The sequence below is a fragment of the Rhizobium sp. WCS2018Hpa-16 genome (genome assembly GCF_031843705.1).
Taxonomy (GTDB): domain Bacteria; phylum Pseudomonadota; class Alphaproteobacteria; order Rhizobiales; family Rhizobiaceae; genus Agrobacterium; species Agrobacterium tumefaciens_C.
Window position 1 is genome coordinate 1 of sequence record NZ_JAVTIX010000001.1, and the last position, 224,123, is coordinate 224,123.

Below are 224,123 nucleotides of genomic sequence, written 5' to 3' on the forward strand. Positions count from 1 at the left end.
CTCTCAATGGGCCAGAGCTTACTTCAAAATGGATTATTTCAACGGGGCAAGGTCATCTTGTCCGAATAGAGATCGATGATCTTTTTCTTGAGACGACTGTCGATCACATCTCTGTATCCGTAGGCAGTAGCAAACGTCTCAACATCTTGCCTATCTTTGTTGACAGCGCTTTTTATAGTCAGGAGGTCCATGTTTTGTGGTGCAAATGCGAAACCGAGGAACACCAGAGTTGTTGCAGTTGATACGGAGCGGTTGATTTCTGAAACCATATTGCTGGTCACCGATTCAGACCACGTGACAATGCTCTGACTCATGGAGTTCAGTTTTGTTGGATGTGCATCATCACCGAACGGATGTTTGATCAGGTTGCCCAAAGCGCCGTAGGGATGGATAATGTTCATATTCTCCACGATTTGAAGTGCCTGATCGCGATCCACGCCCCGAAACGTCTTGCAGATAGCTTCCGTCAGAAAATACTCAATGCACCGATCATAGTTAAAAACAATCAGGGTAATATTGTTTCCGATTGAACTTACATCTTCGTTTCGGACGCCCTCAAAAAGCATCTGCGTGAAAGACATAATCCAAGTGTCTTTAACGTCATCCCATTCCACTGATTCACCGCTTTTACCGGATCGACCTAGCAGGCTTTGCCTTTCCGCGATTGAGATCGCATATGCAATTTGCAGCTTACCAACCTTAGCTATCACCGGGTCGGTAGCGTGACGATTGATGAATTCATCAATGGAACCAGCGAAATCAATTGAGCGATTGATTTCTGCCATGGCTTCTAGACTTAGACGTAATGCTGAGTGAGGTAGGTTTGGTTCATCTAAAGCTTGGTAAAGTTCCCTTACGCCTTCCCTTAGACCGCGAGAATCAAAGCGAAAAAGGCTGTTCTGCTTTATCTGTGACATTAAGCCCGATCCAATAGGTAAGCCGAATTCTCTACTGGCTCCGGCTCCAACAACGAACACGGTGTTATCTTTGAACATGAAAAGCCCTCAACCTATCCACGAATGGTTGTACATGGCAAAACCCGTCTTTCATAGACCTTGAAATTGCCAAACAACAGAATTTTATACTATTGACATGTCAATTGCTACTAACCAATAGTTGGCTTATACACAGGCGGAGACATTTTTGTTTTTATTTTACTTTAATTAGAGAGTATAGTCTGATTGTGTGAAACACAGGGATTTGAACATGACAAAAGAACTCTTCGTCCACCCATCTGCTTACTTCCACGGCGACACGTACATGGTTGATGTCCACATCCGTAGTGGCGAGGGGTCATCAGAGCACTTGCAAGTCGATATCGGCATGTTGCCAGACCGGCTTGCACGGGCTGATCCGACCATGGTCGCACGTGTTCAAGCTGCTGTAGAGAAGGCTGTCGTGTTGAAAGGGTTGCCGCTAAACGCCGTTGCGAATTATTTCGCTATGCACTTTCCCGTTAAGGAAGGCGGCGTTTCATATCACTGAGCTTTGCATCGAGCCTTCAATCAGTGAAAAGACCCTTCATAAAGAAGGTTTGCTTTCTCCCCATGTCACATCGACATTCTAAACGAAAGAACCTGTTTAGGCTCGCTCGATACGTTCAGCCACACGCTGTTGTAAAACTTGATGATGTAAGCAGATTCCTCAGCGCGACCAAGCAAGTCTTGGTTTTCAGTCCAGTATATCATCCCACCAGCCCACCAGTTAGTTCACCAAATCGGTACTAATCACGAGTTGAGAAAGGCTGGCAACGTCATTCCGAAACGGAGAGGGTGTTCGTCGAGACATTCCACATTACTGAGAGCGCGGTGCACCAACAGCGGCAAACGTAAAGTGTCACCCCATCTGGCACAAATGCGGATGCGGTACCTTCCTACGTCATGAAACCCATCACGGTTTATTTTGACTGGAACACATACGAATAGTCTCAAATAAAGGCAGTGACAACAGAACCAAATCGGTGCGAGGATGGTGAAAGAAAAAAGAGGTACAAAGATGCTTTGCCAGATTTTAACAGCATTTCATCAGTAAGGACGCAGTATGCCGATCACGAAAGGTCATGGAAACCCGGATTGGACCAGAGACGAAACGATCTTGGCGCTTGACCTACTTTATAAGCACGGAAAGCCGATCGACAGAAAACACTCAGACGTCATGGGGCTTTCGGAATTCCTGCGTAGAATATCTATTCATCCTCACAATGTTCGCACAGAGAAATTCAGAAATCCCGACGGTGTAGCGCTCAAACTCCAGAACCTTTTTTCAGCTGTCGAACCCGGGCGCGGGCTTAGTTACTCCAAAACTGACATGCAGACGGTCGATGCTTTTCCGCAAACACGAAAATCTGAGCTGACCGAGATCGCTGGACTGCTTCGGGTATCCCTAGAAACCAACGAGCCGATCGAAATGCTCATTGAAGAGGGAGAGGTTTTTGTTGAGGGGCGGTGGCTTACAAGCAGGCACCGATTCCGAGATGCAAGGCTGCGTAAACGCTTATTGCAGCGTTCTAAGGAGTTGCGGTGCGAGATTTGTGACTTTATCCCGCCGACCTGTGATCGGGATATTCAGGAATCTTTCTTTGAAGCACACCATCGCGTTCCGATCTCAGCGGCAGAGGGATCAGTCTCTACAAAGGTTAGCGACATGTCTTTGCTATGCGCGTCATGTCACCGTTTCATCCATCGATTGATATCATCGAACGGTTCTTGGATAACGCCCGTGATGGCGCGGGAGCTATTCCATGCATATCAAGCCGGTCCTGCGCGCTTACCAACAAATTAGTGCATCAAGGATACTGACGGTTTAAAACTTTTCGGCAATTTTCTTATCTTCACCGGTTGGGAAGCGATGCCGCTGACTTAGGCAGTCGATACCATTCACTTCTAGAAGTCGCATTAGTGCAGTTGTCACCCCCATGTACTGTTCACAGCACGCATCGCCTGTTTAGCTAAGTGCGCGTGCAGCTGCGAAAGTGGGCAACTAATAGTATCGCTACGCAGCGCCCACAGTTGTCAGAACTTGAATTGTGTAGGACCTCTTCAATCTCCCCATGTAACTCTTTTAGAGTTTGATATCTTGTAAATGCGCAGAGGCAGATAGAGACAAAGTGGGGATCTCTTTCAAAGCTAACTTCGCAATTTTCATACCCTCTCTACCAAGATAGCCGCAGCATTTTTGATAGCTAGTTACCAAGTTTTCTCTAAGAGCCGTCTCAAGGCATTTTTTCGCGAGTTGTGTTAGATATTTCCCTCTCACCCAGTATAGATATTCATCGTCACTTAGATGCTCTTCCCACCGCTTGGCGCTCTCAGCAAAGCCCTCAGTGGGAATATCCCATTTTTTAAGTATATCAATATAATCAACTTCACGCGCGATCAATCCATGTTCGGTTTGCGAGAAAAAGTCATTTATCGACACGCTGTCGAACTCGGGATGCAAACCTCGGCTGCGAGCTTCTATCATTAAACATGACGCTATCTTCAAATGTAGCGCAGACTGTTTTAGACCATTCAAGTAATCTGTGGTTATTTTCGATGATTTCGCCGTCGTTGGCTTAGGTGAAACTTCGCGGTTTATTGCGTACTTAATCGCTTTCTCGGTGCATATTTCAGACTCGATACTATAATATTGACTGTAATGAATTCCATCACACTTACTACCAATGATATCATCGAAATCTTTATCGCAAATATAAAATATACTTGGTTTGGTGCCCCAGCTATGATTCTCACATGCTTTTTTGAGGTTCTTTACACCTTCTTTGTTGTCGCACGGAATCGGTAAAAAACTCGGTCCGAACAAATCTTCTAAAAAGTCATGATAGAAGAGGACATCATCTACCCCTTCTACCGCAATGATATGTTCATATTTTTTGTACTCGAGCTGAAGAAGTTCTGTTAATTTCGCAAATGGCGTGTCTTGGTGGTCAAGTAAAACTGCAGCAAAGCTCATGCGTACACAACTTCCATACTTTGCGTATCTACCAAACAATTCTGAAGCCGATTAGAGAATATGAATGGACTGTGGGTTACGGCAAATACATGCGCGCAATTTCCAGTAGATATGATGTCGGGTAGCAATGTTTTTTGCCAAGGGACCGAGAGCGATAGCTCCGGCTCATCCACTATCAGGATGCACTTGCTGTCGTCAGACAAGAGGAGATAGCTAAACATCGCGAGGATTTGTTTTTCCCCAGAGGAGAGAACCTCCAAATCGAGTTCTTCATTTTCATCCCTTCGGGATCTGAATTTTGGCGATTCGACGAAATTGAAAATCTTATCTGAGCCTATGTACTGACTCGCCAGCTCCGTTAATTTTCGGAGGGGCTCTTCAAGTGCCCCAATACGTTCCTGGGCTTGCAGGAGTTTTTCAACATATAGACCTAGATAACGCTCCTCTGCTTTGGGTGCTTTATTCGGTCTATTTCTCAAGCCTAAGATTTGCGACTTGAGCCTAGCCTTGTCTTGCTTCCGAAAAATGGAGTTGTCTAATGTCTCTATGAAAGATAGCAGCGAATCCTCGTCGATATTCTTGAGCCTGTTCAACGAAAAATTTGATATAGAACCTCGGACGATGTCCAAGATATATTCTTGCGCCGCCCTTTCGGTGGTTCGCTGCTTGGCAATTGCAATAGAATGGATCTTGTTTTCTATCAAGCGCCGCACATCGCGCATTCCTGCGCCAATTACTTCAATATATGCTCGCGGTTTTACCTGGGGGGAATTTGGTTCTCCGCTATCCCTCGGAGCTTGGGCTGCCTCTGGCAGGAAATTCCGAAGGTCTTTTTCGATGCGCCGATAAGTGGGCATGAAAATGATCAATCCAAGATCCATTTTCTCAATAAGGCTTTCAACCGCTATGAAATTTTTTGCGTGGTCTACCTCATCCCTAAGTCGACTATGAAAGGTCGAAATCCCCATGGTGGGTATTTTGAACATTTCTGAGTAAACTCTTCTGTCTTGAAGAGGAATGCTTTCAGAGGATACAAAGTTTCCGAATATATTATTTTCGACGAGGTATGTATATAATTGCTTGTATCGGGGGTTTTCTCCAATGTAGGATGTCATCTCAAGTAAGTCGTCTTTATCGAAATGGATTTCTAAATTTTTTGACTTGATAATTATTTTAGCGAAGCTGTAGTCTGTCAACTTTGCCCACTGCCGGGATATCACCAGGTAGAATATACTGAGGAAATTACTTTTCCCTGCTCCGTTTGGTCCTACAATTATGCTAGCTTCAGCCCCTATTTCGAGCGTGTAGTTTTTGTCACCAAGCAACCCAAACACGGAAAATTCCGAAATTTTAAATTGCTTAGGTTCGTCTGAACGCAACATTTCTCAACCTTCATTCTAGTTGTGGTGGGCGCTAACACTCGCGGTTTGGTAGGAGTGATACACGGGAGTAGTCGTTTGTCCAGTCGAGTGCGAACTGACGGTCAACAGGCAGCGGACTATTGGTTCGCGAGTAGATGAGCCATCAACCTCACCGGTTGAAATGCAGCAAGGGAGACTCTTCAGCATTGAGTACTTCATCAGTAAAGAGTTGCCGCCATGGTTCCTGAAATATCTGCGCTTCGCCTGTGAGAGAAATTTCCCCTTTTTCAAAAGATTTCGTGAAAGTCGGAGAGGTTAGGTAGTGCAAGCTTTTGGGCAATAATCGTTGCGTCGTGCTCATTCGAGGATGCAAGTCGAACTTTGTTCGTGATGGCATCTCAGCTATCTTGCCGATCTGGCGCTTGTTGATTGCAAAACTCCATTGAAAATTTTGACACCGTGTGGTACATGTATGTTTCTATAGGATGATCTAAAATTCAATAAAATCAATAAAAGGGCCCGTGGGCTTGGACATATGGCGCCCACCTACGTTTGTAGGCACCCAGGATCGTAAAACTCCATCGGTCGCCGCGGATCGCACTTTATTTATCGCTCCGGCCCGAGCAGCCCAGAAGCGGCCCAGTCTGTCTCAAGCCTGCTCCCACCTCGCGTGACCTGCCTATGCAGAACGCTTTTTGCGTGGGGCAAGAGTTGTTGGGCCTGAATTTTCATCCTCCGGTCATTGCATTGGTGGAACAAATCCTTATTATTTGCCTTGGTATGTGCGCTCCCGCATTCAACCTTTACGATTGTGGTTGCAGTCGCGACGTGCCGTTCAACAGCCCAAAAAGAGCGAAACTTGTTTACTGAAATTATGATCGTGGTTCTGCTTACCGTTCTGAACGGTGTGCTTGCCATGTCTGAACTCGCCGTTGTCTCCTCCAGACCAGCGAGGTTAAAAGTACTTGCCGCACAGGGCAGCAAGGGCGCTGGAATGGCGCTCACCCTTTCCGAAGATCCCGGACGTTTTCTCTCCACAGTGCAGATCGGCATTACGCTTGTTGGCGTTTTGTCGGGTGCGTTTTCGGGTGCCACGCTCGGCGCACGCTTTACCGGATGGCTTTTGGAGCAGGGCGTGCCAGACCGTGCTGCCGATGCACTTGGCGTCGGTATTGTGGTTGTTGCCATCACCTATCTATCGCTGATTGTTGGTGAGCTCGTTCCCAAGCAGATTGCCCTTCGCGATCCCGAGAAAATTGCCGTTCGTGTCTCTCCGGCCATGGTTCTGCTAGCGAAAGTCGGCGCGCCCATCGTGTGGTTGCTGGACCGTTCCGGCAAGCTTATTCTGGCGCTTCTGGGTCATAGCGGTGAATCCAACAATTCCGTGACCGACGATGAAATTCGCACCGTTCTGGCCGAGGCACACAGTGCCGGTGTCATCGAAAGCGAAGAATCCGCCATGATCACCAGCGTCATGCGCCTTGCCGACCGCAATGCGCGCGGCCTGATGACACCGCGCCGCGACGTGGAAGTGGTGGATATAGAAGACACGCCGGAGGAAATCCGCGTACAGTTGCGCGAAACGCAACGTTCGCGTCTGCCGGTCAGAAACGGGGCATCCGACGAGATTCTCGGCGTTCTCTTTGCCAAGGATGCGTTTGATGCGCTCGCATCCGGCAGGGAGCTGAACATTCGCGAATTACTGCGCGAAGTGCCCGTCGTTTCGGACCTCACCAGCGCTGTTGACGTGATTCAGTCGTTGCGTCGCTCGACCGTTCATATGGTTCTGGTCTATGACGAATACGGCCACTTTGAAGGTATTGTCTCCTCCGGCGACGTGCTGGAAGCCATTACCGGCGCGTTTCAGGAAGATGACGGCGAAGAGCCTGCCATGGTTGAACGCGAAGACGGCAGTTTCCTTGTTGCCGGTTGGATGCCTGCCGACGAATTTGCCGACCGCATGGGTTTCCAGATTGCCGACGATGCCGAGTTTGAAACGGTTGCCGGTCTGGTACTGGACGAATTCCGCCGGTTGCCGGAACTGGGTGAGCACATCACCCGCGATGGCTGGCGCTTTGAAGTGATCGACCTTGATGGCCACCGGATCGACAAGGTGCTGGTGAGCCGGGCTGCCTGATGACATCTGGCGACCTCGATAAAGCCCGGATCAGATCAGAGCGTCTCGCCTTGCGGGACGCTCTTTCCGTTGATGAACGCACTGCCAAAAGCCTTGATATTGCCGAGCACGGTGCCGATGCGATCCGCTTTGAGGCGGGTACGATTGTTTCAGGCTTCATGCCGATCCGGTCCGAGGCGGACCTTCGACCGCTGATGGAGCGTCTACGCATCAAGGGAGCGCGGATCTGCTTGCCGGTCATTCTGGACCGGGAGACGATTGCGTTTCGCGAGTTTGAGGCGGGCTCAGAGCTGGTTAAAACCGGATTTGGCACCACCGGACCGGATGCGCATGCGGCGGTGCTCTATCCCGCAATATTGCTCGTGCCCCTGTCCGCTTTTGATGCGACGGGCCAGCGGATTGGCTATGGAGCGGGGCATTATGACCGCGCAATTGCCAGACTTCATGCAAAAGGGCTTGAAACAAAGCTGATCGGCATTGCATTCGACTGCCAGGAAGTGCCATCAGTGCCCGCGCAAGCGCATGATGTGGCGCTGGATGCCATTCTGACTGAGAGCGGCATGCGATTTTTCAACAGCAGGACGGCGGAATGAGATTACTGTTTCTCGGGGATATGGTTGGCAAGACGGGCCGCACGGCGGTGTGGGAGCGTCTTCCGGGACTGATCTCCGATCTGAAACTGGATTTCGTCATCGTCAATGGTGAGAACGCCGCCGGTGGTTTCGGGATTACCGAGGACATTTATCTCGAGACGATCAATGCCGGTGCCGATGTGGTGACCACTGGCAACCACGTGTGGGACCAGAAGGAAGCTGTGAGCTTTTGCCAGCGGCACGACCAGTTTCTGCGGCCTGCCAACTATCCCAAGGGAACGCCGGGCAAGGGCTCCGGCCTGTTTTATGCGCGCAATGGCGCCCGCATTCTCGTGGCCAACATTATGGGCCGCGTTTTCATGCATCCGGAACTGGACGATCCCTTCAGCTCGGCGGAAACTATTCTGGGTTCCTGCCCGCTGGGTGAGCAGGCGGATGCCATCGTGTTCGATTTTCATGCGGAAGCGACCAGCGAAAAGCAGTGCTTCGGCCATTTCGTCGATGGCCGCGCAAGCTTTGTGGTGGGTACCCACACACATGTGCCGACGGCTGACGCGCAGATCCTGAATGGTGGCACGGCCTACATGTCGGATGCCGGCATGTGTGGCGACTACGATTCCTCGCTTGGCATGGAAAAGGAAGAGCCCATCAACCGCTTCATTTCCAAAATGCCGAAGGGCCGGTTTGAGGCGGCCAGCGGCCCCGCCACCATCTGCGGCGTGGGCGTTGAGATTTCCGACCGCACCGGCTTGGCGGAAAAGATTGCGCCGCTGCGACTGGGGCCACGGCTGGCGGAAACGGTTCCGGCCTTCTGGGCCTGACGTTGAGATCCTGACAATGACGACATTGTGAGCGCCGCAAGCGCGCTTGCGTGTAGACGATCGTTGAGCCTTGCCGCATCTTGGCCCCACTCATTTCGTTCAGGGAGTGGTGGTGATGCTTCGCATGCTCATTCTGGCGATGGCCGCCACGGTTCTGTGCGGAACGATGGCACAGGCGCAGCAAAGATCTGCACGACCTCCGATCAGCCAGTGTCAGGCGATTGCCAGCACACTTCCCGGTGTTACCTTCGCCAGCGTCACGACCAGCCTGCAACGTGTGCAAGCCACCAAAGAAGACGTCAAAATACAATATATCGGGCATTCGACATTTCTCATCACCTCGCCCGAGGGGGTGACGATTGCCACTGATTACAACGGTGTCTATCTGCCGCCTGTCACGCCCACCGTCGTGACGATGAACAATGCGCATTCCACGCATTATATCATGCATCCAGACCCGGCGATCAAACATGTTCTGCATGGCTGGGGCAGTGTCCCGGGAGAGAAAGCCGAGCATAAGTTACAGTTGGGTGATGTCTATATTCGCAATGTTACATCCGATATTCGCAACCGCTGGGGTGGGGGCGGGCTGCTGCAAAAGGATGGAAATTCGATTTTCATCTTCGAGGTTGCGGGCCTCTGCATCGGGCATCTGGGCCATCTGCATTACGAGCTGACCGAAACGCAATATGCCGAAATCGGCCGCCTTGATATTCTGATGGTGCCTGTTGATGGTGGATTGACGATGGGGGCCGACAGTATGAGCCGGATCGTCAAGCGGCTGCGGTCTGCATTGATCTTGCCGATGCACCAGCCAAGCGGTCTGGAGCAATTTCTGGTGACGTTCGGGCCGCAATTTCAGATAGCCTATGCGAACGATCCGGTGATCAATGTCTCCATGAGAAGCCTGCCCCGCCAGCCGCAAATTCTGGTGCCGCAAGGCATGTGAAGATGCGGGTGGCGGGGCAAGGTTTTATGCGAATGTCAGATGCTGGCGCACGCCGACATCAGGCGTCTTGTCATCAGACATATTGGCCTTTGCGATTTCCCAGCCGAATTTCAGCGTACTATCGGTGGAAGCCCAGATTTCAGCCTCATCGACGTGAAGAGCCAGCATGGTGAGCAGGGGATCGCTCTTTCCGTGTTCGTACCAGGCGGCGGTGACCGAGTTCCAGTATTCATCGATCTTGGTCTTGTCGTCACGCACCTCAAGCTTTCCAGTCAGGCAGGCGTGATAGTCATGATCCTTGCCGATAACGCAGAAGTGGGCGCGGGAGGCTGATCTCAGCGACTGGACGAGCTGCGAATCCTTCTTGGAATAAAACCAGATGGTGTTGGTTTTCGGATCTGCGTGAGGTGCCATGGGCTGCATGTGGTTCTGGAGCCCTTCGAGGCCGAGCATGCCCGCATGAACAGAATTGATCTCATCCCAGAGCTGACGGGCAGGGGCTTCGCGTGCTTCACTCAAACTGACCATTCAATATGTCTCCTTCACATTTGCTGACTGGTAACGAAACGAAGTGTGGAGATTTCAGTTCCTTCTGGCGGCAGGAGAAGTATGACCGTGCTGCGACAAGAGTTGGTCATGTGGGCTTGAACCGCCGGGCCATCGCACTTATAAGCACCGCAATCCAAACAAACGATCCGATCAGGGGTGCCATGGCTGGCCATTCACAGTTCAAGAACATCATGCATCGCAAGGGAAAACAGGATTCGATTCGTTCGAAGATGTTCTCCAAGCTTGCGCGTGAAATCACCGTTGCTGCCAAGTCCGGTCTGCCGGATGTGAGCATGAACGCGGCTTTGCGTCTGGCAGTGCAAAACGCCAAGGCGCAATCGATGCCGAAGGACAACATCGACCGTGCCATCAAGAAGGCATCCGGTGCAGATGCCGAGAACTACGATTACGTGCGTTACGAAGGTTACGGTCCAGGCGGCACGGCGGTTATCGTTGAAGCGCTGACGGATAACCGCAACCGCACGGCATCCAACGTTCGCTCCATCTTTACCAAGGCTGGCGGCGCACTGGGCGAAACCGGCTCGGTGTCCTTCTCCTTCGACCGCGTTGGCGAAATCAGCTACAAGGCCTCTGTCGGTGATGCCGATAGCGTTATGGAAGCGGCGATTGAAGCTGGTGCCGACGACGTGGAAAGCAGCGAAGACGGCCACACGATCATCTGCGGTTTTGAAGCGATGAACGAAGTGTCCAAGGCGCTGGAAGCGGTGCTGGGCGAAGCTGACAGCGTCAAGTCCATCTGGAAGCCGCAGAACACGGTGCCGGTGGATGAAGAAAAGGCGCAGTCGCTGATGAAGCTGATCGGCAATCTTGAAGATGATGACGACGTTCAGAGCGTTTATTCGAACTTTGAAGTGTCTGAAGAAATCATGGCAAAGCTTTCGGCCTGATTTGGCCAAGACAGCGATGAACACAAAAAGAAAACCCCGGCTCTCGCCGGGGTTTTACTTTGTTATAGGCTTATGCCGCCAGTTTCAGCCCGCCGCGCACCTGCGCGAAGACCTCGACGGAGCGAAGGCGTTTCTGGATATCGTGGACTGGCATGGAGATGATGAGTTCATCCGCGCCTGTCTCAGACAGGAAGTCGCCGAGCTTGCGCTCAATCGTGGCATGGGAGCCGACGACTGCGTATCGGAGCGTATGATCAACCGTGATGCGCTCCATGTCGCTCCATAGGCCGTCCATGGTTTCGACGGGGCGCGGAAACTGCGTGCGGACATTTTTGCGCAGATTGACGAATTGCTGCTGGGCCGATGTGAACAGATGCCGGGCCTCTTCATCCGTATTGGCACCCACGCCCATCACGCCGACCATGACATAGGGTTCTTTCAATGTTTCCGATGGCTGGAAACGGTCGCGGTAAATGGCGATGGCATCCATCAGCATATCAGGCGCAAAATGCGAGGCGAAGGAATAGGGCAGGCCAAGGGCTGCGGCCACATGGGCACTGTAGGTGCTTGAGCCCAACATCCAGATCGGCACGTTGGAATTCATGCCCGGTACGGACAGGATGGCCTGATCCGGTTCCGGCGCGCCGAGATAGCGCTGCAATTCGATGATGTCGTGCGGGAAGTTTTCCGCGCCCGCATCCAGATTGCGGCGCAGGGCGCGGGCGGTGCGCATATCCGTGCCGGGTGCGCGGCCAAGCCCGAGATCGACACGACCGGGAAGCAGTGCATCCAGAGTGCCGAACTGCTCCGCGATGACGAGGGGCGAATGGTTTGGCAGCATGATGCCGCCGGAGCCGACGCGAATGCGCGATGTGGCCGCGCCGACATGGGCGATGACGATGGAGGTTGCGGCGCTGGCAATGCCCGGCATGCCGTGATGTTCGGCCAACCAGATGCGCTCATAGCCTTCTTCTTCCGCCTTGATGGCCATGCGACGGGAATTATCAAGCGCCTTGCTCGCGGTCTCGCCTTCACCAATGGGCGACAGGTCGAGAATGGAAAACGGGATCATTGGACGCTCCTGGTGCGTATTTCGTTGCCCAAGATGTAAGCGACATGGCCGGATTTGCCAGCCCAATCGCAGCGAATTGAACGATGGATCAAAAAAACTCGTGCAAGGGCCAAGGCGCTTTTTGGTTGGATGTTGTCGTTTTGTTCACTTATCGCTGGCAGGTTTCGAGCCGCAACGTTAGGATGCCATATGCAAAATGCGATTCGAATTATCGGGATAGACCCTGGGCTGCGGCGAATGGGCTGGGGCATCATCGAGACACTGGGCAACAGCCTGCGTTTCGTGGCGTCGGGCACTGTCACGTCAGATGGCGACATGGATCTGGCGTCGCGCCTTTGCCAGCTGCATGATGGCCTCTCCGAGATCGTCCATTCCCATCAGCCACATGAGGCGGCTGTGGAGCAGACTTTCGTCAACAAGGATGCGGTGGCAACCTTGAAGCTGGGGCAGGCCCGTGGCATTGCCATGCTGGTTCCGGCCCGTGCCGGTCTGCCCGTTGCCGAATATGCACCCAATGCCGTCAAGAAAGCGGTGATCGGCGTTGGCCATGGCGAAAAGCAGCAAATTCACATGATGCTCAAGATTTTGATGCCCAAGGCCGAGTTCAAGGGCAATGATGCGGCAGATGCGCTTGCCATTGCCATTTGTCACGCCCACAACCGGGCAGGCGAGCGCATGCGCCGCGTGCTGGCGGCAAGCTGATTTCCTCTTTTCACAGGCGTTACCATGATCGGAAAACTCAAAGGCACCATCGATGAAATCGCAGATGACCATGTGGTCGTCGATGTGCATGGCGTCTGTTACGTGGCCTATTGCTCGGCGCGCACCCTGTCTCGGCTGGGCTCTGCGGGGGAAGCGGTTGTTCTCTTCATCGAAACCTATGTGCGCGAAGACCAGCTGAGGCTGTTCGGTTTTATGACGGCACTGGAACGGGAGTGGTTCACCCTTTTGCAGAGCGTTCAGGGGGTGGGCGCCAAGGTGGCGCTCGCCGTGCTATCCACCCTGACGCCATCGGAACTTGCTAATGCCATAGCCTTGCAGGACAAGGTCGTTGTTTCTCGCGCTCCGGGCGTGGGGCCGAAAGTGGCCGTTCGCATCGTGACCGAGTTGCGCAACAAGGCACCGGCCTTTGCGGGAGACGCCTCCGCCTCCATCGGTTTCAAGCAGGAACTGGGCGAAGGCGCAGCGTCGGCACCGGTGGCCGACGCCGTTTCCGCGCTGACCAACCTTGGCTACTCCCGTGACCAGGCGGCCAATGCCGTGGCGGCTGCGCTGAAGAATGGCGGTGAGGGTGGAGACAGTGCAAAGCTGATCCGGCTGGGGCTGAAGGAGCTTTCACGCTAGTGCGCGCCATGGTAAAAACGCCAGGACAATACCCGGAATGGAATATCTGACATGAGCGACGCGGCACGGCTGATTTCTTCGGAAAAGCGCGGCGAAGATATTGATACGACGCTGCGGCCGCAGACGCTGGATGATTTTACCGGTCAGGCGGAGGCGCGGGCCAACCTCAAGATCTTCATCGAGGCGGCGAAGAACCGTGGCGAGGCGCTGGACCATGTGCTGTTTGTCGGGCCTCCGGGCCTTGGCAAGACGACACTGGCGCAGATCATGGCCAAGGAGCTTGGCGTCAATTTCAAGTCCACCTCCGGTCCTGTCATTGCCAAGGCGGGCGATCTGGCGGCGCTTTTGACCAATCTTGAAGAGCGCGATGTGCTGTTCATCGATGAAATCCATCGCCTGAGCCCGGCTGTGGAGGAAATTCTCTATCCGGCAATGGAGGATTTTCAGCTCGACCTGATTATTGGCGAGGGGCCAGCGGCACGTTCGGTAAAGATCGATCTTTCGAAATTCACGCTGGTGGCGGCCACTACGCGCCTTGGGCTTTTGACCAACCCGCTGCGCGACCGTTTCGGCATTCCTGTTCGACTTTCTTTCTATACCGTCGATGAGCTTGAGCTGATCGTGCGGCGTGGCGCGCGCATCATGGGCCTGCCGATGACGGAAGAAGGCGCGCGAGAGATCGCCCGCCGTTCGCGCGGAACGCCGCGCATTGCCGGGCGGCTTTTGCGCCGTGTGCGGGACTTTGCGGAAGTGGCGCGGGCAGAATCCGTCACACGCCAGATTGCTGACGAGGCACTGACACGGCTGCTGGTGGACAATATGGGTCTCGACCAGCTGGATATGCGCTATCTGATGATGATTGCCGTGAATTTCGGTGGTGGGCCTGTCGGCATCGAAACGATTGCGGCTGGATTGTCTGAACCGCGTGATGCCATCGAGGACATTATCGAGCCCTATATGATCCAGCAGGGTTTCATTCAGCGCACGCCGCGAGGACGGGTCTTGACGGGTACGGCGTGGAAGCATCTTGGTATGCAGCCGCCAAAGGATATCGAAGCGGCACAGTTCCGCATGTCTCTTGAGGACGATTGATTGTGATCACCCGCCGTGCCTTGCTCAAGACTGCTGCGACAATGGCGGCGGGACTGGTTTCTCTCGGTGCCTATGCGGGTGGCATTGAGCCGCTGGCGCGGCTTTCCACCACCCGTTACCGCATCAATCCGCCCGGCTGGCCAAAGGGCCAGACCCTGCGCATCGTGGCGCTTGCCGATTTTCATGCTTGCGAGCCCTGGATGCCGGCAGAGCGGATAGCCAAAATCTGCGATTACGCCAATACTCTGGGTGGCGATGTGATGCTGCTGCTGGGCGATTACATGTCGGGCATGAAGCTGGTGACGGGTGTTGTGCCACCGGAAGATTGGGCAAAGGCGCTTTCGGGTTTGAAGGCACCGCAAGGCGTGCACGCTGTGTGCGGCAACCATGATTGGTGGCAGGACCTTGAGGCGCAGAGGCTGCGGTTGAAGGAAACGGTGGCGCATCAGGCACTGCGGGCGGTGGGCATTCAGGTTCATTCCAACAAGGCTATGCGCTGTGGCACTGAGAGCAATCCATTCTGGATCGCCGGGGTGGAAGACCAATGGGCGTACAAGACCGGAGGCCGCTTGATAGGTCTGGACGATCTGTCCGGCACGCTTGCGCAGGTGAGCGACGATGCGCCGGTCATTCTGCTGGCGCATGAGCCAGATATTTTTGTGAAGGTGCCGGACCGTGTGTCGCTGACGCTTTCGGGGCATACCCATGGCGGGCAGGTCAATCTCTTCGGCTGGCGTCCGGCTGTGCCATCGCGCTACGGAGAACGCTTCGTCTACGGCCATGTGGTGGAGAATGACCGGCATCTTGTCGTGTCCGGCGGGCTTGGATGCTCCATCGCGCCCGTGCGGTTCCTGTCTCCGCCTGAAATCGTGGTGATAGATCTCGGCGAAGCCTGAGGAACCATCGGCAGCTCTGGCCATTGCTCTCTTTTTGGCCCCGTCTTTTGGCAAGGAGCGTGTGATGACAAAGTTTCGCAAGGGCACCAAAGTTCAGTGGAAATGGGGTTCCGGTAAGGGCGAAGGCAAGGTGGCCGAGAGCTTTACCGAAGATGTCGAGCGCAAGATCGAAGGTTCTGTCATCAAGCGCAAAGCCAGTAAAGACGAACCCGCCTATCTGATTGAGCAGGAAGACGGCGGGCGTGTTTTGAAAAGCCATTCGGAACTGGAAAAGGCCTGACGATACGGGGCTCAAGCCGAAACTGGCGATGCGGGGTTCGCAAAGCAGGCGCAAACGCGTAGGCTTGCGGCAACGAGGCCTCCTTTTCCCGGAAGATTTGCATGACTGAAGACCTCCGAATCCGCATGAAATTTAAGCCGAAGCGCCTATTCCAGATGCGTGTGGCCGGCATTGCCTTTCGGGATGGCCACGTGCTGGTGCACAGGGCGACACATGAGAAATTCTGGAGTTTCCCCGGCGGTCGCGCCGAAATGGGTGAGGAGACCAAGGAGACGTTGGCGCGCGAAATGGTGGAGGAGCTTGGCGTTGAAGCAACGGTTGGGCGCCTGCTCTGGGTGGTTGAGAACTTCTACCATTACGAAGGCAAGGACTGGCACGAACTTGGGTTTTACTACCTGATGGAATTGCCGGAGACGTTCCCTTTCCACGAAGCCGACATCATCCACCGCATGCAGGACGGCAAGTATCCGCTCGAATTTCGCTGGGCAAGAGCAACAACCGAAGCCTTGACGCAGCTGGACATTCCACCCTATTTCATCGCCGGTCAGATCGAAAATCTGCCCGTCACGACCCAGCACGTTGTCTGGGATGATCGCAATCTGGACGACAAATGACTGACCTAACCGTATCCCTCTCTGGCGAATTGATCGACCACGGCCATCGGCTGACGCAGCGGGTCTATTATGAGGACACCGACTTTTCCGGTCTGGTTTACCACGCCCGTTACTTGCATTTTCTTGAGCGCGGGCGCACGGATTATTTGCGGTGTCTGGGCTGCGAGCAGAGTGCGCTTCTGACGGCGGATGAGGAGGGGTTGGTTTTTGTGGTTCACCGCATGGAAATTGACTTCAAGTCGCCTGCGCGGATGGATGATGTTTTGACCATCACGACAACGACGGAGAAAGCGGGTGGCGCCAAGATGGTGCTTGCACAGGAAATCTGGCGCGGAGACACATTGCTGATTGTCGCGAAAGTGATCATTGCCGTGATCAATTCCAAGGGAAGACCGCGCCGTCTGCCGGAGACGATTGCCGAGAAATTTCTAAGTTAAGAATTTCCGATGATGCAGTTGCTGCTAGTCGTGTTGATTTCGTAACACTCTCTTAACCATAATGTAGTCTATCTTAACCATCCGGTATTTGTGCGCCGCACGCCTTCCTTTTACCAAATTTACAGTCAAGGAAGGCTGAATGGTCATATCGGGGCACGGCTCAAGGGGTTTTCGGCGACTGCCGCAGGACTTCAAACGTTGATGCGCGTTTAAATCGCCCGGTCATGCACCGGGCGTTTGGATTCGGGGATTGGATTTTTATGGAACAGGCAGGATTGGCCGCGGCAACGCACGACGTAAGTCTCTGGGCTTTGTTCATGCAGGCTGGCCTCATCGTCAAGCTGGTCATGATCGGCCTTCTCGCAGCTTCGGTTTGGACGTGGGCCATCGTCATCGACAAATATGTGGCCTTCGGCAAGGCGAAGCGTCAGTTCGACCAGTTCGAGCAGGTCTTCTGGTCTGGCCAGTCGCTTGAAGAGCTGTATCGCACGCTGGCCGAGCGCCAGAATACCGGCCTTGCCGCAATCTTCGTGGCGGCCATGCGCGAGTGGAAAAAATCCTTCGAGCGCGGTGCGCGGTCTCCCATCGGTTTGCAGATGCGTATCGACCGGGCCATGGACGTGACGATGGCGCGTGAAGGCGAAACCTTCGAAGCGCGGCTCGGTTCGCTGGCGACGATCGGTTCGGCGGGTCCGTTTATCGGTCTGTTCGGTACGGTCATTGGTATCATGACCTCGTTCCAGGCAATTGCCGGTTCCAAGTCCACCAACCTTGCGGTTGTGGCTCCTGGTATCGCCGAAGCGCTTCTGGCAACGGCCATTGGTCTTGTCGCCGCTATTCCGGCCGTTATCGCCTACAACAAGTTCACCGGTGATGCAGGCAAGCTTTCTGCGCGCATGGAAGGCTTTGCGGACGAGTTTTCCGCCATCCTTTCGCGACAGATCGATGAGAAGCTGCAGACACGTCAGGCCGCGCAGTAACCGCGTCACCGAGCGAGTGGAGTAAACATAATGGGTATGTCAGCAGGCGGTGGCGGCGGTGGATCCGGCGGACGCCGTGGCCGAGGCCGGGGACGCCGCAAGGGTGGCGCGATCAGTGAGATCAACGTGACGCCACTCGTGGACGTCATGCTGGTGCTGCTCATCATCTTCATGGTGGCTGCACCGATGATGACGGTGGGCGTGCCTGTCGATCTGCCGCAGACCTCTGCCAGTGCACTGAATTCTGAGACTCAACCGATCACCATTTCGGTCAATGCGGATGGCGTGATCCATTTGCAGGAAACGCCGATCCAGGCGGTGGAAGTGGCCGACAAGCTGCAGGCAATCGCTACCACCGGCTATAATGAGCGCATTTTCGTGCGTGCAGATTCCGTCGCGGCCTATGGCATCGTGGCGGATGTGATGGCGCGTATTCAGGCTGCGGGTTTCAAGAATATCGGCCTCGTAACGCAACAGAAACAGGACAATTGACGTAAAGCGATGAAGGGCAGCATTACCACATCTGCGATTGTGCACGCTTCACTGCTGGCTGTTGCCCTGGTTTCCCTGGGCTCGCCGGCACCGCTCGAGGTGACTCAATCTGAGGCCATGCCTGTGGATCTGGTATCCGTAGAAGAGATGACGCAGATACAGCAGGGTGACAAGAACGCGCCCAAGGCTGAAAAATCCGCGCCTGTTCCCACGACTCGCCCTGATGTGGTTGCGAATGCCCAGAACGTCGGCAACAACAGCGCCGATCTGGATGCGCCACCAACGCCGACGGAAAAGCCCAATAATAATGACAGCGCGGCCGCTCCTCCCAAGCAGGAGAAGCCAGCGCCTGTCGTCGATAACAAGCCGAACGAAGTCAAAGATATCGTGAAGGAAGAGACATCTGCGCCCAAGCCGCAGGAAACCGCGTCGCTTCCCATTCCCAAGCCGGAAATAGCGACACCCCCGACGCCCACGCAGCCCCCGGCTCAGCAGCAGGCGCAGGAGCCGCCGCCGCAAAACCAGGAACCGGCTGAAATTCCCGTGCCGGCCAATGTGCCGCGACCCAATTCGCGCCCCACACCGCCGCAGCCAAAGCCGGAGCCGCCGAAGGAAGCTGAACAGAAACCAGCCGAGCAGAAACCTGCCGAAAAGCCGCCGGAAAAGACATCCGATCAGGCCAAGTCAAATGAGAAGCCGTCCGACAAGAAAGTCGCTGACCGCAAGCAGGAAACGGCAAAGTCTGCCAACTCGCAGGCCAGCGAGTTTAATGCCGATGAGATTTCTAAGCTGCTGAACAAGCAGGCACCTTCAGGTGGTGGCGCAAAGCGCTCCACTGAAACGGCGTCGCTTGGCGGCAAGAAGACAATCGGTACGGGCTTGAGCTCGAGTGAAGTCGACAATGTGCGCGGCCAGATTCAAAACAACTGGACCATGGCATCCGGCCTGACAGGCGTTTCGGAAGTCCGGGTGGTTGTTCGCGTATCACTCGATCAATCTGGCAACATTATCGGCCAGCCAGAAGTAACAGCGACAGGTGGGCCTGATGGAACGCGCCGCGCCGTTGAAGGCAGCGCGCGCCGTGCGATCTTCCGGTCGCAGCCGCTGAAAAACCTGCCGCCAGACAAATACGAGGGCGAAAAGGGATGGAACACCATGGTTCTTGAATTTGATCCGTCCGAGTTTGCCATTTAACCGACAGTTTTGGGACCGATGACAACACTGACACCCAACTCGATGTCTAATTTTTGTATGAAGCTGAAAGGCTTGTCTCAATGACCAAGTTCTCTTTCCTGCGTGCGTTGACGGTAGCCTGTGGCATGCTGTTTTCGTTCGTTGCAGTTACCCCGGCCAGTGCTGAAGTTCGAATCAACATCAACAAGGGCAATGTTCAGCCGCTGCCAATCGCCATTACCGATTTCATGTCGGCTGATGGAATCGGTGCGCAGGTGTCGCAGGTTATCGCGGCTGACCTCCAGCGTTCCGGGTTGTTTGCGCCCATCAACAAGAATGCGTTCATCGAAAAGATCAGCAATCCTGACCAGCAGCCACGGTTTGAAGACTGGAAAGTCATCAATGCGCAGGCACTGGTCACGGGTCGTGTGACGAAGGAGGCCGATGGTCGCCTGCGCGCCGAGTTCCGCCTTTGGGATACGTTTGTGGGTCAGCAGATGAGCGGCCAGCAATTCTTTACGCAGCCGGAGAACTGGCGTCGCGTCGCTCACATCATCGCCGATGCGATCTATGAGCGTGTGACGGGCGAAAAGGGTTACTTCGATACCCGCGTCGTGTTCGTGTCTGAAAGCGGACCGAAGACTGACCGCAAGCGTGCCCTTTCGATCATGGATCAGGACGGTTTCAACGTTCGTAACCTGACCACGACCAAGGATCTGGTTCTGACGCCGCGCTTTTCGCCAAGCCGTCAGGAAGTGACCTACATGTCGTTTGAGGGCCAGCAGCCGCGCGTTTATCTGTTGCAGTTGGAAACCGGACAGCGTGAAGTTGTTGGCAACTTCCCCGGCATGACATTCTCGCCGCGCTTCTCGCCTGATGGACAGAAGGTCATCATGAGCCTTCAGCAGGAAGGCAACGCCAATATCTATACGATGGACCTGCGCTCGCGCACCACGACACGCCTGACCAACACCGGCGCCATCGACACTGCACCATCCTACGCGCCTGATGGTCAGCGCATCGCCTTCGAAAGCGACCGTGGCGGCCGCCAGCAGATCTACGTTATGAATGCCGATGGTTCCGGCCAGACGCGCATTTCCTTCGGCGATGGTTCCTATTCCACGCCGGTATGGTCTCCGCGCGGCGATCTCATTGCTTTTACCAAGCAGTCGGGCGGCAAGTTCTCCATCGGCGTCATGAAGCCGGATGGTTCGGGCGAGCGCATTCTAACGTCTGGCTTCCACAATGAGGGGCCAACCTGGGCACCGAATGGCCGCGTTCTGATGTTCTTCCGCCAGAATGCAGGCTCCGGCGGTCCTCAGCTCTACTCCATCGACCTGACGGGATATAACGAGCAGCAGATCAAGACGCCGACATTCGCGTCTGACCCTGCCTGGTCGCCACTTCTCGACTAACCCAGCTATTATGGAGGTCCGCTCTTGTTGCGGGCCTCCATATTTCCTCAGCATGTCGCATCGGGGCATGTCTTGTTTTTTGCTGCAATTTGGTTGTGAGGGCGCAAAAAATAAGGCATTTCCTTTCTGTTAACCATAATCGTTTGGGGGCAATTAACTGCATTCGGTTATTGTCTGGCAACGTTACTGAATTTCTAAGGAGAGACCGGCTATGAGCCGTACAAACACTTCGGCACTCGGCCCGATGCAGAAAATTGCCCGTAACCCGGCCATGATCGCTCTGACGCTCGCGCTTGCGCTGGCCGGTTGCGCCAACAAAAAGAACATGCCGAACAGCGCTGGCGAGCTTGGCCTTGGCGGCGGTGCCGGTTCTGCGACGCCTGGTTCTGCACAGGACTTCACTGTCAATGTCGGCGACCGCATCTTCTTCGATACGGACTCGACATCGATCCGCGCCGACGCACAGCAGACCCTGCAGCGTCAGGCTCAGTGGCTGGCCCGTTATCCCAACTACGCCATCACCGTTGAAGGCCATGCCGATGAACGCGGCACACGCGAATACAACCTTGCGCTGGGTGCACGCCGTGCAGCCGCCACCAAGGAATTCCTCGCTTCGCAGGGTGTTCCTGCAAACCGCATGAAGACCATTTCTTACGGTAAGGAACGTCCTGTTGCTGTTTGCGACGACATTTCCTGCTGGTCGCAGAACCGCCGTGCGGTCACCGTTCTCGGTGGCGCTCGCTAAAACCTCTCGCGATTGTGTGATGATGATTGACAGGCGGTCCTCGGGCCGCCTTTCTTTTTTCCATAGTTTGGCCGAACTTAAGTTGCTTTTTGACGCCAGATGGAAAAAATCCGGTTTTGCGTCGTTGGGGCGCAAATCAACCAGACAGGACGCAACATGAAGAAACTTGTCGTGGCGGGAATGCTGGGGCTTGCAGCCTGCACCGGCTTGAGCGGCGTGGCCGTCTCAGGTCCGTTGTTCGGTTCAGGTGGGGCCTTCGGCACGTCGAACACGCAAAATGCACCCGTGATCAATGTGCAGGCAAGCGAAACCTATCGCGTACAGCAGCTTGAGGAGCAGATCCGCCAGCTGAATGGCCGCATTGAGGAAATGAGCTTCCAGCTTTTGCAGATGCAGGAAACGATCCGCAAGGCACAGGAAGACAACGAGTTCCGTTTCCAGGAACTTGAAGGCGGCAAGGCCGCCGCACCTGCGCCAAAGAAGAAGGCTGAAGCCGACATTCCATCGGCTGGTCCTCAGGACGATGTCGCATCCATCATTGAAACGCCGTCCGAGGGCGGCGCTTCAATGGGTGGTGGTGACATTGGAGTATCACCACGCGCTAATGCAGCACCCGGCGAAACGACGCTGGGGTCTATCGAGCTTGATTCCCGTGGGGCGCCCGTGGGCGGATCGCTGAACTCCGGTGCCAACAACTCTGCCGGTGCGTTGCCTGGCGTTGAAACCGGACGCTCTTCCAGACCTGATCCCGTCAACACGGCAGCGCTGACCAGCGAAAACGACATCTATCAGGCGGCCTACAGCAATGTTCTGTCTGGCGATTACAAGGCGGCGGAAAAGGGTTTTGAGCGGTATATCCAGGGCTATCCCAAGGGAACGAAGGCTGCTGATGCCAACTTCTGGCTGGGCGAAGCTCAATATAGCCAGGGCAAATTCACCGATTCTGCCAAGACGTTTCTGAATGCGCACCAGACCTACAGCAAGTCGCCAAAGGCACCGGAAATGCTGTTGAAGCTTGGCATGTCACTGGCTGCTCTCGACAACAAGGAAACGGCCTGCGCAACCCTGCGTGAAGTGCCAAAGCGTTACCCCAGCGCCTCCAAGACCGTTCTGGGCAAGGTTACCAGCGAACAAAAACGCCTGAGCTGCTAAGACGGTGACGACCGCTTGTCATGGCAGGTCGTCTTTGGTGACGCCGATTGCGCCTCTTTTGGCTGCGCGGCAGTTCATCGACAAGATTTCAAAACCCACGACGATTCTCGCCGCCGTTTCCGGTGGCAGCGATTCCACCGGATTGCTGATCGCGCTTCACCGCGCTGTGCGCGACGCGAGCAGAAGCGACATTTCCATTCATGCCGTGACGATAGATCATGCTCTGCGCTCCGAATCCGCCATGGAGGCGCAAGGCGTGGCGCGGCTGTGTGAGCGCATCGGCATTCCGCACCATATCCGCCGGTGGGATGCGTCTAAACCGAACAGCGGTATTTCCGCAGCGGCACGACTTGCCCGTTACGGGCTGATTGGGGCGGTTGCGGAAGACATTGGCGCGGACTTGGCTGTTGTCGGCCACACGCTGGGCGATCAGCAGGAGACGATTGCCATGCGCAGCGCCCGAAGCCAGCGGGCAGACAATCTTGGCCTCGCAGGCATGGCGGACGGTGTTCTCTACGACCGTCGCCTTTGGATCTTGCGACCATTCCTGAATTGCACGCGGCAGGATATCAGGGATTTTCTCTGTGAGCAGGGGCTTACCTGGTACGATGACCCCAGCAATGATGACATGAAATACGAGCGCGTTCGGATGCGCAAGGTGGCATCCGGGATGTTGATTGATCGCTCAATCAACCGGGCTGAACTCTCGGAACTGGCAGCGCAACTGATTGAAGACTATGGCATATCGGATGGCGGCAATATTTTTGCGTTGAAACGGGAAGCGTTCGATGCTGATCCAGCAACGCTGCGCTACGCTTTGTCAGTGCTCGCCTGTGTTGCTGGTGGGCGGCGCTTTGCGATGGCGGCTGACAGCATGGACAAGATGATGGCCTGCGCCACGCCAGAGGGTGTGGGCAAGATGACGGCTGGGCGGGTGATGTTCGACCGCCGGAAAGACGTCCTTTATCTGGTGCGCGAGGAGAGGGGCATCGAAACCTTGCAGGTTCCCGCCGGTGCAACACGGGTGTGGGACGAGCGCTTCGAGATCAAGAATAATTTTGCATTTGATATGGTCGTGCGGGCCTGTGGCAAAGAGGCGCAGGGCGCTGGTGTCGTAACCGATTTTCCTGCCGGGGTTCTTCGCCGGGCCAGGCAGACAATGCCGATGTTTGAGGGGCAGCAAGGCGAAGTATTGTCTGCCGGAAATGTGGAATGGCGCCGGATGATTGCTCCCTATGACCTGTTTCTGCCGCGCTTTGATCTGACGCTTGCAAATGCAATTGCGGGGCTTGTTGGTCGCGAAGCCTATCCGCTTGCGCCGATCTAGCGCTGCTTGCGCATTTCACACGGGTTTTTCGCAGAGTTTTTACCTCAAATTGCATCTGATGCCCCCACCTGCCTTGGCAAGGGCAACTGTCGTCCTTATGTTAGGCACAACATAATGGCGGGCACGCATTTGCCCGTTGCAGTTCGGGGAGTTCAATGAACCCAAATTTTAGAAATTTCGCCCTGTGGGCCGTGATCGCACTGTTGCTGATTGCGCTTTTCAGCATGTTTCAGACGTCGCCCTCGCAGTCGAGTTCGCGTGACATCCCCTATTCGCAGTTCTTGCGCGATGTTGATGCCGGGCGGGTGCGTGAAGTCACCGTGACCGGCAACCGGGTTCTGGGAACTTACACCACTGAAAACGGCACAGCCTTCCAGACATATTCCCCCGTCATCGATGATTCGCTGATGGAGCGTCTGCAGAGCAAGAACGTGACAATCGTTGCGCGCCCCGAAAGCGACGGTTCGTCCGGCTTCCTGAGCTATCTTGGTACATTGCTGCCCATGTTCCTGATCCTCGGTGTCTGGCTGTTCTTCATGCGCCAGATGCAGGGTGGTTCTCGCGGAGCCATGGGCTTTGGCAAGTCCAAGGCAAAGCTTCTGACCGAAGCGCATGGCCGCATTACGTTTGATGATGTTGCAGGCGTTGATGAAGCCAAGCAGGATCTGGAAGAAATCGTAGAGTTTCTGCGTGACCCGCAGAAGTTCCAACGTCTGGGCGGCAAGATTCCGCGCGGCGTACTTCTCGTTGGACCTCCGGGTACTGGTAAGACATTGCTGGCGCGCTCCGTTGCGGGCGAGGCCAACGTGCCTTTCTTCACGATCTCCGGTTCGGACTTTGTTGAAATGTTTGTCGGCGTTGGTGCTAGCCGCGTGCGTGACATGTTCGAGCAGGCGAAGAAGAATGCGCCTTGCATTATCTTCATCGACGAAATCGATGCCGTTGGTCGCCACCGTGGTGCCGGTCTTGGCGGCGGTAACGACGAGCGCGAGCAGACGCTGAACCAGTTGCTGGTTGAGATGGATGGCTTCGAAGCCAATGAAGGAATTATCCTGATTGCTGCGACCAACCGTCCTGACGTTCTTGACCCTGCCTTGCTGCGTCCGGGCCGTTTTGACCGTCAGGTCGTTGTTCCGAACCCTGACATTGTTGGCCGTGAGCGCATTCTCAAGGTTCACGCCCGCAACGTGCCTTTGGCACCGAATGTCGATCTCAAGGTTCTGGCTCGCGGCACGCCCGGTTTCTCTGGTGCGGATCTGGCCAACCTCGTGAACGAAGCTGCCCTGATGGCTGCCCGCCGCAACAAGCGCGTGGTGACCATGGCTGAGTTTGAAGATGCCAAGGACAAGATCATGATGGGTGCGGAACGCCGCTCTTCCGCCATGACCGAGGCCGAAAAGAAGCTGACTGCTTACCACGAAGCTGGCCACGCCATTACCGCGCTGAAAGTGCCGGTGGCTGACCCGTTGCACAAGGCCACGATCATTCCGCGTGGTCGCGCGCTGGGCATGGTCATGCAGTTGCCGGAAGGCGACCGCTACTCCATGAGCTACAAATGGATGGTTTCGCGTCTCGTCATCATGATGGGTGGCCGCGTGGCTGAAGAACTGACCTTCGGCAAGGAAAACATCACCTCGGGCGCATCGTCTGACATTGAGCAGGCCACGAAGCTTGCCCGTGCGATGGTGACGCAATGGGGCTTCTCCGACGCGCTTGGACAGGTTTCCTACGGTGAAAACCAGCAGGAAGTGTTCCTGGGTCACTCGGTTTCGCAGTCCAAGAATGTTTCCGAAGCCACGGCGCAGACCATCGACACGGAAGTGCGTCGTCTGATCGACGAAGCCTATACCGAAGCGCGCCGTATTCTGACCGAGAACCATGATGGCTTTGTCGCCATTGCGGAAGGTCTGCTGGAATACGAGACTTTGACGGGCGAAGAAATCAAGGCGCTGATCCGGGGTGAAAAGCCAGCCCGCGATCTGGGTGACGATTCGCCGGGCCGCAGCTCGGCTGTGCCGAAGACCGGCGCGAAGAAGGATGGCCCAACTGACGCCAAGGGCGACGGTGAAGCGGAAGGCGGCATGGAGCCGCAGCCGCGCTGAACCTCAAAATTCTACTGATATCAAGGGGCCGTCCGTAACAGGGTGGCCCTTTTGCTTTGCTGTATGCCTGCGTCAATCTGAGCTGGTAACAACATATGTTTGCTCTTTGCGGTAATTGACGTGCTGTGCTGCGCCTTTTATGGCATCTAGCCGGAAAGCTTGGCGGACATTGGGGTGTCTGTCGTGCGCGGGACAAATCTGGAGTTCAAATGACACGTCGCTATTTCGGAACCGATGGTATTCGCGGGCAGTCCAACGTCTTTCCAATGACGCCTGATCTGGCCATGCGGGTGGGAATCGCGGTGGGCACCATTTTCCGCCGTGGCCATCACCGCCACCGTGTCGTGATTGGCAAGGACACACGTCTTTCAGGCTATATGCTGGAAAATGCGCTGGTGGCAGGTTTTACCGCTGCTGGTCTTGATGTGTTTCTGCTCGGCCCAATTCCCACGCCTGCGGTTGCCATGCTGACCAGGTCCCTGCGCGCAGATATCGGCGTGATGATTTCGGCCTCGCACAACCCTTTCGCAGATAATGGCATCAAGCTGTTCGGCCCTGACGGTTACAAGCTTTCCGACGAGCTGGAGCTTGAGATCGAAGAGCTGCTGGACAAGGACATCTATTCGCAGCTTGCCAAGCCAAACGAGATTGGCCGCGCCAAGCGCGTGGATGGCGATATTTATCGGTACATCGAATTCGTCAAGCGCACGCTTCCGCGTGACGTGACACTGAGCGGTTTGCGCATCGCCATCGATTGCGCCAATGGCGCCGCCTATAAGGTCGCTCCAGCTGCCCTTTGGGAGCTTGGTGCCGAGGTGGTGACAATCGGCAATGAACCGAACGGCACCAACATCAATTTTGAATGTGGCTCCACACACCCCGCCGCGCTTCAGAAAAAGGTTCATGAGGTCCGCGCCGATATCGGTATCGCGTTGGACGGAGATGCCGACCGCGTCATCATCGTTGATGAGAAGGGCGAGATTGTCGATGGCGACCAGCTTATGGCAACGATTGCGGCAAGCTGGGCGGATGACAAGATCCTGCGCGGCGGCGGCATCGTCGCAACTGTTATGTCCAATCTTGGTCTCGAGCGTTTCCTCGTGGACAAGGGCATGACCCTTGCGCGCACCAAGGTTGGTGACCGCTATGTGGTCGAGCATATGCGCAACCATGATTTCAACGTGGGTGGGGAGCAATCCGGCCATATCGTGCTGTCAGACTATGGCACCACAGGCGATGGCCTTGTCGCAGCGCTTCAGGTGCTGGCGCGGGTCAAGCGTTCTGGCCGGACGGTTAGCGAAGTCTGCCGCAAGTTCGAGCCTGTGCCGCAACTTTTGAAGAATGTCCGTACGACAGGCGGCAAGCCGCTGGAAAACCCTATTGTGAAGCAGGCCATTGCTGATGCGGAAAGCGCACTGGCCAATAAGGGCAGGTTGGTCATTCGTCCGTCCGGCACAGAGCCGCTGATCCGCGTCATGGCCGAAGGCGACGATAGCGCCCAGGTCGAGCGCATCGTGAACGAATTGGTTGGCGTGATCGCCAATGCAAAGACTGCCGCATAATGCCAGATGCCAGCGCTTCGGCGCTGGCGCCTTCGCTTTCAAGCCCTGCGATAAACCTCCTGCTGGCGCTCTTCTTCTGACGCAAGAAAGGCTTCGATCATTGCATCTGGCATGGGGCGAGAAAACAGGTAGCCCTGGACCAGATTGCCGCCAAGGCTGCTGATAACCGCCATTTCCTCTTCTGTCTCGACGCCTTCTACGATGGCATCCAGCCCCATTTCGCGGCTGAGGGTGAGAACGGATCGCACGATCTTTTCGCTCGCCGGGTTCTGCTGGATGCCGCGGACGAAGCTATGATCGACCTTGATCTTTGTCAGCGGCAGGGAGTGAAGCGAGGTCAAGCTGGAATAGCCGGTTCCAAAGTCATCCAGCGATATGCCGCAGCCTATCTGGCGCAGCATTCCGACGGATAGTCCTGCCTGCCGCGTATCATGGATAAACGCTGTTTCGGTGATTTCGAGGTCGAGGCGTGAGGGGTCGAAGCCGCTGGTCTCGATGATGGCGATGATGCTGAGAACCGCTTCCGGGCTGTTTAAATCCTGCGCCGAAAGATTGAAGGAAAGCGTCAGATGGTCGGGCCATTTGCAGGCTGCATCCAGTGCTTTTTTCAGGAGCGGTCGCGTCAGCGTGCTGACAATTCCGGCGCGCTCTGCGATGGGAACGAACTGGCCGGGTGAGACATTGCCGAGAGCGGCGCTCTGCCAGCGGGCCAGCGCTTCGAAACCGGTTGTTCGGCGGCGGGCTACATCCACGATGGGCTGGAAGACCACGGAGAGTTCGCTTGCAAGATCAGCCTGTTTCAGGACCTGTTCTATCAGGGCATCCCGATGGATTTCTGCAACATGAAGCGCTGTGAAGAGTGTGCTGTTGCCACGTTTGCTGCGCTTGCCGTGGTAGAGCGCGTAATCGGCGCGGTCAAAGAGCTCTTCCGGGGAGGATGCCAGATCGGGGAAGACGGCGATGCCGATGGAGCCCGAAATCATGATGGTGGCATCTGGCAGGTGGAACGGCGCGCGCAGCAGTTCACACATGTGGTTGCCTTCGCTGACGACACAACGTTCGCTGGGGCAATCCGAGATGACAAAGGCAAATTCATCTCCGCCGAGACGGGCGAGAAAGACGTCGCTGGATGAAAAATTGGCGGTGAGGCGGTTGCTGACCTCTACCAGCAGGCGGTCTCCGGACGAATGTCCATAGAGATCATTGACGGGTTTGAAGCCATCCAGATCGATGACGCCAACGGCCAGCCGCGTGCTGTTTTCCGTCGCGACCGTGAACGCCTCTGCCAGGTGTTTGAAAAATGCACGGCGGTTGGGCAGCTCTGTCAGGCTGTCAATGTTCGCCAAGCGCAGGTTCTCGTTGCTGAGTGCCTCTGTTTTGTGCTGTGCGCTGATCATGTTTTCGAAATTTCGATAATTGACCACTAGCACGGCCAACATGCCGAAACTGACAAGAAGAATGTTCACGGCAATGGCAATGAATGTTGCCTGACCCGTGGCGGTGAAAAAGACGATGAAGGTGCCGTTGACCAGAATGGCGACGAAGAACGCCGCAGAGCGCACGTGCATGAGGCAGAAAATGCAGGATATGACCGTGATCGCCATATAGAAGGCTATATGCGATTGCTGGTAGGCGTCGCCATAGGGGTAGAGCAGGAATGACCAACCTGTGAAGGCCGTGGATATGACCACGGCCAGTTTTTGCGTCCGCTTCAATGCGACACGAGCTTCATGAGCTGTGGGGATGAGATCGCGCGACTTCCACCAGAAAGCGACCCTGATGGCGCTGATGGCGGTAAGAACCGCAGGCACGATGATGGTGAGCCAAAGTGGTGCAACGGGAAGGTGTGTGACAGCCAGCGCCCAAGTGCTCGACATGAGAATGAAGTACATGATCGGCATTTGTCTGCAAAATGCGCGGTACTTCGCGATAAGCAGAACTGGATCACGATCCGATATCTCAAAAAACTCGATCAGGAGCTTCACTTGCGCGTTCAACGAATGGTAACCTTGAGCAGCTGTTGAAACGACCTGCGACACGGCGTGGCGAGCTCGCTAAGGGATGGAATTCCCTGTCTTATCAGAGCATCATGCCTGACCTAATCTTGATATACACTGGCGAAACTTAGCTTGTTCTCATGATAGAGAACTATTGTTGTTATAAGCTCAATAATATTAGGTAACAAAACATTACCGCTTGCTTACGCCGGTGATGTGGTGTGTGAGGGATAGCCTCAGCATTTCCGGCCCGTCGTCGCGATTTTGGTGCGTGTCCTATAAATTAGTTAGATAGTATTAACCGAGTTTCTTAGCGAAGTTAGACAGAATAGGTCATGTTTTAACGGTGATTTAACCAATTTCCTTCAGGCTTCATAAATGAACAAGTTCTCGAGTATGGGCGCATCTGGTGCCATACCGCTTATGGAGCCGCCGTTATGAAAAAGAGCCTGATTGGTGTCGTCGCTGCTTTGATGGCATGCCAAACTGCTTCCGCAGCAGACGTTTATCAGCAGGAACCAGCGCCAGCATTTGTTGACAACGCGCCTGAAGTTCAGGTTCAGCAGGCCAGTGGCTGGTATCTGCGTGGAGATGTTGGCTATTCCTTCAACAAGTCCCGTGGTGCAGACTATCTCCGCACCGATTCCGGTAGCCCGGTAAATTACAGCTTCACGAACAAGTCCGTGGAAGACAACTTCCTTTATGGTGCGGGTGTTGGTTATCAGGTCAACAACTACCTGCGGACGGATTTGACGTTTGACTACATGGCTAAATCGAAGTTTAGCGGCAATGGCCCGCTTATCAATGGTGTGAACTCGTCAGTTCGTGCCTATTCGTTGATGGCCAATGCTTATGTCGATCTGGGAACCTATGGCCGCATAACCCCCTATCTCGGCGCTGGTATCGGTGGCGCCCACGTCAAATGGGACAAGTTGTCGAGCTGCGGTAACTGCGAAATCGATGGCGAGGGTAACTGGCGCTTCGCTTACGGCTTGATGGCCGGTGCCTCGATCGATGTCACCTGTAACCTCAAGGCCGACGTCGGCTATCGTTTCCGCCAGATCGGCAGCGGCAGCATGTTCGGCACGAGCGGCTCCGGTCTGACATCTGCAGGACGTGACAAGGGTCTCACCTCGCACGAAATTCGCGTTGGTGGCCGTTACGTCTTCAACGGTTGCGATACTGCCCAGTACATTCCGCCAGCCGATATTCCGCTTCAGCCAGCCGTCTACAAGTAAGCTGTCTTTAAACGAAAAAACACCGCTCGCATCCTTCACGATGCGGGCGGTTTTTTTATTCCAGATCACGATTAGAATTGCTTCCTGAACAGTTTGTCCAACGACCAATATCCGCCGCCGAAGGCCGCGAAAAGGGCTGCGCCGCCAGTCCAGAACAGCGAGGCAAGCTCTGCCTTTGTCTGGACCTGTTCGAGAAAGACCGTGCCGCCATCTGCCAGTCTGCGCAGGCCCTGGGGTGTGAAGAAGGTTTGATCCGCGGCCTTCAGTGCCTCCATGCCCGCTTCAGTCAGCAATGCATGGCCATAGGGATTTGCGAAGTGGAACCAGAGGGTGATGGCGAGCATGACCATGTTTGCCAAGGCGATAGGGCGGGTGAGTAGCCCAAGAGCTATGAACATTCCACCGAAAAACTGCAGTCCTGCCAGTGTCGGCGACCAGAGCCAGCCGGGATAGAAGCCGAGGTTTTCGACAAACCCAACCTGCGCAAAGGGTGCGAGGATCTTGGGATATCCCTCGATAACCAGCATTCCACCAATGGCGACTCGCATGGCCGTCCATGCCAGGGGCTGGGCAAATTTATCGTAAAAACCCGACAGGAATGGCAGAAGCAGTGTTTTGCGGGCGTTTGAAAAGGGAGCATTATGAGGCATATCAATATCTCTTTCGTCGGTGACGATGGAGAAACTGCCCCTTTTGCTGCGGGTTTGATTTGACTTATGTCAACATGACAGTGAAACGGCGCCAAGCTATAGCTTATGCCGCAGATAGGCCGAGAATTTCACCTTGAGCGACATAATCCGCTTGACTGTGACGACCGAGACGAATAGCAACGCTGTCAGGACACTCCACCCTAACGTGGGGCGCCTATCTGGAAGGATAGTCAAATGACAGATATAGTGAAGCCGGACACCCGTCCGAACAATACGCATTTCTCTTCTGGTCCTTGCTCCAAGCGCCCCGGTTGGTCGCTGGAAGCCTTGAGCGACGCACCTCTTGGTCGCTCGCACCGCGCCAAAGTTGGCAAAGCCAAGCTGAAGCAGGCCATTGATCTCACCCGCGAAGTTTTGAATGTTCCAGCCGATTACCGCATCGGTATCGTTCCTGCATCTGACACCGGCGCTGTTGAAATGGCGCTTTGGTCGTTGCTTGGTGAACGTGGCGTGGACATGGTTGCCTGGGAAAGCTTCGGTGCCGGTTGGGTGACCGATGTCGTCAAGCAGCTGAAGCTCAAGGACGTTCGCAAGATTGAAGCCGATTACGGCCTTCTCCCTGACCTTTCCACTATCGATTTCGACCGTGACGTGGTCTTCACTTGGAACGGCACCACATCGGGTGTTCGCGTTCCAAACGCCGATTTCATTCCCGCAGACCGCAAGGGTCTTACCATTTGCGATGCGACCTCTTCCGCATTTGCGCAGGACATGGACTTCTCCAAGCTCGATGTTGTGACCTTCTCCTGGCAGAAGGTTCTGGGCGGCGAGGGTGGCCATGGCGTCATCATCCTGTCGCCACGCGCTGTGGAGCGTCTGCTGTCTTACGCACCGGCATGGCCTTTGCCGAAGATTTTCCGCATGACTTCGGGCGGCAAGCTGATTGAAGGTATCTTCACCGGCGAGACGATCAACACACCATCCATGCTCTGCGTCGAAGACTATATCGATGCGTTGCTCTGGGCCAAAGATCTCGGTGGCCTCAAGGCGCTGATGGCGCGTGCCGATGCCAATGCCCAGATCATTTTCGACTTCGTGGCCGAGCATAATTGGATTGCCAATCTGGCCGTTGTGGACGAAACGCGCTCCAACACGTCCGTTTGCCTCAAGATCGTCTGCAAGGATGTTGCAGCGCTCGACGCCGCCGCGCAGGCCGATTTCGCCAAGGGCATGGTGTCCCTTCTCGAAAAGGAAAACGTGGCTCTGGACATCGGTGCTTACCGCGATGCCCCATCCGGTCTTCGCATCTGGGCCGGTGCAACCATCGAAACGGCTGATATGAAAGCCGTCATGCCTTGGCTCAAATGGGCATTCGAAACGCAGAAGGCTGCGACCTTCAAGGCTGCTGTCTGATTTTATCCGGCCCTGCCACGGCAGGGCCGCGCATTTTCGCTTTCAAGACTGAACCCTTTTCAAGGAGCCCACACAATGGCACCTCGCGTACTCGTATCTGACGAACTGTCGGAAACCGCCGTCCAGATTTTCCGCGATCGCGGCGTCGAAGTCGATTTCCAGCCAAAGCTTGGCAAGGACAAGGACAAGCTGGCCGAAATCATTGGCAATTATGATGGTCTTGCCATTCGCTCTGCCACCAAGGCAACGGAAAAGCTGATCGAAGCAGCGACCAATCTGAAGGTCATCGGTCGCGCCGGTATTGGCGTCGACAATGTCGATATTCCAGCGGCCTCGCGTCGCGGTATCATCGTCATGAACACGCCATTCGGCAACTCCATCACGACTGCCGAACACGCCATTGCGCTGATGTTTGCCGTTGCCCGGCAGCTGCCAGCTGCTGACGCCTCCACGCAGGCCGGCAAGTGGGAAAAATCGAAGTTCATGGGTGTTGAAATCACCGGCAAGACGCTCGGCGTTATCGGTGCTGGCAACATTGGCGGCATCGTCTGCTCGCGTGCGCTTGGCCTCAAGATGAATGTTCTGGCCTATGACCCCTTCCTTTCGCCAGAGCGTGCGCAGGAAATGGGCGTGACCAAGGTTGAACTGGACGAACTGTTGGCTCAGGCCGATTTCATCACGCTGCATGTTCCTATGACCGACAAGACACGCGGCATTCTCGGCGCTGAAAACCTTGCCAAGACCAAGCCTGGCGTTCGCATCATCAACTGCGCCCGTGGTGGTCTGGTGGATGAGGCAGCTCTTGCTGCCGCCATCAAATCCGGCCATGTTGCCGGTGCCGGTTTTGACGTGTTTGAGGTTGAGCCCGCGACCGAAAGCCCGCTGTTCGGCTTGCCGAACGTCGTGTGCACGCCGCATCTGGGTGCATCCACCACGGAAGCACAGGAAAATGTTGCGCTTCAGGTCGCCGAGCAGATGTCGGATTACCTCGTCAAGGGTGCCGTTTCCAACGCCATCAACATGCCGTCCATTACCGCTGACGAAGCGCCACGCCTGAAGCCTTTCATCAAGCTGGCTGACGTTCTTGGTTCTTTCGTGGGCCAGGTGCAGGAAAGCGCTACGAAGGAAATCGAAATCCTTTATGATGGCGCAACCGCCAACATGAACACCAAGGCGTTGACATCGGCTCTTCTCGCCGGTCTCATTCGCCCGCAAGTGTCTGACGTGAACATGGTTTCTGCGCCTATCATGATCAAGGAAAAGGGCATTATCCTTTCCGAAGTCAAGCGCGACAAGACCGGCGTTTACGACGGCTTCATCAAGCTGACCGTCAAGACCGAGAACCAGATCCGCTCGGTTGCCGGAACGGTGTTTTCGGATGGCAAGGCACGTTTCATCCAGATCAAGAACATCAACATGGATGCCGATGTCGGTCAGCACATGATCTACATCACCAACACCGACGTTCCCGGCATGATCGGCTTCATGGGCATGACGCTGGGCGAAGCGGGCGTTAACATCGCCAACTTCCAGCTGGGTCGTGAAAAGGAAAGCGGCGACGCCATCGCGCTTCTCTATGTCGATGGTCCTGTTTCTGAAACGGTGCTGGACAAGCTGCGCGCCAATCCTGCCATCCGTCAGGTCAAGTCGCTGTCCTTCAACATCGACTAAGTCCTCGCGCTTTTCGATTGCCATCATCACCCGGCGCAGGAGAAATCCTGTGCCGGTTTTTTTGTATTTTCGATCAAATACTTACCTATGGTTGCATATCACGAAAAATTTTATGCCATGTGTCTAAAAATGATGATCCATAGTTGCTATATCGCATTTCAAGATCCGCTCATTGGGAGGGCGGTGCAACAGGAGAAGATGATGTTTGCTGCCATTAGGCGCTTTAGGGGTTTGTTTGCGGTTGCGGCATTGGGAATTGCCGTATCGTTCATTGCTGTCGATATGGCTGAGGCAAGACGCGCCAGTGGCGGGTTCGGCAGCCGCGGCACACGCACCTTTTCCGCGCCACCGACAACAAACACTGCGCCGGGCCAGTCGGCACCGATTAACCGCAGCATGACGCCCAACACCAACCAGGCGACGCAGCCGGGCGCAGCCCAGCCAGCACGACCGAACGCACAGGCGGCTCCGCAGAGCCGCGGTATGCTTGGTGGCATGATGGGCGGTCTCATGGGTGGTTTGCTGATGGGTGGCCTGTTCGGCATGCTTATGGGCGGCGGCTTCGGCGGCATGGCCGGTTTCTTCGGTCTTCTGATCCAGGGTCTTCTGATTGGTGGCCTTGTCATGCTCGCCATGCGCTTCTTCAAGTCCCGTCGTCAGGGCCAGCCAGCTTTTGGTGGTGCCGGCAACAATTCCGCACGCAACGATTATTCTGCCCCGCAGAATAACCAGAGTGGGCTGGGCGGCTTCAAGATCCCGCAGATGGGTTCCAAGGCGGGCGTTGCTGCGGGTGTGGCTACAGCGGCATCTGCCGCGCCAAAGGCTACACCGCATGAAAATGCCATGTCGCAGGGTGACGAGATTGGCGTGACGCAGGCAGATCTCGAAACATTCCAGCAGACGCTTCAGAATGTGCAGTCCGCTTATGCTGCCGAAGACTACGGCACGCTTCGCAAGCTGACCACACCGGAAGCCATGTCCTATCTGGCCGAGGAACTGAGCGACAACGCAACCAGCGGCGTGAAGAACGATGTGCGCGATGTGACGCTGTTGCAGGGTGATGTTGCAGAGGCCTGGCACGAAGAGGGCAAGGATTTTGCGACGGTCGCTATGCGCTATTCCGCTATCGACGTGATGCGCGACCGAAACACCGGCAAGATCGTTCAGGGCGACGAGAACAAGCCAGAAGAATCGGTCGAGCTGTGGACATTTGTTCGCTCCGGCAAGACCGAGTGGCAGGTTGCCGCGATCCAGGAAGCTGCCTGAGCATCTTAAAATATACTGACAATGATTATGGCCGGTGCGGGTGTCTCCCGCACCGGCCATATCTTTTGCAAACGCCTTACAGGGCAGGGAATGTAGCGCCTTGAGCGCCAAGCCATTGATTCTGCTTGCCGCAGTTCTTCCACGCAATGGCCTTTTTCCATTCATCCAGCGTTCAGTCAGGGGCCGTTAACCAGACCGGGACACGGCAATGTGACACGGACGCGGACAGCAAACCGCCATTTTGGGCGGAACCCTAGCTTGGAAGCCGCGTTCTCGATCCAGGTTTGGATGGTGCCCCAAGAACCATCCTGTCATTCGGATCAGGCGACCTTGGCTCAAAAGGTTCCTGCGAGTATGGAGAGCAATCACGATGAAACGCTTCGACCTGATCGACGGAATGCGCGGTTATTTCCTCGTTTTCATGCTTATCAACCACCTCGTCTTTGCTGGCGGTCTATGGCTGATGGAGATCAATCACCGCCAGCTGGCTTTCGTTGAGGATGCTCAGGGCTTCGTGTTCCTGTCTGGCCTGCTGATCGGCATGGTCTATGCACGCAAGATGATGAAGTACGGCTATGAAGCCGGTCGTGACATGATCTGGAGCCGGGCGCTGGAGCTTTACAAATACGCCATGGGTCTTGTGATCGCCGTGTTGTTTGCCCGCATGGTCATTCCGCACGCGCCCTATATCTGGTACAACTGGCTGGGCATGACATCGTTTGACGATCCGCTTCGTCTGGCTGCCATCGCTACCTTCCTGTTCCAGCCCACCTTCATGGATATTCTGCCGCAATACATCGTCTACATGGTGTTTGCGCCGCTGCTGGTGAAGCTGTGCCTGGATGGGAAATGGGCCTATGTCGTTGCGGGTTCGCTGCTTGTCTGGATGGCCGGCCAGCTTGGCTTGCAGCAACTGTTTACGGCACCCGTGAATGAACTTGTAAAGGGTGCTGACGAGCAGGGTATCCGCGTCAGCTTCAACCTGTTTGGCTGGCAGCTGGTGTTCTACTCAGCGCTGGTGATGGGTGCCATGACGGCGCAGAACAAGATTGCATGGACGAAGATTTTCTCGCCGCAACGCAGCTGGATTGCCAAAGCAGCGCTGCTGGTCTGCCTGTTCTTCGTTCCGCTGCGCATCGCGACCGCGTGGAACCTGATGCCGGAATTCATGCTCGGCAAGTTCTCCACGATGGAAATCCGTGCCGACTTCGGCCCCGTGTACCTCATCAACTTCCTGGCTGTGGCCGTGGGTCTGACATGGTTGCTGATTGCTGGCCCTAAGCACCACAATCAACTGGTGCAGAAAGCCGCTGCTGCCGTTATCTGGGTTCTGTCGCTGCGGTTCCTGCAGCTTCTGGGTCGCCACTCCCTGCAGGTCTATGTCTGGCACGTGGCGATTGTCTACGGCATCTACTATCTGGATGGCCGCACCGCTGAACTGACGCAGATCGAAAAGACGGTTATCGCGCTGGTGGGCGTTGCGATGCTCTCTCTTCCAGCCCTGTGGCGAGAGCGCGACAAGTGGATTGGCAGTGGCCAGAAAACCGCTGGCGCCTGAGCCAATCAATCGAGGTCTTGGTGCGGAGAGGGCGGCCATGTCGCCCTCTACTTGCGTGTTTGCTCATTTCTTTCTATATGCAGGCGTGAAAAATCTGGATGTTGAGCGGGGTTGGGTCATGGAGCCTGCCTTTGCCAAGCCGGATACGACAGGCGGCGGGGCCTTGAACCCCGGTATGACTGACGATTGGAAAAACACGTGAACACGCTCGACTTTGATAAGAAGCCGGAAGACACCCGCATTGTTGTTGCCATGTCCGGTGGTGTCGACTCCTCGGTGGTGGCAGGCATTCTCAAGCGCGAGGGCTATGATGTCCTTGGCATTACGCTTCAGCTTTACGATCATGGAGCCGCCGTTCACAGGGCAGGTTCCTGTTGCGCAGGGCAGGATATCGACGATGCGCGCCGCGTGTGCGAAACGCTTGGCATTCCGCACTATGTGCTCGATTACGAAGCGCGTTTCCGCGAAACCGTCATCAACCCCTTTGCCGAAGCCTATGCCATGGGTGAAACGCCTGTGCCCTGCGTTGCCTGCAACCAGACGGTCAAGTTCGCCGATCTCCTGGCAACGGCGCAGGAGTTGGGCGCGGATGCGCTGGCAACCGGACATTACATCCGCTCACGCTTGAACCCGGTCCCGGGCCATCCCAACCGGCGGGCGCTTTATCGCCCCATTGACAGCGACCGGGACCAGAGCTGGTTCCTGTTTGCCACCACGCAGGCACAGATCGATTATCTGCGCTTTCCGCTGGGAGGCCTTTCCAAGGCTGAGACACGTGAGCTGGCCGAAGAGATGGGCCTTGTCGTCGCCAAGAAGGCAGACAGCCAGGACATCTGTTTCGTGCCGCAGGGCAAATATACCGAGATCATCAACAAGCTGAAGCCGAACGCGGCGCTGGTGGGCGATATCGTGCATCTGGATGGCCGTGTGCTAGGCAGCCATGACGGCATCGTACATTATACGATTGGCCAGCGGCGCGGCATTGGCGTGGCCACTGGCGAACCGCTTTATGTCGTTTATCTCGATGCGCGCAGCCGCCGTGTTATCGTTGGCCCGCGTGAGGCGTTGGAAACGCACCGCGTGTATCTGCGTGACATGAACTGGCTTGGCGACAACCCATTGCTGGATGATGCGAGAGAAGGTTTCTCCTGCTTCGCCAAGGTTCGCTCCACGCGGCCACCAAGCGAGGCCGTGCTGCATGCGGATGAGCGTGGCATCTATGTCGATCTCGCCATTGGTGAGGCCGGTGTGGCGCCAGGTCAGGCCTGCGTGCTCTACTCAGCCCCCGGTGCCGACGCGCGCGTCTATGGCGGCGGCTTCATCGAGCGTTCGGAACGTTCGCCCGAGGCGGAAGCATCGCTAAAGGCGCTGCTTCAGAACCAGGTTGCGGCCTGACACCAACAAGGCTTCAAGCGACAGCGTGGAAAGCAGAATTTTTGCGCATCTTACGCTTGACACTAACGGGAGCGGCACCTTATAAGCCGCTCATCCTGATGGACAAGCCAGTTACAAAACTGTCATGTCCCTCTGTGGCGGGGTAGCTCAGGTGGTTAGAGCAGCGGAATCATAATCCGCGTGTCGGGGGTTCAAGTCCCTCTCCCGCTACCATTTATTTCCTCAACGACTTCGATACGTTTGGTCTAGGTGTTAAATTGAAATTTAACGCCTTATGTCACGTCGTGGTGCAAGCCAGTAGCCAATATTTGCGCCAGTTTCAAATAGACCTCTGATAGCCTTCGCAACATGGAGTTCGAATTGGATAATGACATTTTCGAACTCTTGGTCCGAATGTACCCTGTAGCGCGGTTTTGCAAATTTGACAGCACGTTTTGCAAATTGTGAGTTTTGCAACAGCCCTGTCAAAGAGCCTTTAAGTCCCCCGTAAAGCCCTTTGAGACGGCATCTGTGCCGTCGTCACTCTTGGCCGCCGCGTACGCGGGCTTGTGAGCCGATAGACTTGGGGGGCCTCATCAACCCACAACGTTGAAGACTGTCACACGCCCATCGAAAACCGCTCCGTTGAAGTTCTCTGTAACGCTGACGACGAAGGCTTCTCCGGGAAGGATTGCAGGGCCTCGGATGAAATCTCCATCCGCGATCCAGTCGGTTTGGATCACCCCGCCTTTTGTCACGGTCACAGAGATGTTCGAGTTTGTCGTTCGGTTGCCCAGCGCCCCGGCGTAAGCTGGTCCAGCAACGCCGGTCAAAGGCGTCATGGTGAGAGCCTTCAGGCCGACCTTGGAAGCAATCTTGCCAGCCGATACGCGGTTGTTCCACCTGTCGGCGCGGTTGCCGGAACCAGATGACACGTTGCTGACCAAGCCCGATCGTCGAGCGGCCGGAAGGATGCCGTTGACATTCACAGATCCGATCTCAACGCCGTTTTGCAGCACCTGGACGACGTCGTTTGCGCCGTCTTTGTATAGGTTGGCGATGATCTCGTCGTTGTTCGCGATAGCCTTATACGGCACTGTCGCTAGCAGAGTGCTTGGCGTTCCAGCGTTTAAGCGTTGGACTTGCGGAACCCCGGACCCCTGCACCACATACAGCGAGTTGGCTTCGTCCTGCACAAGAATAGCATGACGCAAACCAACTGACGCGGCCCCGACAGGGACATAGCGTATTTGCTGATACCGTGTGTCGCCCTGTTGAGGAGCAAGGTACGCGGTGATCGGAAGAGCACCGCCGACCGAGTTGTTGATTGCCGCGTTGGTGTTGATCGTGATCGCGCCGGAGGCTCCGCCAACCCGCGTCCAGTTGGCCGAGTAGTCGGCCAAGTCCGTGCCATTGGTGCCGGTAAACAAGTCCGTATAGCCATCGTCAATGTTGGTGACGGTGAGCGTGACGTTCTGGCTAACAGACGGCAAAGACAAGTTGTAGGGCTTGGCCGTGATGGTGAAATTGTAGACGTTCGAGCCTCCCCCGTCCGCATCGAAAGCCCCTGCTGTCAAGTTGCCATATTGATCGATGGCGAACAGGGCCGCACTCGGTCCAGACAGGCTGAATGAAGCCGGTCTCGACACGGTGACGACGGTTGCGAAGGGCTGCTCCTCGGGTGTCGTCATCGTGGCAGAGGATGTGAATGTCAGCGGCGTGTTGCTCGTCTCGTCGTACAGGGATAGCGACGGGTCGGGCACTTCCTGCAAGGCGATTTCCGTGAACCGGATCTTGGCTATGCCGCTACCCGGAGCAAAGTACATGGCCGCATAGATGCTGGCGCTCGTTGTTGTTGCCTGTGACGGCATGCCTTCGACGACACCAGAATATGCTACGGCAGGACCGGGAAGAACAGCGGTTGAGACAGCCGTTTCAGTCGTCCCCCCGCTATTCGCTGCCCCCATTCCGATGGAGGAGTTAGCACCAGTCGTTGACCGGATCTGAGGAGCGCCCAGCCAGCCGTTGAACGCATCGACCTCGAAGCGGACCTTTGGCACATACCACTTGCCGGGAACGACTGTGACTGCCGCTGGAGTGAGCGTGAAGCCTTCAGCCGTCGCTGCCGTCATGGTTGACGTATCAATGGTTACTTCTGTCCCCCGCTTGCCATCCTTGACAACAACCGCTGACGATACCGTTGCTGTTGTTGCGCCGGTTCGAGCAACCGTATGGTTGTCGGGCGCTTGGCCTGTCACCCCTGCGCCAACTGTGCCGCTTGCTCCGTTCATGGCGGCATTGCCGACAAGGTTGCCCGTCAATAGATCACGGGCCGGTACCGCTTTGAGGTAAGGCCCAAGAGCGGCCAGGTAAATGTCGCCCATGGCCTTGCCGCCAAGGGTGGAAAGGTGGGTCATGTCAGGGCGGACAAGCGCAGCGACCGGCTCTTTACTAGCGGATGCCAGATCAACGAATGTCGAGCGGACTTCGATAAATGGAATACCGTTGTCCCGGCACCATGTCTTCATTGCTGCGTTGATGGCCGGGATCAACAGACGAGGCGCGTTCCCGGCAAGCCAAGGCCCACCAGCATTCGTGCCGCGCTCCCAAAGCTCTTTCACCGCGACCGCCTTACCGCCTGCGATCAGGGCGAGGATCATCGGTTTGACAAGGTTCAAGTAGCCATCAACGGAGAATGTCGATCCGTCAGGGTTGTTGAATTGTACCGAGTTGGAAGACAAAGCCACGATAACGAGATGCACGTCTGACGCCAAAATCTTTGGAACTCGCTGCTTCATCTGAATGAAGCCCTCGCCATCCTGCGCGAAGACAAGACCGTTCAACCTAGATTGTCCGGCAGCATCGTAATAGAACGAGGCGCGAAAATTCTGCCCCTGCATACGAGCCCACATCAGCTGTCCCATGGACATGGTGCGAACCTGTCCCGCTGCCCCCTCTCCATTCTGGCGCTCGCGGGAACCGCCGATTTCTGCAATCAGCGGATCTGCGGGAAGAGCAGCCAGCAGCGCAGCGTTTGGGAGGACAGGAATGCCTGGGATAGAAGGTCCCGCATTCGCTCTAACTTGCCCGAACACAGCCGCGAGACTACCGTTTCCGCTCGAAAAGGCCCGATTTCCAAAGCCAAGCCGAATCATTCGCGTACTACCTCGACCACCAGATTTTCACTGACCGGCCACACATATACATTTGTCGTTGTGTCGCTGAAATGCAGGCTCACCGGACGGTTTTCGTTGAGAGTCAGGAAGTCGGTTGAGGGGGTAACGCTCTGCGGCGGTGCGGCTGCGAGAACAACCTTTCCATCGCCAAATTCGCGAACAACAGCCAGGACATTGGCCTTGCCTACGGATAGGGCGGTCCATTGATTTTTAGCGCATACGATGCCTTTGACTTCCGCAGTCATTTGAAGCTCCTTTTACTGTTTCTTCGCCGCGATTTCGATTGTCATTAGCCAGCCGCCGTTTTCGTCGAAGGTGAAGCTGTGGGACAAGGTGCCAGCCGTCAGATCGCTGCCCGCCCATTCCCCGAAACCCGGAAGTGAAAGCGGAGCGCCTGCCATGGCGTTCACATCTCCCTCAACGGTCAGACTTCCAGTGATCGAGGCGCGGGTAAGATCGGTTACCTCGGCGCTGCCACGGATTTTCGCCTCACCGGCCGAGGCAGACGGATGCATAACTGCCGTGCGTGATGACTTGCCCTTGCCTACCGTTTGTTCGGTCACCCATCGTCCGGCTTCGTCATCGAAGTAGCCGCTCTCGACGGTGGCGTAATCGGGCCTGCCTTCAGTGGACAGGCCGCAGTCGATGACCGCGTCCAGGGCGACGACAAGAGGAGGAATTGCCTTGCCAGAGGCCGTGCGTGAGGCACCTTTGGCCGCGACGATCCATTTGCCACCGGCAAGCTTCAGACTGCCACCGATCTCGTCAGCGAGGCTTTGCGCAAAGCCGAGGGATGATTGACCGAACCGAAGCCGATACGGGATTTCGATCTTCGAAATGTCGCCATCGATGACAGCTGATTTCCCCGCTTCCTTGGCAAGCTTCTCAAATACTGCCCCGGCTGTGGTGCTCTCGAAATGCTCGGTGTCAGAAGATTTGTCCGCGTCCACGAAGTCGGCGCTGCGAGCCGTAATCGACATCGTCCAGCCATCACCGGCCGACTTATTCAAACTTGCGGACTGAAACGTGAAGACACCGGCGTTGCGCATAGCGCCTTCGGACCATCCGTATTCGAGACTGTATCGCGTCCCCTTTTCAGGCGGTTTTTGGAACGGCGGTGCGACCATGAAAACCATTTCCAGCTCGTCAGCTTCTCCGCCTTCATTGTCTGTGAACGTGACGCTCTCAAGCGTGGATTTCCATCCCGGAATGAGATCGTTACCAGTCTGTCCAATCACGCGAACGATAGCTTTTCTCATCGCGGACCTACTCCCATGCCAGAGTGAAGGAGGTCGCTGGTTTGGCAACGAAGTTTTCCGGGATTGTGATGATTGTTCCGGCCGGGAGCATGCCCTGGTAGCCCAACGCGGCCAACTCGGGATTGGCATTCAAGATGGCTTCAACAGTCCCCTCACGCTCGGTCTGGAGTGTTTTCTGTGCGATCCGATCGAGACGCTCGCCGCCATAGGCTACGGTATAACGCATTAGAGAAAGCCTCCCAAAAGTCCGGTCAGACTGGAGAGGTTGATCGCCGATGATAGGCCAGCGCTCTGCGGCAACATGATGAGGCCGATGGTGACATCCATCTGTCGGCCGATGCCATCGATCGGGTGCAGCCGCTCTTCATCACCATCAAGTGTTTCGATGACGCATAGCCCGGACGATTCCCCGAGGTAGTTGCCTCGTAGACGGATGAACGGAACTACGGCCTGCGAACGATGATGGGCTTTCAATATGGCAAAGGCGTCCAGGCCACCGAACACATGCGGGAAGGTTGTCGCCTCGATCGTGAGCGTCTCGGCGTCTGCGCCGGTTTTCTGATAGGCAAGCCCGCCCTGTGTCGGGTGTGCGGCGAACCTCGCGCTGGACGCATAGCCGACACGCTGGGGATTTAGACCGATCGTGTAGAGGATTGCGCCTCCGATCGAGAGCAACGCACCGGTTTCGCGAAACACACTCATGCGGGCTTCACTCCTAAATCGTAGAGGGTACGCGCCTGTGCCTGCTGAATAGCCCGGCTTTGCTCTCGGCGCGAGCGGATCGCCGCCAGCTTAGGGTTGGGCGACGAGATGTTCTGCGTCAGCCGCACGTTGCTCGACTGCTGGAGCGCGGAATGTTGTTCGCCAGTTGGCGCAGCTGCGGGCGCTGATGGAGCGACCTTTGGAGAAATCGTCGGCGACACGGTGAAATCAAGCGCTGCCCGAATGCGATCGGCAATTGACTGGGCCTCACCAGCGGCCTTGTTGCCTTCAGTCGCAAGCGCTGCGTTGTAGCCTTGCATCGACTTTTCGGCCGCACTGGAAAGATCACCGGACAGTGGCTTATCGAGCGGCACTGGAATTTTGCCGGTCGATTTGCCGAGGTCACCATTGCCCTGCGCGTTTCTGGCCGCATCCAATTGGCTTTTGAGGTCCAAAATTTCATTCGCTAGAAAAAGCTTTGCCCCGGCTAAAGTGTCAACGTCGCCTCTGGCTGCGGGCATATTGGCGAGCTTCTTTTGGCGGTCGGCGAGATACGATTCAAGTCCATCAATATCTGTGTCTTTTAAGGCCTTTTGATCGGCATAGGCATTTTCCTCGCGTGCGTAGGACGGGTTCACGAGGCGGGCAAACCAGTCTTTAATTGGACTTGAAACCTTATCCCACCAGGCACCCGCATTCGTGCCTGCGTCGGACATTGCGGCATCACGCCGATCGGCGCGCTCTTTCGGAAGGCTGCGCAGAAATTCGTAGTCCTCGTTAACCGTTCCGGCCGAGTTCGAACGGATTTCCTTCAAGAACTCGGTATATTTATCGCGGAAATTAATGAGAGGAAGGAGGGCTTGTTTGGCTTGCATATCGCCAAATAGTTCGCCAATTCGAAATTCGTTGCCATCGGTGATTTTCATGACGGTATCGACAAGATCGAGCATGTAGGGCGTTCCGTTTTTCTCTGAACGCTTCTTTATCGCTTCGATATCCACTCCCTTTTCATCGAAGTTTTTCACCGTGTCAGGGGAAGAGAGCTTAGCCAAAATGTTCTCAAGATTGGTCGACGCCTGGTCCTGCGTACCGGCCCCCATGCGGACGATTTGGGCAAGAGCAACCAGCTCGGCCGTGGCATCGAGACCTGATCGGCCGGTGCTAGCGTAGAGGGTGGCAAGTTTGGGAAAGTTCTTCGCCATGGCATCGACTTCGAAAGAGCCAAGCTTTGTACCTTTCGCCATCATGTCCAGCGCGGCACCAACATCAGCGTCTTTCACGCCCAGGTTCTGTTGGAGAGCAATCACCGCACTGCCAATAGTTTCGCCTGTACTGTCGCCCGCTTTCGCAGCTTTTAGCGTCGGATCTAGAACTGATTCCTGCTGATCGAGGCCGATGCCTGCGGCCGCATAGGTCTTTCGAGCGTCGTTCACTTGGCTTGCGCCTATGCCGTAACGCAGAGAGAGCTTTGTGTTTGACTGACCGATCTTTTCAATAGCTTCGGGCGTGCGGGTCTCCGCCGTCACGGCGACCGATGCTATTTCGCGATTGAGATCGCGGAATTTGCCCGCCATTTGCTCTAAGCCGCGAAGGATGTTTTCCACTGATGCAAAAGCCGCAAGGCCTGCAAATGCTCCGGCAGCGCTGGGGCCCATCGCAGACAAAGCCCCGTTCAACCGGCCCGCTGGAGCTGCCATTCTTTCGAAACCGGCTCCATTTAAGCGACTGATGTCGCGCATTTTATCATGGGCCTGTCTAACGCCGCCCGCAGCTTTCCGGCCTGCCTGGTCAAGGTTCTGAAGATTGCGAACCGCAGTCGTAGTGTTGACGTTTCCGAGTTTACGCGCCTCTCTGTTGAGGTTGCTGACGGCCTTTTCGCCCCTGTCTGCCTCGCGGCGGATATCGCGCAATCCGGCATCCAGCTTGCCACCTTTGACCTGGCCGAGTTTCTTCGCTTCGTCGCCCAACTCATGCAGATCGCGCTTGGCAAGTTTTGCCTCACGAGACTGATACTGAAGTCGCAGGCGAAGAGAAACGTCCATCGTCATTTCCGGATCAAGAGGCTGGCCAGTAGGCCGAAACTTTCTGTGTGGATGCGTCTCGCCTCGTGGTTCCAGAGAAGCAGTTCATCCCACCACATGGCCTGGACGGACGGAAGCGGCGTGTTGAGGTACGCCGCGACATGAGACACGTAAGTACGCCAGCGCGTCACGTCGCCGGGGATGCGCTCTCCGCTTTCAGTGCGCGGGGCAAAAAATCGTAGGCCGCATCAACGACCGCGTCGCCGTCCTCATCAACAAGGCCTCGCAATACCGACGCTGGCATGCCGGTCATGACCGCGTAAATGTCGAAGGTGGAAAACGAAGCGGACGCAGCTCTGCGAACGAAGGCGTCCACCTGACCGAGGGTCAGACGCTTTACAACGATCTTGTCGACCACTTTCCCATCCATCCGGAAAGCGTGCTTCAGCGGGACTGATAATTCGTGCGTGCTCGTGACGAAATCAAGAACATCCGCTGCAGGTGCTGGTTCCTCAGTTGGTGCAACTGGTGTTGGCTCGATTGCCGCCGCCGTGTCACCGTCTTCCCAAAGCTCGCGAGGCGGCAATGGGATTTCCTCAAATTGAACGGCCGAGGAATCTGTTTTCGACGAAGGGACCGCCACGCGGGCGGTCAGAGTTTCGCTGTCAGTCTTCATCGGTCCCGCCCTATGCTGAAATCAGGCTGTTATATTCAGCCGTGTAGTTGACGCCGTCGATGATCAGGACGTTGTTTTGAATGTCGAACTTATGAACAACCTTGCCGTCCATCATGTCCTGATAGAGGACAATGCTTGACCAGCGCAGCTTCGTTGCGGCCGACGACTTCTGACCCTTCACGCCGCCCTGCTCATAGCCGTTCAAAAGGCCTTTCAAGATGACCGCGCGGCCCTTCAGCTGCGGTGCAGAGCCGGTTGAGGTTTCACCAGTAGAATTGGCCGGAAAGACGTTCAACAGCGCCTCATAGTAGGCAATCGTTGTCCAGTCGCCGGGCTCACGACCAAAGCGCCCTTTGAGATCTTCATGAACGCCATTTACGGACATCTCACAGGTGAGCGGCTGGATTTCAGCGGGGATTTCAAATCCGAACCAGCCGCCACCCATTACGATCGGCACCATCTCGCGGGAGAGAGCCGGTAGCGTGGTTTCATCGATACGCAGGCGCTGATTGATTTCGCCGCAATACCAGTTCGATCCGCGAATGATGCGATCCATATGAGATTTCCTTAGGCGGTGACGCGGATGTTGGAATTACCGAGCGATGAAAGCGCGGAGGCGATGGCCGCTTCCAGTATGTTGAAAGCCTCCGGCATGGGCTCGTCATACAGCTGGAGATCGATGAGATCAGGCGTTTCGGCCCAGCGCATCTTGACGCGCAGCGCACCGGCCTCAAGCGTTGCGGCAGAGTTCAGAGCCTTCGCCCAGATCAGTTCATAGTCGATGATGGCGCCGAGGGTGACGAGATCTGCGAGGAACTGATCGGCCGCACGATAGATCAGCGTCACCATGTGTGGCGTGATGTCTTCAGAAAGATACTGACGGACCGGGCGCAGCATAGCCTTTTCGACAGCGCGACGGGTGCGGATTTTCTTGATCGAGCGCCAGCTATTGACGGTGGGGTCGCTGGCTGTTGTGAAGGGAGCCCAAAGCAGATTGCCCTCGATAATGGTGCCAATACCCGCCTGGGCAAGCCGATTTGCTTCAGACGAGATATCACCGTCCGTGTAGCCGACAGGAAGAGATGGTCCCAGAACGCCCCTTAAGGGCCGGTTCCATGCTGCCTTATATGGTCCGCCGGTTTCCTTATCTCGCCTGACCGTTGCACCGGCGAAGTGAGGTGACAGTGCCCGCACGACGTTGCCGCTGCCGAGATTGACCACGGCCTGCGGATATACCGCCACAACGTTGAGCGCGGTTTTGAAGTCCTCTGCCCAGGTGATCGCAGCTTCAGGCGAGCTGGACGGTGCGTCGGCAATCACCAAGCAGTCAATGATGCGGTCGGCAACAGTGCGAGCGGCGGCGGCGACCGCGTTGGCGACGCCGCCGATACGGGCGGACATGTAGCCAGGCGCAATGATAAGGCCCGGCTCGATCTTCAGTTCGCTCTTAGCATCGAGGAGCGCGTACATGCCGGTCTTTGCACCCGCAGAGCCGACGATGGAGTTAGTTTCCGCTTCAAGTTTGGCTGCGGGATCGGTCAGCGTGGAATGCTGGGCACGAACGAAAGCAATATCGGTCACAATGCCTTCGGACAGGATTTGATCTACGGCGTCACGCGCCACGCCAGTTCCAAGCTTGGCGATCTGCTCGATGTCATCGAGCTTCAGCTTAACGGGTTCGCCGATTGGAAAAGCTGCGTTGTCAGCGGTGGGTGCTGGAAGCACCATACCGACAACCGTGCTGTCGCGTGTGTCGATCTTTGCGACAGTCGAAGTGAGATTGGAAAACCGGCGAACGCCGACGAAATCCGTAGTGCCAGACATTAGCGGTCCCCGGGGCTGATGATTGTCAGCTTCGGACGCTAGTTCCAACACGCCAAAATCCCGGGCTGACAGGTGTCAGCCCGGTACATTTAGAACCTCCAAATTTGGCTTAATCTACATTTGATGACGTATTTTTCTGCGCCTGTCCATGCCGGGTTTCATGCCGCCATGGCCTCAAGCCACATTTCATCCACCCGGGCAGGCGTCAATTCGAGCGCTTGGGCGATGATAAGCAAGGTCGGATGGTTTCGCTCGAACGTTTGAGCATCTTCCCATTCGATCTTTGCTTCATCCTTCTGCATCCCTTCCGGCATGCTGGCGATTAAAGCCTCGACATTGGCGAGAGAGATGCCGTTGCGCACAAGCGTCAAACGCAACTGGCGGCGGGTGACAGGCGTCATCACCACTGGCACAGGTTCTGGCTCAACGTACTGCCAGCCCCCGTCCATCGGACGGTAGTCGTCTCCCGGCTTCATTGGGTACTCAACTGTACCTTCGGGGTAAGCGTCCAAGATTTCTTGCGATGGCTCGCCTGTCGTTTCCCAGTACCCGTGGGTCGGGTGGTAAAACCCATGTGAGGACATTATGACTTTTCCCATACCGTATAGCCGGTGAACCCGAGACCAGCCGTATTGTTGTACTGGTAATATTCGCCCGGCGAAATGATGCCGCTGCAAGTAGCAGAATAGCCACTACCTGTGCTTGAGCCGTTATTCTTGGCTATCGTATTGTAACCACCACCGGGCGACCCTGCTTGAAGAATGATGTCAGGTGCCCAGCCCGATGACCCTACGTGCACGATAGAGACAAACAGAGGCTTACCTGTCGTATTCTGCCGTGGCGTCGCTCGTGCCAGAGCCACTTGTGTATATGCGCCAGAGAATAGCTGCGGGGCATTCGCGGCGATGGCGTCGCGCACCGCCACTGCGTCTGGGAACTTGTTCGCTGCACCTGACGTGATCTCAGCGGCGGTAGCTTTGTTGCCCGCGTGCGGCACGGCGTTGCCGTTGACCTTGAACCCGCCCTTTACATCCCACCAGCCCCCACGGAAATCGTAATATCCCATCACGGAGCCATCGGAATGGCTAACCATTCCCATGCCATACCAACCTCGGAGTGCGAAGTTGAAGGTTGTATAGTTGGCGTTATCGCCCGTGCCATTTTGGATCGCATTGGTCCCCCAGGTGCTATGCAGCCCCAGCGGTCCGGTCATAGTTCCGCCAGCCGTCGCCAATTTCGCGGCGAGAGCGTTTGTCATTGTGGTGGCAAAGTTTGGATTATTGCCAATGGCTGCTGCCAGCTCGCTCAAGGTGTCAAGCGTTGCTGGCGAAGAGTTGACCAGAGCCGCAATGTTCTGCTGAATGAGAGCGGTAAGGCCAACGATATCAGCCGTAGTGTGTTGATGATTTCCAATAACTGCCGCTGCTGACGCGAAACCAAAGCCGGTTGTTGTCTTTTGCAGAAGATAGCCAGCGGCGGCATCCGAAACCCCGAGAACATCGACAAGGTCAATCAGCTTGAACGTCTTGTTGGCATCCATCTTATTGGCCAGCGCCGTCACAAGTCCTGTCACCTGTGCTTGCGTATGGGTATGAGAAACAGCCGCCTTCCCGGCGACCGCTGTTTGCAAGGCAAATATCAATGCGTCCAGCAATTCCATCGTTTGCTGAAGTCGATAGAATTCGTCGTCAACATTGGCACTCGGGTCTGGCAGAGGCAGATTGAGATTAGCTGTGGTGCTCATGTTTTACCCTCAAAATATGCCAGCGCCGAAGTCACCAGCCATGACGCGGGCAGCAGGACCGCCCGTCGCTGTTATTCTCAGACGCACGGTGTCGCCCGTCAGGGGGGTGGCCTCGTAGGTCTTTTCAGTCCAGAGCGGGAATGCCAGCGCGTCCGTTGTCTTCAGGGGCAAGTTCTGCCAAGCGCCGCCTGCAATGGAATAGGCAAGCGCAAAGCTAGAACCCGATGGCATGTAGGTTTTCAGGTACGCGGTCAGACGTACGGCAGTACCGAGCGACATGGACCGTGTGATGTAGGTGGCTTCCTGCGCTATTTTGCCCGCAATGATTTCCACCGGCGCAAACAGGATCGGAGACAGCTTTTCCGTTCCCTTCAGCACCGCCCGCAGTGTGACGGTTTCCGTAAGGTATTCCGTCAACTGCAAGACTTGGAAAGGCGACAGGCGGTAGATCGTGCCGTTATTGCGCACCACTTCGAACACGACAGAGCATTCCGCACTCGGCAGCTCGACCGCCGCCCGGATTTGCAAATCCGAGCACTGGACGAGGTTGACCGTGCCAAGGGCAACAACCTTTGTCGTGGCCGTATACTTGGCCGCAACCAGACGGAAGGTCAGCGCCTCGTCTTGGTGCGCAGTCCAGGTGATGGCGTTGACCGAGGAAAAGCGTGGACCCACGACATAAGGGTGCGAGGATACAAACTTTTGCAGATCAGCGTCGAAGCCACCAAGCTTTGCCAGACTGACGGAATGCACGTTGTCGTCAGTCTTGATGACAAAGGCCGAGCGACGATCCGGTAGGGTCGTAACCGGCATGCGATAGCGCGCTCCCTTCCAGCCCTCGACAGCGCCGGTCATTGGCAGGAAGGTTTGCGCCTGCACGTCCGTGGTCGGATAGCCATTATCGGTCGTAACCTGCTCGATCAGCAGCCCGTTGGCCGTGTTGCCAATCTTGCAAAGGAAGAAGTCAACGCCGATGATCTGGCGCGGCTCCGACACGCTAAACATTTGTGCCTGCGGATCGACATCATGACCGCCTTGGTCGCTTCCGCCGAACCCACCCCCACGACCGCCATTCTGGGTGCCAACGATCTGCATTTGCGTCCATGTCTGGATGGTCGTGACGCGCCGCATGATGTCGGTTTCAATGATGCCTTGTCCTGTGAACATGGCGCTGGCTTCGGTATTGGCGCGGCCCTTGGCATACATTGCCTTTGTTCCCGCCGTCACATTGGCCGGAATGGTGAATGTGCCACTGATCTTGCCGCTGGCATTGCCCTGCTGTTGACCGGCTGGCTTGACGTTGATGCCGTCAAAGGTCAGCACGTCGAGAATTTCGCCAACACCGAAACCATCGATTTCAAAAGCCACCTGAATGGACCGTAGAAATTCGGCCTGTTCGGAGCGCTGATCGACAAGCTGCTCTGCAACCGAGGTTGTTTGCAGCGGCCCTCCGAAGGTCACACCCATATTCATGTTGATCGTTTGCGCTGACAGCCATTGTGTCTGCTGGACCGTCCAGAAATCCACCGCAGGCGTCAGTTTCATACTGCCCGGAAGCGGTGAGAAGTTGGCGTATGGGTTGATCAGCTCACAGGCGGTTTTCAGCTCCTGCGACGAAATCACCTCTTCCACATAGTCGAGCATGACAGGAGCCGTCAGGGTCGCATAGAAGAAGGTCGGCGTTATCGCCAACTGGAAGACACCGAGGCCGATGGCAGCGGTCTGCGCCGCCCCTGCATCGCGGTAGCTGTCGTCTGTGAAGGGATCGACAAAGACGCCCTTTTTCGCAACCGGCTCGCGGGAGTCGATCCCGCTTTTCAGGCGCTCCAACTGGATAAGTCTGTCGTGGTCGACGATACGGTTAAAGTAACGCCAGATTTCCGAATACGGGATGGAGCGCACCGCATCGTTTTCAACGACCGGCTTTTCCATCCAGTCATTCGACACCTTCGCCAGCGGCAAAACATCGCCCGGCACGATGGGTGGCACGGGATTGGAACGCGCCGAGATACCCCTGATATAGACCGGCGAGCCGTCCCTTTGCAGGCCGATGCGATCTATGCGCGGCATCTTGGCAGTATAGGCCGTGATGATGTCGCCGCCCGTCGCGCCGCCCGCAACCGTGATCGTTTTATCCGTATAGGCGGTGGGTTGCACGGATGCGCGGTAACGATAGGTGACGACATAGGTTGAGCCACCGGCAGGTTCTGAACCTGCCGGTGCCCAGTCTACCGTGTTGCCTGTGCGAAGGTAGGTGTTGCTTGCGAAAGTGGTTCCGCCCTGCACCACGGACTTGATTTCGATGATCGAGGTATCTGGCAAACCATCCTGCCCGTTGGCAACGGCACCACGCACCAAGTTGACGGTTTTTTCCTTGGTCAGCAGGATCGAGTTGATCACGCCAATCGGGAACTGATCGACCTCGTAGGTGTAGGACGCACCGCCCGGATAGATATCCGTCTCGCCGGGTATGGCAAATTCATCCCATTCCTGCGGTTCGGCTAGCCGCAAAGCAGCATTGCGAACGCGTTTGAAGCCGGAGATATTCGCCTCACCCTGTTCGATGGAAAACGCCTGCGCACCAGCATTTGCGCCAAGTGCTGTCACCCGGCAACCTGAAACGACATAGTGGCCGTGAGCGCGGTCATAATCAGCAAGCGCCTGCATGGCCGGTTCCAGAAGTGACGGGCCGCGCTGGTCGATGATCGTGCCATCCTGTAGCGTGTAGACCGCATAAAAGTCACCTTCACCGCCATCATTGGCCTGTGCCCATACGATGGAAGCAATCTCACGGGCCGCACCCGGCTCGCCTTCGGCTTCCGATCCCGGTACGATACCTAGCAAGGTCGGATCGGTTTCATGGGTTACGAATGACTTGCGAAGGCGCACACCGATATCCACGCGGCCAGCCATGGTGACGTTAGCCAATACCGCTTCGCCAACCGGGAAAACATCACCGGCCACATAGATGCTGCCAGCCGTCAGGGTGACTGTCTTTGCCTCGACATCGACAAAGGCGTCTGCCCGTTCGATGCGGTCACCATCTTTGGCGACCAGACGGCCAAGGCGGTTATGACGGGCGCGAGCAATCGTCTGCTGTTCGTTCAATTCGGGCGCTTGGAGAAAATGGCGCTCACCATAATAGACCAAACCCTGCTGTTCAGATTTTCCAACGGACCGATCATAAGCGAACGGCAGACCGCTTTCGTGTTCAAAAGCCATTTAGAACCTCACAAGAAACTTGAATTGCTCGCGCACCGTGGCGCGCAGCGGGACAGATATGTCGGTGGCGATGATGGGCACGCCGCCCGACAATTCGCCGGGATTAAGCCAGAGCCTGCCCGGCGCTATGCCAGCGGAAAGGACAGGTTCAACCAGCAAGGAAATGGATTTCGCAACGACATTTTCCGCGTCTCCGAAATCGGTCATAGCCTCGATGTAGACCAGCCGGGGTGCCGCGACGGGCGCATAGGAAAGGTCTGAAAAACGGTAGGGACCATCGAATGTGGCATCCACGGGATGCACCGCCCGGCAACGCCGGTAGCCGATGATAGCCCCCGCCTCGTCTTTCAGAACGGCATAGATGATCCGCCCTCTGAAAAACGTCGCCATCAGGTTTTGGCGCTGCACCGTGGCATTGGACGCCCACGGAAATGTTGCCGTTACCCATGGAAACTGCATATCCGCCCATTTGAGCGCTTGCGTTGCGGGTGGATCAATCCAGATACCGAGCGCCTGTCCTTCGGCTTGCGTCAGAAGGTGCGAGACTTCGGTCGTTCGACCGAATGACCAGAGCGTGTTGGCAGGCGTAGCAGTAACGCCGCTTTCTCGGTCAAGGTGAGTGGCATCAAGACGTTTCCAGTCGCAGACAGCCGCGGGGATATCGTACTGGAAAACGCCGCGGCGAAGTTGCGACCGCTTCGGCACTGACAGTGTGGTGATACCTTCAATCCGCTCAAGATCGGGATCGTCATGATCAGGCAGGCGGTCGAAGCGGAGCTGGTAGCTATTCCACCATGTGCGGCCATGCCACGCCTGTTCTACCGCCGCTGTGTAGCCGAGCCACGCCAAACCGCGTTGGACGGCCAGAAACGTTCCGCGCACGCGTTGCCACTGGATACCCTCTTGCAGAAGGTCATAGAGGTTCGGCACGTAGGGCGTCAGTTCCCCGAGGCCGAATTCCCAAATGACGAACGGTAGGAACGCGGAGGGCGGTGATACCTTGTCGTAGGCAATTGCGTCGGTACCTTCGCCAAGCACTGTCCAGCGAGGAGCAAAGGAAGTCTCAAGCGCTTTCTCAAACAGGCCGGAGTTACCAGGCAGCAGGCTTTGTGCCATCAGAAAGACCGCCCTTTGAAATCGAGCGTGATCGTGCCGATCGACACAGCCTCGTCTGCCGATACGATCACATCCTCGATCGGAGTAACTGGCACGATCTTTTGGACACCTTCCAGCATCAGCTTCGACGTCCACCATGTCACGGCAAGATCGCGGCCAAGTGCTCGTACTGCGGCCCACTCTGTTTGAAGGTTTGTTTTCATTGTTTCGAGGAGCGTCAGGCTGGCGTCGGGAAGAAGCCAGATGGAAGCAGAAATATTGACAATGGTCCTGACGGCTGTTCGCACAATAATCGTGTCGTTGACCATCCGTTTTGACGGGTCTTGCAAAGCCGCATCGACCGTCGCAATCAATGCAGCATCGGCAACACCATTTACGTCGCTGGAGAAGATCGCCACGTTAATGACAGGGCTTTTCCCAACCGTGTAGACGATGGCGTCCTCGACACGAATGTCGGCCGACATGGTGATGAACTTGTAACGCGCTTCCGTCCCGCCTGGTGACCGCCCTTGGATGGCGAGAATGACACGCTTTTTTAGCCGCTCATCGTTCTCGCCTGCCATCCGAGTGACATCGTAAAACGCCGCAAGGTGATCGAGGTCAGACTTTTCCGCAAAAGCCAGCAGTCTTGATCTGGCGACCTGATTGATCCGGGCGCGTAAAAGGATCTCGCGGAAGCTCTCCGCCTGGTTGGAAATCATGGCAGGATCGGTGTCGAGCATTTCGACATCGTATTCCGGTAGATCGACGTTAGGGTGTGCCGCTCGAACATTCGACCAAACGTTTTTCAGGGTCGTGGTCTGCCGGGCGGTAATGTCGTCGTGCGAGAATTCTTCGAGCACGGCTGGCTTTGGCAAGGTCTCCAGGGCGGTCATGCGAACCTCACCACATTGGCAGAGCCAAGGCCCAACACAACAGCCTTTTCGAAGTTGCCATAACGGCCCTCTGGGAAATACAAACCGCCGTGGCGCACACCAAGCGCACCACCTTCCGTCATTTTCACCAGCTGCAACTGGTTGATCCGGTATTCCGGCTCCCATTGAGCAGCGGTTGCGACCATCTCGTTATAAAGCAGCAGTGCGATCGCCGGTGTGAGGTCTTCGGAAAGCAGAGAGCGCAAGTCGGCACCAAAGGTCAGCCGCATAACGCGGCTTCCGACACGGGTGTGCCAAATCTTGCCGAGCGACTGGGCAAGATGCGCGGGACCGGTAATAACCTTACCTGTCCGCTCATCGATACCCGATCGGATGCGCAATGCTCCTGCCATTCTCAAAGACCTTTCAAGCGTTGTTTTAAGCGCCTTCAGAGGCGATTTTTGTTGGTTCGATATGGAGCGCGATCAGTTCTGCAAGTGCTTCATCTTCGGTCAGGCGCAGCTTATCGCCCGCCTTGACGCGCCGACCGGCAACACGCAGCGGCGCGTCTTTCGTTATCTGGTATTCGGCGCGGCCGTCATCGGCCTGAGCTGTCTTGTCGTCTCTGGTGTTTGTCTGAGTTGGCTTTGCCATGGACCTATCCTTCACTTTCTGGTGGGCCGGAAACCTCGCCGCCCCGTCTGACTTCGGTGTGTTTGTGGTCTTTGCCGATGTAGACACCCTCATGCTCCAGGGTGCCGCCTTCGGTGAAGATGTCGCCGATCAGCTTGATGCCGTTCGGGCCGAGCTCGATGCGTCCAGCGCCGCCGACAATTACGGCCGTGTCGGACGATTGCGATGGCGATGCATGGTCGCGATCATAGGAGCCGCGCATGGCGATCGAGCCTGTGCCGATCGTCCCGGATGGCGACAACATGATCATTTGCTCGCCGACTGAAGGCTCACTGTGGATCGACAAAGCGCCGACGCCTGCTTCCTGCCAGCGAAGCCATGGCGAAAGGACGTCCTTGCCGCTGGCCGAGGTCCCAAGTTTCAGCCGCAGGCGACGCTTGCCAGCATCCTTTTCGACAACCTTGCCGTAAAGCACCGTCTGCGCCAGGCGGCGCTCGGCACTCTGGGTGCGGGATAACTGCCGGCGCAATTCCAGGGAGACAGGATCACGCATCGTCTGGCTCAAGCTTGGCTGGCACGTAGGGGCGCATCGCGTCGAGCGTTGCTTCACTTGCAAACTTTATCCACTCCTCTTCCTGGTCATAGACGCCGGTACCGGTTGGGAGGGCGGTGCTGCCGATATCGACCGCGATCTGTGTCCAGGTCACGGTATAATAGGCGATGCCCTGCGACGCATCGCGAACTGTAAACAACGGTTTCAACTCTGGCGGTGGCGTCACTTCGGGCGGAAGAACGCCGTCTAGACCCCACAGCGCCGTTTCGTCGTCACCAAGGATTTCGAGCAGGCGAGTGCCGATTGCGAGCGCGATGGCTTCCTTTTCAACACGGCGGCCTGCGATCGGCCGCGCCTCGGCGACGATATAAGCCGTCCACTCGACGGCAAGGCTGAAGGAACCATCCGCAAGCATGGCTTGACGAATGCGGCTCCAGCCAATGCCAACGCCTGGTGCGGTGACGATGGTTTTTGCAAGCAGCTCCGAAACATCGACCTTGCCAGGATGACGCACGATCGTCAGGCCGGGGTTGAGTGTCTTCAGCCGATCGGCGATCGCGCCCTGGAACACATGCAGGCGATCTTCGGCAAGCAAAGTCTCAATATTCTTGGCAGGGATCATTGCAGCAAGCTCCCGAAATGATCGGTGACCAGGTCAACGATCTCACGTTCGTTTTCGCTAGACAGTCCAACAAATGGACGTGCGGGAATGGTGACCTCCTTGGCGAACACTGTGCGATCGCCAAGCTGGAAGACGAGATGTTCTCCGTTCTTGGGAACGATCGTCATGCCGTCCTGGTGAACATGGGCGTATTCCCATGTCGCGCCCCACTCGGCCTCATTGGCCGATGCCGTCCAGGCGAGCGACGATAGAAGGTGCTGACCGGTCGCCACGAGGATTGGCGTTCCGGCATGGTTGGGTTTCCATGCGGTGCCGTCGGGCGCTGTTTTCTCTTCGGTAATGCGTCGACGCGTCTGGCTGTCGCCGATCGCACCAATCGCGGTCATCAGTTCCGTGCCATCGAAATCGAATAGCGGTTCTAACCGCTTGATGACCCGCTGAAGGTCGGCGGTGTCTAGCGAGATGGAAAGACCGTTCATATCCGACCAAGCCTTTCACGAGTAAACATCCGCTCCGGCGCTTCCAGTATGACTTCATTCTGGCCGATATCGGAGTTGGAGGCCTCACTGGCGCCAGTCGCGGTCAGGGTCGTCGTCAGCGCACCCTTGCCAGACGCAATGGCTTCCAGCCGCTTTATTGCTGCGGCATACCGTTCTTTGATGTTGTCGGTGGATCGAGAGAAGGCGAGTGCAATGCGATAGAACGCGATATCCATGGTGTAGAGCTGAAGGACTTCCAGCGAGTTCTGATCGAGCGCTGCGAGCTCGACCGCAGAATAGCGGGCGGCGAGGATTGCGCGGATCTCGATCGCGGAATCTGCCAAGCCCTTTTCGATGCGGTTGTCATCGCGCAAGCCAGTCTGTTCGTCTGCCGCGATCAAGGTCAGTTCGTTTGGAAAGCGTGCCTCAAGATCGGCAAGTGTGGCGTAGACGGTCATGGTGGCACTCCAGAAAATGGTTGCGGAGGGCGGATTTGAACCACCAACCTTCAGGTTATGAGCCTGACGACCTACCGTTGGTCCACTCCGCTGAACGGCTTACTCGTTGTCGTCTAAGACGATCTCACGCATGCGGCCGTCGATCTTGAGCTTTGGGTCGGCGCGCAAGGCGTTGAGCGTTTCCTCGCGCGTTTCTTTTGTGTCGCCGAGCTGCTCGAATGTCAGCTCAATCGGTTCAGGACCAAAGGCAAAGCCTGCACGACGGCGCGGTCCACCAGGTGCAGAGACAATGAGGACCTGCTCAGCCGTAACCCAGCCGATCTCTTGGCCTTCCCGCTCTGTGATCTCGGCCGTTGCCTTTTCCTTCAGATCATCAAGCGATGCACCGCCAGCCACCGCAGCTTTTACATTTTCGATCACGGTTTTGAGCTGCTCGTCGCGTTTGTCATCTGCAAGTTCGTTCCAGGCTCCGACAGAAAGACCGGAGACCTGGTGCGCCATCATGACGATATCGCCAAGCTGAAGCGTCTGATTTTCAGCGATCTCGATAATGGCCGGAAGGGTGTTGGAGCCGTTCAAGGTTTCCGGCTCGACCGGCTTCTTTGAGGTTTTCGGGGCTTTGCGCGGTGACATGAATTTCTCCATCTTGAGGGTTTTCGGGGAAACGGCTCGAAAGCCGCTTGCCGGAAAACCCCGGCAGCTCGGGAGGAGGAGGAAGCTGCCGGAGTTTGCACCGCTGCCGGATTATTCGAGCAGCGCGGCTTCCATGATCTGAACAAGGTTCTGGTTGGTGTTGGTGCTGCCGTCGATTTTCTCAGACATGAGAATGTCACGCGCCTTGAAGAAATTGCCGTTTCCGGTGATCAGGTGCGTCGGGCGGATGTTCAGCTTGCGACCTTCGTCATCGGTGAAGTCGCGCATGGCGGTGAAAGCAGCGCGCAGGTTGGCAGGCGTCAAATCGGCCTTCGAGCCGTATGCCATCTGCCAGAAACCGAAACCGGCCGAGACGCGGGCATCTACGCCGTAGAGGTATTCGTCGCGAAGCCAGACGCTATCGGAGGTCTTACCGTCTTCCTTGGCGGTGAAGGCGTAGTCACGACGCTTCTGGAAAATAAACGGTTTGAGCGGTCGGCTCATATCGGCCAAAATCCATGTTTCGCCGGTACCAGCCTGCATGTTTGACACGCTGACCTGCTCATTCGGCTTGCCAACTGGATGATCGGTGTCAAAGAAGAACTGACCGTCAAAGCATTCTGTCGTGAAGGCCGCGTTGATCAGTTCGAACAAAACTTCGTCTGGGTGGGTCGAGGCGGACTGGCCGAGCATTTCAAAACGTGGCGCATACAGACCAAGCTTGTCGTCTTCGATGTCATCACGGCTGACACCAAACGAACCTTCAAACTTGCGGTTCTTGATCGTGTAACCCTTGGATGACAGCGACTTCACCTGCCGATCGCCAATCCATTCGCGTAGCTTCGGAATGTCGCCGAGCCAGCCGTAGATTTCCTCACCGGCGGTCGAGTTCACGATGGTGGCGAGCGTGGTGTACATTGCGGTGTAACCCGCAAACCCCTTCTGGAAAGAGGTTTTGAAGCCGCGCTGCGCTGCGGCAAGTAGTTCGGGCGTGATTACGCGCGACATAGGCAATTCTCCTGGGAGGGGTTTGTTAGTAGCCGACGCGGACGAAAATCTGCCCGCCTTCGATGTGCATGATCTTGCCAGCGGCCGAGCGCGTCCCGCTGGCATCCGTCTTTGCGACCGTCTGGTCATCGACGATGTAAGCGGTCTTGTTGACATCACCGGCCGAAATGGCATCAGCGCCATGGTTGTTGAAACCAAAGGTTCCACGGCGGAAGGGAACCTTCTGCGCGCCGTCAGCGCCGGTGTTCTTGACCGTCTGTTCGGACACGCCGAGAACGACGAGGCCGGTGGCCAGCTTGCCTGGAATGGCAAGACCGTTTTCTGAAACGACAAGCGCGCCTTGAAGAATGGTGGTTGCCGATTTGACGGGAGCCTGGGAGCGAAGGCCTTCGGCTTCGGTCGGCTGGCGGGCCTGTGACATTGCAGTCATGTCTTGCTTTCCTTGTCTTGGAGATGGATCAGGCGGCGGTCAGGCCGTTCGCCTTGCGATAGTCTTCTTCCGACAGGCCAAGCTGTTTCATCACGTCGCGATCTTCGGCGCTCAGCGTGGCGGTCTGGTCGGCAGGCTTGCGATTGTCGAGGCCGGATGCGGCAAGACCAGCGCCGAGCGTCTCGATCAGTTTCTTGACCTGGTCGAAACCTTCCTGAGACGTGGCAAGCGCTTCATAGCTGTCACGCTGTGCCGGGCTGATCTTCTTAGCCTTCAGGGCGTCTTCGAGAAGTGTATCGACCTTGCCCTTGTGAGCAGCCTTGTTGCCGTCCTCGATTTTAGCGGTCAGTGTTTTGACCTGGTCGAGCGCCTCCTGGTGGACGGCAGGGTCAACGCGGGATTTCAGGGTGGAGAGCGCAGATAGGCAGGAAGCCTCGGAGGCATCTTCAGAAAGGCCAAGGGCGACGGCGAGAGCTTTAAGCATGTTCGTTTCCGTTTTGGTGGTTGCGGTAAGGTTGGCAGATGCGACGGCGGGCATGGATGCAGCTGGCGCGGCAACCAGTGCTGCGGAGTGAAGCCATGTGGCCTTGCCGCTGTCGTCGGTTTTAAGTGTTGGGGAAATGTATCGGTGAGTGCGAGCCGTTAGGACGCGAACACCTTCATCGAGCCATTCGGCTTTGCCGTAGAGGCCATCGGCACGGGCATCGAGCTGGTTGATCCAACCAACAGCAGGCGCAGAGTCGCCGAACATGGCTTTCTTGACCGTCGCATGATCGATGTCGATCGGCAGATCAACGCCATCCGTCTTGAAACGGGAAACAAGCAGCTCCGGGTCGATCTCGAACGAACGGCCATCGCGAGCCGTGAAGCGGCCACGTGGCGCAACCTTGATCCAGTCCGGCCCGCGCTTTGTCTCAGCAGTGGCAGCGTCAGGGTCAGCGGTGAAGGCATCGAGAACGGCAATGCCGGTAAGCGCGTCGGCAAGGCCCGTTTCGGGTGCGAGGCAAGATAGGGGATTTGTGAGGTGCGTGTTGTTCATGACGGCAATCTAGCCGCCCACGACGAAAATTAGGGCTGACAGGTGTCAGCCCGTGAAAAACAATCAGTCGTACTGGGATGAGACTATGTAATCCGCTTGTGGGGTCGGGATCAAGCCCCGCATCGATTTTGAGGGATTTTAAAAGCCCGTGAGCGCGTTTCTCGGGTGAAGACGAAGCTTCGCGCGTTGAAGGTCTTCCCGTGCGCCTGTGGCCGCTCTATGGTCGATGAGATTTGAACATGGGGAATGGGAATGAAATACATCGTGGCAGTGGTCTTGTTGATGTCGGTGAACGCAGCTCACGCATCCGATTGGCCACCTGCATCCGATTACATCAATGACTCTCAAGATTGTGCCGCGAGCGGTGATCCGGGCAATTGCACTTATACAAAAACGACTTGGCCAAAGGAATACGAAAACGCCACATCCGGAAAATACCAAGGGCAGCGAAATGTTTCCTTTTGCCTTTCCACGGGGTGTAATGGAGCCATTCGCCAAAACAAAGTATTGGGGTGCGCTTGGCGGTTTGTGATCGTGGAGAGCGGCCACCTGTCCGCTGACTTCACTGACGCCACGAACTTAAAACATTATTGCGGCCGAGAGAACGTCGATAAAACTGAACGAGCCGCTGCGGAAGCACAAGCACGCCGCATTCTAAAAATGCTCGGGCAATAATTGCGAAATTGATATTTCCAGCTTATATTCAGAATGCGTGGCGGCGAAACCCGTTGTCCTCGATGACCAATGGAGGGGAGCCGGTTTACCGGGTGCGGTCCCTCCCTGCCACGCTTCAATCCTTAAACGGCCAATCCAGTTCCGCCCGCTTCAGTTGGCGACGAAGCTCGCCCTCATCCTTCTGGTGAAGCGAATTCACTCGAAGATATCCGTTCTGCGAAACCGAAACAAAGCTTCTCCAGAACTCTTTCCCAAAACGCCACAGAATCGTGCGCGTGTTCGCCTTACCGGCAATGTCTGCCAGGACGGCTCCGTTCTCAATCATCTCCGGCAAGACACTGAAATCCTCGACCGGCATCTTGTGCCGCTCGATGCGCTCGGCAATCGCCTCACTGGTGACTGATACAACGGGCGATGCGGCACCCAATTCGCTGGCAAGGGCCGGACTGTGACCGGCCGGGAGCCAGACCTTGCTCGGAAGACGCGGAGCGATTTTCAGATACGGATCGTCCCAAAGCTCCTTCAGGACACGAGTGGCGTCCACCTGGTCGGCCGCAGCAAGCTTCGCCTCGAAATTCTGAATGAGCGTCGATGTCCTCGACAGGCCGGGATTGGTTGCCCAGCCCGCATCGATGCCGGGTGGCACCTTCGATACTTCGCCAGTGCGACGGTTAGTGAAGGAGATGTCCGGTCCAAGCTCTGGCGGCTGGTCGGTGTACCAAACCGAGATATCGTTACCGTCCTCGTCAGTCCCAACGATGCGCTTGGTGCCGATCAGCGTTTTGGCTTCTCGGGCAGAGATCATCCTGATCTGGCATTTGCAGCCCCAACCATTCGGCGGCCAGTGCGTGGTCCAGAACGGATGATCAATCGGCAGGATGACGCCTACCCATACGAGATGCTCGCGGCGGGGATCAGAAGACGTGGTGCGCAGATACAGCGCATAAGGCAAGACCGCCTTCGAACGCTGCGCTCGTTCCCATTGCCCCGCCGATCGGGCGCTGTTCATATTTGACCAGAAGATATTCCGCAGCCGCCGATCGCTGGCGAAGTTCACCATCCGATCGGGATCGACGCCCGAGGGATCGGAAACCATGCGTGGCCCCCACCAGCCGAGTTTCGTCAGTTCCTTCTCGATCTCGGGTTTCCAGTTCTCGAAGCCACGGCCGCTCGCGAGCGAGGACGATATCGTCGAGCGAAACGCGTTCAGCACATCGAGCTCGACCGCCTTGGCAACAGTGAACTTGTAGGCATGCTCTTCGGCCCAGACCTCCAGCCACGAAAAAGCGGGGGCGTTGCTCTTGCCGTCGAAATAGTCAGTGACCGATGATGGCGGCGCAAAGCCGCGTTTGATGTCAGCCATCGATCAGTCCGCTATGTCGCCGACGCCACGGGCGATCGCAGTCAACCGGCCGAGGCGTTCAGCAAGCTTCGAAGTGTCTGGAAGCTGCGTTTGAAGCATCTTTAAAGCCTCCTCGAAGCTGCCTGCCGTCTCGATGATGGCGGCGATCGGCTGGACGATCGGATTGACCATCTCCTGCCAATCGTCCATCGCGCTGGCAAACAGGGTGTCGAGTTGGTCAAGCGCGTCCGGCTCTCCGGCCTCGGCAGCTGACAGCGCTTCGCAGGCACCACAATGGCAAGCGCGGCGATGATCGGAGACGATGGCAGACAGCGCTGCGACCTTGGATTTCGTGTCCTGGTCGTCGGCGATCTTCTTGGCATCGTTGGCTGCTTGTGTCTTGGGAGCCGGTTTTGGATCCGGCTTTGTTTCCGGCTCTGCAATGGTTGGCTTCGGTGCTGTCAGCAACTCATCGCCATTCTGTGGGTCCGACAAGCCCAGTTTCTCGCGAATTTCGTCCTGCTTCACTCTGAGGCCGAGCGGGATGAGAACGCCTAGCGCTGACGAGAGCGCTTCAACGTCTTCAGGGTCCGGTACCGGCAGTTGGAGAGATGGGTAGCGTTCCTGCGGGCCAAAGTTCAGATCAATGAATGGCTTGATAAGGTCGCGGTTGAAAGTGATCGCGAGCTGGCGGCAATCGGCGCGCAAAAGCTCCAGGCGCACCTCGTTGTGGATTTTCGCCTGGCCGAGTGAGGAGCCATCGTCTGATGTCATCGTCTGGCCGACGACCAGCTTGGAAATCTGCTTGTCGATGTATTCGAGAAGCCCGCCGAACACGGCAGCACCGTTTGCGCCGTTGACCTCATGAAACTCGATATCCATCCCGGCCGGGATGATCGCGGCAGCATCGTTTGCAATGGACGCAACCGCCTTCAGCAATGTCCGCTTGTCCGCGCTACTGGCGTTTGCATTGTATTTGCCGACGCGCAGAGGCATACCGTAGACTTCGGAGAATGCCGCCCAGTCCTGCAAACCGAATTGCTGGATGATGTAAGCCCACGCGGCAGGTCGCGCCATGCCGCGCCGCAGTGGCAAGCCGAGACGTGTTCGTGGGACGTGGCGAATGAACTTCGCCTCAGCAAGCGGCTCGCCTTCGATCGAGCCGTCAACGGCCAAGCGGAGCTCGCGCAGCGACAAGCGATCCATCTGGAAGAAGCGGGCGTCACGATCGACATATTGGACGGGGCGGAGCATCTTGCGCTCATACTCCCACATCATTTCACAAACGCCGTAGCCCTTGTTGATAGCGTCGGGCAGATGGCCGCGAGCTTCCATGAAACCATCGTCGTTGATCAGATCCTCGATCGCATCCACGATCTTCGTATCTGCCCCATTGTCCTCGATCGTAAGCGAGACGCTTTCGATAGCCAGGCGTCGCGTCTGAAGCTGGGAGGCGTAATGAAGATATCTCTCTTCCATTTCCTCGGCCAGGGTAAGGTAAGACCGGGCGTTGCCTTCAGCTGCATCGCGCAGAATGGTGCCAAGCCGCTCCGGGGTGAGGCCGGTCGCAACACGCTCCTCGTGCGTTCGGCGAACACCGGCGACGGTCGGTGTTGCCACTTCCTCTGAGAGCGTCTTGAGAATGATGGGTCCGCCATCCGGTCCGAGGATGGATGATGTGCGCTCTACCAATGCTGTCTCCCGTAAAAGCCTTCATCGTCGAAATCGTCATCAATGCCGGGTCCACCATTGTGACCCATCTGGCTGTAGAGATCGCGGATCGACATATATTCGTATTGGAACCATTGCTGGCGGCTGGCCCAGTGGGCGAGCGCAAGAGCGATGGCAAAGTCACCGTGGCGCTTCTTCGAACCTTCGCCGGTGCGAACGTCTGGCACCTTGGGAACGCCGTTGACCACGCGCACGATACGAACATCGGTCAGATGATCATCGTCGCGTATCAGCGCAATCATTCCCTCGTCTTCAAAAGCGGTCTTCAGCGGCGGCATGTTAAAGCGGTACCAGTCCTGCGAGAACTTGACCGGTGCAATGAGGCCGCCATCGTTGTCTTCGGTGCGGAAGCCGTAGATGCGGCCCATGTCTTCAGCAACCGTCCAACCCATCCCGGTGGCATCGAAAGCCGCACCGACAAGGCGTGGTGCCGCCTTCAGGATCATGCCGATAATCATCTTCTGTTCGTCACCGGGAACGTTGCGCATCTCGATCGTGAGCACTTCTTCGCGCTTCAGGAGATTGTCGATCGAGAGCAACGTACCAACGGATAAGTCGGCCACGCGCGCAAAGTCGAAACCGAATGCGTGACGGCGATCGCGCTTCAGAAAGGTCAGCACTTCCGTGACCTGTCGGATCGGCTCCGCCATCAGCATGTTGCGTTCAAGCCGTGACAGATGCAGGTAATTGGCGGGCAACTCGAAACGGATAATCGGATTGGACGCGGTCATGCGCGCCTCGATCAAAGGTGCGGGCAACCAGGCTCCGGTACCGGCTGTTGGAATGCAGAACAATTCCTCGTCCGCACCGTCACCATAGAAGGCGATGATTTCCTGTCGCCATGTGGCTTCGTCTTCCGGCGTCCACGTCTTGCCGTTGACAAGGCAGATGCGCTCATAAAGGCCTTCCTTTAGCGCCTGGTCGAAATCGATACGCATGTGGACGTATGGCTTGCGACCGGCCAGGATGTCCTGAATTTGCTTGTTGAACTCGTTTTCGGTTCCATTGTGCGTCGAGCAAACAACGACCTGTCCGCCCCACATAAGGAACGCCAGCGCCGCCTTCAGCAGTTCCGGCAAGCTGTCAACGAATGCGGCTTCGTCGATCATGACGACGCCCTGCTTACCACGAAGGGTACGAGGAGCCGAAGACAGGGCAAGGATTTCGAAGCCCGATGCAAACCGGATTCGGAATGCCTGGATCGACCGGTCGCCTGACTCGTCTTTGTCGTCGAACAGGAATTCATCAACTGCAAGGGCAGCGTTAGAAAACGCCCGCGCCCACATGGCACAAGCGTCAATGAATTCTCGTGTCATCTCCTGCGAATAGGAGATGTACATAACATCCATGCCGCCAGCTTCTTTTGAGCGACCAGCGCGCAGCGCGGCATATGATGCAAAGCCGAAGGTCAAGCCGATGCGTCGGCTCTTTTCGATAAACAGCACCTTGCAGCCAGAGCTTTCGAGCAGCTCCAGCGTTCGGGCCTGATAGGAGATCAGCGCTTTTGGCAGGCCGATCTGATTGACGAGGCCCGGCAAGACCTCTGTGGCGGTCCGCCGAGCCTCTGCCCACTGAACCTCAGTGATTGGCGCACTCATGTGGATTTTACCCCGAGGATTTCAGAGAGGATTTCCTGCGTTGTCTCGGCCGAAAGGCCCTTGACCTTGGCAACCTTGGCGACGGCTTCTTCAGCCTGCGTCTTAAACTCAGCCTCGACCTTCTGGCGGCGGTTGGTGGACACGCCCTGGGCACGGGTGGCTGAGAAAAGGGCATCGGCAAGAGCCTTGGCACCCTTCGGATCGAAACCGGCCTCGCCACCATTGGTCACCAGTTCGAAGACAAGCGTCTTGATGGCCTCGGATGCGATCAGGGTCAGATCGTCGGATGCTGCCGCGTCGAATTTGCTGGCAAGTGTAGTAGCAATCTCGCGGGTCTGGTTAAGCCGCTGCGTCAAGGTCGCAAGGCGGATCGAATAACGGTTGAATGCCGAAAACGAAGGAACGGTGAATTCCAACTCGCCACGATGCTCCTGATGAAGTAGCTCCAGCTTGCCGACGAATTCTTCGTAAATATCGGTCTGGGTGCGCTCTCTGTTCTGGAGCTCAGACGCTGCCCAGGCGACCGCATCCGCACAAGCTTCGGGCAGCAATTCAATACCGGAAAGTCGGCCGCGCCCCTTCATGCTCATTCGCCCGGCTCGGATGGGCGCAGGACACCTTCAATCGCGACTTCACGCCTCAAATGGCGGCGGCCCCGCTTATTCAGCGTGGCGATCATGACGGTACCGGCTTTGGTGATCGTCACCGCGTCGCGCTCTGCCAAATACTCCATTTGTTCGTGAACCCACAGCCGCGTTTCGCTGATCGCGAAAGTAGGCATGATTTCTTCAATCATGCTGCTGTCGAGAGTGCCATTCAGCTGTTCGGCAAGTGCTTTCAATATGATCAGCCGGGCGCGTTCGCGGCGCATACGTAACCAGTCAACACCGATGTTAGACATTGGTCTGCTTAGCCCTTTCCAGTAATAGCTCGTTCATCGCTTCGCCGTTTGCCTTGATCGGCTTCAGCGTTTCATTGAGGGTGTCGAGACGCCCGTTGACCTTCTCAAGGGCAAGCTCCAAACGGTGCTGGCTCTCCCGATCGGGGAGGTGCTTCATGTCGCTCTCGATCGCCTGGATGCGACGGTCATGCTCTATGAGCTTGCGTTCGTGCGAATCGCCTTCCGCCTTCACCGCTGCGACTTCTTTGGTGAGTTCTTTTTCACCAGAGTTCATCCAGACTTTGACATGGCCGAAGATGGCGATGACACCCAGTGCAAGGCTAACGTAGACGGTAATTTCCGCAGTTGTCATTTGTGCCATTTCTCCAGTTCATAGGACTCTTGGCACTCAATGCAGCGCCGGGCGAAAGGTGCCGCAGCACGTCGTTCATCGGAAATTTTGGATGGACAGTCCTGGCATATGGTTGCGCCCTGGGCTGACACTGCAGCAGACGCAGCAGCTATTTTTGTTTCGCGTTCCTGCTCGGCGCGTTCCGCTGCAAGGTCCAAAGCAGCATTGCCGCCGAAATTCATGGTGTCGTCTCCTGTGCCGGTATGGTGTCCATCGCGGCAACCGCAGCGGCACGCCGGGCATCGCAGGTAAGAATGGCGGCACGATCCGCGCCCCAGCTGGTTGTCACTTCCTGGGCAGAAAGGGTGCGGTCGGGCAGAGGTGTGACGGGACAGGGAATGCGCGAGGATGGCGGCACATCTGACTTCACATATTTGACGACGACTGGCGGAGCCGGTTTGTCGTCAGTGTGGGAGCAGGCGGACGCGATCACGGCCAAGGCCGCAAGCGTCACCATTCGGCAGGGCCGCATTCTCTTTCTCCAGTTTAGCTTGCTGTTGGGTGACGGCGGCCAGTCGGTCCGTCGCCTCTTTTTCAATCCGAAGGACTTCGCGGACTTGGTTCGCGTCGGCCGCAGCGGCCAGCCCGTTTGCCTTCTCAATCCGGCCGGTCCAGTAGGCGTCGCGTTCAGCTGCTGTTTCTTTCCTGCCGATTTCAACCATGGAGTTCACAGTTGAAAGCGTAAGCCAGCCGAGGAAGGCAGCGGCGGCCAGCATGGCAGCAACAATGATCAGGGGCGTGATCGCCTTCGAAGCCCAAGCCGCGATCATCGTTGCGCCTCCGGGAATGGAGGATCATCCTGAGCGTTGTAGGGTGAGGTCGAAGACGGAACGGTTTCGGCGATGGCTGTGGCTTCAAAGTCCTTGCTGCCATAGTGGCGGTGCAGGCCAAGCATGGCGGCAATCATTGCTGCCATGGCAGGAACGGCAATCGCGCCGAATGAGACCGCCTGTTCAGAGCCGTAGATTGCACCTGCGGTGAGGGACAAAATGACGATCCACGCCATCAATGAAGATGCGAACAAGTGTGCTTTGGTGGTGCTGTAAGAAGGCTTCAAGGATCAGGCCTCACTTTTCGAGGCAGATGCACCGGTAGCCGCGAGCTGCACCGCGCCGCCGATCGGAGCTTCGCCAGTTTTGGGCCAGCGGATGCCGCCAGAAACAAGGCGCTTTTTCTCGACGCGCTTGATGTTGACGGCATTGTCCTGGTTGCCACCCAGAACATGATAGTGTGTGCGATCCTCACCGACGTAAAAGCCCACATGCCCGCCACCTGTCCGCTCGAAAACAAGGATTGCGCCGCGTGCTATGCGGCCCTCGACGCCGAACTTCTTCCAGTTCAGTGCGCCAAGCGGATTTGCGAGCAAGGGCTCTTCGGGGAGTGTGGTTGCGATGACGTTACCAACGAACAAGCCGCACCAGGGCGTGTCGTCGCTGGTGTACCAAGACGCGATCCAGCCACCAAGCTTCTTCGCCCAGGACATAATGGTCGCGTTGGATTTTGCACCGGGAATTTCGGTAATGCCGATGTAGCGGCGCGCGTCGCGCATCCAGATCGGTTCGATGTTCTTTGGTGGTACTGTCGCAATGACATGGTCGGGCCGCGTCCCATCAGCGCGGGGTTTCGGTACCAGTCTGAGCCGTGTGACGGTATCATCGTCGGCGCGGCCGGTGACCTTGAGACCTTCTGCGGATTGGAAACGCTTCAGCGCCTCGATGTAGTAGCGGCCTTCGGTACCGTCATAGGCACCGCCATAGGCTCCGGCGTCGCGTAGCTTTGCGATCGCCCATTCCCCAAATGTCGGATTGCTCATTCATTGCCCCAGCGTGAACCGGAAAACGTTCCGGTGGTCTGAGGCAACTATGGATGTTCGTTCGGGAAGAGATGGGCTGACAGTTGTCAGCACTTAAAACAAGCGGCCCTGCTCGTCGTCACTTTCGGACTTCATGCGCCAAACGGTGCGCTCATGCAAGCCCGCTAGCCTAGCAGCTTCGCGGACGCTCTTTCCATCGTCAAGAGCCTGAAGTGCTTTTCGGCGGGCGTTTTTTAGAAGAGATGCAGGACCAAGAGGCATTATTTCGCTGTGTATACCTTTCAAACGGCCATCCGGGTCAAGAGTTGCAAGGCCTTTGCAAATTAGGTTTGCAGTCTCGAAACCGACCAATTCTGTGAGCCAATGATTATCCTCGGCCCGAGGTGGGATTGAAACGCGAGTGCCACCGTGGCTTTGCGCGATTTGCAAAGCCACGGTGGCACCGGCGATTTCTGCAATATCACCCAACAGACCGGGCAGGCTCGTCATAAGTCTAGTCTTTCGTGTTCTGCGCCTTCTCGCGGCGAATACGGGTGCCAAAGTAGTTCATCACGTTGATCCACTCTGCGTCGCTGAAGTCCCTGTGCGTCACGTCTTCATTGACGATGTCAGTGACGACTGCCCAGAAGTCCCTTGCCGCTTTTGGTGAAAGTATAGCCCACTGTGCGCGAGCGATCCGGTAACCGTGACTTTTCTCATAATCTGGGCGTTGGCTGGCATCTTTCCAAATGACACCAAAGCGAGCCAGCATGCCCTTCAGCGCTTCGATGACGCTGGCAGCATCTTCAGGCTTGTGGACGAACCGCATGTCCGAGATGGCGGGCAACTGGCGGCCCATGGCAAACGCTTCAAGCGCACTGTCGCGGCGATCGTCGATAATGCCGAGATTGTAGCAGGCGATCCACAGCGCCCTCATCTTAGGAAGGTATTTGCCGGAAAGCTTGTGCTTGCCGTCGCGGCCGTCCTGGCGGAGCGGAGTAACCTTCGGCTGGTTGCCGCGAAAGCTCACAAGGACCTTCTGCCGCTCGGCCTCTGTCATTTCCGTCGTGGATGCTTTGCCGGTCAGGATCATTAGCTTGGCGCGATAGGTGTCGTCGTCCAGGCCAGCCTTCTTCTGTTCGATCTTGATGGCTGCAATCGTCTTGCTCATAGCGAAAGCCTCTCTGCGATGTTTAGGGCCATGTCGGTCAGGCAGAAATCGATCTTGCTGGCTGAAGGCTGCGCGCCGTCATGATCGCCGGTGATCAGGCGGGCAAAAACCTTGCCGCCTTCGTTAAAGATGAAATGCTCTTCACGCTGATATTCTTCGATCAGGGCCGCCAGAATGTGGTTGGCGTCATACGTCCTCGACATCGTGAACCTCGCTCATTTCTGTGGTTGGATTGGTGGATTTGAAAACCGGTACGAAAAACCGGACGTAGATAAACCGAACCGTCCAGCCTTTGGCCTGAGCATCAGCCCAGACCCTCTCTCGTGTCTTTCTAACGCGATACTTGGCAGCGATCGCGTCGGCGCTGGACTGACGCAGAGTGCCCGGCTGAAGTATTCCTGCGGGACTGCAAAGCACCCACCCGCGCGTGTACGCGGATGGGATGGGGCGTTGCTTGCTCATAACAGCTTCCGTCCCTTCGTCCGGCGATGCGGACCTTGCGCAAGACGCTTCCGAAGCATGACCTCGAAACCCTTCACCGCCTCGATCGCCTGCAAGTCGCTGTCGGCTTCAGGCAGGCCGGGAACCAGAAGTGTCTTGCCGTCATATGCGTGGCGCGCACAGACAGACAGGATGCGAAGAAGACGGCGACCGTGGCCGGTCACGATCTTCATCGAGCCTTTGGGAATGCGACGGGAAACGAAGGCCTCGCCCGATCGGTAACAAACAATATGGGCCATCAGCTTTTCCCATCATCGAGAATGGCCGCCACCATGTCTTCATCCACCGCAATTTCGATTATCGTCTGAATGAGGGTGTCGACCGACATGTCCCGCCGCGCCGCATACGGCCTCAGACGGCGATAGGCTTCGTTGCTCACCTGAACGGCGCGATGACCTTCGATCCCGAAACTTTCAGCTCTGCGGGTTTCTTTACGGGTGTTGGAAACCTCCAACGCCGACACTGCTGACGAGGTTATCGAGAGCCTTTCGGCAATGTTGGAGATCGAAAGGCCTTTGCCCCGCATGTCGATAACGGCTGCGGTGCGCGACGGATAGCCAAGGATAGGTTTTCTCGCTCCCATCAGGCACCAACCCTTCGGCCGCTTCCAGACTCGCTAGAAAAGTGAGAGAGGTTGTAATGGCGATGAGATCGGGGAACACGATGACCAAAATCCACAAAAAAAGAGTGCTGACTTTGCTCGCCATCGTCTTGGCTGCAGCTGCTCTTCTTCCCGTTCTGTTTGGTGCCACTCCAGAAATCTCCGTCCGCAAGGGCGAGGATAATTGGAGGAATTTCGTTTACGACTTCCAGACGTTGATCACGGGTGTATTGGCGATCGGGGCGGCATTTTTCACAATTAGGTCCGGTCAGGAAATTGATGAGCGCCAGCAAATAAGACACGACCAAACTCTGGAGCTGCAGAGCCGTCCGGATAAGCTCAAGATTGCTCGCGCGAAAACTCTTTTCCAATCTGTTGCAGGACACCGAGTTGTCATTAAAGACGGGACTCTTCCCGACACACAAAGTCCAGGCGACCTCGACCAAAACAGTGTGATGCGGGTTGGAGTTTTGAGATGGTCCAGCATTAGCTTGATGTCCGCCCTTACTAGTGATCATTTCAAAGCTATCGAAAACCTTTTCGACGGGCACCTTCAGACACAGTATGGCTCTCTCAAAGAGCGGCTTAGCAAATATTCTGAAAACGTGCTGATTTTGGCCGCCAAAAACGGGGATGTTTTCACTTTTGATGTCCTTCCTGGCGTTAAGGAAAACTACGTCATGAGCGATAGAAATCGTGAAATGGTTCGGGAGGACCTTGTCCGTAGACATCCGGCGGTGCGCGCTCATCTTGAAGCCTTTGAACAGGGGTTCGATAAGTTGGCGAAATTGTATAAGGTTGATTGACAGGAACATTTCCTAGGCCCTCGCCAAATCAATCGTGATGGCCCGCCATCCGTCTGTCACAGCGTCCCTTTTATAAAAACGCACATATTCCTTGCTGCCGGTAATGCGCATCGCCTCGCGGATCGCCCGCATCGCTTCCTGCCAACGTGGGTCCTGAATATCGAGGCGCAAGAGCATGAAAATTTCCGAGCGGTTTACGGTGCCTTCTTTCTCGGTGTTGAAGGCCTTCGTTATGACAGCGCGGATTTCCGGGCGGCTGTCGGCTGACCATTCGTTCAGGCAATCGTCGAGCAGCTTCTTGGCGATCTGGAGCTGCGGCCCGAAGTCGATGAAATCAGACACAGCGACCTGCACCTTTAGCAGGCCATCGAACGTCTGATAGGTGCGATTGCCCTTCTGACCACCCTTTTTGGCGTGGTATTCCTGTTCTAGGAGCGCATCAAATTCGCCCAGGTCAGTCATGGTGTGACCGCGAAACCGGCTGATCTGAGCGTTAAGCTCGTCGGCAAATGCCATGATCTTGCGCACGGTTTCGTCTTCCAGCTTGTCGGCTGGCTTCACCAGTTCGAGTGGTACGAGGGAACCCTTGGCATCGAGCATGTAATCCTTGCCGTTAACAGGGACGATACCGGGCTTGTTCGTTTCTTCGATAATTACGGACTGCATTTTCATAACCTCAGAATTTTATGTGAAGGGGAGAGTTAAGCAGCGTCGCCGCCAGGCGGCACGGATGGACCGTGCGCCTGTCTCGGCTTGGGACGGAACTGGACGATCTTGCCGTCGTCGTGCCGATCGTCCCGCAACAGCTCAAGGACTTTGGCTGTGGTAGCGGTCATGTTTGCGATGAGCTGCTCGCGATCTGCAAAGCTGCGACGGTTCCACTCGGTGAGCGACACGTGGCTTTCGAGATTACGTGCGTGGTCGGCCAGCTTGCCCATGTTGGCGACCAGTGCCTTCGATCGCGCGCGGTCGAGGCGAATGCAGCCTTCATCGACCAGGACGGAGTTCAACTTGCGCTGCAAATCCGAAATCAGATCGGACAGATACAATGGCTTATTGGTCATCTTTCTTTCCTCCAAAATCATAACGGATCACATTGCTGTCGGCAGCATCGAGCATGCCTGCCAGTTCGCCGGTGGCCAGTTGTTCGGCGGTGTCGGCAACCAGCTTTCCTGCTTCACTGTCGCGAAGGATGGACACCTCAAGTTCAAGGTGTCCGGCCTGCTGTGTGAGAACCTTGAGCGTCTTCAAAACTGTCCTGGCTGAAACGGCGTCGAGGATGAGCGTTTCGTCAGGCTTTAGGGTTTCGGCCCGCTTGAACACATTGGTGAGTTTCTCAAGATGGACCTTAAGGGGGGAATTTTCCGAGTTCATCGGACATCCTCCATGTTGCGGGACTTCCACGCAGCCTGAAGGTGGGCGACCGTCACGTTCTCTTCGCCGTCGATCAAAGCCGTCATGCTGGCCGCTTTCATGGTGCGGTCGATCAGACGCAAATGACCGGGCTTGCTGGCAAGTCCTAGAAGGAACCGCTCGCAATCGGGATCACTGACGCCCCAGGCCGAAATGAGAAGCTTAGCATCACCGACGGGATCGCGTTCACGGCGCAGCAGCTTGTCGAAGCGAGAGAGCACCTGTGCACGGCTGGCGACAGATCGGCCCTGATCCTTGACGAAAGCCGTCGCAGTCTCTTCGTTGCCGATCAGGGCAACGCCGCAACCGTACATGTCGACGAAGTGGCGCAACTGGTTGATGGCGTCCGGTACCGCGTTCTGGGCTTCGTCGATGATGAGGATCGTACCTTCACCAACGCGCTGGAGCTTGGAGCCAATGGCACGGACGAACCGGGCGGGATTGTGCTCCTGGACGTCAAGCGCCGTGCACAACTCGACCAGCATGCCGTGGACAGTCTTTGTGTTTGGGCTCAGCGTCGCCATGAAAGAATGAGGTCGGGTTGCGCAGAAGTATTTTGCCGCAGCCGACTTACCCGAGCCAGAGGCAAGCGTAATCGCCGTGAAGCCTGCTGTGACCTGCGTAAACAGCAAGGTGTTGTACACATCCATGCCTACTGCTGTGCGCTGAAAGGGTGGAGACACAGGCACAGATGACGCGATGTTCTGGCTTTCCTCAATCGCATTCAGCCAGTTGGCAACCTGCTGATTGACGTTCGCCAGAACGCCGGAATACTTGCCGCCGAACCATGGCGACATGGTGCCTTCAGGCACACCGGAACGGCGAGACACTTCGGCCTTGCTCCACGCGCTGGCCATGGCGATTTCGACCACGCGGGCCGTCAGTTTGCGCCACACATCAACTTCGGCGGGCGGGTGCTTGGCAAGAAACTCTGGCGTGGGATTTGACTGGTCCCAGACCGTGTTTGTGCTGGTTGGCTTTTTCATCTAAGGTTCCTTTTGTTCAAGTATTGGGCGGGCTCTTTGGCTCGCTCTTTTTTTTCGCCCTGTTTTTGGACTGGAACCGTACGCACTACTTTTCGGCTCTGTTTTTACGGGCTGGTCTTTTGCCAGCCTCGGTGTTCCCTGTGGGGAATTGGAGGATCGCGCTCTCGCCACCCGGAAGCCGGGAAAGGGCACGCGCAAAACTGTTTTCGAACTGATCTTCGCTGATGGCCTCGACTGAAACCGCACGGGCAAGATTGCCGGTGACCAGACGTGTGACTACCGGGCGAACCGGTTGGCTTGTTGGCTGGCGCGAAGCGGCCTTGCGGCCCTTGTCCATGATCTCGCCAAGCTGCATCGGTGACAGCGCTGCATTGCTCTTGGCGACCGCTGCCAGATTCTTCTGGTGTGTCTTGCGGGCCTTCTCATGGGTGCGGGCAGCGTCTGTGTCGTTAAAGCCGGTCATGCCCAGGCATTCGGCTTCACACAGGAACCGGCCCTGTGGATCGTAGACCATGATCGGCTTGTGCAGATCGGCGGGATCAAAGCGCACTGTGAGCTTCTTGCCGATCCACTGATTGAGGGCCGCATTCCAGTAGCGGTTGCCGTGCATGTGGATTGCGCCGTCCGGCTTGCGGGCCGTGATGGCGACGGCAGAGAGCATCCAAAGCGACCGCTGCGACGAACTGGCGTAGCGAACAATCGTCGAAGGATCGGCAAGGCTCGCGTCGAACGTCTGGGCGAAGCTGCGACCTTTTGCCGTTTCTGTCTTGCGGCCGAGCCGGGCGTTATGTTCGTCGATGCAAGAAGCGACGTGCCGCTGCAGGACATCGAGCGGCACGGCGCTGTTGCCGTAGTTTTCCGGCTTCGCGTCTGGCTTGTTGCCGGTGTAGCAACCGGACATCGAAGGATGCTTGGCGATCTCTTCCGCCAGATCGCGCCATGCGCGTTCGATCGGCTTTGACTGACCGGAGTAGGGCTTCACGAAATGTGGCTCGATGTCGAGCGTCTTCAGAAGGCCAGCAACTTCGTCTTCAGTGATCTTGAAGCGGTTACGGCTCTTTGCGCCACCGGAAATCATCTTCCCGGCAAAGGCGCGGCCGTTGTCCATGTAAATGTGATAGGGGATTGCGTTGTCGTGGTTCTCGATCATCGCGCCGATGCAGCTGCGCACGGCTTCCCACGTTTCCGACTCGGAAATCGTCCAGGACAGCACCTTGCGTGAATACACATCCTGAATGCCGATGAGGGTCACGCGAACCGGCGTTGCCGACCACGGAACGCGCACAAAAAGATCGAGCTTGTGACCATCGGTGTTGACGATCTGCATGGCATGTAAGCCAGCGACCGAGCGCTGCTGTGCCGGGAAAAGCTGCTTTGCCTTGTCCTTGCCGTCGCGGGCCATGACCTGGGCGGCCCTTGGCACTTCGACCTCAAGGCGACGACGGAGGGAGCGTTCGGAAGGGATTGGCTCTAGTTTTTGCTCATGGGCGACCATCATCATGCGGCGGAAGCACGAGCTGAAGGACGGACGCTCCGGGCGCAGGTAATCGGATTTCAGAATGTCCCAGGCGTGCGGGTGGCAAGGCGTAGTTTCTGCGACTTCACCGGTGCCGCTGAAAGCGAATGATGGTGCCAAAGCCGCAAGCCAATCCTGACGCGACTGGCCCTCGACGCATTCCATCCAATTATAGATGGTTCTCGCGGAGATATCTGCTTTGCGGGCGCAGTGATCGATGGCCTTTACAGCTGGTAGGCCTGCCGCTTTCAGATCCTCGACTTCGACGAGAACGTCCAGGCGGGCTTTGCAGGTCGCTTTATGAACGTCCGAGAGCGCCTCAAACCGCTGCCAAAGTAGCTTTGAGGATTTTGAACGGCGGGTATCGACAGGCACTTCCGTATTGAGAAACACGAGCTTTGCCTGGGCGACCTTCGGTAAAAACGAATAATGGTACTCATACCCGCCACCAAGGCCGACACGCTGGCGAGTTTTCGTCGTCGAGCGGACGCCCGACTGTGCGATGAAATACTCAATACCTTTGCGCGACTTTGCGAGGCCGGGGAGGTTGGCGTCTGCCAGCTCAGCGGATGTGAACCATTCTTTTTTCATTTGCGGCCCCGACGAATGTGAACCGGTGTCGCCTGAAGCAGCTTCAGTTCTTCGGCGAGCTTGCGTTGCTCTTGGCGAACACGGGCGATCTCTGCGAGGCGGGCTTCGTCGCCTTCGAGCAGCAACAGGCCATCGTCCGCCACAACGATGTCCCAAAGCCAGTTGGCATCGGTAGCGCGCACGAAGGCCTTAAACCTCGGCATGCTGATATCGTGGGTTGTCTTGCTCTCGGCGGTATAGGCATCCAGTGCCGCCTTCGACACCTTCTCCAAGCCGAGGAAATAGGCCATCTTTGCTGCAATGGTTTCGCGGTCGTGCTTGCACTCGCGGATAGCGCGGGCCATTTCGCGCTTCAGGGTGGACCGGAAGCGCTCGATGTCGAGCTTCTCCGATGCGATGCGGGTTGGAAATACCGCCTCCCTGAAGAAGTCCATTTGTTTGGGGTCGCGTTTCATGCTGCCTCCTCGCGGATCGCAGCCATAAGCGCATCGGGCGTGCCTGACATGCCGATATGCTCAAGGAAGCTGTCGCGTGTTTCCTCGCTGGCCTCGTCCCAGGCTGCGATAAGTTTGGTGAGAATGGATGATTGCGACGGTGCCGTTACCAAAGCCGGGGGCTTAGTGAATGACAGCGCCATTTTGACATCTGGGTGGGCTCTGAGCGCTCCGGCTACCTTGATCTGCTCATCACGGCTCAGCTTCGCCAGCTTCAAGAGCTGTGACTGATCGTTCTCGGCGGTGGTGCCACGCACAGCCAGACGCAATACCGGATCAATGTTCCGGCCGATGCTGAGAGCCCGCTTATAGGTATCGTGCCCTATACCAAGCCGCTCTTGAACTTGCTCTGAAAGCGCTCTGCCTTTGGAAAACAGCAAAGGTGCATCGTGCGCCTTTGCACTGTGGTCACCGCCGCGAGTGATTTTACCGTGTTTCTCTTCCCACAATTCGCGGTACTTCATGACAAAGATGGCGCGATCGAGCGGGTTGAGCTCGTTGCGATAAAGGTTTTCGGAGATTTCGAGCAACTGCGCCTCAACACCATCAGCCTTGACGATGATGGCGTCGATCTCGGTCCAACCGAGCAGATTGGCGGCGGTGGTGCGGTAGCCACCGGCGACCAGTGTGTAAGGTGTGCCCTTCTTGGCTGGAGTGCGTCGGATCATGATCGGGCTGATCTGCCCGTGCTCCGACATCGAGGCGGCAATTGCCTCAGCATAATCCAAGTCTATCGGGCGCAAGCGCTCGCCAACGTGAATTTCAGAAATAGTGGCGCGAACGAACTCAGCCATAGGACGCGTCCTGTCCTACAGCTTGGTGCAACGCGGTCGTGAAGTTGTCTTTTGCACGGGCAGAAATGCGCTCATACGCCCGGTCGAACAACGCTTCAAACCGACGCTGTTCAACGGTGCGAACCGCCTGCATAACGGTCCAGCGAGCGACACCAAGCACAGACACAAGACGACGGCGCGGCACGTCGAAATCGATATGCAGGACGTAGATTGCCATCTGTCTGGCAAGCTTCGCATCGAACATATCGACAGGCGGATTGATGATGTGGCGCAGGGGCAGGTGATTGAAGTGAGAGCGGCTAGCGGTATAGCAAGCCGAAATCATGGCCTGTAGGCGTTCTTCTTCGGAATACGGATTGATCATGAAAATCTCTGCAAGCTGCTAAGGGCAAAGTTCGATGCCGGGGTGGTGGGACAGGGGGAGTTGGCCGCCCCGGCATCTGGCATCGCTCCCTGGGGGAACGGTGCGATGATCTGAAATCAGCGAGGCTGCGGGGGAGGACGCTTGACCAGTTCTCGGCAAAGTTCCTGCTGCATATCCATGGTCAGGAGATCGAGCAGCTTATCCTGCTGTTCATCTGTGCCGCGCTGAAGGAAGGATAGAGCGCTGTCGAGAGCGTTGGACGTAGCGTCGGCAAAAAGACCTTCGCCGTCTGCCTGCAGCAGCTCGCGCAATGCCTCAGCAACGATCGTGTCTTCGATCGAAACCGATAATGGGCTGTGACCGGCAGCAATTTTTGCCTCAAACAGATGGTGAGCAGCTTCTACGATGCCTCGGGCCTGTTTCAGGCTATCATAATCGGCAGCCTGGCGGGCAGCATGGCAAGCGATCAAAAGCGGCTGCTTTACAATCTCGCGCTCGATGACGGTTTTGATCGTTGGATGGTATGGCGTGATTGCGACTATCGCCTCAGACGGATGAGGTCGCTCGATTAGGCCGTTCTTGACCCGCGCATACCAGTCCTCGAATTCGGGCCAGGTAGGACCCACGATCCCTCTGCCGCGCAAAGTACTGTTGAAGAACGTATAGGCTTCTTTGAGTGTCCAGGACCGCTCAACGATGTGGTCAAAAACGGAGATTACAGCTTCTTTGCCGCGAGAAGGAACGCGATCAAAGAACGGAATAGCTGTGTGGTTGAGAACTGCATTCATTGTTAGGCTCCAATGTGCTTGACGATGAGGAAGAGGGCGGCCGAAACGCCTGCGAACGCAGGTACAAAAATCAGCAGGGTTTCGGCCCACCGGCACAGCTGGCACTGCGCCGGAATGAAAATCTTGGTGTCGAAATTGGCATGTGGTTTCGTCATTGTGGGATGCCCGCTGATCAGGGATTGTCTGGGTGTGGCGCGGATCGGAGATTGGGTCTGACAGCCGGGGCGATCGAACAGCCTTGCACTCAGGTGCGGCAGGCTAGAGCAGCGATCACGAACCGCGCCACGCATCAGGCAGCCACACGAGAGGCTTCGGGCTCACTACGGCGACCGTTGCGATAATTTACTGATGGCTGCGGAGAAAGGCGCTCACCATTTGAGTGGTAGCGAGAAAACCAAAGGAGATGAGGACGGGTGTTAAGGGCTGCTGCAATTGCACGCTCGCCAGCCACATGCGGCTCATAAACTGCGTTCCCAGCCGTGCCAGCTGGCAGGCTGTATTTCTTGTCGATCTCGGCAAGCTTGAGCCGGGCAACAATTAGCTTGCCCTTAATACGGGCAATTTCTTCCAGCCGCTTGCGATCGGCACGGCTTTGCTTGCCGCCGTCAGAGACACGGTGCATAAAGGTTTCCTTCGAGAATGGAGGCCCTGACCGGCCTCTTTTTTTAGGGTGATGAATTCTGCGAACACAGAAAGGAATAACTATAAAACTGGTTATTGGCAACCAGAAAAATGGTTATTTGTGAAAAATCGATATGAGCGATCTAAATACGCTTGGGGGTCGAGCCCTCGCTGTGCGCAAAGAGGTCAAGAAGACCCAGATAGAGATGGCGAAATTTCTCGGCGTAGCGACTGCTACTTGGCAGAAGATTGAGCGCGACGAGGGTATTCCGAGCGGTGAAACGCTATTGAATTTTGGAAAGCTCGGTATCAACCCCGGTTGGGTACTCACCGGGATCGGTCCCAAATATTCGGAACAAAGCGATGATGAAAGAGAAGGCTCAGAGCAACTTCTCAAGCGCGCCGTTCAAGAGATGAAATCTGTGGCATCGAGCGCTGCAGAGTTGGTCCGTGAAACCTTCGAACCACCCGTAGCGCCGACGATTAAATTCGTCCCGCTAAAAGTCTCCGCTGGCGGCGGGGCGGCGGTCTTGTACGAATCGCAGGGCATTGATCTTGATATGGATGGGCTGGCCGATACCATTTTGAGAAGCAGGCGAAAAAACATCAGCCTCTTCGAGATTAAAGGCGACAGCATGCTTCCCACGTTGGCGCATGGCGATTTCGTTGTGGTTGATAAGAGCCAGCCACGACCAGGTGACGAGCCTGAAGATGACAAAATCTACCTGATCTCGATCGACAACGATCTTTACGCCAAAAGATCGCGCTGGATGGACAATGGAGAGCAACAATGGCGATCAGACAACGACTTGCCTGAATACGCTCCGATCCCTGTGCGTGGTGAAGACTTCAACCGCGTGAAAGTGATCGGCCGGGTGATCTGGGCGTGGAAGCCTGTGTAAAACGATCTGAGTTTCAATGACTGGTTGACTCGTGACAGACAAAGAGAACAAAAGAGGAACACATGCCGCCAAGAAAAGGAGAATGTTCTCATGCCTGTCATTAAGAAATTCATTGTCACGCCCTATCGCCGGGGCAACCGCAACAAGTTGGTCGCCGCTGAAGTTCGAGAGGCACGATCGTCTGAGGCTGCTATGCGTCTTGCTGAAAATATGTCAGCTCGGTTCGTTGGAACGATTGCGCATGAAATGGAAATCGACGACGAAACCGGTGAGATTTGCCAAGCCGCGATGATAGCCCGGCACGGAGAGGTCATCAATTTCCTTGATGACGTTCATTAATGATTGCATGCAAGTGCTGATCGAAGATCGCGCGTTGAATATGCTACGATGTGTTCACAACCAAGCCAGTTGCTGGCGCTTCCGAAGGGGTACAAAATGGATCTTAAAGAATTTGTAAGCTCCGCCCTGGTCGATATTATCGAAGGGGTGAAAGACGCCCGGGAGAAGGGCGGAAAGGATGCGGAGGGGATTGCCAGTAATCTGCGCGTAAAAATAGACAAACTACCGCAAGGCTTAATGCAAGACGGCAACGGAGCTGTGTACTCTGTGATAGACTTCGATGTCGCGGTTACAGCCTCCAGCAAAACTGACGGAAGCGTCGGCATCAAGGTCGCGGTTTTTAGCCTTGGCGGTTCCGCTGGAGGTGAAGACGTAACATCATCCCGGATAAAATTCACCGTTCCTATGCGGTTCAACGTCTACTGACGTCATCCTGCGGGGTGGCGATCGGCAGAGTCGAAATAAAAAAGCAAAAAAGCCGTCTGCCAAGTTGAAGCAGATGGCTTTTTTGCCGATATCATTGATTTATATGTATTTTTAGCGATTTCTCTTCGAGATGGCAGCTTGTTCCATCTTCAAATTAGCTTTTGGTCCGCCGTGCTTTCCCAACAGGGCTTCGTCTGTCCGTCCTAGCAGTTTCAGGAGTCCATGTATTACGGGCTTTGAGCGGTCCTTAAGGGCCAAGTAGGTGTTTCTTGAACGCTCTTTGAAGGCTGGCCGGTTTTTGCTAGGAATTTGACACGATGGCTCGAAATCTCGAATTTTGCTCTGTCAAAAACGGTTTGGCTGGTTCTCGCTGCTTCCCACCGATGCCCTTGATTTATAAGGCCTTCGCATCAAATCCCGGCTTTTCCCAGATATTCCCATAATTTGCAGTAACTGGTGTCAGACTACACCGAACGTTTACGCCAGAGCGAATGGGGCTGGCTGTAACCGCATTACTCGGTACCCTAGCGGGCGGGTTCACAACATTTTTCGTTCAAACACGCTTGAAAAAACGTGAGCAAGCCGCTGCCTTGAAGGATAGGCTTCGCATATTCGCTATGATTTCCGTTAGGATTGTCGCTGATATGGATAATGTTCTCAAATTGATAGAGTATTACCGCAGCACGAATTCGCCTGAGTACGAGCTATGGAAGGTTGTGCACACCATTGACGTTCTCCCAGGTTTCAAGCCTGATTTAAGCCAGCTTGAACCTCTGATATCACTAGGTTCTAGCAACCTCGTGACAGTTGCTATGCACCTTTACTCTGAATATTCGTCGTTGTTTGCCACGATAGACCGATATAACGGCTTGAGGAAAGCTCTTATCGCTTCGCATAGAAAGCCCGATGCAGACGAGGTCGAGGAAGATGCGCTGGAAAAGAACATGATCATTCATCTCAAATTTATAGTCGAGACAGCGTCATTGGTCAGAGATGAGTCACGTCAGGTACAACATTTGCTCTATGTGGGTTCACAACGTCACTTCGGGAGTGGTGAGTTTCTCAAGCTTAATGATGATTAGGTATTATGAGGCAATTTGGAACTGGAATTTTCCACTCATGGCCCCCTGCCACCAGCACGCACCACCCTCAATCTCGTCCCCTCAGGCCTCGCGCTCCAAGGTCTGTGCCAGTGCACGGGAGGGCTGCATGCCGAAGCGGCGGAGGTAGAGCTGGGAGAAGTGGCTGGGGTTGCTGTAGCCAACGGCGCTGGCTGCCTGGGTGATGTTCATCTTGCCTTGCTGAAGCAGGTCGCGCGCTTTCAAGAGCCGCTGTTCTTTTAGGAAGGCATAGACTGGAAAGCCGTGCATGGTCTTGAAGCCGGATTTGAGCCGCTTCTGGGAAAGGCCGATTTCGCGGGCGAGGTCGTCGAGCGTCCAGGGGTGGGAAAGGTCTTCGAGGAGCAGATCGCGGGCGCGCTGGAGGGGGCGGCGGTCGCGTGGCGGGGTGTTTGAGGTGGGCTGTGTGCGGCGCATGGCAGTGATAGAGGCGTTGATGATATCCAGCGCGCGTGCCTCGATGGCAAGGTCGTCGCTCTCCACCATCGCGCTATCGAAAAGCGCGCGGGCGACAGCGACCATATCCGGTGGCACCGGCAGCACACCGACCCATATGTCACTGCTCGACGCCATGTGCAGGGCGTGATGTTCATCAAGGTTCGCCACGACATCTCCAGCGCCGAGCTTTTGCCACAGAGCGGTATCGACGCGGATATCCATGCCCTTGAACCGGCTGCCAACCGGCACGTCATATATGCCGATGGCACCTGCTGGCGCGACCATGATGTAGATGCGTCCTGGCCGGTAGGGGATAGACGAGAGCTTCCGCTCCGCATCCTTGTCCAGTAGCCAACCCTGGCCGGATGCCTCGAACAGAAAATCGATGGCCACGCAGGGCTCGGTTGCAAACCGGCCAACGAAATCAGGCCCAACGATCATATCGAAGACCGAAATTGTCAGACCCGGTCTGACGCCAAGGATCTTGTAGGCACCCTCTGTCGACGTATCGGAAAAGGTCGGATCTGCCGGGGTTGGGCCCAGCACAACGATATTTTCCTGATCCGACTGCGCAAGCGCGCGCTGTTCCACGCGAAGATTCATATCTGCACCAAAATAATGGACCCGATCGCAATATCCATGAACCTGACTACAGTAGTCAAGTTATATGCGAAAGCCTACTGAGGTCACAAATCTCGGTGCGAGGGGCAATGTCGACTGTTTTTACACATATGGCCAGACGGTCCACGTCATGGACCGTGCTGGGCCTGCTGGCTGGCCTTTACGCCGCCCAGTCGGTTACGGGCAGCATGGTGCAGACGGCACTTCCCGTTGTGCTGCGCGGTGCAGGCATGCCGCTTGACCAGATCGGCTATCTGGCCGTCTTGTTCTTCCCCTGGGCGCTGAAATTCCTCTGGGCACCGCTCATCGACCGGTTTCTGACCGAGCGAAGCTGGATTCTTCTTTGCCAGCTTGGCATTATCCTGTGCTTTCTGGCCGCAATGGCGCTGCCGCCGCAGACCCATATGGGTTGGCTTGCCGGTGTTCTTCTCGTGATGGGCATCTTTGCCGCGACACAGGATGTGGCAACCGATTCACTGGCCGTCCGGGCCTCCGATGCAGGCAGCCGCGGGCTTGCAAGCGGCGCATCGACAGCTGGTGCCTATCTCGGTTTTCTGATCGGCGGCGGGCTTTGGCTCGTGGTCTACCAGCATGCGGGCTGGGCGGTTTCCATGGCGTCCATGGCAGGCTTCGTCGCCATGCTCACCATTCCCGTCTTGCTGTCCGGCGGGCTTGCGGCACCGCGTGCGAAAAAGCCTGTTGGCTTGCATGGCATCGGCCTCAAGGCCACCTTCTCCAACCGGGCGCTGACACACGGTTTGATCTTTCTCGTGGTCTATCAGGTCGGGCTTCGCATGGGTTCCTCGCTGACCGGACCTTACCTGGTGGACAAGGGCGTTCCACTGGACATGATTGGTCTTCTGCGCGGTGCAGGCGGGGCCGTCATCGGCTTCATTACAGCCTCGCTCAGCGCATTCGTCGTGCAAACGGCGGGCATCATGCGCTCTGTCATCATTGCTGCTTTCCTCAATGCCGCGCTGCTTTTCGCTCTCTTCGTCGTTGAATTGTTCGGCTCATTCTCGGTGGTGTTTGCCATCGGCATTCTTCTGTTGCAGGTGGGGGCGATCGCCTTTTCCTTCGTTGCGCTCTATGCGGCGCTCATGAACTGGTGCAACCCGGATCAGACGGCAACCGATTTTGCCACTCTCCAGAGCATCGACGCGATCATCGCCATCGCCGCCTCCTCGGTTGCGGGCCTGCTTGCAAAGTCCTTCGGCTATGGCTGGCTGTTTGCCGCCTCGGCGGTTTTCATCCTCATCGCCACTCTTCTCGCGCCTCGTGCCTTTGCCGCTACCCTGCCGCTGGGCGGGCGCCTTTCAGTCCCAGAAAAGGTATCGGAACCATGATGCGTCACCGTTTGTCCGGCGTTTCCCTTCTTGCCCTCGCTGTCAGCCTCTCGCCGCAAGGTGTGTTTGCGCAGGACAGCGATGAAGCAACGGTGCTCAAACCGATCATCATTACCGCGACCAAGCGCAGCCAGGACTATTTCCTGCTGCCATCAGCCACGGATATTGCCAGGGCCGAGGAGTTGAAGACGCGCGACATCGATACGGTGGCCGATCTCGACCGCATTTTTCCTGACGTCAACATCCGCTCGCGCTCCAGCCGCGCCTATGCCAACTTCACGATCCGTGGCCAGGCCTCGCTCGACTTCTATAATCCAAGCACGCAGGTCTATGTCGACGGCATGCCGCAGGACAGCTTCAACCTGACGCGCTCGCTGCCCGGCGGTGTCGAGAGTGTTGAGCTTCTCTACGGTCCGCAGGGCACGCTTTACGGTCGCGGTGCGATTGGCGGCGTCATCAACATCGTGACCCGCAAGCCGGACAACGAGGCGCGCGCCGGCTTTGACGCCAATGTCAGCAATCAGGGCGCAGGCGGCACCTTCCATGCCAGCGCGCCGATCATCAACGACGTTCTCTACGGCGACGCCAACTTTTCCTTCCTTGATGGCAATGACACACTGACGACCATGACCGGCGAAGACGTGGGCGGGACGAGAGACATTAACGGCCAGATGCGGCTGCGCTACGCCCCATCGGACAGCCCTCTGGATGTGATGGTGAGCGCGGGCCACGGCAGGGTGACCTCCAAAGAAGAATATTTTACGCTGGAATCGATGCTGGAGGACCGCATCGCTTTTCCTGCACCGTCGAAATACGAACTCGACACCTGGAATTTTGGCGTGACGACGGCCTACGACCTTGGTGCCGCCACCATCACCGCGCTGACTGGCTACCAGAAGAGCGATCTCGACCGCACGATCTTCGGCAGCTATACGCCTGAAAAACAATGGACGCTGAGTCAGGAACTGCGCATCGCTTCTAACCCGGACCAGGGCAACGCGATCGATTACGTAGCCGGGATGTACTATCAGCATCTCGATTTCACCAGAAACGTGCCGGCTTCCGCGCAGATTTCGAACCAGAAGATCGATTCCTACGCGCTCTTCGGTGATGTGACGTGGCATGTGACGGACCGGCTGGACATTTCGCCCGGCCTGCGGCTGGACTACGAGCGCGCAGCGGCTGAAGCGACGGGCGGCATCACGCTGAACGATAGTGATTCATCCACGGCGCTATCGCCGAAGCTTGGCGCGAGTTATAGGCTGAGCGACGAATGGCGGGTCTATGGCCTGTTCAGCACGGGCTTCAAGGCTGGCGGTGTTACCCGTAACGTGGCGCCCGCCAACATTGCCTTCACCTACGATCCGCAGAACACCTATAATGGTGAAACCGGGCTCAAGTACCGCAACGAGACGGGTACGCTGGAAGCGCAGCTTTCGGCCTATTACAACATCACCAAGGACTACCAGATGTTTGTCGGCACGCAGCCGTTCCAGTATCTGCAGAATGTCGGTGAGGTGACTGCGAAGGGTATCGACCTCAAGGTCCGTGCAAAACCGACAGATGAAATCGGCGTCACGGCGGGGCTTGCTTACAACCATACGCGATTCACCGATTACAAAAATCCTGTCACACCCGGCGCGGACCTGACGGGCAACACGGTGCCCTATGCGCCGGAATTTACCGCCAACCTCATGGTGGATTATCGCTTTGAGCTGGAAAGCGGGCGCGGCGCGGTCATTCCCTATGCAGGCGTCACCTATGTCAGCGAGCATTATTTCGACGAGACCAACACAATCGGCCAGGAGGGTTACGCACTTGTCGATCTCGGGGTGAAATGGGAGCTTGAGAAGACGATAACGGCTGAAGCCTTCGTGACGAATGTGTTCGACAAGACTTACACGACCTATGGCTTCCAGTATCCCGGCCTTGGCAACCTCTACCAGCTTGGTCAGGACCGCACCATTGGCGGCCGTATCAGCATGACGTTCTGAGGAGGTTTTGATGCGTATCCTCATCGTTGGTGGCGGGCCTGCGGGCCTGACGTTTGCCGCCTGCCTGCTACAGCGGGGCATGCAGCCGGTTGTGGTGGAACGGGCTGCTCGTGGCCGCACCGGCGGCTATTCCATCGGCCTGCATATCAATGGCTGGCAGGTCGCGGAGAAGTTGGGGCTGGTGGAAGCGTTCCGGGCGAAGGCCATGCCGCTCGGCCTTTCTCACCATCTCGACCGGCGCGGACGAAAGCTTTTTTCCTATGACTACCGCGTTCTGGCAGAGGCTGCCGAGGGACGGCTTCTGGCCCTGATGCGCAGCGATTTCCAGGACATCCTGACCGATGCCGTGGAGGGAAAGTGCCCAATTCGCTATGAGACGACCGTCGTGGCGCTCGAGGACGACGGATCCGGCGTGGACGTCACCTTCTCCGATGGCAGCCGCGACCGTTTCGACCTCGTCGTGGGTGCCGATGGTTACCGTAGCAGTGTGCGGGCGCTGGCTTTTGGCCCGCACGAAGACTTTCTCCGGCCGCTTGGCTACCGCGCCAGCGCCTGGCGCGTGCCGCTGAAGCAACCGCTTGATGCGAGTTTCGTCGGGATGATGGATGTGGATCATCAGGGCGGCCTCTACGCCGTTGGGGACGGCACCGCGGCGACCCTTTTCTGCTGGCGAGACGAGCGTACGGACCGGCTCAATCCCGATGAGCGCCGCGCCGTGCTGCAACAGACGTTCGGCCACTGGCCAGAGCCTGTCGCATCCGCCCTCAAGAGTGCAATCGACTGGGACCGGTCTTTCTTCGATACAGTCTCCCAGATCGAGATGCCGAAATGGTCCAAGGGCCGCATCGCACTTCTTGGCGATTCCGCCTGGTGTCTCACCTTTCTGGCGGGGCAGGGTACGTCCACCGCCATGGCTGGAGCCTACATTCTTGCTGCGGAACTTGCCGAGAAGGGGCATGTTGATGCACTCAATAGCTATGAAGCCCGAATGAGGCCGCTGGTAACGCGGATGCAGGCGGTGTCGCGCAAGATCGGCGGCCACTATGTGCCTCGCAGCCGCTTCGGCATTTTCATGCAGTCATTGCTTCTGCCGATCATGCTATCGCGGCCGTTCATCAGGTTTACCTCCAAGCGGCTCGCAGCGCCCGCATTGGCGATAGACTGACACGTCCAACTGCATGCGAACCCCCAAACCGGAGAGGGCTGCGTCAATACGACAAGTTGTTGAAGCAGCCACTTTGATGTAACGCTGCGCATGACAGATCATGTCGTGTAATGTTTTGAAAGTATTCAGATGTCGGATTCGAGTTGGGTTGATTGGTTCCCCATAGTCCTTTTGCCTCTTAAGCTTCTCGTCCTTGGTATAGGCATGTTCTATGCCATCAAGTGGCACCATGATCAGGCAAAAAAAGACAAGGAAAACAGCGGTCAGTAAGCTGCTGGTATTCAGCACCATCCTCCTCGCAAAACGATAGAACCGTCCTCATCCGCTCTGGATACACCGGCCACCCCTATGAGGCAGCTTTTTCGCAGCGTCCTTCGCCAGAGACACCCACTTCATCGATCTCTCTGGCCTCACTGGGAAACCACCCTCGCGTAAATCCGTGGCCCATGGCGGCGGCGGCGAGGGCGAGTTGGTGGCGCAGATGCTTAATATCATCCAGCAGCGTCTTGATGGCTTCGCGCTCATCCCCGTCATGCCATGCGATGACGTGTTCGACCGGGTCAGCTTCCGGTGTTTCAAATTGTGGGCGCATGTTCTCGATCTCCATGTTTCAGAGCCTTCTTGCCGCAATGTTTTTTCGGAAAGCACGCGCCCCCGTGCCAGTTTTGTTCTTATTATGTTCTCATCGCTAATAGAGTCAAGGCGCAGTTGAGATGATTTTTGTGGAGCGAGATCAAGCGGTCGTGTCACTCAGGATGTGACACGACCATTGGCGGGGGCTGGAGCCTTGAACGCCTATTCCGCAGCACTGCGTGAGGGTGGCGCAAGATATTGGAGTGCCTGTGCCAAGGGTGCGTGGGCAGTGCGCTTCCCATTCTCGAAGCTGGTTTCCAGCAAGCCGTTTTCGCAAGCGCGGTCGTCATCCCAGCCGGGGTGGTTGAGGATGGGATAGAGACATATTCCCTCGACGGGGACGCCTTTTTCCATGGCGGCGGTCACTTCCTGGTGGATGTAGGTGATCCAGCTTGCGCGCCTGTTACCCTCAATACCGGTTTCGGCGATGAAGATGGGTTTGCCGTATCGGGCAAAGGTATCCACGAGGATGGTTCTGAAGGGCTTGTAGAGCGGATGGTCCATATCGATGGGCGGACCGCCGTGGATCCACTGGTTGTTGTGGTAATAGTTGACGCCGACGATATCGAGATATTTGTCCGCGCCGCCAATCTGCGGCCACATGCGCCCGGAGAGAAGATCCCAGCCCTGAAATTGCGATTGACGATGGCCTTCGGCCACGCCCCGCTCCCACGGTCGGGAGGGATCGGTGATGACATTGATAACGGGGTCACAATGCACGAAGCGCGCTCTTGGCTCCACCGCCAGAATCGCATCCATGGCGGCAATGGAAGCTCTGGCCAGTTGCACTTTCAGCTCGAAGCCACGGCCACGGGCAAAGGGGTTGAGATAGGCCGCATCGCCTCCGCCCCATGAGAAGAACGAGATTTCATTGACGGGTGAGTAAAAGGGGATCGCGTCTGTCTGTTCCTTCACCACCCTTGCTGCGGCTGCGGCAAATTGCGCGAAGCGGCTGACAAAATCCGGCGACCAGATGTCGATGTCATCAGGCCAGCCATAATGCAGCAAATCCCAGATGACCTGAGTGCGGGTTTCTGAGGCTGCCTTCAGCATCGGGGTGAAGCTCGACCAGTCGTAATGTCCAGGCCGAGTTTCGATCAGGTGCCAGCGCAAGCCATCCCGAACGGTTGAGATCGCGTAGGAGGCCAGTTGCTGGTAATCGGCTGCTGCGTGGTGGTCATGTCCAGTGGCGGCGATGACATCAAGACGCTTTCCGGTCGTTTGCCCGTCGTGCGGGCGAAGGCGGTGGGTGGAGCATTCAAAGCCGCCTTGCAGGAAAGACTTGAACAGGCCCGTAGGCCCTGCGCTGTGACGCTCCCTCATAACGTCGCTGATCAGCCGCTCCCACTGCGGCACGACGGTCTCGGCGCTGTAGGTGATTTCTACCTTGTGACGCAGTGCCTGGCCCAGTGCTGCTCGCAAACTGCCGGATGCGGCAAGATTCAGGATTTCATGCGCGACAGACGAAGGGGCGTTATAAGGCACGAAGATGCCGGAAACGCCGTCTTCGATCTGCTGCATGGCGCCATTATCGGGCGTTGCGATGACCGGCAAACCCGCTGCACCGGCTTCTGCGATGACATGCGGCATGCCTTCGCCCTTTGAGAGCCAGACGAAGATATCGAGCGCGGAAAGAAGCGCCGGAATATCCTTCCGGTCCCCTAGAAAGCTGAGGATGCCGGTGAGATGTCTTTCCTGAGCGAGCGTCTTCAAATGCTCGGCATAGTCGGGCATGAAGGCATCGGGGCCGCCGATGACGACAAACCGCAAAGCCGGGTTACTGGCATAGGCGAGAGCCGCCGCCTCTATGAAGTCCTCGACATTCTTCTTCGGATCAAGCCTTCCGACCCAGCCCACCAGAACCGTTTGGTCATTCACGCCGAGTGAGGTGCGCAGGTTGGCGCGCTGGCTGTTGTCGAATTCTGACATGTCCACCATGGACGGTATCTCGACCACATCGCTCTCGCGCCCCGGCATCACGGATTTCGCCGCATCACAAATGGAGCTGCAGACGCCGACATAGCGGCTGGTGAAATGCTTTGGGCCCGCCAGTGCTTCGGAGATGAGGCCGCCATGCTCGATGAGCGGCGGCCGCCAGTGCATCCGCTCCAGTGCCGGATAGATATCGGCCACGTTCTGGCAGGAGACAACCACGTCATAGCCGACGATCTTGGCTGCCAGATATCCAGCCGTGTCCTCGAACGACATGTCATAGGGCGTGGTGTCAACATCAACGCCGAGCGCACGCAGTTGCTCATGCGTCTGGCCCGGCATATTGGGCTTGTGGAAACAGGCGATGACATCAAGCCGGTAACGGCTGCGGTCGAGCGTGCGGGCAAGCAGCCGCACCTCGGTTTCCTCGCCGCCCACAACCAGCCACGCAAAGACGAAGAGAATGCGGATAGGGGGTTGCTGCTGCGCTATCATTCGTTGACCTTGAACACGATCTGCAGGAATTCGGGACGGGTGTTGACCAGGTCTGCCAGGAAGGCCGGCCCATCCTGAATGGGTACGACGTGGGTAATCATCTGCTCGCGGATGATTGTGCCGTGGCTTTCCAGCAGATTGACTGTTTCATGCGCTAAGCGCCGTCTGTCCCATTGGCCGGACAGCCCGCGTGGCACGCGGTTGATCTGTGCGCAGCGGATATTGAGGCCATTGTGGTGGAACTCTTCGCCGAGACGCAGGCGGTCTGCTCCGCCCTGATAGAAAGCAAGATCGATCACTGTGCCTTGCGGGCGCAAGGCTTTCAGCGCAACGTGAAGGCTTTGGGCATGGGCGCGGGTCTGGAACACCAGATCGGCACCGCGATCGCTGCCGCCATTGTGCCAGCGCGCTTTGGCATGTTGCCAGGCATCATCCTCCGTCATGGCCACAAGACCCATGGCTTGCGCTTTCTCGCGGCGGAACGGCGATGGATCAGCAATGATGACGCCGAGCGCGCCTGCCTTTTGCGCAAATAGCGCCGTCATCAGGCCGACCGTGCCAGCGCCGATGATGATGACATGACGCCCGGCAATGCCAGCGCCGAAGGATGGCACGTTGTTTCCGAGCATGTCTGCATCGGCATGAAGAATGCCATTGGCGGCAATGGGGCCCATTTGCGCGGCGAAGACGCCGAGGATGGGATCGATATGGGCGGGTAGTGGTATCATCACATCATGGAATGGATCAGCGGTGTGGCCGCTTTTATGGCCATAGGTTCCGGCGATGACATCGCCCGGCTGAAAGCCGCCGGTGCGGGCTTCGGAAACGCGCGCCACTTCCATGTAACCCAGAAATGGCACGGGGTAATGGAGATCAGCTTCATTTTCGATGAAGACGCCGCGGCCTGCATCAAACCGCGAGTGGAAATAGGGATTGGTGTTCTTCATGAAGGTCAGTTCGGTGCCCGCCGAAAAGCCGGTATAAAGCGTGTCGAGGCGCACCTGATCATCGCCGGGCGGGCCTTCTTCATAGTCGAACAGGTAGGCTCTGCCCGGGGCTTCGATGCCGAGCGACGTGATCATGCGGTGGCCGGGACGAAGACCCTCAGGCTCTTCAATCCGAGGCGGATGGTAGAGCGGTGAAAGCGGATTGCGGCTGATTGGCGAAGGCTCGAAGGTAACCGCTTCGCCGCTGCGGGCTGACGTTGCAACCGCAAGTGCGACACGGTGGGTAACCAGCGCATCCTGATAGGTGCACCGGATGTGGTTTTCCTTGCCGCTGATGGCATCGATGAAATCGCGATCTTCGCGCCAGACGGGATCGCCGTCGGCATGACGGACCGGACGCCCGGCACCGACATCGACCATGATGTCGTGATCCGTCAGCTCTATGGCGAGGCGGTCTGCAAAAATATTGAGGCCGACCTTGTGGTTCCATCCCAAAAGGCAAGTGGAGGCTATGTTGCCGATAACGCCGGACTGGAATGTCAGGCTGGCGGTCGTCACCGCGGGCACATCAAGGCCGGGGAAATCCGGTCGGTCCTTAAAGCCAGCGCGGCCATAGACATCGGTCACTTCGCCCACAAGATAGCGGGCAAGATCGATAATGTGCGTTGCCTGCTCCACCATCTGGCCGCCGGAGCCTTCAGTCTTCCACCACCATTGCGGGGGTGGGGTCTGGTCCAGCCAGTAACCGGACAGAAGCTGAGCCGGGTTTTCGGCGAGGCGATTGCGCGCTTCCTCGACAGTATCGAGATAACGCCAGTGGTAGCCGACGCCGGTGATGAGGTTGGCGGCTTCGACGGCAGCACTCAACTCTTCTGCAAGTGCCAGATCCAGCGTAATCGGCTTCTCAACGAAGAAGGGAATGCCCCGGCTGATCAGATCCCGTTCCGCTTCGCCATGGGCAAAGGGTGGAATGCAGATGTAAACGGCGTCCAGCTTTTCCGCATCCAGCATGGCGCGGTGATTATCGAAAGCGCGGGCGCCGAAGCGGGAGGCGGCCTGGCTTGCGCGGTCAAAATCCGGATCTGCAAAGGCGACCAGCGCCACGTCTTCAAAACCGGCCAGAATATCCAGATGGCGGTTTGCGATGCCGCCAACGCCAATAAAGCCGATGCGTGCCTTGTTCATGGAAATATGTCCTTGTGTCTGATGTGTGCGGCGGGAGAGAATGTGGCGGTAGACGTCCGCCGTTTCGCTCGCCATGCGTTGTGCTGAAAATTCGGCTGTGAACCTCTCGCGGCCCGCTTGCCCCACGGCCTTTGCCCTGTGGACGTCGCCAAGTGCGTCTATCAGGACAGCCGCCAGCGATGCGGGATTTGCAGGCTCTGCCAGATAGGGATGTTCTGGCCCAAGCGCTTCGATATTGCCGCCAATATTGGTCGCGACGACTGGCAGTCCTGTCGACATTGCCTCCAGCACAGCCAGCGGCAGGCCTTCAAATTTGGAGGGCAAAACGAAGAGGTCTGCCTCTGACATCAGGTCCGCGATATCGGTGCGGTGGCCCGCAAAAAGAACATGCTGGTTGAGGTGGAGTTCAGTTACCAGAGTTTCGATTGCTGCCATCTCTTCGCCACGGCCCACCAGAATGAGCAAAGTGGATGGGTAGGCGGCAATGACTGAAGGTAAGGCCTTGATCAGGGTTGCGTGGTCTTTCTGCGCGGAAAAACGGGCAACCGTGATCAGGACTTTTCTGCCGTCGAGCTGCTCTGCCATATCGGGCACGCTGTCGGCTGTGGGCTCCAGCGCGAAAACGCCGTTGCGCACGACCGTCAAGTGATCGGGGGATACACCATTGGCTTCGAAGCTGAGCCTCGATGCCTGCGAGACCACGATGCGATGCGCAAGCGCTTCACACGCCTGAGCATATTCGGTTTTCTGCTGCTCATCGGTGAGGAGATAGGGCAGGTGTTCGGTGCGGATCACGGGAATATCCTGCGACATTCCTGCCTTTGCGATGCCATGGCCTTCCCAGCCGATGCCCGCATGGACGTGAAGAAGGCTGACCCCTGACGTTGCGAGCCATTGGGAAAACTCGACGTCATCGTCAAATGTCTTGACGCCGAGGCCATGACGAGCGGCCTTGGCAGTCAAGCTATCTGCTGCATTGCATGGCGCAGCGATCGTCACATCCCAGCGATCGTCCAGCGCACGGCCAAGGGTCAGCATATGCGCGCCCATGCCGGATGGGTCGAGACTGTCTGTTGCCAGAACGACCCGACAGCGATCTTTGCTCATCATCTATTGAGTGCCATGGCGCTGGTGCGCGAGACAGTGGAGGGATGATTGGTGATGCGTGGGGCAGCCGGTGTGGCTGTATAAGTGTGGCTGAGCACGGCCTTACCCACCAGTGCCCTCATATCGTGAAATGTTCGGTCCCATGATGAGCCTTCCAGCATGGCATCAACCGGGCCGAGCCATTCATCGCCCGTCTTCTTCAGCGCAATGGCGAAATCGCAGGCTCTGGCGAAGGCAGCCGCGTCAGCCGCGATAAAAACGCCATCGACGCTGCCATAGTGCCTGATGACATCGGTAATCGCCGTGCTGACAACAGGGCGGCCTGCTGCCAGATATTCCGGCGTCTTGGTGGGGCTGATGAATTGTGTTGAGCTGTTCAGCGCAAAGGGCATAAGCGCTGCGTCCCAGCCCGCGAGATAGGCGGGAAGTTCGCGGTAGTCCTTCTGGCCGAGATAGTGGATATTGGCAGCGCGTGGCAGGTCATCAGGCGCAATCTTGGCGACGGGACCGATGATGACGAATGAGAGTTGCGGTCTAGCCTTGGCCACGGCCTCGATCAGTTCCAGATCGAGGCGCTCGTCAATCACGCCGTAATAGCCGACCTTTGGGCCGGGAATCGAGAGCTGGTCTGCTGGCTCCTGACGATCCTTGCGGGCAGAATGGAAATGCGCAACTTCAACGCCTGAGGGGAAGGGGTGAATATTGACGTGCTGGTGGCGCTTTGCTTCGTAAAGGCTGTATCCGCCGGTAAAGACCACATCGGCACGGGCAATCAGCGCGGCTTCCATTTCCTTCATGCGGTGGGGTGCGAATTTAAAATTCGCCAGCTCGTCCATGCAATCATAGATCACCGCGGAAGCATCGACGTGGCGAGCGAAACCAAACATGGCGGGGGTATAAAACCACAGGATTGGGCGCGCGGCACCATACATTGCTAGGAGATCATCCAGAAGCTTTGAGAGAGCGCGCTCACGATCTGCCTCGTTCCACCAATGGGGAATGCGCGGGCGCACGGATTTGACCGTCGTTCCTTCGAAGGGGTGGATTTCCAGATAGGCGAGATGGTGGTCTGTTGGTATAAATTCTTCGAAGAAGAACACAGCTCTTTCATGGGCAAAGCGCCCCATCAGATGTTGTGGCCGCTGCAGTACGAAATCCCACCGTAAATGCGAAAAACAGATGAGCGGCGTATTGCGCTCCGTCACTGCATGGATGGGTGAGGAAATCGGACTGGAGAGGTTCATTGGCGCATCCGCGTTTGAGTGACGTACTCAAACCGGGATGAATGACCTTTGTTCCTGATTATTTAAAACTTTCGAATGTTCTGAAATGCCTATGAGTTTCCGGAGTTTTTCGACCGAATGCTGCCATGTCCAATTGTCTATGACGACTTGCCGAGGATCCAAATTGGGCGCCATTTCCAGCATGGTGCGGATGCCCTCATGGAACTGCTCGGCAGAGGCGACCCTGCCGGTTTGCGGCGTGATATATTGCAGGCCACAGCGTAGTTCGCTGTTAGCAAGCACGGGTAAACCGGCCAACATATATTCTGTCAAAATCGCTGGCGCGCCGTCATCGACGCCGCAGACCACGCCGATTTTCGCGAGATTCATCAATCTGTTGACCTCGGAAAAGGCGACGCCGGGCGGGCCAATGAAATCGACATTGATCTGCAAATCGTTGGCATAGCGACGGAGATCTTCACTGAGTTCACCATAGCCGAAAACACACAGGGCTTTAATGGAATTGGGTAGTTTTGCCAAAGCCTCGAAGAGAATGTCGTGGCGTTTGTAGCTCTGAGCGGCTGCGACATAAATGACATCGTAGGGCTTGGGTCCGGCTATCGGGTGAAAGAGGTTTGGCGAGGCAAATTCCGGCCCGATAGGCAGGATGGAAGTTTTTACATCCGGGTGGAGAGCGTTGATCTCACGCGACTGCCAGTCTGCGCCGGTCAGAATGAGATCGAAATGCCTGCTGATGGCCGGGGGCACCCGCAGTGCAGGGGCATCGATGGAATTATATATTTTATAGCTTGATCGGCAGGCATCAAGAATCTCCTCGGAAACTCCCAGTCCCCAGACGCAGAGAATGTCGGGTGGGCCGAAGGTATTTATATGTGCGAGCATGTCGTTGGAGCTGAAGGGCGCTTGCGGACCATTCATCTGGAATGCCCGCCGGATAAGGAGAGGCGCTTGAGTTTCGTCCGGCTCCGGCGGGCAATCGTCGCGCCAATGCGTCCAGACCTCCACGACATCGACCAGCCCGGCTTTGACGCAGGCGAGTGGCAGGCGTTCAATATAACCGCCTTCAACCCTGAAATCGGGGATAACTTCGGATCGGGATACGGGTTCTCCGCGCTCTCCGCTGCGCCATTGCTTCTCGAAATATTCTATGGGTGGGATGGTGTCGGGGAAGGGGCCGCCGGCCTGATAGTCGCTGATCACGACGAGGCGTCTGGGCGTCGGTTTCTGTATCATTGCAATCATCCGGCTCAGGCACTGATGGTTTAAAAGCGCGGCACCGGAATGCCGCGCTTCTCAGAGATTATTTCTTAGGTGGTGGGGAAGCTTTGCCAAGCTTCACGGATGGCTCGCGGCCCCAGACACGCAGATCGCCGAGCTTTGAAATGAAGTCCGCAGGATCTTCATCATCCGGGAAGGCGATCACGCCTTCATCGACTGCATCCGCAATGCCAGCCTTTTGCATCAAAGGTGTTGCGGAGCTGACATAGCCGATGAACTTGCAATGCTGGAAAGCATCGGCCACGAAGTCACGAGCTGTTGCCTCATCCACAAGGTCTTCGATGCCTTCGGGTGATGTCAGAAGTGCCACGGCGTCAAACAGCACCGATGGGCCACCATCGATCATATGATGGGCCTTGATCCAGCTGCCATCGGACGCCTTCACGCCGCCGACCTTCGGGGCAATCAGCTCGAAGACGGCCTTTGCGTCCGTGACAGCCTTGGTCAGCGCTGTCAGCATGCCAGCATCTACGCCATCGGTCACCAGAATGCCAAGCTTGCGGCCTTCGAAACGCTTCGGGCCGTTCTCGACGATACTGAGCGCGGGCGATGGCTCCAGGTCCTGTCGGGTTGGCATTGCGGCATCGGCAGGTTTTGGCATCGACTGGAAGCCGAGCTTCTGCGCAACCGTTGTTGCCAGCGTCTCATCGATGTTGAGCAAATGCGACACCATGCGTTCGCGAATGGCCGGTATTTCCACCTTGCTCAGTTCGAATGTCAGCGCGGACGCGATATGGCGCTGCTCGGCACCCGTCTGGCTGATATAGAACTGGCGGGCCTGGCTGTAGTGGTCCGCAAAGCTTTCAGGGCGAAGCCGCGCCTTGGTGCCCTGTTCTTCTGCCTGGAAGTGGCGGTATCCCGAGGTGGGCGATTCCCGTGGGCCTTCGCCATGGGAGTTAGGCTGATAATTCGCACGGCCAACGGGATTGCGCATGGCCATGTGGCCATCCTGCTGGAAGTGCGCGAAAGGGCATTTCGGCGCATTGATCGGCAAATGCGTGAAGTTGGGACCGCCGAGACGCTTCAGCTGCGTATCGAGGTAGGAGAAGTTACGGCCCTGCAGAAGCGGGTCATTGCTGAAATCGATGCCTGGCGGCACGTTCTGCGTCATGAATGCGACCTGCTCGGTTTCCGCAAAGAAATTGTCCGGCATGCGGTCCAGCATCATACGGCCGATGGCCTGTGGTGGAAGAATTTCCTCAGGGATAATCTTGGTCGGATCCAACACGTCGAAATCAAAGCTATCGGCAAATTCCTGGTCGAACAGCTGAACCTGCAACTCCCACTCGGGGAAGTCACCGGACTTTATGGAATTCCAGAGATCGCGACGGTGGAAATCCGGGTCGGCACCGTTGATCTTGACGGCTTCGTTCCAAGCAACGGATTGAAGACCGAGTTTCGGCTTCCAGTGGAACTTGACGAAGGTAGAGACACCCTCGGCATTGACGAGGCGGAAGGTGTGAACGCCGAAACCTTCCATGAAGCGTAGCGAGCGGGGAATAGTGCGGTCTGACATGGTCCACATGATCATATTCATGCTTTCAGGCGTCAGGCTAATGAAATCCCAGAAGTTGTCATGGGCCGTCTGCGCCTGCGGAAAGGCACGGTCTGGCTCCTGCTTGGCGGCGTGGATGAGGTCTGGAAACTTGATGGCATCCTGAATGAAGAAGACAGGAATGTTGTTTCCGACCAGATCCCAGTTGCCTTCTTTTGTGTAAAGCTTGACGGCGAAGCCGCGCACGTCACGCGCCAGATCGGCTGAGCCCTTGTTGCCAGCGACGGTGGAAAAGCGAACGAAGACCGGTGTCTTTTCGCCCTTGCGCTGGAAAATGTCCGCCTTGGTATATTTTGCGAGGGATTCGTAGGTTTCGAAGTAGCCATGGGCACCATAACCGCGCGCATGCACGACGCGTTCGGGAATGCGCTCATGGTCGAAATGGAACATTTTTTCGCGGAAATGAAAGTCATCCACCACCAACGGGCCGCGCGCGCCGATGCGCAGCGAGTTCTGATCGTCTGAGACAGGCCCGCCCTGGGCGGTTGTCAGCACCGGTGTATCGCCCTCGGCAAACTGATGGAGTTCTCCACCTTGTCCACGGTGCATTTTCTGGTCGTGAATGGTGACGACGTCTGTTTCGGGATGCGCGTTCGGAGCAGCGGGCTTTTTCGCCATGATGGAATTCCTGATGATTGTAGGTTGAATTGCGGCACCGCAACCCAGACGTAGAAAAGGCCGCCCAAGCGGGGCGGCCTCTCGCATTTCCAGAGACGCTTACATGCCGGGACGGTTGTAGCGCATGCGTTCTTTTTCGATCTGGTCGGCATCATATGGGTCAAGCGTATCGTCGAATTTCTGCCAGCCCTGTTCGTTGTAGGCTGTGCGACGGTCTGCTGGATCAACCCAGTTGGAGCGCTTCAGAACGGCTTCAGCTTCTGGCGCCATGGCGTCATCTACCTTGGCGGTGACGATGGTGCCGCCACGACGTACGCCTTCAGCGTAGACATGCGCATCATCTTCAGAAACGCCGGAGTCCGTCAGCGCGCCGACGATGCCGCCAGTTGCGCCACCTGCAACAGCGCCTGCAACCGCACCCGCTGCTGTGGCAGCAAGCCAACCAGCCGCGACGACAGGGCCAACGCCTGGGATAGCCATGATGCCAAGGCCAGTCAGAAGACCGCCAGCGCCGCCCACGACGGCACCAATGCCAGCACCTGTGCCAGCGCCTTCGGCAGCATTCGACTCGTCGGTGTCGTGGCGGTTATTCGCATTGTTGGAAACGATGCTGATATCATCAGAAGGAACGCCAGCGGCTTCCAGCTCTGTCACTGCTGCGCGGGCATCGGCGTGATCATCGAATAGTCCGGTAATTGTTTTCATGATTTGGTCCTCATAATTTGATTGGCGGCGCTAAAGTCTCGGAGGTTTCTGGAACCTCGAACGTTACTTGGCGACGACGTTGCCCTGGTAATCCATGGAGATCATGACGGCCCTGCCATCCTTCATTCCGCCTGCCATCCAGATGCCCTTGTCGTCCTTCTTCAGGTCCTTGACGTCGGTGTAGCCAGCTTCTTCGATGCGGGTCTTGGCCTGCTCTTCAGTGAAGCTGTTCGCGCCTTCAACAGGTGCGGTTGGGTTGGCAGTTTCCGGTGTTGCAACAGCTGGCGTGTTGCCATCTGTGCTAGGCGCTGGAGCCGTTGTGGTTGGCGCAGGCGTTGCAGGTGCCGTTGTGGCAGGTGCAGATGTCTGGGCAGCAGCCGACAACGCAGTGGCGCTCAGCAGCGCCGCTGCAAGAATGAACTTTTTCATGGTGTTTTCCTCTCATGCGGGCGGTTTGTCACAGCTCCGTGGTGAGGTAACCGACGGTGGGATCATTCGTTCCATATTAGTAAAATAAAATGGAGTAGATGGGCTCCTTAAGCCGACATCATCATCGGTGTCTGGAAGAAACGGACGGCTATTCCATGAGGGTTCGCGGCAACGATGTTGGGCTTTCTTAGTTATGGCTATGGCGCTTGATAACCGGGAGTTTGAAATCCATGCCGCAACACGCTTTCTGGAAAGGACACCTGAGGCTTTCGCTGGTCACGGCAGCCGTTTCGCTCACGCCTGCGACGACCGAGAGCGGAAAGGTGCGGTTTCACATTCTCAACCGCAAAACCGGCAACCGGGTGGAAAGCCATTATGCAGATAGCACCACCCATAAGAAGGTGACGGACAAGAACCAAGTCAAGGGTTTCCCGAAGGAAGATGGCAGCTTCGTTCTGCTGGAAGATGACGAGATCGATGCCGTGGGGCTGGAAAGCACCAAGACCATCGATATCCAGACATTCGTGCCAGCGGGTTCCATTGACTGGATTTGGTGCGATCGCCCGCATTTTCTGAAACCCGAAGACAAGATTGGCGCAGAGGCTTTCGGCGTTATTCGCGATGCGATGAAGGCCAACAACGTCGCGGGCATAGCGCGGCTGGTCATCTATCGTCGCGAGCATGCGGTTTTGCTGGAGCCATCGGGAAAGGGCATCATTTTATGGACGCTGCATTACGCCGATGAGGTGCGCGAAACCATGGACACTCTTGATCCGAAGATGAAACTTGATCCAGAGCTTGTGTCGATCCTAGAAAAAAAGATCGAGAAAAACACGGTGGCGTGGAAGCCATCCATTGCGCAAGATACCGTGCAGAAGAAGATCAAAACGCTGCTGAAGTCCAAGGAAAAGACATCCGGTGCGCGCAAGGCAAAGTCCGCGCCAGCCAAGAAGACCGGCGGCAATGTCATCAACATTATGGATGCGCTGAAAAAGAGCCTCGCTTCGGAAAAGCGAGACTGAAGTATCTTGAGATAGAAGCGGGCGGCAGTTTGGTCAGCCCGCCTTTTTGGCTCTTGTCTTTGCAGCGGGCTTGTCGTCCTTGCCTCCAGCTGCGCTGCGCCTCAGCGCTTCCTTCAGGTCCACAACATTGTCGCGCTTTTCCTCGACAGGCTTCTTGATCGCACGCCCTTCGATCTTGGCTTTCACCAGTTCGGCAAGCGCATCATTATACCGGTCGGAATATGCCGAGGGGTCAAATTTTCCCGCGCGTTTCTTGATGATGTGGCCCGCCAGTTCCAGCATCTCCTCGTCAAAATCCTGATCCGGCACGGACTTGAACGTCGCGGTTTGGGAGCGGACCTCATAATCGAAATTAAGAGTGGTCGCGATCAAGGCCTTTCCATGGGGCCTGATGATGAGGTTGCGATTGCGGCGAAAAAGAACCGCCTCGCCAACCGCCACCACCTTTTGGCGCTGCATCGCTTGCGCAAGCAAGCTCAGCGCGTCTTCCCCGTCCTCATCCGATGCGGTCAGAAAATAGGGGCGGTCGAAGTAGAGCTTGTCTATCTCGTCGATTGCGATGAATTTCTGGATGGCGATCACCTTGTTGCTATCCGGCATGATCTGCGCGATCTCATCGCCTTCGACAATGATGTAATCGCCATTGTCGAGTTCGAAGCCACGCACCTGATCTTCTTTTTCGACTGGCTCCCCGCTCTCGTTATCGACATATTGGCGCTCGACGCGGTTGCCTGTCTTGCGGTTGACGAGGTTGAACGAGATTTTTTCCGTTGAGGTGATGGCCGAGTACAATCCGACTTCGCAGGTGAAGTCGTCGAACTTGATCTGGCCGCGCCAGCTTGCCCGCCTTGTCATGATGCCGAACCTTCCGCGCTGAGCCTCAGATGTGTCACGGCCCGGTTGGCGGCACGCATGTCATCGGCTGTAACGACCGGAATGGGGTCGGACGCCATGGCTTCCAGCACCTCTGGCGAAAGACCTCCGTTGCGCATGACCCATTCCATCGCCTCGCGGGTCTCCCTTTCGGCGCGCAATTGTGCGTGCAGCGCCAGTATCAGGCGGTCTTTCGGATCAAAGCGTTGCTGGTGTGGCTTTTGCTGAACTCTGGACATGAGCCGTTCCTCGCAAATTATTTACTGCGTTCCCAGCTTCTCTAACGTCAGCATCTGTTGGTCGTTCCACGCTACGGCTCGACCTATGGTTTTTCTGGCGGTTCGTGATAGGTTGTCGGAGCTGATCGGATCTGCCCGTTTGCCCGGTCTGCAATTCATCATGGAACCAAATCGAACGAAATTTGTTGTCGCCTACGGCGATATCGATACATGCGGGGTTAGCTTGAATTTTGTAGGGGGTGGCGAATGCGGAGACCTGTTCCGTAGCTTCGATTGGGAAAAATGCGCTCTGGGCGTTCCTGATGCGTGGCCGGTCGAGTTGCAGACGCTTGTCAACGTCATGCTGGGTTCGCTCCAGCCCATGCTGATCGTTTGGGGACTGCAGCAGATTACCATTTACAACGATGGTTACGCTGCCATGTGTGGCAACCGCCATCCTGCGGGATTTGGGCATCCGTTTCGTGATCTCTGGTTCGATATATGGGATGCCGTTGACCCCATCATCTCCGCTGCCTATGCCGGGCAGGGCACATCGATGGATGACATCGAATTCGTGATGCATCGAAAAGGCTACCCGGAAGAAACGCATTTTTCCTTCTCCTACACGCCGGTGCGAGACCAGGCGGGTGTGGTGCTTGGAATGTTCTGCGCCTGTGCGGAAATCACCAACGAAATCATCGTTCGCCGTGAACAGAAAAGCATGCAGGAGAAGCTTCTTCAGATTTTCGAGATGTCTCCTGCCGGTATCGCGACATTGAGCGGGCCAAACCATATCTTTGAATTCGCCAATGAAGAATATTATTCGATGATCGGCGTCGGGCGCGACATCATCGGACGTTCGGTTGCGGATGCCGTTTCGGAAGTGGTCGACCAGGGCTTCATCGATCTGCTGGATACCGTCTATAAAACCGGTGAACCCTTTGCGGCGCGTGCCAGACCCATAGAGCTTAATCGCGGGCCGGATGGTGAGAAACAGAGCCGGATGATCGATTTTGTCTATCAGGCGATGCGATCTTCATCCGGAGAGATAACGGGCATTCTGGTGCAGGCACAGGATGTGACGGAAAAATTGGCGGAGCAGAAGCACAGGGAGCTGATTTCCCATGAGCTTGGCCACCGCCTTAAAAACCAGCTGGCCATGGTTCAAGCCATCGCATCGCAGACCTTGCGCTCAGCGGGCGATCTGAATGTTGCGCGTAAAACGCTGTCAGCACGGATCGGTGTTTTGAGCGCCGCCCACGACACGGTCATACAAGGTGGCCTAGGCACTTCCCAGGTTCACAAGCTCGTCAACCAGTTGCTTGAGGTCCATGATGATCCGGCAATGACGCGCTTTACGGTCTCCGGGCCAGTCTTACGTGTCGGCTCACGTCCATCGCTTTCACTGTCGCTCATCATGCATGAGCTTGCGACCAATGCCATCAAGTACGGCGCTCTTTCGGTGCCGGAAGGCAGGGTGGATATTCAATGGGGGATTGCTGGAGAGGCCAAGGACCGGTTTGAACTGTCCTGGACGGAAAGCGGCGGTCCGCCGGTTGACGTGCCGCAGCGTGTCGGTTCCGGGTCGCGCCTCATCAAGGCGGGCATTGCTGGCGCTGCCGATACTCTTGTGGATATTGTTTATGATCCGGCAGGCGTACGCTGCGTTATCTCTGCGGAGCTTGCCAGTTTTCAACAGGAGCATTGAGCAGTGACATCATGCCTCCTCATAGTTGAAGATGACGGGCTGATCCGCCTTGATCTCGTGGATATGGTAACCGATCTCGGATTCGCTACCCTCGAAGCACCGACGGCGGATCGGGCGCTTCAGATGCTAGAAGCCAGTACCTCAATCCATGCCATCTTGACCGACATCGACATGCCCGGCTCTATCAACGGGCTTGGGCTGGCAAATGTCGCGCACCGTCGCTGGCCCGAAATCAAGGTGATCGTCATCTCGGGACGGTACAATCCTGCTGAAGGTGTGTTGCCGCCCGGTGCCGTGTTCCTGACAAAGCCGGTATCGCCCGAGCACCTCGAAAAGGCCTTGTCGGATATTGGCCTTTTGCCTCTCTAGTCTGTTGCGAGAGCAATATCCTTACAAACAAGCAACGCGCATAATGCAGCGTCAGGTCCAAGGAAATAATCGTTGATATTTCGTTAATATCTGATTCGACAGGCGATGCGATCAGGTGTAAAAGATAGGCGTTCCTGCAGTATAAAGCCGATAAAACGCATCTTTGGGAGGATGGGCCTTGTCGTACCTTGCATTTCAACGGGTAGGCACGCAACTATCGCCTCAGCAGGTTAGTGATCTGCAAACTATATTTGATGGCGTATGTTTCGAATGCCTGGAAGACAGAAGCAGTCATGTTGCCAATGAATGTGCAGCAGTTCTGATCAGAAGCGCCCAACGCGGCATTCTGGACCATGAGATGTTGCGCGATATTGGCAAAGCGGTTTTGCGCCGCCACTGAAGGATTATCTAGCTTATAGTGGAAGCGCCCGGTGGGTTCCGGGCGCTTTTCTGTCGCGTCAACTGTAACGGATCAGGCTTTTTCCTGAACGTGCGCTTCCAGGAACCAGAGTGCCTTGTCGAGATCACGCGATGCGGCAGTGAAGATATCCGCAGTGTTGGCGTCTCCGGCGTCATCCGCCTCATCGATCGACTTGCGAATGAGGTTCGCAACGTCACCATAACGCTCGATGAGTTCATCGAGATGGTCCTGAATCTTGTAGATATCGGTCGGATAGGACTTCAGCTTGGACGTGGACGTTACGGCCTGAACGCTGCCAAGCGCTGTGCCGCCAAGCTGGACGGCGCGTTCGGCGATCGTGTCACTGTGCTTGTCCAACTGCGCGCGGAATGTGTCCAGCAACTCGTGGACGCCGATGAATTGCGGACCTTTGAGGTTCCAATGCGCCTGCTTGGTGACAAGAGACAGATCAATAACGGATGCAAGCGACTCGTTCAGCAGACCAATGACAGTGGCCTTGGCATTGGACGGTAAATCGTTTCTTGTCTTATGGGTTCTCATTTTTCTCTCCTGAAACATCAATCAAGGGTGTTTTTGAAACATGCAGGAAAGCAACGAGTTAGCCCGATAGTCGTTCCATCGGTCTTTATGATGTTTGACCGGAACCAATGGTGATGACGGTCTATCTGTCCGAGGGCAGATCGCTCATGATCTCGCGGTTCAGCAGAATGAGAGATCGATCTGGTGCGATCCGGTAGGTCTCGTAGGCGCGGCGCCCATCCGACATCATGAAGTCATGGTTCACGGTGCTGCCAATGGGTGATTTTGTAAGCTTCGTGGCTGGCTGTCCACCATAGGTGATGCTGCCGGGAATAGGTTCAACGCCTGATGTAGCGGTGGTGCATGAGGTGAGTGCGGCGACGCACAGGAGCGCAAGTCTGTTCATGGGAGTTCCTCGTCTCGGGATCATTGCTTCTGTCCTAACACAGATGCGGCTTTTGCGTTCCGGGCATAAAAAAGCCCCGCATCCTTTCGAATGCGGGGCAGGGACCTTGGGAGGGTCGCTTTATCAGTCTTCGTTGGCCGCCAGCTGCGACAGCACCTCACCCCGACCGCGCATGCGCATGATGAGCGGGATCAGGAACGCAGCCGCCGCCACGATAAACAGGCCAACGGCAATCCACGATGTGAAGAGGACCGAAGGATCGCCCTGGCCGATGGCCAGCGCGCGGCGCAACTGCTGCTCGGCCAATGGTCCGAGGATGAGGCCGACGACCGCAGGTGCAATCGGATAGCCGAAAATGCGCATCACATATCCGAGGATACCAAAGGCCAGCAGCATACCAAGTTCGAACACGGAAGGGTTTGCACCAATCGTGCCGAGCGTCGCAAACAGCAGGATGCCAGCATAGAGCCATGGCTTGGGAATCGTCAGCAGCCTCACCCACAGGCCAATCAGCGGAAGGTTGAGAACCAGCAGCATGACGTTGGCGATGAACAGGCTGGCGATGAGACCCCAGACGAGCTGCGGATTGGTTGCAAAGAGCAGCGGACCAGGCTGAAGGCCGAATTGCTGGAAACCGGCCAGCATGATGGCAGCCGTGGCCGTCGTCGGCAGGCCGAGCGTCAGCAATGGCACGAGCGTACCGGCAGCCGATGCGTTGTTGGCAGCTTCCGGACCGGCAACGCCCTCAATAGCGCCATGGCCGAATTCTTCCGGGTGCTTGGAAAGCTTCTTTTCTGTCGCGTAAGACAGGAAGGTTCCAATTTCAGCACCGCCTGCTGGCATGGCACCAATCGGGAAGCCGATCAGCGTGCCGCGCAGCCATGCTTTCCAGGAGCGCGACCAGTCCTGCGCCGTCATCCAGACGGAACCCTTCACCGCTTCAACCTTGTCAGGTCCGCCCTGACCCTGAGCGACGATATAGAGCGTTTCGCCAATGGCAAACATGGCCACGGCAAGCGTCGTGACTTCGATGCCATCCAGCAAATCAGGAACGCCGAAGCTCATGCGCGTCTGGCCGGTGAGCTGGTCGATGCCGACAATGGCCAGCGCAAAGCCGATGAAAAGGGATGTGAGGCCGCGCAATGCCGAATCACCGAAGGCCGAGGATACGGTAACGAAAGCCAGCACCATCAGCGCAAAATACTCGCGTGGCCCGAACACCAGCGCCAGTTTGACGATGTAAGGTGCAACGAATGCCAGTGCGACGGTTGCGATGAGACCCGCGACGAAGGAGCCAATGGCCGCTGTCGCAAGAGCCGGTCCGCCGCGACCCGCCCGCGCCATCTTGTTACCTTCCAGCGCGGTGACGATGGAGGCACTTTCACCGGGTGTGTTGAGCAGGATCGAGGTTGTAGAGCCGCCATACATGCCGCCGTAGTAAATACCGGCAAACATGATCAGCGATCCGGCGGGATCCAGCTGGTATGTGACAGGCAGAAGCAGCGCCACAGTCAAGGCAGGGCCAATGCCGGGCAGAACGCCGACGGCCGTACCCAGCGTAACGCCAATCAGCGCATAGACGAGGTTCATCGGTTGCGCTGCAATTGCAAGGCCTTGCAGCAAGAAATCAAAAGTACTCATGGACAGTTGTCCCCCTGTCGGGTGAAGCCGCGGCTCACGTATAAGACGCGCTCGCGGGGCTTCATGTCTTGTTGTGATCGGTTGGGCTGGCTGTTAGAAAAACAGCCGTTCCAGAGGTCCAGCAGGCAGCGACAGTTGCAGCAACTGGGCAAAAATGACCCAAATCACGAAGCTGAACACGATGCCGATTGGGATTGAGAACCACAGCTTGCGTTTGCCGAAGGCGCGCGCCGTGAAGGCAAACAGCAGGCCCGTTGCAATGGAGAAACCGGCAACATTCAGCAGCAGCATCTGCGCGGCAAGACCGGCAATAACCCAGAAAACGGGTCCCATTTCCTGTTTGTCACGGGCTGGAAAGTCGTTGCGCCAGGCTTCGATTGCCGTCCAGATTGCCAGGCCGATAAGACAGAAGGCAATGGCGTAGGGAACGGTAGCCGGGCCGACGGGCGAATAACCGGTGACGCTGGCAAGGCGCGCTGAATCCCAGAAGATGACAGCGGCGACGATGACCAGAAACACTGCTATCGCGAACGCCGCCCAATCAGGGCGGCGCTTTGAAGGATGTGAAGGGGTTGAACCCTGGCTCATTTTACCAGTCCAATGTCTTTGAGAATGGTTTCAGTCGCGGCAGTGTCTTTTGCAAGCTGTGCCTTGAACTCGTCACCAGCAAGATAGGTATCCATCCAGCCCTTGGTCTTGAGTGTTTCCTGCCACTTGGCAGACTTCACCAGCTTTTCGACATCTGCGCTGACAGCCTTCTGCTGCTCAGCTGTCAGGCCGGGAGGGGCTGCAACCATGCGCCAGTTCTGAACCACGACGTCGAGGCCGCTTTCCTTCAGCGTAGGCGCATCGATGCCGGGGATCTTGGCTTCGCTGGAGATGGCCAGAATGCGAACGGTGCCGGACTTAACCTGGCTTTCGAATTCGCCATAGCTGGAAATGCCGGCTGTGACCTGTGCGCCGAGGATGGAAGCAAGCGCTTCACCGCCGCCGGAGTAAGCAATGTAGTTGATCTTGGTTGGATCAACGCCTGCAGCCTTGGCAATCAGGCCCGCTGTGATGTGGTCCGTGCCGCCAGCAGAACCGCCACCCCAGGATACGCTGCCTGGGTCTTTCTTCAGCTGCTCGATAAGCTGGCCGATGTTCTGGATCGGTGACGATGCAGGAACGACGATGGCTTCGTATTCACCGGTCAGACGCGCGATAGGCGTAACGTCCTTGAGTGTAACAGGTGCCTTGTTGGTGAGGATCGCGCCCACCATGACGTAGCCGCCAACGATGAGGGAATTCGCGTTGCCCTTCTGCTGGCTTGCAAACTGGGCAAGACCAATGGTGCCGCCAGCGCCGGGAACGTTCTGAACCTGAACGCGCTTGGAAATGCCTTCTTCCTGCAACACGCTCTGCATGGAGCGCGCAGTCTGGTCCCAGCCGCCGCCAGGATTTGCCGGTGCGATGATGGTGTAATCGGCAGCTGCCGCGGGAAGTGCCATAGCGCCTGCGAGAAGCGAAGCGATGAGGAAATGCTTCAAAGTGAACCCTCCTTGATATGCCGTTTCGGCATTGTTTTGATCATAGCGGAAGGGCCGGCACGGACGACCTCAAGGGCGGCAAATTGCGCCCCGAATTGTCTGTCGCGTGAAACATTCCTCCCGCTTCTTCAGTCCGCCTCCACGGATGAACGAAGAATTGCACAGCACCATAGAAAGCTGTCATTTAACTGACGCCGTGCAACCCTCAAGCGTCTTTACTGTCTATTAATTTTTGAAATTCGTCTACTGGGCGCGTAACGCTTCATTCCAACGTTCGATGATGCGCGCGCGCTTGACCTGATCGAGATAGACCATCAAGCCCGGGCTGACGGGAACCGGGCGCAATTGTGCGCCGTGAATGGCCTGCATCATGTTGGCGGTGTTTTCTCCCGCGACATCGGGACTGACGGCGGGAATCTGCAACTGCCGCGCCATGATGGTCTGGCCTTCCTTGGACATGAAATATTCCAGATAGCGGCGGCCAAGCTCTGCATTTCTGGCAGCGTGCGGCACAAGGCCGATCCGCGACATGACCACGGTGTAATCCTTCGGCAGTACAATGCCGACATCGGGATGGCGTGATGCCCAATCTGCCGCATAGGAGCCGAGAATATTATAGCCCATGACGAAGCGGCCGTCTGATATGCGCTCCAGAATGGCGCCGCTGGTGGAGTAAACCTTCACCCCCGCCGTGCCCATGCTCTTGATGACGTTCCAGATATCGCCGAACTGCTCCTGATCGCGAGACATGAACAGAAATCCGACGCCGGAGCGTTCAATGTCATAAGTGGCGATGCGCCCGTGGATTTCCTTGGCGTTGCGTTCCAGATACTCCACGAATTCGGCGCGGCTGGCGGGCGGACTGGCGTTGGCGAAACTCGGCTTGTGGTAAACGAAGACGGCGGGCTCGAATGTCAGCGCGTAAGCGGTGTTGCGCCAGTTGGCCCAGGCGGGCCAGCGGTCACTCATGGGCAGATCGGATCGCTGCGCATAGCCGTCATTGCTGAGCTTGACCTGCAGGTCCATGGCAGATGAGAAGGCGAAATCGGCGGTTTTCTCGCCTGCGTCGGTTTCCCTAACGATGCGATCATAGATCTCGCTTGTCAGCATATCCTCATATGACACCGCCACATCCGGGTTGGCTTTTTGAAAACCCGCGATCATCGGCATCGCCAAGGGCTCATCAAGGGAAGAGTAAACGACGAGCGTCGGCGCATCGGTTTTGCCTGAGGGAGCCGGAAACACCATTGGCTGCGCCTGTGTGCCGCCTGCAACGGTGATGAAAAGACAGAGAAACAGAAGAATACGCATGGAAAAGATCATGCCGCACCCACTTGCCATTCACAAGACAGGAACGCTCCGATAAATTTCGGCCAAATGGAGGGCGTGGCTTGCGAATTCTGCTGGTGGAGGACAATCCGGTTCTGTCCGAGGGGCTTTCGGCGCTGTTGCGCGGAAGCGGCTATGCCGTGGATGTGGTGTCGGATGGCGCATCTGCCGATGCTGCAATTGCAGCGGAGAGCTTCGATCTCGTCATTCTCGATCTCAACCTGCCTGAAATGGATGGCATCGACGTGTTGCGTTCTATGCGCGCGCGACAGGACAAGGCGGCGGTGCTGATCCTGACCGCACGCGGTACGCCGGAAGAGCGGGTGAAAGGGCTCGATCTCGGCGCTGACGATTACATGATCAAGCCTTTCGACATTACGGAATTCGAGGCGCGGGTACGGGTGCTTCTGCGCCGCAATGCCGGGCTGCGCTCGTCTTCTGTCCAGTTCGGCAAAGTGTCGTTCGATCTGACATCGCGGACCTTCTCAGCCGATGGCCATCCGATTGATATTCCGGCACGGGAGGTGGCGCTGTTAGAAGTTCTGTTCATGCGGGCTGGAAAGGTGGTGGCCAAGGAGGCCATCGTTCAATCGCTGACCGGCTTTGACGATGAGCTTTCCGGCAATGCCATCGAGCAATATGTCAGCCGGTTGCGCAAGCGGCTCGGGCCGCATGGTCTCACGGTGAAGACGGCGCGGGGCATAGGATATTACCTCGAAAAGCTGCCGGAGATGGCTTGATGAGGCAGGTGGCCTATTCGCTGCGTCGGCGTCTTCTTGGCTGGCTGCTGATATCGACGGCGATCATTGGCTGCATCGCGCTGGCAGATACCTACCGGGAAGCCATCAATACTGCCAATATCGTCTCTGATCGTGTTCTGTCAGGCTCTGCATTGGCCATTGCCGAGCGGGTGGTGGTTTCCGAAGACGGGTCGCTGGAAGTCGATATTCCCTATGTCGCGCTCGAAATGCTCACCTCTGCGGCGCAAGACCGCGTGTTCTACCGCGTCAACGGGCCGAATGGACAGTTTCTCACCGGCTATCAGAACCTGCCGTCCGTGAGCGGCTTGCGCAGCGATGCTCCGGTGTTTGTGGATGCCGAGTTTCGCGGCGAGCCGATCCGGGTGGCGGCGATCCAGCGTTTCGCATCGACCGGGGTGAATTCGGTCCCGTTTTCGGTGACGGTGGCCGAAACGACGATTGCGCGCAGCCGTCTGGCGCAGGCCATCATCCTGCGTTCGGCGCTGCGGCTGCTGTTCATGATTGTCGGTGCGGCCATCATTGTGTGGATTGCGGTAACGATTTCGCTGCGTCCGCTCTACCGACTTAGCGAAGCCATTGCTGAACGCAGCCCCAATGATCTGCATCCAATCCGCCAGTCGGTGCCGGTCGAGGTCGAGAACCTCGTGGAAACCGTCAATTCTTTCATGGTGCGGCTGCAATCGGCGCTGGATGCGCTGCGACACTTCACCGGCAATGCCAGTCACCAGCTGAGAACGCCGCTGGCCATCATTCGCACCCAGCTTGCGCTTTCGGCGCGGGCTTCCACGCTGGAAGATGCACAGGCCGCAGCCCACAAGGGTGATGCTTCTGTGGCGCATGCCGAGCATATTCTCGCGCAGCTTTTGCGCATGGCCAATATTGATGCGGCAGGGTCCGGGGAAAAACAGAGCCTCGTTGAGGTTGATCTCGCGTTGCTGGCCCAGTCGATCACCGCCGACTACATTCCAATTGCGGCTGAGGCGGGTATTGATCTCGGTTTCGAGCAGGTCGATAAAGCCAGCATCATGGCAGAACCTCTGCTGTTGGGTGAATTGCTGGGCAATCTCATCAGCAACGCCATTGCTTATACCGGACGAGGGACGGAAGTGACGGTGCGGGTGCTGCGCGATGGCGCGGCGGCATGTCTTGAGGTTGAGGATAATGGCCCTGGAATATCCGCAGAAAAACGGGCCGTGGTGCGGCAGCGTTTTGCAAGGGGAGAGGGCAATGCAGCGCCGGGTGCGGGGCTTGGGCTTGCGATTGTCGAGGAGATCGCCGCTTTCTTCAATGGCAGACTGTCGCTTGAAGACGGCGCTGGCGGACGTGGATTGAAGGCGACTGTGCGGTTTGCGTGAAGCGGCGCAAAAGCGCCGCTTCCAAATGATACCGATCTCAGTCGTTGATCTTGTCGATGAGCTGCATCAGCAGATCGCCGCAGGCCTTCATGGGCTCGTCATCGGCGCATTTGATGTCGATTTTTGTTTCGCCCTGTTCGATGCGGAAATGCGCACCCTTTGAAGGCGGTGGAGGCGGAGGCATCATCATGCGGTCGCGCATGCCGTCCCGCGGGCCACCATGTCTTGGGCCGTCATCTTTAGGGCCGCCTGGCATGGGCTTTGGTGGTGGAGGCGGCGGTGGTGCGTCTGCCATGGGCTCGGTTTGCGCAGGGGCTGGCGGCGGCGGTGGCGGGGCTGGCTGTTGGGCAAGCGTTGACCCCGCCGCGAGAAGAAACGCGGTACCGGCAATGATAAGCTTTTTCATGAGGGAGACCTCTGTGTTTGACAACACAGGAGCAACGGCTGCACGCGGCAGTCAGTTGCTCCCGTTCGCAAATAAAGTCTCAGGTCCCCCAAATCTTCGTCGCTATTTTAGCCCATGCGCTCCGAAGCGTAGGAGCCGGGGCTTGGCGGGAAGACCACCGTGCGGTTGCCATTGATGAAGGTGCGGTGGTGGATGTGGGCGTGGATGGCGCGGGCCAGAACCTGGCTTTCAACATCGCGGCCAAGCGACACATAGTCTTCTGCCGACTGGGCATGGGTGACGCGCACCGTATCCTGCTCGATGATCGGACCTTCATCCAGATCGGCGGTCACGTAATGGGCTGTCGCGCCAATCAGCTTCACGCCGCGCTCATAGGCTTGCTTGTAGGGGTTCGCACCCTTGAAGCTTGGCAGGAAGGAGTGGTGAATGTTGATGATCTTACCAGACATTTTCTGGCACATCTCGTTGGAGAGAACCTGCATGTAACGGGCGAGGACGATCAGTTCGGTGCCGGTCTGGTCGACGATGTCCATGATCCGGGCTTCAGCCTCGGGCTTATTGTCCTTCGTCACCTTGATGTGGTGGAAGGGAATATCGTGATTGACGACGACCTTCTGGTACTCGAAATGGTTGGAAACCACGCCGACGATATCGATTGGCAGAGCGCCGATCTTCCAGCGATAGAGCAGGTCATTCAGACAGTGGCCGAAGCGCGAGACCATCAGAAGCGTCTTGGTACGCTCGCCTTCGCTGAAGATATTGGCCTCCATGCCGAATTCCGTGGCGATAGGCGCGAAGCCTGTCTGCAGCGCCTCCATGCTCTGGCCTTCCTCGGAAATGAAGGAAACGCGCATGAAGAATTTGCCGGTTTCGAGGTCGTCGAACTGGGAACTGTCAACAATGTTGCAACCCTTGCCCGCCAGATAGCCCGATATGGCGGCAACGATTCCGCGCTTGGATGTGCAGGCTACGGTCAAAACATAGGTTGTCATAGGTTTCCCCTCATCGATGTGTTGCAACGCCTATAGCGCAGGTCGAGCATGGCGCAAAGCCTTACCCTTTCAACGTCTTATCAAGGCCTTGAATTCATAGGGCATCAAGGGCAGGGCAAGCCATGCCGGAAGCGACATAGGATGTTCAAAGCAAAGCCGCCATGGCGATGGCCGTGGCGGCATTCGCTATCATGATGTGCGGTAACTGTCGCGCAAGGCTTCGAATTTCACCACGTGGTCGCCAAGCAATTCCTTGCTTTCATCCCGCCTTACGAAAAGCTTGAACATGGCGCTTCCGCTCGCATTCATGAACCACACGGAGAGTGACCGGCGTCCATGGAACTGGCGATCGACAAAGGTAATCGATGCACAATTGTCCTTCTTGATGTGGCCGCCGATGGGGCTATCGCCGTGAATGTTGAACCAGCCATGGCCTTCGGTGCCTTCAGGCAGGTGGCCCGGCACCTCGAAAACAATATCCGGTGTCTGCACAATCATCAGGACTTCGCCCCAGGATCGCAATTCATTCCAGAGATTCAAGAAGTCTTGCGCAGGCGCGGAAACAGCAGCGCCATCAGGCAGAATAGAGAGAACCTCTGCCGCCGTTACATTGGCCGTGGCTGCAATGGCTTCGACGACGCCATCAGGCTTTTCCGCTAAGGCGGCCTTGGCGCGCTCCAGCCGGGCAGTGTCGGTTTCAGAACTTGCGTTCGCCGTCATGTTTCAAGCCGCAACGGGGTGGTCTTGCCCGTCCCTGTCCTCGTGAATGATGACGTCGAAGCCTTCGAAATGCGGGCCTGACAGATATTCGACCTTGCCACGATTGTTTCCGGCATTGGCATGGGCGGCGCGGAACTGCTCGGATTTCGTCCAGGCGGTGAAATCGTCCTTGGTGGCCCAGACTGTGTGGGAGGCGTAGAGCGTGTGATCCTCAGCCTTCGGACCCTTCAGCATATGGAATTCCAGATAGCCCGGCATTTCGGCGAGATGACGCTTGCGCTCGCGCCAGATGGTCTCGAACGCCTCTTCAAAACCCGGCACGACGCGAAAGCGGTTCATGGCAATAAACATCGATAGTCTCCTTCGAATTTGCGGTGCCGGATTTGCCCCCGGGACCCTTATGCTACGAAATATAAAAGATAACGAAAATAGTCAACTTATCGGATTGTCTGGCATTTAAAGATGTGTAATTAACTCAACTTATATGGCGTGCAGGCTGTAGCGCGCCGCATTTTTCAGGATGACGACATGCCGCTTTTTCGACGCTCATTTGCTTTCGGTGCCCTCCTGGCGCTGGTCCCGATCATGGTTCATGCATCCGATACAGGCAACCCGCAGGCGAAACGCATTGTGGCGCTGGGTGGCACTGTAACGGAAATTCTCTATGCACTCGGTGCCGGAGATCGCATCGTGGCGCGGGATTCGACCAGCAGCTATCCTGCGGATGCGCTGTTAAAGCCCGATGTCGGTTACATGCGGGCGCTGTCTTCTGAAGGCATTCTGTCACAAAAGCCTGATCTCATTCTGTCCGAGGATGGTGCCGGTCCTGCGGATGTGATCGGCATTCTCAAAGCGAGTGAAGTGCCGATGGTGACCATCGACACGCCACCGGAGGGACGAGCCATCGCGCCGAAAATCGAGGCCGTCGGTGCAGCCGTTGGCCTGGAGGAGAAGGCGAAGGCACTGGCAGCGCAGGTTGATGCGGACCTTGCTATTCTGGCGAAGGACGTCTCTGATGTTGGAGACAAGAAGAAGCGGGTGCTGTTTGTTCTGTCCACCGCTGGCGGTCGCATCATGGCGGCGGGCAAGGACACGGAAGCAGCAGCCATTATCGAGATGGCGGGCGGCGTCAATGCCGCCCAGGATATCACCGGCTACAAGCCCCTGACCGATGAGGCCGTGATTGCGGCTGCCCCTGATGTGGTTCTGACCATGCAGCGGGGAAGCCATGCGGCCAACCCCGACGAAGTTTTCGGCTTTCCGGCCTTCCAGTCCACACCCGCTGCCGCGTCCAAATCGCTGATCAGCATGGATGGACTTTATCTGATCGGCTTTGGTCCGCGCACCCCCGCCGCTGGCCGTGAGCTGGCCGCAAAGCTTTACCCCGGCGTTGTTAAGCCGTGAGCATTCTGGCTATGAGCGAAGTCGCAGGTCCTGTTGCAGGCGACCGGTCGCGCAAGGGTGCCATCACCCTTGTCGCGCTGTGTGTGTTTCTGGTTTTTGCCTGTTTCGTGTCGCTGGCCAGCGGGCCGACGGGCGTCGGTCTGCATGAACTTGTTCTGTATTTCACCGGCCACGCGCAAACGATGGAGCCGCGTGATCGCGTGATCCTGGAAGCCGTTCGCTTGCCACGCACGGGCCTCGGCCTGATGATCGGGGCGTCCCTTGCCGTTTCCGGTGCCATGATGCAGGGGCTTTTCCGCAATCCGCTGGCGGATCCGGGTCTCGTCGGTATCACCTCTGGTGCCGCACTTTTTGCAGTCGCCGCTCTGGCGTTGGGTGGCAGTCTGCTCGCTCCACTTTCTGTTGTGTTCGGCGTGCACTTCCTGCCGCTCATGGCCTTTATGGGCGGATTGCTGAACACGATGCTGCTCTACATGATCGCGACCCGTAACGGGACGACATCGACCAGCGTCTTGATCCTTGCTGGCATCGCGCTGGCCGCGCTGAGTGCGGCCTTGATGGGCCTGATGATTTTCATGGCCGATGACCGCGCTTTGCGTGACATTACCTTCTGGAGCCTGGGTTCGCTGGGTGGCGCGACGCCGCTCAAGATATGGACGACGCTGCCGTTCTTTCTGGTCATCGTGGTCAGCATGCCCTTCGTCTCCAAAGGGCTCGACGCACTGATCCTGGGTGATGCCGCCGCCTTCCATATGGGCATTCCCGTGCAGCGCCTGAAACGCCTTGTCATCGTGGCAGTTGCCGCCGCCTGTGGTGCAAGTGTTGCTGCAGCTGGTTCCATCGGTTTTGTCGGCATCGTCGTGCCGCATCTCTTGCGGCTGGTCATCGGGTCTTCGCATCGCTTTCTGCTCCCGGCTTCCGCAATTGGTGGGGCTGGGCTGTTGCTGTTGGCGGATAGTTTTGCGCGCACGGTGGCGGCACCCGCCGAATTACCAATCGGCGTTGTGACGGCGCTGATCGGTGCGCCGGTGTTTCTGTTTCTGCTGTTGGGCCGTGGCAACGGTCTCGGTTTGAGGAATACGTCATGATTTCAACGCGCAATGTGAGCGTGACCCGGTCCGGGCGTCGATTGCTGGACGAGGTCTCGATAGAGCTTCAGCCCGGCACGTTCAGCGTCATTATCGGTCCCAATGGTGCTGGCAAATCCACCTTGATGAAGGTGCTGTCGGGCGAAATGCGCGCAGATGCGGGCGTCGTTTCCTATAATGCCGTGGATATAAAGCTGTTTTCGCCTTTGCAGCTGGCGCGGGTTCGGGCGGTGTTGCCGCAAAGCACCGTTCTGTCATTCCCTTTTACGGTGCTGGAAGTCGTGCGCATGGGGGCGGTGGCCCAAGGCGCGCTGAAGCCCGAAGAACAAGCACGACGCGCGCTGGCAAAGGCGGGGTTATCAGGCTTTGAAGGTCGGTCCTACACGCTTCTATCCGGTGGGGAGCAGCAGCGGGTGCAGTTTGCCCGAACGCTCGCGCAGGTGCCAAGCCCGGTCGAAAATGGACAGCCGAGGGCGCTTCTGCTGGATGAGCCGACCTCGAGCCTTGATCTCGGCCACCAGATTTCCGTGCTGGAAACCGCCCGCGATTTCGCCAAGGGTGGCGGCGCGGTGCTGGCGGTGCTGCATGATCTCAATCTCGCGGCCGAATTTGCCGATCAACTTATCGTCATGCACGAGGGCAAGGTGACGGCCTGTGGGCCAGCGCTCCAAACCATCAATGATGAGACGATTGCCCGCGTCTATGGCATTGGCGGAACCGTCGGGCGCGTGCCCGCTTCCCATATTCCCTACGTGTTGCCGCAATCTCGGCATCGCTGAGGATGTTGGCTACGGCTCAGGCCGGGTTGTGACGAAAAGGGCAGCACCTAGCATGACGGCGGCAACGATGGATGCCCGCAGAGCCGTTGGCTCTGTTCCGAACCAGAAAATCGCGTAACTCATTGTCATCAGAGACACAGCGGCGATTTTTGCCTTGCGTGGAATGGCGCCTTTTTCGCGCCAGTTGCGGAGGGAGGGCCCGAATCTGGGGTGGGACAGGAGCCAGGATTCCAGCTTTGGAGACGACTTGGAAAAGCACCAGAGCGCGACGAGGAGAAACGGCGTCGTTGGCAAAACAGGCAGAAACGCACCGACGATGCCGGTGGCAACCATGAGCCAGCCAAAACAGAGATAAAGGATGCGCATGAATGCCGATATCATGAGCTTAGCGCTCATGATAGTGCGAAAACACCATCCATTGGCATATGTGCTATGATCTGCCATGCGCCTCGAAGGGGGCTCAAGGGTTGAAACCGGCGCGTTCTGCCTTTATCAGCCTTGCCTAATGCCTGCGAGGATTAGCAGGCCACCAATAAACAAGAAGAAGGTATCACCATGGCCAAACTTATTCACTCTATGGTCCGGGTGCTGGACGAAAAGCGTTCGGTGAGTTTTTACAGCCAAGCTTTTGGCCTCGAAGTGGCTGTGCGTTACGAGTTCGAAACCTTTACGCTGGTGTATCTGAGCAATGCCGAAGGTGACTTCGAGCTTGAGCTGACGGTCAACAAGGGCCGTGAAGTGCCCTACGCATTGGGTGATGGCTACGGCCATATCGCCGTCAGTGTCGAAGATGTGGATGCCGAGCATGCGCGCCTGACAGAGTCCGGCCTCACCGTCGGAAAGATCGTCAACGCGGAATATAAGGGCGCGCCATTCGCCAAGTATTTCTTCATTTGCGATCCCGATGGATACAAGATCGAAGTGCTTCAGCGCGGCGCACGGTTCAAGTAAGCAAGCGACAATCAAGTGCAGGGCGAGGGCAGGGCCATGGTAGACGCAGGCGTGAAACTCGATGACAGTTGGAAAGAGGCTCTCTCAGCCGAATTTGCCAGCCCTTACATGCAAAAACTCAAGGATTTTCTGCTTGCCGAGAAAAATGCAGGCAAGCAGATCTTTCCCAAGGGAGCTGAGTATTTTCGCGCGCTCGACCTCACCCCGCTGCCAGAAGTCAAGGTCGTCATTCTGGGGCAGGATCCCTATCATGGCGCGGGACAGGCGCATGGCCTGTGTTTTTCCGTTCAGCCCGGCGTGCGCACACCGCCATCGCTCGTCAATATCTACAAGGAACTGCAGAGCGATCTTGGCATTGCACCTGTCCAGCATGGCTTTCTGGAAAGCTGGGCGCGTCAGGGCGTGTTGCTGCTCAACAGCGTTCTGACGGTCGAGGAAGCGCGTGCCGCTTCCCATCAGGGCAAGGGCTGGGAGAAGTTTACCGACGCCATCATCCGCTCGGTCAATGATGAGTGCGATGGCGTTGTGTTTCTGCTTTGGGGCGCCTATGCCCAGAAGAAAGCGGCCTTTGTTGACGAGGCAAGGCATCTGGTGCTCAAATCCCCGCATCCATCGCCTCTGTCCGCCCATAATGGCTTTTTCGGCAATCACCATTTTTCCAAGGCTAACGAATTTCTGAGTTCCCGTGGCAAGCAGCAGATTGATTGGCAACTGCCGCAAAAAGTGTGACCCGCATCACAAAATCTGCTTTGCGCTTTCAAGCATGCTGATCTAAAGATAACCGGACTGTAATATGAAGGATTTACGCGGTGTCTTTTTTGTCTGCGCAAACATCTGTCGCTCTTCCCGATCCGGCAGCCATTGTCGATGCTTTTCACGAACATTTTGCCGAACACCTGACCATGACCCGGACCGGTTCCGCTCTGCATTTCGAGGCGGATTACGGCAATGGTACGTTTGAAGCGGCAGACGGACGCTTTGCGGCGCGCATCAATTGTGTGTCGGAAAATGTTCTTCTGTCTGTCAAGGCGATGGTGGCTGAGCATATCGTCGAGTTCAGCGGCGATACGTCTCTCGATTTCCGCTGGGAAGGGCACGGCGCCGATCTGCGGGAGATGCCTAATCTGTTCAGTGGTCGTGTGGTTCGCGGCTATAATCTGACACCGAAAATGCGGCGTGTCGTGATTGCCATCGACGACGGCATAGAGCGGTTGCTGACGGGCGGCCTGCATGTCCGCATTCTCATTGTGCCGGATCAGAAGCGCGAGCCGGTTTGGCCACATCTCTCAAAAACGGGAGCCATTGTCTGGCCGCAGGGGGAAGATGAGCTGACGCGACGGGTCTATACGATCAGGTCAGGCGATATGTCCCGCGGCGAGATCCATCTTGATTTCGTCATGCATGAGGGAGACGCCATGCCGGGCGCGCATTTTGGCGCAACGGCAGCACCCGGTGATATTGTTGGCATCGTTGGCCCCGGTGGCGAATTGCCGGATGCCACGACTTATGTATTCGCAGGCGATGAAACCGCGCTGCCCGTGATGTTGCGCATGGTTGTTGAAATGCCGGCGGGCAAGACAGTGACGGTTTATTCCGAGATTGATGATGAGAACGAGCAGCAGCCTGTCACCTCGCAGGCGCAGGTGACCTGGAACTGGCTGCACCGCAAGGGCCAAGCGGCTGGCGGTGCAGGCCTGCTGGAAAAGGCGCTGCGTGACCATCCGTGGGGCGATCATCAGGGTCTGCATGTGTTCGTCGGCTGCGAAAAAGCTGAAGCGCGCACCATCAAGAAAATGCTGATGGATGAGGCTGGACTGCCGAAAACTGCGCTGCACACGGCGGGTTACTGGGTCAAAGGTGCCAATGACGACCACTGATCGGTCGCGCTAAATCCGTTTGTTTTACGCATTGCGGACGCAAAACCGGTTCCCACTTTTGCTGCAATTGCTCCAGTTGCTGAACGACGCTGTAGCGTCGTTCACAGATTCAGCACAATCCGTTCTGAACGTTCGATCTATACGAACGGCATGATCTGCACCATCTTGAGCCCATGAACGAAGGGTGACGCTGTTCCGCGCACCCATCCAGATTTGAGGGATCAAAAATGTTGAACCAGATCAAGGGCCTGCACCACGTCACGTCCATGGCTGCGAGTGCACGCGGCAACAACCACTTCTTCACCGATACGCTGGGTTTGCGCCGCGTAAAGAAGACAGTCAATTTCGATGCGCCAGACGTTTACCACCTCTACTATGGTGACGAGGTCGGTACGCCCGGCTCTGTCATGACCTATTTCCCGTTTCCGCATATTGCACGGGGCCGTCCCGGTACCGGCGAAGTGGGCACGACGCTGTTTTCCGTTCCGGAAGGTTCGCTTGGCTACTGGCAGGACCGTTTGGCCAAGGCCAATGTCGATGGACTGAAAGCCGATGAGGCTTTCGGCAACAAGCGTCTGCATTTTGCCGGGCCTGATGGTGATGGTTTCGCCATGGTCGAGGTGAAGGACGATGCGCGAGCGCAATGGACCGCCAATGGCGTCGGTGAAGATCAGGCGATCCGTGGCTTTCAGGGTGCGTCGCTGCGGCTTCAGGATGAAGGTGCAACGGCAGAACTGTTGAAGTTCATGGGCTATCAGGAAGTTGACCGGAAGGATGGTGTTTTGCGGTTGGGCATGCCCGGCGGCAATGGTGCCGATGTCATCGATATCGAAACCATGCCGAATATTTCAGGTGCGCGCCTTGGTGCAGGCTCTGTCCACCACCTCGCATTTGCGGTCGATAACCGCCAGACGCAGCTGGAAGTTCGCAAGGCGCTGATGGATACGGGCTATCAGGTCACGCCTGTGATCGACCGTGATTACTTCTGGGCGATCTATTTCCGCACGCCCGGTGGCGTTCTCTTTGAAATCGCCACCAACGAGCCCGGCTTTGACCGTGACGAGGATACGGCGCATCTGGGCGAAGCCCTGAAGCTGCCAAGTCAGCACGCGCATCTGCGCGCCACGCTGGAGCAGCATCTGGAGCCGCTGGAAAATTGATAGTTCGAAACAGCAGAAACGCTTGCGGCCTCAGCGCCGCAGGCTGTTTTGAGGAGTTTTTATGAGCAAGGATAGCTATTTCCACAAGGTGCGGCCCGGTGCACCGGGGCAGCCCGCTTTTTTCGTGTTTCACGGCACGGGTGGCGATGAGAACCAGTTCTTCGACTTCGGTTCGCGACTGTTGCCCAATGCGACGGTTGTTTCGCCACAGGGTGATGTCTCCGAATACGGCGCGGCCCGCTTCTTCCGCCGCACGGCAGAGGGCGTTTATGACATGGCGGATCTCGATCGTGCCACGAAGAAAATGGCGGAGTTCGTCGCAGCCAACCGCGATGCCCACGAGGCGGGGCTGGTGGTTGGTCTCGGCTTCTCGAACGGCGCGAATATTCTGGCCAATGTGCTGATCGAGTTTCCCGATCTGTTTGATGCGGCCGTGCTGATGCATCCGCTCATTCCATTTACGCCGAAGCCTGCACCCGCATCGTCATCACGCCGTCTGCTGATAACGGCGGGGGAGCGCGACCCGATCTGCCCAACTCCTTTGACCAACAAGCTGCGGGACTATTTCAAGGCGCAGGGCGGCGATGTGGACATGGAGTGGCATTCGGGCGGCCACGAAATACGATCCACCGAGATCGAGGCTGTCAGGGCGTTTATGACGCCCTATGTGTGACCGGCCCCGGCACTTCGCTTGGTAGAGGCTGCGGGTTCTACCGGTACCCGCAGTCCTGCAACTGCTTTTCATAGCGGATTGCCATGTTGGCAGAGCGGCGGGCGGCTTTCTGAATGGCGATATTGTCGCGCCACACGCCCTTGGAATATCCGGCATGGCCGGAATAATAGGCGAGGTAGAGATTGTAGGGATCGTTGAGAGCAATGCCGTTCTGACGGTTGCTCTTGGCGTGATACCAGCCAACGAAGTGGATTGCGTCGGTGAAATCGGTGCGGCTGGCATTCCAGCGTCCTGTTTCGCGCTGATAGACTTTCCACGTGCCATCCAGCGCCTGCGCATAGCCATAGGCGGTGGATTTGCGGCCCCACGGAATGAAGCCGAACAGCTTGTTGCGGGGCGGGCGGGCATAGGGCTGGAAGCTGGATTCGGTGTAGATGGTGGCCATCATGACCGGAACCGGCACGCCGAACTCCCGCTCAGCAGCCCGCGCATCTTTTTTCCAGTTGTTGAATACGCCGTCCCGCTGGTCAAAAATCGCACAGGCATTGGTAATCTGCGACGGTGCAGTCGCGCAACCAGCCAAGGCTACCAAAAGAAAAACGACGACAAATACGCCACGCATCGCGAAACCTCTCGTTCCGCCTATTACTAAATTGTAAATCTTAACGGTCGGTTTTGAGACAAGGTTAATGCAAATGCGCGCGATTAACGTATCGTTAGCATTTGGTCCGTGCCTCAGATGCGACCCATGGCAGCGGCCATCTGGTATAGAGCAAGGCCCGCAGCCGTTGCAGCATTGAGGCTATCAAGCTGCGGGGACTGGGAAATACGCGCCGTGTGAAACCGCGAGAGAACATCTGGCGGCAAGCCATCACCCTCTGTGCCAATCACCAATGCCATCCTGTTCGATGCCTTGATCTGGCGAATTTCCGTTGTGCCTGCCGGAGACAGGCTCCAGATGTCGAAGCCTTCTGCGGCCAGGGTTTCCAACATTTGAAGGGCAGCGCCCCCGCGGTGGTAAGGCACCGACAGTACGGACCCTACAGAGACACGCAGGGATTTTCGATAGAGCGGATCGCAGCAGGTGGAATCCAGGAAAACGGCATCTGCGTAAAAGGCTGCAGCATTGCGAAACATTGCGCCGAGATTATCGTGATTGGAAATGCCACAACCCGCCAGCACGAGCGAGGATTGCGGCAATTGGCCAAGGGTCACGCCCATGTCCCGGTCGCTCTTTCGCTTCCCCAGCGCCAGAATGCCCCGGTGCAGATGAAAACCGACAATCGCATCCAGCACCGATGCCTTCGCGACATAGATCGGGACATCGGATGGAAACTCGCAAAGAATATCGGCGACGCCTGCCAGACGGTTTTCGAGGATGAGAATGCTTTCCGCCTCGAAATCACGGCCAGCCTTGTGGGCTGCTGCCAGCATGCGCAGCACGACAGTGCCCTCCACGATGAAGCGTCCCTGTCTGCCCGTCAGATCACGCTCACGGATATCTTTGAAATCCGCGATGCGAGGGTCGTCTGCGTCGGTTATTGGCGTTAGCGCGAGATCACCTTGCATCGATGGTGATATCAGCCACGAAACGACCTGCCTGAATGTTGAAGACCAGCGCCTTGCGCGTGCCATTGGCCAGGCGTCCGTAAAACAGCATGTCGCCGTTGGCGAACGAGACGTTCTCGATGGCGAAGCCCTGCGGCAGGCTGGCGGTGGCGGCAACCGGCGCATCGGAGGGAACGGTGGTCGTCGCAGTTGTTGTCGTGGTCTTAGACGGGCCGACGGCCTTATAGACAACTGCGCCGAAGACAGCCATAAGGCTGATAAACATCACGGAGCCCGACACGATCTGCAACCGGATCATCTTGCGCCGAACTTTTTCCATGGCCGGGTCTAGCGGCTGGTCGTCCTGTTCGGCTTGCTCGATCTGCGTCATCGGGATCCTTGGATATTGTTGAGTGATCGGAAAATAAGAATGAACGACCCCTTTAAACAAGGCGGAGACGCAAGGAAAGTCCTGATTGCCGGCGAAGATGCCGAAGGCCGTATCGACGCGTGGTTGGCAGCCGAGGTCGGTGGCGATCTTTCACGCAGCCGCATCAAGGCGCTGATCGAGCAGGGGGCGGTTTTTCTCAATGAAAAAGCCGTGACCGAGCCGAAGAAGAAGGTGCAGCCGGGCGACCGCATTGAGATTACCATGCCGGAGCCAGAAGATCCCGAACCAAAGGGTGAAGATATTCCGCTTGAGGTGGAATATGAGGACGAGGATCTGATCGTTCTGCTGAAGCCTGCGGGCCTTGTTGTGCATCCCGGTGCTGGTAACTGGACGGGCACGCTGGTCAACGCGCTCATTCACCATTGCGGCGACAGCCTTTCCGGCATTGGCGGCGTAAAGCGCCCCGGAATCGTCCACCGTCTGGACAAGGAAACCAGCGGCGTCATGGTCGTTGCCAAGAACGACAATGCGCATCGCAAGCTTGCGGCACAATTTGCCGATCACGGTCGCACCGGACCGTTGGAGCGCGCCTATAAGGCCATTGTCTGGGGTCGCCCCAAAACCTTGCGAGGTACGATTGATGCAGCACTTGGGCGCGGGGCAGATCGCACCAAGCGCGCCGTCAAGCGTGAGGATACAGATGATGCGCGCGAAGCGATCACCCATTATGAGGTGATAGAGCGTTATCATGAAAAGCCGGATGCGACATGCCTTGCTTCCCTCGTGGAATGCCGCCTTGAGACCGGGCGCACGCACCAGATCCGTGTTCACATGGCGCATATCGGGCATCCGCTGATCGGTGATCCCGAATATGGAGCCGCCTTCCGCACGAAATCCAACCTTTTGCCTGATGAGGCGAAGGAAGTGGTCAACCGGTTTTCAAGGCAAGCTCTGCATGCCTATCTTCTGGCTTTCGAGCATCCACGGACCGGCGAGGTCATGGAGTTCGAAACCGATATGCCTGACGATATGGCAGAACTGGCACAGGCACTTCGCGGCTGAAAAAAACGATATTTGAGCGTTGTACAGTTGCGCAACTCCCCAAGGCGGGAGCGGCGCACCTGCTTTTGCGTGGGCGCAGAGTTGCCGCTTGGCGAAAAATGCGGAACGAATTCATCTCTGCGCCGTTTGCATGGCAACGGGTCAGGTAATTTTATAACGCTGCTGTGATCCGCGACGGCTTGAAACGCGTATTTTCAATACATATTTGGTACATGGGTTCGTGCGGGGTTGGAGTTCGACACGCAAATTTGGTTTGCCTGAAAAGGGAGCCAGCCCGGAACAACGATAAGGGGGTGCTTTATGGCCCGCAACAGTTTGCCATCGATTACAGCCGGCGAAGCCGGTCTGAACCGCTATCTCGATGAGATCCGCAAGTTTCCAATGCTGGAGCCGCAAGAGGAATATATGCTCGGCAAGCGTTACGCCGAACATGGGGACCGCGATGCAGCGCATCGGCTGGTAACCAGCCACCTCCGTCTCGTCGCGAAAATCGCAATGGGCTACCGTGGCTATGGCCTGCCTATCGGCGAAGTTGTTTCCGAGGGCAATGTGGGTCTGATGCAGGCGGTCAAGAAATTTGATCCCGAGCGCGGCTTCCGCCTTGCGACCTATGCGATGTGGTGGATCAAGGCGTCCATTCAGGAATATATCCTTCGTTCGTGGTCGCTGGTGAAAATGGGCACCACGGCGAACCAGAAGCGCCTGTTCTTCAATCTGCGTCGCCTGAAGGGTAAAATTCAGGCTATCGATGAAGGCGATCTGAAACCAGAGCACGTTACCGAGATTGCGACCAAGCTTCAGGTTTCTGAGGAAGAAGTCATCTCCATGAACCGTCGCCTCCACGGCGATGCGTCACTCAACGCGCCTATTCGCGCTGCGGAGGGTGAAGCAGGCCAGTGGCAGGATTGGTTGGTGGACGACCACGAAAGCCAGGAAACCGTGCTCATCCAGCAGGATGAGCTGGAAACCCGTCGTCGCATGCTGGCGAAGGCCATGGGCGTTCTAAACGAGCGTGAGCGCCGCATCTTTGAAGCACGCCGTCTTTCCGAAGAGCCGGTGACGCTGGAAGACCTGTCCACAGAGTTCGACATCAGCCGCGAGCGCGTTCGCCAGATCGAAGTTCGTGCCTTTGAAAAGGTGCAGGAAGCCGTTCAGAAAGAAGCGCTTGAAGCTGCAAAGGCGCTGCGTGTGGTCGACGCGTAACCCACTCTTCATATTCATTTCCATCAATCAAAAGGCCCCGAATGTTTCCATTCGGGGCCTTTTTGTATTGTGTGATGATGATCGCGCGTTACTGGTTGGTCGCGGGAACTGCCGCGCTCCATTCACGCAACGCCGTGTCGAATGCGGCCTTGCCATCAGCACCCTTTTGAAGGGTCAGCAAGGCGCGGCGACCATTGCGGTAAGATACCGGAATGTCGATCCAGTCGCGGGTGCGCATCAGCTCCAGATTGGTCTTCAACGCATCCGGGAAATCGTTCAGCGCGATCATGTGGAAATCGTCGGTGATCTTTGCCGGTACGGCGATCAGCGCGTTTCCACGATCCTGCTCCGTGCTCTTCATGGCGATGCGCTGGACGCTGTCGATTGCGCCGCCTTCAAAGCCTGCACCCACCGAGAATACGATCTCGACCAGATGGCTGGCGGGCAGCGACGGGTCTGTGTTGCGCTTGAAGGTGATCAATGCGCTCAGGCCACGTCCTGGAATGGTGATCTGACCCTGCACGGTGGCGGAAGGCTTGCCATTCGCATCCGCTTCATTTTGCAGGCCCCAGGAGACGGTGCCTTCAATGGCTGTTGGCACGGTCTGGCCCAGCACTTCCTCATAGAGGAACATGCGATGGCCAGATGCGGCAGCTGCTGCCTGTGGGACGGTCGCCTGTCCGGCTGGAGCTGTCGTCGCGCCCGTTGTCGCTTGTGGCGTCTGAGCGGAGGCGTCAGGCGCCGCTTCGGTCTGCTGGTAGACAGACTGGCCTTCGGCGGTTACTGGCTGGCCGTTGGCTCCAGGGCCTGCGCCATCATCCTTTTCGGTGCCATCAGCAAGAAGACGCTGTGTGTATTTCGTGCCCGTAACAGAGCCATCATCAGCTGCCTGCGGTGCGGTGGATGACGCTGGCTGCTGGCCGGTCGTACCGGTCTGCGCCGCCGGTGTGCTTGTTGCAGGCGTGCTGGCTGGCGCGGAGGCCGTTTCTGTCGGCGTTTGCGTTGCCGTGCCTGTGCCGTTCTGAGCCGATTGCACCAGGCCGCCGACCATGTCGTTCAGCGCATCGCGATTGGTCCAAAGAGCATAGGCGCCGCCTGCCAAAAGCACGACGCCGCACAGGCCAAGAACCATGCCCGAATAGTTACGCTTGCGTTTTTTCTGCGTTCTGTAAGCAGACGCTGGGATGCCGTCGGCCGCTATGCCTGAGCCGAAATCATCGTTTCTGGCATTGTTCGATACGTTACCAGACGTGCCGTCATAGCCGATCAGCTCTTCCAGATCGTCCCATGGGGTACGCTCCGCATCGTCCTTCTTAGGCGTCTGTGGTGCGAAAGGATCTTCATCGGCGCGCGGCAGGCCTGGGGTGGATTTTGCCGTCAGGTCAAGCGATGTGTCCTGGAAATAGGTGGAGTAATCTTCGACGACAGCAGGGGGCTGCTTTGGTGCACTCGTCTGCTGGTCTTGATGCCGCTGATCTTCATCGGCAAAGGTCGGAGCCTCGCCAAAGTGGATCTCGTCGTGGCGCGTCTCAACCCGCTGATCCTCTGCGACGGCATCCTGATAATAGGGTGACGGGGAGGAGTAGCTAGCATCATAGGGCTGCGCAATATTGGCGTGGAAGACATCGCTGTCATCCGAAGGGCGGGCCGGTTCCCGGTGAAGGTCTTCGTCCGCCTGATGAAGTGTGTCTTCATGCGGATAGGTTTCACGATCGTCGGCAGGCGTATCCTGTCCAACCCAGTTCTCGTGGGCGTGATCCTCCGGTTCGCCAGCAACAGGCTCGACTTCGACCTGAGGCGGGGTGAAGCGTGTTACTTCCGTGGCCGTCGTGAAATAGGTTGGCGCTTCCGGTTCACGGCTCACATAGTCAACGACTGGCTCGGCATAGTGTTCTTCGGCTTCCGGTTCGTCGTGATATGTCTCGGGCTCAACGGGAGCGGGCTCTACCGGTGCGTAGACCGGCTGCTCTTCTGGAGCTGCGGGCTTCTCATAGGCACGCTGCTCCTCGGCGACGGTTTCCTCATAATAGGGCGAGGAGACATCAGGCGTTGGCGGGGCAGCAACGGGTGCTGCCACCGCTTCGGCGTAATCTTCATCGTCCTCAACGGCGGGAAGCGCCTCGGCGTAGTCACCCTCAACCTCGGCAATGGCTGTGTCCAGCTTCAGAATCTGCCGCTTTAGCAGTTCTTCGGGTGGACGCGGCTTCATGTTCTCAAGCTGGCGCACGACAGCGCTCCGCGCTTTGTCGTACACCTTTGCCCGGTTTTCAGGAGTATTGTTCGCCAAGCCATCCACGGCCTTGCGAATGACTGCTACAAAATCCGCCATAAGCACTTTCTCGTCGAGGCCAATGACGTTCTGGCCTGATATGGTTTACCAAACATGATCGTTGAGGACATTAGTCCTCAAACGGATCAGTCACAAGTATGGTGTCATCCCGCTCGGGGCTGGTGGATAGAAGCGCAACAGGCGCTCCGATCAACTCCTCGACCTGGCGGACATATTTGATAGCTTGAGCAGGCAAATCCGCCCATTTGCGGGCGCCGACTGTGGATTCTTTCCAACCTTCAAGCGTGATGTAGATGGGCTCGACGCGTGCCTGTGCGCCCTGGCTTGCCGGAAGATGCTCGATCTCCTGACCGTCCAGCTTGTAGCCGACGCAGATCTTCAATTCTTCCAGACCATCGAGAACATCGAGCTTCGTCAGCGCAATGCCGGTGATGCCATTGGTAGCAACGGACTGGCGAACCAGTGCAGCGTCAAACCAGCCGCAACGGCGCTTGCGGCCTGTTACCGTGCCAAACTCATGGCCTTTTTCGCCAAGGAACTGGCCGACTTCATCGTGCAGTTCCGTCGGGAAGGGGCCTTCGCCAACGCGTGTCGTATAGGCTTTGGTGATGCCGAGTATATAGCCGAGCGAGCCCGGACCCATGCCCGAACCGGCAGAGGCTTGACCAGCCACCGTGTTGGACGAGGTGACATAGGGATATGTGCCATGGTCGATATCGAGCAGCGAGCCCTGCGCACCTTCAAACAGGATGCGTTCGCCAGCGCGGCGCTTCTTGTCGAGCAGAAGCCATACGGTTTCGCTGAACGGCAGGATCTTGTCTGCGACCGATGTCAGTTCTTCCATGATGGTTTCATGAGAGACTTCCGCAGCGCCGAAGCCGCGACGTAGCGCGTTGTGGTGGGTCAGAATACGATCGACCTTGGCGGAAAGAGCATCCTTGTCTTCCAGATCCATGACGCGAATGGCGCGGCGGCCAACCTTGTCTTCGTATGCCGGGCCGATACCTCGACGGGTCGTGCCAATCTTGGTGCCGCTGTTGGAGGCGGCGTCTTCGCGCATGCCATCCAGCTCGCGGTGCAGCGAGAGGATAAGGGTTGCGTTGTCGGCAATCCGCAGGTTCTGCGGCGTGACCTTCACACCCTGAGCGTCCAGACGTCCGATTTCTGCGATCAGCGCGTGCGGGTCGACGACGACGCCGTTGCCGATAACGGCGAGCTTGCCGGGGCGCACCACGCCAGAGGGCAAAAGCGACAACTTATAGCTGACGCCATCAATGACGAGCGTATGACCTGCGTTATGACCACCCTGGTAGCGCACGACGACGTCTGCGCGCTCCGAAAGCCAATCAACGATCTTACCCTTGCCTTCATCGCCCCACTGCGAGCCGACCACCACGACATTCGTCATTTCTTGCTTTCCTGCTCCTGGCGCTGAAACGCCCCTTACTAAAACCCGCGAATGTATACTGCGTTGTTTTGCGGAAAGCGACCCTGTTTATGGGGAGAATCCTTGTTTTTCCGGCACAATTCGGTTTCGGGGCGCTATCCTTGTCCCGATCCCTCCTTGCGGAACGCGAATCGGCGGTGCAGAACAGCGGCGGTTGTTGATCTGAAAGTCGAAATTCCGTGTCATCCAGAGCCTATCTCGTTTTGATCATTGCCACACTGTGCTGGGGCGGTAACGCCGTGGCGGGAAAGCTGGCGGTTGGACATGTCAGCCCTATGGTTCTGACATTTCTGCGGTGGGCCATAGCTGTCGCCGTGATAACCGCCATTTCCCTGCCGCACCTGCGCCGCGACTGGCCGGTTGTAAAAACGCGGTTGCCCTATTTTTTCGCTTTGGGTGCCGTGGGCTACACATGTTTCAACGCCACGCTCTACACCGCGCTGAAACATACATCGGCCATCAATGTTGCCGTCATTCAGGCTGGCATTCCCATGGTCATATTTGCGCTGAACTTCGCGCTATTCCGCACGCGGATTTTCGCGGGCCAGATCATCGGTTTCATTTTGACCATTACGGGTGTGTCGCTTCTTGCCTCCCACGGTGACCTCTTGTCACTGTTGCACCTCGACATGAACATTGGCGACGCCATCATGCTTCTCGCGGTTCTGTCCTATGCCATCTATACCGTGATGTTGCGCTGGAAGCCTGTTGTTAACTGGCGCACGCTGATGGCTATTCCGGCCATGGCCGCCTTGGTGTCGTCGGTTCCGCTGCTGTTGTGGGAAGTTTCGCAGGAGGCGGCCCAGTGGCCGGACGCAAAAGGCTGGGTGATAACGGTTTACACCGCGCTGTTTGCGTCTCTCGTCGCGCAGATCTTCTTCATCATGGGTGTTGAGCGTATCGGGCCCAACCGTGCGGGGCTTTTCATCAATCTCATCCCGGTGTTTGGCACGTTTTTGTCTGTGCTCATCCTTGGAGAGATACTGCACCCCTACCAGCTGATTGCCTTGCTGCTGACGCTGACAGGCATAGCCGTTGCAGAAAGAAAAAAACCGCCGGTTCCATGAGGAAACGGCGGCAAGTTGGTCATGTTTTCAAAAATGCGTGGTCAGTTGGCCGCTAGCGACTGATCGAACCCAGCGAAATAATCATCCAGTGCTGATCTCATCTGAGAGGCCGCCAGATCGAGCGTGCAGGCGCTGCCAACAGGCGCGACAGCTGCAACGACGTTTCGTTCGATAGACATAAATCCGCGGGCAAATCCGCCGGGGCCTGCCGCTTCAGCGTGGCTTGCAACAGACGCGATAACGATGCCACAGATGGCGGCAGCAAAGAGTTTCTTCAGCATTGTCATACCCCGTTTTTGCGTCGGCCAGCTTGGTGCCGGTCTTGTCCACTTTGTTCTGTCGGCGCCAGAGGCTTTGCGTCTGGGCCAGTGATGACGACATTACAGGGCGGGCTTTTCAGGGGCTTTAAACAGATAGCTACAATTTTATCCGTTGTTATTTTTAATGCGAACAATCTCGATTTTTCTTCGAGAGGTCAAAGCGGTCAGCTGTTTTGTTGAGCCACAAGGTCGCTGGCGCGGCTTGCCAGGTTCTTACGACCCGTTTGGCTGGATGCCGCAGCGATCATGGATGGGATGGGAGAGGCGCTGCCTTCCTGAGCCATGGTCAGCGCGATCATGCGTGCGGCGATCTGCGAGATTTCCCGGCGAATCGCTTCGTCATTGCCGCTGCCTCGGCTGTTGAGCAATCGCTCGGTCAAAGCCGTGCCCTGGTTGCGAATATCCTCGATTTCGCGGGCGATCTTCTCCGGTGAGGCTGCTTTGGTGCTTGGTGCCACAACGGCTGCGGCTGCGGCAACCACAGTTGGTTCCGGGGCTGCAGGCTTTGCGGTGTTTTCCATGAGCGCCTTCAGCCTTGCAGCTTCCTGTGTGCGGCGCTCTAGCAGCAGCTCCTTGTCGGCGTGGCGCGCGGCTTCCTGGGCGAGCTGCTCTTCCAGCCGCGCGACCTTGCGGCTTTCGCGGTTAACATTGCTGGACAGTTCGCGGTTTCTGGAAGTCACTTCATCAAGTTCTTTTGTCAGCGCTTCCCGCTCATTGCGCCACGAGGCGGCTTTATGCCTCGCTTGTTCAACTTCCAGATCCCGGGCAGACAGGGCGATCTTCAGATCGTCAAATTCGCGGGAAATGGCGCTGATGCGCTTGGTGAGGCCGGAAATTTCCTGCGTGCGGGAAATGGCGGTTTCCTCGGCGTCGCTCAAAGCTGATTTCAGCCGGGCTGCCGTATCTTCATGCCGACGCGCTTTGGCGCGCAGATCGCTGGCTTCCAGCCGCATCTGTTCCAGTTCGGATGTCAGTTCACGGGTTTCGTTCAGCAATTTGCCTGCTTCGTCCAACGCACCAGCATTACGAAATTTCAGGGAAAGAGCTTTTTCACGCTCGGCATCCAGTTCCTGGCGGGTGCGGGCGTTCTCTGCCGCGTATAAAGCGCGGGCCATGTCCTTTTGCGCACGCACTTCCTGCGGGCTGATCGGCATCGTGGCGCGCAGGCGCTTTTCCGTATAGACGACGATGCGGCGATGGATCGCGGGTGCCATCAGCGAAACAAGGAGAATGGCGGTGAGAAAACCCAGGCCGAAAAGAAGTGAGTACTCGATCACGCAGCGCGTCTCCATACGAAATACAGTGCCGGAAACCGTCTAGGTCGTTCATATCCCGGTCTATTCCATCGGCGCTATGTCTTGCACGCCAATCTTGCGTCAGGCCTTATACCAGGTGCGATGGCGTTTCTGCCAGCCGCAGAGTCATGCCACTCAGAACGGGTTCCACGTCGGCTGTGGGGTCAGTTTCAGGTAGCCGACATTGATGCCAAGACGGGCGCCGATACCGGTTCTGATTGGCGCAATGGTCACATCGCTGTTTTTCAACACGGTCATGCCCACGCCAGCAACGATGAAAGCGGAACCGCTGACGCCACCATAACGGCGGTACAGAGAGTTCACCGCAGGCAGGTTATAGACAAGCATCATGGCGCGTGTGCCTTGGCCACCATAGTCCAGACCGAGCGAGGGGCCCTGCCAGAACACGGGGTGCTGACCGGCATTCTTGGTGTAGAGCTGGCCTTCGCCATAGGTCAGGCCTGCGACGAACGCGCCTGAGCCTTCCTGACCCAGAATATAACCATTGGGCAGGCCATATTGCTGGAATGCACGTTCAACGACCTTGGCCAGTCCGCCCGTCGTTTCGCCAAAGAACCCATGTCCGGCGTCAACAATTTCCTGTAGGGAATATTGGTCGCTGCTTTGGGCAGAGGCTTGCGCGGCACACACGAAAAGGCTCGTGAACGCCAAGAAAATTCTGAAGAGTCCGAGGCGTGCGATGGTGCGGAGTTCAGTCAGTCGCATCTTCAATTCCGTCCGTCTGTTTCGTTCGTTTTGCCCTGTTAAGACATTTGGCATTTTGAAACCATGATATTAACAATCGGTTTACCAAATATGGTGTCATTATGGCTTAATAATTTCCACACCGTCCGCGCAGCCTTGCGCAGGAGAAAATTTTATGACGAGCAAACCGAATCTGACGCTGTCCGGCCCCGATCTTGCGGCGCTGCTGTGCAGTCGCGTCTGCCATGATGTGATTTCGCCTGTTGGTGCAATCAACAACGGGCTGGAGCTGCTGGATGAGGGCGGTTCGGACGAAGACGCGCTGGACCTGATCCGTACCTCGGCGCTCAATGCCTCGGTCCGCCTCAAATTCGCCCGTCTGGCATTCGGTGCATCCGGTTCAGCCGGAGCGTCCATCGATACGGGCGAGGCCGAAAAGGCTGCCAAGGACTTCGCCGCCGCTGAAAAGAAGGCCGAGGTAAGCTGGACAGGCCCACGCGCCATCATTCCGAAGAACCGCGTGAAGATGCTGCTCAATCTCTTCCTCGTGGCCTATAGCGCCATTCCACGTGGGGGCAATGTCGATATCGTTCTGGAAAACCCTGAAACCGATGCGCGATTCGAAATCACCGTCAAAGGCCGCATGATGCGCGTTCCGGCCAAGTTTGCCGCGATTTCGCAGGGTACAGAAGAAGAGGCGATCGATGCACATTCCGTGCAGCCTTACTACACGCTGCTGATGGCTGAAGAAGCCGGCATGAAAATTGGCTATGAAGCGCATGAAGACCGTATCGTCTTCACTGCATCCATGCTGGAAGCCGCTTAAATACCTTGCGCATGTGATAATTCGAACCGGGCGGCCCTGCGCTGCCCGGTTGTTCTGTTTCACATTATCTAGTCCGGCACTCCATCACCGCGTTCAGGTAGGCCTGATTGTCGATGCGAAAGTGCGTTTGGCCAGTCATCACAAATCCGTTGGCCCTGTAAAATTCCAGGGCGGCGCTATTCTCGGAATTGACCGCCAACCACACGGTTTCAATGTCCTTGGCAGCGCATATTGCCAGCGCTGCCTGCAAAAGGCGCTTGCCTATGCCCTTGCCATGGTGCCTCGGCTGGACATAAAGCGTCTTGATCTCAGTCTGTGTCTTGCTTGGGGACGGCGCGGGACTCTTAAAGGAAAGCCTTATAAAGCCGTCGATGCCATCCTCATTTTCGGAAACGATGAGATGGTCGTTGACGCTGCCAAGGATTGCTTCGAATTTTTCCGAGGTGAATTCGCGCAGCGCGTAATCGGCAAAGAATGCGTTCACGCCACGGCGCAGATAGGTGCCAATCCAGACTTCCAGTGAAATCGCGGCAAGGCTTGAAGCGTCTGACGGCAGGGCATCTCTGATTCTTAACGGCATCGTTCCACTCACCGAAGGCAATTGTGCTGAATGCTTACTCCAAAAACGAGAAAAACCGCCTTTGAGGGCGGTTTTCAGGGATCATGCCTGCGGGCGTAATCAAGCGGTTTCGAGATATTCCGTCGCGCCATCCGGCTCGCGCAGAACGTATCCACGGCCCCAGACGGTTTCGATGTAGTTCGCGCCGCCTGCAGCGTTTGCCAGCTTCTTGCGCAGCTTGCAGATGAAAACGTCGATGATTTTCAGTTCAGGCTCATCCATGCCGCCATAGAGATGGTTGAGGAACATTTCCTTGGTAAGCGTCGTACCCTTGCGAAGCGAAAGAAGCTCCAGCATCTGGTATTCCTTGCCCGTCAGGTGAACGCGCTGGCCGCCGACTTCCACAGTCTTGGCATCCAGATTGACGATCAGCTCGCCCGTGGAGATGACCGACTGGGCATGTCCCTTGGAGCGACGAACGATAGCGTGAATGCGAGCGACGAGCTCATCCTTGTGGAAAGGCTTCGTCATATAGTCGTCGGCGCCAAAGCCAAGGCCGCGAACCTTGTCTTCAATACCCGCCATGCCTGAGAGAATCAGGATCGGGGTCTTTACCTTGGACAGGCGAAGCGTTCTCAGAACCTCGTAGCCAGACATGTCGGGCAGGTTGAGGTCGAGCAGAATGATGTCGTAATCGTAGAGTTTTCCAAGATCTACACCTTCCTCTCCAAGATCGGTCGTATAGACATTGAAACTTTCCGACTTCAGCATCAGCTCAATGCTCTGAGCTGTTGCGCTGTCGTCTTCGATTAGTAGAACCCGCATAATTATCCCCTTTGCCGCCGCGGAAGGTAAATGATTGCCTTTTGCGCGATACGGATCCAGTCGTTGCCTGATTTGCAGGCTGCCACCAAATGGTTAACAAATTCTAATTACCTTTGGCAAGGTGCGAAGAATTTATTAAAATCTGGTTCCAGACTACTGTTTTTCAACGCGAATCCGCATCACCAAAATTGAATCATAACGTGAACAGATCCCGTTAAGTGACTCAATCGACTCCTACATTGTCGTTCCCGTGTTTTTTCGGGCTTGGCGTTTACCGACCTTTAAATGATCTGCCTTATCATTAACGATGCCCGTAAACGAAAGGTTAACAGCGTCGATTTTTTATTAACGTTGGGTAACTTTTAAGAATCATTCCGGCACATGCCTGGGTGAAGGGTCGGTTCCAGTTTTTACCGGGGTCTCGCTATCCACGGAGTATTGCGTATGAAGTCGCGTGACAGCCTAGTTCGCCTGAAGGAATTTCAGGTCAACGAAAAACGTCGTCAGTTGCAGCAGTTGCAGATGATGATGTCCGAATTCGAACGAATGGCCAAGGAATTGGTCCATCAGATTTCTCTGGAGGAGAGCAAATCAGGAATCACCGATCCGACACATTTCGCCTATCCGACCTTTGCCAAGGCTGCACGCCAGCGCGCAGATAATCTTCAGGTTTCCATCCGCGAACTGAAGATGCAGGAAGAAGCCGCCGAAGCCGTTCTGGAAGAAGTCCAGGCTGAATTCGAGCGGGCGACCGCGCTTGAAACACGAGACGTTGCTATTCGCGCTCGCGCGTGAGGAGGCTTCGAAATTAACGTCTTCATTGACGGTGGCCAGTGGATCAGGAGGCTGCTTTCAATGGCTGACGTTTGCCTATGTCGTCGGAACGTCATTGGATGTCCGGCGCTAATTGTCTTGAACGACACGAAAAATCACCGCTCCCTCGGGGGCGGTTTTTTTATGCGCCGTGATTTGGCGGCAGGGATCGGTTACAAACTGTAACAAAGGGAGGTCCGGCCAATGAAAGACTTAGCAGGAGTGGTGAAGGCGCAAAAAATAACGCGCGGATCATGTCTGTGCGGGCGGGTGAATTGGGAATTTCGCGGCGAGATTCCAGATGCAACGATCTGCAACTGTACCGCCTGTCGCCGTTACGGCGTTCTGTGGGCTTATGACTATGACGGCCACGGAATTTCACTAGAAGATCCGCATGAACAGCTCGTCGGCTATCAGCGCGAATCGAATGTTCTGTCGTTCAGATTCTGCAAAACCTGCGGCAATCTGGTCTCATGGCGCAGAACGAAAGCGGAGGAGGATGGGCGCGTCAGGGTTGCCGTGAATTTGCGGCTGGCTGAGCCTGCGGACGTCGCTGATATTCCGCTCGTCCGATATGAGGGTTTGCAAAGCCACAAGGATTTGCCGTCTGATGGGCGAACCGTGACAGACGTCTGGTTCTGAGCCAGGTCTAAGTCCGACATCGCCAAGAGCGGGAAATTGCTCTTGGCTAACCTGTGCTTCGAAAACAAATCAGCGCCACACATTCCCTTTCATTTCAGGGAATGGTGACGCTTGATCCTGTCGATGACGCCCTCTAAAAGAAGACGGCGCAAACTAGTGGCGGTATTGCTGGATACGAGTGGTGCGCAGACCTGCAAGGCCGTGGTCACTGATGGATGACTGCCAGGAGAGGAATTCCTCTACTGTCAGTGTATATCGTTCGCAGGCTTCCTCGAGGCTTAACAGTCCTCCTCGTACCGCGGCGACAACCTCTGCTTTTCGCCTGATGACCCAGCGGCGCGTGTCCGCGGGGGGCAAGTCGGCAATCGTCAAAGGGCTGCCATCGGGGCCGATGACATATTTAACTCGTGGGCGTATCATTTCGGTCATTGGACACTCTACACAAACTCAAGACCATATTTGATGCACTTTAGGACCGTACCTTTAAAAATTACCTAAGCTGCTTGAGAGAATTTGTTAAGAATTTGAATGGTTTCGCCTGATTTGTTCGAGCTTTGCTGGATTCTTGCGCCCAAAAGAAAAATTCATTTTGTCGCTTTTTCTGCCATTTTTTATGAATCTCATTTCGTGAGGAATTCATAATATAAGTATTTTGGCGTGAATCCGGTGATATCGCGTCTTGGAAGGCCGGGTCCAGATGTTGATGGGCAGGTTCACCTGCCGCCGACCTTGATCCGGCGACAGGTGTTGGGAAATGCGTCAGAGCATAGCCAAGCTCATTTCAGTCTTTCCCACCCCATAGGCCAGTTGGCATGTGCCGCTGTGAGCGAGCGACAAGCGGTCATTTGCGGTGAGTGAAGCGAGGAAGGTGGCCGATTGCAGGCTTTCTGCGGCGGAGGTTGTCCCATTCAGCGCAAAAGAGCTTGCCGTACCGTTGATCCTGACGGTGACTGTGTGGCCAGAGGAGGAGACGACGGCGAGTGACAGTGTCAGCGCGTAGATGCCGGTGACGGGAACGCGAACCTCTTTCAGCGTATCCACCACGGTATTGCCGAGTGCAAAGCCTCCCTGTTGGATGCCAAGGGTGGTGAAGCCCGAGACTGAGCCTGCCGCATGGGAAATGTTGCCGCTTGCTCGCCCAGCGCGCACCAGCGGTCTGGCGGGCATGGAGACGTGGCCAGCGCCAGATACGGAAAGCGCGGTTGTCCATGTTACGCCATCTGCGGAGGTTTTGATTGCGAAACTGTCATTGCCAGCCAATCCCATTTCGGCCCTGCCGCTCCAGCTGGACTGAAACAGCAATGAAGCCGTGTCAGCCGCCGTTGCCTTGTTGACCTTTATCTGGTGCCCACCGCCCGACGACGCATTGGTGAAGAGTGTGGCCGCTGCGGCCACGGCCAGCCGGTTTGTGTCGTCAGCACTCGCATTCACACCCAATTGCTCAAAGCTGGCGATAGTTGGCAGCGCAATTGCCTGCCATGCGCCATTTTGCAAAGCCTTGAAGCGCATGGTCTCCAGAAACCATGCGCGCCAACCGTCTTGCGGGGTGACATAGATCCACGCACCATCCTGCCGGAAAGCCAGCTTTCCTGCCTTTCCTGCCCATTCGCCGGTAGGAGAGGGGGAGATGAGAAAGCAATCGCCTTCCGCAGGCGTTGACGGCGGTTCTGCCGCTTCGGTGCGGATGACCAGTTGCGTGATGGCATCAAGCCTTTGCAGGGCCTCGTTGTGGGTGACGTGCTTCTGCGCCTGGGAAGGCAGGATATAAGGCAGTTCAAGTCTTGTCGTCTGTTCTGTCATGGCTCAATCTCCGTTGCGCGAGAGATTGTGCGGCGGTGGAAGGTGCCATTGAGAAAAAAACGAAAATATTTTTGATGAAGGCGAACCGTGCCGAAGCCCTCAGGGCATTGCGCCCCAGGCGATGAAATCCGGGTTGGCAAGCGCGTCTTCGGTTCCGTCGGTGATCTCATAGCGCAAGGGATGACCGGCCATATCCAGCGTGATGCCACCGGCAGCCCGTAATACGGCATCGCCAGCGGCTGTATCCCACATCATGGTGCGGCTGAAGCGCGGATACACATCGGCCGCACCCTCGGCCAGCATGCAGAATTTCAGCGAGGAGCCAATGGATATGCTGTCGATCAAGCCATGCTCTGCCACAAAGGCTTCGGTTTTCGGCGTGCAGTGCGAACGGCTGATGACGGCAATGGGGATTGTCGGCTTGGCGCGGCAGCGAACCCTGCGCACATCCATCTCTTCAAACGCATCCGAGACATGGACCTTGCAGGCCGTCTCACCGTCTCCTGTCCAAAGGACCTTGAGGGCCGGTGCATAGACGACGCCCAGAACCGGTGTGCCGTCACGCACCAGCGCGATGTTGACGGTAAAATCCTGCTTGCCGGAAATGAACTCCTTGGTGCCATCCAGCGGATCGACAAGGAAAAACTCGTTTCGTGTCTGCGGGACAATGCCGTGGGCCGCCGCCTCTTCTGCAATCACGGGAATATCGGGAAAGTGCTGTGCCAGTGCATCAAGGATAATGTCTTCTGCCCGTTGATCGGCTTCGGTCACGGGGGAACAGTCGTTCTTGTAGGTGACGTGCGGACCGGCGGCATGGACCGCCATGATCTCTCTGCCAGCCATCAAGGTGGCTGCGGTTAAAATATCGAGCATTGAAGTCCCCTAGACATCGTAGACGCTGTCCCTAGCAGAGACGACATAAGCTTTTCGAGCCCGGTTTACAACGCAAGGAACGTGCCGTTCATTTCTGGAAATGATGATGCTTTGCGTGGAATTGACGGGCGTCAGCTGTTTTTTGCGGCATCTCATGCTGAAATTCTGACCGTTGTGGAGCTTCGTCAGGCATTCACTGGGGAAATTCCAAATAATAAGCTGTTTTACAGATTTTTGACTTCACATTTTTTTCGAACGCGATATGGGTTTTAGACAAGGGGGACAAAAAATGCAGCCCCCGGAAGCAACATAACGAGACCTGTTTCGCAGAGAATAGGTCCGGGGGAAAGATATGGAGTACTTCGTCCAGCAGCTCATAAACGGGCTGACTCTTGGCTCGATCTATGGCCTCATCGCTATCGGCTATACGATGGTTTACGGCATTATCGGCATGATCAACTTCGCCCATGGCGATATCTTCATGCTTGGCGGCTTCGCTGCATTGATCGTCTTCCTTATTCTCACATCGTTTTTTGCCGGTATTCCGGTCGCGATCCTTCTTCTGGTCATGATGGTCGTCGCGATGCTGATGACCGGCCTGTGGAACTGGGCGATTGAACGTGTGGCCTATCGCCCGCTGCGCGGCTCATTCCGCCTTGCGCCGCTGATTACCGCCATCGGCATGTCGATTGCACTGTCCAACTTCATTCAGGTCACGCAGGGCCCGCGCAACAAGCCGATCCCGACGCTGGTGACGGATGTCTACCATTTCGGCGCCATCACGATTTCGCTGAAGCAGTTGCTGATCGTTGTGATCACGTCCGTCCTGCTGCTTGCCTTCTGGTATATCGTCAACAAGACGCCTCTTGGCCGTGCGCAGCGCGCAACCGAGCAGGACCGCAAGATGGCTGCACTTCTGGGTGTTGACGTCGACCGTACGATTTCCATCACCTTCGTCATGGGTGCCGCACTCGCCGCGGTCGCAGGCTCCATGTACTTGATGTATTACGGTGTTGCGTCCTTCAACGATGGCTTCATTCCGGGCGTGAAGGCGTTTACCGCCGCTGTTCTCGGTGGCATTGGTTCGCTGCCCGGCGCGGTGCTCGGCGGATTGCTGATCGGCCTTATTGAGAGCCTATGGTCTGCGTATTTCTCCATCGCCTACAAGGATGTTGCGGCGTTCGCCATCCTCGCATTCGTGCTGATTTTCAAGCCGACCGGTATTCTCGGCCGTCCGGAAGTCGAGAAGGTTTAAGATCATGGCAAATATCGCTTCTGAAAAAGAAACGCCTGGTCCAAGCGTGATGGCTCAGGCTGTGAAAGAAGGCTTCTTCGCAGGTCTCGTCTCGCTGGGAATGTTCATTCTCTATGTCGGTATCGTGACCTATCAGGATATCAACAACCAGTTGATCTGGGGCACGCGCTGGGGCCTTCTGGCCATCTTCGTCGGCGTCGCAGCGGTCGGTCGCTTCCTCGTCGTCGGTTTCCTGCGTCCGCATTTCGATCGTCGGAAGATGGCGAAGGCGAAGACCGGAATTCTGGAAATTTCCGAGGATAAAGGCTTCTTCCACAAGCACTTCCTGAAGATCGCCCTGGTCTTCCTGCTGATTTACCCGGCCATCGCCGTGGGTCTGTTCGGCTTTCAGGGATCGTTGAAGCTTGTCGATAACTTCGGCATCCAGATCCTCATCTATGTGATGCTGGCCTGGGGCTTGAACATCGTCGTTGGTCTCGCCGGCCTGCTCGATCTGGGTTATGTGGCCTTCTATGCGGTCGGTGCTTATTCCTACGCGCTTCTTTCCAGCTATTTCGGTCTGTCCTTCTGGGTTCTGCTTCCGATGGCCGGTATTCTGGCTGCGTTCTGGGGCATCATCCTTGGCTTCCCGGTTTTGAGACTGCGCGGCGACTATCTCGCCATCGTGACGCTCGCCTTCGGTGAAATCATCCGGCTTGTGCTTTTGAACTGGACTGAGGTCACCAAGGGAACCTTCGGTATTTCCGGCATCGCGAAAGCATCGATTTTCGGTATCTGGTCTTTCGATGTTGGCGCACCAAACAACTTCGCCAAGGTCTTCGGCCTGCCGATGTCCTCATCCTACTACAAGATCTTCCTGTTCTACGTGATCCTGCTTTTGTGCATGCTCACCGCCTACGTCACGATCAAGTTGCGCCGCATGCCGATCGGTCGTGCGTGGGAAGCGCTGCGCGAAGACGAAATTGCTTGCCGCTCGCTCGGTATCGATACGGTCAAGACGAAGCTCACAGCCTTTGCAACAGGCGCGATGTTCGGTGGTTTCGCGGGTTCATTCTTCGCGGCTCGTCAGGGTTTCGTATCGCCTGAAAGCTTCGTGTTCCTGGAATCCGCTGTCATTCTCGCCATCGTCGTTCTTGGCGGCATGGGGTCGCTGACAGGTATCGCCATCGCGGCGGTCGTCATGGTCGGTGGCACAGAGTTGCTGCGTGAAATGGAATTCCTCAAGCACGTCTTCGGTCCTGATTTCACGCCGGAACTTTACCGTATGCTGCTGTTCGGTCTGGCGATGGTTATCGTCATGCTGTTCAAACCACGCGGCTTTGTTGGTTCTCGCGAACCCACGGCCTTCCTGAAGGAGCGCAAGTCCATCTCCGGCAGCTTCACCAAGGAAGGTCACGGCTGATGGCTTCCGGGAACATTGACATGACACAAGACACGATTCTCAAAGTCGAACATCTATCCATGCGCTTCGGCGGTCTGATGGCCATCAACGACTTCTCCTTCGAGGCGAAGCGTGGCGAGATCACTGCTCTGATCGGTCCAAACGGTGCAGGCAAGACAACCGTCTTCAACTGCATCACCGGCTTCTACAAGCCGACGATGGGCATGATAACGATGTGCCGGAAAACCGGTGAGGAGCATCTTCTCGAGCGGTTGCCGGATTTCGAAATCACCAAGAAGGCCAAGGTTGCGCGTACCTTCCAGAACATCAGGCTGTTTTCCGGCCTGACGGTTCTCGAAAACCTGCTGGTCGCGCAGCACAACGCCTTGATGAAGGCGTCGGGCTACACCTTCCTCGGTCTGCTCGGCATGCCGGTTTACAAGAAGGCAGCCGCAGGGGCGATCGAGAAGGCCAAATATTGGCTCGATAAGGCAGAGCTGACCGACCGGGCCGATGATCCTGCTGGCGATCTTCCCTATGGCGCACAGCGCCGTCTGGAAATTGCCCGCGCCATGTGCACCGAACCTGAGCTTCTTTGCCTCGACGAGCCGGCTGCTGGCCTCAACCCGAAGGAATCGCTTGCGCTCAACAACCTGTTGCGTGGCATCCGGGCTGAAGGCACGTCCCTGCTTCTGATCGAGCATGACATGTCTGTGGTCATGGAGATTTCCGACCATGTCGTGGTTCTCGAATATGGCCGCAAGATTTCCGATGGCACGCCTGATCATGTGAAGAACGACCCGAAGGTCATCGCCGCCTATCTGGGTGTCGAGGATGATGAAGTGGAAGAAGTGATTGCAGAAGAACTTGATGGGGGAACGGTTTGATGTCCGGTGAAGCCCTTCTCAAAGTCCAGAACGTCGAAACCTATTACGGCAATATCCGCGCCCTTGCCGGTGTGGATGTACACGTCAACAAGGGCGAGATCGTCAGCCTTATTGGTGCTAACGGCGCTGGCAAGTCGACGTTGATGATGACGATCTGCGGCAGCCCGCAAGCGCGTTCAGGCTCTGTCATTTTCGATGGTGAAGACATTACCAACGTGCCGACCCATATGATTGCGCGTCGTCGTATCGCGCAATCGCCCGAGGGCCGTCGCATATTTCCACGCATGACCGTTCTGGAAAATCTCCAGATGGGTGCCAATCTGGACAATCTGAAATACTTCAAGGAAGACGTGGAAAAGATTTTCACGATGTTCCCGCGCTTGAAGGAACGTCAGGCCCAGCGTGGTGGCACCTTGTCGGGTGGCGAGCAGCAGATGCTCTCCATCGGTCGTGCATTGATGTCTCGTCCGAAGCTTCTTCTTCTGGATGAGCCATCGCTTGGCCTCGCTCCGTTGATCGTCAAGAGCATCTTCGAAGCGATCAAGACGCTGAACAAGGAAGAGGGCCTGACCGTCTTTCTCGTGGAACAGAACGCTTTTGCCGCATTGAAGCTGTCAGACCGGGCCTATGTCATGGTCAATGGCAAGGTGACGATGAGCGGTTCTGGCCGGGAGTTGCTGGCCAATCCGGAAGTCCGGGCTGCCTATCTCGAAGGCGGTCGTCACTGATCGCTGGTTGCCTGGTCTGGTCCCGCAGGGGTCGACGGGCAGATCACAGATAACGATAAAGTCTGCCGGCAAACGGCGGGCGCCACAAAAAGACAGGCCCTGTCATGGTGATGCAGGGTTACTGATGGGGAAAAAGATGCAGGGACTTTTTTTCGAGAGCGACAGCGGTGTTCGTTATATCTTGCGAGGGCTGGTGGTGCTGCTGGGGTTCTGGACGGCATGGCGCACGGGCAAGTCCGTTGCAGAGAGCTGGGAGAGCTACCCGCGGGTCGTTCTTTACACGCTGCTGCTGGGCGTCGTGATGCGTTTCATGCACTATGCGCTGTTTGCAGGTCCGATGCTGAATGGCTTCTATTACCTGATAGATGTTACAGTATTGCTGGCTTTTGCAACGGTTGGATTTCGCATGCGCCGCACCAGCCAGATGGTCAATAACTACTACTGGCTGTATGATCGAACTTCATCCTTTTCTTATAAGAAGAAAGATTGACAGCGGCGTTGTTCTGAATTCAGAATACTCGCGAGAGTGGAACAGCTTGCGCAGTTAAGGTGGGTGCTGAGCAGGCAGGGATAATCAACCCAACCATGGAACTGGGAGTAATATAATGAAGAAGTCTCTTCTTTCCGCAGTTGCGCTGACCGCAATGGTCGCCTTCAGTGGTTCTGCCTATGCTGACATTCTCGTCGGCGTTGGCGGCCCTCTGACAGGCCCGAATGCGGCTTTTGGTGCACAGCTCCAGAAGGGTGCTGAGCAGGCTGCGGCAGACATCAATGCTGCTGGCGGAATTAACGGCGAAAAGATCAAGATTGTACTTGGCGACGACGTTTCCGACCCAAAGCAGGGCATCTCGGTTGCCAACAAGTTTGTTGCTGATGGCGTAAAGTTCGTTGTCGGTCACTTCAACTCCGGCGTTTCCATTCCGGCGTCTGAAGTTTACGCAGAGAACGGCATCCTCGAAATCACGCCTGCCGCGACCAACCCTGTGTTCACCGAGCGCGGCCTCTGGAACACATTCCGCACCTGCGGACGTGACGACCAGCAGGGCAGCGTTGCCGGCAAATACCTTGCTGAAAAGTTCAAGGGTGCCAAGGTAGCCATCGTTCACGACAAGACCCCTTACGGTCAGGGCCTTGCCGATGAAACACGCAAGACGCTCAACGCTTCTGGCGCGAAAGAAGCCATCTACGAAGGCGTGAACGTTGGCGACAAGGACTTCTCTGCGCTGATCGCGAAGATGAAGGAAGCTGGCGTTTCGATCATCTACTGGGGTGGTCTCCATACAGAAGCTGGTCTCATCATCCGTCAGGCAGCTGACCAGGGTCTGAAGGCTAAGCTCGTTTCGGGCGACGGCATTGTTTCCAACGAACTGGCCTCCATCGCTGGTGACGCTGTTGAAGGCACGCTGAACACGTTCGGCCCTGATCCAACCATCAACCCTGCTAACAAGGACTTGGTTGCCAAGTTCAAGGCCGCAGGCTTCAACCCTGAAGCTTACACGCTCTACTCCTACGCTGCGCTGCAGACGATTGCTGCTGCTGCAAAGGATGCAGGCTCGCTCGACGCAGAAGCTGTTGCTGCTGCTATGAAGAAGGGCAAGTTCTCCACCGTTCTCGGCGAACTCTCCTTCGACGAAAAGGGCGACCCGAAGGCGCCTGGCTACGTCATGTACGAGTGGAAGAAGGGCCCAGACGGCAAGTACAGCTACTTCCAGCAGATGTAAGCCTTATAAAACCAATCCAGAAGCCCGGCAGCGATGCCGGGCTTTTTCGTTTTCCGGCGCGCTTTTGCGGCAAACGCCACAATACCGTCACCAAAGATAGCAACACCATGTCCGTCACGGTTGTGCAATCAAGGGTGGTGTAGAAATTCATGCGATATGCTGCTGGACTGATTGTTCTTGTTGTCATCTCTGCCAGTTCACTCGGCGTTCATGTCTACAGCAAATCGCGCAGCTCGCAGCTGTTCGGCGACATCATTGCGCGGGTTGAAACCGACAAGCCGGTTGTTGCCCTGACGCTGGATGATGGGCCATCGGCCCGCTTCACGCATGACGTTCTCGCTATTCTCAAGGAGCGAAATGCCAAGGCGACCTTTTTCCTGACGGGCAAGGAGATTGGCGAAAACCCGGCTCAGACGAAAATGATCATCGACGCGGGCCATCAGATCGGCAACCATTCCTATACGCATGCCAACATGGCATTCATGGGTGTAGCCCGCGTTAAGGACGAGGTGGAGCGCACCGATGCTGCCATCCGTGCCGCAGGCTATGAGGGTGAAATTCTGTTTCGTCCGCCGTTCGGCAAGAAGCTTGTGAGCCTGCCCTGGTATCTTTCCCGGCAAGACCGGAAAACAATCATGTGGGATGTGGAGCCAGAATCCTATCCCGATGTGTCTGAGAGCCCGGAGGCTCTGGCGCAATATGTCATTGATCACGCGAAGAATGGGTCCATCATCCTTTTGCACGTGATGTATCGCAGCCGTGCAGTATCCCGTCAGGCTCTACCGCTGATCATAGACGGATTGCGCCAGAAGGGGTTTGAGCTTGTGACCCTGTCACGCTTGCTGAAAGAGCGTTGACACCGCCTCAGCCCAGCATGTCCAGAACGAGATCGGCGCGCTCGATGACGGTGACTTTCGGGAGCACAGTGGTTTCGTAGTTCAGGGCACGATAGTCGCGGAGGAGTCGGTCGTATTCGGAGACAGCTGCCGCAAATTCATGTTGCCGCTCGCCATCGGACACGTAGATTTCAGGCCATGGTGGCGTGAGGAAGACGCGGCGATTGTAGCGGTGGTCGCTTTTCAGGTCATGAAGCAGCCCGTCTGCGCACACTGCGTGAAGGGCGGAGGCCGCGTCTATCAATCCCCTGTCAAAAAACACCCAGCCCTTGGCCGGGGCATGGTCGCGATCCTCAAGGGACGTGGCCACGGCGCGACGCGCAAAGGCTGCCATGTCGACCCATGGAAGGGCTGATCCCCGGGCGCTCGTTTCCTGTCTGACGATGCGGCGACCGGGTTCTTCAATCGTGGTGTAACCGCGCCGCGCCAGTTCCGCCAACAGGGTAGATTTGCCGCCGCCGGAGCAGCCGGAAATGACGATATACCTATCGGAATTACTTCTCATATCTCCATGGTCCTGCTTCTGTTGCCCCATGATGGTGCGGGCGCGGACGCCATTCGCCGTAATAAAAGAGAAAAGGGGAACCGAACGGGTCATCCAGCGTTCATAGGCACCAACAACAAGGTCATATCATGAAAACCCTTATCATCTCGTCTTTGATCGCTGTTTCTTCCATCTTCACGTTCGTCGCGCCGTCCTACGCGGAAACCGTCACGGTAACGACGACCGAGCGCGTTATTCGCAAGCCAGTGCGTGAAGAATATCGTCCGCGCCATCACCAGCGCGCCTCGCGTGATTGCTTCGTCAAAAAGGTTCGCACGAATTACCACGGTCGTGTCGTAGTGAAGAAGACTCGCATCTGCCGCTAACCGAGCCTTCACCTTCTTCAAAAAACGGGCGCATGATCTGCGCCCGTTTTGCTATGTATCGTGCAGGATGTGAGCCGCCTTGACGGCGGCAGATGCGCGGTTTTCGACGCCGAGCTTGACGTAAATCTGTTCCAGATGCTTGTTGACGGTGCGGGCCGAGAGGCCGAGAATATCGCCGATATCGCGGTTGGATTTGCCCTTGGCAATCCAGAGCAGTACTTCCGATTCCCTGACGGTCAGGGAAAAATGCTGACGCAGCATTTCATCGGCTGATTTATCGCTGGCAGCGGTCAGTCGGAACAGATGCTCATCCGGCCCCATCGCCCCTAGAAACGTCAGTTGCAACGTGGCGCGATCGGCTTGCTGGATGGTGAGGGGCGCGTCCCGCAAGGTTTCGTTGGCGCGGTTGGCCAGCCACTCGGCGATGTGTTGGGAAACGATTTCCAGCCCGTCATCGCGGCCCGTCGCAGCATTGATCAGCCTTGTTGCTTGGGGAGTGGACCAGTGAATGGCGCCATTGGCACGCACGGCCAGCAGATGGCGGCCTGCGGCATCCAGAGCAACGCGCGCGCTTTGTGCGGAGCGAGCGTTCGAGAGGTGGACGCGAATGCGGGCGCGCAGCTCATCGATATTGATCGGCTTGGTCAGATAATCGACTCCACCTGCTTCAAGCGCGCGCACGACATGCTCCGTATCGGTCAGTCCGGTCATGAAAATAACCGGCACTTGCGTAACAGCCGCGTTGGCCTTCAGGCGCGTACAGGTCTCGAAACCATCCATGGATGGCATGACGGCGTCCAGCAGGATGATATCGGGCGTGATGCGTTCGGCAATGTTGAGCGCGGCCTGTCCCGACGTGGCGATCAGCACGGAAAAGCCGGATTGTTCCAGCGCGTCGGTGAGAAAGCCCAGCGCATCCGGGCTGTCATCCACCAAAAGCACGATGTCCTTTGCAAGCGCGGCAGACGATACGCTCATGGCTGACGCTCCTGTGGTGAGGGATTTTCGAAACGGCTGAGAAATGCGGCGTAGCCTGCCATATCAAAACCCTGGACATAGGTCGCCAACTCTTGCGTAAAAGCGACATTGATCTCGGTCCGGGCCAGATCGGCAAGCTTTGCCTCGATGCCTCTGATATAGCCGATCTCACCCAGCTGGCGCAAATCCCTGACATGCTCCGCTCCGGGGGAGATGATTTCGGCTTTGGCAGGTTTTGGCAACGCTGGGCTATCCGTCTCATAAAGCCAGGTGAGGCCCAGATGCACGGCGAGCTTGTCACAGAGCCGCCTGATATCGACGGGTTTGACAATCGTGTCGTTGTGGTTGTCTTTACCGGCGCCTGCAATGGAGCCATCGCCGATATTGGCCGAGAGCATAATGAGTGGCGCTGTCTGGCCTGCTTCGCGCAGTTTGGAGACGAGCTGCCAGCCGCTCATGCCGGGCATAGAAATATCGATCAGGAAAAGATCGGGCTGCACGCCTTCTATGAGCGTCAGGCAATCCGGGCCGCTTTGCGCCGTCAGCACCACGAAATCGAGCGGGCCAAGCACTTGCCGCATCAATTCGCGATGATCCTCATTGTCATCGACAACGACGATGGTCCGGCGGGGGCCGGAATAGGAGGAGATCGTCTTTTCCAGCGCCGGGGCGGTGTTGGGGCGGTGGACGGCGGAAAGCATGAGCCGAACCTTGAACGTCGACCCCTTGTCCTTCTCGCTGACGACGGAAATCTCACCGCCCAGCGTGTTGGTCAAAAGCTGGGTAATCGTCAGCCCAAGCCCAAGGCCCGGCATGGGGCGAATGCTTTCAGCCTCGCCGCGCTGGAACGGTTCGTAGATGCGGCTCAGGTCCTTTTCGGCAATGCCGCGTCCGGTGTCGCGGATCGTAAACGTCGCGACCTGACTGCGATAGGCGACGTCGAATTCCACCGTGCCCGCATCCGTGAACTTGATGGCGTTGGACAGCAGGTTGACGAGGATCTGGCGGAGTCGTTTTTCGTCGGTGCGGACATATTGCGGCAAAGCTCGTGTGCGTTCATGTTTCAGCTCCAGCCCTTTTGCCTGTGCCTGCGGCCGGAAGAGATCAATGATTTGGTCGAGAAAATCCTGAATGTTGATTTCGTTGGAGTAGACCTGCAACCGTCCTGCTTCGATCTTGGAAATATCGAGGAGACCGTCGATCAGGCCTGACAGGTGGTCTGCGGAGCGCCTGATGACCTTGATGGCGGATTGGCGCGGCTGGGGGATGGTCTCGTCTCGCTCGAGAATCTGCGCGTAGCCGAGAACGGCGTTCAGTGGCGTGCGCAACTCGTGGCTGAGGCCAACGACATATCGGCTTTTCGCGCGGTTTGCAGCTTCGGCGGTGTCTTTCGCGTTCTGCAATGCCGCATCCGTCTTTTTATGCGCGGCAATTTCTTTCAGCAGAAGCGTGTTCTGGCGTGTGGATTCTTCCTCTGCCACCACACGGCTGTCATGGGCCAGCACCAGAAACCAGCAGACGATCCCGGCAATGACTGCGAACACGAAAAAGACTGCCAGAATGGTGCGATTGACGACATCAACCGTCGCGGGCGATGCTGTGCCCACCTGATGAGCGATCAGCGCCAGCGTTGCACCCAATAGGGCAATGGCAAGTGCCGCCGACATGGCATAGCGGCCCAACCGGCTGGAGAGCCGGGCAACCAGATCATGGGGCAGGAAGGTGCGTGCGACGCTGGCAACCTGATAATTCAGCTTGGCCTTTGGTTTGCACATATCGTGGCAACGGCTGTCGAGAGAACAGCACAGCGAACAGATGGGTGCGGCATAGGCCGGGCACCAGGCCATGTCTTCGGGCTCGAATGGGTGTTCGCAGATCGAGCAGGTAATGCTGCTGGCTTCTGTCCAGCTTTGTCGCGGTTTGCGGGCCAGATAGAATTTTCCCTTTGTGCCCCAGGCAATCAAGGGGGACACGGTGAAGGCGACGACGAGGGTAAGATAAGGTGCGAGGGAGGCTGCGATGCCGCCGAACAGGCCGAAATGCGCGGTGAGCGCAATTGTGGCTGCCAGCGCCATGGTGCCGACGCCAACCGGGTTGATATCGTAAAGATGGGCGCGCTTGAATTCGATGCCGGGTGGTGCAAGGCCCAGCGGCTTGTTGATGAAGAGATCAGCGGAGATGGTGCAAAGCCACGCCATTGCGATGATGGAGAAGATACCCAGCGTTTCTTCCAGCAGCCTGTAGATGCCAAGCTCCATGAGCAGAAGTGCGATCAGAACGTTGAAGACCAGCCAGACCACACGGCCCGGGTGGCTGTGGGTGAGGCGGGAGAAGAAATTGGACCATGCCAGCGAGCCGGCATAGGCATTCATGACGTTGATCTTGAGCTGCGATACCACCACAAAGGCCACCATCAGCAACATGGCCGCGTTCTCGTTGGGGATCATGTAGCCAAAGGCGGTGAGATACATTTGCGAGGGATCCGCGGCGCGATCCACCGGCACGCCGGAGCTGAAGGTGAGCACGACGAGGAAAGACCCCGCCAGCAGTTTTGGCACGCCCACCAGCACCCAGCCCGCGCCCGCCAGAAATACGGCGAAGCGGTGGCGCAGCTTGAGTTTTCCTTCTGCGGGCAGGAAGCGCAAGAAATCCACCTGTTCGCCGATCTGCGACATCAGCGCCAGAATGACGGCAGAGGCTGCGCCAAATTCGATCAGGTTGAAATCGGCTGTCGTGCCGGGTGGACCAGATGCGTGATGGATGCCTGCGAAAGCCCGCCATAGATCAAATTTCTCCCAGTCCAGAAACGCAATGAAGATGAAGGGCAGGATGTTGAGAACGATCCAGAAGGGCTGCGTGATGATCTGGAAACGGCTGATGAGCCGCACACCGTGCGTGACCAGCGGAATGACCATGACGGCGGAGATGATGTATCCGATCCATAGGGGTATGCCGAGCGCCAGATCCAGTGCACCGGACATGATAGATGCCTCGATGGCAAACAGCATGAAGGTGAAGGCAGCATAGATGAGCGAGGTGATGGTGGAGCCGATATAGCCGAAGCTTGCGCCGCGTGTCAGCAGGTCGATATCGACACCGTGGCGGATCGCGTACCGGCTGATCGGCACGCCCACGACAAGCATCACGGTTGCGGCGACGAGAATGGCAAAGAAGGCATTGGTCGTGCCATAGGAGAGCGTGATTGCGCCGCCGATGGCTTCGAGCGCGAGAAAAGAGATGGCGCCGATGGCGGTGTGCGAGATTCGGCTGGATGAAAACTGCCGGGCGCTTTTTGCGGTGAAGCGCAGCGCATAGTCTTCCAGCGTCTGGTTGGCGACCCAGCGATTATATTCGCGCCTGATGGGGATGATGCGTTGCCGTGCGGCCATGCCGGGTTTCCATCGCCTGTTTGGGAGACATTTCACTCATCCAGACCCATGGTCCTGGAAATGGTGCGGGGTCTTGTGGCGGAATGGAAAAATGGCGCCGCCCCGTGGGGGCGACGCCATATTCAAATTATCAGGCAGCAGCGGACTGTGCGAGAGGCACTTCAGCAATCGTCTTCAGAACGACGGAAGCGATCTGGTAAGGGCAGCCCTGGCTGTTGGGGCGGCGGTCTTCGAGGTAACCCTTGTAGCCGTTGTTGACGAAGGAGTGTGGAACGCGGATGGACGCGCCACGGTCAGCAATGCCGTAGGAGAACTTGTTCCAAGGCGCTGTTTCATGCTTGCCGGTCAGACGCAGATGGTTGTCTGGGCCGTAAACGTCGATGTGCTCTTTCCAGTTCTTTTCGAATGCAGCCATGAGCGCTTCGAAATACTCCTTGCCGCCAACTTCACGCATAAACTTGGTGGAGAAGTTGCAGTGCATGCCAGAGCCGTTCCAGTCGGTATCGCCGAGTGGCTTGCAATGGAATTCGACGTCGATGCCATACTTTTCGCAGAGGCGAAGAAGCAGGTAGCGAGCGATCCAGATCTGGTCAGCAGCGCTCTTGGAGCCCTTGCCGAAAACCTGGAATTCCCACTGACCCTTGGCCACTTCGGCGTTGATGCCTTCGTGGTTGATGCCTGCTTCGAGGCAGAGGTCGAGGTGCTCTTCAACGATTTCACGTGCGATGGAGCCGACATTCTTGTAGCCGACGCCTGTGTAGTAAGGGCCCTGCGGAGCTGGGTAGCCCTGCTCAGGGAAGCCAAGCGGACGACCGTCTTCGTAGAAGAAGTATTCCTGCTCGAAGCCGAACCAGGCGTTTTCGTCTTCCAGAATGGTTGCGCGGCTGTTGGATGCGTGTGGCGTAACGCCATCCGGCATCATGACTTCACACATGACGAGCGCGCCGTTTGTGCGGGCTGGATCAGGATAGATAGCGACGGGCTTCAAAACGCAATCCGAGCTATGGCCTTCGGCCTGCTGGGTGGAAGAGCCATCGAAGCCCCAGAGCGGAAGCTGCTCGAGTGTCGGGAATTCGTCGAATTCCTTGATCTGCGTCTTGCCACGCAGGTTTGCTACCGGCTTGTAACCATCGAGCCAGATGTACTCGAGTTTAAACTTAGTCATTGCGAACCTCTCATAGGTTAAGATGCGAAGCCTTGATATTCTCGTCGCGAGCAAACCGCCTTTCAGACGACCCTCGCTTTCAAGTGCTGTCCCTATAGAAGCATTCCCCGTGCCAGTTTGACGGGTGCACGAACGGACGTCGTCTTTTTTTCGTGCGAATGGGTGATTTCGAGTCAGAAACCTTAGAAACGGCGCAGTGCGCTTTTTTGAAAAACACAGTGATTCCCGATGCTTTTGGCAGGGCAAAGCCCATTTTTGGTCAAAAATGATGCCGTTTCTTTAGCGAAGTGGATTTTTCGTTAGAAAATTTCGAAATTTCGCTCGATATCTGCATAAAGACTGTTCTTTGCGCCATGGAGATCATGGGCCGCCTAAAAAATAGGCTTTGTGATATTTTTTTAATCAGGAGGGGTGTTTTTTGGCGTTTTTGAGAGTATATTCGAGATGAGGCAAAAACGCTGGCTGTTCAACGAAAGAGTGGATGTCATGAGAAGTGAACCGCATCTGGAAAGTGCCACGATCTATCAGTTCCCCGTCGGGGGCCGTGCAGGCTTCAAGGGCATGCGCAACGCAGTCGTCACGACAGGACCAACCATGACCTCACCTAAGACGCATATCGATTTCGACAGCTGGTATCACCAGCAAGCCATTGCCGATGGTGACAAGGACAAGCCGCATAACTGATTGCGGCACCCCCCGCTCGGCCGGTTGGCTCACATTCATAACGAATGGTCTGGCGTTCCTGTTTCGCCACCCCACCTACGTCAATTGACGTATACGGTTTTGCGAATGCGAGACCGATAGTCCCCTCCAGCAGCGGTAACATAACCGCTGAGCCCATAGAGGCTGAACAGGAGAGGGGTCCTTCCGATGACTTTCAAGAAAATGCTTTCTGGCGCTTTGCTCGGCGCCATCATGTCCACCACCGCCTTCCACGGTGCGTTTGCCGCTGACGACACGATCAAGGTCGGTGTTCTGCATTCCTTGTCCGGTACCATGGCTATTTCCGAGACCACTCTGAAAGACGCCATGTTGATGCTGATTGAGGAGCAGAACAAGAAGGGCGGCGTCCTTGGCAAGAAGCTAGAAGCCGTTGTTGTCGATCCGGCCTCCGACTGGCCGCTGTTCGCAGAAAAGGCTCGTCAGCTGATCTCTCAGGATAAGGTCGCGGCGGTTTTCGGTTGCTGGACATCGTCTTCCCGCAAGTCCGTCCTGCCAGTCTTCGAAGAGTTGAATTCCATTCTCTTCTATCCCGTTCAGTATGAAGGCGAAGAATCCTCACGCAACATCTTCTACACCGGTGCAGCCCCCAACCAGCAGGCCATTCCCGCTGTTGATTACCTGGCCAGCACGGAAGGCGTCGAGCGCTGGGTACTGGCCGGTACCGACTATGTCTACCCGCAGACAACCAACAAGATCCTGAAAGCCTACCTGATGTCAAAGGGCGTCAAGGAAGAGGACATCATGATCAACTACACGCCATTCGGCCATTCCGACTGGCAGACCATCGTCTCCGACATCAAGAAATTCGGTTCTGCCGGCAAGAAGACAGCCGTTGTTTCCACCATCAATGGCGATGCCAACGTGCCATTCTACAAGGAACTGGCAAACCAAGGCGTGAAGGCCGAAGATATCCCCGTCGTTGCCTTCTCCGTGGGTGAAGAAGAGCTGGCTGGTCTCGATACAGGCCCTCTGGTTGGCCACCTTGCCGCATGGAACTACTTCCAGTCCGTCGATGCGCCCGTCAATGCGGAGTTCATCAAGGAATGGCATGCGTTCACCAAGAACGACAAGCGCGTGACCAATGACCCGATGGAAGCCGCCTATATTGGCTTCAACGCATGGGTCAAGGCGGTAGAGGCTGCTGGAACGACCGAAACCGACAAGGTTCTCGACAGCATTATCGGCGTCTCCGTGCCAAACCTGTCTGGCGGATACGCAACCGTCATGCCGAACCACCACATCACCAAGCCTGTTTTGATTGGCGAGATTCAGTCCGATGGCCAGTTCGAAATCGTGCAGCAGACCGCGCAGGTTGTGGGCGATGAGTGGTCCGATTACCTGCCGGATAGCAAGGACCTGATCTCCGATTGGCGCAAGCCGATGGAGTGCGGCAACTTCAACGTGACCGCGGGCAAATGCGGCGGCAAGGGCATGTAAGCTTGGCCCGTTAACCCCTCTCCTAAGCGGGGAGGGGTTTCCAGTCTCGCCACTCTCCCAATATCTCCGTCATCCTCGGGCTTGACCCGAGGATCTGCTGCCGGTGCTTAGCGCTCGTCGCTAGCGATGAGGGTGTAATCGACGGGGTTAGATCCTCGGGTCAAGCCCGAGGATGACGCTGAGAGAGGGTGGATCGCATGAAGGCCAAAAGGCCTCAAGCACGTACATATCTGACATAGAGGAGCTGACATGACGATCCGATTACTTCTTCAAGCCATGTTTCTGTGGCTGGCGCTCGGCATCGCGGCTCCATCCTTCGCACAACAAAGCGATTCCAAAGCACTGATCGATGCGCTTGGCACGGCGGACTTCAAGCAGGCCGAGACGTTGACCGGGCAGATTGCAGCATCCGGCGATCCGCGTGTGGTGCCGGCGCTCGAAGCCTTTGCGGAAGGCGATCTCTATGTCCGCAAATCCGACAACCGCGTTTTCATGACGAAGGCAGCCGGTGCCAATTTCACGCTCGTCGATCCCCTGACGGGTGAGAGTGCGGGTGAGGCACCGAAAGCCGCCGTGACCAAGATCCGCGTCAACAACAACCTTCGCCGCGTCATCCGCGCCGCTCTGGGTGGCCTGACCTTGCTCAGCCCCGATAAATCCGTTCGCCTTTCTGCCGCCGACGCCGTGTTGAAAGCGCCGAGCGCCGAGAACCTGCAATTGCTGGAAGCGGCAATTGCCAAGGAAACCGACGCACAGGTGCGCACACGGATGGAAGAAGCACGGGCTGTTTCCGTGCTGGCCTCAGATCGGTCCGTTGATGAAAAGCGCGCTGCTATCGATACCATCAAGAGCCTTGGCGGGCGTGGCGCGGTCAGCATTCTGATGGCCGCTGCCCCTGTCACTGATGCCAGCCTGAAACCGGATGTCGACGCGGCAATTAGTTATATCGAGAGTACGCTTGCGCTCTGGGATGCGGGCCAGAACATCTGGTACGGCCTGTCTCTCGGTTCCGTGCTGCTGCTGGCAGCAATTGGCCTTGCCATCACCTTTGGCGTGATGGGCATCATCAACATGGCGCATGGCGAGATGGTAATGATAGGCGCCTATTCCACCTTCATGGTGCAGGAGGTGATCCGCAGCCATTATCCCGGTCTGTTCGATTGGTCGCTGGCCATTGCGCTGCCCGTGGCGTTTCTGGTCACAGGGGCTGTCGGTCTGGTGATGGAGCGCGGCGTCATTCGTTTTCTCTATGGTCGGCCGCTGGAAACCCTTCTGGCCACATGGGGCATTTCGCTGATGTTGCAGCAAGGTGTTCGCTCCATTTTCGGCCCAACGAACCGGGAAGTGGGCAACCCCAGCTGGATGTCCGGCTCGTTCAGCGTCGGATATCTCAACTTCACCTGGAACCGCGTCTGGATCGTCTGTTTCTCGCTCTCTGTCTTCTTCGCACTTCTGCTTTTGCTGAAGCGTTCCGCCTTCGGTCTGCAAATGCGTGCGGTGACGCAGAACCGCCGCATGGCATCATCAATGGGTATTCGCACGCCATGGGTTGATGCTTTCACCTTCGCGCTGGGTTCCGGCGTTGCCGGACTGGCGGGTGTGGCGCTGTCGCAGATCGATAACGTATCGCCCAACCTTGGCCAGTCCTACATCATCGATAGCTTCATGGTGGTGGTGTTCGGCGGCGTCGGCAATCTCTGGGGAACCTTCGTTGGCGCGCTGACGCTCGGCGTCCTCAACAAGTTTCTCGAGCCAACCGTCGGTGCGGTGCTCGGAAAAATTCTCGTCCTCGTCCTCATCATCCTGTTCATTCAGAAGCGGCCGCGTGGTCTCTTCGCACTCAAGGGAAGGGCGATTGAAGCATGATTACCGGCTTTCTCCTTCGCGCACTCGACCGCCGTATCTCGATTGCCATCGGCATCATTCTGGCCATTGCGCTCCTCGTTCCCGCATCCAACCTGCTTTTGCCAGCAGACAGTGCCTTCCGCATTCCGACCTACATCATGTCGATGCTGGGCAAGTATCTGTCCTATGCCATTCTGGCGCTGGCGCTTGATCTTGTCTGGGGTTATTGCGGCATTCTCTCGCTTGGCCACGCCGCATTCTTTGCGCTCGGCGGTTATGCCATGGGCATGTATCTGATGCGGCAGATCGGCACGCGTGGCACCTATGGTCATCCTGTACTGCCGGATTTCATGGTGTTTCTGAACTGGAAAGAGCTGCCATGGTTCTGGCATGGCTTCGACATGTTCTGGTTTGCCATGCTGATGGTGCTGGTTGCGCCCGGTGTTCTGGCCTTCGTGTTCGGATGGCTTGCCTTCCGCTCCCGCGTCAATGGTGTCTATCTGTCCATCATCACCCAGGCCATGACATATGCGTTGCTGCTGGCTTTTTTCCGCAACGATATGGGCTTTGGCGGCAATAACGGCCTGACGGACTTCAAGGACATCCTCGGATTTTCTGTCCAGTCCGATGGCACGCGCGCCGTCCTGTTTGCCATGACGGCCATCATGCTGGCGCTGTGCCTGCTGATTGCCTCGGGCATCGTCAATTCCAAATTCGGCAAGGTGCTGGTGGGTGTGCGCGATTCCGAAAGTCGCGTCCGGTTCCTCGGTTTTCGCGTTGAAAACATCAAGCTGTTCACCTTTGTCGTATCCGCCATGATGGCAGGCATTGCCGGTGCATTGTTTGTGCCGCAGGTGGGCATCATCAATCCGGGCGAATTTTCGCCTGCCAACTCCATCGAAGTCGTGGTCTGGACGGCGGTGGGTGGTCGCGGAACCCTGATCGGCCCGATTATTGGTGCGATCATGGTCAATGGCGGCAAAAGCTACTTCACCGGCGCGTTTCCTGAATTCTGGCTGTTTGCGCTGGGCGGGCTCTTCATTGCCGTAACCCTGTTTTTCCCCAGAGGCATCGTCGGCAGCGTGCAGCATTATCTGGCGGGACGTCGTGAAAAGCAGCAGGTGGCGTCAAAGAATGCCGATGACGCGGCACAAGCGATGCAACAGGCTGCGGAGTAGGCACCATGAACACGATTTCTGAAAAGAGAACAAAAAGCCTGCTCTATCTGGATGGCGTTTCAGTCTCATTCGATGGTTTCAAGGCGCTGAACTCGCTGTCGTTTGTGGTGGAGCCGGGCGAGTTGCGCGCCATCATTGGCCCTAACGGCGCTGGCAAGACCACGATGATGGACATCATCACGGGTAAAACACGACCCAATAGCGGTACGGTGCTGTTTGAAGACAGCATCGACCTCACCAAAAAGGACGAGGCCGATATCGCCCAGCTGGGCATCGGCCGCAAATTCCAGAAGCCGACGGTGTTTGAGAGCCACACGGTCTGGGACAATCTGGAACTGGCACTGAACCGCAAGCGGGGTGTGTTTGCCACGCTGTTCTACACGCTCACGAAAGACGACAAGGTCCGCATTGAGGAGATCCTCGCCACGGTTCGTCTTGGCCATCGTCGCAACGATCTGGCCGCCAATCTTTCGCATGGGCAAAAGCAGTGGCTTGAGATCGGCATGCTGCTCGCTCAGGAGCCCAAGCTATTGCTTGTCGATGAGCCCGTCGCAGGCATGACCGACGCCGAGACGGCTGAAACAGCGGTACTGCTCAAGGAGATCGCCAAGACCCGCTCGGTGGTTGTTGTGGAACACGACATGGGTTTCATCCGCGAACTTGGCGTCAAGGTAACGTGTCTGGCCGAAGGCTCGGTGCTCGCTGAAGGGTCGATTGATTTCGTCTCGAACGATCCGAAGGTCATCGAGAATTATCTCGGGCGATGATGCAGGCCAGCCGGTGGCACCGAAAACTGAAATGGGAGCGAATTGATGCTAAGCGTCGATAAGATCAATCTTCACTATGGCGCGGCGCAAGCTCTGCGGGGCATTTCGCTGAATGCAGAAATGGGCAAGATTACCTGCGTGCTGGGTCGCAATGGTGTGGGCAAAAGCTCGCTGTTGCGCGCGGTCACGGGTCAGCACGCGTTAAGCGGCGGCAACATCACATTCGCAGGTGAAAGCCTCGATGGGCTCGCACCCTATCAGCGCGCCAAGCGTGGTGTGGGTTATGTACCGCAGGGCCGGGAAATCTTTCCGCTTTTGACCGTGCAGGAAAACCTGCAATCCGGTTACGCGCCGCTGCCGCGCAAGGATCGGTTCATTCCAGACGATATTTTCAGCCTGTTTCCGGTGCTGCAATCCATGCTGTCACGGCGTGGCGGCGATCTCTCCGGCGGGCAGCAGCAGCAACTGGCGATTGGCCGTGCGCTGGTGACGCGTCCTAAAATTCTGGTGCTGGATGAACCGACTGAGGGCATTCAGCCATCCATCATCAAGGAAATTGGCCGGGCCATCAAATATCTGCGGGATTCCACAGGCATGGCCATATTGCTGGTCGAGCAGTATCTGGATTTCTGCCGTGAGCTCGCTGACTATGTCTATATCATGGATCGCGGAGAGATCGTTCACGAGGGCAAAGCCGAGACGCTTGATACGGCGGAAGCCCGGCGCCACCTGACAGTCTGACGCTGATTTTCCACTCACGCAACAGATGCGCGTCGTTAAATAAAGTGAATGCTATGCGCCTGCGCATAGCATTCATGCATAATTTTAGCTTTTCATTAAATAAGCGCGTGTGTTATTGGCATCGAAACTGCTGCATGCAAGACACAATGGCGAGGCCATTTGCGTGCCGCCCCCGTCGATCCCTTACATTCCACGTATTTTCCGGCATACTGCCGGGGAACTGTGCCAATAAAGGCGTGCCGATGAATTTTACGACTGCTGCTGGCCGGATGCTCCGGTTCGCCCGACCTGCGCTCACAGGCTTCGCCGTCCTCGTTGCTACGGGCTCGGCTGCATTTGCTTCCACGTGCGGGCAAACCGCACAAGCTGGGCGCCATGCGTTTTCACTGATGTCAGATGGCTCCAAACGCGTCGGTGTCTATTTCGTTCCATCGTCTTATGATGGTCGCAAGAAAATGCCTGTGGTGTTTGATTTTCACGGCAGCAATAGCAATCCAAACGGACAGCTTGACCGCAGCGGTTGGGACAAAGTCGGCGAGCGCGAAGGCATCATTGTCGTTGCGCTGCAGGGTAGCCTTGGCGGGGAACTGCCCGGTACCAACGCCTGGAATGTTCCCGGTGTGACCAAGCGTGAAGGCGGCTTGAATGAGCCAGGGTTCATTCGTGATGCCGTCACCATGATCAAATCCAAGTTGTGTGTGGATGAGGCCCGTTTTTACGGTTCCGGCTATTCCGGTGGCGGTCGCATGCTGTCGCAGTATCTTTGCAGCGGCAGCAGCGATTTTACCGCCGCTGGCTTTGTCGCTTCGCTTCGCGCCGGGTATCCGATGGAAGACAGGGGCAGATGGTCGCCGGATGCATCAAGCTGCACGCCTGCGAAGCCATTGTCGATCATCGCGTTTGCTGGCCTCAAAGACCCTGCCAACCCATATCAGGGCGGTGGCAAGCCCTATTGGCAGTATAGCGGTGAGATCGCATTGAAGCGCTGGGCTGAAATGGATGGCTGCAAGGGTGCAGTGAAAAGCAAGTCCACCGACAGCTTTACCTTGAATTCCTATGATGTCTGCAAGAGCGGCACCCGCATCCATTCCTATGTCATTGATGCCTGGGACCATGCCTGGCCGCGTGCAACCATGAAGGCAGAGATGGTCGCATCCGCTGCCGCCATTATCCGCAAGCCTTCCAGCGAGCCAGCAGGTAAAGTTCAGCAGGCCGTGGACCGGAAAATGCCAACGGAAATCGTGCGGCAGGTTGATGCGGCCGAAAGAATGTGGGACTTCTTCCAGAACACGGAAGGGCAGATGGTTGTCGACGCAACTGCGAAGACGGATTGCTCGGTAAAAGCGGTTCCCGCTTCTGCATCCGCAAAAGCTTCGGAGACGACGTGCAGCCAGACGAGCAAATCACCCCTCAACCCCGCCCGCAGCGCGCCCGAGGTAGAGGGCGCATTGTAACAAAGGCGCTCAATGGGCGCAGCCGTCTGGACGAATTGTTTCAGGAAGGCTGCGCCAAGATCAGGCTGCCTGATACGTTCTCCAATGAAATGGAAGCCATTCTGATCAACTCTTCCGGCGGATTGACCGGGGGAGATGAAATAGAGTGGCAAGCGGTGGCAGGCGCAGGCACATCACTCGTCGTAACAACGCAGGCATGCGAAAAGGTCTACAAGGCCGCATCGGGCACGACCACCGTCACGGCCCGCGTTTCTGCCGGGCCTGACGCCAAGCTCCATTGGCTGCCCCAGGAAACCATCCTTTTTGATCATTCGTCGCTGACCCGCAGACTGGAAGCAGACCTTGATGCTTCCGCCGAATTCATCGCCGTCGAAGCCGTTCTTCTGGGCCGCCAGGCCATGGGCGAGGCGATGACGGAGGGGCTGTTCCGAGACAGATGGCGCATTCGCCACGGAGGCAAGCTGGTTCATGCGGAAGAGCTTCTTCTGGACGGACGCGTGGGTGAATTGACCCAAGCAGCCCCGGTTCTTGGCGGGCAGGTCGCCTTTGCAACCCTCCTTTACGTCGGGCCTCTCGCGGAGGCACTTTTGCCTAAAATCCGGGCTATTGCCGGGTTTTCCGGCGGTGCCAGTGAATGGCAGGGAAAGCTCGTCGTGCGGCTTTCCGCATCTGATGGTTTCTCCCTTAGAAAAATGCTGTTTCCGATCATTTCGCTCTTGCGAAACGGCGCGCCAGTGCCGAAAGTCTGGAATCTCTGACGCATGAATTGAACACATGTTCGAGCGTCGTCCATGCGTTCTTGAAAGCGCATGGCGCTCTAGAAACGGAACGATAATGAACCTCACTCCCAGAGAAAAAGACAAGCTTCTGATTTCCATGGCAGCCATGGTTGCACGTCGGCGTCTGGAGCGCGGCGTCAAGCTCAATTATCCTGAAGCCATTGCGTTGATTACCGATTTCGTCGTGGAAGGCGCGCGCGATGGCCGCGCTGTCTCCGAGCTGATGGAAGCCGGTGCGCATGTCATTACCCGCGATCAGGTGATGGATGGCATTGCCGAGATGATCCATGACGTACAGGTCGAAGCGACATTTCCAGATGGTACCAAGCTGGTCACCGTCCATGAACCGATACGCTGAGGGAGCGACGCCATGAGCCTTGAGCTTCGCCCCAATTGTGAATGCTGCGACAAGGATTTGCCGCCCGATAGTCTTGATGCGATGATGTGCTCGTTCGAATGCACGTTTTGCAGCGACTGTGCGACATCGGTCCTGGGTGGAAAATGCCCCAATTGCGGGGGAGAGCTGGTGCGGCGTCCGATCCGCCCTGCGGAAAAGCTGGTGAACAACCCGGCCTCGACCAAGCGGATATTGAAGGCTGAGGGATGCGCCGCCGCGAAAGCGGCGTGACGACGAAGGACAAGATCATGATTCCAGGTGAAGTCATTGCAGCAGACGGCGAGATCGAACTCAATGCCGGACAGCCGACGATAACAATCGAGGTTTCCAACACTGGCGACAGGCCTGTTCAGGTCGGCAGCCATTATCATTTCGCTGAAACCAATGCCGCGCTGGATTTCATCCGCGAGAAGGCGCATGGCATGCGTCTGGATATTCCAGCCGGTACTGCGGTTCGCTTCGAGCCGGGCCAGAAGCGCGAAGTGACACTGGTGCCGCTTTCGGGCAAGCGCGAAGTATACGGTTTTCGCAAGCTGGTGATGGGTAAGCTGTGATGGCGGCGCATGGTCTGACGATCAAGAACCTCCTGTGCGGTTGCATTATAATGTTGTCTGCGACGTTCTTGGCCGGCGCGCAGGATGCGCGGGCGCAGGAAGACCCCAACTGTGCCGAGCCGGTGACGCAAAGAGATATGACTGCCTGTGCGGATATTGAATACGACAAGGCCGACAAGGATCTGAATGCGGCCTACAAGCAGCTTCGCACCAAAATGAGCGATTGGGACAAGTCCGCAGACGAAGAGAGCAAGGGTGCTGTCGATGCTCTCGTTGCCGCGCAACGCGCCTGGGTGGCCTTTCGTGATGCCAATTGCGAAGTGGCTGGCTTTCAGGCGCGCGGCGGAACGATGGAATCGATGCTCATTTCTTCCTGCCTTGCCGATATGAGCACGAAACGCGCCGCAGAGCTTCGCGAGCTTTCCGACGGTTACTGATACAGACGCTGCCTTTCTTTTCTCCGCTTCCCAAGGAGCCTGATTTCCATGCCTTACAAGATTTCCCGCGCCGCTTACGCCAGCATGTTCGGACCCACCGTGGGCGACAAGGTGCGGCTTGCCGATACGGAGCTGTTCATCGAGATCGAAAAGGACTTCACCGTCTACGGTGAAGAGGTGAAATTCGGTGGCGGCAAGGTCATTCGTGATGGCATGGGCCAAAGCCAGGCCACGCGGGCTGAGGGCGCTGTCGATACCGTCATTACCAATGTCGTCATTGTTGATCACAGCGGCGTCTACAAGGCCGATGTCGGTCTGAAAGATGGGCGCATTCATGCGATCGGCAAGGCCGGGAACCCGGACACGCAGCCGGGTGTGACCATTATCGTCGGCCCCTCGACGGAAGCGATTGCCGGTGAGGGCAAGATACTCACGGCAGGCGGCATGGACGCCCATATCCACTTCATCTGCCCGCAGCAGATCGAAGAAGCCCTTATGAGCGGCGTGACCACCATGCTCGGCGGTGGCTCTGGTCCTGCCCATGGCACACTTGCCACCACCTGCACGGGCGCTTGGCACATTGAAAGAATGGTTGAGAGCTTCGATGCTTTCCCGATGAACCTTGCCCTGGCCGGCAAGGGCAATGCCTCGCTGCCAGCACCGCTGGAAGAAATGATCCTTGCTGGGGCATCCTCGCTGAAGCTGCATGAGGACTGGGGCACGACACCCGCAGCCATCGACAATTGCCTGTCTGTTGCCGATGCCTTTGACGTGCAGGTAATGATCCATACCGATACGCTGAACGAAAGCGGCTTTGTGGAAGACACGATCAACGCCATTAACGGCCGCACCATCCATGCCTTCCACACGGAAGGGGCAGGCGGTGGCCACGCGCCTGATATCATCAAGATTTGCGGCAATCCTAACGTCATTCCGTCTTCCACCAACCCCACGCGGCCCTATACGATCAACACGCTGGCGGAGCATCTGGATATGCTGATGGTCTGCCACCATCTCTCGCCATCCATCCCGGAAGACATCGCCTTTGCGGAAAGCCGTATTCGCAAGGAAACTATTGCTGCGGAAGACATTCTGCACGATATCGGTGCCTTCTCGATTATCTCATCCGACAGCCAAGCCATGGGGCGCGTGGGCGAGGTTGCTATCCGCACATGGCAGACGGCCGACAAGATGAAGCGCCAGCGCGGTCGTTTGAAGGAAGAGGTGGGCGAGAACGACAATTTCCGCGTTCGGCGCTACATCGCCAAATACACTATCAACCCCGCTATTGCGCACGGCATTTCTCATGAAATTGGCTCTGTGGAGGTTGGCAAGCGAGCCGATCTGGTACTGTGGAGCCCGGCCTTTTTTGGTGTGAAGCCGGAAATGGTTCTGCTGGGCGGCTCCATCGCTGCCGCACCGATGGGCGATCCGAACGCCTCGATCCCCACACCGCAGCCGATGCACTACCGGCCCATGTTTGCCGCTTACGGCAAGCTGCGCACCAATTCTTCGGTAACATTCGTGTCTCAAGCGTCGCTGGATGGCGGAATTGTTCAGCGTCTTGGCGTGGCGAAGAAGCTGCTTGCAGTACGCAATGTGCGCGGTGGCATCTCCAAGGCGTCCATGATCCACAATTCACTGACGCCGCATATCGAGGTGAACCCTGAAACCTATGAGGTGCGCGCCGATGGCGAGTTGCTGACCTGCGAGCCAGCGACAGTGTTGCCGATGGCGCAACGCTATTTCCTATTTTGATAAAAAGACGACTTTTTTTGTGTCTTTCTATTTCTGATTGACACTGCCTCATCACAAGAGCTGCGAATCGTATGACGATCGCAGCTCTTTTGTTTTTAGTCTCTTGCCGATTCGCACCTTGATCCGGGACGAAAGCGGCCCGCCTCCCTTCAAACAGGAAAAGCTAAATCGTTAATGATTGCTGCGGGTTGCAAGCTCGCATCACGTTATTTTTATCCTTAGAAATGGCGCCGGCTATCATTTGTTTCTGCGGCGCCGCAACATTGCCTTGCCAGCCTTTTAAAGGGGATGCGGGTTTTTGAGGCGATGCGATGTGTCAGAGATTCACTCTTTGCAATAATCCACAAATATACCTTAAGTAGCTAAAAATTTAGACATTCGATTTACTGACAGCCAATCTATGAGGGTTATCGGTAAAGTCATGCAGGGTGAGGTGTGATGACTAAGCGTTTAAAGAAATTTATTTCGCTGGAAATGAGTTTGAATGATGCTGGTGAAAAGCAAAATACGCGTAGCTTTGCAGCCAAGATGGTCTTTGCCTCCATCATTCTTTCAGTCCTGGTGAGTTGTGCGGCCATTGCAGTCGGCGACTTTTTCAATCTTCTGCCGCTACCGCTGTATGAGGCACTTGCCTATAGCGTCGTAATGGCCTGGATCGTGGGCGGTCTCGTGACCGGCATGTTGTGCAGTATTCTGTCCAAAGCTCTTCGCAAGCTTCATGATTCCCATGCCGAGTTCGAGCGGTTGAGCAAGACCGATACGCTATCAGGTCTAGCCAACAGGCGGGCGTTCAACCAGTGCTTTGAAGAAGTGCTGGATGATGCCTCGCTGGCGATCTTCGATCTGGATCGCTTCAAGGGGATCAATGACAGCTATGGCCACGCTGCGGGCGATGTCGTCATCAAAAAAGCGGCCGCGGCAATTGCTGATGTGTTCGGCGAGTTTCATTGTGTGGCCAGACTGGGTGGCGAAGAGTTTGCCGTGATCGTTCGCGGTGGGCTGCTGAAAGACCGGCTGATCATGATAGAACTCGCGCGGATTCGTGTTTCGTGCCTGACGATCACGTTCGACGCGCATCGCGTTCAGACGACAGTGTCCGTGGGCGTTGCCGATATTGATCCGTCACGCTCCAAACATGATACATTTGCGGCGGCTGACAAGGCGCTCTATCTGGCCAAGGCATCTGGACGAAATTGCGTGCGCCATGAGACTGATCTCGCACTCGCGCAAGCAGTCGGCGATCTCAAAGCAACATTGCTCGCCGCTTCATAGAGCCTTTCCGGTGAACGCTGGTTCACCTTCAAAGCTTTATCTGTTTGTTATACGCAATTCCGGACGCAAAACCGATTTCCACTTTTGCTGGAATTGCTCTAGTTTGTTGATTGCAGACGATTATTTGTCTTTATCCTGGCGTCTTTCCATCACAAGCGGCTTGCATTCACGGGCGGCATCCTTCAGGTTTCAACGCTGATCGAAACCAAATTCTGGATAGCCCGATGCTGCGCGTACAATCCTACCTCCCTGCTGGCACACCCGGTGACGAACCCTCGGGTTACGTCACTCTCGCCCACGACCAGAGGCACCTGCGCCGCAAGCTTCTGCACCTGCAGAATGATGAGATGGTGATGCTGGACCTCAAGGAAGCTGTGCTTTTTGCCCATGGGGATTTGCTGGTTGTGGAAAATGGTGACCTTGTGGAGGTCCGGGCAGCCGATGAAAAACTGTTTGAAATAAAGGCCAGAAACACGCTCCACCTTATCGAACTCGCATGGCATCTGGGTAACCGCCACCTTGCGGCGCAGATCGAGGAAGGCCGTATTCTTATCCTTCGCGACCACGTGATTCGCGCCATGCTTGAAGGCCTGGGTGCGACGGTGCGCGATGTGGAGGAGCCGTTCCAGCCAGCGCGTGGTGCCTACCATGCCCATGGTGGCCATAGCCATGGACTCGACCACCATTCCCACAGCCACGATTGATGTTGGTGAGCCGTAACGTCGATGCATTGCTGAAGCTGCTGGCGTGGATGTCGCCAGCCTTTCCCGTCGGGGCTTTTTCCTATTCCGGTGGGCTGGAAAGTGCGGTTAATGACCGACGCCTTTCCCGCGCCAATGAGCTGCACGACTGGATTTCCCTGCTGTTGCGGCGGGGAGTACTGTCGAACGATGCCGTGTTGCTAGCGCAAGCGTGGCGATGCCATGCGGATGGTGAAGAGCTGGCGGAACTCTGCGAACTGGGGCGAGCACTGGCTGGCTCTGCAGAACGCTATCGTGAAACGGTCTTGCTCGGTGACGCCTTCTTAGCCGCTGCGACCGCCTGGCCACAGGAGGTGTTGAACCGCCTGTCAAAGGAAACGCCCTATCCGGTTGCGGTGGGTGCGGTTGCCTCAGCGCATGGGATCGGGCTTGAGGACACGCTTGCTGCCTATCTGCATTCCGGTGTTTCGCAATATGTGTCAGCGGGCATACGTCTCGGCGTCAGCGGGCAGAGGGATGGTGTGGCGATCCTTGCCCATCTGGAAGCTGAAATTGCTGTTGTTGCCGCGCGTGCAGCGGCGTCGACGTTGGATGATCTGGGGTCGGCAACGATTCTCGCCGATACGGCCTCCATGCGGCATGAAATTCAGGAAACCCGGCTTTTCCGCTCTTAGCCGTTGAATGCGTCCGGTGGAAATCGCTAATGTCAGAACGATCTTGTTTGGAAGGAAAACGCGTATGAAATCGGGAAATGGCCCGCTTCGGGTCGGCATCGGTGGGCCGGTTGGCTCCGGCAAGACGGCGCTTACGGAAAAACTGTGCAAGGCCATGAGCGCAGACTACTCGGTTGCCGTGGTCACCAACGATATCTACACCAAGGAAGATGCCGAAGCGCTGGTGCGCATGCAGGCGTTGCCGTCTGAGCGTATTGTGGGTGTGGAAACCGGTGGATGTCCGCACACGGCAATCCGCGAAGATGCGACGATCAATCTCCAGGCGATTGCCGGTCTTAACGAGCGCTTCCCTGATCTCGACATCGTTTTTATCGAGTCGGGTGGCGACAATCTGGCCGCGACCTTTTCGCCTGATCTGGCGGATATCACCATCTATGTGATCTCCGTGTGCCAGGGTGAGGAAATTCCGCGCAAGGGGGGACCGGGCATTACCCGCTCTGATTTGCTGGTCATCAACAAAAAGGATCTTGCACCCTATGTCGGGGCAGATCTCGGCGTCATGGACACCGACGCAACCCGTATGCGCAAGGAGATGCCCTTCGTGTTTACGGATATGAAGCGCGGCGACGGCGTGGACACGATTGTCGGCTTCCTGAAGCAGCACGGCGGACTGTAAGAAGCGGCCAACGCTGAAGCAGTTTTAAAACTGTTTCAGCGTGCCGACATCATTCACCTGAATGGTGCGTCCCCTGACGATCACGCCAGCATCCCTAAGGCTGGAGAAGGCGCGGGAAAGTGCTTCCGGTGCGAGGCCAAGCTTGCCTGCCAGAACGCTTTTCTGGAAAGGCAATCGCAGGGAATAGGATGTCGAATCGCCTGGCCCCTGCATGATGAGGTAATTTGCAACGCGCTGAGGTGCAGTTTGCAGCCGGTCATTGGCCACGCAATCCATTGTGGTCAGCAGGCTCTTGGACAGGCACTGCACGACAGCTTTTGCGACCGTCGGATCTTCCTCAATCAATGATCTGATGCGGCTGAGCTCTATCCGTGCCAGCGTACAGTTTTCGGCGACCTGTGCGCTGGACTGATAATGCTCCGAACCGAAGATGAGACACTCGTTGAATGTATCGCCCGGGCCGCAAATTCTGATATCGGCCTCGCGGCCATCCTTGCTCGTGCGATAAAGGCGGATATAGCCGCTCAGAACGCAAAACAGGTGCTCTGCAACTTCGCCTTCGCAAAAAAGCATTTGGCGGGCCGCCATGGTGAGGACGGTGGAAACCTCCATGAGTTTCCCCGGTGTTCCGTTATCGCCGCCCCCCACCAAGGGGATCTGTAGGAGAATGCTCTTCTCTCTGCTGCTCAGCTTGACCATATCGTTCACGTCCGTCGCGCCCCCACGAAGTGCCATCAGAGCAGGGTTGCGCTGTGCGGCCATGATTTCGCATGGCGCGAACGCTTCCAGTCTGAGGACAATGTTCCCAAGACGCAGAGGGTAACAGGTCCTGTCACATTGAACTTGATTTCAATCAATTCACTTGATTTTTTTGCTCTGGAAAACGAAGCGTGCCCACTATGTGAAAACGCCGGGGAGTGCCCGGCGTTTTTCAATGTGGATTGTCAGTTTTCACTCGGCTGCTAGCGGCGGCAGACGGAGCACGTTGTTGGAATTTCCGCCAGTTTTCTGGCCTGTTCCGGTCTTCTGTTCGATGGTCGCTACGCGCTCTTCCAGGTCAGCCAGCGCATCCTGATTGCTCCGTGCCGTTTCCGACAGTTCCTCATTTGACAGAACCGGATGCTCCTCTTCCTTCTTGCCGATGAAACGGCCGAAGAGGTGGGAGAGAAGCATCGATAGGTCATCCATGATGAGGAAGAAGGCCGGCACCACGATAAGAGACAGGACCGTGGAAACAATGATACCGCCAATGACCGCGATGGCCATGGGCGAGCGGAAGGAGCCACCTTCGCCAACACCCAGCGCAGACGGTAACATGCCAGCAGACATGGCGATGGATGTCATGATGATGGGACGAGCGCGCTTGCGGCCAGCTTCCACCATGGCGTGAACCCGCTCCATGCCGTGGCGGCGCATTTCGATGGCGAAATCTACCAGCAGGATGGCGTTTTTCGTGACGATACCCATCAGCATCAGAATGCCGATGAGGACGGGCATGGAGAGTGCATTGTTGGTAAGGATGAGCGCCACCGCGACGCCACCAATGGCCAGCGGCAGAGAAAACAGAATGGTGAAAGGCTGGATCACATCCTTGAAGAGAAGGATGAGGACGACCAGAACCAGCAACAGGCCAAGCAGCATGGCGTTGGTGAAGCCTGACTGCATTTCTCCTTGCACCTTGGCATCACCGCTTTCGGCGAGACGCACTGTCGGCGGCAAATTCGTTTCCGCCACGATGCGTCTGAACTCTGCCGATGAGGTGTCGAGCGCGGTTCCGAAGGGAACATCCGAGCCAATGGAAACCACCCGGTTGCGGTCATTGCGCTTGATGGAGCTTGGGCCTTCCGAATAGTCGATGTCGGCCACGCTCGAAAGCGGAACGGTGGCACCGGTCGCAGTCTTGATTTTCAGCGCACGGATGGCAGCCAGATCGCGCCGGACATCCAGCGAGGCCTGAACGCGGATCGGGATCTGTCGATCATCCAGCGATATCTTCGTTAGCAGCGCATCGATATCGCCGATGGTGGCAACGCGCACGGTCTGCGAGATTTGCTGTGGCGTGATGCCAAGGCGAGCGATCTCATCCTTGCGCGGGCGAATTTGCAGCTCCGGACGCGGTAAGGCGCCTTCGGAGCTAACATTGGCGAGGATGGGCGATGCACGAAGCCGCGATTCCAGCATGCCGACGGCATTCTGCAAATCTTCTTCGCTGGACGAAAGGAAGTTGAAGCTCAGTTCCCGCTCAGCGCGGTCATTCAACTTGATTATTCGCACATCGGGGATGGTGTTCACCTTGGCGAAAATATCCCGCTCCACATCCCATTGCGGGCGTGTTCTGCCGGTGTCTTTGATCTTGGGAAGATGCGGGCCGATGAGGGGAATGGATCCAAGCCCCTTATTGACCAGCGTTTTCAAAAGCGAGTGGTCAATGTGCTGGAGGATGACGCGCACCGTTGCACGGCGAAGCTCCAGATCTCCCTTCGGCGATGCGCCGCCGAGAATGAACACGCTTTCCACGCCGTTGATGTCACGGATCGCCTCATGGATTTTCGATGTCGTCGCGTCGGTTTCTTCGAGCGTTGCGTTGGGTGGAAGCTCGATGGACAGGACGACGCGTGAGGCGTCATCCGGGGGCAGGAAGCTGCCGGGAACGCCGCTGAGCAGGATGATTGATGCCGCGAGGAAACCGATGGCACCGAGAAGCGTCAGGTAACGGGCCCACCATTTGCGGGTGGTTGCAGTGACCATGCGCGTATAGGACTTCATCAGCCAGCCATCATTATCGTGATGGTCATCGACCGCATCGTCAGAACGCATCAGATAGGCGGCCATCAACGGTGTGATGAGACGCGCAACCATGAGCGAGAAAAACACGGAGAAGGCGACTGTCAGGCCGAACTGGATGAAGTACTGGCCCGGTACGCCGGGCATGAAGGAAACGGGTACGAAGACTGCGATGATGGTGAAGCTTGTCGCAATGACAGCAAGGCCGATCTCGTCGGCTGCTTCGAGCGATGCGCGATAGGGCGATTTGCCCATCTTTATGTGGCGGGAGATGTTCTCCACCTCCACGATGGCGTCATCCACCAGAATACCCGTCGCCAGCGTAAGAGCAAGGAAGCTGACGAGGTTGAGCGAGAAGCCCAGCACATCCATGACCCAGAAGGTCGGAATGGCCGATAAGGGCAGGGCAACAGCGGCAATCAGCGTCGCACGCCAGTTTCGCAGGAACAGAAGCACCACGATGACGGCAAGGATCGAACCTTCAACCAGCGTGTGGAGCGCGGCCGTATAGTTGCCATAGGTGAAGTAAACCGCGTCATCGACCATCTCGATCGAGACATTGGGGTGCGCTGCGCGAACCTTGTCCAGATTTTCCGCCACCGTTTCCGCCACGGAGACTTCGCTCGCGCCCTTGGAGCGGAAAACCGCGAAGGTGACACCCGGATTGCCGTTGAAGCGCGAGAATGATTTTGGCTCTTCATAGGTATCGGTGATGGTGCCAAGCTCCGACAGCTTAACGAAGCGACCACTGGAGAGCGCAATAGTGGTGTTGGAAAGCTCGGCCACATTGCGGGAATCGCCCAGCGTGCGGATTGTCTGTTCGTTGCCCGCCACCTGGCCGCGACCGGACCCGAGATCGACGTTGGTGCCGCGCAATTGCTGGTTCACGTCGGCTGCCGTGATGCCGTAGGCATCGAGCTTGGCGGGGTTCAGAGATACGCGCACTTCGCGATCCGCACCGCCGTAACGGTCTATCTTGCCAACGCCTGACTGGCCCTGAAGCGACCGCTTGATCGTGTCATCCACAAACCAGGACAGCTCTTCCAGCGTCATGTTGGGCGAGGAAACCGCAAATGTCTGGATCGCCTGTCCTTCGACGTCGATCTTGCTGACGACGGGTTCTTCAATATCCGAGGGCAACTCGCTGCGGATCTTGTCGATGGCGTCCTTGGTGTCCTGAACAGCTTCTTCGGTCGGCTTTTCGATACGGAAGAGGACTGTCGTCAGAGACTGTCCATCGGTAACCGTCGATTGGACCTCATCGATGCCGCTGATCGAGGCAACCGCGTCTTCAATTTCCTTGGTGACCTGCGCTTCCAGTTCCGACGGGGATGCACCGCTCTGGGTTACGGTGATCGCCACCACGGGCACGTCGATGTTCGGAAAGCGGGTGATGGGCAGATCGTAAAATGCCTTGACGCCGAGAAACAGCAAAAGGGCAAAACAAAGCAGGGGCGCAATCGGGTTGCGGATGGACCATGCGGAAAAATTCATGGTTTGCTCTCAATCAGTTCGAGGCTGCGGCATCAGCCGGAACCGGGTTGATCTTGTCACCATCGCGCACGAATGCGCCTGCTTTTTCAACAACGACGTCGCCTGCGGAAATTCCGCTTTTGATTTCGACAAAGCCACTGTCCTGAATACCGATTTCCACGGCAACCTGCTTGACCACGCCATTTTCCACCCGCCTGGTGCTTGATCCCTTGCGGCCCGAAGTGACTGCGGACAGCGGCAAGGCGAGCGCATTGGCGGATGAAATGACGACTTCGGCGCTGCCATACATGCCGGCGCGGGCAGGGCTGTCTGCGGGCAGAAGAATGTGGACGGAGCCAAGGCGGGTGGTCGCGTCAACGGTCGGCGAGACAAGCCGTACTTCGCCTTCGATCCTGTCGGTGCCGCCTGCAACCATGATGACGGCTTTTTGCCCAGCCTTCACCTTCTGAATATCGGTTTCCGAAAGATCGGCCACGAGTTCGATGGCGTTGTCCTTGATGACGGTAAAGAGCGGATTGCCGCTGCCGCTGGCGATGGCGCCAACGCGGGCATTCTTGGCGGAGACGATACCGGCAACCGGTGTCTTCACGCTTGTGCGGGAGAGTTTGAGATCGATATCGGCAATCTGAGCGTCCACGACCTTGATGTCTGCTTCGCCAACCGTCACGGATTGTCTCGCGGCTTGAAGGCGTGCCTGCGCCACATCTGCGGCGGATGCCGTTTGTTCCACCTGCGAGACCGAGCCGGAACCGGATTCGCCAAGACGGCCCGCACGGTCGCGCTGGCGCACCGCATCATCGTAATTGGCCTGCGCCTCGATAACCTGCGCCTTGCTTTGCGCCACGCCCGCTTCCGCCTTCGCCCTGTTGGCCTCAAGCTGGCTCTTTTGCAGAATTAGGCTGTCCTTCGAAAGTTCGGCAAGGGAGGCGCCGGCCTCTACCCTGTCGCCAATATCCACATTCAGCTGGTCAACCGACAGGCCTTCCACAAGCGGCTGCACGTAAATCTCATCCACCGGCTTAAGCGTTCCCGTCGCCACGACGCGGTCCACGAGATCACGGGTTTTGGCTTCGCTGACCACGATGGAGGGCAGGCCCTGGCGGTCTGCACCGCCCTGCGCGCTTGCCATTGCGGGCACAAACAAAGCCGAGGCCGTGAGAAGCAGGAGCCGTGTTGCGAGTGTGTTGCGGTGCATGTCTGTCCGTTCCAAGGTGCGGATCGCACGTCCACCACGCACATGCTGTGCCCTTGGAAAGTCATGCGACAATGAATGCAAGAAAATGTGCTGACAATCCGTTGCATTCACCTCGCAGAACACTGCTTCATCGGCGAGAATCTGACCCTTGGACTGGCCTTGTCTGGCGCGAGGTAAATATTCGAGTCTGTCGTTGCGGAATGTAAGTCGTAGCCCGGTTGAATTCAATCCAAGGAACGAATGGGTGACATATAGATTTGAATATAAGTAAAGAAAAATTTTAGGTAGCCGAGGTGCGCTGAACTGCGCACCTCGTTCCAATACCTCTATTTCAGAGCAGCATCCGTGATCTCTGAAGTGAATGCGCCTGTTGGCTCCTTGGTGATGACAGGGTCCGAGCCGCCGCCCATCAGGGTTTTGACCGTGCGGTCATAATCGGCCTTATCCAGCGCGCCGGTCGAGCCTGCGGTCAGCTTGGCGACCTCCGTCATCATGCCTTTCTGGTGGGCTTCAGTCTGTGCGCCGGAGGCATCGTTTTCCAGAATGATGTCAGCGGCATCGTTGGGGTTCTCTGCCGCCGACTTCCAGCCCTTCATGGAGGCGCGCACGAATTTGACCATGTTCTCCTTAAACTTGGCGTCCTTCAGCTTGTCTTCCAGCACATAGAGACCGTCTTCCAGCGTGGCTACGCCTTCATCTTCATATTTGAAGGTAACGAGGTCACTGGCCTTCACGCCGGCTTCCAGCACCTGCAAATATTCATTGTAGGTCATGGTGGAAATGCAGGCTGCCTGCTTTTGCAACAGCGGATCCACGTTGAAGCCCTGCTTCAACACCGTCACGCCATCGGCGCCGCCAGTTGTCGGGATTTTCAGATGCGCCATCCACGACAGGAATGGATATTCATTGCCGAAGAACCAGACGCCAAGGGTCTTGCCCTTGAAATCCTCAGGCTTCGTGATGCCGCTTTCCTTGAGGCAAGTCAGCATCATGCCGGATTTCTTGAACGGCTGGGCGATGTTGACCAGCGGCACGCCTTTCTCGCGGGTTGCCAGCGCAGAAGGCAGCCAGTCGACGACCACATCTGCGCCGCCACCAGCCAAGACCTGCGCCGGTGCGATATCCGGGCCGCCTGGCTTGATCTCCACGTCGAGGCCTTCGGCTTCATAGAAACCCTTGTCCTTGGCAACATAATAACCGGCGAACTGGGCCTGCGTGACCCATTTCAGCTGGAGTGTGACCTTCTCTGCGGCGTGTGCGTTAAACGCTGTCATCAGCGTTGCTCCGGCAAGAAGCATGGATGCAAGTTTGTTTCTCATCGCTGTTCCCTTTTTTTCTTTGTTTACGTTCGCCCACTGCGGACGGACGGATGCCAGAAGGTGACGGCGCGCTCTGCCAGCGCCACCAGACCATAAAAGCCGGAGCCCGCGATTGCCGCGACGGCAATCTCGGCCCAGACCATATCAACATTGCTCCGGCCCATTTCAGCCGAGATGCGAAAGCCCATGCCCACGATGGGCGTGCCGAAGAACTCCGCGACGATTGCTCCAATCAGAGCCAGCGTCGAATTGATCTTCAAGGCATTGAAAATAAAAGGCCATGCTGCGGGCAGGCGAAGCTTGACCAGCGTTTGCCACCATCCGGCAGCATAGGTGTGCATCAGATCCCGCTCGATGTGGCTGGAAGCGGAAAGCCCCTGCACCGTGTTCACGAGCATCGGGAAGAAGGTCATGATGACGACCACGGCCACCTTGGACTGCCAGTCAAAGCCGAACCACATGACCATGATGGGCGCTATGCCGACCACAGGCAGCGCGGACACGAAATTGCCGATGGGCAGCAGGCCACGTTGCAGAAACGGTGAACGATCAATGAGAATGGCAACGCCGAAGCCGAGGCCGCAGCCCAACACGTAGCCCGTCAGCACCGATTTCAGGAATGTCTGCCGGAAGTCTGCCCAGAGGATCGGCAGTGAGCTGATGAGGCGCAGGAAGATTGCGCTGGGGGCGGGCAACAGAATGGATGGCACTGAAAAGCCGCGCACCATGCCTTCCCACAGCATGATGAGTGCCGCGCCGAAAATCAAGGGGACCGCGATGTCGCTAGCGCGTCTTGCCGCTAATGCTTTGAAGCGGTGGCGGACCAGCCGCTCGTTCAACGTCCACGCCGCAAGCCAGAACAGGATTGCGCCGATAACCCAGCCGGGGTTTGTCATGGCCTTTCTCCCATTCGTTTCAACACGGCACCATGGGCAAGGCCGATGATGGAGACGAGGATCGCAGCCAGTGCCGCCGCCATGAAGAGGGCGGCCCATATCTGCACGGTCTGGCCGTAATAGGAGCCGGACAGCAGTCTGGCGCCAAGGCCAGCTACGGCCCCCGTTGGCAACTCACCGACGATAGCGCCGACCAGCGAAATGGCGATGGCGATTTTCAGCGAGGTGAAGAGGTAGGGCAGGGCCGATGGCCAGCGCAGCTTCCAGAAAATTTGGGAGGGTGATGCGTAATAGGTGCGCATCAAATCCAGCTGGATGCCTTCCGGGCTTCGAAGGCCCTTCACCATGCCCACCACGATGGGGAAGAAGCTGAGATAGGTTGATATCAGCGCCTTGGGCAAAAGGCCCGAGATGCCGATGGAGTTCAGCACGACGATAATCATCGGGGCGACTGCGATGATGGGGATCGTCTGGCTGGCGATGATCCACGGCATGACCGAACGATCCAGAGCACGGTTATGAACAATGGCGACCGCGATGAGAATGCCGAGTGCGGTTCCGATACCAAAACCCAGGAGCGTCGCCGAAAGCGTAATACCCGTATGGTAGATCAGGCTGCGTTTTGAGGTGACGGCCTTGTTGACGGTCGTATCCCAAAGCTCTGCGATGATCTGGTGCGGCGCCGGTAACACCGGACGCTCCTGCGCAAATGTCTGCGGCAGCAGTTCTGTGGAGCCCGGTTGCTCGCCTGCTCTTGCGGCCTGATCCCGTGCGAAGGGCATGTTGAGGTAGACGACCGCAACATGCCAGATGACGAGAATGGCGAAGATAATGGTGAGGACGGGAAGAATGCGTTGGCGCAACATGTCACCCCTCATAGCTGTGCCCCGCCTTCAGGCCTTCGCGGACTCGCTGGGCGATTTCCAGAAATTCCGGCGTTTCACGAATTTCGAGCGGACGCTCACGCGGGAGTGTGGATTCGATGATGTCGGTTACCCGGCCGGGGCGGGGGGACATGACGACGATCTTGGTGGAGAGATAGACGGCTTCGGGAATGGAGTGGGTCACGAAGCATATGGTTTTGCCGGTGGCGTCCCACAATTTTAGGAGCTGCTCATTGAGGTGGTCGCGAACGATTTCGTCCAGTGCGCCGAAGGGTTCGTCCATCAAAAGCAGATCGGCATCGAAAGCCAGCGCACGGGCAATGGAGGCGCGCTGCTGCATGCCGCCGGAGAGTTGCCACGGAAATTTCTTGGCAAAGCCACCGAGATTGACGAGATCAAGCGTGCGTTGGATGCGCGCCTGCTGTTCAGCCTTGGTGTAGCCCATAATCTCAAGTGGCAGCGCAATGTTCTTTTCAATGGTGCGCCATGGGTAAAGGGCAGCCGCTTGAAACACATAGCCGTAGGATCTGTCCTTGCGGGCATTTTCAGGCGTCGTGCCGTTGACGCTGATGTCTCCCGATGTGTGCTTTTCCAGATCGGCGATGACGCGCAGAAACGTGGTTTTGCCGCAGCCGGAAGGGCCGATGAAGGAGACGAAATCGCCCTTCTTCACCTCAAGATCGACATTGGCGAGAGCGTGAACCGGGCCGTCCCCGGTCTCGAATGTCAGGCCGAGGTTTTTGGCTGATACGACGGAGTAGGAGCTTTTCTCTGTCATCTTAAACCCCACTCGCCGGTATGCCTGTGCGCTCCACCTTGCGCGGTGCGACGAGTTCTTTCCATGTGGACAGCGCCTTGGAGACAGCGGGATAGGGCTGCCGCGCCACAAACTGTCCATGGCCTTCCACTGTTTTTACCGCGCTTTCCTCAATTGCGACGACCCCGCGTGGCAGGGTGAAGCGTGGCAGGCCCGTAACGGTCTGGCCTTCGAAAACGTTGTAATCGATAGCGGACTGCTGGTTCTTTGCGCTGATCGTCTTTTCAAGCGCCGGGTCCCAGACGACGATATCGGCATCGCTACCCACCAGAATTGCACCCTTTCTGGGGTAGATGTTCAGGATCTTGGCGATATTGGTTGAGGTCACCGCAACAAACTCGTTCATCGTCAGGCGACCTGTGGCAACGCCGTGCGTCCACAGAAGCGGCAGGCGATCTTCAAGGCCGCCGGTGCCATTGGGGATTTTGGTGAAATCACTGATGCCGTTGCGTTTCTGCTGCGTTGTGAAGGCGCAATGGTCTGTTGCCACGCATTGTAGGGAACCAGAGCTAAGTCCTGCCCAGAGGCTGGCCTGATGCTGCTTGTTGCGGAACGGAGGCGACATGACGCGCCGTGCGGCGTGGTCCCAATCGGCATTGGCATATTCGCTCTCGTCCAGAATGAGGTGCTGGATCAGCGGTTCTCCATAAACCCGCATGCCGTTCTGGCGCGCCCGGCGGATGGCCTCATGCGCTTGTTCACAGGAGGTGTGGACAACATAGAGCGGGGCGCCCGCCATATCGGCAATGATGATGGCGCGGTTGGTGGCTTCGCCCTCCACGGATGCGGGGCGGGAATAGGCATGCGCTTCCGGCCCGTTATTGCCCTGCGCCAGAAGCTTCGCCTGCATCTGGGCAACGATATCGCCGTTCTCGGCATGAACCATGGGCAGTGCGCCGAGCTCCGCGCAGCGCGAAAACGACGCGAACATCTCGTCGTCATTCACCATCAGCGCGCCCTTATAGGCCATGAAGTGCTTGAAACTGTTGATGCCTTTCTCTTGCACCACAGTCTTCATGTCGTCGAAGACCTGCTCGCCCCACCACGTCACGGCCATATGAAATGAATAGTCGCAGGTCGCGCTTGTGGCCTTGTTGTCCCAGCGGCTCAGCGCATCCAGCAGCGATTGACCCGGCTCCGGCAGACAGAAATCCACGACCATCGTCGTGCCGCCGCTCAAGGCTGCGCGGGTTCCGCTTTCGAAATTATCTGCCGAATAGGTACCCATGAAGGGCATTTCCAGATGCACATGCGGATCGATGCCGCCGGGCATGACGTAGCAGCCTGTCGCATCCAGAACCGTGCCGCCGGAGAGGTCAGGCCCGATCTCGACGATGACGCCGCCTTCGATTTTGATGTCGGCCTTGTAGGTCAGATCGGCGGTCACGATGGTGCCGTTCTTGATGATGGTGGTCATTCCACGATCTCCGCAGTTTCGAGCACGGCGTGCAGCAACACGTTGCAGCCGGCGGCCGCCCATTCGGGGGAAATGTCTTCGGCTTCATTGTGGGAAAGGCCGTCCACGCAGGGGCAGAAAATCATCGTTGAGGGTGCAACCCGGGCTGTCCAGCAGGCGTCATGGCCCGCACCGGAGATGATATCCATGTGGCTGTAGCCCAGCTTTTCTGCTGCATCGCGCACGCGGCCCGTGAGGATGGGATCGAAGGTGACGGGGTCGAAATGGCCGATGGCTTCAATGGTGCAGCCGACGCCGAGTTCGTCTGCAATCGCCGGCACTTCACGCTCGAAGATGGCCCGCATGGAATCGAGCTTTTCCTTCGAGGGCGTGCGCAGGTCTATGGTGAATACCACCTTGCCGGGCAACACATTGCGGGAGTTGGGCGAAAAGATCATCTGGCCCACGCCAGCCACCGCATCGGGCTGATGGGCCATTGCCACCTCCTGCACCCTTTCGAGAATGCGTGCCGCGGCCAGCCCGGCATTGACGCGCATGGCCATTGGCGTGGAGCCGGTGTGGGCCTCTTTGCCGGTCAGGGTCACTTCCAGCCACCACAGGCCCTGGCAATGGGTGACGACACCAATCTGCTTGTCATGCGCTTCAAGGATCGGACCTTGTTCGATGTGATACTCGAAATAGGCGTGCATCTTGCGCGCACCGACCTCTTCATCTCCGAGCCAGCCGATGCGCTTTAACTCTTCGCCATAGGTCTTGCCCGCCGTATCGGTGCGGCTATAGGCGTAATCGAGATCGTGTACGCCAGCGAAAACACCTGACGCCAGCATGGCCGGGGCGAAGCGCGCGCCTTCTTCATTCGCCCAGTTGGTGACGACAATTGGATGCCGGGTCTGGATATCGAGATCGTTGAGGCTGCGCACAACTTCCAGTCCCGCCAGCACGCCCAGCACGCCATCGAACTTGCCGCCTGTCGGCTGGGTGTCGAGATGGCTGCCGATATAGACGGGCAAAGCATCCGGGTCGCTGCCGGGGCGGGTGGCGAACATGGTGCCCATGGCATCGACACCGACGCTCATGCCTGCCGCCTCGCACCAGTCCCTGAACAGGTCACGCCCTTTGGCGTCGTCATCGGTCAGGGTCTGACGGTTGTTGCCACCGGCAATGCCGGGGCCAATCTTCGCCATGTCCATCAGGCTATCCCATAGGCGATTGCCATCGATGGTCAGGTTTTTTCCAGGTATTTCCAACATGCTAGTCTTTTCCTCACCTGTTTTGATGTTCATCATGCAAGGGGCGTGCCGTTCCCCTGAGGGTTGAGCAAAATGTGCGGGAGAAGGGTCGCCAGTTAATTTGACCGGCTGGTAAACATTGTGATTTCGGGCTTTGATGCCTAAAAGGAATAGGGGGAATTTCGCTGTGTGAAACCGATGTGTTCTGCTCGATTTTTCGCCACAGATTATTTTTTGCCCAGTCAGATCTGTCAATTGCATCCAAAACAAACAGAGACCATCCATGGCCATACCCAGAGCGGCAAAAACACAGAAACGAACGCGGATTCAGGAAGAAAAAGAAGAGATCATTCTGGAAGCGGCTCTCGATGTCTTTTCCGTCAATGGTTTTCGCGGCACGACGATTGACCAGATCGCCGAGGTGGCGAACATGTCGAAGCCGAATGTGCTCTATTATTTCCGCACAAAGGAGGCCATGCACCGCGCCCTGATCGAGCGCGTGCTGGACACGTGGCTTGATCCGCTGCGGGCGTTTGATGCTGACGGTAACCCCGAGACGGAAATCAAATCCTATCTGCGCCGGAAACTGGAGATGGCGCGGGATTACCCGCGTGAAAGCCGCTTATTTGCCAATGAGGTGTTGCAGGGTGCGCCCCATGTGGAAGACGAGTTGAAAGGTCCTTTGAAGCAGTTGGTGGATGAGAAGGCGGAGGTGATTCGCGCCTGGGCCAGGGCGGGGCGCATTTTGCCATGCGACCCCTATCACCTGATTTTCTCCATCTGGGCCACCACCCAGCATTACGCAGATTTCGATGTGCAGGTACGCTCGGTGCTCGGCTCCGCCCATGCTGGCGAGGGGCGTTTTGAAGATGCGGCACGCTTTCTGGAACAGCTGTTCATGGGTGGTCTCGGCATCATCCCTGCCTTATCCAAAAAAACATGAGGGAAAGGATCAACTTTAATCTTTACTCTGATACTCGTCTTTACTATCTTGCAGCCAGCCTGATCGAACAGGCCGCAATTTCTGTAAGGGTGAGGCATGGCGCGCAAAGAGAAGAAGAAGGCGGATAAGCACGGCAAGCGGGACGACCGTTCGCAGCAGGCAGACCAATCCGCCACCCGGCCAGCAGCGCCTTCTGTGCCAAAAAGCTTTCTCTATGTTGGCGGCCGTGACTGTCAGGTTGCGCATCTTCGCCAGATTGCAGGCAACTTCGATGCGGAATTGATCCATCACGATGGCGGTTTGAGAGAGGCCGTTTCGCGCATCGATACGCTTTTGCCATCGGTAGATTGCGTATTTTGCCCCATCGACTGTATCAGCCACGATGCTTGCTTGCGGGTCAAATCCGGCTGCAAGAAGTTCGGCAAAACCTTCATTCCGCTGCGCAATGGCAGCAAATCCAGCCTTGAGCGGGCGCTTCAGACAATGAGCGACCGTAGAGCGGCAGACTGATGCCTATCGACGCGCGGCGCTGAAAAATGCCGCGCTGGCCAGCACCAGCCAACCCAAGATCATGCCAAGCCCACCCGCTGGTGCGGCCATGGGAAACAGGCTGGTTTCGGTAAAGTGCCGTGAGACGAGGTCTCCGGCAAACAATGCCGTTCCCAGCCCAAGCAGGACTGCGGCGGGAGCAGCGGTTTTGATGCGGTCACAACCGACATGAATGCCAAGAAGAACGGGCGCATGGGCAAGGCACATGGCTGAGGCGTTGCCAAGCATTTGGGTTGCCCCGGTATGCGTTGCCGCCGCCGCGAGAGCTACACCGGATGCACCCAATGCGCCGGACAGGAAAAGAGTTGAAGGCCTCAGCCAGGTGTTGCTCATGCCGTTGCCTCTTCCTGATTTTGCATATGGAAGGCCAATCGCTCGACGGGCGCCCAGATGATCTCGCGCAGCTTTGTATTTTTGATAGTTTCATCCATCGCGCGGCGGAAACACAGCAACCATTCGTCGCGCTCGACAGAGCCTATTGGCGCAACGAAATGCCGCCTGCGCAGCATCGGGTGGCCGTATTTCTCCACATAGACAGGCGGGCCGCCGAGATAGCCGATGAGGTAATCGGTGAATTTCTCTTCGCTGCCTGAGATATCTGGTGGATGAATGGCCCGGCAATGTGCTGCTTCCGGCAAAGTGTCCATCAGGACATAGAAACGCTTTGTCAGCGCGCGGACGGTCCGTTCACCGCCAATTGCCTCGTAGAGCGTGATGGTCTCGTCTGCCAATTCATGCTGTCTCCATTTCCCTCGTTTTGCCGCTTTTGATTCGAAATCGCAACTGCAAAGGGCAGGTGCGGCAATTCGCTTCGCCGCACCTGAAGACGATATCAGCCAAAATTGCGGATGAGGTTCAGACCCTTTTCCAGCAGTTCTGCCGCCTTTTCCTCATTTTCGGCTTCCACATAGCAGCGCATCTCCGGCGCATTGCCAGAGGGGCGGAAGTGAATTGTGCTGCCATCGGCAAGCGTAACGCGAAGACCGTCGATATCGCTTGTGTCCTGAACTGTACCCACAGGAGCCAGAAAGCTTTCCAGATCGGCGCGTGACGAGCGCAGATGTTCCATCAGGGCGGCGCTTTTTTCCTGCGCGAAATCCTGCAGGCGGTCAGCAGCAGCTACTGGCAGCTTGTAGGCGGCAGCGATGTCAGACAGAGGCTTTTTCTGGTCGGCCGTCAGCTTCAAGGCAGCCAGCAGCGGCAGGAAGCAATCGCGTGTCGGGAGCGGGGAGATGGTTTGGCCATTGAGTTCAAAGGGTGATGCCGTGAGGAACCCGCCATTGGCTTCAAAGCCGATGATGCCTTGCTTGCCTGCGGCCAGCGCCTCATCCATGCCTGCAATGACGAAGGGTGATCCGACTTTGGTGCGCACGACGTCAAAATCCCCGCTGGCTTCAATGCCGGAATTGGATGTTACGGGCGTGACGACGACGCCAGCCTTGAGGAAGTTTGCGGTGATGAGGCCCAGAAGATCGCCGCGGAGAGGCACACCCTTCTCATCGGCCAACAAGGGGCGGTCGCCATCGCCATCAGCGGAAATGATCGCATCGAAATGATGCTCGCGGGCCCATGCTTCGAGCTTTTTCAGCGTGTCAGGCGATACAGCCTCAGTATCGACGGGAATGAAGGTCTTGGAACGGCCGAGAGCCACGACCTCTGCGCCATAATGTTTCAGCACATCCACGAACATATCGCGCGCGACAGTGCTGTGCTGGTAGACGCCGACTTTCAAGCCTGCGAGCGCCTTTTCAGGCAGTATCGCGGCGTCGCGCTGGAAAAACAGGGCAGCGGTTTGCGCCGAATGGTCCTGCGCCTGCGATACATCGAGATTCACGCCATCTGCTTCAACCTGTTTTGCAAGCTCGGCAATGGCCAATTCGTCTTTCTTGTCGATCTCGCCGTCTGGGCGATAGAATTTGATGCCGTTGCGATCTGCCGGGATATGGGAACCCGTGATCATCAGAGCTGCGGCCTTCAGCGAAAGTCCGTAAAGCGCCAGTGCCGGTGTTGGCAGGGCGCCGCAATCCAAGGGAGTAAGTCCAGCGGCCTTCAGAGCGCCAATGCAGGTTTGCGCGATGGAAGGGCTGGAGTCGCGAAAATCCTGACCTATCAGCACCGGATCTCCCTTTTTTGCCAAGCCTGAAGTGAGCAGGTGTCGCGCAAAGGCAGTCGCGTAAATGGTCGATGCCTCGCCTTTCAAATCTTCAGAAAGTCCGCGAAGACCGCTTGTTCCAAACTTCAGGCTCATGGGAGATGCCTCCTTTATTCTGGCTTTTTTCACGCTGCGTCGATCAAAACGACTGCAACCCTAACGCAAATAGGCCGTGCATTGATCCAGATGCGATATGACTGTGGTTGTTAGCCGATCGGGAAACATCTCTCAAGTTTTGACAGAATGCTCGGCGAAAGACTATATCGTGCCCACGCCGCAGCCTGCGGTACGGTTGGAGAAGCAAGCGTGGACACTGTATCGATCGACAATCGCGGCGACTTCGGCCTCTGGGCCATTGAGCGCGCCAAGGCCATTATTTCGGCTGAGGGTTCAGACCTTGCCATTGCCGCACGGGATGGCGACGAAAGCGCCATCCGCGAGGCAGCCAACAATCTTGGGACTGCGATTTCCGCAGCACTGCTGGAGGTTTACGACGGCCTTGTGCCGGAGGAGTGACCCTCACGCTGAAGGCCGGCATATCTCAACGCGATAAAGGCCGTGAGGCATGCGACAGCAAAAGCGTTGAGGTTGAGCAGCTTTGCAAGGTCAGGCGCGCTCCACATTTGCCACGCATCTCCGAGCAGATAGCGCGTGTAGAGAAATCCCGCAAAAACCACGCCGGTCATTCCCACTTGCCACAGCCTTTCGCTTTGCCGGAATGAGACTGCGACCAGCATCACGCAAGCCGCGAAAAACAGTTCCGTGCCTGACGCGACCCCGAAAAGCTTTGTCTCGAACACCGTATCGACGGTGCCGATGAGTGGTAGGGCGATGCGCGCTGCCAGTGGTGAGCGGCGCGCAAGGAAGGGGATGGCCAGGAAGAACAGCATCGAGATGACGCTGATCATGGCTGCCTGAAAACCGTCCCCCAGAAGCCACCAGATTGTCGCGGGATAGAAGGGTTTGTTGAGAATGATAACCCAGGCAATGGTCACCGTCGCGGCTGTCAGGGGATCGAGTTTTCCATCCTGTGCCATGGTTCAGGGCCTTGTCGGCGATAGAAGGTAGTGTCCGACACTCCACACGGCACCGTTATCGTGTCCGAACAGACCAGCGGTGGCCAGAAAGAACAACCGCCAGCGACGTCGCCAGAGATTGGCATCCTTGCCATAGACCGCCTTCAATATGGGCTCGATACGTTCGGATTCCCGGTCAAAATTGGCAAGCCAATCCATAGCGGTGCGCTTGTAATGGTCTCCAGACCAGTGCCATTCTGCCTCTACGGTGTAGATATCGTCAAAGCGATGCGGCAGATCGCGTGACGGCATGATGCCACCGGTGAAGAAGTGATGGGCAATCCAGTCGGCGGGGTCGCTCGGATCGAAACGGTAGGAGCGGTCCTTGTGGGTGAAGACATGGATGAAAAGCTTGCCATCCTCCTTCAGCCAGCTGCGCGTGCGTTCAAACAAGGCGCGCCAGTTCGACATGTGCTCGAACATCTCGATGGACACGATGCGGTCATATTGGCCTGATGGCGCAAAGTCGTTCATGTCAGCGGTGATAACCGTCAGATTATTCACGCCTTGAAGCGCCGCCTCCGCCATGATGTAGGCGCGTTGCGAGGCAGAGTTCGACACCGACGTGATGCGGGCGTTTGGAAACTGTCGAGCCAGATAGAGCGACAGGGAACCCCAGCCGCAGCCGAGTTCCAGAATGTTCATGCCATCGACAATACCGGCATGTTTCACTGTTTCGGCAAGAGCTGCTGTTTCTGCCGCGTACAGGGTCGTTGCAGCACTTGGGTAATAGCAGCAGGAATATTTCCGCTGTGCGCCCAGAACCAGCGCGAAAAATTCCGCAGGCACCTCGTAATGCTGCCGGTTGGCTTCATCCGTGTGCGTGGCGACGGGGAAGTTCCCCATGTCCCGGACGAAAGCCAGCTCATCCTCGTGAGGCACTTTCTCCAGCTTTCGTTTCGTTCTGCGGCAGAGAAAATCGATCCCTGCCAGCGTGACGCTGTCGGACAGGGGTGCTTTTTCTACCTGGTTGATCGCAAAAGCGAGCATGTTCATCTTAGACATCCTCTTTTCGTGGTCCGGGGAAAAATGCGTTGACGCGACGCTGCAAGGATCGGAATTTTTCGCCGCGAGAGCGCAGCATATGCTCCTCAAGCGGTGGAATTCCCGATGCGTAGACCAGCAGCCAGTACATCATTGCAGGTGCTAAAAGGGTGGCCAGAAGCCAGAATGGCGAGCCCGTCAGCGCCAGCAGAGGCCATGTGCACCAGAATAGCCACTCGAAGAAATAATTGGGGTGGCGCGAATATCGCCAGAGGCCGACTTCGCAGACCTCTGTCTTGGCTTCCGGTGTCTCGCGAAACTGCGCGAGCTGACGGTCCGAGATGGCCTCTCCTGCCAAGGCAATTGCCGCTATCGCAAGGCCCAGAATATCGGCAAAGGTCGGGAAGGGCGTGCTGTTCGATGCGGCAATATAAATAGCGACAACCAGAATAAAGGCCGCAAGCGCCTGTATCTGCAGGAACTGGAAGAGGCGACGACCGGCATTCTCGCCCCACTCCTCAACAAGCTTGGCATAACGCGGGTCTTCGCCGCCGCCCTTGGTGCGTGAACCAATATGGCTGCCCAGCCGGATGGACCATATCAAAATGATGATGAAGGCGGCGCAGCGCCGTTCAAAGGAACCGTCGGCAAAGACAATCGCTGCGATGCCGCCCAGACCGACTGAAAAGGACCAGATCGTATCGATCCAGCCGCTCGCTCCGGTCCGGCGTTGTATGGCCCAGGCCAAAACCATGATGAGGCTAAGGCCAATGGCAATGCCGATCAACAATCCATAATTCATCACAGTTACCTTCACCCGCACTGTTGCTGCTTGCGGTAGTCTACGGCGTGGTGAGGTGATTGGTTTCATCTGGAGCAGAAAAAAGCCGGACTGACGTTTTTTGTGATCCAACGCAACCTTAAAGCCGTTTAACCGTCTGCAACCGGGCTGGGTGAACGTCTCGGTGAGGAGATCGACATGAATTCGGGTTTGAAATACGCAATCTGCATGGTCGCCCTTTCGGCAGGTGCCGCGTCTGCTAATGATATCAACGGGGAATGGGCGCGTGGCGATGGCAATGCGAGAGTTTCAGTCAGCGCCTGTGGTTCTGATATCTGCGCAACAAATACGTGGATCAAGCCGGGCACGCCCAAGGAAAAAGCGGGCGACAAGCTGGTAATGAGCATCAAGCGGACAGCCGATGGTGAATATTCCGGCACGGCTTTCGACCCGCAACGTGATCTGACCTACAAGCTCACTGTCTCCGTGAAAGGCGACAGCATGACAACGAAGGGCTGTGTGCTGGCGGGTATTCTCTGCAAGGGCGTGAACTGGTCCCGCATCAAATCATAATCTCAAAACACAAAGGTCCGACCATGAAAAAGAGCGCGATTGCCTTCATCTCAACACTGATCGTCTTTCTGGCGATAGACTTTGTCTGGCTGAGCCTGATGGCAAATGCGCTCTACCGCCCCGTGCTCGGAGACATGCTCGTCACCGAATTTCGCGTCGCGCCAGCGGTCATTTTCTATCTGCTCTATGCTGCAGGGCTGACCTTTTTTGCGGTTCGCGCAGGGCTGGCGACGTCGAGTTTCCGCACATCATTCGTCTATGGCGGCCTGTTGGGTTTGATGGCCTATGGCACCTACGACCTGACCAACCAGGCAACTCTCGCGAACTGGTCCACGACACTGACCGTCGCTGACCTGATCTGGGGCTCGACGCTCTCTGCCGTTGCCTCCTGCGCCGGGCATTGGATTACAGAAAAACTGTGTGGACGGGCTTCCCGTTGATCGTCCCAACGCAAAATGTCAAAGGTCTTCGAATGACTTATCTTGTGCCGGTGTTTGGTATTCTCGCTGCTTTGATGTTCGGAGAAAGTGCGTTGGCCTTGCAGAAAGCAGACAATGCTCAGTCATCAAGCCACGCCAATATTGATGAAAAACGCATCGATGTCGGCGGCTTTCAGCTCAACAGCGTTTTGCTGCCTGCGAAGAAGGGCGCAACTCTGCCGCCCATCGTGTTCATCCATGGTGCCAGCACCAGCCTCTATGACCCGATGTATGCATTCAGGGAAAAGCTTGAGGGCAAGGCAACCCTGCTGTTTGTGGACAGGCCGGGCCATGGCCGTTCTGATATCGGGCCCAAGGCCAATATCCTGCCGGATGCCCAAGCCGATGCCATAGCCACGCTCATGAAAAAGCGCGGCATCAAGAAAGCGATTATTGTCGGGCATTCCTTCGGCGGCGCAATCACTGCAGCCTTTGCGGTTCGGCACAAGGAGATGGTTGAGGGCCTGGTGTTTCTCTCGCCAGCCCTCTATCCATGGCCAGGGGGAATTGCATGGTACTATAACGCGGCGCGTTTCCCGGTTACCGGCGTCCTGTTCAGCACGCTCATTGCACCGGCTGCCGGTGCCATTGCCATTGATGGGGCGGTCAAATCCGTCTTTGCGCCCAATCCTATGCCGTCAGATTATATTTCCCGCACCCGTGCCTATCAGGCGCTGCGCCCGGTCGCATTCCGCCATAATGCGCAGGAAGTGGGTGGGCTGAATGGCTGGGCCAAGGCCGCATCACCTGCATTTCGCACCATCAAGGCGCCAACGGTTATCATCGCCGGTGATGTCGATGAGGTGGTTTCAACCGAGATCCATTCCCGGCATCTCGCACGCGATATCAGCGGTGCGGAATTGATCGTAGTCCACAATCTTGGCCATAAATCGGATTATGTGGCCAGTGATCTCGCCATTGCTGCAATGGAAAAAAATGCCGGTAAGCCCCGCAATCTGAAGGCCATTGCCAAGACGCTTGAAACGAAGATTGCAAATGACGGCCAGTAGGTGAGTGACGGCTGGCCGGTTTTACCTGGCCAGCCGCTCATCGCAATTACATGGCAGGCAGCACGGCGATGTCGCGAAGCGGCAGCTCGACACCGGTGATGTCGCCAGCCTTCGTGGCTTTGCCGGTTTCCAGATTGACCGTATAAAGAGCCGTACCAGCCACAAGCATGGCCGTATTCTTGCCATCCGCCGTCGTCTGGATGTCGAAGGCATAGGTCGCAGGCTTGGTTTCGATGCCCAGCTTGCCGATCGACTTCAGGGTTCCATCATTGGGCTTGGTCTGCTGGATAAGAGCGCCGATTGTGGCGTCGATGTTGTACATCGCGGTCTTTTCCGGCTTTCCGTAGGAATTGGTATAGGCGGCAGCAACGATATTGGGCGTTTCACCCTTGTGCATGTCGGCATCTTCAAATGCCAATGTGCCGTCCACGGTCACTGCACCGGTATCAGGATGCACCCGGTGGTTCGTGGTTCCGGTCATGTAACGGAGACGGTCTGCCATAGGGTTGAAGTCTACGACAACAGGGGCCTGCGTCATGGTCAGCGGCTTGTCCATTTTTGCCACTTCGGTCGCGGCACCCGTTTCGAGGTTGATCGAGACGATTGTATTGTCAGCTGTTACGCCGACGACTGTCTTGGTGCCGGGGCGAAAATCAATGCCGACGAGCTTTTCGACGCCAGTTACGTCCATGGTCTTGGTCACGGCTGGCTTATCGGTATCGAACATGACGAGCGTCTTGTCTCCCGCCAATCCTAGTACCGGCGCGGCAAAGGCGAAGGTGGCGCTTGTGGCAAGCAGGGCGGAGGCAATCGTTGCTGTGCGAAGAATGGTCATATCTTTCTCCCGTTTCTATCCGTTTCGAGAGGTGCCAGGCAATTTGCCGGTCAGTGCTCTCAAAGGTTAGACACATGTGGGTGGCCGTTTGGATGCAGCGGCCAAAATATTTTTTTGATTTGCATCTCGGCATCAATTCCGGGTGTATGTGTTGAAACGAATATGTGTGCCGGGAGAGGCTCTTTGGACGTCGGACAGACAATGGCAGATGATTTCGGTACAGCACTCAACGCCTGCGCCAAGGGCGACCGGAATGGCCTGCGGGTTATTTTCGATAAAGAAGCCGGTCGACTGATCGCTGTGGCGGAACGCATCGTAAGACGACGCGATCTGGCCGAGGAAGTCGTACAGGAAGCATTCATACGCATTTGGAAAAGCGCGCACCAATATGAGCCCGGACGAGGGTCGGCGCGGGGCTGGATCTATGCCATCGTGCGCAACCGCGCGCTCAACATGCTGCGGGATGGTAAGCGTGAAGACCTGGTTTCGGACGATCATCTGGACACATTGCAAGAAGCCAGCCACGTCGAGCACATCATGACATCCTGGCACAGGCTGGATCAGAACAGCAGGCTGCGCGACTGCCTCTCCACGCTGGATGAAACAAGACGCCGCGGCATCATCATGGCTTATGTCGGTGGCTACACCCATGGCGAAATTGCCGGGCGTTTGCAAATACCGCTTGGAACCGCGAAATCCTGGATCAGGCGCGGCCTTTCCTCGCTTCGGGAGTGCATGGCATGACGCAGCCCAAGCTCATTCAAGACATTGCGCTAACAGCAGATGAATATGTGCTGGGTCTTCTCGATGAAGAAAGCTATCAGCGGGTAACCGACCAGATCGATCAGAACGCGGAACTGCGCGCAGCCATCGCATCAAGCCGCGAACGGTTTCTGCCACTGGATATGTCTGTGGATGCGGTGGTGCCAAGCGCCGATCTCTGGATGCGGATCGACAGCCGCTTGGCCGATGCCCCATCTGCCGAAAACCCTCGACAGCGGCAACCTGCTTCCAATGATAACAGCCAGTCTCTCTGGAAGCGGACAGCCATCGCTTCGCTTGCAGCATCTGTGCTGTTGACGGCAGGTCTGGGCTGGTCGCTTATGCGTACCGCAGATCCCGTCGTCATCGCAATATTGCTGAATGAAGCGGGCGAGCCCCAGGCGATTGTGGAAGACTTCAGCAATGAGCACGCCAGAATTCGCCTGCTTGCAGATTTCACGGTTCCGGAAGGAAAGACCATGCAGGTTTGGACATTGCCGAACCGCGACATGGGCCCCATCTCGCTCGGTCTTCTTGACGAGCACCGCTCCGCGAGCCTCGAAACGCCACGGCTGCCAACGCCAACAGACAAGCAGCTTTACGAGATCACCCTCGAACAGACCGGCGGTTCCCCGACTGGAAGACCGACAGGGCCGATACTCGTCAAAGGCTTGGCAAACGCGGTTAGGTGATGTGAGCTTAGAAAGTGAAGTGGCGCACCCGACAGGATTCGAACCTGTGACCTTTGGAATCGGAATCCAACACTCTATCCAGCTGAGCTACGGGTGCATCCGTATGTGCGACGAGTCGCATCTGGCCGTGGTTCGTTCTTTAACCTAGCTTGCCCTGCGCTTCAATGTGTAAAATTACTTCATCAAGTTGAGCTCGGACGATTTTTCCGAGTTTGCGCCGTGACTTTATCAGTATTCTCTTAGAAATTGCATATCGCAGTGCGTCGACGCGAAAATCTGACTGCTTATTAAGCGTTTGATTATTCCCGTTGCATTTGTATCTCGGAATTTGCGCGGCTGGTGGATTCTTTGCGTCCGACCGGCGTGATGCCGCGTTTTCATCTATTTGATATCCGTGAGTGAATAAAAAATGGAAGTTTAAAGTCAGGCATTATTCATTAATAAATCTTGTTCTAATTAAGCTGGTTAGCTAGTTTACAAAGTCCGCGGGGGCGAATCAGAGGGGGCTAAAGATGATGTCGAGTCTCGGACTTGAGCAGGGCATGGATAAGGTGTTCCCCAAGGAGCCTGAAGTCCCATCTCTGCTCTCAAGGGTAGAAGTAAATTATTCAATATTGTCAGATGCCGTTATTTATAGTCTTCGGCGCGCTCAGCTATCGGTTGTGAATGATTTCAACGAAAGCCTTCTGGCGTTTTCCCTTAGGCCGACCGATTTTCCGGTTCTCGTTCTCGTGGCGAACAATTGTAGCCTGAAGCAGAGCGATGTTGCCGAGGCGCTTGGCATTCAGCGTGCCAACTTCGTGGCCATCATCGATGCGCTGGAAGACAAGGGACTGTTGCAACGCCGTCGCTCGGAAGCGGATCGCCGGGTTCATTATCTGGAAATAACGGAAAGAGGCAGGACTGTTCTGGAGGAGATTTCCCAGGTGTGGCGTGCGCATGAAGGCAGACTGATTGATCGCCTTGGTGGCGAGACGGCCCGTGACCAGTTGGTGAGCCTGTTACGCTGCATTCAGGACTGATGCCGTAGCGCCATAATGCCTTAGAGTAAAACAGGTGCGGTTTGGCCGCACCTGTTTTTGTTTGTGCATATTCAGGAGCGCATAGCACCGGGGCCTGGGGTGGCGCCCGGAGGGACTTTTCCCAGAATAATCATGCCCAGCACTTCATCCTTGGTCACATCCTGCGTTCTGGCATGGCCGACCACCTTGCCATTTTTCATCACGAAGACGCGGTCTGCGAGATCGAAGACGTCATGAATGTCATGGCTGATGAGGAAAATGCCGATCCCTTCCTTCTTCAATTCCTTGACCAGATCACCCACCTGCGCGGTTTCCTGCGGGCCGAGTGCAGCCGTCGGCTCATCCATGATGAGAATGCGGGCATCGAACAGAATGGCGCGAGCGATGGCAACCGATTGGCGCTGTCCACCGGAGAGTGCCTTAACCGGCTCTTTGAAGCGCTTGAAGTTGGGGTTAAGGCGGCCCATCACCTCGCGCGCGGAGGCTTCCATGGCGACATCATCTAGCGTGCCCCAGGGAGTGCGCAGTTCACGGCCAAGATAGAGATTGGCCGCAGCATCAACATTATCGGCGACGGCAAGCGTCTGATAGATGGTTTCGATGCCGAATTTCTTGGCATCGCGCGGATTGCGAATATCGACATCCTCACCATTGATCAGGATGTCTCCGCCATCACGACGATAGGCGCCTGAGAGGATCTTGATCAGGGTCGATTTGCCTGCGCCATTGTGGCCCAGCAGCGCCACGACTTCGCCGCGATGGAGATCGACCGAGGCGTTTTCCACCGCGTGGATGCCGCCGAAGGAGATGGAAATATTGCGCATTTCCACAAGCGGAGTGGTTTGGTCCGTCATATCGGAAACTCCTCTTATTCTTACTTGGCTCTGGCGCGGTAAACCGTATCCAGCCAGACGGCCAGAACGAGCACCATTCCGATGACAATGCTTTGCAACGGAGTATCCATGCCAAGCAGCACCATGCCGGAGTTCAGAGATTGCATGACCACGGCACCCAGAATGGCACCGGCGATGGTTCCGGCACCGCCCGCAAGCGAAGTGCCGCCGATGACGGCTGCGGCGATGGTATAAAGCTCATCCAGCGTGCCCTGCGCATTGGTTGCAGCGTTCAAGCGAGCGGTTGAGATGGCCGCGGCGATTGCGCAGAGTATGCCCATCAGTGCGAAAATGCGCACCGTAACCCACCGTGTCTTGATACCGGCGAGAACGGCGGCTTCCGGGTTGCCACCAATGGCGAAAACATAGCGGCCGAAGCGGGTACGGTTGGTGATGAAATTCATGACAATGGCGATACCAAGTGCAATCAGCACCGGTATGGCCACGCCGAGTGAAATTTCGAGACCCGTGTCAGGCCAAGCCATGTTGTTGGCTTCGGCGTATTTGCGCGCCAGATTGACCGGCATGTAATAGCTGTTGAGAACCTTGACGGAGCCCAGCACGATGCCGCAGCCGACGAGACCCACAAAATATTCAGCCCAGATGGGCTTGAGTGGAAAGCCGAAGCGTTTTCTCTGTCTGCGCGAATTGACGATGGACATGATGATCAGGACGCAGGCTATGATCCCGACGACCCAGCTTGCCGTTGCGCCGATCGAGCCATCGGCACCACCGCCCATGAGGCGAAAGCGGGTGTCCATGGGCGCAACCGTTGCGCCGCTCGTCACCATCCATGCCGCGCCGCGCCAGACCAGAAGGCCGCCCAGCGTTACGATGAAGGATGGCACATTCATGAAGGCGATGATGACACCCTGAAACGCGCCGATGGCTGCGCCCAGCGTGATGCCGACGCCGAGCGCCACAATCCAGGACATCTGGTGGTCATAGCCCAGCCAACCGGGCAGGAAGCGGGTTTGCGTTACCGCCATGATCATGCCCACGAAGCCGAGAATGGAGCCAACCGAAAGATCGATGTTGCGCGTCACGATCACCAGAACCATGCCGGTTGCCATGACGGAAACGGACGCGGCCTGAACCGAGAGGTTCCACAGGTTTCGCGATGTGAGGAAGAGGCCGCCGGAAAGGATGTCAAACCCAATCCAGATAACCAAAAGTGCCACGACCATGCCCAGAAGGCGGGTATCGATTTCCGTCGCGTTCAAGAAACGTCGCAACGGGTTTCCCCGTTCTGCCCGGGCCGCGGGTTGCGATGCGACAACGGTTTGGTCCGCCATATCTGCTGTTCTCCCTGAAATATTTCATGCCGCCCATCACGCCGGTGCGCCGCAAGGTTGCCCCTGCGGCGGTGCCGGGTAGACTGGCGAAACTCGAGGCCTGAACCTCGAGAATCTCGCTGAGCCTGATGTTGGCTTATTTGCAAGCGGCGACTGTGCCGCCCTTCACGCCCTGGCAAAGCTCACTTTTGGTGATCCACTTTGCATCCAGAACAACGTTCAGATTGTCCTTGGTGATGGCCTGCGGCTCGAGGAAGTACGAGCTCATTTCCACACCCTTGGTGCCGCCCTTGAACTTGATGGTGCCTTCCAGCTTGTCCATCTTGGTGCCCTTGGCCAGAGCAACCGCCACTTCGCCGGCCTTCTTGCCCAGCTTGCGGCTGTCCTTCCAGACAGAAACCGTCTGTGTGCCGAGCGCTACGCGGTTCAGCGCGGCCTTGTCGCCATCCTGTCCGGAAACTGGAACGGAACCAGCAAGACCCTGAGCTTCGAGTGCTGCGACCACGCCGCCTGCCATGCCGTCATTGGACGAAACCACGGCATCGACCTTGTTGTTGTTGGCGGTCAGGAACTGCTCCATGTTCTTCTGGGCAATTTCAGGCTTCCAGCCGTCGGTATAGGCTTCGCCGACATTCTTGACCTTGCCGGATGCCATTGCGTCTTTCAGCACTTCCATCTGGCCAGAGAATACGAAGTCTGCATTCGGATCGGTCGAGCCGCCCTTGATGAAGACGTAGTTGCCCGTTGGCTTGATCTTGAAGACTTCCTTGGCCTGCAGGCGGCCGACTTCCTTGTTGTCGAAGGTGATGTAGTAGGTGCTTGGATTTTCGATCAGTCGGTCATAACCCACGACCGGAATACCTTCAGCGGCAGCCTTTTCGATGGCTGGGCCAATGGCGCTGCTATCCTGCGCCAGAACGATGAGGGCGTTTGCGCCCTGGGCAATCAGGCTTTCAATGTCTGTCAGCTGCTTTGCAGCCGAGGTCTGCGCATCGGCAGAGATGTATTTTGCGCCCGACGCTTTCAGTGCGTCCTTGATTGCCGCCTCGTCGGTCTTCCAGCGTTCTTCCTGGAAGTTGGACCAGGACACGCCGACGACAAGTTCGGCAGCCACGGCAACCGTGTGCAGAGAAACGAGTACGGCTGTACCCGCCAATAGCTTGGCAAATGAATTCATGATGTCCTCCCGGGTAACGACGAAACGCGAGGCACCTCCATGCCTCTACGAACGCCTGAAAATCTGCCGAAAAACTAAAAAAGCATTTTTTCTCGACAGTCGAGAAATTAAATGTCAGAGAATCCTGACACTGTCAACAGAACTTGATGCTGCTTTTCGCGGGCTTGGTTGCGGTGGAACTTTGCAGGGTCTATGGCGGTGAAAACAGGCGAAGGAATTGACGTGCAATGCCCGGAATAGCGAGCACAGAGCTGGTCCGGCAGCAAAACAGTTTGCGTGTTTTGAGCGCCTTGCGCCGCCACGGCAATGTTTCCCACACAGACCTTGCGGCTTTGACCGGCCTTGCCTCGGCCACTGTTTCCGTCATCACCGCGGACCTTGAGCGTTTTTCCCTCATCGAACGGACCGAGCAGCAGGCGGCGTCGGGCAGGGGCCGTCCGCGTGTTCTGTTCCAGCCCAACAGGCAGTATGGCTATGTGGCGGTGGTGGTCATCTCGTCTGATGCCGTTCAATATTCTCTTGTGGATTTCACCGGCAAGCTGATGGACCGTTTTGGTGAAAGCCGCACCACCGGCAAAGCCTCCGACTTTGCGCAATCGGTCCTGGCAGGGCTGCTCCGCCTCGTTGCCCGCTCCAAGATTGCCGCGAGTGCTGTCTTGCACATATCGATCAGCAGCAAGGGGTTGGTCGATCCGCCCAGCGCTACGCTCGTCTGGTCACCGGTTCTGGGTGAAGGGCAGGTGGATTTTCGCGAGACGCTATCGGGACATTTTCGTGCGCAGATCTATCTTTATAACGAGACCCTGCTTGTTGCCGAGGCGTTGTGGATGCGGGAAAGAGCAGCGACGCCACCGCTTGGCGCTTTGTCGGCGCTTTCGTTGGGCCACAGTATTGGGCTGGGGGTTGCTCGCGATATGGGCGAAGGCCGCGCCGCTGTCGAGGCCCCGAATTTCGGCCATATGCTGCATATGCCTGACGGTGCGCTCTGCCGATGCGGTGCGAAAGGCTGCGTCGAAGCCTATTGCGGCTTTTACGGCATTCTGCGCACGGCGTTCGAGGTTCCGACCAATACGATCCCGGCCAAATTTGTACCTCTTGGTGAGGTGGAGAAGATCGCCGCATCGGCGCGCTCGGGAAACCGCATGGCCGCATTTGCATTCCGCCAAGCCGGGCTTGCGCTTGGCAACGGGCTTTCGCGCCTGTTCAGCCTGCACGGCCCCATGCGGGTCTTCGTGACCGGACCCGGAACGCGGTTTTTTGATCTGCTGGAAGCCAGCATGCGTGAGGGCATGATGCAGACGAATGCCGTTCGCATCGGCGGAATGCCGCTCATCACAATTGAGCCAGATGAGCAGCGTTTGGTTTTTGATGGCCATATGGGGCTTGCATTGTCGCGTCTGGATGGAGATATCCTGATATCTGGCACGGCTTCGCAGGTGACTTGAACCGCGCGCCCCTGCACCGCCCAAGGAGACGTTATGCTGAACATCGACACAAGCCACCCCATCTACCGGCCTCTCTGGGCGCGGCTTTTGATTGTCGGGTTCACCACCGCCTGGGCTGTCATCGAGTTCATCAATCACGAAATTTTCTGGGCAACGGTGGTCGGCGGCATCGCCGCTTACTCGGCCTATGTGCTGCTATACGCCTTCAAGCCCGCACCCGACAAAGTCGAGGAAAAGGCACCAGAACCTTCCGACGAAGCTTAAGGTTAAGCCGTTTATTATCGTCCCAGAAAGCGAATCGCCTGATCGATCAGCAGATTGGCGGCGGTCATTCGCAATGCGGCATTTTCGCGAAACTCCGCATCATTTGTATCGGGGTGGTTCAGCTTTGCGAAACTGCGGCGCTTTTCGCCCAGCGTCTCAACCGTGTCGCTGTCGGAAATTGCCAGCTCATCTGACACATCGGATAATGATGTGCGCGCAAGATGGGGCGGCATTGTTTTCGGCTCTGGCAGTGGCTCCGCAACGGCTGGCTCATCCTCCAGAAATCCCAGATAGGAATCGAGTGGCACATTGGCGGATGATGGTCCGTGCGTGGCTGTCTCGAACACTAAACTGGAATTGAATGCGCGAACGCCGGGCGGCATTTCCTTGACGGGTGGTTCGTCCTCCGCCTCGCGATCAAGGCGCTCCACCACTGACTGAAAAACGGACTGTCCGAACAGCATAGGAATTTCCCGGTTGGTTGGCGAAGATAACCATATGAATGTGGCGTCTGGCTTGCGTTGTCTTTGATATAGGTGGAATTCTTCTTTCCACCAAAGTTAGCCCATCAGATGCTGACTTTCTTCCAGCACAAGATCATAAAGCAGTTGGGCGCTGGGGGGTAGCACCCGGTCCTTGGTAATGATGAGGCTATAGGGTTTCACGCTCAGTTCGAAATCTGTGGGTAGAATACGGATGTCGCCCATCGGCGAATGCTGTCCTGAGACGAATTCCGCCATTTCATATGCAAGCGGCGCGATGGCGTTTGTTTGCGTCACGATGGCCAGAGTGAGGACAACCGAGGGCGTGTTGATAATGTTGCGGGGCAGCGCCACGCCGTGGGAGAGAAACACATCTTCCATGCTTCGCCGCAGCAGGGCACCAGGTGGCTGAAACACCCAGTCATATTGCGAGAGATCTTCGAGCCTCACCTGAGGGCTCTCCAAAAGCGGATGATCCTTACGCACGAGAAGGCATGCCCGTTCGATGCCGATTTCATGCGCACTGAACAAAGCCGGGTCTATATCGTCAGGAATACGTCCAATGACGAAATCATGGCGAGCCGCCAGCAATTCTCGCGCCAGCACATTGCTCGTCTCAACCTGCACATTCACCTCTATGCCGGGATAGGTATCCATTGCCTTGCGAAGTGCGGGAACAACGAGGCTGATGGCGGGAGCGGTGACGGAGCCGATGAACACCGAGCCGCCGCTACCCGATTTCATCTGGGCCAATTCCCGGCCAGCTTCGCGAAGTTCAAGAAGAATCTTCTTCGAGCGCCTCGCCAGTGCCTCGCCGAAACGGGTCAGCACCACCCCGCGGGATGCGCGTTGGCACAGCGGGTTCTTGACGATTGCCTCCATCTCCGCAAGCATTCGTGACGCTGCAGGCTGCGTCATGTTCAAGGCTGCCGCCGCCGCGCTGACCTGCCCGTGTTCCTCTATCGTCACCAGCATGCGCAAATGCGACATTTTCAACCCTGCCCGCAACAAGGGGTTGTCTTCTGTCAGGGACTGAAATTCGAACGAATTCATTCCATTTCGTTCCATTGCGACCACTCCATTTCGTCCTGAAAATCAGCCTCAGGCAATTATATCGATTTAATATATCGAAAATGATATAGCTCTGGCAATTTATTCTATTTGACAGTTATATGGATTCAGAACAGTTTGCGCCTGTGCCGGGGAGGAGCGCCAAAAGTTCGGATTGCGTCTTTGCAGTCTGATCGAGTAAGCTAAACTCCTAATGCTCGGGCGTGAATTTACGGGCGATTGTAAGGAACAACGCCTGAAAGAGGGTTCCAAGGGAGAGAGTTAATGAAATCCATTATTTCGATGTTTGCTGCCTGTGCCATCGGCGCTGCATCATTTGCTGCACCTGTATGGGCGCAGGACAAGGGAACCGTTGGCATTGCCATGCCGACAAAGTCGTCTGCCCGCTGGATCGATGATGGCAACAACATCGTCAAGCAGCTCGAGGCAGCTGGCTACGCGACTGATCTGCAGTACGCAGATGACGATATTCCGAATCAGCTCTCCCAGATCGAGAACATGGTCACCAAGGGCGTTAAGGTCCTGGTTATCGCATCGATCGATGGCACGACGCTGTCGGACGTTCTCAAGCAGGCTGGCCAGCAGGGCATCAAGGTCATCGCTTATGACCGCCTGATCCGTAACAGCGGCGACGTCAGCTACTACGCAACCTTCGACAACTTCCAGGTTGGCGTTCTGCAGGCAACGTCTATTGCCGACAAGCTTGGCCTGAAGGACGGCAAGGGTCCATTCAACATCGAGCTGTTCGGCGGTTCGCCAGACGATAACAACGCGTTCTTCTTCTACGACGGCGCAATGTCTGTTCTGAAGCCTTACATCGACAGCGGCAAGCTCGTTGTTAAGTCTGGCCAGATGGGCATGGACAAGGTCGGTACGCTGCGTTGGGACCCTGCAACTGCGCAGGCTCGCATGGATAACCTCCTGTCTGCCTTCTACACAGACGCAAAGGTTGACGCTGTTCTGTCTCCTTATGATGGCATCTCCATCGGTATCATTTCCTCGCTCAAGGGCGTTGGTTATGGCTCCAAGGACCAGCCACTCCCAATCGTTTCCGGTCAGGACGCTGAAGTTCCTTCCGTGAAGTCGATCATTGCTGGCGAACAGTATTCCACAGTCTTCAAGGACACTCGCGAACTCGCGAAGGTTACTGTTGGCATGGTCAACGCTGCAATGCAGGGCAAAGAGCCAGAAGTTAACGACACGAAGACCTATGAAAATGGCGTCAAGGTTGTTCCTTCCTACCTCTTGAAGCCAGTTGCGGTCACCAAGGAGAACTACAAGCAGGTTCTCGTTGATGGCGGTTACTACAAGGCAGACCAGCTGAAATAAGACTATGATCGCGGCGGGGATGGACATTGGTCCATCCCCGCTTCTTCAAATAAGAACGCCGGATTGTACGGCGCTGGATTGCGATATGGATAATACCCTCCTCGAAATGCGGAATATCACCAAGACATTCCCGGGCGTGAAAGCTCTGGAGAATGTGAACCTGAAGGTTCGGCAAGGTGAAATACACGCACTTGTCGGCGAAAACGGCGCGGGAAAGTCGACCCTGATGAAGGTCCTTTCGGGTGTTTACCCTGCCGGCACCTATGATGGCGAAATTCACTATGAAGGTCAGCTGCGAAACTTCCGCGCGATCAATGACAGTGAAGAAATTGGCATCATCATCATCCACCAGGAATTGGCACTCGTTCCGCTTCTCTCGATTGCCGAAAACATTTTCCTCGGAAACGAAATCGCCACCAATGGCGTCATCGGCTGGCAAGAGACGTTCAACCGCACGCGCGAGCTGCTGAAGAAGGTTGGTCTCAAGGAATCGCCGGAAACGCTGATCACCGACATCGGTGTGGGCAAGCAGCAGCTCGTGGAAATTGCCAAGGCATTGTCCAAGAGCGTGAAGCTGCTCATTCTCGACGAGCCCACTGCATCGCTGAACGAAAGCGATTCGGAAGCTCTGCTCAACCTGTTGATCGAGTTCCGCAAGCAGGGCCTGACCTCCATCATCATTACGCACAAGCTGAATGAAGTGCGCAAAGTCGCTGACCAGATCACGGTTCTGCGTGACGGTATGACGGTCAAGACGCTTGATTGCCACAATGAAGAGATCAGCGAAGATGTGATCATTCGCAACATGGTTGGCCGCGATCTCGAAGACCGTTATCCGCCACGCGATGTCGCGATTGGCGAAACCATTCTGGAAGTTAAGAACTGGAACGCGTTTCACCAGCAGCACAGAGATCGTCAGGTTCTCCACGATATCAACGTCAACGTCCGCAAGGGCGAGGTTGTCGGTATTGCGGGACTGATGGGCGCCGGGCGTACCGAATTTGCAATGAGCGTGTTCGGCAAGTCCTACGGACACAAGATCAGCGGCGACGTTCTGGTCAATGGCAAGCCCGTCGATGTTAGCACTGTTCGCAAGGCGATCGATGCAGGCCTTGCTTATGTGACCGAAGACCGCAAGCATTTGGGTCTCGTGCTCAACGACAATATTTTGCACAACACAACGCTTGCCAATCTGGCCGGTGTTTCGTCCGCTAGCGTTATTGACGACATCAAGGAAATGTCTGTCGCAAATGACTTCCGCAAGCGTCTGCGCATCCGGTCGTCGGGCATTTTCCAGGAAACGGTCAATCTTTCCGGCGGCAACCAGCAAAAGGTTGTCCTGTCGAAATGGTTGTTCTCCAATCCTGACGTCCTCATTCTGGACGAGCCGACGCGTGGTATCGACGTTGGCGCAAAATATGAAATCTACACCATTATCAACCAGCTCGCCGCCGAAGGAAAAGGCGTTCTGATGATCTCATCGGAAATGCCCGAACTGCTTGGCAATTGCGACCGCATCTACGTTATGAACGAAGGACGGATTGTCGCCGAATTGCCGAAGGGAGAGGCGAGCCAGGAAAGCATCATGCGCGCTATCATGCGCTCAGGGGAGAAGAACTGATGAGTTCGGCCAATAGATCCACCGAAGAGAGCAACGTCGTTTCAGTCGGCTCGTATATCCGGTCCAATATCCGTGAATACGGCATGCTGATTGCGCTCGTCGCCATCATGGTTTTCTTCCAGTTTTATACCGGCGGCATTCTGTTTCGCCCGGTTAACCTGACGAACCTGATTCTACAGAACTCCTTCATCGTCATCATGTCGCTCGGCATGCTTCTGGTTATCGTCGCTGGGCATATCGACCTTTCGGTTGGTTCCATCGTCGCTTTCGTCGGAGCAATCGCGGCTATTCTGACGGTCCAATGGGGCATGAACCCGTTGCTGGCAGCCCTGATCTGCCTTGGCGTCGGCGGCTTGATTGGTGCCGCGCAGGGTTACTGGATTGCCTATCACCGAATTCCATCGTTCATCGTCACGCTGGCAGGCATGCTTGTTTTCCGTGGTCTGACGCTGTTTGTACTTGGTGGTAAGAACATCGGTCCATTCCCGGTTGACTTCCAGGTTGTCAGCACCGGCTTCCTGCCTGACTTGGGTGGCATTGAAGGCTTCAACACCACGTCCATGGTGCTGACGCTGGCCATTACAGCTGTACTGTTCGTGCTTGCGCTCCGTCGTCGTCAGGTGAATGTGCGTCACGGTATCAGCGTCGAGCCGTTCGGCTTCTTCATGGTGCAGCACCTTCTGATCTCGGGCGCTATCCTGTTCCTCGGATATCAGTTGTCGACCTATCGTGGTCTGCCAAACGTGCTGATCGTGATGCTTCTCCTGATCGCTCTTTACAGCTTTGTCACGCGCCGCACGACTATCGGTCGCCGAATCTATGCGATGGGTGGTAACGAGAAGGCCACGAAGCTCTCCGGTATCAACACCGAGCGTTTGAGCTTCCTCACATTCGTGAACATGGGCGTGCTCGCTGGATTGGCCGGCATGATCATCGCAACGCGTTTGAATTCTGCAACGCCAAAGGCAGGTGCAGGCTTCGAGCTGGACGTCATCGCGGCATGCTTTATTGGCGGCGCATCGGCATCCGGCGGCGTTGGCAAGATCACCGGTGCGGTTATTGGCGCCTTCATCATGGGCGTTATGAACAACGGCATGTCGATTGTCGGTCTCGGCATCGACTTCCAGCAAATGGTCAAGGGCCTTGTGCTTCTGGCTGCTGTGTTCTTCGACGTCTACAACAAGAATAAGGGCTGACCTTTCGTTCGGCTCATCTATCTGAATTGACTAAAGTGGCCGGTTTCCGGCCACTTTCATGAGATGTAGGCGTCAAACGTCTTTGAAAGGAAATATCGTGCTGATTTCTCAGATCAAGAATGCAAGCGGGATCATCGTCGCCGTTCGCGAAGAAGGCGGCCAAGCGCGCGCCGTCAACAATGCTGGTTCCGTCTATGCGCTGGCGCTTGAAGCGGCCAATAGCGGCAAGACGCTGGCGCAAGTTATCGAAGCGCGCGGCTATGGTGAGGTCGTCGACCTTGAAGAAGCCTATGCGGAAGGCAAGTTCCTGCCGCCGATTACGCATCCCGATCCAGCGCACCTGCACCTAACAGGGACTGGGCTCACCCATCTCGGATCGGCCGCCACCCGTGACAGCATGCACAAGAAGACCAGCGAATCGTCTGAAGAGAGCCTCACGGACTCCATGAAGATGTTCAAGATGGGCCTTGAGAACGGCAAGCCGAAGGCTGGTGAAAAGGGCGTTCAGCCTGAGTGGTTCTATAAGGGCAATGGTCATGTGGCCACCGCACCGGGCGCGGCTTTGGTGTCGCCATCCTTCGCTCTCGATGGTGGTGAAGAGCCTGAAATGGCTGGCATCTACGTGATCGCTGATAACGGCCAGGCATTCCGCGTTGGCTTTGCGGTTTCCAACGAGTTCTCGGACCACGTGACAGAGCGGATGAACTATCTGTATCTCGCACACTCCAAGCTGCGCCCTGCAAGCTTCGGTCCAGAGATCCGCGTCGGCGCACCGCCATCGGATATCCGTGGAACATCGCGCATCTTGCGGGATGGCAAGGTCATCTTCGAAAAGCCATTCTTGTCTGGCGAGGACAACATGTCCCACACCTTCGCCAACCTCGAATATCACCATTTTAAATACGGTCTCTTCCGCGCTCCCGGCGAGGTTCATGTCCATATGTTCGGAACAGCGACGTTGTCTTTTGCCGATGGGATCAAGCCGGAGGCGGGTGACGTGTTCGAGATCGAAGCCGGTGGTTTTGGTCTTCCGTTGCGCAATGCGCTCAGAGTGGAAATGGAAGAACCGATCGTCATCAACCAGTTGTAAGGTTGGACATCAGTGATGAGAAAAGCCCTGGACTTCGGTCCGGGGCTTTTTTGTTGGTAGGTAAGATTCGACGATCCCGTTTGCCCGGTTTTTTGTGTCCTGGGCTCGCGATCCATGATTCGGACCCGTATGAGCAGGGGCTGCGATGAGCATTGCCGATAGGATGGCGTGACCGCATGGTTGCGTTGCGTCTCCGATCTTTGATCCTGCCGTATGTTCCCGATACAGTACTGTTGCCTATCAAGGACTTTGTCGTCACCGGCCGGGGTTCGTTATGCCGTGCGTGCTGAATGCCGTCGTATTTCGATTCGATGGAGATGCGATTCAAATTGCTGGTCTTTGGGTCGGCGCCCGAGCAGGTGCTTGGCACACTGATAGCCGTTGGTCTGAGGCTGAGTGAGGAGAAAGTGCCAAGTGTTGTGCCAAGGCGTCGCTGACGGCGTCCAGCTCTAGCGCAGACCAGGGAGACGTTGGATGTGTTGGCAGGGCGTCCTGATGCTGCTTCACCTTGCGCCTGAAGGCGTTGAGGGCTCTAGGCTTCTTCCCCAGCTGGATAGAGCGTGTGCAGCGCACTCACTGACCGGTCGCGGGGGAGTGGTAGCTGCTGACTAGCTCACTGACGATGCATGGAGATGCGTCCCGCCATGCTGTCTTGAATCAACAATAAGAAGTTTAGGCTTGCGGAAGGCCCGCAATCACAAAAAAAACGGCGCGACTAATGTCGCGCCGTTTTCGTTCTTGGCAGTGCCTACAGCTATCAGACGTTGTTGTAGGCAGTCATAACTGCTGCGACCTGCTGGTCGTTAAGAGCTTGCACCTGCTTGGAAGAAAGTGAGTTCAGTGTCGCGTCAGTCAAACCGACGATTGCGGTGGTGGTTAGTCCTGCAAGAGCAGGGATCCCCAGAGCGGCAATCTCGGCTGTTGCAAAGCTGTTAAGCTCTGCGGAGCTTAGTGTCGCTACCTGCGCAGATGTCAGAGCAGCGGCCTGGGTTGTCGTCAGCGCAGCGATGTTGGTTGAGCTGAGTGATTCGAACTGAGCGGTTGTCATCGCAGCAATCAGAGCTGGAGTGAAGGCTGCAACCTGCGTGGTGTCCAGTGCCGACAATGCCGTCGTTGTGATCGTCTTGACCTGTGCTGCTGTCAGTCCGGCGATCTGGCCAGTGGTCAGAACGTCAACCTGTGCAGATGTAACGGCACCGATCTGGGTTGTCGAAAGCTTGGCGATCTGTGCGGCGCTGAGGGCTGCAAAGTTGGCTGTCGAGAGGCTTGCGAGCGTTGTGGAGCTGATGCCTGAGAGGGCTGCCACATTGATCGCAGCAATCTCGGCAGTCGAGAAGCTGTTAAGCTCTGCGGAGTCGAGTGTTGCCACCTGTGCAGAGGTCAGTGCGCCAGCCTGTGTTGTGGTGAGTGCCGCAATGTTGGCTGATGCGAAGGCCTGAAGTTGCGTGGTGGACAATGCGACCAGCTGCGCGTTGGACAGTGCCACAACCTGTTCGGACTTCAGGTTTGCGATAGATGCTGTGGTAATGGCCGCAACCTGAGCAGCGGTCAGTGCCTTGACCTGGTCTGTTGTCAGTTCCCTGATCTGTGCCGACTTGAGGGAAGCGATCTGTGTTGTGCTCAGCTTTGCAACCTGTGTTGCGCTGAGGGCTGTCAAAGCAGCCGTGGAGAGACCTGAGACCGCGTCGGTGGTCATGCCAGCCAGTGCAGCAGGGGTCAATGCCTTGATCTCGGATGAGTCAAAGGTGTTAAGCTCTGCGGAGCTGAGTGTTGCGACCTGCGCGGAGGTCAGTGCAGCTGCCTGTTTCGTCGTCAGGGCGGCAATGTTGGCCGAGTTCAACGACTGAAGCTGATCTGTTGTCATTGCAGCAATCAGGGTTGGAGCGAAAGCTGCAACCTGAGTGGTGTCCAGTCCCGACAATGCTGTTGTTGTGATCGTCTTGACCTGTGCTGCTGTCAGTCCGGCAATCTGGCCTGTGGTCAGAACGTCAACCTGTGCAGATGTAACGGCACTGATCTGGGTTGTCGACAGCTTGGCGATCTGTGCGGCGCTGAGGGCTGCAAAGTTGGCTGTCGAGAGACCTGCCAGTGTTGTGGAGCTGATGCCTGCAAGGGCCGTCACATTGATCGCAGCAATCTCGGCAGTCGAGAAGCTGTTAAGCTCTGCGGAGCTCAGCGTTGCGACCTGTGCAGAGCTCAGTGCGCCAGCCTGTGTTGTGGTAAGTGCGGCAATGTTGGCCGAGTTCAACGACTGAAGCTGATCGGTTGTCATTGCAGCAATCTGGGTGGCAGCGAAAGCCGCAACCTGGGTGGTGTCCAGTCCCGACAATGCTGCTGTCGTGATCGTCTTGACCTGTGCTGCTGTCAGTCCGGCGATCTGGCTTGTCGTCATAACGTCAACCTGTGCAGATGTAACGGCACCGATCTGGGTTGTCGACAGCTTGGCGATCTGTGCGGCGCTGAGGGCTGCAAAGTTGGCTGTTGAGAGGCTTGCGAGTGTTGTGGAGCTGATGCCAGCAAGGGCTGCCACATTGATCGCAGCAATCTCGGCAGTCGAGAAGCTGTTAAGCTCTGCGGAGTCGAGTGTTGCCACCTGTGCAGAGGTTAGTGCGCCAGCCTGTGTTGTGGTGAGTGCCGCAATGTTGGCTGATGCGAAGGCCTGCAGTTGCGTGGTGGACAGTGCGACCAACTGCGCGTTGGACAGTGCTACAACCTGTTCGGACTTCAGGTTTGCGATGGATGCTGTGGTGATGGCCGCAACCTGCTTGGCGGTGAGGGCCTTGACCTGATCTGTTGTCAGTTCCCTGATCTGTGCCGACTTGAGGGAGGCGATCTGCGTTGTGCTCAGCGTTGCAACCTGTGTCGCTGTGAGGGCTGTCAAAGCAGCCGTCGAGAGACCAGAGACCGCATCGGTGGTCATGCCAGCCAGTGCAGCAGCGGTCAATGCCTTGATCTCGGACGAGTCAAAGGTGTTGAGTTCTGCGGAGCTGAGTGTTGCGACCTGCGCAGAAGTCAGTGCAGCTGCCTGTTTCGTCGTCAGGGCAGCGATGTTGGCCGAGTTCAGCGACTGAAGCTGATCGGTTGTCATTGCAGTGATCTGGGTTGGAGCGAAAGCTGCAACCTGCGTTGTGTCCAGTGCGGACAATGCTGTTGTTGTGATCGTCTTGACCTGTGCTGCTGTCAGTCCAGCAATCTGGCCAGTGGTCAGAACGTCAACCTGTGCAGATGTAACGGCGCTGATCTGGGTTGTCGAAAGCTTGGCGATCTGTGCGGCGCTGAGGGCTGCAAAGTTGGCTGTCGAGAGGCCTGCCAGTGTTGTGGAGCTGATGCCTCCGAGCGATGCCACATTGATTGCAGCAATCTCGGTTGTCGAGAAGCTGTTAAGCTCTGCGGAGCTCAGTGTTGCGACTTGAGCAGAGCTCAGTGCAGCAACCTGGCTAGACGTCAAGGCAGCGATGTTGCCAGAGTTCAGCGACTGAAGCTGGTCGGTTGTCAGTGCAGCAATCAAGGTCGGAGCGAAAGCCGCAACCTGGGTTGTGTCCAGCGCCGACAATGCCGTCGTTGTGATCGTCTTTACCTGTGCGGCTGTCAGTCCGGCGATCTGGCCTGTGGTCAGAACGTCAACCTGTGCAGATGTAACGGCACCGATCTGGGTTGTCGACAGCTTGGCGATCTGTGCGGCGCTGAGGGCTGCAAAGTTGGCTGTCGATAGGCTTGCGAGCGTTGTGGAGCTGATGCCTGCAAGGGCCGCCACATTGATCGCAGCAATCTCGGCTGTCGAGAAGCTGTTAAGCTCTGCGGAGTCGAGTGTTGCCACCTGTGCAGAGGTCAGTGCGCCAGCCTGTGATGTGGTGAGTGCCGCAATGTTGGCTGATGCGAAGGCCTGCAGTTGCGTGGTGGACAGTGCGACCAGCTGTGCGTTGGACAGTGCCACAACCTGTTCGGACTTCAGGTTTGCGATAGATGCTGTGGTAATGGCCGCTACCTGCTTGGCAGTCAGTGCCTTGACCTGATCTGTTGTCAGTTCCCGGACCTGTGCCGACTGGAGGGAAGCGATCTGAGTTGTGCTCAGCGTTGCAACCTGTGTCGCGGTGAAGGCTGTCAAAGCAGCTGTGGAGAGACCTGCGACTGCATCGGTGGTCATGCCAGCCAGTGCAGCAGCGCTCAATGCCTTGATCTCGGATGAGTCAAAGGAGTTGAGTTCTGCGGAGCTGAGTGTTGCGACCTGCGCGGAGGTCAGTGCAGATGCCTGCTTCGTCGTCAGGGCTGCGATGTTGGCTGAGTTGAACGACTGAAGCTGGGTGGTGGTCAGCGCCGTGATCTGGGTTGGAGCGAAGGCTGCAACCTGAGTGCTGTCCAGCGCAGACAATGCTGTTGTTGTGATCGTCTTGATCTGTGCGTCTGTCAGTCCAGCAATCTGGCCAGTGGTCAGAACGTCAATCTGTGCGGATGTAACGGCGCTGATCTGGGTTGTTGAAAGCTTGCCGATCTGTGCGGCGCTGAGGGCTGCAAAGTTGGCTGTCGAGAGGCTAGCAAGTGTTGTGGAGCTGATGCCTGCAAGCGACGCCACATTGATCGCGGCAATCTCGGCAGTCGAGAAGCTGTTAAGCTCTGCGGAGCTGAGTGTTGCGACCTGCGCTGAGGTCAGTGCAGCAACCTGCTTGGTATCCAGCAGCGCTATGGTGCCGGATGACAGGGCGTCAAATTGGGTGGTGCTCAAAGCACTGACCTGGCCTGCGGTGAGGCCAGCAAACTGTGCTGATTCAATGGCCTGCAGCTGCGGTACGGTCAGTCCGATCACTGCCTTGGCAGTGATAGCGCTGATTTGCGCGCTGTTCAGGGAGTTGACGGCGCTCGTGGTCAATGCGTTCAGTTGCGTTGACGAAAGCGCGGCGATTTGGCTGCTCGACAGTGCATCCACGTCGGTGGACTTCAGGAGCGCTATACTGCTGGTCGATAGTGAAGAAATCTGTTTGATGGAAAGCGAAGAAATAATAGAAGTCATGGACGCGTGCCCCCGTTGATTACTGACCAAAGCGCCACTCGCCGCACCAATCCGACGCAGCATGCCCATGAGGCCTCATCCGATACCGGATAAGCTGCGCGCAAATTGATAGAGCGTCTCAATCTCGTCGATAGCATCGATCGGTTGAGCGTCCATTTGGACAATAGCATGTTAAGCAGAACATGGCTCGTGTGAGCCGGCGCATTGGGGGGCATCATGCGTTCAGAACATTGAGTTCTGGTCCCTCCGCCATCATCCACTAGAGCTTCTTTTTTAAAAGCTTTCGGCGCTCAACTCGCACTAAAGGCCGTGCAAGCAAGAGCACCTCATATGAACGCTGTGACTATCTACCAGCAGATGTAAAATTTCAGTTAATGCGCTAGTCTGACTCATGTTTGATCGAAGTTATATTCGATTTTCAACAGGCCAAATCATCTGAAGCGCGGAAGGTTCTGCGCCAGATTGGATTAAATCGAAATCCGAACTCGAATTTCGAAATAATGTTGGCTGACATTAGTTGTTTCTGAAATAGAAAATTGACATGATTCTCTATATCACGACTATTTTTGGCCTTGTCAATTTCGCGGATGTTTTTAGCAGTAAAAAATTTATCTAAAATCGTCATTTCTTATAAATAAAGAAGTTCATTCTAATATTCCTTCGCGCGAATTGAATACATTTCTTGGACTAACGCGAATTTGAGATGTCTAGCCCGAGGATCCTTTTGTACCGCTATAGATAAGGCATCACCAAACAGGGCAAAGACCAGTTGGAAAGGCGGGGTAGGGGCTGTTGTCGAGGACGGTGGCTTCTAAGCGCGATCTCAGCTTTGGGACTGGCTCTGCGCGTGCTCTACCTTTACCGATACCGTCAGACTTTCGTCAGAAAACCCCACGCGCATGCCGGAGACCGGTGCGCAATCGCGGTAGGAGAGGCCGCTGGCGATACGCACGTAGCGTTCATCCGGGCAGACTTTGTTCGCCGCATCGAAACCGACCCAGCCGAGGCCGGGAACATGGGCTTCCGCCCAGGCGTGGGTCGCGATCTGCTCTGCCACGTCTTCCATCATTAGATAACCGGAGACGTAGCGTGCTGGCAGGCCCATGTGCCGCGCGGCGGAGATGAAGATGTGGCTGTGGTCCTGGCAAACACCTTTGCCAGCTTCCAGAGCCTGTTCCGCAGTTGTCTCGGTGCCAGTCGATCCCGTCTCGTAGGCCACTTCGAGATGAACGAGCGCCATCAACTCGTGAAGTCTTTCCAGGGGCGTGTCGCCCGTTGATTGCCGCACGATCTCGCGAATGAGTTTGCCGGGCTTTGTTAGAGGCGTATCGCGCATGAAAAGCCAAAGCGGCGCGTTGCCAATATGGTCACCGAAGACGCCCGCCTTATCCAGCGTGTCAACCTCGCCGCAGGCGATGACCTTGACGGCCTTGCGTGGACCTTCGGTCTCAACCAGTTCAACACGGTTGCCGAAATGGTCGTCGTAACGGACTTCCAGTGTGGCTCCATCGACGGTGACTTTCCAGTCGATGACTGTCTGCGTTGGCCCGGTTGCGGGCGTCAGTCGCAGTCGCTGCAAAGAATAAGGGACCGGCTCATCATAGAGATACTCGGTCGTATGGTTGATCTTCAAGCGCATGTCTTATCCCCGCGTCACGTCCGCTTACTGGTAGAAGCGGTAGCCGTCCGTGATTTCCTGGCCCAACTGGGCGTTCTTGTTGACGAAAAGCTCGAGAAACTCGTGCAATCCCTGGTCCATCACCCGGCTTATTGTTGTTTTTTGTAGCGTTGCCAGAATGGTTGCAGCCGTGTCATGGGCTGCGTGCTTTTCGCCGTATTCTTCGCCAAGATGGCCAAGGTTGCTGACGATCTTCTCGTAACAATAGGCGAGAGAACGTGGCATTCGTCCGTTCAGGATCAAAAAGTCGGCAATGTTGGATGGTTTGTACTCGGCATCATAAACCCACCCATAGGAACGATGCGCAGAAACCGAACGCAGGATCGATTCCCACTGCGCGTTATCCAGTGACGAACCAACCTGGGCTGCCGCAGGCAACAGCACGTAGTATTTCACGTCAAGAATACGGGCTGTGTTGTCTGCTCGTTCGATGAACGTGCCAATTCTTGAGAAGTTATACTGATCATTGCGCAGCATGGATCCGTGAAACGCACCCCGTACAAGACCAGCGCGATGCTTGATGACATCAATGACCTGCGGCAGTTCCGCCGCCTTGACCTTGCGGGCGAGGAGGCTCTTGAGTTCGATCCAGAACTCGTTCGTTGCTTCCCAGGTTTCTCGCGTCAGCGCTGTGCGCACCATGCGGGCATTGTTTCTGCCAAATTCGATGCAGGACATGACGCTGGACAGGTTAGATTTGTCGCGCAGCATGTAATCGATGGCATCTGCCGATGTAACTTTATCATGCTGCTGGAGAAACTCTTCCCGTGCACCGGCGCTTTGCAGCACGCCGTCCCAGTCCTCGTCAGCATTGCCGCTGCGGGTGAGGGAGACGCGCATACCGGCATCAACCAGCCGCGCAATGTTTTCGGCGCGCTCAATGTAGCGGAACATCCAGTAGAGTCCGTTGGCCGTTCTTCCCAGCATGGCTTAGTCCTCCAGTACCCACGTATCTTTGGTGCCGCCGCCCTGGCTGGAATTCACCACGAGTGATCCCTGCTTGAGTGCGACGCGCGTCAGTCCGCCCGGAATGATCTTCACCTTATCGGACACCAGAACATAGGGCCGAAGGTCGACGTGACGTGGAGCGATGCCGTTTTTCACCATGATTGGCACTGTGGAAAGCGAAAGCGTGGGTTGTGCGATGTAGTTCGATGGCCGAGCACGGAGCTTGTCCGCAAAAAGTGCGCGCTCTTTCTTCGATGCCGTCGGGCCAACGAGCATGCCGTAGCCGCCGGAGCCATGAACTTCCTTCACGACGAGGTCAGCTAGATTGTCCAGGACATATTTCAGGCTGTCCGGCTCCGAACAGCGCCATGTCGGCACGTTTTCCAGAAGCGGTTTGCGGCCGGTGTAGAACTCAACGATTTCAGGCATATAGGAATAGATCGCCTTGTCGTCGGATATGCCAGTGCCGGGTGCATTGGCAATAGTGATGTTACCAGCGCGGTAGACATCCATGATGCCCGGAATGCCCAGAGCAGAATCTGGGCGGAAGGTGAGGGGATCAAGGAAATCATCATCGACGCGCCGGTACAGCACATCGATGGCCTCATATCCACGCGTCGTGCGCATCTTGACCTTGCCGTCCATGACGCGCAGGTCGGAGCCTTCAACAAGCTCCACGCCCATCATGTCCGCCAGGAACGAATGTTCGTAATAGGCCGAGTTATGGATGCCTGGGGTAAGAACGGCAACGCGCGGTTTTCCTTTACAGCCGGGAGGTGCTAGCGAAGCCAGCGAATGGCGCAGCTGATAGGGATAATCCTCGACGCGCTGAACCTTGTTCTCGTGGAACAGCTCGGGGAACATCTGCATCATCGTTTCTCGGTTTTCCAGCATGTAGCTGACACCGGACGGGGTGCGGGCATTGTCTTCCAGCACGTAGAACTGGTCTTCGCCGGTTCGCACGATATCTGTGCCGACAATGTGCGTGTAGACACCGCCGGGTGGCTTGAACCCAATCATTTCTGGCAGGAAAGCCTCGTTACGTTCAATCAGCTCCCGTGGGATGCGTCCGGCGCGGATGATTTCCTGCTTATGATAGATGTCATCCAGAAACGCATTCAGCGCCAGAACGCGCTGTTCGATGCCTTGAGCCAGCTTGCGCCATTCGCGACCGGAAATGATGCGGGGAATAATGTCGAAGGGAATGAGCTTTTCAGCGCTGTCTGCATGCCCGTAGACGGCGAACGTAATGCCGGTCTTTCGGAATATGTTTTCAGCATCGCGGGATTTCTGGATCAGGTGTGATCTGTCCTGCCTGCTGTACCATTCATTGTATTTTTCATACGGGCTGCGCGGCGTTGAGTCCGCATTTATCATTTCGTCAAATGCCAACTTTAGGTTCCCCATTTTTGTCCATTTGATTACAAGCACGCTCGCAATGCAAGAACCCAGCGTGATCTCGGTTCAGAATTTTTTCAACATAAACCGGTGCTAAGCACACAAAAAATAAGCAGTTTTGATAGTTGCTGCACGAAAATGCGGCAGAGGGTGAATTGGTTTCATCGTAAAATACGATTTGCTCACATGTCTTTATGGTTGCAGGCGTGCTCCTGCTTAATTTCCCGCCATTTTTTCTGTTCGCTCCGTCAACAGTAACGGGTCGAGGTGGTAGCTCGTTAAGTGTTAGAGCCTGCGATTAGGGGTTTGTTAACCATAAAACCATACTCCTTGTTAATCGAAAGATCTATGAGCCGGGGGTAATATGTCTATTTCGCGTCGGGGCGTCCTGTTCGGGCTTCCACTTCTTCTTGCGGGTTGCGCGAGCACCAACTTCGTTCAACAGAAGACCAATTATGCCGCCTTGCCGAACGAAAAGTTCCCAATGGGTGCCATGCCGCTGGACAAGATCAGCCCAGAACTTCGCCGCCAGGAAGTCGCCTATGTGACCACGCATCCGGCAGGAACTGTCGTCGTTGATACGCCCGCAAGACGCCTCTACTATATTATGGGCAACGGCCGGGCGATGCGCTACGGCGTTGGTGTTGGACGCCAGGGCCTTGCCTTGAAGGGTGATGCCTATGTGGGCCGCAAGGCCGAATGGCCGAGCTGGACCCCAACAGCCAACATGATCCGCCGCGAACCGGAACGGAACCGGAAATATGCGGGCGGCATGCCGGGCGGTCCGAACAATCCATTGGGCGCACGCGCCATTTATCTCTACCGCGGTGGCAACGACACGATGTTCCGTCTGCATGGAACCAACCAGCCGCAGTCTATCGGTCATGCCATGTCCAGCGGCTGCATTCGCATGCTGAACCATGACATTGTGGATCTCTACGAGCGCGTACCAGTGGGTGCTCGCATCGTCGTCCTACAGGCCTGATCACCCAACAATTGCCTTGATCCAGCAGTTTGAAAGCTGGATCGCCCCTCCATTGTAACGGTACCATCATGTGTCGTTTTCTCGCCTACACCGGCTCTCCCGTCTGGCTCGACAGTCTCCTGATCGAGCCGGAAAGCTCGCTCATCACCCAGTCGCTGGCGGCGAGGGAGGCGAAAACGGTGGTCAATGGCGATGGGTGCGGCATTGGCTGGTATGGTGAAAGGGGAGAGCCGGGTATCTATCGCGGCATCTTGCCCGCATGGTCGGATCGCAATCTCACCTCGCTGTGCCATCAGTTGCGCTCCAGCATGTTTCTGGCCCATGTGCGCTCAGCCACCACGGGTGGTGTATCCATGGCCAACTGCCATCCATTTGGCTTTGGTCGCCACCTTTTCATGCATAACGGCCAGATTGGCGGCTACGAGAGGGTCAAGCGCGCCATCGAGGCGCATATCCAGGATGAGGTCTATTGTTCGCGCGCCGGGAATGGTGATAGCGAGGCAATTTTCCTGATTGCAGCGGGTCTAGGACTGGATAGCGATCCTATCGATGCTTTGAAAAAGACCTTGCAGATATGTCTGGATGTGGTGGTTCGGGCCGATATTGACCAGCCGGTCAGGTTCAGTGCCATCCACGCCGATGGCGATAGGCTGCACGCATTTCGATGGTCGAGTGATGATCGTCCGCCGACGCTCTACTGGCGCAATATCGGCGCGGGGATAGCCGTCGCATCCGAACCCTTCGGAACCGGCGTGGAGAGATGGGACATCATCCCGGCCAACACCGTCGCAACGATTATTGGTACGGATATTAGTTTTGAACCGTTCAACCCCGTTGAACAGCCCAGAATGGTGATGTCTGCCTGAACGGCAGAGCACATTGCATAAAATTGGATGCCTCGGTTGCTGACATTCCTGCGCGAAAACCTTCGGTGGCTGAGCGCCGGTTTTGCAATGCTCTTTGCGTCGTCCTTCGGTCAAACCTTCTTCATCTCGCTGTCAGGCGGTGAGATACGCGGTGACCTCGGCTTGAGCGATGGAGAGTTCGGCCTTCTCTATATGGGTGTCACCCTAGCATCCGCCGCTTGTCTTGTCTGGCTCGGCAAACTTCTGGATGTGAAAACGCCGCGCTTCGTTGTTTCCATGGCGGCAATTGCCCTGGCATTGGGAGCAATCAGCCTTGCCTATTCCACCTCACTTGCTTTGTTAATCTTCGGCCTATTTCTCCTGCGCCTGTTCGGCCAGGGAATGATGGTGCACATAGCCTACACCACAATCGGGCGCTGGTTCGCAGCCGAGCGCGGGCGGGCCGTGTCTATTTCAGCGCTGGGTCTCAATGTTGGGCAGGCGGTTTTGCCGCTGCTTGCGGTGGCCGCTATTGCCGGGTTAGGCTGGCGAAATCTATGGGTTATGGTCGCGGTATTTATCGTATTTGTGCTGCTGCCATCGCTCCTCGCACTCACGAAAATCGAACGTGTCCCGGTCGTTGCGGCGTCATCGCAAAACGCGGTCGTTTCCCGCAGCTGGACGCGGGGCGAGGTGTTGCGCGATCCGTATTTCTACCTGCTGCTTCTGGGAATGCTGCCGCCTGCCTTTATCAGCAACACCATTTTCTTTCATCAGGTGCACCTGTCGCAATCCAAGGGATGGCCGGTCGAAACCTTTGCCTCAGCCTTTCTGCTCTATGCTGTCACGGCTGTTTTGAACTCGTTGCTTTCAGGATATCTGGTCGACCGGTTTTCAGCGCTTCGCTTGCTGCCATTCTACTTGTTGCCATTCGGTGGTGGCTGTGTGCTGCTTGGCACCGTCGATGGCCCCTGGGTCGTTTTCGCCTTCATGGTGCTGTACGGAATATCCGATGGCTTCTCGCTGACGCTTTTTGGAAGCCTTTGGCCGGAAGTGTACGGCGTTAAATTCCTAGGGGCCATCCGCGCCGTCATCGTCGCCATCATGGTTTTTGCCTCAGCGATTGGCCCCGGTCTTGGCGGCATTCTGATCGATTCCGGCGTTTCCTTTACCTCTCAGATCGTTGCCATGGGCGCCTATTGCATCCTGATTTGCGCGGTTTTGCTGCCGGTAACACGCCAAGCGCGCAAGCGGTGAAGTCGGGCATCGCGCCCTGCTTGCGGTCCTCTCCGATATGTGATTGCACAGGCGGTGAAGAGGTCGCAAGCCGTGTTGTTATTGAGCTTGAAACGTGTATTTCAAATGCTGCCTGTATTAGTCATGTTTAACTTTCAACAGTTCGCATTTACGCCTCGAGGACACACCTATGGTATTTTTTGAAAGACTGTCGCGCTATCAGCCCTACGCTCTGGCTGCGCTGCGCATCATCACAGCGCTTCTGTTCATTGAGCATGGCACGCAGAAGCTGTTCGGCTTTCCCGTATCTCAGATGGAAGGCGCGCTGCCGCCCATGTTGCTGATTGCCGCCATTCTGGAGCTGGTTGGCGGATTGCTCATTCTCGTGGGGCTTTTCACCCGCCCGACGGCATTTGTGCTGTCCGGTTTGATGGCCTTTGCCTATTTCATCGCGCATGCACCGAAAAGCATTTTCCCGGTCCTGAACGGCGGCGATGGCGCCATTCTGTTCTGCTTTGTCTTCCTTTATCTGGTGTTTGCAGGCGCCGGTGCACTGTCGGTTGATGCAAACCGCCGCTAATTCATTGCCGATCTGACATCAACGCCGCTTGAGCCCACCTCAAGCGGCGTTTTGTTTTCAGTTCGCCAGCGTTGCCAGCGACTTCATCAGCCATGTCTGAATTTTGGCATTGAGCAGTTCCGGGCTGATCGGTTTTGACAGATAGTCATCCATACCGGCTGCGAGACAGAGATCGCGGTCGCTTTCCTGCGCGTGTGCCATGACACCTATGATCGGCACCCGGCTGGCATTCAACATACGATCTTCTTCCGCGCGGATGGCCTGCGTCGCGCGATATCCGTTCATGACGGGCATGGAGATATCCATCAGGATGATCGATGGACGAAAGGCTCGCCATATCTGGACGGCCTGTTCGCCATTGTCGACAATCCGGTATCTGAGGCCGGTCTGCTGAAGGATCTGGTTGAAAACGATCTGATTGACATCATTGTCTTCTGCAATCAGCACATCCAGCGAACTGGTAGTCCTGTTTGGTGCCAGCGTCGGAACATGGCTGACGTTGGGTGTTGCTCGCGTCAGGTTGAGCGGAGGTTGGGTCTCCGCGACAGTGCTTTTGGACGTGTCTTGAGCTGCTGAACGTCTTGCACGGTTCTTATGAACAAGTTCCGTCAGTGTTTTTTTCAGCAGTTCTGCCCCTACCGATTTTATGAATTGAACATCGAGTGCGTCGTGGTCTGCACTGGTGATGTCCATTGCGGTCAGGGAGATGATCGCCGTGTCGCTTAGGCGCGGGTCTTGTCTCATCGTGCGGGCTAACTCCATGCCATCCTGAACCGGCACGGTATGGTTCAGGATGATGGCATCGATGGCAAAGCCGATGATGGCTGCTTCCTTTAAAATTGCAATCGCAGTCGCGGTGCTTTCTGCGGCATAGGCGTCAGCGCCCCAGCCTGTCAATTGCTCGCTGAGGGCACCTTGAGCAGCAGCGTCTTCAATGACCAGCACGCTCAACGTAACGTCATGGGCTAGCGCCGGTTCCTCCAACATGACCTGCGTTTCGGTCTGCGTGTTTTCGCCAACGGGCTCCTGCTCCTTCGGTGCCGCGTTGCTCTCGCGTTCACGCTCGATAATATCGGTGCAGTCGAAGGCGGTGATGAGGATCTTGTCACCGCCAATGCGTTGCTCGAACAGGAGGATCGACCGTCCAGACTTGCTCTCGATCTGTCTCGATGCGGTGCCGTCTATCAGCGTCAGATGCTCGACGCCCTCCTCAATGCGCAGATTGCCGAAATCGGAACTCTCAATGGCCATCTCCAGACAGGCTCGGTAGTGCTGGCCTGCCAAGTCGATCTTTTCACTGATATCCCACAGCGTGTGAAAACACCCGTTGGCATATTCGATTGTCAGGTCCGGTCCCACGATCATGATGCCGACTGGCAGAGAGTCCAGAATGGATTGAGCATCCGGTTGCGGGTGTTCAGCGGCGCTGGCTTGGGCGAGGGGATGGGTCAGACCATTCTGCTTCGGAAATGTGGACGTTTTTTCATTGCTTGGCCGGGCCGCAGGCATCGCCTCGAAAACCTCAAACAGAAACAGGCTGCCATCTTCGGTTTCAAACCGTTCGCATTTTATGGCCGGGGCCTCGCCCGGACTAAAGCCTGCGCATTTCAGCGTTTCATCGGTTGCAAAAACGAGGCAGCGCCGTTCCTTATCGTCCCGGTCACCATCATCCGCCATGCCGTGTAATTGACGGGATGTCTTGCCGGTAAAATCTTGGCGGGATCGCCCGGCAAATCGCGCATAGGCGTCGTTCACGCAGACATATCGAAGCTGGCTATCCTTGATGCAGGCGGGCAGATCCAGCGTCATGACGCCGTCCCGCGCTTTCTCAAGCAATCCACCAGCAGCTATCAAGTCAGTCTCCGTCTATTCTGCGGCGTGCAATGGAATCAGCTTTAACGTGCAATGTCGTTCATTGTGTAAACTATTGTAGAATGGTGACATTGGCCATGCAGCCTCAGTCGCATTAAGGTCTTTTTAACCATCATTTTTAACCAATTATTCACTCTCTACTCTGGCTACAGCACCTGTGGCTTGCGCAACAATCAAAACATTCACTTGACTTTCCGAGCTAAAAAGACCAAATCCACCTCAAGCTTTCCCCTTTAGGCGGCCGCGTGAGCCGCAGCGTCGACCAAACTAGATGATGCATGAAGGAAAAGCGCATTAATGCAGGAGCCGGCGAAACCGCCGCACTGAAGCGCAGAAAGTCATTCCAACCCACAAGTTCCCAATTCACGCGGGGTTCTTGACGCCAAGACAACCGGACCAGCAGGGCTGATCCGGGTTCAAGCGTTTTGGCGCCCCGAAAGGTATACTATTGACCAGTTTTAGCGAACTCGGCCTCTCCGAAAAAATCGTGGCCGGCGTCACCCAGCTCGGTTACACCACACCTACGCCGATCCAGGAAAAAGCGATCCCGCTTCTTCTTCAGGGTCGTGACGTTATCGGTCTTGCACAGACCGGCACAGGCAAGACGGCTGCTTTCGGCCTGCCGCTCATTGAAATGCTGTTGAAGCAGCCTGATCGTCCTGCAAACAGAACGACCCGCACGCTTATTCTCGCTCCGACACGCGAGCTGGTGAACCAGATCGGCGAAAGCCTTCGCGGTTTCGTGCGCAAGACGCATCTGAAGATCAATCAGGTCGTTGGTGGCGCGTCCATCAACAAGCAGCAGATGCAGCTGGAAAAGGGCACAGATATTCTGGTTGCCACGCCTGGCCGCCTGCTCGATCTGATTTCGCGCAACGCGATTTCTCTGTCCAAGGTGACTTTCCTTGTACTTGACGAAGCCGACCAGATGCTGGACCTGGGCTTTATCCATGATCTGCGCAAGATCTCCCGCATGGTCCCTGCCGAGCGTCAGACTTTGCTGTTTTCGGCCACCATGCCTGCTTCGATTGCAGATCTGGCCGGCAGCTATCTGAAGAACCCGGTTACCGTACAGGTTACGCCTCCGGGCAAGGCCGCCGACAAAGTTGAACAATATGTTCACTTCGTTGCTGGCAAGAACGACAAGACCGAGCTTCTCAAGAAGTCTTTGACCGAGAACCCCGATGGCCGCGCCATCGTGTTCCTTCGCACCAAGCATGGCGCTGAAAAGCTGTCCAAGTATCTGGAGCACATCGGCTTCAAGGTTGCCTCGATCCACGGCAACAAGAGCCAGGGTCAGCGCGAACGCGCTCTCAAGGGCTTCAAGGACGGCGAATTCAAGGTTCTGGTTGCCACAGACGTCGCAGCACGCGGTATCGATATTCCAGCCGTGACGCACGTCTTCAATTACGATCTGCCTGAAGTGGCTGACGCTTACGTGCACCGTATCGGTCGTACGGCACGCGCCGGTCTCGATGGCATCGCAATCGCATTTTGTGCACCGGACGAAACCCGTCTTCTGCATGATATCGAAAAGCTGATGAAGATCGAAATTCCTGTGCTGTCGGGTGAGCGTCCAGCTGGTCTGGTCAGCCCGTCGCGTGGCGGCAACAACAACCGTGGTGCTGGCAACCGTGGCAACGCCAATGCCAACGGTCCTCGCCGTCAGGGCGGAGAACGTGGCGAACGCGCCCATGGTGACCGCCCGCAGCGCGGCCCCCGTGATGGTGCTCCGCGTGATGCCGGTCGTCGCAATGGCGATTTCCGTGGCCAGCGCGCTGGTGAATTTGCACCGGTCGAGCGTGACAACGATCTTGAAAGCACATCGGATTTCAAGCGTCCAGCCGTTGAAGGTGGCGCTGGCAAGCCAGCTGCAAGCCGCAACCACCGTGGTGGCCAGGGTCGTCCAGCCCGCAAGGCTGGCTCGTTCGCGCCAGCCGGTCAGGGTCGTCCTGCCGGTAACGCGGGTCGCGGTCGCAAGCGCGGCTGATCAGATTTGATCTGAATATGGAAACGCCCGGATCTTTGTCCGGGCGTTTTTTATTGCGCGGGCTTTACGCCACAGAGCATTTCCCGTTTGCCAGCAAAGCCGGGACGACGCTCGACGGTAAAGCCAGCTGCACCCAGATTGCGCCGCACGAAACCAGCAGCGGCAAAGGTGGCAAATGTGCCGCCGGGTGCTGTCTTTTCAAACAGCGCCGACATGATCTCCAGCGACCACATGTCCGGGTTTTTCGAAGGCGCGAAGCCATCGAGATACCAGGCATCGAACATATCAGTGCTCTCGATGATGCCCTGCATGGCATCTCCGCAGAAAACGGTGAGACGTGTCTGCTCGTCCAGCGTGATATCGATCCACCCTTCCGGGTTTTGGGGCCACTGCGCGACGAAAGCCTTGCGCTCTGCATCCAGTTGCGGCCAGTGTGACAGGGCGCGGTTCAGCTCGCTTGGGCTCATCGGGTAGAGCTCGAACGATACGAAATGCAGCACTGCATTGGCGGGGCGGTGGAGTTTCCACTGCCGCCACGTTTCACACAGATTAAGCGCTGTGCCGAAGCCGAGTTCGCCGATGCGGAATGTGCCTTGCGCCGTTTCCCAGCGTTCCGGCAAGCCATTTCCAGCCAGCGATACGTGGCTGCATTCCTGCCGACCATCGGTCTGGCAATAAAAATGGTCGCCAAAGGCCAGCGAATAGGGCATATCGCCCTCTCGCCAATCCAGCATATTAGAGCCGGCTCGTGCCGGCATGTTTTCGTCGGGATGTGTCATGGTTCAAGCCGATAGTCTTCCCCGGCAAACAGGTCAATCACCTTTGCCCTCAAGCATCCCGTTGCTCATCATCGGCGGTGGTATTATGGGGCTGTGGGCGGCGGTGAAGGCGGAGAGGCTGGGTATCGACACTTTGCTGGTCGATGCAGGCAGGATCGGCAGTGGGGCAAGCGGTGGTCTCCTGGGTGCGTTGATGCCGCATATGCCGGACCGGTGGTCGGACAAGAAGCAGTTTCAGTTCGATGCCTTGCTGAGCCTTGAAGCGGAGGTTGCGCAGGTTGAAGCCGAAACGGGCCTTTCGGCAGGTTATCGCCGGTGCGGGCGCATCATTCCGCTTCCCAAGCCGCATCTGGTAGACATCGCAGAGCGACACCAGAAGGATGCGCTGATCAACTGGAACAAGGACGGACGGCAGTTTCACTGGCATCGTCTGGATGCGCCACTTGTCGATGGCTGGGTGGCTGCCGAAGCCGGGGATGCCGGTTTTGTCCACGACACGTTTGCTGCCAAGGTTTCTCCGCGCGCGTTGATGGCTGTGCTGGAACATTCTCTGCGCCAGGCCAGACATGTGCGCGTGGTTGAGCAATGCGGTGTTTCAAAACTCGACCCCGGCGGTACAGCGACCCTTTCGAACGGTCATCAGATCCGTTTTGGTCATGCCATGGTATCGGCGGGGCATCATTCATTCCCGATGCTCACTAACGCACTGGGCCTGCCCGCAACGCCAAGGCTTGGTCAGCCCGTTAAGGGGCAGGCGGCCGTGCTGGATGTCGGTGTCGATCCGGCAATGCCCGTGGTGTTTCTCAATGGCCTCTATGTCGTGCCGCATGAAGATGGCACGGTTGCTATTGGCAGCACCAGCGAGGAAGAGTTCGACGATGCCAATGCCACGGATGGAAAACTGGATGCGTTGATTTTGCAGGCGCAGCAGATTGTGCCACAACTTTCGGGCGCTAGAATCATCGAGCGTTGGGCCGGTTTGCGCCCCAAGGCTATCGGGCGGGAGCCCATGGTGGGTTGCCTCCCGGATCATCCGAAAATTATCGCGCTGACAGGCGGTTTCAAGGTGAGTTTCGGTTTGGCGCATCGTCTTGCAGACGCCGCGCTGAACGCTTTGATGGAAAAGCCTCTGGATGTGCCGGTCAGTTTTACGCTTGATGAGCATATCAGCGTTTTCAACGCAAAGATGTGAATTTAGGGCGTTCCACGTCGTCAATCTGTCACGCAAATCACCTAACAGCTTGGTTCATGCAATATAGCTGATGAAAACCGTTTCGGACGGCGAGGTGACCACGCATGCGATACGCAATTCATTTTACGCCATCCCCAAATGACCCGCTGACCCATGTTGCAGCTGCCTGGCTGGGGCGTGATGTCTATTCCGGCCAGACCGTGGAGCC

At 56.6% G+C, this 224,123-nt stretch carries 228 protein-coding genes, 3 tRNA genes and 2 pseudogenes (1 of these 233 running past the window's edge); 107 read left to right on the forward strand and 126 right to left on the reverse strand.

All coding sequences use genetic code 11. From position 1 onward, the window contains the following. Positions 1-38: 38 nt before the first annotated feature. Positions 39-995: a hypothetical protein gene (locus RQI55_RS00005; protein WP_311272406.1), complete on the reverse strand. Its 957-nt coding sequence runs from the start codon at positions 993-995 to the stop codon at positions 39-41. A gap of 211 nt (positions 996-1,206) precedes the next feature. Between RQI55_RS00005 and RQI55_RS00010 the strand changes: the two genes are divergently transcribed. Next, positions 1,207-1,485, forward strand: coding sequence for a hypothetical protein (locus tag RQI55_RS00010; protein ID WP_311272405.1), 279 nt, complete (start codon positions 1,207-1,209; stop codon positions 1,483-1,485). 555 nt (positions 1,486-2,040) lie between these two features. Further along, complete coding sequence (locus tag RQI55_RS00015; RefSeq protein WP_311272404.1) at positions 2,041-2,781, forward strand: HNH endonuclease; 741 nt, start codon at positions 2,041-2,043, stop codon at positions 2,779-2,781. Positions 2,782-3,060: 279 nt separating this feature from the next. Here the strand turns inward: RQI55_RS00015 and RQI55_RS00020 are convergent, their stop codons facing one another. Beyond that, positions 3,061-3,951: a DUF4435 domain-containing protein gene (locus RQI55_RS00020; RefSeq protein WP_311272403.1), complete on the reverse strand. Its 891-nt coding sequence runs from the start codon at positions 3,949-3,951 to the stop codon at positions 3,061-3,063. Continuing rightward, complete coding sequence (locus RQI55_RS00025) at positions 3,948-5,333, reverse strand: AAA family ATPase (RefSeq protein WP_311272402.1); 1,386 nt, start codon at positions 5,331-5,333, stop codon at positions 3,948-3,950. The genes RQI55_RS00020 and RQI55_RS00025 overlap by 4 nt, the downstream gene beginning before the upstream one ends. Positions 5,334-6,186: 853 nt before the next feature. Here RQI55_RS00025 and RQI55_RS00030 point away from each other — a divergent pair. From RQI55_RS00030 to RQI55_RS00045, 4 genes are all read left to right on the forward strand, one after another. Continuing rightward, positions 6,187-7,449 (forward strand): hemolysin family protein, encoded by a 1,263-nt coding sequence (locus RQI55_RS00030; protein ID WP_311272417.1) that lies wholly within the window; start codon positions 6,187-6,189, stop codon positions 7,447-7,449. Next, the gene (locus RQI55_RS00035) at positions 7,449-8,042 is read left to right on the forward strand and encodes a 5-formyltetrahydrofolate cyclo-ligase (RefSeq protein WP_243255134.1); all 594 of its coding nucleotides are present in this window, start codon (positions 7,449-7,451) and stop codon (positions 8,040-8,042) included. The genes RQI55_RS00030 and RQI55_RS00035 overlap by 1 nt, the downstream gene beginning before the upstream one ends. Further along, positions 8,039-8,863: a TIGR00282 family metallophosphoesterase gene (locus tag RQI55_RS00040; RefSeq protein ID WP_192064432.1), complete on the forward strand. Its 825-nt coding sequence runs from the start codon at positions 8,039-8,041 to the stop codon at positions 8,861-8,863. Before RQI55_RS00035 ends, RQI55_RS00040 begins: the two co-directional genes overlap by 4 nt. A gap of 112 nt (positions 8,864-8,975) precedes the next feature. Further along, positions 8,976-9,812 (forward strand): MBL fold metallo-hydrolase, encoded by an 837-nt coding sequence (locus RQI55_RS00045; RefSeq protein ID WP_409233667.1) that lies wholly within the window; start codon positions 8,976-8,978, stop codon positions 9,810-9,812. 24 nt (positions 9,813-9,836) lie between these two features. On the opposite strand, the gene RQI55_RS00050 is transcribed toward RQI55_RS00045, so the two are convergent. Then, positions 9,837-10,340, reverse strand: coding sequence for a pyridoxamine 5'-phosphate oxidase family protein (locus RQI55_RS00050; RefSeq protein ID WP_243255136.1), 504 nt, complete (start codon positions 10,338-10,340; stop codon positions 9,837-9,839). A gap of 182 nt (positions 10,341-10,522) precedes the next feature. Between RQI55_RS00050 and RQI55_RS00055 the strand changes: the two genes are divergently transcribed. After that, on the forward strand, positions 10,523-11,269 hold the full coding sequence (locus tag RQI55_RS00055) for a YebC/PmpR family DNA-binding transcriptional regulator (protein ID WP_243255137.1): 747 nt from the start codon (positions 10,523-10,525) through the stop codon (positions 11,267-11,269). Positions 11,270-11,339: 70 nt separating this feature from the next. Here RQI55_RS00055 and RQI55_RS00060 read toward each other — a convergent pair whose 3' ends face one another. Next, entirely contained in the window at positions 11,340-12,341 is a 1,002-nt protein-coding gene (locus tag RQI55_RS00060; protein ID WP_243255138.1) for an LLM class flavin-dependent oxidoreductase, read from the reverse strand. A 189-nt stretch (positions 12,342-12,530) separates the two neighbouring features. Between RQI55_RS00060 and ruvC the strand changes: the two genes are divergently transcribed. From ruvC to glmM, 16 genes are all read left to right on the forward strand, one after another. Beyond that, complete coding sequence (gene ruvC / locus RQI55_RS00065) at positions 12,531-13,043, forward strand: crossover junction endodeoxyribonuclease RuvC (protein WP_243255139.1); 513 nt, start codon at positions 12,531-12,533, stop codon at positions 13,041-13,043. A gap of 24 nt (positions 13,044-13,067) precedes the next feature. Then, positions 13,068-13,685, forward strand: coding sequence for a Holliday junction branch migration protein RuvA (ruvA, locus tag RQI55_RS00070; RefSeq protein WP_243255140.1), 618 nt, complete (start codon positions 13,068-13,070; stop codon positions 13,683-13,685). Positions 13,686-13,736: 51 nt separating this feature from the next. Then, positions 13,737-14,777: a Holliday junction branch migration DNA helicase RuvB gene (gene ruvB / locus RQI55_RS00075; RefSeq protein WP_192064428.1), complete on the forward strand. Its 1,041-nt coding sequence runs from the start codon at positions 13,737-13,739 to the stop codon at positions 14,775-14,777. Between the two features lie 2 nt (positions 14,778-14,779). After that, a complete protein-coding gene (locus tag RQI55_RS00080; RefSeq protein ID WP_409233668.1) occupies positions 14,780-15,673 on the forward strand; it encodes a metallophosphoesterase in 894 nt (297 codons plus the stop codon). Positions 15,674-15,737: 64 nt separating this feature from the next. After that, positions 15,738-15,953 (forward strand): DUF2945 domain-containing protein, encoded by a 216-nt coding sequence (locus tag RQI55_RS00085; RefSeq protein WP_243255141.1) that lies wholly within the window; start codon positions 15,738-15,740, stop codon positions 15,951-15,953. A gap of 101 nt (positions 15,954-16,054) precedes the next feature. Further along, positions 16,055-16,567, forward strand: a complete 513-nt coding sequence (locus RQI55_RS00090) for an NUDIX hydrolase (RefSeq protein WP_243255142.1) — start codon at positions 16,055-16,057, stop codon at positions 16,565-16,567. Continuing rightward, positions 16,564-17,004, forward strand: coding sequence for a tol-pal system-associated acyl-CoA thioesterase (gene ybgC / locus RQI55_RS00095; RefSeq protein ID WP_243255143.1), 441 nt, complete (start codon positions 16,564-16,566; stop codon positions 17,002-17,004). The genes RQI55_RS00090 and ybgC overlap by 4 nt, the downstream gene beginning before the upstream one ends. Before the next feature lie 260 nt (positions 17,005-17,264). After that, positions 17,265-17,984, forward strand: a complete 720-nt coding sequence (tolQ, locus tag RQI55_RS00100) for a protein TolQ (RefSeq protein ID WP_042617787.1) — start codon at positions 17,265-17,267, stop codon at positions 17,982-17,984. 30 nt (positions 17,985-18,014) lie between these two features. Beyond that, entirely contained in the window at positions 18,015-18,476 is a 462-nt protein-coding gene (tolR, locus tag RQI55_RS00105; protein WP_042617518.1) for a protein TolR, read from the forward strand. 9 nt (positions 18,477-18,485) lie between these two features. Beyond that, complete coding sequence (locus tag RQI55_RS00110) at positions 18,486-19,670, forward strand: hypothetical protein (protein WP_243255144.1); 1,185 nt, start codon at positions 18,486-18,488, stop codon at positions 19,668-19,670. An 80-nt stretch (positions 19,671-19,750) separates the two neighbouring features. Then, on the forward strand, positions 19,751-21,064 hold the full coding sequence (tolB, locus tag RQI55_RS00115) for a Tol-Pal system beta propeller repeat protein TolB (protein WP_042617516.1): 1,314 nt from the start codon (positions 19,751-19,753) through the stop codon (positions 21,062-21,064). 211 nt (positions 21,065-21,275) lie between these two features. Further along, on the forward strand, positions 21,276-21,809 hold the full coding sequence (pal, locus tag RQI55_RS00120; RefSeq protein ID WP_042617515.1) for a peptidoglycan-associated lipoprotein Pal: 534 nt from the start codon (positions 21,276-21,278) through the stop codon (positions 21,807-21,809). Positions 21,810-21,965: 156 nt separating this feature from the next. Beyond that, positions 21,966-22,961 (forward strand): tol-pal system protein YbgF, encoded by a 996-nt coding sequence (gene ybgF / locus RQI55_RS00125; RefSeq protein ID WP_192064422.1) that lies wholly within the window; start codon positions 21,966-21,968, stop codon positions 22,959-22,961. 37 nt (positions 22,962-22,998) lie between these two features. Next, the gene (gene tilS / locus RQI55_RS00130) at positions 22,999-24,288 is read left to right on the forward strand and encodes a tRNA lysidine(34) synthetase TilS (RefSeq protein WP_243255145.1); all 1,290 of its coding nucleotides are present in this window, start codon (positions 22,999-23,001) and stop codon (positions 24,286-24,288) included. A gap of 155 nt (positions 24,289-24,443) precedes the next feature. Further along, complete coding sequence (gene ftsH, locus RQI55_RS00135) at positions 24,444-26,390, forward strand: ATP-dependent zinc metalloprotease FtsH (RefSeq protein WP_042617514.1); 1,947 nt, start codon at positions 24,444-24,446, stop codon at positions 26,388-26,390. A gap of 209 nt (positions 26,391-26,599) precedes the next feature. Then, complete coding sequence (gene glmM / locus RQI55_RS00140) at positions 26,600-27,952, forward strand: phosphoglucosamine mutase (RefSeq protein WP_042617513.1); 1,353 nt, start codon at positions 26,600-26,602, stop codon at positions 27,950-27,952. A gap of 38 nt (positions 27,953-27,990) precedes the next feature. On the opposite strand, the gene RQI55_RS00145 is transcribed toward glmM, so the two are convergent. Then, the gene (locus RQI55_RS00145) at positions 27,991-29,853 is read right to left on the reverse strand and encodes an EAL domain-containing protein (RefSeq protein ID WP_243256924.1); all 1,863 of its coding nucleotides are present in this window, start codon (positions 29,851-29,853) and stop codon (positions 27,991-27,993) included. A 533-nt stretch (positions 29,854-30,386) separates the two neighbouring features. Between RQI55_RS00145 and RQI55_RS00150 the strand changes: the two genes are divergently transcribed. Then, positions 30,387-31,187, forward strand: a complete 801-nt coding sequence (locus tag RQI55_RS00150) for an outer membrane protein (RefSeq protein ID WP_042617511.1) — start codon at positions 30,387-30,389, stop codon at positions 31,185-31,187. 71 nt (positions 31,188-31,258) lie between these two features. On the opposite strand, the gene RQI55_RS00155 is transcribed toward RQI55_RS00150, so the two are convergent. After that, positions 31,259-31,837: a DoxX family protein gene (locus tag RQI55_RS00155; protein ID WP_243255146.1), complete on the reverse strand. Its 579-nt coding sequence runs from the start codon at positions 31,835-31,837 to the stop codon at positions 31,259-31,261. A 234-nt stretch (positions 31,838-32,071) separates the two neighbouring features. Between RQI55_RS00155 and RQI55_RS00160 the strand changes: the two genes are divergently transcribed. The 7 genes from RQI55_RS00160 (at position 32,072) to RQI55_RS00190 (ending at position 39,353) form a co-directional block, all read left to right on the forward strand. Then, positions 32,072-33,250, forward strand: coding sequence for a phosphoserine transaminase (locus RQI55_RS00160; RefSeq protein WP_243255147.1), 1,179 nt, complete (start codon positions 32,072-32,074; stop codon positions 33,248-33,250). 75 nt (positions 33,251-33,325) lie between these two features. Continuing rightward, positions 33,326-34,921, forward strand: a complete 1,596-nt coding sequence (gene serA, locus RQI55_RS00165) for a phosphoglycerate dehydrogenase (RefSeq protein ID WP_042617508.1) — start codon at positions 33,326-33,328, stop codon at positions 34,919-34,921. A gap of 201 nt (positions 34,922-35,122) precedes the next feature. After that, positions 35,123-36,187 carry a Tim44 domain-containing protein gene (locus RQI55_RS00170; protein WP_243255148.1) on the forward strand — a complete coding sequence of 355 codons (1,065 nt, stop codon included), beginning with the start codon at positions 35,123-35,125 and terminating at the stop codon, positions 36,185-36,187. 370 nt (positions 36,188-36,557) lie between these two features. Further along, positions 36,558-37,745, forward strand: coding sequence for an OpgC family protein (locus RQI55_RS00175; protein ID WP_243255149.1), 1,188 nt, complete (start codon positions 36,558-36,560; stop codon positions 37,743-37,745). A gap of 37 nt (positions 37,746-37,782) precedes the next feature. Then, positions 37,783-37,947 carry a hypothetical protein gene (locus RQI55_RS00180; protein WP_243255150.1) on the forward strand — a complete coding sequence of 55 codons (165 nt, stop codon included), beginning with the start codon at positions 37,783-37,785 and terminating at the stop codon, positions 37,945-37,947. After that, positions 37,944-39,140, forward strand: a complete 1,197-nt coding sequence (gene mnmA, locus RQI55_RS00185; protein WP_243255151.1) for a tRNA 2-thiouridine(34) synthase MnmA — start codon at positions 37,944-37,946, stop codon at positions 39,138-39,140. Before RQI55_RS00180 ends, mnmA begins: the two co-directional genes overlap by 4 nt. Before the next feature lie 136 nt (positions 39,141-39,276). Continuing rightward, a tRNA-Met gene (locus RQI55_RS00190) sits at positions 39,277-39,353 on the forward strand. A gap of 362 nt (positions 39,354-39,715) precedes the next feature. Here RQI55_RS00190 and RQI55_RS00195 read toward each other — a convergent pair. The 25 genes from RQI55_RS00195 to RQI55_RS00315 form a co-directional block, all read right to left on the reverse strand. Then, entirely contained in the window at positions 39,716-42,274 is a 2,559-nt protein-coding gene (locus tag RQI55_RS00195) for an SGNH/GDSL hydrolase family protein (protein ID WP_311272400.1), read from the reverse strand. Next, positions 42,271-42,540: a hypothetical protein gene (locus tag RQI55_RS00200; RefSeq protein WP_311272399.1), complete on the reverse strand. Its 270-nt coding sequence runs from the start codon at positions 42,538-42,540 to the stop codon at positions 42,271-42,273. Before RQI55_RS00200 ends, RQI55_RS00195 begins: the two co-directional genes overlap by 4 nt. Positions 42,541-42,552: 12 nt before the next feature. Continuing rightward, a complete protein-coding gene (locus tag RQI55_RS00205; protein ID WP_311272398.1) occupies positions 42,553-43,554 on the reverse strand; it encodes a hypothetical protein in 1,002 nt (333 codons plus the stop codon). 7 nt (positions 43,555-43,561) lie between these two features. After that, positions 43,562-43,780 carry a tail protein X gene (locus RQI55_RS00210; protein WP_311272397.1) on the reverse strand — a complete coding sequence of 73 codons (219 nt, stop codon included), beginning with the start codon at positions 43,778-43,780 and terminating at the stop codon, positions 43,562-43,564. Then, positions 43,780-44,256: a phage tail protein gene (locus RQI55_RS00215; protein ID WP_311272396.1), complete on the reverse strand. Its 477-nt coding sequence runs from the start codon at positions 44,254-44,256 to the stop codon at positions 43,780-43,782. Before RQI55_RS00215 ends, RQI55_RS00210 begins: the two co-directional genes overlap by 1 nt. Then, positions 44,253-46,223 carry a phage tail tape measure protein gene (locus RQI55_RS00220; protein ID WP_311272395.1) on the reverse strand — a complete coding sequence of 657 codons (1,971 nt, stop codon included), beginning with the start codon at positions 46,221-46,223 and terminating at the stop codon, positions 44,253-44,255. Before RQI55_RS00220 ends, RQI55_RS00215 begins: the two co-directional genes overlap by 4 nt. 241 nt (positions 46,224-46,464) lie before the next feature. Beyond that, positions 46,465-46,953 (reverse strand): hypothetical protein, encoded by a 489-nt coding sequence (locus RQI55_RS00225; protein WP_311272394.1) that lies wholly within the window; start codon positions 46,951-46,953, stop codon positions 46,465-46,467. A gap of 10 nt (positions 46,954-46,963) precedes the next feature. Next, positions 46,964-47,509, reverse strand: coding sequence for a phage major tail tube protein (locus RQI55_RS00230; RefSeq protein ID WP_311272393.1), 546 nt, complete (start codon positions 47,507-47,509; stop codon positions 46,964-46,966). A gap of 11 nt (positions 47,510-47,520) precedes the next feature. Next, the gene (locus RQI55_RS00235; protein WP_311272392.1) at positions 47,521-48,777 is read right to left on the reverse strand and encodes a phage tail sheath family protein; all 1,257 of its coding nucleotides are present in this window, start codon (positions 48,775-48,777) and stop codon (positions 47,521-47,523) included. A 158-nt stretch (positions 48,778-48,935) separates the two neighbouring features. Then, positions 48,936-49,361 carry a hypothetical protein gene (locus tag RQI55_RS00240; RefSeq protein ID WP_311272391.1) on the reverse strand — a complete coding sequence of 142 codons (426 nt, stop codon included), beginning with the start codon at positions 49,359-49,361 and terminating at the stop codon, positions 48,936-48,938. Beyond that, positions 49,361-50,521, reverse strand: a complete 1,161-nt coding sequence (locus RQI55_RS00245) for a hypothetical protein (RefSeq protein ID WP_311272390.1) — start codon at positions 50,519-50,521, stop codon at positions 49,361-49,363. The genes RQI55_RS00240 and RQI55_RS00245 overlap by 1 nt, the downstream gene beginning before the upstream one ends. Positions 50,522-50,530: 9 nt before the next feature. Then, positions 50,531-53,743: a DUF4815 domain-containing protein gene (locus RQI55_RS00250; RefSeq protein WP_311272389.1), complete on the reverse strand. Its 3,213-nt coding sequence runs from the start codon at positions 53,741-53,743 to the stop codon at positions 50,531-50,533. Beyond that, on the reverse strand, positions 53,744-54,859 hold the full coding sequence (locus tag RQI55_RS00255) for a phage tail protein (RefSeq protein ID WP_311272388.1): 1,116 nt from the start codon (positions 54,857-54,859) through the stop codon (positions 53,744-53,746). Further along, positions 54,859-55,734, reverse strand: a complete 876-nt coding sequence (locus RQI55_RS00260; protein WP_311272387.1) for a baseplate J/gp47 family protein — start codon at positions 55,732-55,734, stop codon at positions 54,859-54,861. The genes RQI55_RS00255 and RQI55_RS00260 overlap by 1 nt, the downstream gene beginning before the upstream one ends. Then, complete coding sequence (locus RQI55_RS00265; protein WP_311272386.1) at positions 55,731-56,126, reverse strand: GPW/gp25 family protein; 396 nt, start codon at positions 56,124-56,126, stop codon at positions 55,731-55,733. The genes RQI55_RS00260 and RQI55_RS00265 overlap by 4 nt, the downstream gene beginning before the upstream one ends. Before the next feature lie 25 nt (positions 56,127-56,151). Beyond that, positions 56,152-56,367 carry a hypothetical protein gene (locus tag RQI55_RS00270; protein ID WP_311272385.1) on the reverse strand — a complete coding sequence of 72 codons (216 nt, stop codon included), beginning with the start codon at positions 56,365-56,367 and terminating at the stop codon, positions 56,152-56,154. Between the two features lie 4 nt (positions 56,368-56,371). Continuing rightward, complete coding sequence (locus RQI55_RS00275) at positions 56,372-56,899, reverse strand: phage baseplate assembly protein V (RefSeq protein ID WP_311272384.1); 528 nt, start codon at positions 56,897-56,899, stop codon at positions 56,372-56,374. Beyond that, entirely contained in the window at positions 56,892-57,521 is a 630-nt protein-coding gene (locus RQI55_RS00280) for a hypothetical protein (protein WP_311272383.1), read from the reverse strand. Before RQI55_RS00280 ends, RQI55_RS00275 begins: the two co-directional genes overlap by 8 nt. Beyond that, positions 57,518-58,000, reverse strand: a complete 483-nt coding sequence (locus RQI55_RS00285; protein WP_311272382.1) for a phage virion morphogenesis protein — start codon at positions 57,998-58,000, stop codon at positions 57,518-57,520. The genes RQI55_RS00280 and RQI55_RS00285 overlap by 4 nt, the downstream gene beginning before the upstream one ends. Then, a complete protein-coding gene (locus tag RQI55_RS00290) occupies positions 57,997-58,458 on the reverse strand; it encodes a DUF1320 domain-containing protein (protein WP_311272381.1) in 462 nt (153 codons plus the stop codon). The genes RQI55_RS00285 and RQI55_RS00290 overlap by 4 nt, the downstream gene beginning before the upstream one ends. Before the next feature lie 17 nt (positions 58,459-58,475). Continuing rightward, positions 58,476-58,550: transfer RNA gene (locus RQI55_RS00295), tRNA-Met, on the reverse strand. A 7-nt stretch (positions 58,551-58,557) separates the two neighbouring features. Further along, positions 58,558-59,091: a hypothetical protein gene (locus RQI55_RS00300; RefSeq protein WP_311272380.1), complete on the reverse strand. Its 534-nt coding sequence runs from the start codon at positions 59,089-59,091 to the stop codon at positions 58,558-58,560. Between the two features lie 111 nt (positions 59,092-59,202). After that, on the reverse strand, positions 59,203-60,099 hold the full coding sequence (locus tag RQI55_RS00305) for a Mu-like prophage major head subunit gpT family protein (RefSeq protein ID WP_311272379.1): 897 nt from the start codon (positions 60,097-60,099) through the stop codon (positions 59,203-59,205). A gap of 25 nt (positions 60,100-60,124) precedes the next feature. Beyond that, positions 60,125-60,529: a hypothetical protein gene (locus RQI55_RS00310; RefSeq protein ID WP_311272378.1), complete on the reverse strand. Its 405-nt coding sequence runs from the start codon at positions 60,527-60,529 to the stop codon at positions 60,125-60,127. Positions 60,530-60,557: 28 nt separating this feature from the next. After that, complete coding sequence (locus tag RQI55_RS00315) at positions 60,558-61,568, reverse strand: phage protease (RefSeq protein WP_311272377.1); 1,011 nt, start codon at positions 61,566-61,568, stop codon at positions 60,558-60,560. A gap of 252 nt (positions 61,569-61,820) precedes the next feature. On the opposite strand from RQI55_RS00315, the gene RQI55_RS00320 reads away from it, so the two are divergent. Then, positions 61,821-62,243 (forward strand): hypothetical protein, encoded by a 423-nt coding sequence (locus tag RQI55_RS00320; protein WP_311272376.1) that lies wholly within the window; start codon positions 61,821-61,823, stop codon positions 62,241-62,243. 115 nt (positions 62,244-62,358) lie between these two features. Here RQI55_RS00320 and RQI55_RS00325 read toward each other — a convergent pair whose 3' ends face one another. The 16 genes from RQI55_RS00325 to RQI55_RS00400 form a co-directional block, all read right to left on the reverse strand. After that, positions 62,359-63,606 carry a phage minor head protein gene (locus tag RQI55_RS00325; RefSeq protein WP_311272375.1) on the reverse strand — a complete coding sequence of 416 codons (1,248 nt, stop codon included), beginning with the start codon at positions 63,604-63,606 and terminating at the stop codon, positions 62,359-62,361. Between the two features lie 3 nt (positions 63,607-63,609). Beyond that, positions 63,610-65,277 carry a DUF935 domain-containing protein gene (locus RQI55_RS00330; RefSeq protein WP_311272374.1) on the reverse strand — a complete coding sequence of 556 codons (1,668 nt, stop codon included), beginning with the start codon at positions 65,275-65,277 and terminating at the stop codon, positions 63,610-63,612. Continuing rightward, entirely contained in the window at positions 65,271-66,914 is a 1,644-nt protein-coding gene (locus RQI55_RS00335) for a hypothetical protein (RefSeq protein WP_311272373.1), read from the reverse strand. The genes RQI55_RS00330 and RQI55_RS00335 overlap by 7 nt, the downstream gene beginning before the upstream one ends. Next, positions 66,911-67,504 (reverse strand): DUF3486 family protein, encoded by a 594-nt coding sequence (locus RQI55_RS00340; protein WP_311272372.1) that lies wholly within the window; start codon positions 67,502-67,504, stop codon positions 66,911-66,913. Before RQI55_RS00340 ends, RQI55_RS00335 begins: the two co-directional genes overlap by 4 nt. Then, positions 67,501-67,815 (reverse strand): hypothetical protein, encoded by a 315-nt coding sequence (locus tag RQI55_RS00345; protein WP_311272371.1) that lies wholly within the window; start codon positions 67,813-67,815, stop codon positions 67,501-67,503. Before RQI55_RS00345 ends, RQI55_RS00340 begins: the two co-directional genes overlap by 4 nt. After that, positions 67,808-68,167: a DUF2730 family protein gene (locus RQI55_RS00350; RefSeq protein ID WP_311272370.1), complete on the reverse strand. Its 360-nt coding sequence runs from the start codon at positions 68,165-68,167 to the stop codon at positions 67,808-67,810. The genes RQI55_RS00345 and RQI55_RS00350 overlap by 8 nt, the downstream gene beginning before the upstream one ends. Next, positions 68,164-68,388 (reverse strand): TraR/DksA C4-type zinc finger protein, encoded by a 225-nt coding sequence (locus RQI55_RS00355; RefSeq protein WP_311272369.1) that lies wholly within the window; start codon positions 68,386-68,388, stop codon positions 68,164-68,166. Before RQI55_RS00355 ends, RQI55_RS00350 begins: the two co-directional genes overlap by 4 nt. Next, positions 68,385-68,639, reverse strand: coding sequence for a hypothetical protein (locus tag RQI55_RS00360; RefSeq protein WP_311272368.1), 255 nt, complete (start codon positions 68,637-68,639; stop codon positions 68,385-68,387). The genes RQI55_RS00355 and RQI55_RS00360 overlap by 4 nt, the downstream gene beginning before the upstream one ends. Then, the gene (locus tag RQI55_RS00365; RefSeq protein ID WP_311272367.1) at positions 68,611-68,976 is read right to left on the reverse strand and encodes a hypothetical protein; all 366 of its coding nucleotides are present in this window, start codon (positions 68,974-68,976) and stop codon (positions 68,611-68,613) included. The genes RQI55_RS00360 and RQI55_RS00365 overlap by 29 nt, the downstream gene beginning before the upstream one ends. Beyond that, positions 68,973-69,194 (reverse strand): hypothetical protein, encoded by a 222-nt coding sequence (locus RQI55_RS00370; protein ID WP_311272366.1) that lies wholly within the window; start codon positions 69,192-69,194, stop codon positions 68,973-68,975. The genes RQI55_RS00365 and RQI55_RS00370 overlap by 4 nt, the downstream gene beginning before the upstream one ends. Before the next feature lie 72 nt (positions 69,195-69,266). Continuing rightward, positions 69,267-70,019: a TIGR02594 family protein gene (locus RQI55_RS00375; protein ID WP_311272365.1), complete on the reverse strand. Its 753-nt coding sequence runs from the start codon at positions 70,017-70,019 to the stop codon at positions 69,267-69,269. 93 nt (positions 70,020-70,112) lie between these two features. Beyond that, positions 70,113-70,508: a helix-turn-helix domain-containing protein gene (locus RQI55_RS00380; protein ID WP_311272364.1), complete on the reverse strand. Its 396-nt coding sequence runs from the start codon at positions 70,506-70,508 to the stop codon at positions 70,113-70,115. A gap of 4 nt (positions 70,509-70,512) precedes the next feature. After that, complete coding sequence (locus RQI55_RS00385) at positions 70,513-71,169, reverse strand: regulatory protein GemA (RefSeq protein WP_311272363.1); 657 nt, start codon at positions 71,167-71,169, stop codon at positions 70,513-70,515. Beyond that, on the reverse strand, positions 71,166-71,372 hold the full coding sequence (locus RQI55_RS00390) for a hypothetical protein (RefSeq protein ID WP_311272362.1): 207 nt from the start codon (positions 71,370-71,372) through the stop codon (positions 71,166-71,168). The genes RQI55_RS00385 and RQI55_RS00390 overlap by 4 nt, the downstream gene beginning before the upstream one ends. Before the next feature lie 255 nt (positions 71,373-71,627). Then, positions 71,628-71,909 (reverse strand): host nuclease inhibitor protein, encoded by a 282-nt coding sequence (locus RQI55_RS00395; protein ID WP_311272361.1) that lies wholly within the window; start codon positions 71,907-71,909, stop codon positions 71,628-71,630. Then, on the reverse strand, positions 71,909-72,253 hold the full coding sequence (locus RQI55_RS00400; protein ID WP_311272360.1) for a hypothetical protein: 345 nt from the start codon (positions 72,251-72,253) through the stop codon (positions 71,909-71,911). Before RQI55_RS00400 ends, RQI55_RS00395 begins: the two co-directional genes overlap by 1 nt. A gap of 80 nt (positions 72,254-72,333) precedes the next feature. Between RQI55_RS00400 and RQI55_RS00405 the strand changes: the two genes are divergently transcribed. Beyond that, positions 72,334-73,077 (forward strand): hypothetical protein, encoded by a 744-nt coding sequence (locus tag RQI55_RS00405; RefSeq protein ID WP_311272359.1) that lies wholly within the window; start codon positions 72,334-72,336, stop codon positions 73,075-73,077. A 12-nt stretch (positions 73,078-73,089) separates the two neighbouring features. Here the strand turns inward: RQI55_RS00405 and RQI55_RS00410 are convergent, their stop codons facing one another. The 11 genes from RQI55_RS00410 to RQI55_RS00460 form a co-directional block, all read right to left on the reverse strand. Next, positions 73,090-73,743, reverse strand: a complete 654-nt coding sequence (locus tag RQI55_RS00410) for a DUF3164 family protein (RefSeq protein WP_311272358.1) — start codon at positions 73,741-73,743, stop codon at positions 73,090-73,092. A gap of 35 nt (positions 73,744-73,778) precedes the next feature. Beyond that, positions 73,779-74,141, reverse strand: coding sequence for a hypothetical protein (locus RQI55_RS00415; protein WP_311272357.1), 363 nt, complete (start codon positions 74,139-74,141; stop codon positions 73,779-73,781). Next, the gene (locus RQI55_RS00420) at positions 74,131-74,451 is read right to left on the reverse strand and encodes a hypothetical protein (RefSeq protein WP_311272356.1); all 321 of its coding nucleotides are present in this window, start codon (positions 74,449-74,451) and stop codon (positions 74,131-74,133) included. Before RQI55_RS00420 ends, RQI55_RS00415 begins: the two co-directional genes overlap by 11 nt. Further along, positions 74,448-75,476, reverse strand: a complete 1,029-nt coding sequence (locus RQI55_RS00425; RefSeq protein WP_311272355.1) for an AAA family ATPase — start codon at positions 75,474-75,476, stop codon at positions 74,448-74,450. Before RQI55_RS00425 ends, RQI55_RS00420 begins: the two co-directional genes overlap by 4 nt. Before the next feature lie 85 nt (positions 75,477-75,561). Further along, the gene (locus RQI55_RS00430) at positions 75,562-77,583 is read right to left on the reverse strand and encodes a transposase domain-containing protein (RefSeq protein ID WP_311272354.1); all 2,022 of its coding nucleotides are present in this window, start codon (positions 77,581-77,583) and stop codon (positions 75,562-75,564) included. Continuing rightward, positions 77,580-78,038, reverse strand: a complete 459-nt coding sequence (locus RQI55_RS00435; RefSeq protein ID WP_192064371.1) for a hypothetical protein — start codon at positions 78,036-78,038, stop codon at positions 77,580-77,582. Before RQI55_RS00435 ends, RQI55_RS00430 begins: the two co-directional genes overlap by 4 nt. Continuing rightward, on the reverse strand, positions 78,035-78,871 hold the full coding sequence (locus tag RQI55_RS00440; protein ID WP_311272353.1) for a ParB/RepB/Spo0J family partition protein: 837 nt from the start codon (positions 78,869-78,871) through the stop codon (positions 78,035-78,037). Before RQI55_RS00440 ends, RQI55_RS00435 begins: the two co-directional genes overlap by 4 nt. After that, entirely contained in the window at positions 78,864-79,235 is a 372-nt protein-coding gene (locus RQI55_RS00445; protein WP_192064369.1) for a hypothetical protein, read from the reverse strand. Before RQI55_RS00445 ends, RQI55_RS00440 begins: the two co-directional genes overlap by 8 nt. 116 nt (positions 79,236-79,351) lie before the next feature. Continuing rightward, the gene (locus tag RQI55_RS00450) at positions 79,352-80,023 is read right to left on the reverse strand and encodes a hypothetical protein (protein ID WP_311272352.1); all 672 of its coding nucleotides are present in this window, start codon (positions 80,021-80,023) and stop codon (positions 79,352-79,354) included. A 2-nt stretch (positions 80,024-80,025) separates the two neighbouring features. After that, on the reverse strand, positions 80,026-80,178 hold the full coding sequence (locus tag RQI55_RS00455; protein WP_192064367.1) for a hypothetical protein: 153 nt from the start codon (positions 80,176-80,178) through the stop codon (positions 80,026-80,028). Positions 80,179-80,312: 134 nt separating this feature from the next. Then, complete coding sequence (locus RQI55_RS00460) at positions 80,313-80,645, reverse strand: helix-turn-helix domain-containing protein (RefSeq protein ID WP_311272351.1); 333 nt, start codon at positions 80,643-80,645, stop codon at positions 80,313-80,315. A 133-nt stretch (positions 80,646-80,778) separates the two neighbouring features. On the opposite strand from RQI55_RS00460, the gene RQI55_RS00465 reads away from it, so the two are divergent. The 4 genes from RQI55_RS00465 to RQI55_RS00480 all read left to right on the forward strand — a co-directional run bounded on the left by RQI55_RS00465 (position 80,779) and on the right by RQI55_RS00480 (position 83,393). Continuing rightward, positions 80,779-81,546, forward strand: coding sequence for a S24 family peptidase (locus tag RQI55_RS00465; protein ID WP_311272350.1), 768 nt, complete (start codon positions 80,779-80,781; stop codon positions 81,544-81,546). Between the two features lie 90 nt (positions 81,547-81,636). Further along, positions 81,637-81,885 (forward strand): hypothetical protein, encoded by a 249-nt coding sequence (locus tag RQI55_RS00470; protein WP_192064364.1) that lies wholly within the window; start codon positions 81,637-81,639, stop codon positions 81,883-81,885. A 96-nt stretch (positions 81,886-81,981) separates the two neighbouring features. After that, a complete protein-coding gene (locus RQI55_RS00475) occupies positions 81,982-82,311 on the forward strand; it encodes a hypothetical protein (RefSeq protein WP_192064363.1) in 330 nt (109 codons plus the stop codon). A gap of 644 nt (positions 82,312-82,955) precedes the next feature. Continuing rightward, positions 82,956-83,393, forward strand: a complete 438-nt coding sequence (locus RQI55_RS00480; protein ID WP_311272349.1) for a hypothetical protein — start codon at positions 82,956-82,958, stop codon at positions 83,391-83,393. A gap of 81 nt (positions 83,394-83,474) precedes the next feature. On the opposite strand, the gene RQI55_RS00485 is transcribed toward RQI55_RS00480, so the two are convergent. After that, positions 83,475-84,470, reverse strand: a complete 996-nt coding sequence (locus RQI55_RS00485; RefSeq protein ID WP_311272348.1) for an AraC family transcriptional regulator — start codon at positions 84,468-84,470, stop codon at positions 83,475-83,477. Between the two features lie 107 nt (positions 84,471-84,577). On the opposite strand from RQI55_RS00485, the gene RQI55_RS00490 reads away from it, so the two are divergent. From RQI55_RS00490 to RQI55_RS00500, 3 genes are read left to right on the forward strand one after another with little or no spacing between them, the layout of a single operon-like run. Then, the gene (locus tag RQI55_RS00490) at positions 84,578-85,834 is read left to right on the forward strand and encodes an MFS transporter (RefSeq protein WP_311272347.1); all 1,257 of its coding nucleotides are present in this window, start codon (positions 84,578-84,580) and stop codon (positions 85,832-85,834) included. Next, positions 85,831-87,828: a TonB-dependent receptor gene (locus RQI55_RS00495; RefSeq protein WP_311272346.1), complete on the forward strand. Its 1,998-nt coding sequence runs from the start codon at positions 85,831-85,833 to the stop codon at positions 87,826-87,828. The genes RQI55_RS00490 and RQI55_RS00495 overlap by 4 nt, the downstream gene beginning before the upstream one ends. A gap of 10 nt (positions 87,829-87,838) precedes the next feature. Beyond that, positions 87,839-88,993: an FAD-dependent monooxygenase gene (locus RQI55_RS00500; protein WP_042617499.1), complete on the forward strand. Its 1,155-nt coding sequence runs from the start codon at positions 87,839-87,841 to the stop codon at positions 88,991-88,993. A gap of 346 nt (positions 88,994-89,339) precedes the next feature. On the opposite strand, the gene RQI55_RS00505 is transcribed toward RQI55_RS00500, so the two are convergent. The 5 genes and pseudogenes from RQI55_RS00505 to RQI55_RS00525 all read right to left on the reverse strand — a co-directional run bounded on the left by RQI55_RS00505 (position 89,340) and on the right by RQI55_RS00525 (position 97,589). Continuing rightward, the gene (locus tag RQI55_RS00505; RefSeq protein WP_192064357.1) at positions 89,340-89,585 is read right to left on the reverse strand and encodes a dehydrogenase; all 246 of its coding nucleotides are present in this window, start codon (positions 89,583-89,585) and stop codon (positions 89,340-89,342) included. Positions 89,586-89,788: 203 nt separating this feature from the next. Beyond that, positions 89,789-92,053, reverse strand: a complete 2,265-nt coding sequence (locus RQI55_RS00510; protein ID WP_279290379.1) for a glycosyltransferase family 4 protein — start codon at positions 92,051-92,053, stop codon at positions 89,789-89,791. After that, the gene (locus tag RQI55_RS00515; protein WP_409233669.1) at positions 92,050-95,295 is read right to left on the reverse strand and encodes a glycosyltransferase; all 3,246 of its coding nucleotides are present in this window, start codon (positions 95,293-95,295) and stop codon (positions 92,050-92,052) included. The genes RQI55_RS00510 and RQI55_RS00515 overlap by 4 nt, the downstream gene beginning before the upstream one ends. A gap of 71 nt (positions 95,296-95,366) precedes the next feature. Then, positions 95,367-96,419: pseudogene (locus RQI55_RS00520) on the reverse strand (glycosyltransferase); the annotation flags it as partial. A 144-nt stretch (positions 96,420-96,563) separates the two neighbouring features. Beyond that, complete coding sequence (locus tag RQI55_RS00525) at positions 96,564-97,589, reverse strand: glycosyltransferase (protein ID WP_409233692.1); 1,026 nt, start codon at positions 97,587-97,589, stop codon at positions 96,564-96,566. Between RQI55_RS00525 and RQI55_RS00530 the strand changes: the two genes are divergently transcribed. Next, a complete protein-coding gene (locus RQI55_RS00530) occupies positions 97,485-97,802 on the forward strand; it encodes a hypothetical protein (protein WP_311276904.1) in 318 nt (105 codons plus the stop codon). The genes RQI55_RS00525 and RQI55_RS00530 overlap by 105 nt on opposite strands. A gap of 34 nt (positions 97,803-97,836) precedes the next feature. Here RQI55_RS00530 and catE read toward each other — a convergent pair whose 3' ends face one another. From catE to RQI55_RS00545, 3 genes are all read right to left on the reverse strand, one after another. Then, positions 97,837-99,987 (reverse strand): catalase C, encoded by a 2,151-nt coding sequence (gene catE / locus RQI55_RS00535; RefSeq protein ID WP_311272344.1) that lies wholly within the window; start codon positions 99,985-99,987, stop codon positions 97,837-97,839. A gap of 99 nt (positions 99,988-100,086) precedes the next feature. Then, on the reverse strand, positions 100,087-100,692 hold the full coding sequence (locus RQI55_RS00540) for a general stress protein (RefSeq protein ID WP_042617494.1): 606 nt from the start codon (positions 100,690-100,692) through the stop codon (positions 100,087-100,089). Between the two features lie 63 nt (positions 100,693-100,755). Then, the gene (locus tag RQI55_RS00545) at positions 100,756-101,121 is read right to left on the reverse strand and encodes a PepSY domain-containing protein (RefSeq protein WP_243255161.1); all 366 of its coding nucleotides are present in this window, start codon (positions 101,119-101,121) and stop codon (positions 100,756-100,758) included. Positions 101,122-101,351: 230 nt separating this feature from the next. On the opposite strand from RQI55_RS00545, the gene RQI55_RS00550 reads away from it, so the two are divergent. Then, positions 101,352-102,143: a Ku protein gene (locus tag RQI55_RS00550; RefSeq protein ID WP_243255162.1), complete on the forward strand. Its 792-nt coding sequence runs from the start codon at positions 101,352-101,354 to the stop codon at positions 102,141-102,143. Positions 102,144-102,176: 33 nt separating this feature from the next. Here the strand turns inward: RQI55_RS00550 and RQI55_RS00555 are convergent, their stop codons facing one another. Further along, complete coding sequence (locus tag RQI55_RS00555) at positions 102,177-102,998, reverse strand: Ku protein (protein WP_243255163.1); 822 nt, start codon at positions 102,996-102,998, stop codon at positions 102,177-102,179. Further along, positions 102,995-103,255, reverse strand: a complete 261-nt coding sequence (locus RQI55_RS00560) for a hypothetical protein (RefSeq protein WP_042617490.1) — start codon at positions 103,253-103,255, stop codon at positions 102,995-102,997. The genes RQI55_RS00555 and RQI55_RS00560 overlap by 4 nt, the downstream gene beginning before the upstream one ends. Before the next feature lie 223 nt (positions 103,256-103,478). Here RQI55_RS00560 and RQI55_RS00565 point away from each other — a divergent pair, with 223 nt between their 5' ends. Together RQI55_RS00565 and RQI55_RS00570 are read left to right on the forward strand one after the other, a co-directional pair. Beyond that, entirely contained in the window at positions 103,479-104,942 is a 1,464-nt protein-coding gene (locus RQI55_RS00565; protein WP_243255164.1) for a sensor histidine kinase, read from the forward strand. Between the two features lie 3 nt (positions 104,943-104,945). Beyond that, entirely contained in the window at positions 104,946-105,311 is a 366-nt protein-coding gene (locus tag RQI55_RS00570) for a response regulator (protein ID WP_042617489.1), read from the forward strand. Positions 105,312-105,783: 472 nt separating this feature from the next. On the opposite strand, the gene dps is transcribed toward RQI55_RS00570, so the two are convergent. The 6 genes from dps to RQI55_RS00600 form a co-directional block, all read right to left on the reverse strand. Continuing rightward, on the reverse strand, positions 105,784-106,290 hold the full coding sequence (gene dps, locus RQI55_RS00575; protein ID WP_409233670.1) for a DNA starvation/stationary phase protection protein Dps: 507 nt from the start codon (positions 106,288-106,290) through the stop codon (positions 105,784-105,786). 103 nt (positions 106,291-106,393) lie between these two features. After that, positions 106,394-106,657, reverse strand: coding sequence for a hypothetical protein (locus RQI55_RS00580; protein ID WP_243255166.1), 264 nt, complete (start codon positions 106,655-106,657; stop codon positions 106,394-106,396). A gap of 123 nt (positions 106,658-106,780) precedes the next feature. Beyond that, positions 106,781-108,298 (reverse strand): tripartite tricarboxylate transporter permease, encoded by a 1,518-nt coding sequence (locus RQI55_RS00585; protein WP_192064347.1) that lies wholly within the window; start codon positions 108,296-108,298, stop codon positions 106,781-106,783. 93 nt (positions 108,299-108,391) lie between these two features. Then, positions 108,392-108,886: a tripartite tricarboxylate transporter TctB family protein gene (locus RQI55_RS00590; protein WP_042617484.1), complete on the reverse strand. Its 495-nt coding sequence runs from the start codon at positions 108,884-108,886 to the stop codon at positions 108,392-108,394. Next, positions 108,883-109,827 (reverse strand): tripartite tricarboxylate transporter substrate binding protein, encoded by a 945-nt coding sequence (locus tag RQI55_RS00595; RefSeq protein WP_243255167.1) that lies wholly within the window; start codon positions 109,825-109,827, stop codon positions 108,883-108,885. Before RQI55_RS00595 ends, RQI55_RS00590 begins: the two co-directional genes overlap by 4 nt. A gap of 243 nt (positions 109,828-110,070) precedes the next feature. After that, the gene (locus tag RQI55_RS00600) at positions 110,071-111,138 is read right to left on the reverse strand and encodes an ABC transporter substrate-binding protein (protein ID WP_192064345.1); all 1,068 of its coding nucleotides are present in this window, start codon (positions 111,136-111,138) and stop codon (positions 110,071-110,073) included. An 80-nt stretch (positions 111,139-111,218) separates the two neighbouring features. On the opposite strand from RQI55_RS00600, the gene RQI55_RS00605 reads away from it, so the two are divergent. Beyond that, the gene (locus RQI55_RS00605; protein ID WP_042617780.1) at positions 111,219-111,896 is read left to right on the forward strand and encodes a response regulator transcription factor; all 678 of its coding nucleotides are present in this window, start codon (positions 111,219-111,221) and stop codon (positions 111,894-111,896) included. Further along, complete coding sequence (locus RQI55_RS00610; protein ID WP_311272343.1) at positions 111,896-113,272, forward strand: sensor histidine kinase; 1,377 nt, start codon at positions 111,896-111,898, stop codon at positions 113,270-113,272. Before RQI55_RS00605 ends, RQI55_RS00610 begins: the two co-directional genes overlap by 1 nt. Positions 113,273-113,309: 37 nt before the next feature. On the opposite strand, the gene RQI55_RS00615 is transcribed toward RQI55_RS00610, so the two are convergent. The 4 genes from RQI55_RS00615 to RQI55_RS00630 all read right to left on the reverse strand — a co-directional run bounded on the left by RQI55_RS00615 (position 113,310) and on the right by RQI55_RS00630 (position 115,741). Continuing rightward, a complete protein-coding gene (locus RQI55_RS00615; protein ID WP_243255170.1) occupies positions 113,310-113,678 on the reverse strand; it encodes a hypothetical protein in 369 nt (122 codons plus the stop codon). A 107-nt stretch (positions 113,679-113,785) separates the two neighbouring features. Then, positions 113,786-114,670 (reverse strand): formyltetrahydrofolate deformylase, encoded by an 885-nt coding sequence (gene purU / locus RQI55_RS00620; protein ID WP_042617480.1) that lies wholly within the window; start codon positions 114,668-114,670, stop codon positions 113,786-113,788. 189 nt (positions 114,671-114,859) lie between these two features. Further along, entirely contained in the window at positions 114,860-115,390 is a 531-nt protein-coding gene (gene hutX / locus RQI55_RS00625) for a heme utilization cystosolic carrier protein HutX (RefSeq protein WP_243255171.1), read from the reverse strand. Positions 115,391-115,393: 3 nt separating this feature from the next. Further along, positions 115,394-115,741: an antibiotic biosynthesis monooxygenase gene (locus tag RQI55_RS00630; protein ID WP_243255172.1), complete on the reverse strand. Its 348-nt coding sequence runs from the start codon at positions 115,739-115,741 to the stop codon at positions 115,394-115,396. Positions 115,742-115,918: 177 nt separating this feature from the next. Here RQI55_RS00630 and RQI55_RS00635 point away from each other — a divergent pair, with 177 nt between their 5' ends. From RQI55_RS00635 to RQI55_RS00645, 3 genes are read left to right on the forward strand one after another with little or no spacing between them, the layout of a single operon-like run. Then, positions 115,919-116,794 carry an ABC transporter substrate-binding protein gene (locus RQI55_RS00635; RefSeq protein ID WP_243255173.1) on the forward strand — a complete coding sequence of 292 codons (876 nt, stop codon included), beginning with the start codon at positions 115,919-115,921 and terminating at the stop codon, positions 116,792-116,794. Further along, a complete protein-coding gene (locus RQI55_RS00640; RefSeq protein WP_243255174.1) occupies positions 116,791-117,882 on the forward strand; it encodes an iron ABC transporter permease in 1,092 nt (363 codons plus the stop codon). The genes RQI55_RS00635 and RQI55_RS00640 overlap by 4 nt, the downstream gene beginning before the upstream one ends. After that, the gene (locus RQI55_RS00645) at positions 117,879-118,661 is read left to right on the forward strand and encodes a heme ABC transporter ATP-binding protein (RefSeq protein WP_243255175.1); all 783 of its coding nucleotides are present in this window, start codon (positions 117,879-117,881) and stop codon (positions 118,659-118,661) included. Before RQI55_RS00640 ends, RQI55_RS00645 begins: the two co-directional genes overlap by 4 nt. Before the next feature lie 9 nt (positions 118,662-118,670). Here RQI55_RS00645 and RQI55_RS00650 read toward each other — a convergent pair whose 3' ends face one another. Continuing rightward, complete coding sequence (locus tag RQI55_RS00650) at positions 118,671-119,027, reverse strand: YbaN family protein (RefSeq protein ID WP_243256927.1); 357 nt, start codon at positions 119,025-119,027, stop codon at positions 118,671-118,673. 189 nt (positions 119,028-119,216) lie between these two features. On the opposite strand from RQI55_RS00650, the gene RQI55_RS00655 reads away from it, so the two are divergent. The 5 genes from RQI55_RS00655 (at position 119,217) to RQI55_RS00675 (ending at position 123,322) form a co-directional block, all read left to right on the forward strand. Then, positions 119,217-119,612, forward strand: coding sequence for a VOC family protein (locus RQI55_RS00655; RefSeq protein WP_243255176.1), 396 nt, complete (start codon positions 119,217-119,219; stop codon positions 119,610-119,612). 36 nt (positions 119,613-119,648) lie between these two features. After that, positions 119,649-120,341, forward strand: a complete 693-nt coding sequence (gene ung, locus RQI55_RS00660) for a uracil-DNA glycosylase (RefSeq protein ID WP_243255177.1) — start codon at positions 119,649-119,651, stop codon at positions 120,339-120,341. 80 nt (positions 120,342-120,421) lie between these two features. After that, positions 120,422-121,489 carry a DUF2218 domain-containing protein gene (locus RQI55_RS00665; protein WP_311272342.1) on the forward strand — a complete coding sequence of 356 codons (1,068 nt, stop codon included), beginning with the start codon at positions 120,422-120,424 and terminating at the stop codon, positions 121,487-121,489. 227 nt (positions 121,490-121,716) lie between these two features. Beyond that, on the forward strand, positions 121,717-122,649 hold the full coding sequence (locus tag RQI55_RS00670; RefSeq protein WP_042617472.1) for a VOC family protein: 933 nt from the start codon (positions 121,717-121,719) through the stop codon (positions 122,647-122,649). Positions 122,650-122,710: 61 nt separating this feature from the next. After that, positions 122,711-123,322 carry an alpha/beta hydrolase gene (locus RQI55_RS00675; RefSeq protein ID WP_243255179.1) on the forward strand — a complete coding sequence of 204 codons (612 nt, stop codon included), beginning with the start codon at positions 122,711-122,713 and terminating at the stop codon, positions 123,320-123,322. A 37-nt stretch (positions 123,323-123,359) separates the two neighbouring features. Here RQI55_RS00675 and RQI55_RS00680 read toward each other — a convergent pair whose 3' ends face one another. The 3 genes from RQI55_RS00680 to RQI55_RS00690 form a co-directional block, all read right to left on the reverse strand. Then, positions 123,360-123,944, reverse strand: a complete 585-nt coding sequence (locus tag RQI55_RS00680; RefSeq protein WP_042617470.1) for a transglycosylase SLT domain-containing protein — start codon at positions 123,942-123,944, stop codon at positions 123,360-123,362. A 113-nt stretch (positions 123,945-124,057) separates the two neighbouring features. Continuing rightward, the gene (locus RQI55_RS00685) at positions 124,058-124,891 is read right to left on the reverse strand and encodes an RNA methyltransferase (protein WP_243255180.1); all 834 of its coding nucleotides are present in this window, start codon (positions 124,889-124,891) and stop codon (positions 124,058-124,060) included. Beyond that, entirely contained in the window at positions 124,881-125,261 is a 381-nt protein-coding gene (locus RQI55_RS00690; protein ID WP_042617468.1) for a hypothetical protein, read from the reverse strand. Before RQI55_RS00690 ends, RQI55_RS00685 begins: the two co-directional genes overlap by 11 nt. A gap of 39 nt (positions 125,262-125,300) precedes the next feature. On the opposite strand from RQI55_RS00690, the gene RQI55_RS00695 reads away from it, so the two are divergent. Both RQI55_RS00695 and rpoH read left to right on the forward strand, forming a co-directional pair. Continuing rightward, complete coding sequence (locus tag RQI55_RS00695; RefSeq protein ID WP_311272341.1) at positions 125,301-126,323, forward strand: RluA family pseudouridine synthase; 1,023 nt, start codon at positions 125,301-125,303, stop codon at positions 126,321-126,323. 300 nt (positions 126,324-126,623) lie between these two features. Further along, positions 126,624-127,526 (forward strand): RNA polymerase sigma factor RpoH, encoded by a 903-nt coding sequence (gene rpoH, locus RQI55_RS00700; protein WP_042617466.1) that lies wholly within the window; start codon positions 126,624-126,626, stop codon positions 127,524-127,526. An 88-nt stretch (positions 127,527-127,614) separates the two neighbouring features. Here the strand turns inward: rpoH and RQI55_RS00705 are convergent, their stop codons facing one another. Together RQI55_RS00705 and RQI55_RS00710 are read right to left on the reverse strand one after the other, a co-directional pair. Next, the gene (locus RQI55_RS00705; RefSeq protein WP_311272340.1) at positions 127,615-129,855 is read right to left on the reverse strand and encodes a hypothetical protein; all 2,241 of its coding nucleotides are present in this window, start codon (positions 129,853-129,855) and stop codon (positions 127,615-127,617) included. Positions 129,856-129,925: 70 nt separating this feature from the next. Next, positions 129,926-131,224, reverse strand: coding sequence for an adenylosuccinate synthase (locus tag RQI55_RS00710; protein ID WP_243255183.1), 1,299 nt, complete (start codon positions 131,222-131,224; stop codon positions 129,926-129,928). A gap of 218 nt (positions 131,225-131,442) precedes the next feature. Here RQI55_RS00710 and RQI55_RS00715 point away from each other — a divergent pair, with 218 nt between their 5' ends. Next, positions 131,443-132,330 (forward strand): DMT family transporter, encoded by an 888-nt coding sequence (locus RQI55_RS00715; RefSeq protein WP_192064326.1) that lies wholly within the window; start codon positions 131,443-131,445, stop codon positions 132,328-132,330. A 41-nt stretch (positions 132,331-132,371) separates the two neighbouring features. Here the strand turns inward: RQI55_RS00715 and RQI55_RS00720 are convergent, their stop codons facing one another. From RQI55_RS00720 to RQI55_RS00730, 3 genes are all read right to left on the reverse strand, one after another. Continuing rightward, the gene (locus tag RQI55_RS00720) at positions 132,372-132,611 is read right to left on the reverse strand and encodes a hypothetical protein (protein WP_192064325.1); all 240 of its coding nucleotides are present in this window, start codon (positions 132,609-132,611) and stop codon (positions 132,372-132,374) included. 203 nt (positions 132,612-132,814) lie between these two features. Next, positions 132,815-133,927, reverse strand: coding sequence for a hypothetical protein (locus tag RQI55_RS00725; RefSeq protein WP_243255184.1), 1,113 nt, complete (start codon positions 133,925-133,927; stop codon positions 132,815-132,817). Positions 133,928-134,080: 153 nt separating this feature from the next. Beyond that, positions 134,081-134,677, reverse strand: a complete 597-nt coding sequence (locus RQI55_RS00730) for a DUF1134 domain-containing protein (protein WP_042617461.1) — start codon at positions 134,675-134,677, stop codon at positions 134,081-134,083. A 148-nt stretch (positions 134,678-134,825) separates the two neighbouring features. Here RQI55_RS00730 and chpT point away from each other — a divergent pair, with 148 nt between their 5' ends. Then, a complete protein-coding gene (gene chpT / locus RQI55_RS00735) occupies positions 134,826-135,476 on the forward strand; it encodes a histidine phosphotransferase ChpT (RefSeq protein WP_192064323.1) in 651 nt (216 codons plus the stop codon). A gap of 64 nt (positions 135,477-135,540) precedes the next feature. On the opposite strand, the gene RQI55_RS00740 is transcribed toward chpT, so the two are convergent. Both RQI55_RS00740 and ctrA read right to left on the reverse strand, forming a co-directional pair. Then, the gene (locus tag RQI55_RS00740; protein ID WP_311272339.1) at positions 135,541-136,056 is read right to left on the reverse strand and encodes a GNAT family N-acetyltransferase; all 516 of its coding nucleotides are present in this window, start codon (positions 136,054-136,056) and stop codon (positions 135,541-135,543) included. Positions 136,057-136,155: 99 nt separating this feature from the next. After that, entirely contained in the window at positions 136,156-136,860 is a 705-nt protein-coding gene (gene ctrA / locus RQI55_RS00745; protein WP_042617459.1) for a response regulator transcription factor CtrA, read from the reverse strand. A 444-nt stretch (positions 136,861-137,304) separates the two neighbouring features. Here ctrA and RQI55_RS00750 point away from each other — a divergent pair, with 444 nt between their 5' ends. Beyond that, positions 137,305-137,655, forward strand: a complete 351-nt coding sequence (locus RQI55_RS00750) for a hypothetical protein (RefSeq protein WP_042617458.1) — start codon at positions 137,305-137,307, stop codon at positions 137,653-137,655. Between the two features lie 222 nt (positions 137,656-137,877). After that, on the forward strand, positions 137,878-138,315 hold the full coding sequence (locus tag RQI55_RS00755; protein ID WP_243255186.1) for a GFA family protein: 438 nt from the start codon (positions 137,878-137,880) through the stop codon (positions 138,313-138,315). A 153-nt stretch (positions 138,316-138,468) separates the two neighbouring features. Here RQI55_RS00755 and RQI55_RS00760 read toward each other — a convergent pair whose 3' ends face one another. From RQI55_RS00760 to cysQ, 3 genes are all read right to left on the reverse strand, one after another. Continuing rightward, positions 138,469-138,744 (reverse strand): DUF1153 domain-containing protein, encoded by a 276-nt coding sequence (locus tag RQI55_RS00760; RefSeq protein ID WP_027675777.1) that lies wholly within the window; start codon positions 138,742-138,744, stop codon positions 138,469-138,471. Between the two features lie 330 nt (positions 138,745-139,074). Then, on the reverse strand, positions 139,075-140,115 hold the full coding sequence (locus RQI55_RS00765) for a DUF2793 domain-containing protein (RefSeq protein ID WP_311272338.1): 1,041 nt from the start codon (positions 140,113-140,115) through the stop codon (positions 139,075-139,077). Between the two features lie 99 nt (positions 140,116-140,214). Further along, the gene (gene cysQ, locus RQI55_RS00770) at positions 140,215-140,988 is read right to left on the reverse strand and encodes a 3'(2'),5'-bisphosphate nucleotidase CysQ (protein ID WP_192064319.1); all 774 of its coding nucleotides are present in this window, start codon (positions 140,986-140,988) and stop codon (positions 140,215-140,217) included. A 352-nt stretch (positions 140,989-141,340) separates the two neighbouring features. Between cysQ and RQI55_RS00775 the strand changes: the two genes are divergently transcribed. The 7 genes from RQI55_RS00775 (at position 141,341) to RQI55_RS00805 (ending at position 147,817) form a co-directional block, all read left to right on the forward strand. Continuing rightward, positions 141,341-142,243 carry a branched-chain amino acid ABC transporter permease gene (locus RQI55_RS00775; protein WP_042617454.1) on the forward strand — a complete coding sequence of 301 codons (903 nt, stop codon included), beginning with the start codon at positions 141,341-141,343 and terminating at the stop codon, positions 142,241-142,243. Between the two features lie 49 nt (positions 142,244-142,292). Then, complete coding sequence (gene livM / locus RQI55_RS00780) at positions 142,293-143,645, forward strand: high-affinity branched-chain amino acid ABC transporter permease LivM (RefSeq protein ID WP_409233693.1); 1,353 nt, start codon at positions 142,293-142,295, stop codon at positions 143,643-143,645. Beyond that, positions 143,645-144,511: an ABC transporter ATP-binding protein gene (locus RQI55_RS00785; RefSeq protein WP_274604072.1), complete on the forward strand. Its 867-nt coding sequence runs from the start codon at positions 143,645-143,647 to the stop codon at positions 144,509-144,511. Before livM ends, RQI55_RS00785 begins: the two co-directional genes overlap by 1 nt. Next, entirely contained in the window at positions 144,511-145,239 is a 729-nt protein-coding gene (locus RQI55_RS00790) for an ABC transporter ATP-binding protein (protein WP_243255188.1), read from the forward strand. The genes RQI55_RS00785 and RQI55_RS00790 overlap by 1 nt, the downstream gene beginning before the upstream one ends. 136 nt (positions 145,240-145,375) lie before the next feature. Continuing rightward, complete coding sequence (locus RQI55_RS00795; RefSeq protein WP_243255189.1) at positions 145,376-145,729, forward strand: DUF6867 family protein; 354 nt, start codon at positions 145,376-145,378, stop codon at positions 145,727-145,729. 115 nt (positions 145,730-145,844) lie between these two features. Then, entirely contained in the window at positions 145,845-146,960 is a 1,116-nt protein-coding gene (locus RQI55_RS00800; protein ID WP_042617449.1) for a branched-chain amino acid ABC transporter substrate-binding protein, read from the forward strand. 149 nt (positions 146,961-147,109) lie between these two features. Continuing rightward, complete coding sequence (locus tag RQI55_RS00805; protein WP_311272337.1) at positions 147,110-147,817, forward strand: polysaccharide deacetylase family protein; 708 nt, start codon at positions 147,110-147,112, stop codon at positions 147,815-147,817. A 7-nt stretch (positions 147,818-147,824) separates the two neighbouring features. Here the strand turns inward: RQI55_RS00805 and RQI55_RS00810 are convergent, their stop codons facing one another. Then, positions 147,825-148,361 (reverse strand): AAA family ATPase, encoded by a 537-nt coding sequence (locus RQI55_RS00810; RefSeq protein ID WP_243256928.1) that lies wholly within the window; start codon positions 148,359-148,361, stop codon positions 147,825-147,827. Between the two features lie 128 nt (positions 148,362-148,489). Here RQI55_RS00810 and RQI55_RS00815 point away from each other — a divergent pair, with 128 nt between their 5' ends. Next, a complete protein-coding gene (locus tag RQI55_RS00815; RefSeq protein WP_042617447.1) occupies positions 148,490-148,726 on the forward strand; it encodes a hypothetical protein in 237 nt (78 codons plus the stop codon). Positions 148,727-148,777: 51 nt separating this feature from the next. Here RQI55_RS00815 and RQI55_RS00820 read toward each other — a convergent pair whose 3' ends face one another. From RQI55_RS00820 to RQI55_RS00830, 3 genes are all read right to left on the reverse strand, one after another. Further along, the gene (locus tag RQI55_RS00820) at positions 148,778-149,704 is read right to left on the reverse strand and encodes a response regulator (protein ID WP_243255191.1); all 927 of its coding nucleotides are present in this window, start codon (positions 149,702-149,704) and stop codon (positions 148,778-148,780) included. After that, positions 149,701-153,093: an ATP-binding protein gene (locus RQI55_RS00825; protein ID WP_311272336.1), complete on the reverse strand. Its 3,393-nt coding sequence runs from the start codon at positions 153,091-153,093 to the stop codon at positions 149,701-149,703. Before RQI55_RS00825 ends, RQI55_RS00820 begins: the two co-directional genes overlap by 4 nt. 130 nt (positions 153,094-153,223) lie before the next feature. Further along, positions 153,224-154,258 (reverse strand): glutamine synthetase beta-grasp domain-containing protein, encoded by a 1,035-nt coding sequence (locus tag RQI55_RS00830; protein ID WP_042617444.1) that lies wholly within the window; start codon positions 154,256-154,258, stop codon positions 153,224-153,226. 486 nt (positions 154,259-154,744) lie between these two features. On the opposite strand from RQI55_RS00830, the gene RQI55_RS00835 reads away from it, so the two are divergent. From RQI55_RS00835 to ureG, 17 genes are all read left to right on the forward strand, one after another. Continuing rightward, complete coding sequence (locus RQI55_RS00835; RefSeq protein WP_042617775.1) at positions 154,745-154,942, forward strand: DUF2735 domain-containing protein; 198 nt, start codon at positions 154,745-154,747, stop codon at positions 154,940-154,942. Between the two features lie 186 nt (positions 154,943-155,128). Next, on the forward strand, positions 155,129-156,418 hold the full coding sequence (gene urtA / locus RQI55_RS00840; protein ID WP_243255193.1) for an urea ABC transporter substrate-binding protein: 1,290 nt from the start codon (positions 155,129-155,131) through the stop codon (positions 156,416-156,418). A gap of 249 nt (positions 156,419-156,667) precedes the next feature. Next, entirely contained in the window at positions 156,668-158,284 is a 1,617-nt protein-coding gene (gene urtB, locus RQI55_RS00845) for an urea ABC transporter permease subunit UrtB (RefSeq protein ID WP_243255194.1), read from the forward strand. Further along, positions 158,281-159,441: an urea ABC transporter permease subunit UrtC gene (gene urtC, locus RQI55_RS00850; RefSeq protein ID WP_243255195.1), complete on the forward strand. Its 1,161-nt coding sequence runs from the start codon at positions 158,281-158,283 to the stop codon at positions 159,439-159,441. Before urtB ends, urtC begins: the two co-directional genes overlap by 4 nt. A gap of 5 nt (positions 159,442-159,446) precedes the next feature. Beyond that, a complete protein-coding gene (urtD, locus tag RQI55_RS00855) occupies positions 159,447-160,208 on the forward strand; it encodes an urea ABC transporter ATP-binding protein UrtD (protein WP_192064307.1) in 762 nt (253 codons plus the stop codon). A 45-nt stretch (positions 160,209-160,253) separates the two neighbouring features. After that, entirely contained in the window at positions 160,254-160,949 is a 696-nt protein-coding gene (urtE, locus tag RQI55_RS00860; RefSeq protein WP_311272335.1) for an urea ABC transporter ATP-binding subunit UrtE, read from the forward strand. 242 nt (positions 160,950-161,191) lie between these two features. Continuing rightward, on the forward strand, positions 161,192-162,403 hold the full coding sequence (locus RQI55_RS00865) for an alpha/beta hydrolase family esterase (RefSeq protein ID WP_409233671.1): 1,212 nt from the start codon (positions 161,192-161,194) through the stop codon (positions 162,401-162,403). After that, positions 162,334-163,161: an urease accessory protein UreD gene (locus RQI55_RS00870; protein ID WP_311272334.1), complete on the forward strand. Its 828-nt coding sequence runs from the start codon at positions 162,334-162,336 to the stop codon at positions 163,159-163,161. Before RQI55_RS00865 ends, RQI55_RS00870 begins: the two co-directional genes overlap by 70 nt. 76 nt (positions 163,162-163,237) lie before the next feature. Further along, complete coding sequence (locus RQI55_RS00875; protein WP_042617436.1) at positions 163,238-163,540, forward strand: urease subunit gamma; 303 nt, start codon at positions 163,238-163,240, stop codon at positions 163,538-163,540. 12 nt (positions 163,541-163,552) lie between these two features. Then, positions 163,553-163,810, forward strand: a complete 258-nt coding sequence (locus tag RQI55_RS00880; RefSeq protein WP_243255198.1) for a DUF1272 domain-containing protein — start codon at positions 163,553-163,555, stop codon at positions 163,808-163,810. Between the two features lie 17 nt (positions 163,811-163,827). Continuing rightward, on the forward strand, positions 163,828-164,133 hold the full coding sequence (locus tag RQI55_RS00885) for an urease subunit beta (protein WP_042617774.1): 306 nt from the start codon (positions 163,828-163,830) through the stop codon (positions 164,131-164,133). Between the two features lie 50 nt (positions 164,134-164,183). Continuing rightward, on the forward strand, positions 164,184-164,570 hold the full coding sequence (locus RQI55_RS00890; RefSeq protein WP_311272333.1) for a lysozyme inhibitor LprI family protein: 387 nt from the start codon (positions 164,184-164,186) through the stop codon (positions 164,568-164,570). Positions 164,571-164,618: 48 nt separating this feature from the next. After that, positions 164,619-166,328 carry an urease subunit alpha gene (ureC, locus tag RQI55_RS00895; RefSeq protein ID WP_311272332.1) on the forward strand — a complete coding sequence of 570 codons (1,710 nt, stop codon included), beginning with the start codon at positions 164,619-164,621 and terminating at the stop codon, positions 166,326-166,328. A 438-nt stretch (positions 166,329-166,766) separates the two neighbouring features. Beyond that, a complete protein-coding gene (locus RQI55_RS00900) occupies positions 166,767-167,600 on the forward strand; it encodes a GGDEF domain-containing protein (protein ID WP_243255201.1) in 834 nt (277 codons plus the stop codon). A 224-nt stretch (positions 167,601-167,824) separates the two neighbouring features. Further along, positions 167,825-168,304 (forward strand): urease accessory protein UreE, encoded by a 480-nt coding sequence (ureE, locus tag RQI55_RS00905; RefSeq protein ID WP_243255202.1) that lies wholly within the window; start codon positions 167,825-167,827, stop codon positions 168,302-168,304. Next, positions 168,304-168,975 carry an urease accessory protein UreF gene (locus RQI55_RS00910; RefSeq protein ID WP_243255203.1) on the forward strand — a complete coding sequence of 224 codons (672 nt, stop codon included), beginning with the start codon at positions 168,304-168,306 and terminating at the stop codon, positions 168,973-168,975. The genes ureE and RQI55_RS00910 overlap by 1 nt, the downstream gene beginning before the upstream one ends. A gap of 64 nt (positions 168,976-169,039) precedes the next feature. Further along, a complete protein-coding gene (gene ureG / locus RQI55_RS00915) occupies positions 169,040-169,651 on the forward strand; it encodes an urease accessory protein UreG (RefSeq protein WP_243255204.1) in 612 nt (203 codons plus the stop codon). 24 nt (positions 169,652-169,675) lie between these two features. On the opposite strand, the gene RQI55_RS00920 is transcribed toward ureG, so the two are convergent. The 9 genes from RQI55_RS00920 to RQI55_RS00960 form a co-directional block, all read right to left on the reverse strand. Further along, positions 169,676-170,413 (reverse strand): Crp/Fnr family transcriptional regulator, encoded by a 738-nt coding sequence (locus RQI55_RS00920; RefSeq protein WP_243255205.1) that lies wholly within the window; start codon positions 170,411-170,413, stop codon positions 169,676-169,678. Positions 170,414-170,602: 189 nt separating this feature from the next. After that, complete coding sequence (locus RQI55_RS00925) at positions 170,603-173,929, reverse strand: efflux RND transporter permease subunit (RefSeq protein ID WP_243255206.1); 3,327 nt, start codon at positions 173,927-173,929, stop codon at positions 170,603-170,605. A gap of 13 nt (positions 173,930-173,942) precedes the next feature. Then, positions 173,943-175,058 (reverse strand): efflux RND transporter periplasmic adaptor subunit, encoded by a 1,116-nt coding sequence (locus RQI55_RS00930; protein ID WP_409233694.1) that lies wholly within the window; start codon positions 175,056-175,058, stop codon positions 173,943-173,945. Between the two features lie 392 nt (positions 175,059-175,450). Further along, positions 175,451-176,443 (reverse strand): ABC transporter substrate-binding protein, encoded by a 993-nt coding sequence (locus RQI55_RS00935; RefSeq protein ID WP_243255208.1) that lies wholly within the window; start codon positions 176,441-176,443, stop codon positions 175,451-175,453. Positions 176,444-176,466: 23 nt separating this feature from the next. Next, positions 176,467-177,339 carry an ABC transporter permease gene (locus RQI55_RS00940; protein ID WP_042617426.1) on the reverse strand — a complete coding sequence of 291 codons (873 nt, stop codon included), beginning with the start codon at positions 177,337-177,339 and terminating at the stop codon, positions 176,467-176,469. Further along, positions 177,336-178,205, reverse strand: coding sequence for an ABC transporter permease (locus RQI55_RS00945; RefSeq protein ID WP_409233672.1), 870 nt, complete (start codon positions 178,203-178,205; stop codon positions 177,336-177,338). Before RQI55_RS00945 ends, RQI55_RS00940 begins: the two co-directional genes overlap by 4 nt. A 1-nt stretch (position 178,206) precedes the next feature. Beyond that, the gene (locus RQI55_RS00950; protein WP_243255210.1) at positions 178,207-179,001 is read right to left on the reverse strand and encodes an ABC transporter ATP-binding protein; all 795 of its coding nucleotides are present in this window, start codon (positions 178,999-179,001) and stop codon (positions 178,207-178,209) included. 1 nt (position 179,002) lies between these two features. Then, positions 179,003-180,457 carry a dihydropyrimidinase gene (gene hydA / locus RQI55_RS00955; protein ID WP_243255211.1) on the reverse strand — a complete coding sequence of 485 codons (1,455 nt, stop codon included), beginning with the start codon at positions 180,455-180,457 and terminating at the stop codon, positions 179,003-179,005. Next, entirely contained in the window at positions 180,454-181,707 is a 1,254-nt protein-coding gene (locus RQI55_RS00960; RefSeq protein WP_243255212.1) for a Zn-dependent hydrolase, read from the reverse strand. The genes hydA and RQI55_RS00960 overlap by 4 nt, the downstream gene beginning before the upstream one ends. A 262-nt stretch (positions 181,708-181,969) precedes the next feature. Here RQI55_RS00960 and RQI55_RS00965 point away from each other — a divergent pair, with 262 nt between their 5' ends. Together RQI55_RS00965 and RQI55_RS00970 are read left to right on the forward strand one after the other, a co-directional pair. Beyond that, complete coding sequence (locus RQI55_RS00965; RefSeq protein ID WP_243255213.1) at positions 181,970-182,629, forward strand: TetR family transcriptional regulator C-terminal domain-containing protein; 660 nt, start codon at positions 181,970-181,972, stop codon at positions 182,627-182,629. A 201-nt stretch (positions 182,630-182,830) separates the two neighbouring features. After that, positions 182,831-183,139, forward strand: a pseudogene (locus RQI55_RS00970) (DUF2325 domain-containing protein); the annotation flags it as partial. Positions 183,140-183,142: 3 nt separating this feature from the next. On the opposite strand, the gene RQI55_RS00975 reads toward RQI55_RS00970, so the two are convergent. The 3 genes from RQI55_RS00975 to RQI55_RS00985 form a co-directional block, all read right to left on the reverse strand. Beyond that, the gene (locus RQI55_RS00975) at positions 183,143-183,511 is read right to left on the reverse strand and encodes a DUF423 domain-containing protein (protein ID WP_243255215.1); all 369 of its coding nucleotides are present in this window, start codon (positions 183,509-183,511) and stop codon (positions 183,143-183,145) included. Next, a complete protein-coding gene (locus RQI55_RS00980; protein ID WP_042617419.1) occupies positions 183,508-183,909 on the reverse strand; it encodes a group II truncated hemoglobin in 402 nt (133 codons plus the stop codon). The genes RQI55_RS00975 and RQI55_RS00980 overlap by 4 nt, the downstream gene beginning before the upstream one ends. A gap of 101 nt (positions 183,910-184,010) precedes the next feature. Then, positions 184,011-185,426, reverse strand: coding sequence for a phosphomannomutase (locus RQI55_RS00985; protein WP_042617418.1), 1,416 nt, complete (start codon positions 185,424-185,426; stop codon positions 184,011-184,013). A 210-nt stretch (positions 185,427-185,636) separates the two neighbouring features. On the opposite strand from RQI55_RS00985, the gene RQI55_RS00990 reads away from it, so the two are divergent. After that, complete coding sequence (locus tag RQI55_RS00990; protein WP_042617770.1) at positions 185,637-185,846, forward strand: hypothetical protein; 210 nt, start codon at positions 185,637-185,639, stop codon at positions 185,844-185,846. On the opposite strand, the gene RQI55_RS00995 is transcribed toward RQI55_RS00990, so the two are convergent. Genes RQI55_RS00995 through RQI55_RS01005 form a run of 3 tightly spaced genes read right to left on the reverse strand, consistent with a single transcriptional unit; the run spans position 185,819 to position 188,192 of the window. Beyond that, positions 185,819-186,367 carry a hypothetical protein gene (locus RQI55_RS00995; RefSeq protein ID WP_042617417.1) on the reverse strand — a complete coding sequence of 183 codons (549 nt, stop codon included), beginning with the start codon at positions 186,365-186,367 and terminating at the stop codon, positions 185,819-185,821. The genes RQI55_RS00990 and RQI55_RS00995 overlap by 28 nt on opposite strands. Positions 186,368-186,370: 3 nt before the next feature. Beyond that, positions 186,371-187,402: a cyclopropane-fatty-acyl-phospholipid synthase family protein gene (locus tag RQI55_RS01000; protein ID WP_042617416.1), complete on the reverse strand. Its 1,032-nt coding sequence runs from the start codon at positions 187,400-187,402 to the stop codon at positions 186,371-186,373. Position 187,403: 1 nt separating this feature from the next. Further along, on the reverse strand, positions 187,404-188,192 hold the full coding sequence (locus RQI55_RS01005; protein ID WP_311272330.1) for a DUF1295 domain-containing protein: 789 nt from the start codon (positions 188,190-188,192) through the stop codon (positions 187,404-187,406). A 207-nt stretch (positions 188,193-188,399) separates the two neighbouring features. Here RQI55_RS01005 and RQI55_RS01010 point away from each other — a divergent pair, with 207 nt between their 5' ends. Genes RQI55_RS01010 through RQI55_RS01020 form a run of 3 tightly spaced genes read left to right on the forward strand, consistent with a single transcriptional unit; the run spans position 188,400 to position 190,233 of the window. Then, complete coding sequence (locus RQI55_RS01010; protein WP_236727940.1) at positions 188,400-188,744, forward strand: DUF2147 domain-containing protein; 345 nt, start codon at positions 188,400-188,402, stop codon at positions 188,742-188,744. A gap of 23 nt (positions 188,745-188,767) precedes the next feature. Then, positions 188,768-189,184, forward strand: a complete 417-nt coding sequence (locus tag RQI55_RS01015; protein ID WP_042617413.1) for a DUF2177 family protein — start codon at positions 188,768-188,770, stop codon at positions 189,182-189,184. 32 nt (positions 189,185-189,216) lie between these two features. Continuing rightward, positions 189,217-190,233, forward strand: coding sequence for an alpha/beta fold hydrolase (locus RQI55_RS01020; RefSeq protein WP_155398788.1), 1,017 nt, complete (start codon positions 189,217-189,219; stop codon positions 190,231-190,233). A gap of 46 nt (positions 190,234-190,279) precedes the next feature. Here the strand turns inward: RQI55_RS01020 and RQI55_RS01025 are convergent, their stop codons facing one another. Then, complete coding sequence (locus RQI55_RS01025) at positions 190,280-191,068, reverse strand: DUF4394 domain-containing protein (RefSeq protein ID WP_042617412.1); 789 nt, start codon at positions 191,066-191,068, stop codon at positions 190,280-190,282. Positions 191,069-191,269: 201 nt separating this feature from the next. On the opposite strand from RQI55_RS01025, the gene RQI55_RS01030 reads away from it, so the two are divergent. Further along, positions 191,270-191,812, forward strand: a complete 543-nt coding sequence (locus tag RQI55_RS01030; protein ID WP_243255216.1) for a sigma-70 family RNA polymerase sigma factor — start codon at positions 191,270-191,272, stop codon at positions 191,810-191,812. After that, complete coding sequence (locus tag RQI55_RS01035; RefSeq protein WP_243255217.1) at positions 191,809-192,522, forward strand: anti-sigma factor domain-containing protein; 714 nt, start codon at positions 191,809-191,811, stop codon at positions 192,520-192,522. Before RQI55_RS01030 ends, RQI55_RS01035 begins: the two co-directional genes overlap by 4 nt. Before the next feature lie 20 nt (positions 192,523-192,542). Here the strand turns inward: RQI55_RS01035 and RQI55_RS01040 are convergent. Beyond that, positions 192,543-192,619: transfer RNA gene (locus RQI55_RS01040), tRNA-Arg, on the reverse strand. A gap of 415 nt (positions 192,620-193,034) precedes the next feature. Between RQI55_RS01040 and RQI55_RS01045 the strand changes: the two genes are divergently transcribed. After that, complete coding sequence (locus RQI55_RS01045) at positions 193,035-193,544, forward strand: MarR family winged helix-turn-helix transcriptional regulator (protein WP_243255218.1); 510 nt, start codon at positions 193,035-193,037, stop codon at positions 193,542-193,544. Between the two features lie 71 nt (positions 193,545-193,615). On the opposite strand, the gene RQI55_RS01050 is transcribed toward RQI55_RS01045, so the two are convergent. From RQI55_RS01050 to xylF, 3 genes are all read right to left on the reverse strand, one after another. Further along, positions 193,616-194,398: an ATP-binding cassette domain-containing protein gene (locus tag RQI55_RS01050; protein WP_042617409.1), complete on the reverse strand. Its 783-nt coding sequence runs from the start codon at positions 194,396-194,398 to the stop codon at positions 193,616-193,618. A 20-nt stretch (positions 194,399-194,418) separates the two neighbouring features. Next, on the reverse strand, positions 194,419-195,732 hold the full coding sequence (locus RQI55_RS01055) for a sugar ABC transporter permease (protein WP_243255219.1): 1,314 nt from the start codon (positions 195,730-195,732) through the stop codon (positions 194,419-194,421). 136 nt (positions 195,733-195,868) lie between these two features. Continuing rightward, positions 195,869-196,909, reverse strand: coding sequence for a D-xylose ABC transporter substrate-binding protein (gene xylF / locus RQI55_RS01060; protein ID WP_042617407.1), 1,041 nt, complete (start codon positions 196,907-196,909; stop codon positions 195,869-195,871). Positions 196,910-197,136: 227 nt separating this feature from the next. Here xylF and RQI55_RS01065 point away from each other — a divergent pair, with 227 nt between their 5' ends. Both RQI55_RS01065 and RQI55_RS01070 read left to right on the forward strand, forming a co-directional pair. Beyond that, positions 197,137-198,354: an ROK family transcriptional regulator gene (locus tag RQI55_RS01065; protein WP_243255220.1), complete on the forward strand. Its 1,218-nt coding sequence runs from the start codon at positions 197,137-197,139 to the stop codon at positions 198,352-198,354. A gap of 33 nt (positions 198,355-198,387) precedes the next feature. Continuing rightward, positions 198,388-198,618 (forward strand): hypothetical protein, encoded by a 231-nt coding sequence (locus RQI55_RS01070; protein WP_042617405.1) that lies wholly within the window; start codon positions 198,388-198,390, stop codon positions 198,616-198,618. A 14-nt stretch (positions 198,619-198,632) separates the two neighbouring features. On the opposite strand, the gene RQI55_RS01075 is transcribed toward RQI55_RS01070, so the two are convergent. After that, positions 198,633-199,082: a hypothetical protein gene (locus RQI55_RS01075; protein ID WP_243255221.1), complete on the reverse strand. Its 450-nt coding sequence runs from the start codon at positions 199,080-199,082 to the stop codon at positions 198,633-198,635. 96 nt (positions 199,083-199,178) lie between these two features. Beyond that, complete coding sequence (locus RQI55_RS01080; RefSeq protein WP_243255222.1) at positions 199,179-200,153, reverse strand: LysR family transcriptional regulator; 975 nt, start codon at positions 200,151-200,153, stop codon at positions 199,179-199,181. Positions 200,154-200,435: 282 nt separating this feature from the next. On the opposite strand from RQI55_RS01080, the gene chvE reads away from it, so the two are divergent. From chvE to araD1, 4 genes are all read left to right on the forward strand, one after another. After that, the gene (gene chvE / locus RQI55_RS01085) at positions 200,436-201,500 is read left to right on the forward strand and encodes a sugar ABC transporter substrate-binding protein ChvE (RefSeq protein ID WP_192064274.1); all 1,065 of its coding nucleotides are present in this window, start codon (positions 200,436-200,438) and stop codon (positions 201,498-201,500) included. Between the two features lie 85 nt (positions 201,501-201,585). Beyond that, positions 201,586-203,121 (forward strand): sugar ABC transporter ATP-binding protein GguA, encoded by a 1,536-nt coding sequence (gguA, locus tag RQI55_RS01090; RefSeq protein ID WP_042617767.1) that lies wholly within the window; start codon positions 201,586-201,588, stop codon positions 203,119-203,121. Then, entirely contained in the window at positions 203,121-204,317 is a 1,197-nt protein-coding gene (mmsB, locus tag RQI55_RS01095; protein WP_243255223.1) for a multiple monosaccharide ABC transporter permease, read from the forward strand. Before gguA ends, mmsB begins: the two co-directional genes overlap by 1 nt. Before the next feature lie 97 nt (positions 204,318-204,414). Beyond that, entirely contained in the window at positions 204,415-205,407 is a 993-nt protein-coding gene (gene araD1, locus RQI55_RS01100; RefSeq protein ID WP_243255224.1) for an AraD1 family protein, read from the forward strand. A 757-nt stretch (positions 205,408-206,164) separates the two neighbouring features. Here the strand turns inward: araD1 and RQI55_RS01105 are convergent. The 4 genes from RQI55_RS01105 to RQI55_RS01120 form a co-directional block, all read right to left on the reverse strand. Next, entirely contained in the window at positions 206,165-210,412 is a 4,248-nt protein-coding gene (locus RQI55_RS01105; protein WP_243255225.1) for a hypothetical protein, read from the reverse strand. A gap of 823 nt (positions 210,413-211,235) precedes the next feature. Further along, positions 211,236-212,051 carry a transglutaminase family protein gene (locus tag RQI55_RS01110; protein ID WP_243255226.1) on the reverse strand — a complete coding sequence of 272 codons (816 nt, stop codon included), beginning with the start codon at positions 212,049-212,051 and terminating at the stop codon, positions 211,236-211,238. 24 nt (positions 212,052-212,075) lie between these two features. Then, on the reverse strand, positions 212,076-213,017 hold the full coding sequence (locus RQI55_RS01115; RefSeq protein ID WP_042617399.1) for an alpha-E domain-containing protein: 942 nt from the start codon (positions 213,015-213,017) through the stop codon (positions 212,076-212,078). A gap of 3 nt (positions 213,018-213,020) precedes the next feature. Then, positions 213,021-214,430, reverse strand: coding sequence for a circularly permuted type 2 ATP-grasp protein (locus tag RQI55_RS01120; RefSeq protein WP_042617764.1), 1,410 nt, complete (start codon positions 214,428-214,430; stop codon positions 213,021-213,023). A 370-nt stretch (positions 214,431-214,800) separates the two neighbouring features. On the opposite strand from RQI55_RS01120, the gene RQI55_RS01125 reads away from it, so the two are divergent. From RQI55_RS01125 to RQI55_RS01140, 4 genes are all read left to right on the forward strand, one after another. Continuing rightward, the gene (locus RQI55_RS01125; protein WP_192064268.1) at positions 214,801-215,421 is read left to right on the forward strand and encodes a L,D-transpeptidase; all 621 of its coding nucleotides are present in this window, start codon (positions 214,801-214,803) and stop codon (positions 215,419-215,421) included. A gap of 68 nt (positions 215,422-215,489) precedes the next feature. After that, the gene (locus tag RQI55_RS01130; RefSeq protein ID WP_243255227.1) at positions 215,490-216,287 is read left to right on the forward strand and encodes a class II glutamine amidotransferase; all 798 of its coding nucleotides are present in this window, start codon (positions 215,490-215,492) and stop codon (positions 216,285-216,287) included. Positions 216,288-216,314: 27 nt separating this feature from the next. After that, a complete protein-coding gene (locus RQI55_RS01135) occupies positions 216,315-217,523 on the forward strand; it encodes an MFS transporter (RefSeq protein ID WP_243255229.1) in 1,209 nt (402 codons plus the stop codon). Positions 217,524-217,692: 169 nt separating this feature from the next. Next, complete coding sequence (locus RQI55_RS01140) at positions 217,693-218,082, forward strand: DoxX family protein (protein ID WP_192064265.1); 390 nt, start codon at positions 217,693-217,695, stop codon at positions 218,080-218,082. 57 nt (positions 218,083-218,139) lie between these two features. Here RQI55_RS01140 and RQI55_RS01145 read toward each other — a convergent pair whose 3' ends face one another. Further along, positions 218,140-219,936 carry a response regulator gene (locus RQI55_RS01145; RefSeq protein ID WP_311272329.1) on the reverse strand — a complete coding sequence of 599 codons (1,797 nt, stop codon included), beginning with the start codon at positions 219,934-219,936 and terminating at the stop codon, positions 218,140-218,142. Positions 219,937-220,402: 466 nt separating this feature from the next. Here RQI55_RS01145 and RQI55_RS01150 point away from each other — a divergent pair, with 466 nt between their 5' ends. After that, positions 220,403-221,944, forward strand: a complete 1,542-nt coding sequence (locus RQI55_RS01150) for a DEAD/DEAH box helicase (protein ID WP_192064263.1) — start codon at positions 220,403-220,405, stop codon at positions 221,942-221,944. Positions 221,945-221,994: 50 nt separating this feature from the next. On the opposite strand, the gene mnmD is transcribed toward RQI55_RS01150, so the two are convergent. Beyond that, positions 221,995-222,723, reverse strand: coding sequence for a tRNA (5-methylaminomethyl-2-thiouridine)(34)-methyltransferase MnmD (mnmD, locus tag RQI55_RS01155; RefSeq protein ID WP_243255233.1), 729 nt, complete (start codon positions 222,721-222,723; stop codon positions 221,995-221,997). Here mnmD and RQI55_RS01160 point away from each other — a divergent pair. Both RQI55_RS01160 and RQI55_RS01165 read left to right on the forward strand, forming a co-directional pair. Further along, positions 222,722-223,915 (forward strand): FAD-binding oxidoreductase, encoded by a 1,194-nt coding sequence (locus RQI55_RS01160; protein ID WP_311272328.1) that lies wholly within the window; start codon positions 222,722-222,724, stop codon positions 223,913-223,915. The two genes, mnmD and RQI55_RS01160, sit on opposite strands and share 2 nt — an antisense overlap. A gap of 104 nt (positions 223,916-224,019) precedes the next feature. Continuing rightward, on the forward strand, positions 224,020-224,123 hold the start of the coding sequence (locus tag RQI55_RS01165) for a DUF1045 domain-containing protein (protein ID WP_192064260.1). The gene runs 604 nt beyond the window's last position; 104 of the gene's 708 nt are visible here — the first part of the coding sequence; the start codon lies at positions 224,020-224,022; its stop codon lies beyond the right edge, outside the window.

Excerpts from the sequence above, each read along its gene's own strand:
- RQI55_RS00005 (WP_311272406.1), bottom strand. The coding sequence starts at position 995 with ATGTTCAAAGATAACACCGTGTTCGTTGTTGGAGCCGGAGCCAGTAGA.
- RQI55_RS00010 (WP_311272405.1), top strand. The coding sequence starts at position 1,207 with ATGACAAAAGAACTCTTCGTCCACCCATCTGCTTACTTCCACGGCGAC.
- RQI55_RS00015 (WP_311272404.1), top strand. The coding sequence starts at position 2,041 with ATGCCGATCACGAAAGGTCATGGAAACCCGGATTGGACCAGAGACGAA.
- RQI55_RS00020 (WP_311272403.1), bottom strand. The coding sequence starts at position 3,951 with ATGAGCTTTGCTGCAGTTTTACTTGACCACCAAGACACGCCATTTGCG.
- RQI55_RS00025 (WP_311272402.1), bottom strand. The coding sequence starts at position 5,333 with ATGTTGCGTTCAGACGAACCTAAGCAATTTAAAATTTCGGAATTTTCC.
- RQI55_RS00030 (WP_311272417.1), top strand. The coding sequence starts at position 6,187 with ATGATCGTGGTTCTGCTTACCGTTCTGAACGGTGTGCTTGCCATGTCT.
- RQI55_RS00035 (WP_243255134.1), top strand. The coding sequence starts at position 7,449 with ATGACATCTGGCGACCTCGATAAAGCCCGGATCAGATCAGAGCGTCTC.
- RQI55_RS00040 (WP_192064432.1), top strand. The coding sequence starts at position 8,039 with ATGAGATTACTGTTTCTCGGGGATATGGTTGGCAAGACGGGCCGCACG.
- RQI55_RS00050 (WP_243255136.1), bottom strand. The coding sequence starts at position 10,340 with ATGGTCAGTTTGAGTGAAGCACGCGAAGCCCCTGCCCGTCAGCTCTGG.
- RQI55_RS00055 (WP_243255137.1), top strand. The coding sequence starts at position 10,523 with ATGGCTGGCCATTCACAGTTCAAGAACATCATGCATCGCAAGGGAAAA.
- RQI55_RS00060 (WP_243255138.1), bottom strand. The coding sequence starts at position 12,341 with ATGATCCCGTTTTCCATTCTCGACCTGTCGCCCATTGGTGAAGGCGAG.
- ruvC (WP_243255139.1), top strand. The coding sequence starts at position 12,531 with ATGCAAAATGCGATTCGAATTATCGGGATAGACCCTGGGCTGCGGCGA.
- ruvA (WP_243255140.1), top strand. The coding sequence starts at position 13,068 with ATGATCGGAAAACTCAAAGGCACCATCGATGAAATCGCAGATGACCAT.
- ruvB (WP_192064428.1), top strand. The coding sequence starts at position 13,737 with ATGAGCGACGCGGCACGGCTGATTTCTTCGGAAAAGCGCGGCGAAGAT.
- RQI55_RS00085 (WP_243255141.1), top strand. The coding sequence starts at position 15,738 with ATGACAAAGTTTCGCAAGGGCACCAAAGTTCAGTGGAAATGGGGTTCC.
- RQI55_RS00090 (WP_243255142.1), top strand. The coding sequence starts at position 16,055 with ATGACTGAAGACCTCCGAATCCGCATGAAATTTAAGCCGAAGCGCCTA.
- ybgC (WP_243255143.1), top strand. The coding sequence starts at position 16,564 with ATGACTGACCTAACCGTATCCCTCTCTGGCGAATTGATCGACCACGGC.
- tolQ (WP_042617787.1), top strand. The coding sequence starts at position 17,265 with ATGGAACAGGCAGGATTGGCCGCGGCAACGCACGACGTAAGTCTCTGG.
- tolR (WP_042617518.1), top strand. The coding sequence starts at position 18,015 with ATGGGTATGTCAGCAGGCGGTGGCGGCGGTGGATCCGGCGGACGCCGT.
- RQI55_RS00110 (WP_243255144.1), top strand. The coding sequence starts at position 18,486 with ATGAAGGGCAGCATTACCACATCTGCGATTGTGCACGCTTCACTGCTG.
- tolB (WP_042617516.1), top strand. The coding sequence starts at position 19,751 with ATGACCAAGTTCTCTTTCCTGCGTGCGTTGACGGTAGCCTGTGGCATG.
- pal (WP_042617515.1), top strand. The coding sequence starts at position 21,276 with ATGAGCCGTACAAACACTTCGGCACTCGGCCCGATGCAGAAAATTGCC.
- ybgF (WP_192064422.1), top strand. The coding sequence starts at position 21,966 with ATGAAGAAACTTGTCGTGGCGGGAATGCTGGGGCTTGCAGCCTGCACC.
- ftsH (WP_042617514.1), top strand. The coding sequence starts at position 24,444 with ATGAACCCAAATTTTAGAAATTTCGCCCTGTGGGCCGTGATCGCACTG.
- glmM (WP_042617513.1), top strand. The coding sequence starts at position 26,600 with ATGACACGTCGCTATTTCGGAACCGATGGTATTCGCGGGCAGTCCAAC.
- RQI55_RS00145 (WP_243256924.1), bottom strand. The coding sequence starts at position 29,853 with ATGCCGATCATGTACTTCATTCTCATGTCGAGCACTTGGGCGCTGGCT.
- RQI55_RS00150 (WP_042617511.1), top strand. The coding sequence starts at position 30,387 with ATGAAAAAGAGCCTGATTGGTGTCGTCGCTGCTTTGATGGCATGCCAA.
- RQI55_RS00155 (WP_243255146.1), bottom strand. The coding sequence starts at position 31,837 with ATGCCTCATAATGCTCCCTTTTCAAACGCCCGCAAAACACTGCTTCTG.
- RQI55_RS00160 (WP_243255147.1), top strand. The coding sequence starts at position 32,072 with ATGACAGATATAGTGAAGCCGGACACCCGTCCGAACAATACGCATTTC.
- serA (WP_042617508.1), top strand. The coding sequence starts at position 33,326 with ATGGCACCTCGCGTACTCGTATCTGACGAACTGTCGGAAACCGCCGTC.
- RQI55_RS00170 (WP_243255148.1), top strand. The coding sequence starts at position 35,123 with ATGTTTGCTGCCATTAGGCGCTTTAGGGGTTTGTTTGCGGTTGCGGCA.
- RQI55_RS00175 (WP_243255149.1), top strand. The coding sequence starts at position 36,558 with ATGAAACGCTTCGACCTGATCGACGGAATGCGCGGTTATTTCCTCGTT.
- RQI55_RS00180 (WP_243255150.1), top strand. The coding sequence starts at position 37,783 with ATGTCGCCCTCTACTTGCGTGTTTGCTCATTTCTTTCTATATGCAGGC.
- RQI55_RS00195 (WP_311272400.1), bottom strand. The coding sequence starts at position 42,274 with ATGATTCGGCTTGGCTTTGGAAATCGGGCCTTTTCGAGCGGAAACGGT.
- RQI55_RS00200 (WP_311272399.1), bottom strand. The coding sequence starts at position 42,540 with ATGACTGCGGAAGTCAAAGGCATCGTATGCGCTAAAAATCAATGGACC.
- RQI55_RS00205 (WP_311272398.1), bottom strand. The coding sequence starts at position 43,554 with ATGAGAAAAGCTATCGTTCGCGTGATTGGACAGACTGGTAACGATCTC.
- RQI55_RS00210 (WP_311272397.1), bottom strand. The coding sequence starts at position 43,780 with ATGCGTTATACCGTAGCCTATGGCGGCGAGCGTCTCGATCGGATCGCA.
- RQI55_RS00215 (WP_311272396.1), bottom strand. The coding sequence starts at position 44,256 with ATGAGTGTGTTTCGCGAAACCGGTGCGTTGCTCTCGATCGGAGGCGCA.
- RQI55_RS00225 (WP_311272394.1), bottom strand. The coding sequence starts at position 46,953 with ATGAAGACTGACAGCGAAACTCTGACCGCCCGCGTGGCGGTCCCTTCG.
- RQI55_RS00230 (WP_311272393.1), bottom strand. The coding sequence starts at position 47,509 with ATGGATCGCATCATTCGCGGATCGAACTGGTATTGCGGCGAAATCAAT.
- RQI55_RS00235 (WP_311272392.1), bottom strand. The coding sequence starts at position 48,777 with ATGTCTGGCACTACGGATTTCGTCGGCGTTCGCCGGTTTTCCAATCTC.
- RQI55_RS00240 (WP_311272391.1), bottom strand. The coding sequence starts at position 49,361 with ATGTCCTCACATGGGTTTTACCACCCGACCCACGGGTACTGGGAAACG.
- RQI55_RS00245 (WP_311272390.1), bottom strand. The coding sequence starts at position 50,521 with ATGAGCACCACAGCTAATCTCAATCTGCCTCTGCCAGACCCGAGTGCC.
- RQI55_RS00250 (WP_311272389.1), bottom strand. The coding sequence starts at position 53,743 with ATGGCTTTTGAACACGAAAGCGGTCTGCCGTTCGCTTATGATCGGTCC.
- RQI55_RS00255 (WP_311272388.1), bottom strand. The coding sequence starts at position 54,859 with ATGGCACAAAGCCTGCTGCCTGGTAACTCCGGCCTGTTTGAGAAAGCG.
- RQI55_RS00260 (WP_311272387.1), bottom strand. The coding sequence starts at position 55,734 with ATGACCGCCCTGGAGACCTTGCCAAAGCCAGCCGTGCTCGAAGAATTC.
- RQI55_RS00265 (WP_311272386.1), bottom strand. The coding sequence starts at position 56,126 with ATGGCAGGAGCATTGCGCATCCGATCGGGTATCGATGAGCGGACAGGT.
- RQI55_RS00270 (WP_311272385.1), bottom strand. The coding sequence starts at position 56,367 with ATGGCAAAGCCAACTCAGACAAACACCAGAGACGACAAGACAGCTCAG.
- RQI55_RS00275 (WP_311272384.1), bottom strand. The coding sequence starts at position 56,899 with ATGCGTGATCCTGTCTCCCTGGAATTGCGCCGGCAGTTATCCCGCACC.
- RQI55_RS00280 (WP_311272383.1), bottom strand. The coding sequence starts at position 57,521 with ATGATCCCTGCCAAGAATATTGAGACTTTGCTTGCCGAAGATCGCCTG.
- RQI55_RS00285 (WP_311272382.1), bottom strand. The coding sequence starts at position 58,000 with ATGAACGGTCTTTCCATCTCGCTAGACACCGCCGACCTTCAGCGGGTC.
- RQI55_RS00290 (WP_311272381.1), bottom strand. The coding sequence starts at position 58,458 with ATGACCGTCTACGCCACACTTGCCGATCTTGAGGCACGCTTTCCAAAC.
- RQI55_RS00300 (WP_311272380.1), bottom strand. The coding sequence starts at position 59,091 with ATGTCACCGCGCAAAGCCCCGAAAACCTCAAAGAAGCCGGTCGAGCCG.
- RQI55_RS00305 (WP_311272379.1), bottom strand. The coding sequence starts at position 60,099 with ATGTCGCGCGTAATCACGCCCGAACTACTTGCCGCAGCGCAGCGCGGC.
- RQI55_RS00310 (WP_311272378.1), bottom strand. The coding sequence starts at position 60,529 with ATGACTGCAATGTCACAGGCCCGCCAGCCGACCGAAGCCGAAGGCCTT.
- RQI55_RS00315 (WP_311272377.1), bottom strand. The coding sequence starts at position 61,568 with ATGAACAACACGCACCTCACAAATCCCCTATCTTGCCTCGCACCCGAA.
- RQI55_RS00320 (WP_311272376.1), top strand. The coding sequence starts at position 61,821 with ATGAAATACATCGTGGCAGTGGTCTTGTTGATGTCGGTGAACGCAGCT.
- RQI55_RS00325 (WP_311272375.1), bottom strand. The coding sequence starts at position 63,606 with ATGGCTGACATCAAACGCGGCTTTGCGCCGCCATCATCGGTCACTGAC.
- RQI55_RS00335 (WP_311272373.1), bottom strand. The coding sequence starts at position 66,914 with ATGAGTGCGCCAATCACTGAGGTTCAGTGGGCAGAGGCTCGGCGGACC.
- RQI55_RS00340 (WP_311272372.1), bottom strand. The coding sequence starts at position 67,504 with ATGAGCATGAAGGGGCGCGGCCGACTTTCCGGTATTGAATTGCTGCCC.
- RQI55_RS00345 (WP_311272371.1), bottom strand. The coding sequence starts at position 67,815 with ATGTCTAACATCGGTGTTGACTGGTTACGTATGCGCCGCGAACGCGCC.
- RQI55_RS00350 (WP_311272370.1), bottom strand. The coding sequence starts at position 68,167 with ATGACAACTGCGGAAATTACCGTCTACGTTAGCCTTGCACTGGGTGTC.
- RQI55_RS00355 (WP_311272369.1), bottom strand. The coding sequence starts at position 68,388 with ATGAATTTCGGCGGCAATGCTGCTTTGGACCTTGCAGCGGAACGCGCC.
- RQI55_RS00365 (WP_311272367.1), bottom strand. The coding sequence starts at position 68,976 with ATGATCGCGGCTTGGGCTTCGAAGGCGATCACGCCCCTGATCATTGTT.
- RQI55_RS00375 (WP_311272365.1), bottom strand. The coding sequence starts at position 70,019 with ATGAGCAATCCGACATTTGGGGAATGGGCGATCGCAAAGCTACGCGAC.
- RQI55_RS00380 (WP_311272364.1), bottom strand. The coding sequence starts at position 70,508 with ATGACGAGCCTGCCCGGTCTGTTGGGTGATATTGCAGAAATCGCCGGT.
- RQI55_RS00385 (WP_311272363.1), bottom strand. The coding sequence starts at position 71,169 with ATGAGCAAGACGATTGCAGCCATCAAGATCGAACAGAAGAAGGCTGGC.
- RQI55_RS00390 (WP_311272362.1), bottom strand. The coding sequence starts at position 71,372 with ATGTCGAGGACGTATGACGCCAACCACATTCTGGCGGCCCTGATCGAA.
- RQI55_RS00395 (WP_311272361.1), bottom strand. The coding sequence starts at position 71,909 with ATGGCCCATATTGTTTGTTACCGATCGGGCGAGGCCTTCGTTTCCCGT.
- RQI55_RS00400 (WP_311272360.1), bottom strand. The coding sequence starts at position 72,253 with ATGGGAGCGAGAAAACCTATCCTTGGCTATCCGTCGCGCACCGCAGCC.
- RQI55_RS00405 (WP_311272359.1), top strand. The coding sequence starts at position 72,334 with ATGACCAAAATCCACAAAAAAAGAGTGCTGACTTTGCTCGCCATCGTC.
- RQI55_RS00410 (WP_311272358.1), bottom strand. The coding sequence starts at position 73,743 with ATGCAGTCCGTAATTATCGAAGAAACGAACAAGCCCGGTATCGTCCCT.
- RQI55_RS00415 (WP_311272357.1), bottom strand. The coding sequence starts at position 74,141 with ATGACCAATAAGCCATTGTATCTGTCCGATCTGATTTCGGATTTGCAG.
- RQI55_RS00420 (WP_311272356.1), bottom strand. The coding sequence starts at position 74,451 with ATGAACTCGGAAAATTCCCCCCTTAAGGTCCATCTTGAGAAACTCACC.
- RQI55_RS00425 (WP_311272355.1), bottom strand. The coding sequence starts at position 75,476 with ATGAAAAAGCCAACCAGCACAAACACGGTCTGGGACCAGTCAAATCCC.
- RQI55_RS00430 (WP_311272354.1), bottom strand. The coding sequence starts at position 77,583 with ATGAAAAAAGAATGGTTCACATCCGCTGAGCTGGCAGACGCCAACCTC.
- RQI55_RS00435 (WP_192064371.1), bottom strand. The coding sequence starts at position 78,038 with ATGAAACGCGACCCCAAACAAATGGACTTCTTCAGGGAGGCGGTATTT.
- RQI55_RS00440 (WP_311272353.1), bottom strand. The coding sequence starts at position 78,871 with ATGGCTGAGTTCGTTCGCGCCACTATTTCTGAAATTCACGTTGGCGAG.
- RQI55_RS00445 (WP_192064369.1), bottom strand. The coding sequence starts at position 79,235 with ATGATCAATCCGTATTCCGAAGAAGAACGCCTACAGGCCATGATTTCG.
- RQI55_RS00450 (WP_311272352.1), bottom strand. The coding sequence starts at position 80,023 with ATGAATGCAGTTCTCAACCACACAGCTATTCCGTTCTTTGATCGCGTT.
- RQI55_RS00455 (WP_192064367.1), bottom strand. The coding sequence starts at position 80,178 with ATGACGAAACCACATGCCAATTTCGACACCAAGATTTTCATTCCGGCG.
- RQI55_RS00460 (WP_311272351.1), bottom strand. The coding sequence starts at position 80,645 with ATGCACCGTGTCTCTGACGGCGGCAAGCAAAGCCGTGCCGATCGCAAG.
- RQI55_RS00465 (WP_311272350.1), top strand. The coding sequence starts at position 80,779 with ATGAGCGATCTAAATACGCTTGGGGGTCGAGCCCTCGCTGTGCGCAAA.
- RQI55_RS00470 (WP_192064364.1), top strand. The coding sequence starts at position 81,637 with ATGCCTGTCATTAAGAAATTCATTGTCACGCCCTATCGCCGGGGCAAC.
- RQI55_RS00475 (WP_192064363.1), top strand. The coding sequence starts at position 81,982 with ATGGATCTTAAAGAATTTGTAAGCTCCGCCCTGGTCGATATTATCGAA.
- RQI55_RS00480 (WP_311272349.1), top strand. The coding sequence starts at position 82,956 with ATGGATAATGTTCTCAAATTGATAGAGTATTACCGCAGCACGAATTCG.
- RQI55_RS00485 (WP_311272348.1), bottom strand. The coding sequence starts at position 84,470 with ATGAATCTTCGCGTGGAACAGCGCGCGCTTGCGCAGTCGGATCAGGAA.
- RQI55_RS00490 (WP_311272347.1), top strand. The coding sequence starts at position 84,578 with ATGTCGACTGTTTTTACACATATGGCCAGACGGTCCACGTCATGGACC.
- RQI55_RS00495 (WP_311272346.1), top strand. The coding sequence starts at position 85,831 with ATGATGCGTCACCGTTTGTCCGGCGTTTCCCTTCTTGCCCTCGCTGTC.
- RQI55_RS00500 (WP_042617499.1), top strand. The coding sequence starts at position 87,839 with ATGCGTATCCTCATCGTTGGTGGCGGGCCTGCGGGCCTGACGTTTGCC.
- RQI55_RS00505 (WP_192064357.1), bottom strand. The coding sequence starts at position 89,585 with ATGCGCCCACAATTTGAAACACCGGAAGCTGACCCGGTCGAACACGTC.
- RQI55_RS00510 (WP_279290379.1), bottom strand. The coding sequence starts at position 92,053 with ATGATAGCGCAGCAGCAACCCCCTATCCGCATTCTCTTCGTCTTTGCG.
- RQI55_RS00515 (WP_409233669.1), bottom strand. The coding sequence starts at position 95,295 with ATGATGAGCAAAGATCGCTGTCGGGTCGTTCTGGCAACAGACAGTCTC.
- catE (WP_311272344.1), bottom strand. The coding sequence starts at position 99,987 with ATGGCGAAAAAGCCCGCTGCTCCGAACGCGCATCCCGAAACAGACGTC.
- RQI55_RS00540 (WP_042617494.1), bottom strand. The coding sequence starts at position 100,692 with ATGAAAACAATTACCGGACTATTCGATGATCACGCCGATGCCCGCGCA.
- RQI55_RS00545 (WP_243255161.1), bottom strand. The coding sequence starts at position 101,121 with ATGAAAAAGTTCATTCTTGCAGCGGCGCTGCTGAGCGCCACTGCGTTG.
- RQI55_RS00550 (WP_243255162.1), top strand. The coding sequence starts at position 101,352 with ATGCCGCAACACGCTTTCTGGAAAGGACACCTGAGGCTTTCGCTGGTC.
- RQI55_RS00555 (WP_243255163.1), bottom strand. The coding sequence starts at position 102,998 with ATGACAAGGCGGGCAAGCTGGCGCGGCCAGATCAAGTTCGACGACTTC.
- RQI55_RS00560 (WP_042617490.1), bottom strand. The coding sequence starts at position 103,255 with ATGTCCAGAGTTCAGCAAAAGCCACACCAGCAACGCTTTGATCCGAAA.
- dps (WP_409233670.1), bottom strand. The coding sequence starts at position 106,290 with ATGTTTCAGGAGAGAAAAATGAGAACCCATAAGACAAGAAACGATTTA.
- RQI55_RS00580 (WP_243255166.1), bottom strand. The coding sequence starts at position 106,657 with ATGAACAGACTTGCGCTCCTGTGCGTCGCCGCACTCACCTCATGCACC.
- RQI55_RS00585 (WP_192064347.1), bottom strand. The coding sequence starts at position 108,298 with ATGAGTACTTTTGATTTCTTGCTGCAAGGCCTTGCAATTGCAGCGCAA.
- RQI55_RS00590 (WP_042617484.1), bottom strand. The coding sequence starts at position 108,886 with ATGAGCCAGGGTTCAACCCCTTCACATCCTTCAAAGCGCCGCCCTGAT.
- RQI55_RS00600 (WP_192064345.1), bottom strand. The coding sequence starts at position 111,138 with ATGCGTATTCTTCTGTTTCTCTGTCTTTTCATCACCGTTGCAGGCGGC.
- RQI55_RS00610 (WP_311272343.1), top strand. The coding sequence starts at position 111,896 with ATGAGGCAGGTGGCCTATTCGCTGCGTCGGCGTCTTCTTGGCTGGCTG.
- RQI55_RS00615 (WP_243255170.1), bottom strand. The coding sequence starts at position 113,678 with ATGAAAAAGCTTATCATTGCCGGTACCGCGTTTCTTCTCGCGGCGGGG.
- purU (WP_042617480.1), bottom strand. The coding sequence starts at position 114,670 with ATGACAACCTATGTTTTGACCGTAGCCTGCACATCCAAGCGCGGAATC.
- hutX (WP_243255171.1), bottom strand. The coding sequence starts at position 115,390 with ATGACGGCGAACGCAAGTTCTGAAACCGACACTGCCCGGCTGGAGCGC.
- RQI55_RS00630 (WP_243255172.1), bottom strand. The coding sequence starts at position 115,741 with ATGTTTATTGCCATGAACCGCTTTCGCGTCGTGCCGGGTTTTGAAGAG.
- RQI55_RS00635 (WP_243255173.1), top strand. The coding sequence starts at position 115,919 with ATGCCGCTTTTTCGACGCTCATTTGCTTTCGGTGCCCTCCTGGCGCTG.
- RQI55_RS00645 (WP_243255175.1), top strand. The coding sequence starts at position 117,879 with ATGATTTCAACGCGCAATGTGAGCGTGACCCGGTCCGGGCGTCGATTG.
- RQI55_RS00650 (WP_243256927.1), bottom strand. The coding sequence starts at position 119,027 with ATGCGCATCCTTTATCTCTGTTTTGGCTGGCTCATGGTTGCCACCGGC.
- RQI55_RS00655 (WP_243255176.1), top strand. The coding sequence starts at position 119,217 with ATGGCCAAACTTATTCACTCTATGGTCCGGGTGCTGGACGAAAAGCGT.
- ung (WP_243255177.1), top strand. The coding sequence starts at position 119,649 with ATGGTAGACGCAGGCGTGAAACTCGATGACAGTTGGAAAGAGGCTCTC.
- RQI55_RS00670 (WP_042617472.1), top strand. The coding sequence starts at position 121,717 with ATGTTGAACCAGATCAAGGGCCTGCACCACGTCACGTCCATGGCTGCG.
- RQI55_RS00675 (WP_243255179.1), top strand. The coding sequence starts at position 122,711 with ATGAGCAAGGATAGCTATTTCCACAAGGTGCGGCCCGGTGCACCGGGG.
- RQI55_RS00680 (WP_042617470.1), bottom strand. The coding sequence starts at position 123,944 with ATGCGTGGCGTATTTGTCGTCGTTTTTCTTTTGGTAGCCTTGGCTGGT.
- RQI55_RS00685 (WP_243255180.1), bottom strand. The coding sequence starts at position 124,891 with ATGCAAGGTGATCTCGCGCTAACGCCAATAACCGACGCAGACGACCCT.
- RQI55_RS00690 (WP_042617468.1), bottom strand. The coding sequence starts at position 125,261 with ATGACGCAGATCGAGCAAGCCGAACAGGACGACCAGCCGCTAGACCCG.
- RQI55_RS00695 (WP_311272341.1), top strand. The coding sequence starts at position 125,301 with ATGAACGACCCCTTTAAACAAGGCGGAGACGCAAGGAAAGTCCTGATT.
- rpoH (WP_042617466.1), top strand. The coding sequence starts at position 126,624 with ATGGCCCGCAACAGTTTGCCATCGATTACAGCCGGCGAAGCCGGTCTG.
- RQI55_RS00705 (WP_311272340.1), bottom strand. The coding sequence starts at position 129,855 with ATGGCGGATTTTGTAGCAGTCATTCGCAAGGCCGTGGATGGCTTGGCG.
- RQI55_RS00710 (WP_243255183.1), bottom strand. The coding sequence starts at position 131,224 with ATGACGAATGTCGTGGTGGTCGGCTCGCAGTGGGGCGATGAAGGCAAG.
- RQI55_RS00720 (WP_192064325.1), bottom strand. The coding sequence starts at position 132,611 with ATGCTGAAGAAACTCTTTGCTGCCGCCATCTGTGGCATCGTTATCGCG.
- chpT (WP_192064323.1), top strand. The coding sequence starts at position 134,826 with ATGACGAGCAAACCGAATCTGACGCTGTCCGGCCCCGATCTTGCGGCG.
- RQI55_RS00740 (WP_311272339.1), bottom strand. The coding sequence starts at position 136,056 with ATGCCGTTAAGAATCAGAGATGCCCTGCCGTCAGACGCTTCAAGCCTT.
- ctrA (WP_042617459.1), bottom strand. The coding sequence starts at position 136,860 with ATGCGGGTTCTACTAATCGAAGACGACAGCGCAACAGCTCAGAGCATT.
- RQI55_RS00750 (WP_042617458.1), top strand. The coding sequence starts at position 137,305 with ATGAAGTCGCGTGACAGCCTAGTTCGCCTGAAGGAATTTCAGGTCAAC.
- RQI55_RS00755 (WP_243255186.1), top strand. The coding sequence starts at position 137,878 with ATGAAAGACTTAGCAGGAGTGGTGAAGGCGCAAAAAATAACGCGCGGA.
- RQI55_RS00760 (WP_027675777.1), bottom strand. The coding sequence starts at position 138,744 with ATGACCGAAATGATACGCCCACGAGTTAAATATGTCATCGGCCCCGAT.
- RQI55_RS00765 (WP_311272338.1), bottom strand. The coding sequence starts at position 140,115 with ATGACAGAACAGACGACAAGACTTGAACTGCCTTATATCCTGCCTTCC.
- cysQ (WP_192064319.1), bottom strand. The coding sequence starts at position 140,988 with ATGCTCGATATTTTAACCGCAGCCACCTTGATGGCTGGCAGAGAGATC.
- RQI55_RS00775 (WP_042617454.1), top strand. The coding sequence starts at position 141,341 with ATGGAGTACTTCGTCCAGCAGCTCATAAACGGGCTGACTCTTGGCTCG.
- livM (WP_409233693.1), top strand. The coding sequence starts at position 142,293 with ATGGCTCAGGCTGTGAAAGAAGGCTTCTTCGCAGGTCTCGTCTCGCTG.
- RQI55_RS00785 (WP_274604072.1), top strand. The coding sequence starts at position 143,645 with ATGGCTTCCGGGAACATTGACATGACACAAGACACGATTCTCAAAGTC.
- RQI55_RS00790 (WP_243255188.1), top strand. The coding sequence starts at position 144,511 with ATGTCCGGTGAAGCCCTTCTCAAAGTCCAGAACGTCGAAACCTATTAC.
- RQI55_RS00795 (WP_243255189.1), top strand. The coding sequence starts at position 145,376 with ATGCAGGGACTTTTTTTCGAGAGCGACAGCGGTGTTCGTTATATCTTG.
- RQI55_RS00800 (WP_042617449.1), top strand. The coding sequence starts at position 145,845 with ATGAAGAAGTCTCTTCTTTCCGCAGTTGCGCTGACCGCAATGGTCGCC.
- RQI55_RS00805 (WP_311272337.1), top strand. The coding sequence starts at position 147,110 with ATGCGATATGCTGCTGGACTGATTGTTCTTGTTGTCATCTCTGCCAGT.
- RQI55_RS00810 (WP_243256928.1), bottom strand. The coding sequence starts at position 148,361 with ATGAGAAGTAATTCCGATAGGTATATCGTCATTTCCGGCTGCTCCGGC.
- RQI55_RS00815 (WP_042617447.1), top strand. The coding sequence starts at position 148,490 with ATGAAAACCCTTATCATCTCGTCTTTGATCGCTGTTTCTTCCATCTTC.
- RQI55_RS00820 (WP_243255191.1), bottom strand. The coding sequence starts at position 149,704 with ATGAGCGTATCGTCTGCCGCGCTTGCAAAGGACATCGTGCTTTTGGTG.
- RQI55_RS00825 (WP_311272336.1), bottom strand. The coding sequence starts at position 153,093 with ATGGCCGCACGGCAACGCATCATCCCCATCAGGCGCGAATATAATCGC.
- RQI55_RS00830 (WP_042617444.1), bottom strand. The coding sequence starts at position 154,258 with ATGACTAAGTTTAAACTCGAGTACATCTGGCTCGATGGTTACAAGCCG.
- RQI55_RS00835 (WP_042617775.1), top strand. The coding sequence starts at position 154,745 with ATGAGAAGTGAACCGCATCTGGAAAGTGCCACGATCTATCAGTTCCCC.
- urtA (WP_243255193.1), top strand. The coding sequence starts at position 155,129 with ATGACTTTCAAGAAAATGCTTTCTGGCGCTTTGCTCGGCGCCATCATG.
- urtB (WP_243255194.1), top strand. The coding sequence starts at position 156,668 with ATGACGATCCGATTACTTCTTCAAGCCATGTTTCTGTGGCTGGCGCTC.
- urtC (WP_243255195.1), top strand. The coding sequence starts at position 158,281 with ATGATTACCGGCTTTCTCCTTCGCGCACTCGACCGCCGTATCTCGATT.
- urtD (WP_192064307.1), top strand. The coding sequence starts at position 159,447 with ATGAACACGATTTCTGAAAAGAGAACAAAAAGCCTGCTCTATCTGGAT.
- urtE (WP_311272335.1), top strand. The coding sequence starts at position 160,254 with ATGCTAAGCGTCGATAAGATCAATCTTCACTATGGCGCGGCGCAAGCT.
- RQI55_RS00865 (WP_409233671.1), top strand. The coding sequence starts at position 161,192 with ATGAATTTTACGACTGCTGCTGGCCGGATGCTCCGGTTCGCCCGACCT.
- RQI55_RS00875 (WP_042617436.1), top strand. The coding sequence starts at position 163,238 with ATGAACCTCACTCCCAGAGAAAAAGACAAGCTTCTGATTTCCATGGCA.
- RQI55_RS00880 (WP_243255198.1), top strand. The coding sequence starts at position 163,553 with ATGAGCCTTGAGCTTCGCCCCAATTGTGAATGCTGCGACAAGGATTTG.
- RQI55_RS00885 (WP_042617774.1), top strand. The coding sequence starts at position 163,828 with ATGATTCCAGGTGAAGTCATTGCAGCAGACGGCGAGATCGAACTCAAT.
- RQI55_RS00890 (WP_311272333.1), top strand. The coding sequence starts at position 164,184 with ATGTTGTCTGCGACGTTCTTGGCCGGCGCGCAGGATGCGCGGGCGCAG.
- ureC (WP_311272332.1), top strand. The coding sequence starts at position 164,619 with ATGCCTTACAAGATTTCCCGCGCCGCTTACGCCAGCATGTTCGGACCC.
- RQI55_RS00900 (WP_243255201.1), top strand. The coding sequence starts at position 166,767 with ATGACTAAGCGTTTAAAGAAATTTATTTCGCTGGAAATGAGTTTGAAT.
- ureE (WP_243255202.1), top strand. The coding sequence starts at position 167,825 with ATGCTGCGCGTACAATCCTACCTCCCTGCTGGCACACCCGGTGACGAA.
- RQI55_RS00910 (WP_243255203.1), top strand. The coding sequence starts at position 168,304 with ATGTTGGTGAGCCGTAACGTCGATGCATTGCTGAAGCTGCTGGCGTGG.
- ureG (WP_243255204.1), top strand. The coding sequence starts at position 169,040 with ATGAAATCGGGAAATGGCCCGCTTCGGGTCGGCATCGGTGGGCCGGTT.
- RQI55_RS00920 (WP_243255205.1), bottom strand. The coding sequence starts at position 170,413 with ATGGCCGCACAGCGCAACCCTGCTCTGATGGCACTTCGTGGGGGCGCG.
- RQI55_RS00925 (WP_243255206.1), bottom strand. The coding sequence starts at position 173,929 with ATGAATTTTTCCGCATGGTCCATCCGCAACCCGATTGCGCCCCTGCTT.
- RQI55_RS00930 (WP_409233694.1), bottom strand. The coding sequence starts at position 175,058 with ATGGCAAGCGCGCAGGGCGGTGCAGACCGCCAGGGCCTGCCCTCCATC.
- RQI55_RS00935 (WP_243255208.1), bottom strand. The coding sequence starts at position 176,443 with ATGAGAAACAAACTTGCATCCATGCTTCTTGCCGGAGCAACGCTGATG.
- RQI55_RS00940 (WP_042617426.1), bottom strand. The coding sequence starts at position 177,339 with ATGACAAACCCCGGCTGGGTTATCGGCGCAATCCTGTTCTGGCTTGCG.
- RQI55_RS00945 (WP_409233672.1), bottom strand. The coding sequence starts at position 178,205 with ATGTTGCGCCAACGCATTCTTCCCGTCCTCACCATTATCTTCGCCATT.
- RQI55_RS00950 (WP_243255210.1), bottom strand. The coding sequence starts at position 179,001 with ATGACAGAGAAAAGCTCCTACTCCGTCGTATCAGCCAAAAACCTCGGC.
- hydA (WP_243255211.1), bottom strand. The coding sequence starts at position 180,457 with ATGACCACCATCATCAAGAACGGCACCATCGTGACCGCCGATCTGACC.
- RQI55_RS00960 (WP_243255212.1), bottom strand. The coding sequence starts at position 181,707 with ATGTTGGAAATACCTGGAAAAAACCTGACCATCGATGGCAATCGCCTA.
- RQI55_RS00965 (WP_243255213.1), top strand. The coding sequence starts at position 181,970 with ATGGCCATACCCAGAGCGGCAAAAACACAGAAACGAACGCGGATTCAG.
- RQI55_RS00975 (WP_243255215.1), bottom strand. The coding sequence starts at position 183,511 with ATGAGCAACACCTGGCTGAGGCCTTCAACTCTTTTCCTGTCCGGCGCA.
- RQI55_RS00985 (WP_042617418.1), bottom strand. The coding sequence starts at position 185,426 with ATGAGCCTGAAGTTTGGAACAAGCGGTCTTCGCGGACTTTCTGAAGAT.
- RQI55_RS00995 (WP_042617417.1), bottom strand. The coding sequence starts at position 186,367 with ATGGCACAGGATGGAAAACTCGATCCCCTGACAGCCGCGACGGTGACC.
- RQI55_RS01000 (WP_042617416.1), bottom strand. The coding sequence starts at position 187,402 with ATGAACATGCTCGCTTTTGCGATCAACCAGGTAGAAAAAGCACCCCTG.
- RQI55_RS01005 (WP_311272330.1), bottom strand. The coding sequence starts at position 188,192 with ATGAATTATGGATTGTTGATCGGCATTGCCATTGGCCTTAGCCTCATC.
- RQI55_RS01010 (WP_236727940.1), top strand. The coding sequence starts at position 188,400 with ATGGTCGCCCTTTCGGCAGGTGCCGCGTCTGCTAATGATATCAACGGG.
- RQI55_RS01015 (WP_042617413.1), top strand. The coding sequence starts at position 188,768 with ATGAAAAAGAGCGCGATTGCCTTCATCTCAACACTGATCGTCTTTCTG.
- RQI55_RS01020 (WP_155398788.1), top strand. The coding sequence starts at position 189,217 with ATGACTTATCTTGTGCCGGTGTTTGGTATTCTCGCTGCTTTGATGTTC.
- RQI55_RS01025 (WP_042617412.1), bottom strand. The coding sequence starts at position 191,068 with ATGACCATTCTTCGCACAGCAACGATTGCCTCCGCCCTGCTTGCCACA.
- RQI55_RS01030 (WP_243255216.1), top strand. The coding sequence starts at position 191,270 with ATGGCAGATGATTTCGGTACAGCACTCAACGCCTGCGCCAAGGGCGAC.
- RQI55_RS01035 (WP_243255217.1), top strand. The coding sequence starts at position 191,809 with ATGACGCAGCCCAAGCTCATTCAAGACATTGCGCTAACAGCAGATGAA.
- RQI55_RS01045 (WP_243255218.1), top strand. The coding sequence starts at position 193,035 with ATGATGTCGAGTCTCGGACTTGAGCAGGGCATGGATAAGGTGTTCCCC.
- RQI55_RS01050 (WP_042617409.1), bottom strand. The coding sequence starts at position 194,398 with ATGACGGACCAAACCACTCCGCTTGTGGAAATGCGCAATATTTCCATC.
- RQI55_RS01055 (WP_243255219.1), bottom strand. The coding sequence starts at position 195,732 with ATGGCGGACCAAACCGTTGTCGCATCGCAACCCGCGGCCCGGGCAGAA.
- xylF (WP_042617407.1), bottom strand. The coding sequence starts at position 196,909 with ATGAATTCATTTGCCAAGCTATTGGCGGGTACAGCCGTACTCGTTTCT.
- RQI55_RS01065 (WP_243255220.1), top strand. The coding sequence starts at position 197,137 with ATGCCCGGAATAGCGAGCACAGAGCTGGTCCGGCAGCAAAACAGTTTG.
- RQI55_RS01070 (WP_042617405.1), top strand. The coding sequence starts at position 198,388 with ATGCTGAACATCGACACAAGCCACCCCATCTACCGGCCTCTCTGGGCG.
- RQI55_RS01075 (WP_243255221.1), bottom strand. The coding sequence starts at position 199,082 with ATGCTGTTCGGACAGTCCGTTTTTCAGTCAGTGGTGGAGCGCCTTGAT.
- RQI55_RS01080 (WP_243255222.1), bottom strand. The coding sequence starts at position 200,153 with ATGAATTCGTTCGAATTTCAGTCCCTGACAGAAGACAACCCCTTGTTG.
- chvE (WP_192064274.1), top strand. The coding sequence starts at position 200,436 with ATGAAATCCATTATTTCGATGTTTGCTGCCTGTGCCATCGGCGCTGCA.
- gguA (WP_042617767.1), top strand. The coding sequence starts at position 201,586 with ATGGATAATACCCTCCTCGAAATGCGGAATATCACCAAGACATTCCCG.
- mmsB (WP_243255223.1), top strand. The coding sequence starts at position 203,121 with ATGAGTTCGGCCAATAGATCCACCGAAGAGAGCAACGTCGTTTCAGTC.
- RQI55_RS01105 (WP_243255225.1), bottom strand. The coding sequence starts at position 210,412 with ATGACTTCTATTATTTCTTCGCTTTCCATCAAACAGATTTCTTCACTA.
- RQI55_RS01110 (WP_243255226.1), bottom strand. The coding sequence starts at position 212,051 with ATGCGCTTGAAGATCAACCATACGACCGAGTATCTCTATGATGAGCCG.
- RQI55_RS01115 (WP_042617399.1), bottom strand. The coding sequence starts at position 213,017 with ATGCTGGGAAGAACGGCCAACGGACTCTACTGGATGTTCCGCTACATT.
- RQI55_RS01125 (WP_192064268.1), top strand. The coding sequence starts at position 214,801 with ATGTCTATTTCGCGTCGGGGCGTCCTGTTCGGGCTTCCACTTCTTCTT.
- RQI55_RS01130 (WP_243255227.1), top strand. The coding sequence starts at position 215,490 with ATGTGTCGTTTTCTCGCCTACACCGGCTCTCCCGTCTGGCTCGACAGT.
- RQI55_RS01135 (WP_243255229.1), top strand. The coding sequence starts at position 216,315 with ATGCCTCGGTTGCTGACATTCCTGCGCGAAAACCTTCGGTGGCTGAGC.
- RQI55_RS01140 (WP_192064265.1), top strand. The coding sequence starts at position 217,693 with ATGGTATTTTTTGAAAGACTGTCGCGCTATCAGCCCTACGCTCTGGCT.
- RQI55_RS01160 (WP_311272328.1), top strand. The coding sequence starts at position 222,722 with ATGGTTCAAGCCGATAGTCTTCCCCGGCAAACAGGTCAATCACCTTTG.
- mnmD (WP_243255233.1), bottom strand. The coding sequence starts at position 222,723 with ATGACACATCCCGACGAAAACATGCCGGCACGAGCCGGCTCTAATATG.